Here is a 229548-nt window from a genome sequence, read left to right on the forward strand (position 1 = left end):
AAGGCGCCTTCCCCCGGGCACCTCCCGTGCCGGTCCCAGCGTTCCGTGCCGGTCCCAGCGTTCTTGGCATGGTGGGCCGGCGGGGCAACGGGTCGGAAGGCGGCGGTCCGGTCGTCCGCGGGGTTGAAGAGCGCCATCGTGCATCGAGATTGAAGGGCTGGGCCGCGCACCGGGGCTGAAGGGCGCCGTCGCGCACCGCGGCAGAAGGGCTCCTCCGCACGCGGCGGAGGAGCCCTTCTGCTGCGACGAGGACGTCAGTCGACGATCTTGCCGGGGTTCAGGTTCGCACCGGGGTCGGCCACGGCGAACAGGTCCCGGAGCAGCTGCACGCCCTCGGGGGAGACGTCCTGCGCCATCCACGGGCTGTGCTCCGTGCCGACGCCGTGGTGGTGCGACAGGGTGCCGCCGGCGTCGACGAAGGCCTGCTGGACGGCGCCCTTGATCACGGCGTACTCCGCGTGCGGGTCCTCGCCGATCTCGTAGCCGAAGGTGAAGTACAGGCAGGCCCCGGAGTGGTAGGAGTGCGACATGTGGGACATGATCCAGCCCTGCTTGCCCTGCGACCGGAACGCCCTCTCGGCGGCCTCGTAGACCGCCTGGTGCACGGTGGCGAGCTTGGACCACGGCGCGGCCGTCTCGGAGACGTCGCCGATGGTGTTCTGCTCGAGCAGGAAGTCGCGCAGGTACGGGGTGTCGAACTTCTTCTGGTCGTAGAGCGCGCCGGGACCCGAGCCCAGCACGAGGGCGCCCTCCTGCTTCACGAGACCGGCGACCGTCTTCTTGTGCCGCTCGACCTCCGCCTTCGTCCCCTCGAAGCAGACGTAGCCGATGCACATGGCGTCGGTGTCCCAGCCTCGGCGGCGCATGACCTCCCACAGCAGGTCCTGGCCCTTGGCGGTGAGCTTCTTCTTCAGCCCGGTGGGCGCCTTCTGCGTGGACAGCGAGAACGCGGTCTCGTGCGCGTCGGAGACGCGGGCGAAGGTGGTCGGCACGCCGGAGCGGGCGATCGCGTGCATCGCGGTCAGCGCCCGCTGCCACGTGGGGAACATGTAGGCGATGACCTCGCGGTGCTCGGCGACGCGGTGCACCTGGACGTCGAGCTCGGTGATCACCCCGAGCCGGCCCTCCGAGCCGAGGAACATCTCGCGCAGGCTGGGTCCGGTCGAGGTCGAGGGCAGCGGGCGCAGCACCACGGTGCCGCCGGGGCGCACGACGCGCATGCCGCGGACGATGTCGGCGATGTCGCCGTACTTGTCCGACTGCATCCCCGAGGAGCGCGTCGCGACCCAGCCGCCGAGCGTCGAGTGGGTGAAGGAGTCGGGGAAGTGTCCGAGGGTCCAGCCGCGGGCGTTGAGCTGTGCCTCCATGTCGGGGCCCAGCACGCCGGCCTGGATCGTGGCCAGGCCCGCGGTCTCGTCGACCGCCAGCACCCGGTTCATGCGACCGAGGTCGAGTGAGACGATCGTTCGTTCTTCGTGGGGGGAGGGCTGGAGGCTGCGGGAGATGCTGGTGCCGCCGCCGAAGGGGATGACCACGAGGTCGCGCTCCACGGCGAGGGCCAGGACGGCCGCGACCTCCTGCTCGTCGGCCGGGTAGACGACGACGTCGGGCACGCGCGCGAACTCGCCGGCCCGGGTCAGCAGCAGCTCGGTGACGGACTTGCCGGCCCAGTGCACGACGCGCAGCTCGTCGTCGACGCTCACGTGCTCCGCCCCGCTGACGGCCCGCAGCGCCTCGAGCACCTCGGCCCCCGCACGGGACCCCGGGACGGTCACGGTCGAGAAGGGGATGGTGTCCCGCTCCCGGGGGCGCAGGTCGACGCCCAGTGCCTTCTTGACGAACGGGGCGAAGGCGGGCTTGTTGGCGTACTCGAAGTGCACGTCCTCCTCGCCCCACCCCCACCACTTCATGTGCTTCACGTGTGCCATCTGCGCGGTCGTCTCCTGGTTCTCGGGGGTCCGGTGCCGGCCGCAGGGGCGCGGCCGGACGGAGCTGCTCGGAAATGGGCCCGGTGCTCCGGGGGTTCGGTGCACGGCGTCTCAGGGCCCCGGCGGTCGCGGCGCCGGAGGTCGTCCGGACCCCGTGGCGGGGCGTGAGCGACGCCCGCTCACCGGTCGAGGACCGGCCGGTGCCGTGCGTAGAGCTCCCGCACCGCGGTCTCGATGCGCTCGTTGAACGCTGCGGTCGGCTCCTTGGGGCGAGCCTGCAGGGGCTCGCCGACCGCCACGACGACGGGCGGCCGGCCCCGGCGCGGCCAGCGGGCCCCGCGGGGCATCGCCTCGTAGGCGCCGATGAGCGCGACGGGGAGCACGGGCACGCCCACGGCCTTGGCCAGGCCGGCGGCGCCGATCTTGAAGGAGCCCATCTTCCCGGTGCGCGAGCGGGTGCCCTCGGGGAAGATCAGCAGCGGGACGCCGGCGCGCAGCAGCTGCTTGGACAGGCCCCGGTTGGCGCCCCCGCCGGTGCGGTCGACGGGGAAGGCGTTGAAGACGAGTTCCGTGAACAGCCGTTTGTGCGGGGCCGTGAAGAAGTAGTCGGCGGCCACGCCCGTGGCGAGGTCCCGGCGCACGCGCGGGGGCACGGAGCCCAGCACGAGGGGGGCGTCGAGGTGGCTCGAGTGGTTGGCCACCACGATGCACGGGCCCTCGAGGCGCTCCGCGGCCGGGTCGGTGACGACCGTGCGGCGCACGGTGCGGTAGGCGATCCCGCGCAGGAACACCGTGCGGGCGATCCGGCGGGCGAGCCGCCGCCCCGGGGAGCGGAAGCGGGAGACCTCCAGTGCGGCGGAGGATGCCGGCGGGGCGGTCGGCGCGGGCCCGTCCGCCGCCCCGGCCGCGCCCTCGATGGAGCGCTGGACGGGGGCGGGCTCGCGCTCCTCGCGGCGCGTCACGACCCGGCCGCCCGTTCCTTCTGGCGGGCGGCGGAGAGGGCCCCGGACAGACGCCGCACGGCCCCGCCCGGCAGGTGGCGCATCGTGAAGGCCACCGCGCGGTAGCGGCGCGTGGGGATCGAGACGACCTTGCCGCGGGCGACGTCCTCGAGGGCCTCCTCGGCGACGCGCCGGGCGTCGAGCCACAGGAAGGAGGGGATCGACGAGCCCGAGATCCCGGCGCGCTCGTGGAACTCGGTGCGGACCCATCCGGGCAGCACGGCGGTGACGTGCACCCCGGTCCCGGCCAGCTCGACGGCCAGGGACTCGGTGAACGCTGTGGTGTAGGCCTTGATCGCAGAGTACGAGCCCATGCGCACGAGCCCGGCCACGGAGGAGATGTTGACGATCCAGCCGGAGCCGCGGGCGGTCATGGCCCGGGCCGCGGTGGACGAGAGCACGAGCACGGCCCGGCACATCACCTCGAAGCCGCGGTCGTGGGCGGAGGTGTCCGGGTCGGTGAAGCGGGTCTTCACGGAGAAGCCGGCGTTGTTGACGAGCACGTCCACCGGCCGGTCGGGATCGGCGACCCTGGCGGCCACGCGCTCGACGTCGCCGCGCTCGGCGAGGTCCGCGGTCAGCACCTCGACCTCCACGCCGTGGTCGGCGCGCAGGCGGGCGGCCGTGCGCTCCAGCCGGTCGCCGTCGCGGGCGACCAGCACGAGCGCGTGGCCGCGGCGGGCCAGGGCCTCGGCGAACGCGGCGCCGATGCCGGACGTTCCCCCCGTCACGAGAGCGGTAAGCATGAGATCTAGGCTACAGTACGGTAGCCGTAGCGCAGGCGGACGCGCCCCGGACCCCGGGCGCCCGCCCGGCCCCCCGCACGGCCCGCAGGCCGGCACCCATCCCCGGAGGAGCACCGTTGACCGAGACCCCCACCACGCGCGTCCTGCTGACGGGAGCCACGGGCTTCCTCGGGCAGGCCGTGCTCGAACGGCTGCTCTCCGCGCACGAGGGGGTCCACGTCACCGCCGTCGTGCGCCCGAAGGGCTCCGTGACGGGGGAGCAGCGGCTGCGGCAGCTGCTGCGCAAGCCGGTGTTCCGCCCGTGGCGGGAGGCCCTCGGCGAGGAGGAGGCCCGCCGGGTCTTCGCCGAGCGCACCGCCGTGGTCGAGGGTGACCTCTCCGCCCTGGCGGGGATCGAGCAGCCGTTCGACGTCGTGATCCACTCGGCCTCCACCGTCTCCTTCGACCCGCCCATCGACGAGGCCTTCACCACCAACGTCGGCGGCGCCACCGGTCTCTACGACGCGCTGCTGGCCTCGGGGCAGGACCCGCACGTCGTGCACGTCTCCACCTGCTACGTCGGCGGGATCGCCAAGGGGCTGCGCCCCGAGGCGCCCGTGGACCACGACGTCGACTGGGCCGCCGAGTTCGAGGCCGCCCTCGCCGCCCACCGGGAGGCCGAGATGGCCTCCCGGACCCCCGAGCGGCTGCAGACGCTCATCGACGAGGCCACCGCCGGGCACGGCAAGGAGGGCCCCAAGTCGGTGGCCCGCGCCGCGGAGGCCGCCCGGCAGGAGTGGGTGCGCACCCGGCTCGTCGAGTACGGGCGCACCCGCGCCCAGTCCCTGGGCTGGACCGACGTCTACACCTTCACCAAGGCACTCGGCGAGCGCGTCGCGGAGCAGAAGTGGGCCGGGGCCGGGCACCGGCTGTCCGTGGTGCGCCCGTCCATCATCGAGTCGGCGCTGCGCCACCCCTACCCGGGGTGGATCGACGGCTACAAGGTCGCCGACCCGCTGATCATGGCCTACGCCAAGGGCGCGCTGCCGGAGTTCCCGGGGCTGCCGGACTCGGTGCTCGACGTGATCCCGGTCGACCTCGTGGTCAACGCGATCGTGGCGCTGGCCGTGGGCGGGCACCGCGGCCCGGAGGGGCAGGTCACGGAGCCCGGCGCGCAGGCCCCCGAGCCCGGCTACTACCAGGTGTGCTCCGGGGCCTCGAACCCGCTGCCGTTCCACCAGATGTACGAGAACGTGCACACCTTCTTCACGGCCCACCCGCTCGAGGACGCCGACGGCACCCCCATCCGGGTGCCGGAGTGGCGCTTCCCCGCGAACAACGCCGTGGAGCGCTCGCTCGCGCTCAAGGAGCGGCTCTCGGCGGTGGGCGGGAAGCTCACCACGGTCCTGCCCGCGACCTCGCGCACCCGGGAGTGGGCGAGCTCGCTGCACCGCATGCAGTCGGGCCTGGGCTCCTTGCGCACCTACGTGGACCTCTACCAGTCCTACACGCGCACGGAGATGATCTTCGACGACGCCCGCACCCGCCAGCTCAACGACTCCCTGCCGGCGGGCACGCCCGAGGACCGGACCGTCGACGTGCGCGCGATCGACTGGACCGACTACTGGCAGAACGTGCACCTGCCGGCCCTGACCGAGATGACGAAGGCCTACGGGCGGCTCAAGGCGGCCTCCCGCCGCCGCGGCGCCCCGAAGCGGGCGCTGCGCGAGGGCACGGACGTGCTGGCGGTCTTCGACCTCGAGGGCACCGTGCTCGACTCCACGGTCGTCCGCCAGTACCTGCAGCTGCGCCGGCACACGCTGGGCCCGGCCCGGTGGCCGGCGGAGCTGGCGGAGCTCGTGGCGAGCGCCCCGACGTACGTGAAGGCCGAGCGGCGCGACCGCGGGGAGTTCATCCGCGCCTTCATGCGCCGCTACGAGGGCGTGCCGGCCGCGACCGTGCGCGAGCTCGTGGCGGGACCGCTGGGGGAGGACATGCGCCGGCTGCTGCGGCCCGGGGCCCTCGCCCGGATCCAGGAGCACCGGGCGGCCGGGCACCGCACGGTCCTGGTCACCGGCTCGTTCGACCTGCTCGTGGAGCCGCTGGCGGAGCTGTTCGACGAGGTCGTGGCCGGGCGGATGGACGAGCGGGACGGGGTGATGACCGGCTACCTCGCCGTGCCCCCGCTCGTGGACGAGGCCCGGGCGCAGTGGCTGGCGAAGTACGCCGAGCGCGGCGGCTACGACCTCTCCCGCTCCTACGGCTACGGGGACTCCCACGCCGATGCGAGCTGGCTCTCCGCCGTCGGGCACCCGTACGCGGTCAACCCCGACCTGGCCCTGTACCGGCTGGCGCGCCGGAACCACTGGACGGTCGAGGACTGGAAGCGGGCCTGAGCCCGTCCGGTGGCGGGCCACGGCGGACGGGGGCGGCGGTGACGGAGGACGTGCAGCGGCCCGATCCGAGGACGGTGTCGACCGACCAGAAGATCACCGCGGCGGCGCTGGCCCTCCTGCGGGAGGGCGGTCCGCAGCGGGTGAGCATCGAGGCGGTCTCCGCGGCCTCGGGCGTGGCCAAGACCTCGATCTACCGCCGCTACGCGAACAGCATCGAGCTGCTCGAGGGGGTCCTCGAGCACGCCGCGGCGGTGCACGCCCCCGAGCAGCCCGAGGCGGCGGGGGACTGGGGGCAGGCCCTGGAGCGGACCCTGCGGCTGCTGCTGCGGGACATGGGCACGGGGGTCGCGGTCGCGCTGCTGAGCGAGCCCGCCTCGGAGACCTCCCGGATCCTGCGGGCCCACGTGGTGCGCCCGCAGGTGGAGCGGCTGCGGGCGCTGCTCGCGGCGGAGGTCGCCGCCGGGCGCCTCGCCGCGGACCTGGACGTGGAGGTGGTGCTGGACTTCGTGCTGGGCTCGGCCTACTCCCACCTCGCCCGGTACGGGGAGCTGGGCCCGGACTGGCCCGGGCGGGTGCACCGCACCCTCACCGGGGTGCTGCGGGCCCACCGGCCCTGACGCCGGGCCGGGCTCAGAAGATCTCCCGCTCGTCGGGGCGGGTGGACAGCTGGGAGGCCACGTAGTCGCGCACGGCCGCGGGCGTGGGCACGTCCTTGCCGGCCCGCTCGGAGAGGAACCAGCGGTGCTCGAGGACCTCGTGGACGATCTCCGGGGGCTCGAGCTTGCGCCGCATCGTGGCGGGCACGGCCTCCATGATCGGGGCGAAGACCTCCCGCATCCACAGCTGCGCGACGAGCTCCTCGTCGAGGCCCGGGTAGAGGTCCTGGCCGAGCTGGGCGATGTCCGTGAGCAGGCGCCGGGCCTGGTTCTCGTGGGCGGTCAGGCCCGTGAGCCGCTGCAGCCGCCGGGTGTGGTGGCCGGGCTCGACGACCTGCGGGCGCAGCCGGATCCGCCCGTCGTCGGTCTCCAGGGAGGCCTCCTCCACGTCGAAGCCCAGCCGGTTCAGCCGCCGCACGCGCTCGACGACCCGCCAGCGCTCGTCCATGCTGAAGGACTCCTCGACGGTCAGCTCCCGCCACAGGAACTCGTAGGTGGCCACGAGCCGGTCGGAGACCTCGAAGGGGTCGACGACGTCGGCCAGCTCGTGGCCCTCCTCGGCGGCCCCCGCGAGCAGGTCCATGATCTCCCCGGCCACGTTGGTCCGGGCGAGCTCGACGTCGTAGGCGCGCTGGCCCGGGGACAGGGACGGGTGCAGCTCGCCGGTCTCGGCGTCCACGAGATAGGCGGCGAAGGCCCCGGCGTCGCGCCGGAACAGGGTGTTCGACAGCGAGACGTCGCCCCAGTAGAACCCGGACAGGTGCAGCTGGACGATCAGGGAGGCCAGGGCGTCGACGAGCCGCTCGACCGTCTCGGCGCGCGGGCCGGCGGAGAACAGCGCCCGGTAGGGCAGGGAGAAGCTCAGGTGGTCGGTCACCAGGGCGGCCGGCAGCTCCTCGCCCTCGGGGGTGTAGCGGTGGGTGACCACGCTGTCGGGCACCACGGCGGGGATGCCCATCCGCTGCAGCCGGCGCAGGATCCCGTACTCGTGCTGGGCGTAGTGGGCGGTGGTCTCCTTGACCGCCACGACCTTCGGGCCCGCGTGGGCGAAGCGCACGACGTGGCGGGAGATCCCGCGCGGGAAGGCGACCAGGACCTCCTCCGGCCACTGCTCCAGGGGCTTCTCCCACGGCAGCTCCAGCAGCACCGGGTCGGGAAAGGCCGTCTGGATCGAGACCCGGGCCCCGGGCGGGCGGTCCCCCGCCGGGGGCCCGGGGAAGCGGGGGTCGGGGATGCCCTTCATACCGGGTCATGCTACCAACCGGCCCGTCGCGCGGTCCCGGCGGACCCGCTCTCCTAGAGTGGCGGGGTACGGACCTCCCCGGCGCCGGGCGCCGGGACACGGCAGGAGCACAGCATGGCGACCCAGCACGGCCCGCGGAGGCGGTGAGCGTGTCCATCGAGCAGCGCATCCACGACCGCTACGCGGAGCTCTCCCCGCAGGAGCAGCGGGCCGCCGACGTGCTCCTGGCCCACCTCGAGGACCTGGCCCTCTACAGCTCCGCGGAGCTGGCCGCGATGAGCGGGGTCTCCCGGGCCACCCTCTCCCGGCTCTACCGCCACCTGGGCTACGAGTCGTTCACCGAGGTCCGCGAGGTCGCCCGCGGCCTGCGCCAGCAGGGGGTGCCCCTGGGGCCCGACGCCGACCCCCGCCGCTCCCGCCACCTCGACCAGGAGCTGCGCAACCTCCGGCGGGCCCTGGACCCCTCCGGCGAGCAGCTGGAGCGGGCCGTGGCGGTGCTGGCCGCGGCCCGCACGGTCCTCGTCGTGGGCCTGCGCAACAGCCACCCCGTGGCCCTGCACCTGCGCCAGCAGCTCCAGCACGCCCGCCCGGAGGTGCGCCTGGCGCCCGTGCCCGGGCAGACGCTGGGGGAGGAGCTGCTGGACGTGGGCCCGGGCGACGCGGTCGTGCTCGTGGGCTTCCGCCGCCGCCCCCACGGCTTCGGGGCGCTCGCGGAGGCGTGCGCGGGCACCGGGGCCCAGCTCGTGCTCGTCGCCGACGGCACGGCCCGCCGCTACGCGGGGTCGGCCGACCTGTGGCTGGAGTGCCCGCTGGACAGCGCCGGGCCCTTCGACTCCTACGCGGCGGCGATGAGCCTCGTGGCGGTCCTCGCCGACGGCGTGCTCGCGGCCGCCGGCGAGGAGGGGCGCCGGCGGGTGGTGCGCGCCGCCGAGCTCTACGAGAGCCTGGCCGAGCTCGACCTGCGCTGACGGGCGCGCCTCAGCGCCCGGCGCGCAGGCCGGCGAGCCGGGTCAGGGCGGCGGCCAGCTCGTGCGGGCCGGCCACCCGGTGGGCGGCGACGCTCTGCCCGGAGCCGACCTTGATCCCGACGTCGTGCGGTCCCAGCTCCCGCATGGCGTTCTCGTCGGTGACGTCGTCGCCGGCGAAGAGCGTGACGTCCGCGCCGGTGGCCTGCATGAACGCCGTGATCCCCTCGCCCTTGGTGGCCGAGTGGACCGAGGACTCCACGACGTGCTGGCCCGGGGTGATCCGCAGCCCGTCGAGCTGCTCGAAGGCCTCGACCATCTCCTGCTCCGCCTGCGCGCACCGGGACTGGTCGTCCATGGTGCGGGTGTGGAAGGCCGCCCCGGTGGGCTTGAGCTCCAGCAGCGAGCCCGGCCAGCGGGCGACCTGCTGCTGCACGAGCGCGGTCGCCGCGGCCAGCAGCTCCTGCTGCTCGGGGCTCAGCCGCAGCTCCATGTCCTCGGCCGCGTCCCCCAGGGCGTCCAGGTGCACCTCGGCGCCGTGGGAGCCCGAGAGCAGCATCCGCCCGGCCGGGTCCACGACCGAGCGCAGGAACGCCATGGGACGCCCGGAGATGACCGCCACGTACGTGTCCTGCTCCTGCAGCAGGGCCTCCATCGCCGACTGCGCCTCGGGCAGGGCCCGGCTCTCGCCCGGGTCGGCGGTGAACGGGGCCAGGGTGCCGTCGAAGTCGAGGGCCACGAGCAGGGTCCCCGCCGCCGCGGCGCGCTCCAGGGCCCGGTCCAGGGACTCCTGCGCGCCGGCTCCCGCCCGCAGGGCGTCGTCGTCCGTGCGGCTCATCGCTGCTCCTCCTGCCCGGCCGCCGGGCGGGCCTCGGCCCGCGCCCGGGCGAGGTCGCGCAGGAAGGTCTCCGACCAGCCGGTGACGTCGTGGCCCATCACGTGGCGGCGCATCGCGCGCATCCGCTTCTTCGCCTCCGCCGGCGCCATCTCCTTGGCCCGCACCATCGTGGCCTTCAGCCCGTCGATGTCGTGCGGGTTGACCAGCAGGGCCTGCTTGAGCTGCTCGGCCGCGCCGGTGAACTCCGAGAGCACGAGCACGCCCGAGCCGTCGGCGCGGGCCGCGACGTACTCCTTGGCCACGAGGTTCATCCCGTCGCGCAGCGAGGTGACGAGCATGACGTCGGTCGCGAGGTAGAGGGCGACCATCTCCTCGAAGGGGTACCCGTGGTGCAGGTAGCGCACCGCGGTGTGGGAGATCGTGTCGAACTGGCCGTTGATGTGCCCCACGAGCCCCTCCACCTGCTCGCGCAGGTGGACGTAGGACTCCACGCGCTCCCGCGAGGGGTTGGCGACCTGCACGAGCACCGACGGGCCCACCGTGAGCGAGCCGTCCTCGAGCAGCTCCCCGTAGGCCTTGATCCGGTGCACGATGCCCTTGGTGTAGTCCAGCCGGTCCACACCGAGGAACACCGTCTCCGGGTCGCCGAGCTCGTGCCGGATCTCCTCGGCCCGCCGCCGCACCTCCGGGCGGGACGCGAGCTCCTCGATGGCCCCCGAGTCGATGGAGATCGGGTAGGACCGGGCGTGGACGGTCCACTCGTCCTCGCCGTCGCGGAACCGTGCCTGGCCCTGCTTGAAGGGCACGTCGAGGAACCGGCGCACGCACCGCTGGAAGTTCTGCGCGTCCCCGGGGCGCTGGAAGCCGATCAGGTCCGCCCCCGCCAGCCCCTCGAGCACCGCCCGCCGCCAGGGCAGCTGCCCGAAGATCTCCAGCGGCGGGAACGGGATGTGGTTGAAGAACCCGATCGTCAGGTCCGGGCGCAGCTCCCGCAGCAGGCGCGGGACGAGCTGGAGCTGGTAGTCCTGCACCCACACGGTCGCGCCCTGCGCCGCGACCTCCGCGGTGCGCTCCGCGAACCGCCGGTTGACCGTGCGGTAGGCGTTCCACCAGGTGCGGTGGAACTCCGGCGGGGCGATGACGTCGTGGTAGAGCGGCCACAGGGTCGCGTTGGAGAAGCCCTCGTAGTAGTCGGCGACCTCCTGCTCGGACAGCGGCACCGGGGCGAGGTGGAAGACGTCGTGGTCGAAGCGCTCCAGCACCTCGTCGGGGGCACCGTGCCAGCCCACCCACGCGCCGGCGTTGCGGGCCATGACGGGCGAGAGGGCGGCCACCAGGCCGCCGGGGGAGCGGCGCCAGGACGCCTCGCCGGCCTCCACCGTCCGCTCGACCGGCAGCCGGTTGGAGACGACGACGAAGTCGTAGCCGCCCTCCTGCCCCGGTGCGGCGGCGGGTGCTGGGCTCTGGTCGGGGTGCGGGTCCGAGGTCATGCGCGCGGGTCCTTCCGGTGGGCGTCGTCGTCCTGCCCCCATCCTAATTCGTCAGCACCCTCACGGTCTGCCCGTGACCGCACACGGCCGCCGGGACCGGGCCGGCTCCCGGCGGCCGCCCAGGAACTCTCCGATACCCTGGGCACCGAACACCCGCCCCCCGTGCACCTCCCCGAGAAGGACCCATGGCATCCAGCAGCTCGAACCCCCAGCACGAGTCCCGCGAGGCCGCCCGCGAGCGCGCGCGCCGGATCGCGGACCAGCACGCCCGGCAGGAGAAGCGCTCGCGCCGGCTGCTGCAGATCGGCATCCTCGCGCTCGTGGTGGTGATCCTCGCCGTGATCGGCGTGGTCGTCGCCCAGAACCGGGCCCAGCAGATCCCCGAGGCCGGCCCCGTCCCCGCGAGCGCCAACGAGTGGGGCGGCACGGTCCTCACCGCGGACGGGATCGTGAAGGACTCCTCGGAGGTCGACCAGCGCGACCTGCGCGAGGTGCCCGAGGCTCCGGAGACCCCCGACGAGTCCGCGGTGCCGCCGGGGATCGTCGACCCCGCCGAGGCCGAGGAGTCGGACGGGCCCGTGGAGGTCGTGATCTTCCAGGACTTCGAGTGCGTGCACTGCGCGGACTTCGAGGCCGAGAACGGCGACGCCATCGCCGAGGCCGTGGCCGACGGCGACGCCACGGTCGAGTACCGCAACCTGAACTTCCTCGACCGGGCCACCCCCACCAAGTACTCCTCCCGGGCCGCGGCCGCCGCCTACGAGGTCGCCAACCAGGTCTCCACCGAGCAGTACCTCGCCTTCGTCGAGGAGATGTTCTCCCACCAGGGCACCGGCGGGCTCGAGGACGAGCAGATCGCGGAGATCGCGGCGAAGCACGGCGCGGACGTCGAGGGCGCGCTCGAGGACAACGCCTGGCGCCCGATGGTCAACGTGGTCTCCCAGGAGTCCCTGGCCAACGGCATCGCCGGCACCCCGACCGTCTTCGTCGACGGCGAGCGCCTGGGCGACCAGCCGTTCCAGGAGGCACTGGACGAGGCCGTGGAGGCCAAGAAGTAGGGCCTGCCCCCGGTCCGCCGGTCGGCGCCGCACCCCGGGCCGGGGTGCGGCGCCGCTGCGCGTGCGGCCCCGCCCGCCGGGCACGCCGCGGACCCGGTCCCTGGCGCCGGCGGCGACGGGGATTTCGGGGCGGCCCGGGCGGTCCGATATTCTGGGCAACCGTGCGTCCGGCCGTCCCGACAGCGCCGTCCGCCCGCAGCCCGCCTCCTTAGCTCAGCTGGCCAGAGCACCTGTCTTGTAAACAGGGGGTCACCGGTTCGAATCCGGTAGGGGGCTCCGCTTCCCGCCCGCGGTGCCGGCGAACGCCCGGCGCCGCGGGCGTTTTCACGGGTGCGAAGCTCCGTGACCGCGTGTGTCGGGCGCACCGTGTTCCTGCCCCGCGCACTGCGCTTCCCGGCCGTCGGTGCGCTGGGCGACCCGAAGACTGCTGATCGACCGGCGGAGGTGCCGGCGGAGGGGGTCGAAGCGCCCCCGAGCCCCGCAAACACAGGGATCCGGTCGCGTGCCGGGAACGGCATGTTCGCGGTGGCCGGCCGCGCCGGCGAGGGTCGGGCACGACGTGCCGCGGGCCGACCGCGACGAGACGGAACCGTGACAGCATTCGCACCGGTCAGAGGGTTGAACCCCTTTTCCGGACGCTCCTACCGTGTTCTTACCTGGTTCACAGGGGAGACCTGTTGCGGAGGTCTCCGAACATCCCATCGCATGGCGGCCATCGTCATGCCTTTCCACTGGAGCAGTCAGTCATGAGCACTCTGCGGAAAACCCTCGCCAGCACGGCCGTCGCAGCCCTCCTCCTCGGAGGCGCGGCTGCGACCCCGGCGGTCGCGGGGGGAGACAAGGATAACAACGGCCACGGCAGTCACGATAGCAACGGCCGTCATTACGACAAGAACAAGGACCGGGACCGCGACAGGGACTACCGCGACCGGGATCGCGATCACTACGAACGGGATCGTGATCGGGATCGGGACCGCCATCACGACAGGGACCGCGACCACAAGGACCGGGATCGCGGCCACCACCGGCACTACGACGGCAAGAAGTACTACGACCACGACCACGGCTGGAAGTACGACCACGATCACGACTCCCACTGGTGGTACTGCAAGGACCACAAGGACTGGCACTACTACGACGACGACAAGGGCGGGTGGCAGAAGAAGCACCACGACGACGAGCACGGCCACCACGACAAGGACCACAAGCACTAGGGCCCCGGCCCTCGTGCCCGCCCGCTGACCGGGCGGGTCCGGCCGTGCGAGGAAGCGCCCCGTCCCGCCGGGACGGGGCGCTCCCGTGCCCGGGCCCGTCCTCTCCCGCCGCCCCGGAGCCCGCGCCCGCGCCGCGGCGAGCCGTCCCGGGACGTCGTGGCGGGGCATCCGACGCCCCGCCCGCGGTGCGGGGCCCGACGACGGCGGGCCCGCAGCGGCCCGGCCGCCACACTCGGTCATCTGATCGCGAAAGCAAACGCCGCGTGTAGCGTGGGCCACAGGACGGCCGCCACCCCGGGCGCGCCCTCCGCCGTGGTCCCGGCCCCCGTGGGACCGCCCGAGGAGCCCCCATGACCCCTGACGTCCCCCGCCCGCCCCGTGCGTGCCCGCACAGCACCCGTCTCGCCGGGACGCTCCTGCTGGTCCTGGCCCTGACCGGGTGCGCCGGCGGGGCCGGCGAGGAAACGACCGCGGCCACCACCGGCCCCACCGGCGCCTCGGACCCGGCCGGTTCCCCGAGCCCGGCCGCGACGACCCCGGGCGCCGCGCCGGGGGAGACCGCCCCGCCGGCGGCGAACGGCACCCCCACCGGTGCTCCGTCCGGCAACGACGTCGCCCCCTACGACGGGACCGCCACCCGGGACGCGGGGGCCCGCTTCGGGACGTCCGCCGCGGTCGCGGAGGGCCTCGAGGCCCGGGTCGACGGGCCCAGGCACGCCACGACCGGGCAGCGGTCGGTCCGCGCGGCCCCCGGCACCCCGGTGCAGGTCTTCACCCTCACGCTGACCAACACCGGCGACGAGCCCGTCGACGCCGTCCCGTGGTCCTTCCCCGTGGCCCTGGCCGGCGACGAGCCGGCCACCCCGGCCTTCGACGAGGACCTCGGCGCCCGCATGGAGACCTTCCCGACCCTCGAGCCGGGCGGGAGCACCTCGCTCGACGTCGCCTTCAGCGCCGGCCCGGAGGCCGAGCTGGCCGTGCGGGTCTTCGACAACACCACCCCCGACCACTACGTCGAGTTCACCGACTGACCCCAGCGAGGGACCCCCCGTCATGAGAACACCTGCCCTGCGACTGCCCGCCGCGCTCGCGGCCTGCCTCGCCGTCGTCGTCGCCGGCACCCCCGGGGCCGTCGCCGCCCCCGATCCCACCGCCGCGCCCGGTCCCACCGCCGGTCCCGGCACGGCCGGCAGCACGGTCGCCGCCCCCGTCCTGCGCGACGACGAGATCGTGCTCGCCGAGCTCGAGCCCGCGGGGGAGGACGGCGCGGCGCGGCTCGACGTCCTCGCCAACGACACCCTGGCCGACCCCGCCGGGTCGCTGCTGCTGCTGCCGGACCCCGGGGTCCCGGACGAGGAGCCGGGGCGGGAACGGGCCACCGGCCTCGGGCTGCTGCGCGTCGTCGGCCCGGACACCGACCCCGCCGACCTCCCGGCGGGCTGGGAGCAGCCCGAGCACCCCGTGCTGGCGCTCGGGACCGCCGGCGCGGACGGCCCCGCGCCGGAGCGCCTGGAGGTCGACTACGTCGTCGTCGACGCCGCCGGGACCAGCGCCCGGGCGGTGCTCACCCTGGTCGGCGATCCGGCGGCCCCGGAGCCCACCCGGACCGCACCGTCCGCCGCCGCCGAGGCGCCCGCGACCGCCCCCGCGACGGAGCCGGCGGAGCGGCCCGGAACGGAGGGGGCCCCGGAGGAGGACGACGCGTCCCGCGAGGACACGGCGCCCGGGGCAACGGCTCCCGGCGCCGCTGAGGAGCCCGGCACGGCGGACCGGCCGTCCGCCGCCGCGGCCGACGAGGACGCCGGCGTCCCGGCCGCCGTGCGGCAGGCCCTCGAGGCGGCCGCCCAGCGCGCGGGCGCCCGCACCGGAGCACCTGCCGGGCCGATGCAGGAGCGGGAGGGCGGCTGGGAGTGGCCGCACGAGCGCGGCACGGTCCTGTACGCCGAGGCCCACGGCGCGCACTTCGTGCAGCTGCGCGGGGCGATCGGGCAGAAGTGGCTGCGCTCCGGGGCGGTCGCCGGCCTCGGCTGGCCGCTCGAGGACGAGGCCTGCGGCCTGCCCGGCGGCGGCTGCCGCCAGGGCTTCTCCCGCGGGCGCACCGTCCACTGGAGCCCCGCCACCGGCGCGCACTGGGTGCAGGCCGACGGCGCCATCGGCTACCGCTGGGCCCGCGCGGGCGGCCCGGGCGGCAGCTACGGTCACCCGGTGACCGACGAGCGGTGCGGGCTCACGGGCGGCGGCTGCTACCAGGTCTTCGCGGAGGGCCACACCGTCTACTGGCGTCCCGGGACGGGGGCGCGGGCGGTGAAGACCAACGGCGCGATCGGGCACAAGTGGGTCCGGGCCGGGCGCGAGAACGGGACCTACGGCTACCCGGTGACCGACGAGACCTGCGGTCTTCCCAGCGGCGGCTGCCGCCAGGTCTTCGCGAAGGGCCGCACCGTCTACTGGAGCCCCGCCACCGGCGCCCGGGCCGTGCAGACGAACGGGGCCATCGGCCACAAGTGGATCCTCTCGGGCCGCGAGCGCGGGACCTTCGGCTACCCCGTCACCGACGAGACCGGCACCGGGACCGTCGTCCAGACGTTCCAGCGCGGGCTGATCACCTGGAGCCGCTCCGGCGGCACCCGCACCCACCTGTTCCGCGGGGAGTGCCACCACCTCAACACCGGCCGCTCCGTGCAGCCCACGCGCAACGCGGCCCGGGTCTCCCTGACCATCGCGGAGGGCTACGGGCGCTCGCAGGCCACGTTCGTCAACTGCGTGCGGATCGCCGGCAGCTACGTCGAGGAGTGGCGCACCTCCGCCCACGTCGGCGCCAGCGGGTTCAAGCGCCCGGGCGTGCCCTCGGGACACACCCAGTACCTGTACTCGCCGCAGGGCTCCTACTCGGTCACGGAGTCCTTCGGGGTCTACGACCCGGGCACCGCGCTGCCCTACCGCCAGCTCAACCCGAACTCCCGCTGGGGCGGGCGGCCGGGCACCCTGTACAACAAGTACTTCGAGTCCACCGGCTACACGTGGCCGGACGAGAACATGTGGTACTTCGCCCAGTCCGGCGACTACCGCCTGGGCGTGGTGATCAACTACAACCGGCCGCCGGACTCGCCGATCGTCCAGGGCAACGGGTTCGCGATCTTCCTGCACGCGAACAAGGTCCCCACGGCCGGCTGCATCTCGCTGCACGAGCACGAGGTGGCCCGGTACATGCGCACCGCCCGCCCCGGCGACCGGATCATCATGGGGGTGCGCGCCGACCTGTTCCGCTGAGCCGGTCCCGCCGGGCTCCCCGCGGGGAGGCCGGGACGGAGGCAGGGGCCCGCGCACCGCGCGGGCCCCTGCCTCCGTCGTCGTGCGCGGGCGGGTCTACTCGACCGACTCCTCGACCCGGGCCCGGTCGCGGCGCCCGAAGGCCCACAGCAGCAGCTCGCTCGGGGCGCCGCGCAGCACGCGCACCGTGCCGGTGCGGCCGCGGCCGCCGCGCACGGCACCGAAGCCGGGGGCGATGAGCACGAGGGCGTCCTCGTCGTCCTTGAGCAGCACCTTCGCCAGCAGCCGCAGCGACCCCCAGAGGTCCTGCTCCTCGTCGTGGAGCAGCGGCCGGTCGTGCCACTCGGGCTGGGCGCGGCGGACGTCCTCGTGGTGGACGAAGAACTCCACGGTGTTCATCCGCCGGTCCAGGGGGCCGAGACGGGCGGGGGAGTACAGCGGGGGCCGCTCCACCTTCTGGACCAGCCGGTCCCACGGGAGCCCGGCCAGGGACTCCTCCGTGCGGCGGGCCCGCTCGCCCAGCACGGGCAGCTGCGGCAGGGCCCGGCCCGCGAGGACGTCGGGGCGGCCGTCGCGCAGCACCAGGTGCACGGCGAGGTCGCGGGTGGTCCACCCCTCGCACAGGGTCGGGGCGTCGGGGCCGGTGCGGCGCAGCAGCGCGGCCAGGTGGCGTCGCTCGACGTGGGCGAAATTGGTCACGGGGCTCCTCCTCGGGGCGCCCGCCGGCGGTCGGCGGGGCCGTCCGCCGCCCACGCTATCGCGGGCTCGCCCGGCCGGGAACCGGGCCCGCCACGGCCCGGCCCGCGGCGGGGCTCAGCCGCGGGGGACGGGCGGGCCCAGCTGGAGCAGCACGGCGGTGGCCACGGCGACGGCGGCGACGCCGGCCGCGGCGGCGAGCACCGGGCTGCGCAGCGCCCAGGCGCCCAGCCGCTCGAGGGGCCCGGCGGGGGAGACCCCGCCGGGGGCCAGCCGCCAGCCGCCCTCGAGCAGCCCGGCGCGCGCGGCCCAGCGCTCGAAGGGGACCGTGGCCCACGGGACCACGGAGGAGGCCAGGCCCAGCAGCCCCGCGCCCGCGGACCAGCGGTGGTCGACCCACACGAAGCAGGTCACCACGCAGTAGGCGAGGAACACGATGCCGTGCAGGGTCCCGAAGACCGGGACGAAGGCCTCCGAGACGCCCGTGTACTTCAGGACCATGCCGAGGATCAGCAGGGTCCAGGTGACGGCCTCGGCGGAGGCGGCGCGGCCGTAGAGCTGGCGGGGCGTCATGGGGCAGGTTCTCCTGGGTCGGTGGGGAGGGCGGGGGCGGCGGGGGCGGCCGGGGCGTCGTCGCCGGCGACCGGGGCGCGGAACTGGCTGCGGTACAGCTCGGCGTAGGCCCCGCCGGCGGCGAGCAGCCGCTCGTGCGGGCCCTGCTCGACGATCCGGCCGTCCTCCATCACCAGGATGATATCGGCGTCGCGTATCGTGGAGAGCCGGTGGGCGATCACGAACGAGGTGCGGTCGGTGCGCAGGGCCGCCATCGCCTCCTGCACGAGCAGCTCCGTGCGGGTGTCCACCGAGGAGGTGGCCTCGTCGAGCACCAGCAGCGACGGGTTGGCCAGGAACGCGCGGGCGATCGTGATCAGCTGCCGCTCGCCGGCCGAGACGTTGTCCCCCTCCTCGTCGATCACGGTGTCGTAGCCCGCGGGCAGGGCGCGCACGAACCGGTCCACGTAGGCCGCCCGCGCCGCGGCCAGCACCTCCTCGTCCGTGGCGTCGAGGCGCCCGTAGCGGATGTTCTCCCGGATCGTGCCGCCGAACAGCCACGCGTCCTGCAGCACCATCCCCACCGCGGCGCGCAGCTCGGCGCGGGAGAGCTCGGTGATGTCGGTGCCGTCGAGGGTGATCCGGCCCCCGTCCAGTTCGTAGAAGCGCAGCAGCAGGTTCACGAGGGTGGTCTTGCCGGCCCCGGTCGGGCCCACGACGGCCACGGTGCGCCCGGGGCGGGCCTCGAGGTCGAGGTCCTGGATCAGGGGCTCGTCCGGGGCGTAGGAGAAGGACACGCGCTCGAAGCGCACGTGCCCGCGGGGCCGGCGCGGCAGCCGGGCCCGCGGGGTGTCCGGGCGCTGCTCGGGGGCGTCCAGCAGCTCGAAGGCCCGTTCGGCGGAGGCGACCCCGGACTGCAGGGCGTTGGCCATGCCGGCCAGCTGCGACAGCGGCTGGGTGAACTCCCGGGAGTACTGGATGAACGCCGTGACCGCCCCGAGGGTCAGCTGGCCCGAGGCCACCCGCAGCCCGCCCAGCACCGCGATCGCGACGTAGGAGAGGTAGGAGACGAACTGCATCACGGGCAGGATCGTCCCCGAGACGAACTGCGCCCCGGAGGCGGCCCGGTAGAGGGCCTCGTTGCGCTCGTCGAAGACCTGCGCCATCTGCTCCTCCCGGCCGAAGGCCTTGACCAGCTCGTGGCCGGAGAAGGACTCCTCGATGTGGCCGTTGAGGGCGCCGGTGGCCCGCCACTGCTCCGTGAACAGCCGCTGGGCCCGGGCGCCGATCAGCCCGGCGCCCAGCGCGGACAGGGGCAGGGCCAGCAGCGCCACGAGGGCCAGCTGCCAGGAGACGACGAACATCATCACCACGATCCCGGCCACCGTCAGCACCGACTGGACCAGCTGGGTGAAGGACTGCTGCAGGGCGGTCTGGACGTTGTCGATGTCGTTGGTCACCCGGGACAGGACGTCACCGCGCTGGCGGCCGTCGAACCAGCCCAGCGGCAGCCGGTGGAGCTTGTCCTCCACCGCGGCGCGCAGGTCGTGGACGACGCGCATCACCACGCGGTTGAGCAGCCAGCCCTGGGCCCACTGGAGCACCGAGGCCACGAGGTAGAGCACGAGCACCAGCGCGATCAGCCGCCCCAGGGCCGCGAAGTCGATGCCCCGGCCCGGCACGAGCTCCATCGCCGAGACCATGGCCGCGAGGTCGTCCTCGCCCTGGGCGCGCAGCCGCTCGACGACCTCGGCGCGGTCGGCGCCGGCGGGCACCGACCGCGCCACGACCCCGCGGAAGATCACGTCCATGGCCCGGCCCAGGACCAGCGGCGCCCACACGGTCAGCGCCACGGAGACCGCCCCGAAGACGACGACGACGGCCAGGCGCGGCCAGTGCGGGCGCAGCAGCCCGAGCAGGCGCCCGGCCGAGGGCCAGAAGCGCCGGGCCCGGCGCGGCGGGGCCGCCTCGTGCCGGGACATCAGCGGCTCCCCTCGGCGGACAGGGGAGCGGCCGGCTCGGCGGCGTCCTCGGCCCCGGCCTGGGAGCGCACGATCTCCCGGTAGGTGCCCGACCGGGCCAGCAGCTGCTCGTGGGTGCCCCGGGCCGTGATCCGCCCGCCCTCCAGGACGAGGATCCGGTCGGCGTCGCGCACGGTGGAGACCCGCTGGGCGACGACGACCACGGTGGCCCCGCGCACGACCGGGCGCAGGGCGGCGCGCAGGCGGGCGTCGGTGGCGGTGTCCAGGGCCGAGAAGGAGTCGTCGAAGAGGTAGACCGCCGGGCGGGCCACGAGCACCCGGGCGATGGCCAGCCGCTGCCGCTGCCCGCCGGAGACGTTGGTGCCGCCCTGGGCGATCGGGGCCTCGAGCCCGCCCGGCATGCGGCGGACGAAGTCCTCGGCCTGGGCGGTGCGCAGCGCCGCCCACAGCTGCTCGTCCGTGGCCTCCGGCCGGCCCAGCCGCAGGTTGGAGGCCACCGTGCCCGAGAACAGGTAGGCCCGCTGGGGGACCCACCCCACGCGGGCGCTCAGCTCGGCGCGCCCGTACCGCGGCAGCGGGACGCCGTCCAGCAGCACCGTCCCGGCCGTGGGGTCGAGCAGCCGGGGGAGCAGCCGCAGCAGGGTGGACTTGCCCGAGCCCGTGGCCCCGACCACGGCGGTCGTGGTGCCGGGTCCGGCGCGCAGGTCGAGGTCCTCGAGCACGGGGGCCTGCGCCCCGGGGTAGGAGAAGCTCACCCCGCGCAGCTCCACGGCGCCGCGGGCCGGGCCCGGGGCCACCGGCTCCTCCGGCTCGCGCAGCTCCGGCTCGGTGTCCAGGACCTCGGCGACGCGCTCGGCGCAGACCAGCGCGCGCGGGACCATCATCAGCATGAAGGTGCCCATCATCACGGCGGTGAGGATCTGCAGCAGGTACTGCAGGAACGCCGTGAGCGAGCCGACCTGGATCTGGCCCGCGTCCACGCGCTGGCCGCCGAACCACAGCACCGCGGCCGTGGCCAGGTGCAGGATCATGCTGATCAGGGGGAACATCAGCACGAACAGGGAGCCGATCCGCACGGAGACGTCCGTCAGCTGCGCGTTGGCCCCGGCGAAGCGGCGGCGCTCGTGGTCCTCGCGCACGAAGGCCCGCACCACGCGCACCCCCACGATCTGCTCCCGGAGCACACCGTTGACGCGGTCGATCCGGGCCTGCATGAGCCGGAACAGCGGCATCAGGCGGGTCGCGAGGGCGCCCACCACCACGGCGAGCAGCGGCACCGAGACCCACACGAGCCACGACAGCCCCGGGTCCTCGCGCAGGGCCATGACGATCCCCCCGACGCTCATGATGGGGGCGGCGACCATGAAGTTCAGGCCCGTGAGCACGAGCAGCTGGATCTGCTGGACGTCGTTGGTGCCGCGGGTGATCAGCGACGGCGCCCCGAAGCGCCCGACCTCGCGGGCCCCGAAGGAGCCGACGCGGCGCTGGACGGCCCGCCGCAGGTCCCGGCCCGTGCCCATGGCCGCGCGCGCCCCGCAGTACACGGCGGCCACGGCGGCGAGCACCTGCACGAGGGCGACGACGAGCATCACCTGCCCCACCCGCAGCACCAGGTCCGTGTCGCCGCGGGTCACGCCCTCGTCGATGATCCGCGCGTTGAGGCTGGGCAGCAGCAGCGCGGCGACCGTCGCGGCGAGCTGCAGGACCACGACGGCCAGCACCCAGCGCCGGTAGCGGCCGGTGTACTGCCGGAGGAGGCGGACAAGCATCGGGGCGGCGCTCCTGCTCGCGGGACGGGACCGGCCCGCACGGCGGGCCGGGACGGGCACGGTCTCCCGGGCCCAGGCTACGCCCGCCCCCGGACGCCGGCCCCCCCGGCCCCCCCGCGGCCGTGGCCCGCGGCGTCGGCACCGCTCCGCGACGTCCCGTGAAGTGGATCACCGGAACCCCTGGTAAACCCACACGAAGTCACATAAACTCAACGGAACACAGGAGCGGAGGGCCGGTTCCCGGCCGAGGAGGTGCAGGACATGTTCGCGACGGAGCGCCAGGCGGAGATCGCCGAGCTCGTGGCCACGAGCCGACGGGTCAACGGTGCCGAGCTCGCCCGGCGCTTCGACGTCACCATGGAGACGGTCCGCCGCGACCTCGCCGCCCTCGAGGCGGCCGGACGGCTGCGGCGGGTCCACGGCGGGGCCGTGCCCGTGGAGCAGACGACGGTCGACGAGAAGGCCATCCACTCCCGCCAGCACCTGAACACCCCCGAGAAGCGCCGCATCGCCGAGGCGGCCTTCTCCCTGCTGCGCACCAGCGGGGCCGGGGCCGTGGTGCTCGACGCCGGCAGCACGGTCGAGGCGCTCGCCGACCTCATCGTGCGCTCCGACTCCACGCTGCCGGACGGCCAGGAGCAGCTGATCATCACCCACGCCCTGCACATCGCCGCGAAGCTCGCCGACGCCACCGGCATCGGCCTCGAGCTCGTGGGCGGGCGGGTGCGCAAGCTGACCTGGGCCGCCGCCGGCGGCCGGGCGGCGGAGCACTACTCCCGGCTGCGCCCCGACGTCGCCTTCATCGGCTGCAACGGCCTGCACCCCGAGTTCGGGCTGAGCACCCCCGACCCCATCGAGGCGGTCGTGAAGTCGGCGATCGTCCAGACCTCCCGCCGCGTCGTGCTGCTGTGCGACGCGGCCAAGTTCGGGCAGGAGACCCTCATGCGCTTCGCCTCCCTCGAGGAGATCGACACCCTCGTCACCGACCGGGCCCCCGGCCCCGAGCTCGCCGCGGCCCTCGAGGCCGCCGACGTCGAGGTGGTGCTCGCGTGATCCTCACCGTCACCCTCAACCCCTCCCTGGACCGCACCGTCGAGCTCGGCGCCGCGCTGCGCCGCGGCGCCGTCCAGCGCGCCACGGGCGCCCGGCAGGACGCCGGGGGCAAGGGCGTCAACATCTCCCGCGCCCTGCGCGCCAGCGGCTCGCCCACCCTCGCGGTGCTCCCCGCGGACCCCGGGGACCCTTTGCTGGCCGAGCTCGACGCCGCCGGCGTCCCGCACGAGAGCGTCCCGGCCGGGGCCCCGGTGCGCTCCAACGTCACCATCACCGAGCCCGACGGCACCACCACGAAGCTCAACGCCCCCGGGACGCCCCTGAGCGCGCAGCGGCTGGAGGAGCTGGCCGCGCTGCTCGTGCGCCACGGGGCCGGGGCCTCCTGGATCGTGCTCGCCGGCTCCCTGCCCCCGGGCGCGGAGCCGGGCACCTACGCGCAGCTGGTCCGCCGGGTGCGCGCCGCCCTGGGCGAGCGCGCCCCCCGGATCGCCGTGGACACCTCCGGCCCCGCCCTGGCCGGCGCGACGGCCGACGACGACGCCCTGCCCGACCTGATCAAGCCCAACGGCGAGGAGCTGGCCGAGCTGGTGGGCCGCGGCGACGGCGACGCCCTCGAGGCCGACCCCGCGCTCGCCGCGGCCGTGGCCGCGGCGCTGGTCGGCCGGGGCCTGGGCGCCGTGCTGACCACGCTGGGCGGCGGCGGCGCCGTGCTGACCACCGCGGCGGGCTCCTGGCACGCGGTGCACGCCCCCGTCGCGGTCCGCTCGACCGTCGGCGCGGGCGACAGCTCGCTCGCCGGCTACCTGCTGGCCCACGAGCGGGGGGACGACCCCGCCGGGTGCCTGCGCCAGGCCGTCGCCTCCGGCACGGCGGCCGCCGCACTGCCCGGCACGCGGGTCCCCGCGCTGTCGGGGACCACGCCGGAGGCCGTCGCCGTGCGGGAGCTCGCCCCGCAGGACGCCGCCGGCTGACCCGCACCACCTGCTTCCCCGACCACCACGAACCACCCGGGCCCCAGGGCCCGCCGCTCAAGGAGGACACCGTGTCCGAGCTCATCACGCCCGACCTGGTCCAGCTGGACCAGGACCTCGGGGAGGACAAGGCGACCGTCATCGGTCAGCTCGCCGCCCTGGTCCAGCGCGCCGGGCGCGCGGAGCAGCTCGACGGGCTGCTCGCCGACGCCATCGCCCGCGAGGACAAGACCGCCACCGGCATCCCGGGCGGCATCGCGATCCCGCACTGCCGCTCGACCGCCGTCACGGCCCCGACCCTGGCCATGGCCCGCCTGGACCCGAAGGTCGACTTCGGCGCGAAGGACGGCCCCGCCGACCTGGTCTTCTTCATCGCGGCCCCCGAGGGCGCGGACCAGACCCACCTGAAGCTGCTGGCCAAGCTCGCCCGCTCGCTCATGAAGAAGGACTTCACCGCGTCCCTGCGCGCGGCCCGCAGCGAGCAGGAGGTCGTGCGCCTCGTCGACGGCGCGCTCGGTCTCGGTCCCGCCGAGGAGGGTCCCGCCGGGGCGACCACGGCCGCGGCGACCCCGGCGGCCGTGGCCGCCGGCGGGGCCGCGTCCGGTGCCGCGGTCCCGGAGCAGGCCCCCGCCGCGGCGGGGCAGCGGCGCCGGGTCGTGGCCGTCACCGCCTGCCCGACCGGGATCGCCCACACCTACATGGCCGCCGACGGGCTCAGTAACGCCGCCCAGGAGCTCGGGGTCGACCTGCAGGTCGAGACCCAGGGCTCGGCGGGCTTCACCAAGCTGGACCCCGCCGCGATCGCCGCGGCCGACGCGGTGATCTTCGCGACCGACGTGGACGTGCGCGACCGGGGCCGCTTCGCCGGCAAGCCCTACGTCGCCTCCCCGGTCAAGCGGGGCATCGACGAGCCCGACGTCATGATCCGCGAGGCCCTCGCCCGGGCCGAGGACCCGGACGCCCCCCGCGTCCAGGGCGGCGGGGCCGGGACCGAGGACGCCGCGGCCTCCGGCCAGGAGGGGTGGGGCACCCGCATCCGCAAGGCCGTGATGACGGGCGTGAGCTACATGATCCCGTTCGTCGCCGCGGGCGGTCTGCTCATCGCCCTGGGCTTCATGGTCGCCGGGGCGGACATCGCCAACATCGCCGACGACGTCCTGGGCACCTCCACCCTGTGGAACCTCGGCGAGGCCTCGCTCGCCCAGTACCTCGGCGCCGTGCTGTTCAAGATGGGCTCGCTCGCGATCGGGCTGCTCGTGCCCGCCCTCGCCGGCTACATCGCCTACGGCCTCGCCGACCGGCCCGGCATCGCCCCCGGCTTCGCCGCCGGGCTCGTGGCCAACTTCATGGGCGCCGGCTTCCTGGGCGGCATCGTGGGCGGGCTGCTGGCCGGCCTGGCCGCCTACTGGCTGGCCAAGCCGCAGCTGCCCCGCTGGCTGGGCTCCCTCATGCCGGTGGTCGTCATCCCGCTGCTGGCCACGATCTTCTCCTCGGGACTGCTGCTGCTCGTCCTGGGCGGGCCGATCGCCACGTTCATGGCCTGGCTCACCGAGTGGCTCAGCGGCATGACCGGTGCCGGGGCCCTGGCCCTGGGCGCGATCCTCGGCTTCATGATGGGCTTCGACCTCGGCGGGCCGATCAACAAGGTCGCCTACACCTTCGCCGCCGCGGGCCTGGGCGCCGCCACGGCCGCCAACACCGCCCCGCAGGAGATCATGGCCGCGGTCATCGCCGCCGGCATGGTGCCCCCGCTGGGCCTGGCCCTCGCCTCGCTCGTCGCCAAGCGCTACTTCAGCACGGTGGAGCAGGAGAACGGCAAGGCCGCCTGGCTGCTGGGCCTGTCCTTCATCTCCGAGGGCGCGATCCCGTTCGCGGCGGCCGACCCGCTGCGCGTGCTGCCCGCGACCATGGCCGGCGGCGCGGCCGCCGGTGCCGTGGCCATGGGCGCGGGCGCGACCTCGCCCGCCCCGCACGGCGGCGTGTGGATCCTGCCGCTGATCGGCAACCCGCTCATGTTCCTCGCCGCCGTGCTCGTGGGTACGGTGGTCACAGCCGGCGTCGTCGTCGCCCTCAAGCACGTGGGCGGCGTCCAGCGCAAGGTGGCCGACACCGAGCGCGACGTCGCGGCCGCCGCGCCCGCGGCGGCGACCGCCTGACCCGCGCCGCCCCGGCCGTCCCCGTGGCGGCCACCCACCGACCGTTCCCCGGGAAGAAGGACAACATGCGAACACTGACAGGCGTGGGGGTGTGCGCGGGCCGCGTCATCGGCGAGCTCGTGAGCATGCCCGCTCCCGTGGCCGAGCCCGCGGCCGGACTGGCCCTGCGCGACGAGGCCCCCGAGGACGCGGTGGCCCGCCTCCAGGAGGCGGCCGCGGAGGTCAAGGCGGAGCTCAAGCGCCGGGCCGAGGCCGCCACGGAGAAGGACGCCGCGGACGTGCTCAAGTCCACGGCCCTGATGGCCGGGGACCGGGCGCTGCTGAAGAACGCCGGGAAGCTGATCACGGACCGCGGCCTCGCCCCCGAGCGGGCCCTGTGGGAGGCGGCGAGCGCCTACGCGGAGCAGATGCGCGCCCTCGGCGGGTACATGGCCGAGCGCGCGGCGGACATCGAGGACGTGCGCGCCCGGCTCGTGGCCCGCCTCCAGGGGCTGCCCATGCCGGGGATCCCGGAGCGGGAGACGCCCTTCGTGCTCACCGCCGAGGACCTCGCCCCCGCGGACACGGCCACGCTGGACCCGGCGAAGGTCCTGGCCCTGGTGACCTCCGCGGGTGGGCCCCAGTCCCACACCGCGATCCTCGCCCGCAACCTGGGGCTGCCCGCGATCGTGGCCGCCCGGGGCGTCGAGGAGCTGGCCGACGGCACCGAGGTCTTCGTCGACGGCGCCACGGGCGAGGTCCGCACCGAGCCCGGGGCGGAGGAGCGGGAGCTCGTCGCGGCCTGGGAGCGGGCCGCCGCGGCGCGCAGCGACTTCGACGGCCGGGGCGTGCTCGCCGACGGCACCGAGGTCCCGCTCTACGCCAACGTGGGCACGGCCGAGGACGCGCGCACCGCGGCCGCGGCCGGCGCCCAGGGCGTGGGGCTGCTGCGCACGGAGTTCTGCTTCCTGGGCCGCGGGGAGGAGCCCTCGGTGGAGGAGCAGGTCGAGCAGTACACCGCGATCTTCGCCGCCTTCGAGGAGAAGAAGGTCGTGGTCCGCACCCTCGACGCGGGGGCGGACAAGCCGCTGCCGTTCCTCACGGACACCGCCGAGCCCAACCCCGCGCTGGGCGTGCGCGGCTACCGCACCGACCGCTCCGTGCCCGGGGTGCTCGCCCGCCAGCTGGAGGCCATCGCGCGCGCCGACGAGGCCACGGCCGCGGAGGTGTGGGTCATGGCCCCCATGATCTCCGCGGCCGAGGAGGCCCGCGACTTCGCGGCGATGGCCGCGACGGCGGGCCTGCGGGTGCCCGGGGTGATGGTCGAGACCCCGTCCGCGGCCGTGACGGCCGACCAGATCCTGCGCCACGTCGAGTTCGTCTCCCTGGGCACCAACGACCTCACCCAGTACACGATGGCCGCCGACCGGATGCTGGGCTCGCTCGCCGAGCTCAACAACCCCTGGCAGCCCGCCGTGCTGCGGATGGTCCGCCTCACGGTCGAGGGCGCCCGCCGCGCCGAGGCCGAGGGCTCCGGCCGCCGCAACGTCGGCGTGTGCGGCGAGGCCGCGGCCGACCCGGCGCTGGCCGTGGTGCTCGTGGGCCTCGGGGTGCACACCCTGTCCATGAGCCCCCGGGCGCTCTCGCCCGTCGCGGCCGTCCTGCGCTCAGTGGACCTGGCCACCGCCCGCTCCCTCGCGGAGCTCGCGGTCGAGCAGGCCACGGCGGCCGAGGCGGCCGCCGCCGTGCGCGCCGAGCTGCCCGTCCTCGCCGAGCTGGGCCTCTGAGGCCCCGCCCGCACTCCCGTTCCCCCACCGACCCAGCACCACCCCAACCCGAAGGAGCACCACCATGGCAGAACGCACCGCCACCATCGCCTCCAAGGTGGGCCTGCACGCCCGCCCCGCCGCCATCTTCGCCGAGGCCGCCGGGGAGTACGACCTGGAGATCACCATCGCCGCCGACGGCGAGCCGGCCGACGAGGCGATGGACGCCTCGAGCGTCCTGTCGCTGATGTCCCTCGGGGCCGAGCAGGGGGACAAGGTCGTCCTCCGGGCCGAGGGCGAGGGCGCGGACGAGGCGCTGGACGCGCTCGTGCGCATCCTCGAGACCGACCACGACGCCGAGTAGCACCCCCGGCCCGTCCACGGCGCCCGCCCACCTCCCGGTGGGCGGGCGCCGTCGCGTGCGGCCCCGTCCCACGGAGCCCTCACGAGCACCGGATACGGTGGGAGCCGTGCCCAGCCCGACGACCGGAGGACCGATGACGCCCGCACCGAGACCGACCGCGCCGACCAGCACGGACCGGCGGCCCCCGGCCCCCGGGCGGGTGCTCGTGGTGGGCACGGCCCGCGACCGGGGCGCCCTGGCCGCGGTGCGGGCGCTGCGCCGCGCCGGGTGGACCGTCGGCGTGGGCACCCCCGAGCCCGGCATGCTCGGGGCCTCCCGCGCCGCGCGGGCCCGGCACGAGGTCCCGCGGCCCCGCGGGGACGGGGGAGCGTTCGTCGACGGCGTGCGCCGGGCCGTGGCCGAGGGCGGCTACGACCTCGTCTTCGGCGCCGGCGACGACTGGATGGCGGCCGTCTCGGCCTACCGCCGGCACCTGCCGGTGCGCACGGCCCACCCCGACCCGCCCGTGGTCGCCGCCGCCCTCGACAAGATGGGCCTGGCCGCCCGGGCCGCCCGCGCCGGGCTCGCCGCCCCGCGCACGGTGCCCGCCACGGACGAGGCCCTCGCGGCGTGGCAGGGCCCCGCCGTCGTCAAGTGCCGCGCCCACTGGGCCCCGGGGCAGACCCGCCCGCACCGGATCGAGGCGAGGCTGCACCCCGACGCGGACTCCGCCCGCCGCCAGGTGCGGCTGATCCGCGCCGCCGGGGCGGAGGCGGTGCTGCAGGAGCCCGTCCGGGGCCGGCTCGGCGCGCTGATCGGGGTCTTCCGCGACGGGCGCCTGCACGGGCGGGTCCAGCAGAGCACGCCCCGGCTGTGGCCCACCCCCAACGGGGCCTCCGCCCGGGCGCGGACCGTGCCGGTGGACGAGCAGCTCGCCGCGCGCGCGGAGGCGCTGCTGCGCGAGCTGGGCTGGTGGGGGCTCGTGGAGCTGCAGTTCCTCACCGGCGACGACGGCGTCCCGCACCTGATCGACCTCAACGGCCGCTTCTACGGCTCCCTGTCCCTGGCCGAGGCCGCCCGCCCGGGGCTGACCGACGCGTGGGCGCGCCTCGTGCTGGGCCGCCCGGTGCCGCCGCTGCCGGACGCCCGCCCCGGGGTGCGCTACACCTGGCTGTCGGGGGACCTGCGGCGGGCGCGGGCCGAGCGCCGCGGCGGGCTGGCGGCCGACGTCGCCGAGAGCCTGCGCTGGAGCCTCGGCGCCCAGCACAGCGTCTGGGACCCCCGCGACCCCGGGCCCGCCTGGCACCTGCTGACCTGGCGCCTGGCCCGCCGCCGCGGCTGAGGCCGGGAGCGGGCGGGGCTCAGCGCCGCCGCAGCACGGTCCGGGCCGCGTCGCGCGCCAGGCCCAGCTCCGGGGCGCGCAGCAGCGCCAGCCCCAGCACGTGCACGGCGCCCACCACCAGGACCACCGCCGGCACCAGCAGCAGCACCGGGGCGCCCGCCAGCGCCGCGTGCGCGGCCGCACCGGCGGCGCCCGAGACCGCCCCCAGGGCCAGGGCCCGCAGCAGCAGCGCGAGCGCCGGGCCCGCGTCGAGGCCGCCGTGGCGGCGGTGCAGCAGCCACGCGTTGAGCGCCGCGGCGAGCACCAGGGAGGCGCTCGTGGCCGCGGCGATCCCCGCCACCCCCAGCACGGGGGCGAGCACCAGGTCGCCGGCCACGTTGACGACCATGGCCAGCACCGCCACGACCACGGGTCCCCGGGAGTCGCCCAGGGCGTAGGAGGCCCGGACCACCACCTGCCGGATCCCCAGGGCCAGCAGCGCGGGGGCGTACCACGCGACCGCCGTGGCGGTCGCGGCGGTGTCCTCGGCGTCGAACGCGCCGTGGCCGAAGGCCGTGGCCACCAGCGGGCCCGCCAGCACCGTGAACAGCACGCACAGCGGGGTCAGGGCCGTGACGACCACGGCCAGTCCCCGGCCCACGAGCCGGCGCAGCTCGGGCGGGTCCCCGGCCGCGGCGGACAGCGCCGGGTAGAGGGGGACCAGCAGCGAGGCGATCACGAGCGTCTCGGGCAGGTCCACCAGCCGCCACCCGTAGGTCAGGGCCGTGATGGAGCCCTCGGCCAGGGTCGAGCCCACCGCCCGGTCCACGAGGGTGTTGACGTTGACCACCGCGTTGCCGACGAGCATCGGCGGGACGAGCCGGACGATCTCCCGGAAGCCGGGATCGGACAGGTCCCACCGGGGCCGCACGCGGGTGCCCAGCGCCCGCAGCGGGGGCAGCTGCAGCAGCAGCCGCGCCGCCGAGCCCGCCACGTAGCCGGCCGGCAGCGCGGCGATGCCCCAGTGCGGGCCGAGCAGGCCCGCGGCGGCGATCATCACCAGGTTGAACGGCACCCCCTGGACCGAGGACCAGGCGAAGCGGCCGTGGGCCTGGGCGAGGGAGGCCAGCAGGTCGGTGGCGGCCACGAGCACGGTCGCCACGAGCACGATGCGGGTCAGGGCCGCGGCCGTGGCGGCCTGCTCGCCGGCGAAGCCCGGGGCCAGCACGGCGGTCAGGGGCGCCGCCAGCAGCCCCGCCACGACGGCGGCGGCCCCGAGGGCGACGAGGGTGAGGGTCAGGGCCACGTCGAAGCCGCGGTGGCCGCGGCAGCCCGTGCCCGCGTCCCGCTCGCGGGCGGCCTCGCGGGAGACGACGGGGGTCACCGACCGGGCCATGGCCCACGCGGCCAGGCCCAGGACCACGTTGAGCACCCCCTGGGCCACGAGCCAGGCGTCGAGGGCGGCGCCCGCCCCGAAGACGGCGCCGATCACCACGTCGCGGGCGAAGCCCAGCACCGTGGACACGGCGGTCAGCCCGGTCACCAGCACCGCGGCGCGCGCGATGCTCCACCGGCCGCCCGATGCACCCACGGTTCCCGCCACCTTCCCAGCTCCCGGGGTCCTCCGGGCTCGGCGCCGGTCCCGTCCCGGTCCGCCGGGAGGGTTCCGGACCCCCGGGCGGACCGCCCGAACAGGATACACACGGGCCCGCCGGGCTCCCGCCCCCCGCGCGGTTAGACTGACCGGGGCCCCCGCCCGACCCCCCTCGACCACCCCGACGATTGAGAGAGCCTTGCGAGAGTTCACCGCGCGCTTCGCCACCGACCAGGAGATCGCCGCCTGGGACGACCACGTCACGGCCAACCCCAACGGCGGGAACATGCTGCAGTCCGCGTCCTTCGCGGAGGTCAAGGCGGAGCACGGCTGGCGCCCCCTGCACCTCGTGCACGAGCCCGCCGACGGCGGGCAGGCCTCCTACAACCTCGTCCTGGAGAAGAAGGTCCCCGCCCTGGGCCGGCTCTGGTACATGATCAAGGGCCCCGACGTCGCCTCCGTCGAGGACGTCCCCGGGATCGCCGAGGCCACCGCGCGGTTCGTGGCGGAGCAGGGCCTGGACGTCTTCGCGCTCAAGATCGAGCCGGACGTGCCCGCCTCCGAGCACGCCCGCGCGGTGCTCGCCCGCGCGGGGCTGCGGAAGTCCTTCGACATCCAGCCCAACGACTCCACGGCGGTCCTGGCCACGGACGCCGACGAGGAGACCGTGCTGAAGTCCCTGCACTCGCGCGGGCGCAACGCCGTGCGGCGGGCCCTGCGCGAGGGCTGCACGGTCGAGCGGGTGGAGCTGACCGAGGAGAACATGCGCCGGATGTACGCGCTCATGGACACGGTCGGGCAGGGGGAGGCGAACATCAACCTGCGCTCCTACGACTACTACGCGAAGTTCTGGACGGCCTTCGAGCGCGCCGGACAGGGCCGGATGTACTTCACCTACGAGGACGGCGAGCCCTCCGTGGGCGCCTACGTCGTGGCCTACGGCCGCAAGGGCACCTACAAGGACGGCGGCTCCAAGCCCCGGCGCCGCCAGTACGGCGACTCCCACCTCGTGCAGTGGACGGCCGTCACGGACCTGATGCGCGAGCACGGGATCGTGGAGTACGACCTGTGCGGCACCCCGCCCAGCGACCGGCTCAAGGACAAGGACCACCCCTACTACGGGCTGGGGCTGTTCAAGACGAGCTTCACCAAGTCCGTGGTCGACTTCGTGGGCGTCCACGACCTGGTGCTGCGCCCGGCCCGCTACGCCGCCTGGACCCGGTTCGCGGAGAAGGTCCAGCGCCAGCTGTGGGTGCGCCGCACCGGCCAGCCCTTCTACTGAGACCCCCGACGACCCCGCCCGCCGGGTCCCCGGCCGCACCCGGCTCTCCCGCGCCCCGGAAGGAGGACCACCGCGTGACGACCGACCCGCGCACCCCCCTGCGCCCGTTCGCCGCCTACCCCTCGTCGGGCGCGGGGGAGGAGCCCGAGCCCTACGCCGTCGAGCCCTTCGGCCCCGGCGGGGACACGGCCCTCACCGGCTTCGCCCGCCCCGGCGAGCGCGGCGGCACCGTCCCCGCCCCGGTCCGGCCCACCGAGGCCCAGGCGCTGCAGGCCCGCCGCCGGGCGGAGACCACGACCCTCGACGTCGTCCCCCTCGCGCCGCAGGCGCTGCCCGTGCTCAGCGCGGAGCAGATCCGGGCCCACGGCGGGCCGGCCGGCGTCCCCGGGGCGGCGCAGCCGCTCTCCGCGGCGAGCACCGCCCCCCAGGCCGCCCCGCCCCGGCGCCGCCGCCGGACCGTGGCCGGGCCCGTCTCGCGGCCCGAGACCACCACGATCGGGCCGGTCCCGGAGCCGGGCAAGAGCGCCGACCGGATGCAGCGCGGGGCCTACCCCGCCACCCGCGCGCACCCGGCCCGGCCGGGCGGGCGGGCCCGGCTGCGCTCGATCCTGCAGGGGGAGTCCGCGCCCACCGCGCCCATGCGCGCCGTGGAGCGGCTGAGCGTCTCGCCCTTCGCCCACCTGCGCCGCTTCGGGGAGTCCACCACCGACCGCGAGGCCCGGCGCACGCTGAACTTCGCCCTGCGCCTGGCGGAGACGATGTTCCACTACGGCGCCGACGCCCTCGACGTCGAGAACGCGATCGTCGCCGTGTGCGCCACCTACGGGGTCGAGAACCTCGAGGTGGACATCACCAACCAGTCCGTGACGATCAACTACATCGCCGACGACGGCGCCGACCGCGACGACCGGGCCCCCCGCACGCGCGAGGACGTGCTCAACGACCCGGAGACCTACACCCACACCGTGATGCGCGTGGTGCGCTCCTGGACGGACAACTACGCCGGGCTGGGGGAGACCCACCAGCTCGTCGCGCAGATCGCCGACGGCGAGACCCCCCGCGCGGAGGCCGAGCGGCGGCTGGCCGAGATCAACGCCAAGCCCAAGCCCTACCCGCGGTGGATGGTCTCCACCGCGACCGTCGCCGCGATCATGGCGCTGATCGTCGGGATCGGCGGCGGCCTCACGGGCGCCGCCGTGGCCGGGGCGGCGTGGATCCTCGCCCAGGCCGTGGCGACCCGGCTGGCGGTCTGGCGCATCCCCGAGTTCTTCTCCCAGGCCGCCCAGTCCGGGATCGTCACGGTGGTGGCGCTGCTGCTGTCCGGGGCCGGGGTGGACCTGTCCCCGGCCCTGGTCATCGCGGGCGGGATCATCCTCATGCTGCCCACCACCCGCATGGTCTCCACGATGCAGGACGCGATCAACGGCTTCCCCGTCACGGCCGCCGGCCGCCTGCTGTCCACGGCGATGGCGTTCCTGGGCCTCGTCGTGGGCATCGCCGGCGGCGTCTCGCTGGCCGGCTACCTGGGGATGCCGCCGGTGGACGTCGCGCAGAACGCGTTCTCGGCCGTCCACCCCGTGGTCAACACGGTGTTCATGCTCCTGGCCACCGGCCTGCTCGCGGTGACCATGCAGGCCAAGCCGCAGCACGTGCTCTCCTCCGTGCTCGCGGGCCTGGCCGGCCTGCTCGTCTACCACTCCGGGACCTGGCTGGGGCTGGGCGTGCGGCTGGACACGGCGGTCGCCGCCGTCACGACCGGGTGCGTGGCGACCGTGCTGGCGGCCTGGCACCGGGTCCCGCAGCTGGTCGTGGCGATCCCCGCGCTGACGTTCCTGCTGCCCGGCCTGTCGATCTTCCGCGGCCTGTACACCGTCACCGTGGAGACCGAGTCCTACGGTCCCGGCATCGTGGGCCTGGTCAACGCGATGGCCACCATCGTGGCCCTGGCCTCGGGCGTGGTGCTCGGCAAGTACCTCATGCGCCCCTTCGTGGGCCACCTCAACGGCACCGGCGCGCGGCGCAACCGCCGCCGCTGAGGCGGCCGGCGGGCCCTAGAGGATCCGGCCGACCGGCAGCTTCTTCTCGGCCTGGAAGACGTCCTCGGTGCGCCCGCGCGCCCAGTACCCGGACAGCGAGACCTGCGAGCGGTCCAGCCCGCGGACCTCGAGCAGCTCCCGGCGCAGGGCCTTCATGGCCTCCCGCTCCCCGTGGGCGAAGGCCTGCACGCCCGCGGTGTCCTCCGGCCACCCCGCCGCGTGCACAGCCTCGGGCAGGGAGCCGCCCTCCTCGCGGAACACCCAGCGCACGGCGACCCCGGCCGGGCCCGTCACGGGCAGCACGTCGGCGCGCGAGCCGACCTCCAGGACCGCCTCGCCCCGGGCGGTGTCGGGCAGGAACTCCAGCACGGCCAGCGCGGCGGGGAGCGCGGCGTCGTCCGCGGCGACCAGTGTCCACCGCGCCTGCGGGTCGGGGACCCACGTCCCGCCGGGGCCCAGGGCGATGATCCGCTGCCCCGGCTCGGCGCGGGCCGCCCACGGCCCGGCGTGGCCGGTGTCCCCGTGCAGGACGAAGTCCATCCAGAGCTCGGCGCGCTCGGGGATCCAGCGGCGGATCGTCAGGTGCCGGGTCACGGGCCGGTGCTCGGGCGGCAGCGACTCCTTGAGCGCCCAGTAGTCGGGGTCGGGGCCGTGGTCGACGGCCGGGTCGAGGAAGACGAGCTTGACGTACTTCTCCGGGGGCACCACGTCCTCGTAGCGCTCCGGCTCGTCGACGCCCAGGACCACCCGGACCATCGAGGGGGACAGCTGCCGGCGCTCCCGGACGGTGAGGTTGAGCTGGGGACGGCGCGGCCGGGCCGGGGGAGGAGTCGTCATGGCGCCCAGCCTAGCCAGCCGCGCGGCTCACAGCCGCCAGTCCACCGGCTCCGCCCCCTGCTCCTGCAGCAGCGCGTTGGCACGGGAGAAGGGCCGCGAGCCGAAGAACCCCCGCGAGGCGGACAGCGGCGAGGGGTGGGCGGACTCGATCCGCGGGCAGTCCCCGAGCCACGTGCCGGTCGACCGGGCGTCGTTGCCCCACAGCACGGCCACGAGCGGACCCCCGCGCTCCGCGAGCACCTTCACGGCCCGCTCGGTGACCTCCTCCCAGCCCTTGCCCCGGTGGGAGGCCGGGGCCCCGGCCCGCACGGTGAGCACCCGGTTGAGCAGCATCACGCCCTGGCGGGACCAGGCGGAGAGGTCCCCGTGCTCGGGCGGGACGACCCCCACGTCGTCGTGCAGCTCCCGGTAGATGTTGCGCAGGGACTTCGGCAGCGGCCGCACGTGCGGCTGCACGGAGAAGGACAGCCCCATCGCGTGGCCCGGGGTGGGGTAGGGGTCCTGGCCCACCACGAGGACCCGGACACCGGCCAGCGGCTCCTGGAAGGCCCGCAGCACGGCGGGGCCCTCGGGCAGGGTGCGGTGCCCGGCGGCGTGCTCCTCCCGCAGGAACCGGCCCATCCGCCGGATCGCGGGCTCGACCGGGGCGAGGGCCTCGGCCCAGTCCTCGGCCATGATCTGCTCCAGCGGCTGCGGCTCGCCCACGGGTCCTCCTCAGGCTCGGCGTGCGGACGGGCACCACTCTAGGCCCCGCCCGGCGCGGGCCCGGGCGGAGGGCACTGGTTAGAGTGGGACCATGAGCGCACCCGATCCCCGTCCCGTCGCGGTGGTCACCGGAGCCACCCGCGGCATCGGCCGCGCGTGCGCGGCCGACCTCGCCCGCGACCACGACGTCGTGGCCCTCGGCCGCGACCCGCAGCTGCTGGCCGAGCTGGCGGCCCTGCCGCACGTGCGCGCCCGCGCCGTGGAGCTGACCGACCTCGAGGCCCTGCCGCAGGCGCTGGCCGGGCTGGACCGCGTCGACGTGCTCGTCCACTCGGCGGCCGTCGCGGGGCGCACGACCGTCGAGGCCGCGACCCCCGCGCAGTGGCGGGAGCAGCTCGAGCTCAACGTCGTCGCCCCCGCCGAGCTCACCCGGCAGCTGCTGCCGGGCCTGCGGGCGGCGCGCGGGACGGTCGTGTTCGTCAACTCGGGCTCCGGGCTCACCGCCCGCGCCGGCGACGCCGTCTACGCCGCCTCCAAGCACGCCCTGCGCGCCCTGGCCGACTCCCTGCGCCAGGAGGTCGCCGCCGACGGGGTGCGCGTCTCCTCCGTGCACCCCGGCCCCGTGGACACGCAGATGCAGCAGGAGATCCAGGCCGGGCTCGGCAACCCCTACGAGCCCGAGCGCTACCTGCGCCCGGAGTCGGTGGCCGCCGCGGTGCGCGCCGTCGTGGACGCCGGCGAGGACGCGCAGCTGACCACGGTCTCGGTCCGCCCCCGGTCCGAGCAGCGGTGAGCGGGCAGCGGCCAGGGCCCGCGGGTCCGGGGGAGGCCCCGGACCCGCAGGAGCACGCCGGCCCGGGGGAGCCTCCCGGCGCGGAGGGCCACGCCGCCGCGGAGGAGCACCCCGCCCCGGAGGAGCACCCCGCCCCGGAGCACCCCGCCGCGGACGGGCGCACGGACGGGGAGCAGGACGCCGGCGGGCCGGAGGGCCTGGACGAGCTCGACCGGCAGATCCTCGCCCTGGAGAACCTGCAGTGGAAGTACCAGGGCGCCAAGGAGATGGAGATCCGGCGCCGGCTGAACCTCTCGCCGACCCGCTACTACCAGCGGCTCAACGTGCTGCTCGACAGCCGGGCCGCGCTCGCCCACGACCCCATGCTGGTGGCGCGGCTGCGCCGGCAGCGGGGGGACGCCGGATGAGCGTGCCCGCCCGCGACGAGTTCGACGACGTCCCCGAGGGCGGTCCGCGCCAGGGCGCGCACCGCGCCGAGCCGGCCGCCGTCCGGGTCGGGGCCGGGGAGCTCACCGCGATCGTGCTCGCCGGGGTCCTGACCCTCGGGGTCGGCGCGTGGGCGGCCGGGCCCGGTCTCGGTGCCGCCGGGCCCGCCGCGCCCCGTCCCGCCGCCACGGGGCCGGCCGCGCCCTGACCCCGGGCCGCAGCAGCCCACCCGCCCCACGAGAGGACCGACCTGTGCGGATCGACGGCGAGAGAGTGCGCCTGCGGGACTGGACCGAGGCGGACCTGGCCGCCTACGAGGCCTGGATCGTGCCCCCGGAGGACGGCGGCGAGCACGCGTGGCAGCGCACCGACGGGCCCTTCTACCCCAACTTCACCGCCGAGTCCGCGCAGCGCTGGCTGACGGTGCTGCGCGGGCACGTCGAGCAGGCCGACTGGCCGGACCCGCGCGAGACCATGGTCGTCGCCGACGCCCGCGACGACCGGTTCATCGGGCAGGTCTCCTGGTACTGGACCGAGAAGCCCACCGAGGACCCCGGCACCGGCACCCACCTGCTGCCGCTGCGCTCGCTGGGGATCACGATCTACTCCCCGGAGCACTGGCGCGGCGGCTGGGGCACCGAGGCCCTGCGGCTGTGGATCGACCACCTCTTCGCCCGCTCGGACTCCCACCGGCTCGACCTCGAGACGTGGACCGGCAACGAGGGCATGTGCCGGGTCGCGCGCAAGCTCGGCCTCACCGAGGAGGCCCGCTTCCGCCGGGCCCGCAAGGTCGCCGGGCAGTTCCACGACCGGCTCTTCTTCGGGGTCCTCCGGGAGGAGTGGCAGGGGCCGGGCGGGGCCGGCGCGGCGTCGTCGCCGGCCCCGGGCGACACCTGAGCCCGGAGGGCTCAATGGGGTTTGCACTCTCCCCGGACGAGTGCCAAGATTGCGATTAGCACTCAGTCGCGTGGACTGCCAGCGGACCCGGTCCCCGGGCCGGCCCCGGCGTCACGGGCGCGCGAGTGGGAACTCAGCCACCACGGTGAGGTGTCGTGCGGCCCCGGGAAGAGACCGGTGCCGTGCGCGCCGTCCGTCGCGGGCACCGTGGAGGCCGACCGTTTGTCTACCGTCCAGGAGGGACGAAGTTCCATGGCAAAGATGATTGCTTTCGACGAAGAGGCCCGCCGCGGTCTCGAGCGCGGCCTGAACACCCTCGCCGACGCCGTCAAGGTCACCCTCGGCCCGCGCGGCCGCAACGTCGTGCTCGAGAAGGCCTGGGGCGCCCCGACGATCACCAACGACGGCGTGTCCATCGCCAAGGAGATCGAGCTCGAGGACCCCTACGAGAAGATCGGCGCCGAGCTCGTCAAGGAGGTCGCCAAGAAGACCGACGACGTCGCCGGTGACGGCACCACCACCGCGACCGTCCTGGCCCAGGCGCTCGTCAAGGAGGGCCTGCGCAACGTCGCCGCGGGCGCCGACCCCCTGAGCCTCAAGCGCGGGATCGAGAAGGCCGTCGAGGCCGTCACCGAGGAGCTGCTCACCTCCGCCAAGGAGGTCGAGACCGAGGACCAGATCGCCGCCACCGCGTCCATCTCCGCCGGCGACGCCGAGATCGGCCGCCTCATCGCCCAGGCGATGGAGAAGGTCGGCAAGGAGGGCGTGATCACGGTCGAGGAGTCCAACACCTTCGGGCTGGACCTCGAGCTGACCGAGGGCATGCGCTTCGACAAGGGCTACCTCTCCGGCTACTTCGTCACCGACGCGGACCGCCAGGAGGCCGTCCTCGAGGACCCCTACGTCCTCGTCGTCAACTCCAAGATCTCCGCCGTCAAGGACCTGGTCCCCGTCCTGGAGAAGGTCATGCAGGCCGGCAAGCCGCTGCTGATCATCGCCGAGGACGTCGAGGGCGAGGCCCTGGCCCTGCTGGTGCTCAACAAGATGCGCGGCTCCATCAAGTCCGTGGCCGTCAAGGCCCCGGGCTTCGGCGACCGCCGCAAGGCCCAGCTGGCCGACATCGCGATCCTCACCGGCGGCCAGGTCATCACCGAGGAGGTCGGCCTCTCCCTCGAGACCGCCACCCTCGACCTGCTCGGCCAGGCCCGCAAGGTCGTCGTGACCAAGGACGAGACCACCATCGTCGACGGCGCCGGCACCGCCGAGGAGATCGAGGGCCGCGTGGCCCAGATCCGCGCCGAGATCGCCAACTCCGACTCGGACTACGACCGCGAGAAGCTGCAGGAGCGCCTGGCCAAGCTGGCCGGCGGCGTGGCCGTGCTCAAGGCCGGTGCCGCGACCGAGGTCGAGCTCAAGGAGCGCAAGCACCGCATCGAGGACGCCGTGCGCAACGCGAAGGCGGCCGTCGAGGAGGGCATCGTCGCCGGCGGCGGCGTGGCCCTGATCCAGGCCGGCCAGAAGGCCTTCGAGAAGCTGCAGCTCACCGGCGACGAGGCCACCGGCGCCAACATCGTCAAGGTCGCCATCGACGCCCCGCTGAAGCAGATCGCCCTCAACGCGGGCCTCGAGGCCGGCGTCGTGGTCGACAAGGTCCGCGGGCTCGACCAGGGCCACGGCCTCAACGCCGCCACGGGCGAGTACGAGGACCTCATGGCCGCCGGCGTCGCCGACCCGGTCAAGGTCACCCGCTCCGCCCTGCAGAACGCGGCGTCCATCGCCGGGCTGTTCCTGACCACCGAGGCCGTCGTCGCCGACAAGCCGGAGCCCGCGGGCGCCGGCGCCGGCGGCGAGGACGCCATGGGCGGCATGGGCGGCATGATGTGATCGACGGATCCCCGTCGGGCGCCTGAGGCGCCACCGGCACGGGCCGGGCACCCCCTTCTCGCGAGGGGGCGCCCGGCCCGTCGTCGTCCCCGCCCGCACCGGGCGTTCCGCGGGCGCCCGCCGTGGTGTTCAATCGAGGGACCACCCGCCGGAGGAGGTGCCGTGGACGCCGTCGACTGGGGCCCGGTCCCGCTGCAGATCACCCTCGTGGCCGCGGCCTTCGGGCTCACGGCGCTCATCGGCCTCGAGCGGCGGCTGCGGCGCAAGAGCGCCGGGCTGCGCACCCACGCCCTGGTCGGCACCGGCTCGGCCGTGTTCACCCTGGTCTCCGCCTACGGCTTCGCGCCCCTGCCCGGGATCGACGCCGGGCCCGACCCCTCCCGCGTGGCCGCGCAGGTCGTCACGGGCATCGGCTTCCTGGGCGCGGGGGTGATCTTCACCAACCGGGACGTCGTCCACGGCCTGACCACCGCCGCGAGCGTGTGGCTCTCGGCCGCCGTGGGGATGGCCTGCGGCGCCGGGCTGGTCCCCCTCGCGGCCGCCGCGACCGCCCTGCACCTCGCCTCGGCGCTCCTGCTGACCCCGCTGTCCCGGCGGCTGCCGCGCCTGCTCGGGCCCCGGGCGCTGCGGCTGCGCTACGAGGACGGGCGCGGGGTGCTGCGCGACGTGCTGGAGGCGGTCCGGGAGATGGAGCTCACCGCGTCCGTGGTCTCGACCCGCAGCACCGGCGGCCCCGAGGACCCCGAGGTCGAGGTCCTGCTGCGCCTCGAGGGCCGCACGGACCTCGGCACGGCCGCCGAGCAGCTCTCCCGGGTCCCCGGCGTCCGCCACGTCGCGCAGGAGCACGTGGACCAGGACGACGCCTGGTGAGGCCCCGTCCTGCCGGGTCCGGGCCCCGTGGAAGGATGGGGGCCATGACCATCACTGCTGCCGCCGACGGCTCCGCCCTGGGCAACCCCGGGCCCGCGGGCTGGGCCTGGTACATCGACGAGAACACCTGGCGCGCGGGCGGCTGGCCCCACGGGACGAACAACATGGGCGAGCTCAAGGCCGTCCTCGACCTGCTGGAGTCCACAGCACACCGCGCGGACGAACCGCTGCGGGTGCTGTGCGACAGCCAGTACGTCATCAACTCGATCACGAAGTGGATGCCCGGCTGGAAGAAGAAGGGCTGGACCAAGAAGGACGGCAAGCCGGTCCTCAACGTGGAGCTCATGAAGGCCCTCGACGCCGCGATGCAGGGCCGGGACGTGCGCTTCGAGTGGGTCAAGGGCCACGCCGGGCACGCGCTCAACGAGGCCGCCGACCAGCGCGCCCGCGCGGTGGCCACGGCCTTCCAAGCCGGCCGGCCGGCCCCCGAGGGCCCCGGCTTCGCCGGGGCCGCACCCGTGGCCGCCGCCCCTGAACCGGCCGCCCCGGCGTCCGCCCCAGCTCCATCGGGGGCCGCACCGGGGGCCGACGACGACGAGCGCCACGACCCCGACCTGCTGGCCGAGCTGGCCGCCCACGAGGCGGAGCTGGCCCGGGGCCGCAGCGCGGTGGACACCGTGCAGGAGCTGGAGCGGGAGCTGCTGCGCCGCGACGTGCGCGCGGACCCCGGCCGGCTGGGGGCGCTGCTGCACGAGGAGTTCACCGAGATCGGGGCCTCCGGCGACTGGTGCTCCCGGGCGCAGGTCCTCGACCGGGCCGCCCGGGAGCCGGGTCCGGGCCCGGTGGACGCCCACGTGCTCTCGGCCGTCGAGCTGGGCCCGGCGGCCGTGCACGTCGTCCACCGGCTCACCGCCGGGGACCGCACGAGCCTGCGCGGGTCGCTGTGGGTGCGGGAGGACTCGCGCACCGAGCTCGGGCCCTGGCAGCTGCGCTTCGCCCAGGCGACCTGGGAGTCCTGACCGGGCCGGCTCAGATCTCCGGGGCGTCGTCGGCGGGCTCGACCGCCGGGATCCGCACCGTCATGGTCGCCCCGCCGCCGGGGGTCTCGCCCAGGCGCACGGTGCCGTCGTGCTGCTGGACGATCGCGGCGACGATCGACAGCCCCAGGCCGGTGCCGCCGGTCTCGCGGGTGCGGGAGGAGTCGGCGCGGTAGAAGCGCTCGAACACCCGCTCGGCGTCCGCGCCGTGGATGCCCGGGCCGTGGTCGCGCACCTGCAGCACCGCCGACGAGGTGCCGTCCACCGACGGCTCCGTGCCGACCGCGAGCTCCACGGGGCTGCCCTCGGGGGTGTAGCGCAGGGCGTTGGTGACGAGGTTGGCCACGACCTGGCGCAGCCGCGACTCGTCCCCGTGCACCCACGCCGAGGACGGGGCCGGCCCCTCGAGGCCCACGACCGCCACGGGCCGCTGCGGTGCCGAGGCGCGGGCGTCCCCGGCGGCGTCGAAGGCCAGGTGCAGCAGGTCCACGTCGGTGTTCTCACCGGGGCGCCGCTCGTCGAGGCGGGCGAGCATCAGCAGGTCCTCGACGAGCTGGGTCATCCGCTTGGCCTCCGACTCGATCCTCGACATCGCGCCGCCCACGGCCTCCGGGTCCTGCAGGGCGCCGTGCCGGTAGAGCTCCGAGTAGCCGCGGATCGTCACCAGCGGGGTGCGCAGCTCGTGGGAGGCGTCGGCCACGAAGCGGCGCAGCTTGGCCTCCGAGCGGGTGCGGGCGTCGAAGGCGTCCTCGATGTGGCCGAGCATCGCGTTGAGGGAGGCCGAGAGCTGGCCGATCTCCGTCTGGGGGTGGTGGCCCTCCACGCGCTGGGAGAGGTCGCCCTCGGCGATGCGCGCCGCGGTCTGCTCGACCTGCCGCAGCGGCGCGAACGCCCGGGTGACGAGCACCCAGCCCACGGCCAGGGCCGCGAACAGCGTCGCGGTGCCGAAGCTGAGGGTGAGCAGGGTGACGGCGCTGATCAGCGTGTTGGTGGGGCCGAGGGGCTCGGCGACGGCCACGACCACGTCGAGCTCCCGCGGCTTGGCCACGAGCACCCGCCAGGTCCGCTCCGGGGCGTCCACCGAACCGACGGTCGTCGGCTCGAAGGGGTGCTCCTGGACGTAGTCGAGGTCCACGCCCGAGAGGTCCGGGCGGTGGTCGATCTCGCCGTCGCCGGTGGTCTCGGCGGCCAGCAGCAGCCCGCCGTCGGCGTCGAGCAGGTACCCGGCGTGGGGCACCTGGCCGACCGGCTCGCCCTGCAGCCCGGCGATCAGCACCGTGGACACGGAGCTGATGGAGCCCTCGAGCTCGCGGTCGATGGTGTCCACCAGGGTGGTGCGCAGCACCGAGATCGCCACGAAGCTGGTGACCAGCACCGACAGCGCCAGCAGCAGGCCCGTGAGGACCATCAGCTGCGAGCGCAGCGACGCCGAGCGCCACCGGGCGGAGAGGCCCTCCACGCGCGCCCGGATCAGTGGTTCCGCTGGGCGGAGCGCAGCAGGTAGCCCACGCCGCGCTTGGTGTGGATCAGCGGCGGCAGCTCCGGGTCGTTGTCGATCTTGCGGCGCAGGTAGGAGATGTAGGACTCCACGATCGAGGCGTCGCCGTTGAAGTCGTACTCCCACACGTGGTCGAGGATCTGCGCCTTGGACAGCACCCGGTTGGGGTTGAGCATCAGGTAGCGCAGGAGCTTGAACTCGGTGGGGGACAGGTCGATCTCGCGGTCGCCGCGGAAGACCTCGTGGGCGTCGTCGTCGAGGACGAGGTCGTCCACGCGCAGGCGCGAGTCGTCCTCCTCGGCCGGCTGGGTGCGGCGCAGGACGGCGCGGATGCGGGCCACGACCTCGTCGAGGCTGAACGGCTTCGTGACGTAGTCGTCGCCGCCGACCGTCAGGCCGGTGACCTTGTCCTCGGTCTCGTCCTTGGCGGTGAGGAACAGCACGGGGAAGTGCCGCCCCGCGGCGCGCAGCCGGCGGGTGACGGTGAAGCCGTCCAGGTCGGGGAGCATGACGTCGAGCACCGCGAGGTCCGGGTGCTCCGTCTCCGCCTTCGCGAGGGCGTCACGGCCGTTGGCGGCGGTGACCACCTCGAAGCCGGCGAAGCGCAGGGACGTGGCCAGCAGCTCCAGGATGTTGGGCTCGTCGTCGACGACGAGCAGTTTCGCTTCGGGGGTCTCGTTCTTCACGCCCCCATTTTCTCCGAGCAGGCTGAAAACCCGCTGAACGGGCCGCGGGCGGCGCCGGTGTGCCCGCCCGGGACCGGCCTCAGGCGCGGCGGCGGTGGCGCAGCGCGCGCACCAGGGAGGCGCACAGGAGCAGGAACGCCACCGGGAACGCGAACCAGGGGATGACGGTCAGCCCGTCCCAGGGGTCGGCGCCGGCGGCCTCGAGCACCAGCAGCAGCGCCAGGCACAGTGCGCAGACCAGCCCGAGCGCGACCGCGCCCAGGGCGAGGACGTCGGGGCGGGCGGTGGTCGCGGGGCGGTCCTCGGGAGCAGGCATGCCCTCCAGGATACCGGGGGCGCCGCCCGACCGGCTCCCGGCGGTCCCCGGCACGGTCCGCGGCCGCCGGGAGCGCGGGCGCACCGCGGCGGGCCCGGCGGGCTAGGATGAGAGGTTCCACGGGTGGTGCGGCGGAACCGCCGGGCCACCCTTCCCGCGACGGCGCGAGAGCGCGACGAGAACGAGGAGACAGCGTGCCCACCGGCAAGGTCAAGTGGTTCGATTCCAACAAGGGCTTCGGCTTCCTGGCGACCGACGACGGCCAGGAGGTCTTCCTGCCCTCCTCCGCGCTGCCGGCCGGGGTGAGCACGGTGAAGCCGGGCACCCGGATGGAGTTCGGCGTGGCCCAGGGCCGGCGGGGCGCGCAGGCGCTGTCCGTGCGCCTGCTGGAGCGCACGCCGTCGGTGGCCCGCAACGTGCGCAAGCCCGCCGAGGAGATGGCCGTCATCACCGAGGACCTCATCAAGCTGCTGGACGGGATGTCCAACGGCCTGCGCCGCGGCCGCTACCCGGACTCCGCCCACGGCCGCAAGATCGCCACGATCCTGCGCACCGTGGCCGACAACCTGGACGTCTGAGCCGCACCCCGCCGAGACCGTCCGCCCACCCCCAGGGAGAGAAGCCGTGAGCCAGGAGACCGAGCAGCACAGCGCCGCACCGGAGGACGCCGTCGGGGACGCCCCCGCCGGGCAGACCCGACCGGGGGGCGCCCCCGCCGGGGAGACCGCCCCGGCGGGCGCCGACCGCGCCGGGGCGGCCCCCGGGGCCGGTGCGCCGCCGGCCGCCGAGCCCCCCGCTCCGGAGGGTCCGGACGACCCGGAGACCGGTGCGCCGGCGGCTGCCGAGCCCGCCGCCCCGGAGACCCCCGGAGCCCCCGTGCCGGAGGACGCCTCCGCGGCGGAGGGCGCAGCCGGCACGAGCGCCCCGCACCGCTCCGGCGCCACCGCGGACGCTCCGGCGACCGCGGACGCCCCGGCGACCGCGGACGCCCCGGCGGCCCGGCCGGCCCGGCGCCGCCGGGCCCCGCGCCCGGACCCGCTGCTCGTCGAGGCGCGCACGACCGCCCGCGAGGCCGTGGCGGGGATCGCCGACGACGACCAGGTCGGGGAGGGCCACGGCGTGCGCGTCGAGGAGGACCGCCTCGTGACGCACCTGTTCGAGTGCACCCTGCCGGGCTACCGCGGCTGGAACTGGTACGCGACCCTCGCCCGCGCCCCGCGCAGCCGCACGGTGACGGTCTGCGAGCTCGGCCTGCTCCCGGGCCGGGACGCGCTCCTGGCCCCCGAGTGGGTCCCCTGGTCCGAGCGGGTCAGCCCCGAGGAGAAGGCGCGGGCGGCGCAGGAGGACGACACCGGGGACGAGCCCGACGACACCACGGCGGAGCCCCCGGCGGGCCCGGCCGCCGACCCCGCGGCGGAGACCGCCGCCGCCTCGGCCACGGACGAGCCCGACGCCGGGGCGCCGTCCGCCCCGCAGGGCCCCGCCGGCGCGGACGAGCACCCGCCCGCCGGCGAGCCGTCCTGACCGCGCCGGCCCCCGCCGGCGGACCCGCCCGCGAGCCGGCGGGCGGGGTCTTCCGCTCCTTCCGCTTCCGCAACTACCGGACGTGGTTCCTCGGCGCCCTCGTGTCCAACATCGGCACGTGGATGCAGCGCACCGCCCAGTCCTGGCTCGTCTTCGACGGGCTGACCGACCACGACGCCTCGGCCATCGGCGTGGTCACCGCCCTGCAGTTCCTCCCGCAGCTGCTCCTGGCCCCGTGGGCCGGCGTGCTCGCCGACCGGCTCGACCGCCGGCGGCTGCTGCTGTGCACGCAGACGGCCATGGCCGCGCTCGCGGCCGCCCTCGGGGCGCTCGTGCTCTCGGGCGCGGTGACCCTCGAGCTCGTCTACGTCTTCGCGCTCGCCCTCGGCGTCGCGACGACCGTCGACGCCCCCGTCCGGCAGACCTTCGTCTCCGAGCTGGTGGACGACGAGCACCTCTCCAACGCGGTCGCGCTGAACTCGACGTCGTTCAACTCGGCGCGGCTGATCGGCCCGGCCGTGGCCGGCGTGCTCGTGGCCGCCGTGGGCACCGGCTGGGTGTTCCTGCTCAACACCGTGACCTTCGGGGCGATGCTCGCCGCGATCCTGGTCATCCGCGGCAAGGAGCTGCGCCCCATGCCCCGCAGCGGCCGGGGCCGGGGCCAGATCCGGGAGGGCCTGGCCTACGTGGCCGGGCGCCCCGACATCGTGGCCGTGCTCGTGGCGGTCTTCCTCCTCGGCACCTTCGGGATGAACTTCGCCGTCTTCCTCGCGGCCATGGCCGGACCGGAGTTCGGCCGCGGCTCCGAGGTGTTCGGGGCGCTCAACTCGGTGCTGGCCCTCGGGACGGTCGCGGGGGCGCTCCTGTCGGCGCGGCGCCGGCGGGCGCGGCTGCGCTACGTCTTCGGCGGCAGCGCAGCCTTCGGGCTCGCCTGCCTGGGCGCCGCGACGGCCCCGACCCTGCCCCTGTTCGCGCTGTGGCTGGTGCCGTGCGGGCTGGCGTCGCTGACGATCATGACCACCGCCAACGCCTACGTCCAGTCGACGACGTCACCGGTGATGCGCGGGCGCGTGATGAGCCTCTACATGGCGATCTTCATGGGCGGCACCCCGCTCGGGGCCCCGCTGGTCGGGTGGCTGACCGACGCCCTGGGCCCGCGGTGGGGGATGGGCGCGGCCGTGGCCGCCGGGGCCGGCGGCGCGGCCGTGGGCCTGATCTTCCTGCTCCGGCTGCGGTCCGGCCGCACGGCCGCCGGGCCGGGCGCGACGGCCTAGGAACCGGCGCGGAGCTGCCCGACCACGTGGTCGACGCACGCCAGCAGCGCCGAGACGTCGTCCGGCTCGATCGCCACGAACGTCGCGATCCGCAGCTGGTTGCGCCCGAGCTTGCGGTAGGGGTCGACGTCGACCACCCCGTGGGCGCGCAGCACGGCGGCCACGGCCGCGGCGTCCACGGACGCGTCGAGGTCCACGGTCGTCACGACCGTGGAGCGCTCCTCCGGGCGCGCCACGAACGGCGTCGCGAAGGCCGAGTCCTCCGCCCAGGCGTAGACCCGGCCGGAGGACTCCGCGGTGCGCGCCGCCGCCCAGTCCATCCCCCCGCGGTCGTTGAGCCAGCGCAGCTGCTCGTCGAGCATCACCAGGGTCGCCAGGGCCGGGGTGTTGTAGGTCTGGTCCTTGCGCGAGTTCTCCAGGGCGGTGCCCAGGCGCAGGAAGTCCGGGATCCACCGGTCCGAGGCGTCGATCCGCTCGATCCGCTCGACCGCGGCGGGGGAGAAGGTCCCCAGCCACAGCCCGCCGTCGGAGCCGAGGTTCTTCTGCGGGGAGAAGTAGTAGACGTCCGTCTCGGCCAGGTCCACGGCCGTGCCGCCCGCGGCCGAGGTCGCGTCCACGAGCACCAGGGCGTCCTCGGCCGCCCCCTCGGGGCGCACCACCGGGGCGGCCACGCCCGTGGAGGTCTCGTTCTGCGGCCACGCGTGGACGTCCACGCCCTCCTCGGCGCGGGGCCGGGAGCGGGTGCCCGGTGCCGCCTCCAGGACGGTCGAGCCCGCCAGGAACGGTGCCCGGTCGGTGGCCTGGGCGAACTTCGCCCCGAACTCCCCGAACACCAGGTGCTGGGCCCTGCGCTCCACGAGCCCGAACGCGGCCGCGTCCCAGAACGCGGTCGCCCCGCCCAGGCCCAGGAGCACCTCGTAGCCCTCCGGCAGGCGCAGGAACTGCGCCAGTCCCTCCCGCACGGAGCCGACCAGCGCCCGCACGGGGGCCTGGCGGTGCGAGGTGCCCAGCAGGCGCTCGCCGGCCCGCCGGACGGCCTCGACCTGCTCCGGGCGGACCTTCGAGGGACCGGCCCCGAACCGCCCGTCGGCCGGGAGCAGGTGCTGGGGGATCGTGACGGTGGCGGGCAAGGAGGACTCCCTCGGGTGCGTGCGGCGGGGACGGCGTGCCGGCTCCGGCCGGCGGGAGGGCCGGCGGGCCGGGGTCACCGGACCATTCTGCCCCACCGGTCACGCCTCCCGGCCCCGGTCGTGAGCCCCCGGGGCCGGGGCCGGGAGGGGAGCCGCGGCCGCGGAGACTAAGCTCGTGCTGGACAACCGGCCCGGGCAGGATCCCCGGTGCGGCCGGCCGGCGGAAGGACAACCACCCCATGAGCGACCTGATCGACACGACCGAGATGTACCTGCGGACCGTCCTCGAGCTCGAGGAGGAGGGGATCCGCCCGATGCGCGCGCGCATCGTGGAGCGCCTCGGCCACTCCGGCCCCACGGTCTCCCAGACGGTCGCCCGGATGGAGCGCGACGGCCTGCTCACGGTCTCCCCCGACCGCTCCCTCATGCTCACCGGCCCCGGCCGCGAGCGCGCCGTGCAGGTGATGCGCAAGCACCGGCTCGCCGAGCGGCTGCTGGCCGACGTCATCGGCCTCGACCTGGCGCAGGTGCACGACGAAGCCTGCCGGTGGGAGCACGTGATGAGCGAGCAGGTCGAGCGCCGCATCGTGGATCTGCTGGAGGGCCCGCGGTTCTCCCCCTACGGCACGCCGATCCCCGGGCTCGCGGGGCTGGGGATCGAGGACGCCCCGGCTCCCGGGCCCGAGCGGACGCTGCTCGACGCCGCCCGCCAGGATCCCGGGGCCCCGCACACGGTGGCGCTGCTGCCGGAGGTCGTGCAGGCGGACGCCGAGCTGCTGCGGCTGCTCAGCGACACGGGCCTGCTCACCGGGGCGCGCGTGACGGCCCGCGAGGAGTCCGGCCGCGTCCTCGTCGAGGTGCCGGCCACCGGCCGCGCCGCCGAGCTGGACCCCCGCACCGCCCAGGCCATCCGCGTCACCGCCTGAACTGCCCGGCCGTCCGCTCCGCCCGGCGGCCCCGTCCGCGCCCCGACCGGCAGGTCCTCGACCGGGTTCCGGGAGGGCTCCGACGGCACGGTGTGCGGACTCTCACAAGCGACCATCGTCCGGATCACGCCCCGGCCGCCCGCGGCAGCGCGCAGCCGCAGGTCGGGCCCGGGATTCCGCGCCGCGGACCCGCACTGCACCGGACGGACGTCCAGCCGGTCGAGACGCTCAGGCGGCACGGAGCGCCCCGATCCGGACGCCCGAGGTTGCCAATCCGTGATCCGTCGTGATCAAAACGTGACACTTCCGTAATAGGTCATGTACTGTTCAACGCGTGCCGATCACTGGTCGGATCGGCGCCCCACGGAGCACATCGCCGAATTCTGCCGGTGCCCGGGGTCCGAAACACAGAAACTGCTTGGCAGAAGCGGGGGAACCACTTTCCGGTCCCGGTCCGTCCGGGTCCTTGGGGTTAAGCCGCAGGGGCATCCGCGCCCCGCGACCGGGTGTCTCCCACCCGAACCCGACAGCTCACCTCGTAGGCAAAGGGAGGAACACACACCCATGGCTTTCTTCAAGCAGAACTCTGCCCGCCACCGTGCCGCCACCGCGTCGCACGCCGTGCGCAACACCACCATCGCCGCCGCCGCCGGCGCGGCCGTCCTGGGCTCCGTGGCCCCGGCCCAGGCCTACGCCGAGGTGCCCGCCGCCTCGACCGGCGCCGGTGCCGTCTACGCCACCCCGGCCTCCTCGTCGCTGGCCGCGCAGACCTCCTACACCTACGAGGCCCCCGCCGCGACCCCGGCTCCGGCTCCCGCCGCCGCCCCGGCCCCCGCCGCGCCGTCCGCCGGCCTGGCCGTGCAGTCGAACGACACCGTCGAGATCGCCTCCACCGCCTCCTCCGGCGGCATCGTGGGCACCGCGATGCAGGGCCTCGGCTCCGGCTACGTCTACGGCGGCACCGCCTTCGGCGCCTGGGACTGCTCCGGCTTCACCCAGTGGGTCTTCGCCCAGCAGGGTGTCGACCTGCCCCGCACCACCTGGTCGCAGTTCGCCGCCTCCACCCCGGTCGCCTCCCCGCAGCCCGGTGACCTGGTCTCCCAGAACGGCGGCGCCCACGTCGGCATCTACATCGGCGGCGGCAAGATGATCTCCGCCCTCAACCCGACCCAGGGCACCCAGATCCACTCCGTCGACGCCATGCCGGTCGACGGGTACTACCGCGTCGGCTGACCCGGCCCGCCGCCCGGGACGGTCCTGACCGTCCCGGGCGGCGCCCGTCCGCCCCGGCGGACCCCGGACCGTGCCCCCTCCTCCGGTCCACCCGTCCGCTCTCCCGGACACCCCTCCTCCGCTCGCCCGCCACGGGCGGCCTCCGCGATCCCGGACCGCCGCCCGCGCCACGCCGCAGCACCCCGCGCCGCATCCGCGGGGTGCCCTGCCGTGCGCCCGGCCGGTGCGGGCCCACCCCCGGCAGAAAGCTCCCGCACCGATCATGTCCCGCTCCGCGCACTCCGCCCCCGGCACCACCTCCTTCTTCTCCGGCAGGGCCCGCACCGTGGCCGCCGCCGCCGCGTTCTCCGGTCTGGCCCTGGCCACGACGGTCTCCGTGCAGGCCGCCCCCGCTCAGGACTCCGGCGCCGAGGCCCCGCTCTCCGCCGTCGCCGCCGCGACCCCCGCGCCGGGCACCACGGTCTCGCTCGAGCCGGTCGCCCACGTGACCGAGGCGAAGACCGCGAAGAAGGCCGAGCCGAAGAAGACCGAGAAGGCCGGGACGAAGAAGGCGGAGCCCCAGGCGCCCGCCGCGCGGCCCGCCGCCCCGGCGGCCGTCGCGGCCCCGGCGCCCGCCCCGGTCGCCGTGCCCGTGGCCGCCCCCCAGCCGGCCCCCGCCCCGCAGCCGGTGGCCGCGCCGAAGCCCGCCCCGAAGCCGGCGCCCGCCCCGAAGCCGGCCGCCGCGCCGCAGCCGGTGGCCGCCCCCGCCCCGAAGCCGGCGGCCGAGCCCGTCCGCCAGGCCGCCCCGGCGCCCGCCGCCGAGCGCACCGTGACCACCCAGTCGAGCTCCTCCGGCAAGGGCGCGACGATCGCCTCCGCCGCCCGCGGCCAGCTCGGCGTCGGCCAGGACTGCACCGCCCTGGTCACCAACGCCCTGCGCGCCGCCGGGATCAACCACCACGGCTGGCCGGCCTCCTACCTGAGCCTCGGCACCCAGGTCTCCGCCGGCCAGGCCCAGCCGGGCGACCTCGTCTACTACGCCGACGGCGGCATGGGCGCGGCCCACATCGCGGTCTACATCGGCGGCGGCAAGGCGGTGCACGGCGGCTGGAACGGCGGGACGACCGTCATCGACAGCGTCAACGTCGGCTCCGGCCCCGTGTTCGTCCGGGTGCGCTGACCCGGATCACCCCGCGAGCACGACGTGCGCGGTCCCGGCCGAGAGGCCCGGGACCGCGCACGTCGTCGTCCCGGCCGCTGCCCGATCTCCTCCGCAGCGGGGGAGCGGGCCGTCCCCGCGCGGCCGGGCCGGCAGCCGGGAGGCGGCCGGCGGGGGCCCCGTAGAATGGGGCCATGCCCACCGACTACCAGCGCAGCGCCCGCACCAGCCTCGACCGCGAGTACGCCTACATGGCGTGGGGGATGATGGCCGGCGCCGCGCCCGGGATCGTGGCCGGGCTCGTCGTGGCCGCGTTCGTGGGCCACGCCGCCATGTGGGTCTCCGTGCTCGGCGGCGTCGGGATCGTCCTCGGCCTCGTCGCCGGAATCCTCCTGCACCGTGCGCGCCACGGCCGCGGCGCCCAGGACCGGGCGGCGTCCCCGGAGCACCGCCCGCGCAGCTGACCCGGCGCGGTCGCGCGCAGCCCGGCGCTCAGCCGTGGGCGGGCGCGGCACCGCCCGGCGCGGCACGCCGGCGCAGGGCCGGCACCACGTGCTCCGCCAGCAGCGGCGCCAGGTCCTCCGGCAGCGCCGCCCCGAGCGGCAGCCGCCGCAGCTCCGCGATCTCCGCGAGCGGGCGCGGGCGCTGCCCCAGGGCCGCCGTGAAGACGGTGCAGCGCACCCACGTCGCGGCCTCGTTGGCCGCCGGGGCCGCGAACTCGCCCAGCGGCACCAGCTCCTCCGGGCGCACCCGCAGGCCGACCTCCTCGTGGGCCTCGCGCACCGCCGCCTGCACCGGGGTCTCGCCGGGCTCGAGCTTGCCGCCCACCAGCATGAAGCGGTCCGTGCCGCGCTTGCGCACCGTCAGCAGGGCGCCGTCGTCGTCGAGGAAGCACACGGCCGTGATCACGAGCACCGCGGCCCCCTCGGGGAACCCGCCCCCGGGCGCCGGCTCCGGGGCGCCGCGCAGCCGGGCGGTCTCGGCGGCCAGGTTGCGGGCCGCCGCGGCGGCCCAGCGCCGTCGCGCCGCCGCGGTGCGGTACAGCGGCCCGCCGGCGAGCAGGCCCTCCAGCACCCGGAGCCGGCCCGCGGCGAAGTCCGCCGCCGGCACGTGGGCGTACTCCTCGCGCACCGCCGCCGCATAGGCCGCATACTCCTGCGGGCTGCCGCCGAGCACCGCCAGGTCGGCGTCGAGCAGCAGCGCCCCCGCCGTGTCCCCGGGCTGCGCCCGGTGCCCGTCCGTCAGCAGGACCAGCCGCCGGGCCTCGGCCACCACCGCGTCGGGGAAGCGTGCGGCCGTCAGGCGCGCCCGGGCCAGCTCCGCGGACTCGCGCTCGTCCGCCCCGGCCCGCCCGCGGTGGACGGCGTCGTGGAACCAGGCCGCCAGCACGAGGGCGTCCTCCGTCCAGGGGGCGGGCAGGGGGGAGGCCTCCGGGACGAGCCGCTCGAGGGCCTCGAGCACCGCGAGCAGGTGGGCGGGGCCGTGGTAGCGCCGGTGCGGCTCGCCCCAGCGTGCCAGCAGCTCCGCGCCGAGGTCCGCGTGCCCGGGGAAGCGGGCGTCCCAGCGGCGGCGCAGCGTGCGCTCCAGCTTCTCCGGCCGGGAGCGGGCCGGCACCCGCAACCCGCTGCGCAGCAGCACCCGCGTCAGCTCCCGGCCGGTGACGGGAACGGCCCCGGCCGCGACGGCGTCGTCGTAGAGGCCCGCCCGCACGTCGTAGTGGTCCCGGTCGAAGGCGCGCCCCGGCACGCCCAGGCGGGAGGCGAACGCGTGCAGCTCGTCGTAGGAGGTGTCCGAGACCAGGTGCGAGAACCGGGTGCCGTGGGCGGGCCACAGCGGCGGGTCGATGTAGACGGGCATGCGACCGATCCTAGTGGCGGCGGTTCGCGGGCCCCGGGGCGAGACCCTAGACTGATCGGGTCGCCCTCGTAGCTCAGGGGATAGAGCACGGCTCTCCTAAAGCCGGTGTCGTTGGTTCGAATCCAATCGAGGGCACCACCGCGCACGGACGCCCCGGACCGCCACGGTCCGGGGCGTCCGTGCGCTCGGCGACCCGCGCGCTCAGCGGCCGGTCCGGGCCCCCGGCTCCTGGCCCCGGGGACCGGACAGGGGCGCGTCCCCGGCGCGGTCCCCGCCCGCGACGCGGGCCGACGCGCGGCGGCGCAGCCCCTCGGCGGCGGTCAGGGCCGTCACGGCGAGCAGCAGCACGAGCAGCACCCACCGTGCGAGAACGAGCAGGGAGGCCGTGGTCACCGCGGCGCCGTCCCCGGGGTCCGCGAGCGCGGCGTCGATCGCCGAGTTGCCGGCCAGGGAGACGCCCGCGAAGGCCAGCACGACCGCCGACCGGGTCCAGCGCCGGGCACGGGACGCCGTGTTGAGGGCCACGAACAGCAGCCACGCGAGGCCCACGAACAGCGGGGCGAGCAGCCCGGAGCTGCGGTGGATGCTCTCGTAGGCGGCGCGGCCCTCCTCGCCGAGGGACGCGGCCAGGGCCCGGGCGTGCTCCCGGTCGAACCCGCCCAGGGTCCACTCGGCCAGGGGCGTGCCGCCGGCGGCGGCCGCCGCGAACCCCGGCAGGATCCAGGCGTGGACCCACAGCCACAGCGCCGCGGCCACGGCCATGGTCGCGCCCACCACCAAGCCGGGGCTGGACCGGGGCGGGGCCGGGCGGGCGGGGACCTGCTCCCTCGCCCGCCCGCCGCCGGGGGCCCGGCCCGCCGCGTCCCCGTGCTTCCTGGCCTTCTGCGCTCTCGTCAGTCCCATGCGGCCATTATCGGCCCCGTCCCGGCCGCGGCACCCGGTCCGGCTGCGGCACCCGGTCCGGCCGCACCGGACGGGCGGTGCGCCCCGGGCCGCCCCCGGACGGCGGCGCGGCCCGGACCGGGCCTGTGGGCTCGGGCCGTGCCGGCCGGCCCGGGGGTAGGCTGGGGCCACCCGGTACGGTCGGCGCACCGGCCGGGGCGGTCCGGCCGAGGGCGGCCGGGTCCCGCCGAGGACGACACGGAGGTGCCCGTCATGGAACTGTCCATCGGACTCCCGGACGGCCTGCTGATGCGGCTGACCGAGGGCAACGTGCTCACGCTGTTCGAGAAGGACCACGAGACGGTCCGGCGGAGCGTGGACTGCTCCGTCCTCGGCGGCGAACCCATGGCGGACATGGTGTGGTCGCACAAGCTCTCGGCCGTGATCGTCGCGGTGCCCACGCTGCACCGGCTGTTCCGGTGGGACCCGTACACCGACGTGCTCTACGAGTTCGCCGGCACGGGGGAGCCCGGGCGGCGGGACGGCAAGGCGGCGCAGGCCAAGTTCGACACCCCGGTGTCCATCACCGAGGACGGCAACGGGACCCTGTGGCTGATCGACCGGGGGTCCTCGTCCCTGCGGTGCGTCGAGATCGACACCGACAAGCCCGACGGCGCCCCGCAGGTGTGCACGGTCGTCGGCCGGCGCGGTGCGGGCTTCGCCGACGGCCCCGCCGAGACGGCCCAGCTGGACCACCCCGAGGACCTGCAGATCCTCTACGACGGCTCGATCGTCGTCGCCGACACCGGCAACCACGCCATCCGTCACCTCGACCCCGCCTTCCGCGAGCTCGAGACCGTCTACGGCGGCCCGGACCGGACCCCGGGTCTCGACGACGACGACGTCGAGCTCTGCCGGCCCCGGCGGGTCACGGTCGCCGACTCGGAGCTGTGGGTCGAGGACGACAACGGCCGGCACCGCCTGGAGCTGCACTTCGTCTGAGCCGCCGGCCCGCGGAGGTGTCCCCGACCCTCGGTAGACTGTCGGGCACGATGGACTACCTCTTCGACAATCCCCTCCTGCCCTCCGCGCCCCCGGCCCCTCCGGCCGGCCCGCGGCCCGCCGCCGCCCCGGAGGCGCTCGTGGAGGGGCTCAACGAGCCCCAGCGGGCGGCCGTGGAGCACGCCGGCGGGCCCCTGCTGATCGTCGCGGGCGCCGGCTCCGGCAAGACCCGCGTGCTGACCCACCGGATCGCCCACCTCCTGGCCACCGGCCGGGCCCACCAGGGGCAGATCCTCGCGATCACGTTCACGAACAAGGCCGCGGCGGAGATGCGCGAGCGCGTCGTCGAGCTCGTGGGGGACTCGGCGCGGTCGATGTCGATCTCCACCTTCCACTCCTTCTGCGTGCGCGTGCTCCGGCGCGAGGCGGCGAGCGTGGGCCTGAAGTCGACGTTCTCCATCTATGACGCCGCCGACTCGCTGCGGCTGATCACGCTCGTGGCCCGCCAGCACGACCTCGACCCGAAGCGCTTCGCGCCCAAGAGCATCCAGCACCGCATCTCCGCGCTGAAGAACGAGCTGGTCGACGACGAGACGTTCCTGGCCCGCACCTCGGAGACGGACCCGTTCGAGAGCGCCGTCGCCCAGGTCTACCGCGGCTACACCGAGCGGCTGCGCGCGGCCAACGCGATGGACTTCGACGACCTCATCAGCCAGACCGTGCACATGTTCCGGGCCTTCCCGCAGGTCGCCGAGTACTACCGGCGCAAGTACCGGCACGTGCTCATCGACGAGTACCAGGACACCAACCACGCCCAGTACGCCCTGGTGCGCGAGCTCGTGGGCACCGCCGCCCCCGAGGGGCAGGGCGGGCCCGCCGCGGTGCCCCCCGCCGAGCTGACGGTGGTGGGCGACTCCGACCAGTCGATCTACGCGTTCCGCGGCGCGGACATCCGCAACATCGTCGACTTCGAGCAGGACTACCCCGAGGCGCGCACCATCCTGCTCGAGCAGAACTATCGCTCGACCCAGAACATCCTCACGGCAGCCAACGCCGTCATCGCCCAGAACAAGGGCCGCCGCGAGAAGCGGCTGTGGACCGCCTCCGGGGACGGGGAGAAGATCGTCGGCTACGCCGCCGAGAACGAGCACGAGGAGGCCCGCTTCATCGCCGAGGAGATCGACCGGCTCCAGGACGAGGACGGCTACCGGCCCGGCGACGTCGCCGTGTTCTACCGCACCAACGCCCAGTCGCGCTCGCTCGAGGAGATCCTCATGCGCGTGGGCCTGCCCTACAAGGTCGTGGGCGGCACCCGCTTCTACGAGCGCAAGGAGATCAAGGACGCCCTGTCCTACCTGCGCGCGGTCGTCAACCCCGACGACGACGTCAACGTCCGCCGCATCGTCAACGAGCCCAAGCGCGGGATCGGCGACCGCGCCGAGGGGGCGGTCGTGGCCCTCGCGGACCGGGAGCGGATCTCCTTCATGGCCGCCCTGCGCCGCGCCGACGAGGCCCCCGGACTGGCCACGCGCTCGCTGAACGCGGTGCGCTCCTTCGCCCAGCTCATGGACGACCTCGCGACCGTGGCCGAGAGCTCGGGCGCGGCGACCGTCCTCGAGGCCGTCCTCGAGCAGTCCGGCTACCTGGCTGCGCTGCGCGGGTCCTCCGACCCCCAGGACGAGTCCCGGGTGGAGAACCTCGCCGAGCTCGTCGCGGTGGTCCGGGAGTTCGAGCGGGACAACCCGGACGCCGGGCTCGCCGAGTTCCTCGAGCACGTCTCCCTCGTGGCCGACGCCGACCAGATCCCCAGCAGGCCGCCGGCGCCGGGGACCGAGGGCGGGCCCAGTGCCGAGCAGATCGCGGCCGAGGTCGCCGAGGCCCGCGCACAGGGGGTCGTGACCCTGATGACCCTGCACACGGCCAAGGGCCTCGAGTTCCCGGTGGTCTTCCTCACCGGCCTGGAGCACGGGCTGTTCCCGCACCAGCGCTCCCTCACCGACGAGAAGGAGATGGAGGAGGAGCGGCGGCTCGCCTACGTGGGCCTGACCCGCGCCCGCGAGCGGCTCTACCTCACCCGCTCCGAGTTCCGCTCGATGTGGGGCCAGTCGCAGTACAACCCGGCCAGCCCGTTCCTCGACGAGATCCCCGCCGGGCTCGTGGACTGGAAGCGCGAGGGCGCCGCGGCCGCGCCGTCGTGGGGCTCGGCGGTCCACGGCGGCCAGCGCCGCGACCCGATGCGCGGGTCCTACTGGGGGGCCGCCGCGTCCGCGAACGCGGCGTTCGAGCGGATGGCCCCGCCCCGGGGCAGCGCCGCCGGGCGGGTCCAGCCCAACAAGGAGATCCCCTCCCTGGCGGTGGGGGACACGGTCGAGCACACCACCTTCGGGAAGGGCACCGTGGTCTCCGTGGAGGGCGCCGGGGACAAGACCGTGGCGAAGGTGCGCTTCGGGGCCGAGGAGAAGCGGCTGCTGCTGCGCTACGCCCCGCTGACCAAGGTCGGCTGACCGGGGCCGGCCCGCGGACGCGGCCCGTCCGACCTGCTCCCGCGCCCCGTCGCGGGAGCACCGCAGCACGGGGGCGCCCCGGTGCGGGCGCGGCCCCGGTGCGGCGCAGCGCGGCCGCGGAGCATCCCGGTCACGGCGCGGCCCCGGCCGGGGTGCTCCGGGAGGAGCGCCCCGGCCGGGGCCGCGCCGGCCGCCGGCGAGGATCAGGAGCGGGCCTTGACCTGGTAGATCGCTCCGGTGGAGACGTCCTCCTCGAGGGCCTCGAGCGTGCGCCCGCGGGTCTCCGGGACCTGCGTGGCCACGAAGATCAGGGCCAGGACGCCGACGCCGGCGAAGAGGAAGAACGTGCCGGTGATGCCCACGGCGTCGACCAGGGACGGGAAGTACAGCGAGAGCACGCCGTTGGCGACCCACAGCGCGAAGATGGAGACCCCGATCCCGAACCCGCGCATGTGCAGCGGGAAGACCTCGGAGAGGTAGACCCACACGGCGACGTTGAGGAAGGTCTGCATCGACCCGACGAACGCGACCACGAGGGCGAGGATCACGAAGGGCCGCAGCGGGTTGCCCTCCTCGAGGACCACGGAGGCGATGCCGATCAGCAGGTGGCAGGTGGTCGTGAGGCTGAAGCCGATGACGAACGTCTTGCGCCGGTCCAGCCGGTCCATCATCGCCAGGGCGATGAAGCCGCCGACCACGGCGATCACGCCGGGGGCGATGTTGGCGATCAGCGCGGCGCTGGCGCTGAAGCCCGACTCGATGAGCACGATCTGGCCGTAGTACATGATGGAGTTGATGCCGGTCAGCTGCTGGGCGATGCCCAGGCCGATGCCGACGAGCATGATGCGGATCAGCCACTTGTTGCGCAGGACGGCACCCAGCCCGATCCGGTTCTCGGCGCTCTCCTCCTCGGCGACGTGCTCGACCTCGCCGAGCTCGGCGACCGCCCGCTCCTCCGAGCGGACCGACCTGAGCACCTCGAGGGCCTCCTCGTGGCGGCCCTTCTCCACGAGCCAGCGCGGGGACTCGGGCATGCGCAGCATCCCGACGAACAGCGCCACGGCCGGCAGCGCGGAGATCGCGAACATGTACCGCCACACGCTGGGGTGGTCGATGAAGACGTTGCCGATGATCGCGTTGATCACGAACGCGGAGAGCTGGCCGATCACGATCGCCACCTCGTTGCGCCCGGCGATCGAGCCGCGGATCTCGTAGGGCGCCAGCTCGGCGAGGAAGACGGGCACCACCGCCGAGGCGCCGCCCACGGCGAGGCCCAGGCAGACGCGGCCCGCCACGAGGACCTCGTAGTTGGGGGTGAGGACGACGATCATCGTCCCCACGAAGAACAGGACGGCGAGCAGGAGGATCGTCCGGCGCCGGCCCCACGCGTCGGAGATGCGCCCACCGCTCAGGGCGCCGACGGCCGCGGCGAAGACCAGCGAGCTGGTGACCACGCCCTCGGTGAAGGGGGTGAGGCCCAGCTCTTCCGTCATGGGCCGCAGCGCACCGTTGATGACGCCGGTGTCGTAGCCGAAGAGCAGGCCGCCGAAGCAGGCGACGATCGAGATGAGACCCAGGCGCTTGCGGTACGGGCCGGGCGTCAGGGGCGGAAGCGCGGCGGCTTCCCCGTGGGCTGATGACGTGGTGGCCATCGGGAGCTCCTTCGTTCGTGCGCGGCCGCCCGGGGCGGCTCGGCGCGCTTCACGCCGACGGGATGTCGGCTCGGGACGACGTCGTGGAGGTGACGTGCGTCTCAACAGGCATGTAGCTATGTTAGGACAAATTTGTGAGGTGCAACACCCCGCCGTGTCACGAACCGTGGACACGGCGTCTCCGCGGCGGGAACGGGGGCGGGGCCGGGGGCCGCCCCGGCCGGAGCGCCGCGGGCCGGCGCGGGTGCGGGCCGGGACGGTGGTGCGGGGGAGGCGGTGATCCGGACGGGGCCCGGACCGGCCCTGAGCGGGGCCCGCACGGGAGGGTGCACCGCCGAGAGACCGCGGCGCCCCGCCGGGGCGGCCCGCTCAGACGAAGAGGAGCACGGCCACGGTCGCCGGCGCGGTCCAGCGCAGCGAGCGGCCCGTGAGGTTGTGGACGGCCCCCAGCAGCGTGCAGCACACCAGTGCCGTCGCCGCCGAGGCCACCCCGCCCAGCAGCAGGCCCGACAGGGCCAGCAGCACGCCCAGCACGAGCCCGCCGACCGGCGCGCGGCGGACGGTGCGGGAGGGCCACCGCAGCTCCGCGGCCCGCTGCACGCACGTGAGCACGAGCGCGAAGAGCAGGCAGCGGCCCACGTGGTAGGCGGCGAAGCCGACCATCGCCAGCCACGCCCCGGCCCCGTAGGCGGTGTAGAGGTCGAGGTAGAGCTGCACGGGCGGCACCCGCCACTGCCCGACCAGGAAGACCGGCAGGATCACGCCCAGCAGCACGGCCGCGACGAACAGCACCAGCGCCGTGGTCGCCGTGCTCGTCGCCCGCGGGTCGGGCAGGGCGAGCTCGGCGCCGTCCTCCGGCGTCGTGGGGTCCGCCGCCCGGTGGCGCAGCCACGCGACCAGCCCGCGGTGCACGAGCACCCACGCGGCGCCCAGTCCCAGCCACGCCAGGACCTGCCAGGCCAGGGGGTAGACCCACGGGATCTCGCCGGTCAGCGTGAGCACCGTGCCGTCGACCACCGCCTCGAGCGCCGTGGCGAGCAGGGCCAGGGTGGCGATCGAGACGAGGAAGCCGGCGTCGGCCGGCGCGAACGCCCGGTTCTCGGGCTGGTCGGCAGGACTCATGGGTCCAGTCAATCAAGAAACCGGCACCACCACGCGCGCGCCCCCGGTTGGGGGCGCGGAATCGGCATGCACTACAGTCTCGTACGGGAGTGCGGCGGCCCGGGACGCACGTGCCGGGCCCGCCCGGCGGGCCGCCCCGCGCTCTGTTCACCATCCGGTCGGTGCGCATCCGGGTCCCCACCCGGGCCGTGTCCGACGCACGACTTCGACGAAGAAGGACAACACCCGTGGACCTGTTCGAATACCAGGCACGCGACCTGTTCGAGAAGCACGGCGTGCCCGTGCTCCAGGGCATCGTCGCCACCACCCCGGAAGAGGCCAAGGCCGCCGCCGAGAAGATCGGCGGCGTCACGGTCGTCAAGGCGCAGGTCAAGGTCGGCGGCCGCGGCAAGGCCGGTGGCGTCAAGGTCGCCAAGACGGCCGACGAGGCCTACGAGCACGCCCAGCAGATCCTCGGCATGGACATCAAGGGCCACACCGTCCACCGCGTGATGATCGCCCAGGGCGCGGACATCGCCGAGGAGTACTACTTCTCCATCCTGCTCGACCGCGCCAACCGCTCCTACCTGGCCATGTGCTCGGTCGAGGGCGGCATGGAGATCGAGCAGCTCGCCGTCGAGCGCCCCGAGGCCCTCGCCCGGGTCGAGGTCGTCCCCACCGAGGGCATCACCGAGGCCAAGGCCCAGGAGATCGTGCGCGAGGCGAAGTTCGACGACGAGACCGCCGCCAAGGTCGTTCCCGTCCTCGTGAAGCTGTGGGACGTCTTCAAGAAGGAGGACGCGACCCTCGTCGAGGTCAACCCGCTGGTCAAGACCGGCGCCGGCGACATCGTCGCCCTCGACGGCAAGGTCTCCCTCGACGAGAACGCCGAGTTCCGCCAGCCCGACCACGCCGCGCTCGCCGACAAGTCCAGCGCCGACCCGCTGGAGGAGAAGGCCAAGGAGCACGACCTCAACTACGTCAAGCTCGACGGCGAGGTCGGCATCATCGGCAACGGCGCGGGCCTGGTCATGTCCACCCTCGACGTGGTCGCCTACGCCGGCGAGAAGCACGGCGACGTCAAGCCCGCCAACTTCCTCGACATCGGCGGCGGCGCCTCCGCCGAGGTCATGGCCGCGGGCCTGGACGTCATCCTCAACGACCCGCAGGTCAAGTCCGTCTTCGTCAACGTCTTCGGCGGCATCACCGCGTGCGACGCCGTGGCCAACGGCATCGTCAAGGCCCTGGAGATCCTCGGCGACGAGGCGAACAAGCCGCTCGTGGTGCGCCTGGACGGCAACAACGTCGAGGAGGGCCGCCGCATCCTCTCGGAGGCGGCCCACCCGCTGGTCACCCTCGCGGAGACCATGGACCAGGGCGCCGACAAGGCCGCCGAGCTGGCCCAGTCCGCCCAGTAATCCCGCCGACCACAACTGAGGAACGAACAGCAATGGCTATCTTTTTGAACAAGGACTCCAAGGTCATCGTTCAGGGCATCACCGGCGGCGAGGGCACCAAGCACACCGCGCGCATGCTCGCGGCGGGCACCCAGGTCATGGGCGGCGTCAACGCCCGCAAGGCCGGGACCACCGTCTCCCACCAGGACAAGGACGGCAACGCCGTCGAGCTGCCCGTCTTCGGCACCGTCGCCGAGGCCGTCGAGAAGACCGGCGCGGACGTCTCCATCGTCTTCGTGCCGCCGGCCTTCACCAAGGACGCCGTCATCGAGGCCGTCGACGCCGGGGTCCCGCTCGTCGTCGTGATCACCGAGGGCATCCCCGTCCAGGACTCCGCCGAGTTCTGGGCCTACGCCAAGTCGCGCACCGACGAGAACGGCAAGCAGGTCACCCGCATCATCGGGCCGAACTGCCCCGGCATCATCACCCCGGGCGAGTCCCTCGTGGGCATCACCCCGGCGAACATCACGGGCAAGGGCAAGATCGGGCTGGTCTCCAAGTCCGGCACCCTGACCTACCAGATGATGTACGAGCTGCGCGACATCGGGTTCTCCACCGCCATCGGCATCGGCGGCGACCCGGTCATCGGCACCACCCACATCGACGCCCTCGAGGCGTTCGAGGCGGACCCCGAGACCGAGGCCATCGTGATGATCGGCGAGATCGGCGGCGACGCCGAGGAGCGCGCCGCGGACTTCATCAAGGCCAACGTCACCAAGCCGGTCGTCGGCTACGTCGCCGGCTTCACCGCCCCGGAGGGCAAGACCATGGGCCACGCCGGCGCCATCGTCTCCGGGTCCTCGGGCACGGCCCAGGCCAAGAAGGAGGCCCTCGAGGCCGTGGGCGTGAAGGTCGGCAAGACCCCGTCCGAGACCGCCCAGCTGATGCGGGAGATCTTCGAGGCCAAGTGACCCCGTGACGCTCCCGCCGGCCCCGTGCCGGCCGGAGCGGCAGCACGAAGGGCCCCGTCCGCGCCGCGGACGGGGCCCTTCCGCGTCCCCGGGCGTCAGAGGCGGCCCTCGAGGAACTGGGCCTGCCCCTCGCCGAAGGACCAGTCGGCGCGGGTGTTCGCGCTCACGGCCACGATCAGGTCCTGCGGGTCCAGCCCGGTGCGCTCGCGCAGCCGCTCGGCCAGGGCCCGGTAGACGGCCTGCTTCTGCGCCTCGTCGCGGCCCTGCTGGAGGATCTGGACGACGACGACGTCCTCGGTGCGGGTGTAGCCCAGCCCGGTGTCCTCGGCGATGATCAGGCCGGGCCGGTGCTCGGTGATGATCTGGTAGCGGTCGCGGGCGGGGGCGGCGAAGGTCTCGAGCATCACGTCCTGCACGGCGTCGGCCAGCTCGCGGAGCTGCTCGGGGGTGCGGCGGTGCTCGATGACGTCGATGCGCACGAGGGGCATGGCGGTCCTTCCGGGAAGGGGAGCGGGGTGCCACCACGGTGGCACCCCGGACGCCGATATGTCAATACATTCTGACAATATGCGAAAGACCTTGCGCCCCTTCCCGTGCCGGACCCGCCCGCCGGTGGTCGTGCGTCCTGTCGGCCGGTCCGGCGGGGCGGCGGCCCGGACGCCCCGCTTGGACATAATGTCTTTACAAACTGACGTGGATGCGTATCCTGGTTGTGACGCGGACCACGGTTCCTTCCCGGGCGGTCCGCTCCGCACCCCTCGGGGCGCGGGTCCCGCACGACGATCAGGAAGCAGGTCACCATGGCGCAGCAGCACGCGGCCACCGCCCCCGCCCCGGCGGGGGAGCAGGCCGAGAACCCCGTCCTCATCGGCACCGCCCCGGACTCCTGGGGCGTCTGGTTCGCCGACGACCCGAAGCAGACCCCGTGGCAGCGCTTCCTCGACGAGGTCGTCGAGGCCGGCTACTCCTGGATCGAGCTGGGCCCCTACGGCTACCTGCCGACCGACCCCGCGCACCTGGCGGACGAGCTCGGTCAGCGCGGGCTGAAGGTCTCCGCCGGGACGGTGTTCACCGCCTTCCACCGCGGCGCCGACCAGTGGGAGGAGGCCTGGGAGCCCGCCCGCCGGGTGGCCCAGCTGACCGCCGCGATGGGCGGCGAGCACATCGTCGTCATCCCCGCCATGTGGCGCGACGACGTCACAGGGGAGGCCGTGGAGGACGAGCACCTGAGCGCCGAGCAGTGGCAGGCCCTGTGCGCCGGCCACGACCGGCTCGGCAAGGTGCTGCGCGAGGAGTACGGGCTGCAGCAGCAGTTCCACTCCCACGCCGACTCCCACGTGTGCGGCCAGCCCGACATCGAGACGTTCCTGCAGCGCACCGACCCCGAGCTGGTCACCCTGTGCCTGGACACCGGGCACGCCGAGTACGGCGGGGCCTCCTCCGTGGACCTGATCCGCAAGTACCCCGAGCGCATCGGCTACCTGCACCTGAAGCAGATCGACCCCGTGGTCCTGGAGCGGGTCCGCCGCGAGAACCTCACCTGGGCCGCCGCGAACCTCGCCGGCGTCATGGTCGAGCCGCCCGCCGGCCTGCCCGACCTCGCCGCGGTCGTCGCCGAGGTCGAGAAGCTCGGCCGGCCGGTCTTCGGCATCGTGGAGCAGGACATGTACCCCGTCTCCTCCTTCGACGTCCCGCTGCCCATCGCCACGCGCACCCGCTCCTACCTCACCGGCTGCGGCTCCCGCACCCGCGTCCGCTGAGGCCCCGCCCCGACCCCGGAGGAACGAGATGAAGATCGCCCTCGACCCGACGCCCTTCCACCACACGCACTCCCTGCTGGAGTTCCCGGCGCTGGCCCGCGAGCTCGGCTACGACCACCTGCAGCTGACCCCCCACCCGGACTTCCTGCCCTTCTTCAACCACCCCAAGGCCGACGACCGCCTCGTCGCCGACCTGCGCCGGGCCTGCCGCGACGCCGGGGTGCAGATCGCCTCCGTGCTGCCCGTGCTGCGCTGGTCCGCCCCGGACCCGGACGCCCGCGAGGCCGCCGTGCGCTACTGGAAGCGGGCCATCCGGATGACCGTGGACCTCGGCGTGCAGCAGATGAACACCGAGTTCCAGGGCCGGCCCGAGCTGGCCGAGGAGTCCGAGCGCGCCTTCTACCGCTCGATGGAGGAGCTGCTGCCGATCATCGAGCGCGAGGGCGTCCACATCGCGATCGACCCCCACCCCGACGACTTCGTGGAGCAGGGCCTGGCCGCCTGGCGGGTGATCCGCGGCGTGAACTCCCCGCACCTGGGCTTCGTCTACGTCGCCCCCCACACCTTCCACATGGCCGACGAGCCCCTCGAGATCATGCGCACGGTCGGCGACCGGATCCGCGTGGTGCACGTGGCCGACAGCATGGACCACCGCCGCTCGCACGGGCTGCGCTACATCACCAACCCGCCCGGCAGCCCGGCCCGCGTCCACCAGCACCTGCGGATCGGCGACGGCGACGTCGACTGGGACGAGTTCTTCGGCGGTCTCGCCGAGACCGGCTTCCTCGACCGCGAGGAGACGGTGATGGTCTCCTCGGTCTTCGCCGAGAACGAGAACGCGGTGGCGGTCTCCCGCTACCAGCTCGAGCAGATGACGGAGCGCGCCGAGGCCGCCCGGAGCGCCGCCCGGTCCCGCGGCACGCAGAAGGAGGAGGTGCGGGCATGAGCCACGACGTCGTGACCATGGGGCGCATCAGCGTCGACATCTACCCCAACGAGATCGGGGTGGGCCTCGAGGACGTCACCAGCTTCGGGAAGTACCTCGGCGGCTCGCCGGCCAACGTCGCCGTCGCCGCGGCGCGCCACGGCGAGTCGGCGGCGCTGATCAGCCGCACCGGCGAGGACCCCTTCGGCACCTACCTGCACCGGGAGCTCGTGCGCTACGGGGTGGACGACACGTTCGTCACCCCCGTGCCCGGGCTCCAGACCCCGGCGACCTTCTGCGCGATCATGCCGCCGGAGGACTTCCCGCTGTACTTCTACGGCCGCTTCCCCACGGCCCCGGACCTGCAGATCCGGCCCGAGGAGATCGACACCGCGACCGTGCGCGACGCCCGGATCCTGTGGTCGACCGTCACGGGCCTGTGCCAGGAGCCCTCCCGCTCGGCGCAGCTGGCCGCCCACGCCGCCCGCCCGCGCGAGCAGCTGCGCCCCGACCAGCACACGGTCCTCGACCTCGACTACCGCCCGATGTTCTGGGCCTCCGAGGAGGAGGCCCGGGAGCAGGTCCACGAGCTGCTCCGGCACGTGAGCATCGCCATCGGCAACGACAAGGAGTGCGCCGTGGCCGTGGGGGAGGGCACCCCCGACGAGCAGGCCGACCGGCTGCTCGAGGCCGGGGTGCGCATCGCCGTGGTCAAGCTCGGCCCCGAGGGCGTCATGGCCAAGACCCGCGAGGAGCGCGTGGTCTCCGCCCCCGTGCCCGTCGAGACCGTCAACGGCCTCGGCGCCGGCGACTCCTTCGGCGGGGCGTTCTGCCACGGCCTCAACCAGGGCTGGCCCCTCGAGCAGGTCCTGGACTACGCCAACGCCGCCGGTGCCATCGTCGCCTCCCGGATCTCCTGCTCGGACGCGATGCCCACCCCCGACGAGGTCTTCCAGCTGCTGCGCGAGCGCGGCCGCGCCGTTCCCGAAGGAGCCACCCGATGAGCACCACCGAGATCGAGGTCGGCACGACCGCCGACCCCCGCCGCTACGAGCACCTCAGCCGCATCCGGCTCGAGGACCCCCGGGCGGTGCAGCGGGCGGCCGACTCCCGGCGCCGCCACCCCGGGCTCGTCTACGGCCGGCAGAACTTCATCGTCGCCGCCGACCACCCCGCCCGCGGGGCCCTCACCGTCCGCGGGGACGAGCGCGCGATGGCCGACCGCCGGGACCTGCTCGACCGGCTGCTCGTCGCGCTGGCCAACCCCCGCGTGGACGGCGTGCTCGCGTCCCCGGACGTGCTGGACGACCTGCTGCTGCTCGGGGCCCTGGACGGCAAGCTCGTCTTCGGGTCCATGAACCGCGGCGGGCTGCCCGGGCTGGTCAACGAGATCGACGACCGCTTCACCGGTCACACCGCCGACGCGCTGGACCGCATCGGCGCCGACGGCGGCAAGATGCTCACCCGCATCTGCTTCGAGGACCCGCACACGACCTCCGTCCTGGAGGCCACCGCCCAGGCCGTGGACGCCCTCTCCCGGCTCGGCCTCGTGGCCATGGTCGAGCCCTTCATCTCCCGGACCACCGACCGCGGGATCGTCAACGACCTCTCCGCCGACGCCGTGATCCGCTCCGTGGCCATCGCCCAGGGCCTCGGCGGGTCCTCCGCCCACACGTGGATGAAGCTGCCCGTGGTCGGGGAGATGGAGCGGGTCATGGCCGCCACGACCCTGCCCACGGTGCTGCTGGGCGGCGACCCGTCCGGTGAGCCCGAGGAGGTCTTCGCGACCTGGGCCGCCGCGCTCGCCCTGCCCGGCGTGCAGGGCCTGACGGTCGGGCGGACCCTGCTCTACCCCGAGGACGGCGACGTCGCCGGGGCCGTGGCCACCGCCGCGTCGCTGCTGAAGGGCCACCCGGCCCAGGAAGGAGTCGCTCGATGAGCACCCGAACCCTCTCCGTCTCCCAGGCGCTCGTGGAGTTCCTGGCCAACCAGTGGACGGTCGACCGCGTGGGCGGCACCGAGCACCGGGAACGGACGATCCCCGGGATGTTCGGCATCTTCGGCCACGGCAACGTGGCCGGCGTCGGGCAGGCGCTCAAGCAGTACCAGGCGAGCGACCCCCGGCTGATGCCCTACTACCAGGGCCGCAACGAGCAGGCGCAGGTCCACCAGGCCGTCGGCTGGGCCCGGCACACCCGGCGCCGCTCCACCTTCGCGGTGAGCACCTCGATCGGCCCCGGCGCGACCAACATGGTCACCGGCGCCGCCCTGGCGACCACCAACCGGCTGCCGGCGCTGCTGCTGCCCTCCGACCAGTTCGCGTCCCGCGCCCCCGACCCCGTGCTCCAGCAGCTCGAGCGCCCCGACGCCGGGGACCTGACGGTCAACGACGTCTTCCGCCCGGTCTCCCGGTTCTTCGACCGGGTCTGGCGGCCCGAGCAGCTGTTCTCCGCGCTGCTCAACGGGATGCGCGTGCTCACCGACCCGGCCGAGACCGGTGCGGTGACCATCGCCCTGCCCCAGGACGTGCAGGCCGAGACGCTCGAGGTGCCCGAGGAGTTCCTCGCCCCGCGGGAGTGGCGGATCCGCCGCCCCGCCCCGGAGGAGGAGGACGTCCGCGCGGCCGTCGCCGCGATCCGGGCCGCCGAGCGGCCCGTCGTGATCGCCGGCGGCGGGGTGCACTACGCCTTCGCGACCGAGGCGCTGCGAGAGTTCGCCGAGACCACCGGCATCCCCGTGGCCTACACCCAGGCCGGGGTCGGCGTGCTCGACTGGGACCACCCCCGGTGCCTGGGCGCGGTGGGCTCCACCGGGTCCACCGCCGCGAACGCCGTGGTGGCGGAAGCGGACCTCGTGATCGGCATCGGAACCCGCTACGAGGACTTCACCACCGCCTCCCGCACCGCCTTCCAGCACCCCGGGGTGCGCTTCCTCAACATCAACGTGGCCGCGTTCGACGCCCACAAGCTCGGCACCTCCCTGCCGGTCGTCGCCGACGCCCGCAAGGCCCTCGTCGAGCTGACGAAGGCACTCGGCGGGTACCGGGTCGGCGCGGACCTCGCCGAGACCGTCGCGACCGAGAAGCGGCGCTGGGACGGGATCGTCGACGACGCCTTCGGCGACCGGCACGAGCCGCTGCCCAGCCAGAACGAGATCATCGGCGCCGTCAACGGGGCCATGGCCGAGCGCGACGTCGTCATCTGCGCCGCCGGCTCCCTGCCCGGGGACCTGCACAAGATGTGGCGGGTCAAGGACCCGTACGGCTACCACGTCGAGTACGCCTACTCCTGCATGGGCTACGAGATCGCCGGCGGCCTGGGCGTCAAGCGCGCGGCACTGGCCGAGGCCGCCCGCGACGGCCAGGACCCGCGCGACGTCGTCGTCATGGTCGGGGACGGGTCGTACCTGATGATGCACACCGAGCTCGTCACGGCCGTGGCCGAGGGCCTCAAGCTCGTGGTCGTGCTCATCCAGAACCACGGCTACGCCTCGATCGGGGCGCTGTCCGAGCAGCTGGGCTCCCAGCGCTTCGGCACGAGGTACCGCTACCTCGACGAGGACCGGCACAGCTTCGACGACGGCTCGACGCTGCCGATCGACCTGGCCACCAACGCCGAGTCCCTGGGGGTGCGCGTCCTGCGCGTCGAGCCCGGGGAGGGCGTGATCGACCGGCTCGCCGAGGCCGTCGCGCAGGCCAAGGCCGCCCCCGAGGGCTCCGGGCCGGTGCTCGTGCACGTCGAGTCCGACCCGCTGATCGACGCCCCCAGCTCCGAGTCCTGGTGGGACGTGCCCGTCACGGCCACCGCCGAGCTGGACTCCACGAACGAGGCCTACGCGCTCTACCAGCAGCACAAGTCCCGGCAGCGCCCGCTGCTCGGGAACTGAAGGAGGATCCCATGACCCAGCAGATCGAGACGACCCAGCAGATCGAGCACTTCATCGCCGGGGCCCGCACCGCCGGCTCCGGGCAGCGCACCCAGGAGGTGTACAACCCCGCGACCGGGGAGGCCACCGGTGTGCTGCACCTGGCCGACCGCGAGGACCTCGAGCGCGCCGTCTCGGCCGCCCGTGCGGCGGCCGACTCGTGGGGGGAGATGTCCCTGGCCCGGCGCACGGCGGTGCTGTTCCGGTTCCGCGAGCTGGTGGCCGCCCACACGGACGAGCTGGCCGCCCTGATCACCGCCGAGCACGGCAAGGTCCTCTCCGACGCCAAGGGCGAGGTGGGCCGCGGCCTGGAGGTGGTCGAGTTCGCCTGCGGGATCGCCGAGCAGCTCAAGGGCGAGTTCTCCGACCAGTTCTCCACCGGCATCGACGTCTACTCCTTCCGCCAGCCGCTAGGCGTGGTCGCCGGGATCACCCCGTTCAACTTCCCCGTGATGGTGCCGCTGTGGATGGCCCCGGTCGCGATCGCCACCGGCAACGCGTTCATCCTCAAGCCCTCCGAGCGCGACCCCTCCCCGTCGCTGCTGCTGGCCGAGCTGTGGCAGCGGGCCGGACTGCCCGACGGCGTCTTCCAGGTGCTGCACGGGGACAAGGAGACGGTCGACGGGCTGCTCACCCACCCCGAGGTCGACGCCATCTCCTTCGTGGGCTCCACCCCGATCGCCAAGTACGTCCACGAGACCGCCACGAAGCACGGCAAGCGCGTCCAGGCCCTGGGCGGGGCGAAGAACCACGCCGTGGTCCTGCCCGACGCGGACATGGACATCGCCGCCGACAACATCAACGCCGCGGCCTTCGGCTCCGCCGGGGAGCGCTGCATGGCGATCTCCGTGGCCGTGGCCGTGGGCGAGGCCGCCGACCTGCTCGTGGACAAGCTCGCCGAGCGCGCCCGGGGCATCCGCGTCGGCAACGGCACGGATGCCTCCTCGGAGATGGGCCCGGTGATCACCCCGGCCTCCAAGGAGCGGATCCGCCGGATCGTCACCGCCGCGGAGGAGGACGGCGCGGCCGTGGTCGTCGACGGCCGCGACCTGATCGTCGAGGACCACGAGAACGGATTCTTCGTGGGCCCGACCGTGATCGACCGGGTGCGCCAGGACATGACGGCCTACGAGGAGGAGATCTTCGGCCCCGTGCTCGCGGTGCTGCGGGTCGACAGCCTCGAGGAGGCCGTCGAGGTCATCAACGCCAACCCCTACGGCAACGGCACGGCGATCTTCACCTCCTCGGGGGCCTACGCCCGCCAGTTCAAGCGGCAGGTCACCGTGGGCATGATTGGGGTCAACGTCCCGATCCCCGTGCCCGTCGCCTGGCACTCCTTCGGCGGCTGGAAGGACTCGCTGTTCGGCGACCACCACATCTACGGCCCGGACGGGGTGCGCTTCTACACCCGCGGCAAGGCCGTGACCGAGCGCTGGCCCGAGCCCCACCACGCCTCCGGCGCCTCCTTCGCCTTCCCCTCGTCCTCCGACTGAGACCCGCGGAGCCCAGGACGTCCCCGTCGCCGTGCGGCGGGGACGTCCTCGTCCACGATTGTCTTTACATGAGGACAAGAGACGCTAGGCTGGGGCGCAGCGCCTGTGACGGGCACCACGACCGATCGACCACCCATCCCCGCCGCACCGGCGGGACGGAAGGAGCACCTCCCATGAACGCACCGCTGCGCATCGCCGTCGTCGGCGCCGGCCGCATGGGCGCCGACCACATCGAGCGCCTCCACCGGCGCATCGCCGGCGCCGAGGTGGCCGCCGTCGTCGACATCGACCGCCCCCGCGCGGAGGCCGCCGTGGCCCACATCCCCGGCGCGGTCACCCACACCGACTTCCAGGAGGTCCTGGACCGGGACGACATCGACGCCGCGCTGCTCGCGACCCCCGGCTTCCTGCACGAGCAGGTGCTGCTGCCGGCCCTCGAGAAGGGGCTGCCGGTGCTGTGCGAGAAGCCCCTGACCCCCGACGCCGAGTCCTCGTGGCGCGTCGTGCAGGCCGAGGTCGCCGCCGGGCGCAAGCTCGTCCAGGTCGGCTTCATGCGCCGCTTCGACACCGGCTACCTCGCCCTGCGCCGGATGATCGAGGAGAAGACCTACGGCGAGCTGCTGACCCTGCACCACCAGCACCGCAACCCCACCACCCCGGCCGGGTTCACCAACGAGATGATCATCAACGACTCGGTGGTGCACGAGTTCGACGCCGTGCGCTTCTTCACCGGCGAGGAGATCGTCAGCGTCCAGGTCCGGATCGGGCGCTCGACCCGCAACGCGCCCGAGGGCCAGCGCGACCCGCAGCTGGTGCTCATGGAGACCGAGTCCGGCGTCCTCGCCCAGGTCGAGGCCTACGTCAACGCCCGCTTCGGCTACCAGGTCTCCACCCAGGCCTCGTTCGAGACCGGTGTGGTCGGCATCGGCGGCGACCAGGAACCCTACGTGCGCACCGAGGGCCACTGGGGCGGATCGGTCACCCCCGGCTTCGAGGAGCGCTTCGCCGAGGCCTACGACCGCGAGATCCAGGCGTGGGTGGAGGCGACCGCCCGCGGCGAGATCGGCGGGCCCTCCGCGTGGGACGGCTACGCCACCGCGGCGTGCTGCGAGGCCGGCGTGCGGGCCCAGTCCTCCGGGGAGACGGTCCCCGTCCACCTCGAGGCCAGGCCCTCCCTCTACGCCTGAGCGCGGCCGGGGGTGCGGGGCCGTGCGGCCCCGCACCCCCGGACCCTCCCCGCCCCCGGCCCTCAGCGGGCCGGGGGCGGCGCCGTGGTGCGCCGCAGCACCAGCCGGGGCTCGAGCAGCAGGCTCCGCCCGGCGGGCGGCTCCCCGCCGATGCGGGCCAGCAGGCGCTGCGCGGCCGCCGTCCCGATCGCGGCGTTGCGGCTGTCGACCGTGCTCAGCTCCAGCAGGTGGGTCGCGGCGACCGGGGAGTCGTCGTAGCCGATCACCGACAGGTCCGCGGGCACGCGCAGACCGCGCTCGCGGGCCGCGGCCAGCGCGCCCATCGCCATGGTGTCGTTGGCCGCGAACAGGGCGGTCAGCCCCGGGTGCGCATCGAGCAGCCGGCCCGCGGCGACCCACCCGTCCTCCTCCGTGGTCGTGCCCGCACCGGCCGCCGTGCGTGCGGCCGCCCCCGCCGCCGCGGCGGCGGCCGCGAAGCCCTCCGCCCGCAGCCGCGCGGCACCGCCGCCGCCGGTGAGGTGGCCGATCTCCCGGTGCCCGAGCTCCAGCAGGTGCCCGGTGGCCAGGCGGGCCCCGCCCCGGTCGTCGTTGGCCACCACGTCCGCCCCCGGCACCTCCCGGTCGCGGTGGCCGGCCACGACGACCGGCAGGTCCTCCGGCACGCGCATGGCCGCGCTCGGCTCGGTCGCGAGCACCAGCCCGTCGGCGCGCATCGACAGGAAGCCCTCCAGCGGGCTCGCCCCGACGTGGGCGTTGAGGGTGTGGTCGGCGACCGCGATCCGCAGCCCGTGCGGAGCCAGCCCCTCCTGCAGCCCGCGCAGCAGCTCGACGAACCACTGGTTGCGGTAGTCGTCGATGAGCACGCCGACCGTGCGGGCGGTGGCCCCGGCCAGGGCGGCGGCCGCCTGGCTGGGGCGGTAGTCCAGCCGCGCCATGGCCTCGAGCACCGCGGTGCGCCGCGCGTCCGAGACGTTCGGGGACCCGCGCAGGACCAGGGAGACCAGCGACTTCGAGACACCGGCGGCGCGGGCGACGTCGTAGATGGTCGGGGCCCGCCCCGTGCGACCGCTCATCCGGTCCTCCTCGTCGAAATTGTCCTGACAAACCTCTTGACGAGGTTCCGTGCTCGATCCTACCGTGGTTTGGAGCGCTCCAAAGTGAGCTGCCGCACAGGCGCCCGATTCCGCGGCGACCTCTGTCCCCGTCTCCCCAGGAGGAACAGTGACCGACAGCATCGGCATCGCCGTCATCGGCGCCGGCATGGCCGGGCAGGCCCACGCGGCCGCCTACCGCGTGGCCCCCACGCTCTACGACCCCGTCCTGCCCCCGCTGCGCTACGTCGCCGTCGGCGACGTCAACGAGCAGCTCGGCCGGCACGTGGCCCGCCGCTACGGCTACGAGAAGGCCGTGGGCGCCTGGGAGGCGATTGCCGAGGACCCTGCCGTCGACGTGGTCAGTGTCGTGATCGCCAACCGCTTCCACCGCCAGGTCGTGGAGGGACTGCTCGAGGCGGGCAAGCACGTGCTGTGCGAGAAGCCGCTCAGCGACACCCTCGACGATGCCCGCGCCATGGCCCGGACCGCCGAGCAGGCAGAGTCCATCGCCCGGATCGGCTTCACCTTCCGCCGCACCCCCGGCATCGCCGCCATCCGCGACCTGATCCAGGACGGCACCCTTGGCAAGGTGCTGCACTTCAGCGGCCGCTACTGGACCGACTACGGGTTCAACCCGAAGGCTCCCATGAGCTGGCGCTACAAGGGCGGGCCCGGCACCGGCGCCCTGGCCGACGTCGGCAGCCACCTCTCCTACGTCGCGGAGTTCCTCTGCGGGGACATCGCCTCTGTCTCCGGCGGACAGCTGGCCACCACCATCACCGAACGCCCCCTGCCGGTGGGTGCGGTGACCGGCCACCACCTGGTGGAGGTCAGCGACACCTGCGAGCCGGTGGAGAACGACGACTACGCCGCCTTCTGCGCCGAGTTCGCCCAGGGCGCCGGCAGTCTGGAGGTCTCCCGGGTGGCGGCCGGGCACCCCAACACGCTGACGTTCGAGGTGTTCTGCGAGAAGGGCGCGGCCCGGTTCAACCAGCTCCGCCCGTCCGAGATCGAGCTGTACCTGCACGAGGGGCCGGACGCCGTCAACGGCTACCGCACCGTCACCCTCGGCCCTCAGCACCCCTATCTCGGCGGCGGGCTGGCCATGGACGCCCCGGGGGTGGGCTTCGGCCAGAACGACGCCTTCGGCTACCAGGCCCGCGCGTTCCTGGAAGAGGTCGCCGGCCTGGGCGAGGACGTCTCGCTGCCGCGCAACGCGTCCTTCGCCGAGGGCGTGCACAACATGGAAGTTCTCGAGGCCGCCGTGGAGTCGGCCACCAACCACGGAAAGAAGGTCCTCCTGTGAAGCTCGGCGTCTACAGCGCGATCCTGCACGACCGCCCCCTGCCCGAGGCCCTGGAGGTCGTCGCGGACCTGGGGCTGACCGGCATCGAGATCAACACCGGCGGGTTCCTGCCGGCCGTCCACGTCCCGGACATGGATCAGATCCTGGAGAGCGACGCGGCCCGCGACGACTACCTGGGCCTCTTCGAGGGCACCGGGGTCTCGATCGCCGGCCTGAACTGCAACGGCAACCCGCTGCACCCCAAGCGGGCCATCGGCGAGAAGCACGCCGAGGACGTCCGCCGCTCCATCCGGCTGGCCGCCCGCCTGGGCCAGGACCGGGTGGTGACCATGTCCGGGCTGCCCGGCGGGGAGCCCGGGGCCACCGTGCCCAACTGGATCGTCAACGCCTGGAACTCCGCGGCCCTCGACGTGCTGGACCACCAGTGGGGGATCGTCGCCGACTTCTGGCGGGAGACCGACCGGCTGGCCGCCGACCACGGCGTCAAGGTGGCCCTGGAGCTGCACCCGCAGAACGTCGTGTTCAACACCGCCGACGTCCGCAAGCTCATCGAGCTCACCGGGGCCACCCATGTGGGGGTGGAGCTCGACGCGTCCCACCTGTTCTGGCAGCAGATGGACCCGGTCGCCGTCGTCCGCGAGCTCGGCCCGCTGGTCCTCCACGCCGCCGCCAAGGACGTGCGGATCAACCGGGAGAACGCCGCGCTCTACGGGGTGCTGGACAACAGCTTCCGCCGCCTCCCGCCCGAGGAGGAGCGCACCAACCTGGGCGGCGACGAGTGGGCCAACGAGTGGCCGAAGAACTCCGCGTGGGACTTCGTGGCCCTGGGCCGCGGCCACGACACCGCGTACTGGACGGAGTTCCTCGCCGCCCTGCAGGAGGTCGACCCCGACATGGCGGTGAACATCGAGCACGAGGACACCTCCCTCGGGCGGATCGAGGGTCTCGAGATCGCCGCGGCGGTCCTCAAGGACGCCGCCGCGGCCCTCGAGGCCCGCGGCTGAACGTCCCCGGAACCGGCTGCGGCCCCGCCCACCGGGGCGGGGCCGCAGCCGGTTCCGGACCGTGCGCTCAGCGGCCGAAGGGCAGCCGCGGATCGATCTCCGCCTCGTCCCAGGACCGGCGGACCCAGCCGTGGTGCGGGTCGTCGCTGATCAGCCACTCCCGCACCCGGCCCGGGCCGGCCATGACGTTGAGGTAGTACAGGTCGTAGCCCGGGGCCGCCATCGCGGGGCCGTGCCAGCCGTAGGGCACGAGGACGACGTCGCCCGAGCGCACCTCCGCGCTGACGTCGATCGGCCGCTCGTCCGAGGCGTAGACCCGCTGGTAGCCCATGGGGTCCGCCCCCTCCGGGCCCGGGCCGGGGACGTCCTCGGCCACGCGGGTCTCGAAGTAGTAGATCTCCTCGAGGGCGGTCTCGCCCTCCTTCTCCTCGTCGTGCTTGTGCGGCGGGTAGGACGACCAGTTCCCCGCGGGGGTGAGCACCTCGCACACGATGAACCGGTCCGCCTCCAGGGCCGCGGGCGTGCCGAAGTTGTGCACCTGCCGCGAGCAGGTGCCGGCCCCGCGCAGCTCCACGGGGATCTCCTCGCGCCGCAGGTGCCGGGGCGGGTGCTCCGCCTTCGCGGGGGCCGAGGCCACGGCCACCCGACCGCCCTCCTCGGCGATCACCGTCAGATCGGTGCGCACGCCGGTGTAGAGCACGTCCGTGGGCCCGGCGAAGACCGAGGGCCGGCCCTGCAGGGCGTAGGTGGTCCCGCCCGAGTCCACGCGGAAGGAGCCCGACAGCGGCACGACGATGCGCTCCTCCGCCACGGCGTCCAGGGCCAGGCCCTCGCCCGGGCCCAGGTCGGCCACCCGCAGGCCGGTGTGGGCCCACCCCGGCACCTCGGTGGGGGAGTCGTGCCCGCCCAGGGAGACGAACCAGCCTCCGTGGGCGGCGGAGCCCTTCGGGTAGACCCACTCGGGGCGTGCGGACGTGTCGGTCATGGGATCCTCCTGCGTCTCGGGTGCTCGTGCGTTTCCGGTGGGCCCGGCCGGGCCCGGCCTCAGTGCTGGACCAGGGTCAGCTCGAAGCTGTACTTGTCCCCGCGGTAGAGGTGGTTGCCCGTCTCCACGGGCCGGCCGACGTCGTCGAGCGCGGTGCGGGTCATGGACACCAGCGCCGCGCCGGGCTCCACGCCCAGCAGCGCGGCCTGCTCCTCGTCGGCGGCGACGGCGCCGACCCGCTGGTGGGCCAGCTGGAAGGTCACGCCCTGCGCGCGCATCAGTGCGTACAGGCCGTCCTGCTCCAGGCGCTCGCGGTCGAGCTCGCACCGGGAGCACGGCACCCAGTTCTCCATCAGGGCCAGCGGCTCGCCGTCGGTGCTGCGCACCCGGCGCAGGTGGTAGACCTCGTCGCCGGGGCTCAGCCCGAGCAGCCGCGCGGTCTCCTCGTCGGCCGGCACGCGGTCGAGGTCCAGGACGGCCGTGGTGGGGGAGCCCCCGCTGCTGCGCAGGTCGTCGTGGAGGCTGGACAGCTCGAGCGAGCGGCGGACCTGGCTGCCCACGACCTGGGTGCCCACGCCGCGCTTGCGCACCAGCAGCCCGGCCCGCACCAGCTGGTCCATGGCCTTGCGCATCGTGGGGCGGGAGAGGTTGAGCCGGTTGGCGAGGTCGATCTCGTTGTCCAGCTTCGTCCCCGGCGGCAGCTCGCCGGTGCGGATGGCGTCCTCCAGGGCCTGGGCCACCTGGTGGTACAGGGGCACGGGGGAGTTCTTGTCGACGGCGAGTCGGAGCGGTGCGGCCACGGGGTCCTCCAGCGGGTTTCGGGCGTCGTGCCGGCGGGCGGCGCTGGGTCCAGCGTAACGCGCGGAACGATCTTGTCGTTATGTCCATACATTCTATTGACATTTGTGAGCTGTGTCACTCACCATGATCCGCAGGCGGTACGGCCGAGGAGCGCACAGCGGCGCGGGGCCCCGCCACGAGAGGAGAATCCCCATGAACCAGCGACGGACCATCCGTGCCCGGCGGCGGCTCGCCGCGGCGGCCCTGCTCGTCCCGGCCCTGGCCCTGACGGCCTGCTCGAGCGAGGGTGGCCGCACGGAGGCGCAGGGTGGTGGCGAGGGCGGCGGGGAGGTCGCCTCGACCGAGCGGATGAAGGTCGCCATGGTCACCCACGCGGTCCCGGGCGACACCTTCTGGGACCGGATCCGTGCGGGGGCCGAGGAGGCCGCGGCCAAGGACAACGTCGAGTTCCTCTACGCCTCCGACCCCGAGGGCGGACGCCAGGCGCAGCTCGTCCAGCAGTACATCGACCAGGACGTCGACGGCATCGCCGTCACGGCCGCCAAGCCCGACGCCCTGCGGGACGTGCTGGGCCGGGCCGAGGACGCCGGCATCCCCGTGGTCACCCTCAACGCGGGCGAGCAGGAGTTCGCCGAGCTCGGCGCCTTCGCGCACTTCGGCTCCGACGAGCAGCTCGCCGGGCGCACCGCGGGCGAGCGCCTCGCGGAGGAGGGCGTGCAGCACCCCGTCTGCGTGATCCAGGAGCAGGGCCACGTGGGCCTCGAGGCCCGCTGCGCGGGCGTGAAGGAGGCGCTGCCGGAGACCGAGGTCCTCTACGTCCAGGGCACCGACATGACCCAGGTCGCCTCGACGGCCACCGCCAAGCTGCAGTCCTCCCAGGAGGCCGACGCGATCATCGGTCTCGGCGCGCCCTTCACCATGACGCTGCTCGACGCCAAGGCGGACGCCGGCAGCGACGTGACGGTCGCCTCCTTCGACCTCAACGGCGACCTGGCCCAGGCGATCGTGGACGGCGACGTGCTGTTCACCGTCGACCAGCAGCCGTGGCTGCAGGGCTACCTCTCCGTCGACGCCCTGTGGCAGGACCACCGCGGCGCCTTCCGGATCGGCGGCGGGCAGCCGACCCTGACCGGCCCGGCGATCGTCGACCAGGACAACGCCGAGCAGGTCCTCCAGTACGCGGAGGAGGGCATCCGCTGAGCGGGGCCCGCTCCCAGGACCGCACCCAGGCTCTCGACCAGGAGAAGAATTCCATGTCCTCCACCCGCACCCCGGCCGCCCCGGCGCCGGACCGCGAGCCGGCGCCCGGCGCCGCTCCCACGCCCACCGCCGCCGCCCCGGCCGACGAGCGGGTCCAGACCCGCGGCCTGCTCGGCGCCCTGCTGGCCCGTCCCGAGATCGGCGCGCTCGTCGGCGCCGTCGTCGTCGGACTGTTCTTCGCGGTCGCCGCCCCGTCGATCACCCAGGCCCAGTCGATCTCCACCGTGCTCTACGGCGCCTCGACCATCGGGATCATGGTGGTCGGGGTGTCGCTGCTGATGATCGGCGGGGAGTTCGACCTCTCCACCGGCGTGGCCGTGATCTCCTCGGCCCTGACGGCCTCGCTGTTCAGCTGGTACTTCGGGCTCAACGTCTGGGTCGGGGTCGCCGTGGCGCTGCTGACCTCCCTGGCGATCGGGCTGGTCAACGGCGTGCTGCTGATGCGCACGAAGCTGCCCTCGTTCATCGTCACCCTGGCGACCTTCCTGATGCTCACCGGCCTCAACCTCGCCCTGACCCGCCTGATCGGCGGCTCCGTCTCCTCCCCGTCCATCAGCGGCATGGACGGCTTCGACGCCGCCAAGGCGGTCTTCGCCTCCTCGGTCGAGGTGGGCGGGGTGAGCATCCGGATCACGGTGTTCTACTGGATCGCCCTCGTGGCGATCGCCTCGTTCGTCCTGCTGAAGACCCGGATCGGCAACTGGATCTTCGCCGTGGGCGGGGACCCCGACGCCGCCCGTGCGGTGGGCGTGCCCGTGGCGCGCACCAAGATCGGACTGTTCATGGGCGTGGGCCTGTGCGCCTGGCTCGTGGGCATGCACAACCTCTTCGCCTTCGACTCCGTGCAGTCCGGGGAGGGCGTGGGCAACGAGTTCCTCTACATCATCGGCGCGGTGATCGGCGGGTGCCTGCTCACCGGCGGCTTCGGCTCCGCGATCGGCGGGGCGATCGGCGCCCTGATCTTCGGCATCGCCTCCCGCGGCATCGTCTACGCCGAGTGGAACCCGGACTGGTTCAAGTTCTTCCTGGGCCTGATGCTGCTGCTCGCCACGATCGTGAACATGTACGTGCGCAAGCGCGTCGAGAGGAAGTGACCACCGTGTCGACCCACCCCACCACCGCACCCGCCGGCGGCACCACGGCCGAGCGCGGTCCGGCCCACCTGGTCTCCCTCGAGAACGTGGGCAAGCGCTACGGCAACGTCATCGCCCTGCGCGAGGTGACCATGGCCGTGGACGCCGGCAAGGTCACCTGCGTGCTCGGCGACAACGGCGCCGGCAAGTCCACCCTGATCAAGATCATCGCCGGGCTGCACCAGCACACCGACGGCACCCTGTACGTCAACGGGGAGGAGACCACCTTCGGCTCCCCGCGCCAGGCCCTCGACGCCGGGATCGCCACCGTCTACCAGGACCTGGCCGTGGTGCCCCTGATGCCGGTGTGGCGCAACTTCTTCCTCGGCTCCGAGCTCACCACCGGGTTCGGGCCCTTCCGGCGGCTGGACACCGCCCGGATGAAGGCGATCACCAAGCAGGAGCTGGCCGACATGGGCATCGACCTGCGCGACGTCGACCAGCCCATCGGCACCCTCTCCGGCGGCGAGCGCCAGTGCGTGGCCATCGCCCGCGCGGTCCACTTCGGGGCGAAGGTGCTCATCCTCGACGAGCCCACCGCGGCCCTGGGCGTGAAGCAGTCCGGGGTCGTGCTGCGCTACATCCTCCAGGCCAAGGAGCGGGGGCTGGGGGTCGTGTTCATCACCCACAACCCGCACCACGCCTACCCGGTGGGCGACCGGTTCCTGCTGCTCAAGCGCGGGCGGTCGATCGGCTACTACGAGAAGTCCGGGATCGCCCTGGGCGACCTCACCGCCCAGATGGCCGGCGGGGCCGAGCTCGAGGAGCTCACCCACGAGCTCGCCCAGCTCGGCGGGCACACCACCCAGATGCAGCAGGTCCAGGCCGACATGGCCGAGTCCCTCGCCCGGCCCCGCCGCCAGGGCTGAGCGCCCACTCCGGGACCCCGGCCCCCGCCCCCGTGGACCTCGCCCGGGTGCGGGGGCCGGCCCACGCCCGGGCGCGGCGCGGAGCGGCCGCCCCGGCGGCTCAGGCCGGGGGAGGGGCGGTGCTGTGCCGGACCTCGAGCACGGGGGGCAGCAGCTCGTCCGGGGGCCGCGGGGCCCCCGGTGCGAGCCGGCCGAGGAGCAGCTCGCCGGCCCGGACCCCGGCCGCGCGGCCGGCCGTGTCCACGGAGGTGAGCCCGATCCGGCGCAGCTGCGCCACGGGGGTGTTGTCGTAGCCCGCCACCGAGAGGTCCCCGGGGACCGCCAGACCCAGCTCCTCGGCCGCGGAGAGCACCCCGAGGGCGACGACGTCGTTGACGGCGAAGACCGCCGTGGGGCGGTCCGGCCCGGCCAGCAGCACCCGGGCGGCGCGGTGGCCGGCCTCCTCGGTGAGGTCCGCCGGGACGACGCGGATCTCGCGCGCGAGGCCGGCCGCGCGCATCGCCTCCCCGTAGCCGCGCCTGCGCGCCGCCCCCACCGCCGTGTCCCCGCCGTCCACGTGGGCGATCCGGCGGTGGCCCAGCGCCACGAGGTGGCCGACCACGAGCCCCGCCCCGGCGACGTCGTCGTTGGTCACGACCGTCACCCCCGGCGCCGGGCCCGCCGGGGCCCCGAGGGCGATCGTGGGCACCTGTGCCGCCGCCCGGGCCAGCACCGGGCTCTCCGGCAGGGTGCCCACGAGCACGAGCCCCTCGACGTTGAGCTCCAGCAGCTTGGGGACCAGCGAGCCGCCGCTGCGCGAGTCGAGCCTGAAGTCGCCCATGAGCACCTGCAGGCCCGCGGCGTCCAGCCGGGTGCCGAGTCCCTCGACCGCGCCGGTGAACCAGGGGTTGCGCAGGTCGTTGAGCACCACGCCCACGATGCGGCTGCGCGACTCGACGAGCGCACGGGCGGCCGCGTTGGGCCGGTAGCCCAGCTCCTCGGCCGCCCGGCGCACGGCCTCGCGCTTCTGCTCGCTCACGTAGCCGGTGCCGCGCAGGGCCAGTGAGGCCGCCGACTTGGAGACGCCGGCCCGCCGGGCGACGTCGACGATGGTCGCGGCGCGGCGGCGGGGCGGCGTGGTCATGGTGCTCCTTCCGGTCCCCGGCCGGCTCCGGGGCCGGTGGCGGGCAGGCGTTGACGCGCTCCGCGTCCGTCCCTAGCCTAGACCCCGACATGGGAACGTTCCAATACCGTTCCCGCCCGGGTCCCGGCCCCCACCGCGAAGGAGCACCATGCAGCAGATCACCCTCGGACTGGCCGGCGTCGGGCGCATCGGCGTGATGCACGCGGAGCACCTCGCCGCCCTGCGCGCCCCCCTGCGCGAGCGCGGCGTCGAGCTGCGGCTGCGTCTCACCGACGTGGCCGCCGAGCACGCCCGGACGGTCGCGGCGCGCACGGGCGCCGAGTTCCTGCCCTCCGCGGCCGAGCTGCTGGCGGCGGGGGTCGACGGCCTCGTCGTGGCCACGGGCACCGCCACCCACCCCGAGCTCATCCGGGCCGGGGTCGACGCCGGGGTGCCCGTCTTCTGCGAGAAGCCCGTCGCCCTGGACGTCGCGAGCTCCCTGCCCGTGCTGGAGCACGTCCGGCGGGCCGGCGGGACCGTGCAGATCGGCCATCAGCGCCGCTTCGACGCCGGCTACCTGCGCGCCCGCGAGGCCCTCCGCTCGGGCGAGCTGGGCAGGCTCTCGTCGCTGCGCGCGGTCACCTGCGACATGACCCCGCCGCCCGTCGAGTTCCTCGCGAGCTCCGGCGGGCTCTTCCGCGACTGCTCCGTCCACGACTTCGACGTCGTGCGCTGGCTCACCGGCCGGGAGATCGTCGAGGTCTACGCGCTCGGCTCCAACAACGGCGACCCCGCGATCGGGGCGGTGGGCGACGTCGACACGGCCCTGGCCGTGGTGACCCTCGACGACGGCACGGTCGGCACGGTCTCCGCGAGCCGCTACAACGGGGCGGGCCACGACGTGCGCCTGGAGCTGCAGGGCTCCGAGGGCACCGTCGTCGTCGGCCTCGACGACCGCGCCGCCCTGCGCTCGGCCGAGCCCGGCACCGCCTTCCCCGCGGGGCCGCCGCACCGCACCTTCGCCGAGCGCTTCGAGGACGCCTACCGCGCCGAGATGCTCGCCTTCGTCGAGCTCGTCCTGGGGGAGCGGGTCAACCCCTGTCCGCCGGAGGACGCCGTGGCCGCCGCGCGCGTGGCCGACGCCGCTCAGGAGTCCCTGCGCACCGGCGCACCGGTGCGCGTGGCCCCGGCAGGCGCCGGGGCGCGCGGAACGACGGCGTCTAGTACGTACTAGACGCCGGAGCTGGTACGTACTAGCGTGGCTCGTGCTCCACCGCACGAGCCGTTCCGGCCGTGCGGCCCTCCCCGGGAAGAGGTCCCCGTGCCCCAGCACCGCCAGCTCACCGTCGGCCTGATCGGCGCCGGGCGCATCGGCTCGAACCACGCCGAGCTGCTCGCCCGCGCCGTCCCCGAGACCCTGCTCGCCGTGGTCGCCGACCCCGTGGAGGGTGCCGCCGCCCGGCTCGCCACGGCACTGGGGGTCGAGCGGGCCGCCACCGACCTCGGCGGCGTCCTCGCGGACCCGGCCCTGGACGCCGTGGTGATCACCGCCCCGGCCCGCTTCCACGCCGGGCTCGTCGAGCAGGCCGCGGCCGCCGGCAAGGCGGTCTTCTGCGAGAAGCCCGCCGGGATGGACCTCGAGGAGATCGAGCGCGTGGCCCGCGCCGTCGAGGAGCACGGCACGGTCTTCCGCGTCGGCTTCAACCGCCGGTTCGCCGACGGCTTCCCGCAGGCCCGTCGCGCCGTCGACGAGGGCCGGCTCGGGACCCCGCAGCTGCTGCGCTCCACGACCCGCGACCCCGGTCTGGTCGACCCGGCCGCGGTGGCGCCGTGGACGATCTTCCGCGAGACCCTCATCCACGACTTCGACGCCCTGAACTTCCTGAACCCGGGCGCCCGCGCGGTGGAGGTCCACGCGGTCGCCGACGCGCTCGTGGCCCCCGAGCACAAGGACGCCGGCCTGCTCGACACCGCCGTGGTGACCGTGCGCTACGACAACGGCGCGATCGCCACCGCCGAGGCCAGCTTCTCCGCCGCCTACGGCTACGACACCCGCGCCGAGGTCTTCGGCTCCGGCGGGATGGCCACCGTGGGCGAGCTCGCCGCCTCGAGCCTGCGCCTCTACGGACCGGAGGGGCTCAGCGCCGACACGCTCCGGTGCGACACCCAGTCGATGGGCCGGGCCTACGCCGCCGAGCTGCGCTCGTTCGCGCTCGCGGCCCTCGGCCGCCCCGCCGGGACGGGGCCCGAGGACCCCGCGGAGGCCCCGGGGGTGGACGCCGCCCGCGAGGCGCTGCGGATCGCCCTGGCCTGCATCGAGTCCTGCCGCACCGGCGCCCCCGTGCGCCTGCCGGCCTCGGGGGCCGGCCGGTGAGCCCGTTCGTGCTCGCCGCCAGCGCGGAGATGCTCTTCACCGACCTGCCGCTGACCGAGCGGGTCCGCCGCCTCGACGCGGCGGGCCTCGAGGTCGAGATCTGGGACTGGACCACCAAGGACCTCCCGGCGCTGGCGGCCACCGGCGCCCGCTTCGGCTCGATGACCGGCTACGTCCGCGGCGGCCTCGTGGACCCCGGCGCCGCCGACGAGCTGCTGCGCACGGCCGAGCGGTCCCTGGCCGCCGCCGAGGTGCTCGGGTGCCCGCGGCTCAACGTCCACGGCACGGGCCTCGACGCCCGCGGGCTGCCGGTGGTCCCGCACGAGGTCGTGACCGCCGCCGACCTGCTCGCCGCCGCCCGCACGCTCGAGCGCCTCGCCGCCCTCGGGGAGCGGCACGGGCGGGTCTTCACCCTCGAGAACCTCAACCGGGCCGTGGACCACCCCGGCGTCCCGTTCGCCCGCGCCGAGGAGACCCTCGCCCTCGTGGCCGCCGTGGACAGCCCCCACCTGCGCCTGAACCTGGACCTCTACCACGCCCAGATCGGGGAGGGGAACCTCGTGGAGCTGTGCCTGGCGGCCCTGCCCCACGTGGGGGAGATCCAGGTCGCCGACGTCCCGGGACGCTGCGAGCCCGGCACGGGCGAGATCCACTACCCGCGCGTCGCGGCCGCGCTCGCCGGGGCCGGGTACTCCGGCGTCGTCGCCCTCGAGGGCTGGGCCGCCGGGGACCCGGCGACCGCGCTCGAGCGCTTCCGGGAGGCCTTCACCCCGGCGGTCCCGGTCGGCGCCCCGGGGGCCGCGCCGTGAGCCCGTCGCCGCGGGACCCGGCCCGGGCCACCGGCCGCCGGGTGACCATGCGGGACGTCGCCCACGCGGCGGGGGTCTCCCAGGCCCTGGTCTCCATCGTGTTCCGGGGCGCGCCCGGCGCCGGCGAGCAGACCCGGGAGCACGTGCTGAAGGTCGCCGCCGAGCTCGGCTACCGCCGGGACGAGCGGGCCCGGCTGCTGCGCCAGGGCGCCTCCCGGCTGCTGGGCGTGGCCTTCGAGGCCGGCCAGCCCTTCCACGGTGAGCTGGTGGACGGCCTGCACGTCGCGGCCCGGGCCCTGGGGCGCGACGTCGTGCTCGCGGCCGTGACCGCCCACCGGGACGAGGCGGACGCCGTGGAGGGGCTGCTGCGCGACCGCTGTGAGGCTCTCGTCCTGCTCGGCGGGGCGCTGCCCGAGCAGCGGCTGGAGCGCATCGCGCAGGAGCTGCCCGTGGTCTCGGTGACCCGGCGCCTGGAGTCCCCGGCGGTGGCCAGCGTGGCCACCGACGACCACCGGGGCGCGGTGCTCGCGGTGGAGCACCTCGCCGGGCTCGGCCACCGGCGGATCGCCTATCTCGAGGCGGGCCGCGCCGCCGGCGGCGCCCGGCGCCGGGCCGGCTGGGCGGAGGCGGTCGCGGCCGCGGGACTCGGCGCGGAGGCCGTCGTGGAGCCGGCCGAGGCCTCGGAGGCCGGCGGCGCCGCGGCCCTGGACCGCCTGCTCGCCCGGGACCCCGCCCCCACCGCCGTCGTGGCCTTCAACGACCGCTGCGCCGCGGGGGTCGTGGGACAGGCGCTGGCGGCCGGGCTCGCCGTGCCGCGGGACCTGTCGGTGGTGGGCTTCGACGACTCCGCGCAGGCGCGCCTGCCCTACCTGGACCTCACGACCCTCGCCCAGGACCCGGCCCTGCTCGCCCGCACGGCCGTGGAGCTGGCCGTCGCCCCGCGGGACGCGGCGCCGGCCGCCCACGTGGAGCTGGGCACGCGGCTGGTCGTGCGGGGCAGCACGGGACCGCCCCGGGCCCCGGACCGCGACCGTTCCGGCGCGCGCTGAGCCCGCCCCCTCCCGGCGGACGGGAGGGGGCGGGCTCAGACCAGGACGATCGTGCGGTTGCCGGAGAGCACCACGCGGCCCTCGGCGTGCCACTTGACGGCGCTGGAGAGCGCCTGCATCTCGGCGTCGCGGCCCACGGCCACGAGGTCCTCCGGGGTGTGGGCGTGGTCGACCGGGATCACGCGCTGGGCGATGATCGGGCCCTCGTCGAGGTCGGCGGTGACGTAGTGGGCCGTGGCCCCGACCATCTTCACCCCCCGGGCGTAGGCCTGGTGGTAGGGCCGGGCGCCCTTGAAGCTGGGCAGGAACGAGTGGTGGATGTTGATGCACCGGCCGGAGAGCTCGCGGGTGAGCTCGTCCGAGAGGATCTGCATGTACCGGGCCAGCACCACGAGCTCGGCGTCGTAGCGGTCGACGAGCTCGAGCAGCCGCGCCTCGGCCGCCGGCTTGGTCGCGGCCGTCACGGGCACGTGGTGGAAGGGCACCTCGTGCCACTCGACGAGGGACCGGTGGTCCAGGTGGTTGGAGACCACCGCGACGATCTCGATCGGCAGCTCGCCGATGCGGGTGCGGTGCAGGAGGTCGGTGAGGCAGTGGGAGAAGCGGGAGACCATGATCAGCACCCGGGTGCGCCGCTGGACCGGCTCGAGCCGGAAGCGCATCCCGTGCCGCTCGGCGACCGGGGCGAAGCCCGCGGTGAGGGAGGCGGTGTCGGCGGTGCCCGCCTCGCTGACGGTGTGGCAGCGGATGAAGAACTCGTCCGTGAACCGGTCGGAGAAGTGCTTGACGTCGAAGATGTCGCAGCCCTGCTGGGTCAGGTTCGTCGTGATCGCGCTGACCAGACCGTGGGCCTCGGGGCAGTGGACGGTCAGGACGTGCTCGACGGTCCCCGGGTCGTTCTCGGGCATGGGCGGGCTCCTCGGCGGTGGGCTGCGGGCGGGTCCGCGCGGGGGCCGGTCGGCGGACCGTGCGGCCCTCCGATCCTAGCGGCTGCCGCGGAGGGCCGTGCCGGGGCGGGAGCCGTGCGGGGCGGTGCGCCTGCGGGGACGCCGGGGAGCGCGGCAGGGGCGGCGGGCCCGGGAGCGGCGGTGGTGAAGACCGATGGCCGCGGGAACGGGCGGCGGAATCGCGCCCGGCGCGGGGAGAGGTGCGCCTCCGGTGGAGGACCCGCGGCCATCGGCAGGCGTTGCACGCCTCAACGAAGGAGAGCCGTGGGCTGAGCGGCTTTCAGAGCGCGGGCGCCGCAGACGGTGCACCCCCCAGTGCCTCCGAATCGGTCCTGCCCGCGCAATTTCCCCCGTTGCTGTGGTTTCCACCACGAGGCCGAGTTTATCCGACGCCCCGGTGCATTCGCACCCGCGGGCGGGCAGAAGATCGGGGCACCCGTCCCGGGCGGGCTGCGATGCCCCCCGTTCGGGGGTGCTGCGGAGGCGGCCCCGCCGCCCGGGGCGCCGTTTTCCGGGGCGGCGAACCGGTGACGGCCACCCGCGCCGGCCCGGACGGAACGGCCCCGTCCCCACAAGTGGGGACGGGGCCGGTGCGGTGTCCGCCCGGCGTTCTCAGGCGACGCTCGTGTTGAACAGCAGCCCCAGGGCGTAGGTCGCCAGGGCGGCGCCGAAGCCGATGCCGAGCTGGCGCAGACCCCGCTTCCACGGGGAGGCGCCGGAGAGCAGGCCCACCAGGCCGCCGGTCACGAGCAGCGCCACGCCCACGAGGACGAGGGAGACGACCACGGCCGCCGCCCCGCTCAGGCCGACGAGGTAGGGCAGGATCGGCACGAGGGCGCCCGAGGCGAAGAACGCGAAGCTCGAGGCCGCCGCACCCAGGTCGGTGCCCAGGGCCACGTGCTCCGGGCCGGGCTCCTGCTCGGCGCCGGGGTCGCGGAAGGACAGCGAGGGGTCGCAGTCGCAGTCGTGGAAGCCCAGCCGCTCGGCGGCGCGGTGCTCGGCGGCCTCCTCGCTCATCCCGCGGGCCCGGTAGATCTGCACGAGCTCGTTGGCGTCCAGGTCGAGGTTCGGGGCGGCGTGCAGGGTGACCTGGGTCGGCTGGGAGGCGTCGAGCAGCTCGCGCTGCGAGCGCACCGAGACGAACTCGCCGGCGCCCATCGACAGGGCTCCCGCCAGCAGCCCGGCCAGGCCGGTGAACAGGACCATGGCCGCCGAGGTGCCGGTCGCGCCCACGCCCATCACGAGGGCCAGGTTGGAGACCAGCCCGTCGTTGGCGCCGAAGACGGCGGCGCGGAAGTTGCCGGAGAGCTTGTGCCGGCCCTCGGTCGCCAGGGCGCGCACGATCTCCTCGTGGACGGCCTCGTCGGCGGCCATGGCGTCGGAGGCGTCCTCCTCGTCGTGGTACGGGGAGCGGCCCTCGGCGCGCTGGAGCATGGCCAGCACGAAGACCGTCCCGAGGTGCCCGGCCAGGAGCAGCAGCAGCCGGGAGTACAGGGAGGGCCGGGCGGGCCGGTCGGCGTGGGGGCCCAGCAGACGGACCCAGTGCTCGGCGTGGCGCTGCTCGCCCTCGGCGACCTGGCGCAGGATGTCCTGCTCGCGCCCGGAGCTGCGCTCGGCGAGGCGGCGGTAGATCTCCGCCTCCGTGCGCTCCTCGGCGAGGTAGCGCCGCCAGCGGCGCACCTGGGACGGGTGCGGCTCCGGGCGGGCGGCGCCGGGGGAGTGGGCGGTGCTCATGGGGCCTTCCTCGCTCCCGGCGGGCGTGCGGGGCCTGCCGCCGGGGCGTGCGGTGGGTGCGGGTGCGGGACGGCGGGTGCGCGGAGCCGCCGCCGTCCCGGGGCAGTCTAGTGCCCGCGGCGCCCGACCGGACCCGGCCGTGGCGCAGGCCTCACCGGCCGGTGCGCGGCGGGGCCCCGCAGCACACCGAGGGGCGGCGTTCGGCGGCTCCGACCCGTCCGGAGCCGCCGAACGCCGCCCCTCGGCGCGCGGGCGGGTCTCAGGTCTCGGGGGTCGAGGGCATCCGCGTGCGGGCGGCCACGACGTCGGCGAGGCCCTCGCCGACGGGCTCGGCGGGGAAGGATCCCACGCCCCAGTGGAAGCGGTAGGGATCGGCGCAGCCCCAGCCGAACCGCAGGCCGTCGACGAGCTTCTGGGCCGCCTCCCGGAATCCCGTGGGGCCGGTGGTCCACGGCTGGTCCCACCCGGCGGGCTCCTCCCACTCGTCCTCGTGGAAGAAGGTGGCGTCCACCGGCCACTCGGCGTGCACGAACTGCCCGCCCGAGAGCACCGCGCACCGCACGCCCTGCGGCCCGGACTCGGCCCAGGCGGCCGGGGACTCGGCACCCGGGTGCACGGGCTCGTACTCGACGACGAGGAAGTCGTTCCAGGGCAGGCGGGCCAGGACCGTGGTGATCAGCCGCTGCAGGTCCTCCCACACCTCCTCGCCGGCCGGCTGCGGGGCCGCCCCGTGGGTGACCACGCCGATGCCGGCCCGGCCCAGCATCTCCTGGGCCTCCGGGGTGGCCAGGTCCGACCAGGTGCGGGTGTCCGCGTAGCCCTCGGCCCCGTCCGGGCCCGCGTGCTGGCGGCCGGCGGCGAAGCGCATGGCCTCCTCCCAGGAGCCGAAGAACCGCCGGACCCCGTCGAAGTACGGCCGCGGCGTGCGGGCCCCGGCCTGCTCCACGGCCCAGCGGCCGTAGAGCGTCGTGGTGGGGCGCCGGCCCCGGCGGCGGCAGTCGGCGAGGAAGGCCGTGACGGCGGCGGCGTACTCCTCCTCCGTGAAGATCCGCTCCTGCTCGGCGTCGGCGCCCGTGGCGAAGCCCATGGCCTGCAGGGCGGCGCTCCAGCTGCCCCCGCCCAGGCGCTGGGCGACCGTGCGCTCGGGGGCCGGCCAGTAGTGGGCCAGGCTGCACAGGAACTGGGCGTCGGTGCACAGCCCCAGCCGGGCGTGCTCGTACTCCCGGGCCGAGAGGGCCGGGGGTGCCTGCTCGGCCGCGTGCCGCTGGGCGGCGCCGATGAGCCCTAGGGCCCGGCGGGTCACGTCGCCGTCCGGGTCGCTCTCCGAGAGCAGGGAGGTGACGTCGCGGACCGTGTCGTGGGGCAGGTGCACGGCCGCGTGCTGGGGATCGGGGGCCAGGCCCAGGTGCTGGGCCAGGGCCAGCCAGATCCCGGCGCGCACGGCCTCGTCGCCCACCTCGGGGGCGGCGGCTCCCGGGCGGAAGCGCTCGCCCAGCTGGGCCAGTGCGGCGTCGAACAGGGCCGGGGACTCCTCCGGGAACAGCAGGAGGAAGCGCAGCCGCGCCTGGCCGCGGGTCAGCCCGCGCCGGGCCATGGCCCGCAGGAGCGGGCCGTGGCGCTGCACGAAGGCGGCGACACCGTCCACGGCGTACGGCATGGGCGGACTCCTCCGGTCTGTGGGGCGGGCGGGACCGCTCGGATGCGAGGCGTGCCGCGTCCGAGCCCCGGCACGGTCGCGGCGGTCGTCCGGTGCGGTGCTGTCGATGCTAGCGGCTGCGTTCCGCCGCCCGCGTCCCGGGGACGATTGTGACCACCGGATGACGGGGCGGCGGGCGCAGGACGCCGCGCTCAGGGCTCCAGCAGCCCGCGGATGTCGTCGGCGCTCAGGGCCCCGGAGAACATGCGGTCGTCGTCGAGCACGGCGTCGAAGAGCTTCGCCTTGCGCTCCTTGAGGGCCATGACCTTCTCCTCGATGGTGTCCCGGGCCACGAGCCGGTAGACCATCACCTTCTTCTGCTGGCCGATCCGGTGGGTGCGGTCCACGGCCTGGGCCTCGGTCGCGGGGTTCCACCACGGGTCCAGCAGGAAGCAGTAGTCGGCCTCGGTGAGGTTGAGCCCGAAGCCGCCGGCCTTGAGGCTGACGAGGAACACGTGCGCCTCGCCGGAGGTGAATCGCTCGAGCACGCGGGCGCGGTCGGTCGTCGACCCGTCGAGGTAGGTGTAGGGGATCCGCAGCTCGTCCAGCCGGGCGGCGGCCTTCTTCAGGAAGCTCGTGAACTGGCTGAACACGAGGGGCCGGTGGCCCTCCGCGACGATCTCCGGCAGGTGCTCGAAGAGCAGGTCGAGCTTGCTGGAGGAGACCTCGGCGTCGGGGTCCACGAGGCCGGCGTCCAGGGCGAGCAGCCGCAGCGTGGTCAGCGACCGGAAGATCGTGAAGCGGTTGCGGTCGAGGTCGCGCAGCAGACCCAGCACCTTCTGCCGCTCCCGCTGCAGCCGGGTGTCGTAGAGGCGCCGGTGGGCGGGGGAGAGGTCCACCTCGATGGTCTGCTCGAGCTTGGGCGGCAGCTCGAGGTCCACGGACTCCTTGGTGCGGCGCAGCATCAGCGGCCGCACCCGCCGGTGCAGCCGCTCGAGGGCCGCCGGGTCCTCGCCGCGCTCGATCGGCCGCTGGTAGGCCTCGGTGAACCGGCGCCGGGACGGGAACAGCCCCGGGGCGGTGAGCGAGAGCAGCGCCCACAGCTCGGTGAGGCTGTTCTCCAGCGGCGTGCCGGTGATCGCGAGGGTGAACGGGGCGCCCAGCTCCCGGACCGCCCGGTGGGCCTTCGTGCGGGGGTTCTTCACGAACTGCGCCTCGTCCAGCAGCACCCCGGCCCAGGGCAGCTCCCGGTGGGCCGTCTCGTCCAGGCGCAGCAGGGTGTAGGAGGTCACCACCACGTGCGCGCCGGCGACCGTGTCCGCGAGCGGGGTGCCCGCGCGCGCCTGGGTGTCGGCCACGCCCACGGCGCGCAGCCCCGGGGCGAAGCGGCGGATCTCGGCGACCCAGTTCGGCACCACGGAGGTGGGGGCGACCACGAGGAACGGCGGCAGCCCCGGGTCGCGCTCCACGGCGCGGCAGATCAGGGCGATGGCCTGCACGGTCTTGCCCAGCCCCATGTCGTCGGCGAGGATCCCGCCCAGCCCGTGGTCCCACAGCACGCTCAGCCACGCGAAGCCCTCGCGCTGGTAGGGACGCAGCTCGGCGTGCAGCCCGGCCGGCACGGGCGGGGGCCCGTCCGCGCCGTGCTCGAGCAGGTCCCGCACCCCGCGCCGCCAGGACTCGGCCTGCTCGGTGTCATCGGCGAGCTCCTCGAGCTCCTCCCACAGCCCGGCCTGCTGCCGGTGGATCCGCAGCGGCCCCTCCGAGCTCTCCTGCAGGGAGCGGGCCTCCCGGATCAGCTCGCGCAGCCGGTCGAACTCCGGGCGGTCCAGCGCGAACCACGACCCGTCGGGGGTGAGCATCACGTCCTGGCCCTGGTCGAGGGCGCGGAAGACGTCGGCGAAGGGGATGTAGAACTGCCCGACCCGCACGGTGACGCCGAGGTCGAACCAGTCCCGGCGCTCGGTGGCCGCGGTGCTGACGGTGATGGTCGGCGGCTCGGCGGCCTGCCGGTAGGCGGGCGGGCCCCCGGTGTGCTCGATGCGCAGGTCCTGGACCTTCTCGAGGGCCGGCAGCCACTCGCGCATCAGCACGAGCGCGTCCCCGCCCGCCCAGCTCGAGCGGCGGAAGTCCACCCCCGGGGCGCGGTGGCGCACGGCCGCGGTCACGGCCGTCTCCCAGGAGGTCTCCCGGTCCACGGGCTCGTCGCCCAGCGGGTCCACGGGCCGGAACGGCAGGCGGATGCGCTCGCGGCCGCGCTGGTACTCCCACTCCCAGGCCGTGCGCACCGTCAGGTCGTCGTGCTCGAGGGTGAGCACCAGCTCGGGGTCGGCCACCTGGGGCAGCTCGATCGACCCGTCCCCGGCGGCCACGTCCATGCTGCGGTGCAGCCGCGGGAAGTAGCGGTCGAAGAACTCCCCGACCTCGTCCTCGGGGATCCGCAGCCCGCCGGCGGTGTCGAGGAAGCGCCGCTGCTCGCGGGTCAGGCGGGTGGCCAGCGGCACGAGGTGCAGCGGGAAGACGTTGAGGTCCTCGGCGGCCGCGACCTCCTGCGGGTCCCCGTCCGGGTGGAACAGTCCGTGCCCGGGGTCGCCGATGATGCGGGCGGTGTCCAGCGGGATCGCCCGCTGCCCGCTGTGCACGGTCGGGCGCAGCTCGAGGTCCGCGCCCGGGCCGCGCTCGACGTCCACGCAGAACCGGCCGGGGGCCTCGAGGACCACGGGCAGCCCGTGCTCCCGGCCGACCAGGGCGATGCCCGCGTCCTCGGCCCGGGCCAGGATCCCCCACAGCAGCGGGGAGGCGTAGGAGTCCAGGCGGATCCAGTGCCGGTCGTGGACGGGGTAGGGGGTGCGGGCCGCGCTGAGCGCGCGCAGCTCGTCGAACCAGTCCGCCTGGGCGGGGGCGAGCAGCCCCGGCTCGGCGGCCACCCGCTCCCAGTCCAGGCCGCCCTTGATCCACTGCCCGCGCCGGCCGCGGCGCACCGGGCGCACGGCCAGCTGCCAGGGCGCCGGTCCCTGCGCCCCCCGCCGGGGCGCGTGCCGCACCGCCTCGCGGCGCAGGTCGAACTCCAGGCCCACCGCGCCCTCGTCCTCCGCCGCGCCGGCCCCCGGGGCGGGACCGCCCCCGAGGATCCGGGACAGCTCGTCCTTCCAGTCGGGGGCCTCCTGTGCCCCGGGCTCCTCCGGCGACGACGGCGCGGCCGTCCCGCCCGTGCGGTGGGCCCGGACCGCCGCCTCGAAGTTGTGCCGCAGCACCACGGCCACGGCGTGCTTGCAGAACCCGCCCGCGGGGCAGGTGCACCAGGCGGACCCGGGGGCGCCCCCGGCGCCGACGCGCACGGTCGTGGCGTAGGTCCGGCCCGAGCCCTCGACCTCGGCCTCGAGCGTGCCGGACCCGTCCGCGGCCGGCGCCCACTCCACCGACCGGACCCGGCCGGAGCGGAAGTAGTCCTGCCCGCGGCGGAAGACCGCGGGCCCGGCGGCCGCGACGAGACGCCGGGAGTCCACGAGGGGACCGGGAGGGGAGTGCATCCCTCCACCGTATCGGCCCCCGCGGACCTCCGCCGCCGTGCCCGGGTCCTCCGGGGCCTCGCTATGATCGTGGCGACCCCTCGAACGACGACAGCGGCCTGCCTGCGGCCGCGGACGGAGGACTCGTGCCCGACGCAGCTGGGCTCCGGCTCGGAGACCACGCCATTGCCGACAGTGCCGAGGAGGCCGCCTACCTCCGCTGGAACGATGCCGTGTGCGCCGCCTTCTTCGGGCCCCACCGCGCCGGTGAGCCCGTCTACCTCGACCTCGACGAGCGGGCCCTGGCCGTCATCGGGGAGGAGCAGGGCCTGGACGGCCCGTCCACCCTGCGGGCGCTCGCGGACTCGGTGACCCCGCTGCTCGTGACCGGCGAGGACCGCCGGCCCGTGTTCGAGGCCTTCACCCGGCTCAACGACCGGTGGTACCGGGCCTCGCGGCGCAGCCTCGACTCGCTGGCCGAGATCCCGCCGCCGCCGGTGGTGGGCCTGCTGGCCCTGTTCGCGCTCGCCGGCCGGCACATGTCCACGCTCGCCGCGCGCACGGGCAACAAGTCCGTCTCCACCTTCTTCCTCCCCCTGGCCGTGCTCCTGCAGGCCGGGGCGGACAACACCAAGGCCCTCGAGGCGTCCTTCAAGAAGGACACCGAGGCGTACTGGGACGCCCTGCGCTACTGGCTCGAGCTGCGCGACGGCGAGATCGGGCTGCCCACCGCCTACGCCGTCAACCAGCGGCCCGTGGGCCTGGCGCTGTCCCAGACGATGCTCGGGGAGGCCGAGCGGCGCCAGCTGCACCGGATGTTCGAGGACCTCGGGGTGACCACCGCCCAGGGGCTCTCCGCGGCCGAGCTCGGGATCTACGTCGACTTCTGGCTCGACCTGGCCGAGACGAAGGCGTCGAAGGCCATGAAGCAGATCTGGGCGAACCCGCTGACCCGCGAGCCCGGCCTCGAGATCGCCCTCGCGGAGCTCGCGGTGTGGGAGAAGTCCCGGGAGCAGGCCCGCGCCGAGGTGCGCGCCGGAGCCCGCGGTCCCGGCCGCAGCGCGGTCAAGGGCTGCTCGCTGTCGCTGACCGACAGCACCGACTACGTGGGCAACCCGGTCTACGAGCTCGGCTTCGTGGTGCCCAAGCGCTTCCTCACCGGCCGGGAGGTCGAGCTGGGGACGACGGCGGGGCCCCGCACCGTCTTCCTGTCCTACATCGGCGACGCCTTCCTGGGCACCTCCGCCTACACCGCCCGCCTGGACACCGAGAGCCTGCTCGGCGGCACCCTGCGCCTGGGCGCCGGGCCCGTGCGCTTCGAGCGCAACCCGCGCCCCGTCGTCGTCCTGGCCAAGGACGGGTTCTCCGACACCTTCATCTCCGTGGACCACATCCCCGCCGCGTGGCCGTGCCGGGTCATGGTCCGCGACGAGCCCGAGTGGATCGCCCGGATCAAGCGGATCCTCGACGACTCCGCCTCCCCGGACTACCGCTTCGTCGAGGCCGGCACCCACGGCCTGCCCGAGGGCTGGGTGATGTTCGACGACGTGCAGGTGCTGCGCGCCGGCAACCCCGAGCTGACCGCCGACGACAACTTCTCCGGCCTCGTCCCGCGCCTTGTGCCCGCCGTGACGCTCTCCGGCGGGCTGCGCATCCCCGGCGACGTCGTGCGCTGGTCGGCGCTGCGCCCGCCCCAGGTCACCGTCACCTCGGACGCCGACGCCCCGCTGAGCGTCGAGGTCGAGTGGCGCAACCCCCACTCCTTCCGGCTCGAGAAGGCCCGGCTCGCCGAGAACCGGGTGCCGCCGTTCCAGATCTCCCTCGAGGGCACCCCGCTGGCCCGCCCCGACGGCACGCTGCGGCCCAACGACTACACGCTCGTGCTCAAGGCCGGGCGCACCGTGAAGCAGCGCCGGGAGTTCAAGCTGCGGGACTCGTCCTTCTACGTCACCCAGCGCTCCCTGGGCTACGAGGGGGAGATGGTGCACGTGGCCGCCGAGCCGCTGTGGGCGGTCAGCGCCGCCACGGCCGCCGAGCTGCCGGAGGAGTACGTCCAGGGCTCCTTCGACAACCTCCCCGCCCGGGAGGTCGCGACCGGCCACGAGGTGCCCGCCGCCCCGGGCTGGCACTCCTCCGAGGGCCAGCTGCTGCTCGAGCGCACCAACGTGCTGCCCGAGCCCGAGGGCCGCTCCTGCCTGGCCACGGGGCGGCACCGGATCGTGCTGCCGGCGATGGAGCCCAAGGCGAAGGCGCCCTGGATCTTCGGCGAGTGCGCCCAGTGCGGGCTGCAGAAGCGCTACCCGGGCCGGCTCACCAAGCCCTCGGCGATCACCCCGGCCGGCTCGGTCGAGTCGCTGCGGTTCATCGGCCCCGACGAGGGGGACTACCCCACCTCCTGGCTGCCCTTCCGCGACGCCCTGACCTTCCTGGGCGGCGGCAAGCGCTCGAGCCTGTCCATCGTGGCCCGCCAGCTCGAGGACTCCGAGCGCTTCGAGGAGTGGTTCGTGGGCCACCTCCAGGCCCTCGGCTTCCTCGAGGTGGTCCGCGACGAGCACTGGAGCGTGCGCCGCTGGCAGGTGTGCGGCCCGTCCCTGACCCAGCTCGTCGACGGCTCCGTGCTGCTGACCGGCGGGTGGACCCCCGAGAAGGAGCAGGTGGTCGCCGAGGCCGCCGCAGCCCAGGAGGCCTCCGTCGTCGTGCTCTCCCCGGAGGACCACGCGACCACGCTGCTGCAGGACGTGGACCTCGAACGGCTGCAGGAGGCCCTGCCCCACGGGCTGTGCGACGTGGTCTTCGAGGCGGGCCCCGTCATGCTCGACACCCTGCCCCCGCTCTCCGAGGTCGAGCAGGACCTGCCGCGCGCGGAGATGCAGTACAACGGGGTCGCCGAGCGGTTCGTGCCCGAGGACGCCACGTGGGAGGCCACCGAGGACCGGGACCTCCCGGGCCTGTACCGGATCAACCACCACCACCGCACCCGCTACGCGTTCCGCACCCCCGAGGACGTCGCCTCCGGCCACGCCCGCTTCGTGGCCTCCGGCATCGGCAAGCACTTCGCGGCCCGCCGCGCCGGGGTGCCGCTGGTCTCCTACGATCCCGAGCTGCAGCTGCTGTCCGTGCCGATCGGGGCGGAGCTGTCCGGGCTCTACGCCCGCGCCGCGGTGCTGTGCTCCGGGCTGCTGCCGGCGAAGGTGGACGAGGACTTCTCCCTCAACTACGGCGACGTCTCCCCGGAGTTCGCCCAGGTGCTGGTCGACAAGCTCATGGGCTGAGCTGTGGCGCACGCCGCAGGACGCGGGGGTGGGCACCGCCCTCGCAGCCGTGTAGAGTGGGCGGAGTTGTTGAGGTTGTCGTTTTGGATTTCAAGCAGTTCGGCCCGCCACGGGTGCAGCAGTTTTTCTGAGAAGACGTTTTCTGGCATCACAACTGACCGGTTTCCCGATCCCCGGGGAACGTCCATCTCATGAAAGACCAGGTATCACCATGACTACCGGCATCGTCAAGTGGTTCAACGCCGACAAGGGCTTCGGCTTCATCACCCCCGAGGACGGCTCCAAGGACGTCTTCGCCCACTTCTCCGCGATCAACTCCGGCGGCTTCCGCTCGCTGAACGAGAACGACCGCGTCGAGTTCGAGACCCAGGACGGCCCGAAGGGCCCCCAGGCCGCGAACATCACCGTCATCTCCTGATCACCTTCTGATCGGAAGCTGACGACGGGCCACGGGCCCGCTCGCTCCAACGGAACCGCCGCCGGGCCCCGCCCGGCGGCGGTTCCGTCGTTCCCGGACGTCCCGCCCCGGGAAGGGGCCGGGGCACGGCCCCGGGTGCGGCGCCGCGTCCACCCCCGGGCACGCGCAGGGCCGCGACCCTCGGGGTCGCGGCCCTGGACGAGCTGCGCGTGCGCCCGCGCCGCCGGTCTACGCCGACAGCGGCAGCGAGGCGGGGTGCAGCTTGAAGAACGGGTGGCGGCCGGTCGCCGCGGTGGCGCCGGGGACGAGGAGCTGACGGTACTTGGCGCACCATTGCGCGGATCCCGCCGTGTGCTCCGCCGCGGCGGCGAGGTCGTCGGCCTCCGCGGTGGTGTACTCCTCGACGTCCCCGTCGGTGGACGTGAGACGGACGAGGTGCAGATCGGGCAGGGCGGCGACGGTCACGTCGATCCACTCCTCCCGCTGTTCGCTGGTCGTGGCTGGTCGTTCCTGGGACATGGTCATGTTTTCTCTCTCCTGACGTTCTTGCGGGCGTCCGTTCTCGTCGCCCACCGCTTCGTCATCCGAACCACCCGTGAACCGCGGGTTGGCGTGCAGCCGGTCGGAGCCTTCCGCGCACCGGGCAGGGACCACCGGTCCCGTGGGGATGCGCAGGGACTGCATCTCGAGAAGCAGGATCAGGGTAGCCCGCCGCACCGACACCACGACAAGTTCTGCGTGAGATGTGTCACGCGATCGTCATGGAGCGCGGTGCGCCGGCCCGCTCCCGGGCCCGCTCCTCGTCCACCGGACACCACTCAACACGGTCCGTGTGTCGTGGGGGTGACGGGACGGTGACGGGTGCGGAACGTCCCTGCCGCGGCCCCGGCGGGTGTGGTTGAATGGGGGACAGCTTCAAGAGTTCCGGTCGCCAAGCTCCGACTTGACCGGGCACCAACCCCATGTTCACGGGTGGTTCGGATGAGGAAGCGGCTCGCAACCGCCGCCGCGGCGGCACCCGGTGCGAGCAAGAGCACAGCGAAGGACCCCTCGCCATGACCGACGCCCCCGCGGTTGCCGCCCCCGCCGCCGTCTCCGCCCTGAGCCTCGACGACTACGCCCGCCACGTCGAGGAGCGCACCCGTTTCGTGGACTTCCTGCTGGCCCCCGTGCGCGACGAGCGCGCCGCGGCGGCCTGACCCGCCCGTGGACCTGCTGCTGGACCGCTCCGTGCTGCTGGGCGTGCGCACCCCGCAGCGCAGCCCCGGCCTCGCCGGGGCCCTGCGCCGCAACGGCCACCGGCGGATGTACCTGCCCGCTCCCGCGCTCGGGGAGCTGCTCGCCGGGCGGCCGGAGGAGGCGCTGTGGGCCCAGCAGCTCGAGCTGCGCTTCGCGGAGCGGGTGCTGCCCGTCGACGCCGCGGTCGCCCGCGCGTGGGGGCAGCTGGGCGCCGGCGGGTGCGCGGACCCGGTCGCCGGCCTGACGGCGGCGACGGCGCTCGTGCACGGGCTGACCGTGCTCACCGCCGAGCCCGACCGCTACGCCGGCACGGGCGCGCCCGTGCTCCCCGCCGACCCGCGGCGCTGACCCGGGCCGCCCGCGGACCCGTGCCCGCCGGGGCACCGGCGCCCTCCCGGCGCGTCCGGGAGGGGGGCGGCCCGGCGTGCAGGGACGTGCCGGGCCGGCACGCGCCGGAGGGGCGCGCTCAGGCGGTGCGGCGCGGAGCGGGGCGGTGCCCGGTCGCGCGCAGCGCCACGGCGTCGCGGTAGTGGCCCAGCAGCTCGTCGCCGAGGGCCTCCCACGTGCGCCCCCGCACGGCCGCGCGGGCCGCCGCGCCCAAGGCCGCCCGCTTGGCCTCGTCCCCGGTGAGGTCGGCCACCCGGTCGCGCAGCGCGCCCAGGTCCCCGGGCGGGTAGAGCCAGCCCGTGCGGGAGGAGTCCACGAGGTCCACGGGCCCGCCGCGGCCGGTGGCGACCACCGGCACCCCGGAGGCCATGGCCTCCTGGACGGTCTGGCAGAACGTCTCGAACTCGCCCGGGTGGACGAACACGTCGAGGGAGGCCATCACCCGGGCCAGCTGAGCGCCGCCCAGGAAGCCGGTGAAGTGCGCCCCCGGCAGGCGGCGGCGCAGGGCCTCCTCCTCCGGGCCGGAGCCGACGACGACGAGGCGGGTGCCCGGCAGGTCGGCGACCGCCGCGAGGTCCTCGACCTGCTTCTCCGGGGCGATCCGCCCCACGTAGCCCACCAGGCGCCGGCCGCCGCCGACCTCCCGGCGCCACCGCTCGTCCCGGTGGGCGGGGTCGAAGCGGACCGCGTCCACGCCCCGGCGCCACAGGCGCACGTCCGGGACCCCGTGCTCGGCCAGCTGCCGCACCGACGCCGTGGACGGGGCCAGCGTCAGGGTCGCGAGCCCGTGCATCGAGCGGACCCGGGACCACAGCAGCTGCTCGAGGAACGGGGCGCCGTACTTGGCGGCGTAGCCGGGCACGTCGGTCTGGTAGACGGCCACGCAGGGCAGGCCCAGCTGGTCGGCCGCGACGACCGCCCGCCGGCCCAGCACGAACGGGGAGGCGGCGTGCACCACGTCGGGCCCGATCCGCTCCAGCAGCCGCCGCACCCGCGCGACCGTGCCCCCGGCCACCCGCACGTCGGGGTAGCCGGTCAGGGGCAGGGCCGGCAGCCGGTGCACCGGCACGCCGTCGAGGTCCGCCGGCGCGGAGCCGGCCGGGCCGTAGGAGGGGGCGATCACCTCCGCGTCGTGACCGCGGGCGCGCAGGTGCTCCAGCACGCGCAGCACGGAGTGGGTGACCCCGTTCATGTGGGGGAGGAACTGTTCGGCGACGAGGGCGACTCTCACGTCCCCGACCCTGCCGCGCCGCGGCGACGCCCGGGCCGCCCCCGCGTGACCCGCCGGTGACGCGGTCGTGAACTCCCGCCCGGCGGGACGGGGTGCGTGGGAGAATGTGCGGTGATGACTTCCCACAGCCCTTCCTCCCCTGTCCGCCGCGGCGTGCCGATGCCCCTGTGGCTGCAGGGCCTGTTCGAGCTCGGCTCCGTGGCGGTGCTCTCCTGGCTGCTGGTGCTGCTGACCGTGCTCATGGTCTGGCTCGCCGACGGCTTCGACGACCTCGGCCTGCCCGGCGGGTTCGCGCTGTCCGGGCAGGTGTGGCTGCTGGCCCACCTCGTGCCGCTGCAGGTGAGCCTTGAGCCCGGGGCCGGGCTGCCGGCCACCACCGGGGCGCTGACCCTCGTGCCGCTGGGGCTGACCCTCGTGCCGTTCGCGCTCGCGTGGGCGGCCGGACGGCGGCTGGCGCGCGCGTGCTGGGAGGGGCAGTTCTGGCAGCCCTACCTCACCGGCCTCGCCGGCTACGCCGGCCTGGGCGCGGGGGCCGCGCTGCTCTTCCGCACGGAGGAGGTCTCGGCCGCACCGTGGGCCGGGGCCCTCTTCCCGCTCGTGCCCGTGGCCCTCGGGGCGTTCGTGGGTGCCTTCCGGGCCTCCCGCTCGCTGCCCGGGCTCATCGGCGTCAACGCCGCGGCGTGGGTGGAGCGCACGAGCCAGTACTCCCGCTGGGCCGGGTCCTACGTCTGGGCCGTGCTGCGGGCCGGGTTCCTCGCGGCGGTCGCGGGGGTCGGCATCGGCGGGGCCGTGCTGGCGGCGGCGCTGCTGTGGAACTGGAACGACGTCGTGACGGTCTACCAGCGCCTGGGCACCGGCGCACCGGGGGACACCGCGCTCACCGCCCTGCAGCTGGGCTACCTGCCCAACCTCGTGGTGTGGGCCTTCGCGTGGGCCACCGGCGCGGGCTTCGACCTCGGCGCCGGCACGCACGTCTCGCCGCTGGGCACCGAGCCGGGGCCCGTGCCGCTGCTGCCGGTGCTGGCGGCCCTGCCGCCGGAGCAGCTGCCGGCGTGGGCGCTGACCGTCGTCGTCCTGCCGCTGCTGGCCGGGGTCCTCGCCGGGTGGTGGTTCGTGCGCGAGGGCGAGAACCACCTCGACGACTGGATGGCCATCCGTCTGCCCGCCCGCTGGCTCACCTACCCCCTCTCGGCCCTGCTGACCGGGGCGTTCACGGGACTGGTGGCCGGGGTCCTGACGATGGCGCTGAGCTGGATCGCCCAGGGCTCCCTGGGGCTGGGGCGGCTCGTGCAGGTCGGGCCCGACGGGCTGCAGGTGCTGCTGCTCTTCGGCGCCGAGGTCGCCCTGGGCGCCGCCGTGGGGTGCGCGCTGGGCCCCTGGCTCGAGCGCGAGTCCCCGGCCGCGCCCCTGCGCCCCGGCGCACCGGTTCAGGCGGGGCGGTCCGCCGCCGGTGCGGAGCCGGCCGGGCCCGTGGCTCCGGAGGACTCCGCGGCGGTCCCCTCCCCGGAGAGGTAGGACCAGACGTCCTCCTCCAGCTGCTGCTGGCACCGGGCACCGCCGGAGATCGTCAGCGTGGAGGAGACGCAGCGGTCGTAGGCCTCGGCCACCGGCCACAGCGCCAGACGGGCCGCCCCCGTGAGCAGGCTCGTGCCGCCGAGCACCAGCACGGCCACCGCCCCCACCACGAGCAGGGTGCGCCGGCCCGTGCCCGCGGAGCGCACGAGCGCGGCGACGCCCAGCCCCACGGCCAGGGCCGCGGCGGCGGTGCCGGCCACGGTCGGCCAGAACGCGGCGCCCACCAGCGCCGTGGCCACCGCCGTGCACACCAGCCCCGCGACCGTCGTGCGCCGGGCCGCGGCGCGGCGGGCGTCCTGGCGGGCGGGCGGGGCGCTGGGCGCGGGGGGAGGAGCCATGCCCCTCACTCTAGACGGTGGGCCGCACCCGCCCGGGCGCGCGGACCGGGCCCGCCCGCCGCGGCTAGACTCGACGCATGCGCATCGTGGTCATGGTCTCGGGGTCCGGCACCAACCTCCAGGCGGTGCTCGACGCCGTCCGGGAGGGCCGCATCGACGTCGAGATCGCCGCGGTGGGCGCCGACAAGCCCTGCCGCGGGCTCGAGCGCGCCGAGGCCGCGGGGATCCCCACGTTCCTCGTCCGTCCCGGCGAGCACCCCGACCGGGGGAGCTGGAACCGGGCGCTGCAGGAGGCCGTGGCCGCCCACGCGCCCGACCGGGTGCTGTTCGCCGGGTTCATGCGCATCGTCGACGCCGGGTTCGTCGCCGCCTTCGCGGGCCGCATCGTCAACACCCACCCCTCCCTGCTGCCCTCCTTCCCGGGCGCCCACGCCGTGCGCGACGCCCTGGCCCACGGGGTGCGGATCACGGGCGTGACCGTGCACGAGGTCGTGGCCGACGTCGACGCCGGCCCGATCCTCGCCCAGGCCGCGGTGCCGGTCGAGGACGGCGACGACGAGCGGGCCCTGCACGAGCGGATCAAGGCCGCCGAGCGGGAGCTGCTCGTGGCGACCCTCGGCGCCCTGGCCCGCGCCCCGCACCCCGCCCGCTGACCGGGCCGGCCCGGCGGCGGGTCCTGCGGGGTCCGTAGACTGGTGGGCGGCGCGCCGCGCCGACACCCGCCGACCCCGACGCTTGGAGTTCCCGTGAGCCTTCCCCAGCCCGACCGCGTGCCCATCCGACGAGCCCTGGTGTCCGTCTACGACAAGACGGGCCTGGAGGACCTCGCCCGCGGGCTGCACGAGGCCGGCGTGGCCCTCGTCTCCACCGGCTCCACGGCCGAGCGGATCGCCGCGGCGGGGGTGCCCGTCACCCAGGTCGCCGAGGTGACCGGGTTCCAGGAGTGCCTCGAGGGCCGGGTGAAGACCCTGCACCCGCGCGTGCACGCCGGCATCCTGGCCGACCGGCGCAAGCCCGAGCACATGGAGCAGCTCGCGCAGCTGGAGATCGAGCCCTTCGACCTCGTCGTCGTCAACCTCTACCCGTTCACGCAGACCGTGCGCTCCGGAGCCGGCCAGGACGACGTGGTGGAGCAGATCGACATCGGCGGGCCCTCCATGGTCCGCGCCGCGGCCAAGAACCACGCGGCCGTCTCCGTGGTCGTCGACCCGGCCGGCTACGGCGGGGTCGTCGAGGCCGCCCGGGCCGGCGGGTTCGACCTCGCCGCCCGCCGCCGGCTGGCCGCCGCCGCCTTCGCCCACACGGCCGCCTACGACACCGCCGTGGCCACCTGGACCATGCAGCAGTTCGCCGGCGAGGAGGAGGCGAACGCCTTCCCGCCCTACGCCGGGCTCGCCCTCCAGCGCGCGGCGACCCTGCGCTACGGCGAAAACCCCCACCAGCGGGCGGCCCTGTACGTCGACGAGGCCGCCGCCCCGGGCATCGCCCAGGCCGACCAGCTGCACGGCAAGGAGATGTCCTACAACAACTACGTGGACGCCGACGCCGCGCTGCGCGCCGCCTACGACTTCGACGAGCCCGCCGTGGCGGTCGTCAAGCACAACAACCCCTGCGGCGTCGCGGTCGCCGGGCCGGGGGCGGCGGACCCGGTCGCCGAGGCCCACCGCAAGGCCCACGCCTGCGACCCGCTCTCGGCCTACGGCGGGGTGATCGCGGCCAACCGGCCCGTGACCCGGGCCATGGCCGAGACCGTCAAGGACATCTTCACCGAGGTCGTCGTGGCCCCGGGCTTCGAGCCCGAGGCCCTCGAGCTGCTGCAGGAGAAGAAGAACATCCGCCTGCTGCAGCTGCCGGAGGACTTCGGCCGCGACGCGCTGGAGTACCGCCAGGTCTCCGGCGGGGCCCTGCTGCAGCTGCCGGACCGGCTCGACGCCGAGGGCGACGACCCCGCGCACTGGACCCTCGCCGCCGGCGAGGCCGCCGACGAGCGCACCCTCGCCGACCTCGCTTTCGCGTGGCGGGCCCTGCGGGCCGTGAAGTCCAACGCGATCCTGCTCGCCGACGACGGCGCCTCCGTGGGCATCGGCATGGGCCAGGTCAACCGGGTCGACTCCTGCCGGCTGTCCGTCGAGCGCGCCAACACCCTCGGCGCCGACGGCGCGGAGCGCGCCCGCGGCGCGGTGGCCGCCTCGGACGCGTTCTTCCCCTTCGCCGACGGCCTGCAGGTGCTGCTCGACGCCGGGGTGCGCGCCGTGGTCCAGCCCGGCGGGTCGGTGCGCGACGAGGAGGTCGTCGAGGCCGCCCGCGCCGCCGGGGTGACGATGTACTTCACCGGCGCCCGGCACTTCTTCCACTGACCGGACGGGGCGGCGCCCCGCCCGTCAACGGCCGAGGGCCCCTCCCGCACGCGGCGGGAGGGGCCCTCGGCCCGTGTTCCGGGGGATCAGGCGCTGAGCGAGGCCAGCACCCGGTTGAAGGTCTCCGACGGGCGCATCACCGCGGTGGTCTTCGCGTCGTCCGGACGGTAGTACCCACCGATGTCGGCCGGGCGGCCCTGCACGGCGAGCAGCTCCTCGTTGATCGCCTGCTCGTTCTCGGCCAGCTCCTGCGCGACGGCCGCGAACGCCCGGGCCAGCTCGGCGTCGGCGTCCTGCCGGGCGAGCTCCTGGGCCCAGTACAGGGCCAGGTAGAAGTGGCTGCCCCGGTTGTCGATCTCACCGGCCTTGCGGCTCGGGGACTTGTTCTCGTCGAGGAAGGTCCCGGTCGCGCGGTCCAGGGTGTCGGCCAGGACCTGGGCGCGGGCGTTGTCGTAGCGCGTGGCCAGGTGGTCGAAGCTCGCCGCCAGGGCGAGGAACTCCCCGAGGCTGTCCCAGCGCAGGTGGTTCTCCTCCACCAGCTGCTGGACGTGCTTCGGGGCCGACCCGCCGGCGCCCGTCTCGAACAGGCCGCCGCCGTTGATCAGCGGCACCACGGAGAGCATCTTCGCGGAGGTGCCCAGCTCGAGGATCGGGAACAGGTCGGTGAGGTAGTCGCGCAGCACGTTGCCGGTGACGGAGATCGTGTCCTCGCCGCGGCGGATCCGCTCGAGGGAGTACGCGGTGGCCTCCTCGGGGGACATGATCTCCAGCTGCAGGCCCTCGGTGTCGTGCTCGCCCAGGTACTGCTCGACCTTGGCGATCAGGTTGGCGTCGTGGGCGCGGTCGCGGTCCAGCCAGAAGACCGCGGGGGAGCCGGTGGCGCGGGCGCGGGTGACGGCCAGCTTGACCCAGTCGCGCACGGCGACGTCCTTGGTCTGGCAGGCCCGCCAGATGTCGCCGGCGGCGACCTCGTGCTCCATGAGCACGGTCCCGGAGCCGTCGACGACCTGCACGCGGCCGGCGGCGGGGATCTCGAAGGTCTTGTCGTGGGAGCCGTACTCCTCGGCCTTCATGGCCATGAGCCCGACGTTGGGCACGGAGCCCATGGTGCGCGGGTCGAAGGCGCCGTTCCTGCGGCAGTCGTCGATGACGACCTGGTAGACCCCGGCGTAGGAGCTGTCCGGGAGCACCGCGAGGGTGTCGGCCTCCTCGCCGTCCGGGCCCCACATGTGCCCGGAGGTGCGGATCATCGCGGGCATCGAGGCGTCGACGATGACGTCGGAGGGCACGTGCAGGTTCGTGATGCCCTTGTCCGAGTTGACCATCGCGAGCTTCGGGCCCTCGGCGAGGCCCTTGTCGATCGCGGCCCGCACCTCGTCGCGCACGCCGGCGGGGAGGGCGTCGAGGCCGTTGAGGATCGCGGCGAGGCCGTTGTCCGGGCTCAGCCCGGCCTCGCGCAGCGCCTCGCCGTGCGCGGCGAAGAGCTCGGGGAAGAACGCCTCGATCACGTGGCCGAAGATGATCGGGTCGGAGACCTTCATCATGGTGGCCTTCAGGTGCACGGAGAACAGCACGTCCTCGCGCTTGGCGCGCTCGACCTGCTCGGCCAGGAACGCGTCCAGGGCGGCGGCGCGCATCACGGTGGAGTCCACGACCTCGCCGGCGAGCACCGGCACGGACTCCTTGAGCACGGTGGTCGAGCCGTCCTCGGCGACCAGGCGGATGCTCAGGGCGCCGTCCTCGGCGACGACGACGGACTGCTCGTTGGCGCGGAAGTCGTCGGCGCCCATGGTCGCGACGTTGGTGCGCGAGTCGGCGGACCACGCGCCCATGCGGTGCGGGTTCTTCCGGGCGTAGTTCTTCACCGAGGCGGGGGCGCGGCGGTCGGAGTTGCCCTCGCGCAGCACCGGGTTGACGGCCGAGCCCTTGATCTTGTCGTAGCGGGCCCGGACCTCCTTCTCCTCGTCGGTGCCCGGCTCGTCCGGGTAGTCCGGCAGGTCGACGCCCTGGCCCTGGAGCTCCTTGACGGCGGCCTTGAGCTGCGGCACGGAGGCCGAGATGTTCGGCAGCTTGATGATGTTGGCCTCGGGGGTCCTGGCCAGCTCGCCCAGCTCGGCGAGGGCGTCGGCCATCCGCTGGTCCTCCGGCAGGCGGTCGGAGAAGGCCGCGACGATGCGGCCGGCCAGCGAGATGTCGCGGGTCTCCACCTCGACGCCGGCGGTGGAGGCGAAGGCCTCGACGACCGGCTTGAAGGAGTAGGTGGCGAGCAGCGGCGCCTCGTCGGTGCGGGTGTAGATGATCTTTGCCATGTGCGGGCTTCTCTCCCATGAACGTGGTCGGATCGGGACGGTGGTTCCTGGGCTCAATCTACCCGAGGCGCCGCGGGCCCCCGGAACGGGAGGCGGGGGGAGGGCCGGTCCGGACCGGAGGGGCGCGCACGGCCGGGGGCCCGCTCCGTGCGGAGCGGGCCCCCGGCCGTGGACGGGTGCGGTCGCCGGTGCTCAGCCCTCGGTGGACTGGGTCGAGGTCTCGCCGTTGACGAGCTCGCCCTCGCCGATCACGCGGTCCCCGCCCGAACCGGTCCCGCCGCCCAGGGACTGCCGGTCGTCGCCGCCGGAGACGACCTGGATCTTGCGCGGCTTGGCCTGGGCCGAGACGGGGATGGTCACCGTGAGCACGCCGTTGTCGTAGCTCGCGGCGATGCCCTCGATGTCGATGCCCTGGCCCAGGTTGAGCTGGCGCACGAACGAGGAGCTCTGCCGCTCGCGGGTGATCCACTGCACGTCCTTGACCTCGGGCAGCTTGCGCTCGGCGCGGATCGTGAGCAGCTGGCCGTCGACGTCCACGTCCACGCTCTCCGGGTCGATGCCGGGCAGGTCCGCCCGCAGGATGTACTCGTCGCCGTCCCGGTACAGGTCCATCGGCATCTCCCGCAGGCCCGGGCGGGCGAAGAAGGAGTTCGCCAGGCGGTCGAAGTCGTTGAACGGGGAGAACATGGTGGCCATGTCAATCATCTCCTCAACCAAATGAGCAATGGTCCAGACACTTAGTTGAGTCAGATCAACTCAACTGTGTTCAGGATAGCGTTCGCCGGCCGGGCGGGCAACGGGTCCCGCGCCGGATCGCCCACGGCGAACCGCGCGCCGTCCGGGCGCACCCCCGTGCGGCTGCGGGCCCCTCAGGGGTCGGTGGGCAGGGCGTCGTCGTGCGGGTAGACGAGCCCGATCCGCGCCCGCACGCGGTCGAAGAACTCCGCGGTCGCCAGGGAGTCGGCCCACGGCACCACCGGGGACTCGGTCAGCCCGGCCTGCACGCAGCGGGTCGCCTCGCGCATCTCGTAGACGTAGCCGGCGCCGGTGACGGCCACGCGCTCGACGACGGGGGCCGCGCCCCGGCGCAGCCCCTCCGCCGGCTGCAGCACGAGGGCCGTGGGGCAGTTGATCCGCCCGTCCACGCGCAGCCACCCCTCGGTGCCCGAGACCACCACCTGGTGGGGGACCGCCGCCGAGAGCGTGCCGCTGACGTGCCCGCGGGCGCCGCCGAACTCGAGGGTCAGGGCGGTGTCCACGTCCACGGCGGTCGGACCGAGCTCGGCCCGGGCGCTCCACGAGCGCGGTGCGCCCAGCAGGGCGGCGGTCCAGGTCAGCGGGTAGACGAGCATGTCCAGCAGCACGCCGCCGCCGTCGGCCCGGCAGAACAGCCGGTGGTCCGGGTCGACCGGGCGGGACATGCCGATCGTGCCGTCCACGGCCCGCACCCGGCCCAGGTCCCCGCTGCGCACCCGGCGCAGCGCGGCCCGGAAGCCCGGGGTCATCCGCGTCCAGACCGCCTCCATGAGCAGCACCCCGTGGGCGCGCGCGAGGCGGATCAGGTCGCGGACCTCGGCGGCGGTGATCGCCAGGGCCTTCTCGCACACGACGTGCTTGCCGGCGCGCAGCAGGACCGAGACGTCGCGGTGGTGGTGGCCGTGCGGGGTGGCCACGTAGACGACCTCGACGTCGGGGTCGCCCGCCAGCCGCTCCAGTCCCGTGGCAGCGGCGGTGTCCCCGTAGGCGCGCTCGATCCCGTGCCGGCGGGCGAAGTCCTCGGCCCGGGCCTGCACCCGCGAGCTCACGGCCACGACCCGGGCGTCGGGCAGGGCCGCGATGTCCGGGACGACCTTCTCGGCGATCGACGCGGTGCTCACCACGCCCCACCGGAGGGTGCGGCCCGTGGGGGCCAGCGGCTCGTCCAGGTGCGCGGCCCCCAGGGCCGCGGCGGCGAACGGGGCGAGGGGCGGGTCCCCGGCGGCCGGGGTGGCGGCAGAGGGGGCACCGGCGGAGGGGCCGGGGGCGTGCCTGCCGGGGTCACTGCTCCCGGGGGCGGGGGGCGCTGGGGTGTGCGGGACGGCGGAGTGCGGCATCGTCGCATTCTGCCACCCGGTGCCGTCCCCGCACCGCTGCCCGTCCCCGCCCGCGGCGGGAGGCGGGCCGGGCGGACGACCGTTCCGCCGTGCTCGGCGGGCCTCGCCTAGACTGGCGGGCGTGGCGAGGGTGAGCGAGCAGTACCGGCAGCGGCGGCGCGCGCAGATCGTCGAGGCCGCGAGCGGGTGCTTCCTCGAGCACGGCTACGAGGGCGCCTCGATGCACCGGATCATCGCCGCGACGGGGCTGTCCGCCGGGGCCCTGTACAACCACTTCCCGTCCAAGCAGGAGCTCGTGCTCGCCGCCGCGGGCGCGGCCCTGGACCGCGTGCTCGCCGGGGACGGCGCGGAGCCGGCCGGGGGCGGCGCAGGGCCGGCCTTCGAGCCCGCGGAGTGGCTCGTGGCCCTGCTCGAGCGCCTGGCCGCGGATCCCGCCACGACCCGGCTGCTGCTGGTCACCTGGGGCGCGGCCGCGACCGACCCGGCCCTCGGCGCGCTCGCCGGGGAGCACCTGGGGCGGCTGCGGGCCCTCGTGGCCCGGCGCTACGGGCGGTGGGCCGTCGAGGAGCTGGGCCTGGACGAGGCCGCGGCGCAGGAGTGGACGGGGATGTTCGCCCAGGCGATCCTGTCGGTGCTCCAGGGCTGGGTGGTCCAGTCGTGCCTGCTGCCCGGCTTCGACCCCGAGGCCTACCGCGACTACGCCCGCACGCTCACGGCCCCCTGAGCCCGTCCCGGGCCCGGTGCGTCCTCAGGCCCCGCGGTGCTCGGCGGAGAGCTGCACATAGGTGCGCGCGTTGGTGCGCACGCGCTCCTGCTCCTCCGCGGTCAGCTCCCGGCGCACCTTCGCGGGCACGCCGGCGACCAGGGAGCGGGGCGGGACCACGGTGCCCTCCAGCACCACCGCGCCGGCGGCCACGAGGGAGCCCTCGCCGACCACCGCGCCGTTGAGGACGGTCGCGTTCATCCCCACGAGCACGCCGTCGGCCACGGTGCACCCGTGGACCACGGCCCCGTGGCCGACGCTGACGCCGGCCCCGATCGTGCAGGGGCGGCCGGGGTCCGAGTGGACCACGACGTTGTCCTGCAGGTTCGAGCCCGCGCCCAGGCGCACGGGGGAGCGGTCCCCGCGCACGACGGCGCCGTAGAAGACCCCGGAGTCCGGGCCGAGCTCGACGTCCCCGACCACGGTCGCCCCCGGGGCGACGAAGGCGGTCGGGTCGATCCGGGGCGTGTGCCCGCCGTGGGGCAGCACCCGTGCGGTGGTGGTCCGTGCGTCCATGGGCCCAGCCTAGTGGGCGCCCCGCCGGGGGTGGCGCTGCTGGATGGCCACGCGGATCCGCTGCCCGCCCTTGAGCACGTACTCGGCCCCGTGCACGTGCACGGTGACGCTGCCGGCCCGGCGCGAGGTGCCCTCCAGCTCGAGGACCTGGTGGTCGATGCAGACCCGGATCATCTGCCCGCGGTAGAGGACGGTGAAGGAGACCTTCTCGAGCTGGCTGGGCAGGGCCGGGTCGAACTCCAGCCACTCCCCGCGCACCCGCAGCCCGGCGTAGGCGCGGGTGACGACGTCGACCGAGCCGGCCATCGCGCCGAGGTGGATCCCCTCGCCGGTGGTCCCGCCCTGCGTGTCGTCGAGGTCGATCAGCAGCGCGTCCTGGAACGCCGACCACGACCGGTCCGGGTGCAGCCAGGCGAGCACCGAGGCGTTGACCACCCGCGAGAGCGAGGAGCCGTGCGAGGACCGGGCGATGTAGTGGTCGACCGTGCGCTCGATCGTCGCGTGGTCCACCGCGTACCCCATCCGCCCCAGCTCCTCGACCAGGCCCTCGGGGCCGAAGAGGTAGACGAGCATGATCGCGTCGGCCTGCTTGGCGAGCTTGTAGTTGTTGGTCATGTCCCCCTCGTTCTCCAGCAGGAGGTCGAGGCGGCCGATGTTGCGGTACTTGGCCCGGTAGTACTCCCAGTCCAGCTCGTCGAGGTCGTCCCACCCGTCGAACTGGCTGACCGTGCCGTCGCGGTTGAACGGGACGAACATCCGCTCCGCCATCCGCTGCCAGGTGCCGACCTCCTCGGCGGTGAGGTCGTAGCGGGCCGAGAGCTCCTCGCGCTGGTGCTCCACCATGTCGTTGAAGATGTGGGCGCTGTGCCGGAACAGCCAGGCCGCGAGCACGTTGGTGTAGGCGTTGTCCTTCAGCCCGCCGCCGTGCTGGCCGCGCGGGCCGTCGTGGTACTCGTCCGGGCCCATCACCCCGGCGATGTGGTAGCGCTCGTCGGCCGGGTCGTAGTCGGTCAGCGAGGCGAACAGGCGGGTGATCCCGATGATCAGCTCCGCGCCCTGCCCGGCCAGCCAGTCGAGGTCCCCGGTGGTCTCGTAGTAGATCCAGGCGTTGTAGGCGATCGCCAGGCCCACGTGGAACTGCCGCCACGAGTTGTCCGGCAGCCACCGGTTCGAGTGGTGGTTGAACAGCTCCGGCGGGGTCTCCTCGCGCCCGTCCGAGCCGGACTGCCACGGGAAGGCGCTGCCCTCGAGACCGAACTCGGTGGCCCGGTGCCGGGCCATGGCCAGGCGGCGCCACCGGTAGGACAGCAGCGAGCGGGTCACCGCCGGCTGGCGCAGGTTCACGACCGGGAGGATGTAGAGCTCGTCCCAGAAGATGTGGCCCCGGTAGCCCTCCCCGTGCAGGCCGCGGGCCGGGACCCCGGCGTCGCGCAGGGACATGTGCGGGGCGAGGGTCTGGGCGACGTGGAACAGGTGCACCCGCAGCGCCAGCTGCGTCATGCACAGCTCGCCCGTGCGCTCGGCCGGGTCGGGGCACACGTCCACGTCGTAGCGGTCCCACAGCAGCTGCCACTCGGTCTCGTGGGAGGGCAGCAGCCCCCGCACGCCGGAGGGGTTGCGGTCCAGCTCGGCGAGCGCGCCCTCGCGCGGGGAGCCGATCGCGGCGTCGCGGCTGGTGACCACGGCCGTGGTCGAGTCGATGACCACCGGCCTGCCCTCGACCACGTTGACCTGGTGGCGGCGGAACTCGGTGCCGCCGGGGCGGATCTCGCGCCGCTCCCGCACGTTCTGCCCGCCCTCGATCCGGGTCCGCTGGGCGGTGGTGATCTCGATCTTCGACTGGGTGGTGCGCACGTGCGAGAGCAGCGTCTCGTGGTCGTCGGGCAGGGAGGTGGACTCGAGGTCCACCAGGTGGTGGGCGTTGAGCTCCTTGTACTCCGCCACGCCGTTGTTGCGCACGGTCGGGTCGATGCCGGTGCGCACGTGCAGCCGCCCCGACCACCCGCGGGCGGTCACCGTGGTCTCCTGGGCCCCGAGGTGGCGGTAGCGCAGCGAGACGAGCCGGCGCTGGACGATCTCCAGGCGGGCGCGGGAGCCGTCGTCGCCCAGGTCGCCGTTGAGGTCGGTGAGCACGAGCGAGCGCACGAGCAGGCCCCGGCGCAGGTCCAGCTCGACCCGCTCCTCGGAGGGCACGAGACCGCCCTCGGACCACCACTCCCCGCCCGAGACGCGCAGGTCCAGGTGGGTCCAGTTGGGGGCGTTGACCATCGACTCGTGCTCGACGTCGCGGCCGCTGAGGTGGCTGACCACGCGGTTGAACACCCCGGCCAGGTAGTTGCCGGGGTAGTGCACGCCGTTGTCGGCGAACTCGCACGCCGACCCGCGCACGCCCATGTAGCCGTTGGCCAGCGTCAGCAGGGCCTCGCGGCGCGGCTCGGTGGCGGGGTCGAAGCCCTCGAAGACCAGCTTCCACGGGTCCTCGCGGCGGGAGCCCAGGTCCAGCTCGGCGACGTCGTTGAGCACGAGGGTCGCGCCGGCGCGGTAGAGGTCCCGGCGCTCGCCGTGGCGGCGCACGCCCACGACCGTGCCGAAGCCGCCGGCGGCCGCGGCGCGGACGCCGGCCACGGCGTCCTCCACGACCACGGAGCGGGCCGGGTCGACCCCGAGCATCCGGGCGCAGGTGAGGAAGGTGTCGGGCTCGGGCTTGCCGGGCAGCCCGTGCTCGGCGGCGAAGTGGCCGTCCACGATGATGTCGAAGGCGTCCTGCAGGCCGGCGGCGGCCAGCACGGGGACGCTGTTGCGGCTGGCCGTCACGAGCCCGACCGGCACCCCGGCGGCCCGCAGCCGCTCGATCAGCGCCACCGTCCCGGCGAAGACCCGCACGCCGGTCTGCTCGAGCACCTCCTGGAAGTAGGTGTTCTTCAGCGCGGCCTGGCCCTGGACGGTCCACGCCCCGGGGGTCTCCTCGCCCTCGGGCAGCCGGGCGCCGCGGGCGGCCAGCAGGGAGCGGATCCCGTCCTCGCGGCGGCGCCCGTCCACGTAGTGGCGGTAGTCGGCGTCGGCGTCGAACGGGCGGCGGTCGACCTGCCCGCCCTCCTCGGCGGGCTCGAGCCGCGCGTCGGCGAGGATCGCGTCGAACAGCGTCCGCCACGCGGCGGCGTGCACCGCCGCGGTGTCCGTCACGACCCCGTCCATGTCGAAGATCACGGCCTCGTGCGGGATGCGCAGCCCGTCGACGGCGAACGGGGGGTTCTCGGCGGTGCGCACGCGGGGCAGGGACGCGGTGAACGGGGCCGTGGGAAGAGCGTTCACGGGGGGATCCTCCGGAGCGTGACGGGCAGTGCCCGGGGCCCCGGCGGGACCGCACGGGAAACCCAGCACGCGGCACGCTACGGACCCCGGACGCGGCGTTGCGGTTTCGGCGGGGGAGGAGCAGCTGCCCCGCCCGTGCCGAACGGTTCCTGACCAGTTCATTAAAGGCCCCCGCCGTTCCAGGAGCAAGCAGGGCCCGCGGGGCCGGGCTCAGCCGGAGGCCGCGGGCAGGCGGACGGTGAAGCAGGTCGACCCGGGGGCGCTGTCGACCGTCACCGTCCCGTGGTGGGCGGCGACGATGGCCTCGACGATCGACAGCCCCAGGCCGGACCCGCCGGTCGTGCCGGCGCGGGCGTCGTCCTCCCGGGCGAAGCGGGAGAAGATGTGGTCCAGGAACTGCGGGTCGATCCCGGGCCCGTCGTCGGCGACCTCGAGCGCTACCCAGCCGTCCTCGGCCGCCAGCCCGGCGGTGACCGTGGTCCCCTCCGGGGTGTGCTGGTGGGCGTTGGCGAGCAGGTTGATCAGCACCTGGCGCAGCTGCGCGGGGTCCCCGCGCACCAGCACCGGCTCGTCGGGCAGGCGCATCCGCCAGTCGTGGCCGCGCGCCGTGACCCGGGCGTCGCTGACCGTCTCCACGACCAGCTCCAGCAGGTCCACGTCCACGGCCACCACCGGGCGGCCCTCGTCCAGGCGCGCCAGCAGCAGCAGGTCCTCCACGAGCGCCGTCATCCGCGCCGCCTCGGACTCGACCCGGGACAGGGAGGTGCGGCCCTGCGGGCTCATCGGCTCGGTCAGCCGGATCAGCTCCGCGTAGCCGCGCACGCTCGCCAGCGGCGTGCGCAGCTCGTGGCTGGCGTCGGCGACGAAGCGGCGCACCCGCGTCTCGCTGCGCTGGCGGGCCGTGAGGGCGTGGGCGACGTTGCCCAGCATCAGCCCGAAGGCGTGGCCGAGGCGGCCGATCTCCGTGCCCGGGTCCTCGGAGGTGCGCACCGCGTCGACCGGCAGCACGATCTCCCCGCGGTCCAGGTCCAGCTCGGAGACGCGGGTCGCGACGTCGGCGAGCTCCTCGAGCGGCTGCAGTGTCCGGCGCACCAGCACCAGCCCCATCAGGCCGGTCCCGCCGATGGCCAGCACGGAGATCCCCGCGCTCGCGAGGCGGAACGAGTTCAGCGTGTCCTGCTTCTCCTCCGTGGGCAGGCCCACGAGCACGGAGCCCAGCTCCCACGGGTCGTCCACGGCCTGCACCCGGTACCCGCCGGTGGACAGCTGCGCGTCGACCGGCCCCAGCTCCGTCCCGCGGGTCCCGCCCGCGTCGTCCCCCAGCCGGTGGGCCAGCGCCTCGATCCGCCCGAGGTCCTCCTCGGGCAGGGCCTCGTGGGCGCCGTTGCCGGCGATCACGTCGGCCTCCACCACGTGCCCGTCGACCAGGCGCGCGCTGACGTTGCCCGCCCACGCGACCCGGCCCTCGGGGCGGTCCTGCGGGCCGTCGTCGGGGCGCTCCGCGGGGTCGTCCGGCCCCTGCACCCCGGCGCGCAGGGTGCGGCGGACCTGCTGGTCGAGGTCCTCGTCGAGCTGCCGGGTCAGGAAGACGTCCAGCGCCGCCTGCCCCAGCAGCCCGACCGCGAGGCAGACCACGGTCAGCAGCGCCAGCAGCAGCAGCACCAGCCGGCTGCGCAGCGGCAGCGCCCGCGCGCGCAGCCGGCGCACGCCCCGGCCCGCCGTGTCCACGGCGGCTCAGGCGCCCGCGGCCGGGCGCAGCACGTAGCCCGCCCCGCGCACCGTGTGGATCATGGGCTCGTGGCCGGCGTCGACGCGCTTGCGCAGGTAGGAGATGTAGAGCTCCACGATGTTCGTCTGCCCGCCGAAGTCGTAGCCCCACACCCGCTCCAGGATCTGCGGCTTGCTCAGCACCCGGCGGGGGTTCTCCATCAGGTAGCGCAGCAGCTCGAACTGGGTGGCCGTCAGCTCCACCGCACGCCCCGCCCGGGTGACCTCACGGGTGTCGCGGTTGAGCACGAGGTCCCCGACCACGAGCTCGGCGTGGTCGGCCCGGGCCGCGCCGGAGCGGTGCACGAGCCGGTGCAGCCGCAGCATCAGCTCCTCCATGTTGAACGGCTTGGTGACGTAGTCGTCCCCGCCGGCGACCAGGCCCGTGATCCGGTCCTCGGCGCTGTCCTTGGCGGTGAGGAACAGGGCGGGGACCTCCGGGTCGAAGGCGTGGACCCGCTCCAGGACCTCCACGCCCGAGCACCCCGGCAGCATGACGTCCAGCACGAGCACGTCCGGGCGGAACTCGCGGGCCTCGGCGACGGCCGTCTCGCCGTCGTGGGCCGTGCGCACCGACCAGCCCAGCATGCCCAGGCCCATGCCCACCATCTGGGCCAGCAGCGGCTCGTCGTCCACCACCAGCACCCGCACGGGCGTGCCGTCCGGGTGGGTCAGCCGCGGCAGGTCCAGCGCCACCGGCCGCTGCTCCGCCCCGCTCACCGCGTGCGCCCCCGTCCCATCGGTCCTCCTCCCGACGGGCGCACCCGCGCCCGTCCCGGCCAGCCTAGCGGCGGGCCGGCGGCCTCCGGGGCTTTCACAGCGGACGCACACGATGCCGCTAAGACGGCCACATCCCCGGGTGGTCGACTGGTTCCCGCACCCCGGGGGACGCCCGGGGCGCCGTCGGGCAGGGGGCCCGGCGCGCACACCGAGGAGGGGACGGCACGCATGAGCAGCATCGAGGACCACCGGACGGGGGCGCCGGCCGCGGACGGGACCGCCGGCCGGTCCGGGCGCCGGCTGGTGGGCGTCGACGCCGCCCGGGGGCTCGCCCTGGTCGGGCTGATGGCCGTGCACATCCTGCCCGCCTGGGACCCCGCCGACGACGGGGCCACCCTGCAGTGGACGCTGTTCTCCGGCCAGTCCGCGGCACTGTTCGCGCTGCTGGCCGGGGTGGGCCTGGCCTTCACCACCGGGGGCCGCACCCCGCACCGGGGCCGGCGGCTGGCGGCCGACCGGGCCGGGATCGTCGTGCGCGCCCTGCTCGTGGCCGTCACCGGGCTGCTGATCAACGGGCTGATGCCCGAGGACCCGCCCGCCTACGGGATCCTGCTCTACTACGGCATGTTCTTCCTGCTCGCCCTGCCCTTCCTGCACCTGGGCGCCCGGGCGCTGCTGGGCTGGGCCGCCGGGACCGCCGTGGCCGGCCCCGTGGCGCTGCACGTGCTCGGGCCGCTGCTGCCCGCCCCCGACACGGTCAGCCCGACCCTCGTCGACGTCCTCACCGCCCCGGGCACCGTCCTCGCCCAGGTCCTGCTCACCGGCACCTACCCCGCCCTCGTCTACCTCGCCTACCTGCTGGCCGGGCTCGGCCTGGCCCGCCTGAACCTCTCCGCCCTGCGCGTGCAGACCGGGATGCTCCTGGGCGGGGCCGCGCTCGCGGTCACCGCCTGGTGCACCTACTGGGTGGCCGTGATCGCCGGCGGCGGCTACGACCGGATCCTGGCCGCCACCCCGTGGCTCGACGCGTGGCAGCTCGACGAGATCATCGTGTGGGGCCCCGGGGACACCCTGCCCACGACGACGTGGTGGTGGCTGCTGATCCCCGGCCCGCACGCCAACACGCCGGTGTCGGTCCTGCAGGACCTCGGCATCGCGGTCGCCGCGCTCGGCGGCATGCTCCTGGTGGCCCGGCGGGCCGGGGCCTGGCTGGCGCCGCTGGCCGCGATGGGCGCCATGACCCTGACCCTCTACAGCGCCCACCTGCTCGCGCTGATCCCCGAGCTGCACGTCGACCGGCCCGAGGCGTGGTTCACGGCCCACGTGGTGCTCGCCGCCCTGTTCGCCCTCGCCTGGCGCAACGCGTTCGGCCGCGGGCCCCTGGAGCGGGTGGTCGCCCGGGGCGCCGGCGCGGCCCGCGGGGCGTGGCTGCGCCGCGGGACCGGCGCGGCCGGCTGAGCCCGCCCGGGCGGGCCCGCCGCACGGGCCCCATCGCCTAGAATCGGGACCGAACCACAGGTCCCGAGCACCAGGAGCGGCATGTCCACGAGCGCGTCCGTCACCAACCAGCCCCTCGCCGAGGTCGACCCGGAGATCGCGGCGGCCATCGCCGACGAGCTCGGCCGCCAGCGGTCCACCCTCGAGATGATCGCCTCGGAGAACTTCGCGCCGCGGGCCGTGCTCGAGGCGCAGGGCTCGGTGCTGACCAACAAGTACGCCGAGGGCTACCCCGGCCGCCGCTACTACGGCGGGTGCGAGCACGTCGACGTCGTCGAGAACCTCGCCCGCGACCGGGCCACCGCCCTGTTCGGCGCCGAGCACGCCAACGTCCAGCCGCACTCCGGCGCCCAGGCCAACACCGCCGTCATGCAGGCGCTGATGAACCCCGGCGACAAGCTCATGGGGCTGTCCCTGGCCCACGGCGGGCACCTCACCCACGGGATGCGGCTCAACGTCTCCGGCAAGCTCTACGAGATCGCCGCCTACGAGGTCGACCCCGAGAGCTACGTGCTGGACATGGACAAGGTCCGCGAGCAGGCCCTCGCCGAGCGCCCCGACGTCATCGTCGCCGGCTGGTCCGCCTACCCCCGGCAGCTGGACTTCGCGGCCTTCCGCTCCATCGCCGACGAGGTCGGGGCCAAGCTGTGGGTGGACATGGCCCACTTCGCCGGTCTCGTGGCCGCCGGGCTGCACCCGAACCCGGTCCCGCACGCCCACGTCGTGACCTCGACCGTGCACAAGACCCTCGCCGGCCCCCGCTCCGGGGTCATCCTCACCACCGGGGAGCTGAAGAAGAAGATCGACTCCGCGGTCTTCCCCGGCCAGCAGGGCGGGCCGCTGATGCACGCCATCGCCGGCAAGGCCGTGGCCTTCCGGATCGCGGCCACCGAGGAGTTCCGCGAGCGCCAGGAGCGCACCCTCGAGGGCGCCCGCCTGCTCGCCGAGCGCCTCGCCGCCCCGGACGTCGCCGAGGCCGGGGTCTCCGTGCTCACCGGCGGCACCGACGTGCACCTGGTCCTCGTGGACCTGCGCGACTCCGAGCTGGACGGCAAGCAGGCCGAGGACCTGCTGCACCGCGCCGGGATCACCGTCAACCGCAACGCCGTCCCGTGGGACCCGCGCCCGCCGATGGTCACCTCGGGGCTGCGCATCGGCACCCCGGCCCTGGCCACCCGCGGCTTCGGCGCCGCGGAGTTCACCGAGGTCGCCGACGTCATCGCCGCGGCCCTGAAGCCCGGCGCCGACGTCGAGGCGCTGCGCGCCCGCGTCGACGCGCTCGCCGCGGACCTGCCGCTCTACGAGGGGCTGGAGCAGTGGTGAGCCCGGTGGCGCAGATCCTCGACGGGCGGGCCACCGCCGCCGCCATCAAGGACGAGCTCGCCCAGCGGGTGGCCGTGCTCGCCGAGCGGGGCGTGGTCCCCGGCCTCGGCACGGTCCTCGTGGGCGAGGACCCGGCCTCCCGCTCCTACGTCGGCGGCAAGCACAAGGACTGCGCGGAGGTCGGCATCGCCTCGATCCGCCGCGAGCTGCCGGCCGACGTCTCCCAGGAGGAGCTCGAGCGCACCCTCGACGAGCTCAACGCCGACCCCGCCTGCACCGGCTACATCGTCCAGCTGCCGCTGCCGCCGCAGATCGACACCAACGCCGTGCTCGAGCGGATCGACCCGGACAAGGACGCCGACGGGCTGCACCCGACCAACCTGGGACGGCTCGTGCTCAACGTCGCCGAGCCGATGCGCTCCCCGCTGCCGTGCACGCCCAACGGCGTGGTCGAGCTGCTGCGCCGCCACGACGTGGAGCTGGCCGGCAAGCACGTGCTCGTCGTGGGCCGCGGCGTGACGGTCGGGCGGCCCATCGGGCTGCTGCTGACCCGCAAGGAGATCAACGCCACGGTCACCCTCGCCCACACCGGCACCCGGGACCTGGAGGCGCTGCTGGGCCAGGCCGACGTCGTCGTCGCCGCCGCGGGCCGCCCGCACATGATCGGCCCCGAGCACCTCAAGGACGGCGTCGTGCTCCTGGACGTCGGGGTCTCCCGGGTCGAGGACCCGGAGACGGGCAGGCGGAAGCTCGCCGGGGACGTGCACCCGGACGCCGCCGCGCGGGCCTCGTGGATCTCCCCGAACCCCGGCGGGGTCGGGCCCATGACCCGGGCCATGCTGCTGCTCAACGTCGTCGAGTCCGCCGAGCGGGAGGCCGGGCTGCGCTGAACCCCGGTTCGTGGGCGGGGCGGGGATTTGAGACAATGGGCGCCATGCGCTCCCTCGGATCCCCGACCCCGTCCGCCCCGGCCCGCGAGAACCGCACCGCCCTGTGGGGGACGGTGGTGGGCCTCGCCGTGCTCGTCGTGATCTTCGTGGTCGCCCTGCTCCGGGCCGCCGACGCGAACTCGGTGCTGGGCTGGGCCCTGGCCGGGATCGCCCTGGGCTGGCTCCTGCTCGCCGCGTGGGTCGTGCTCATGGTCCGGCGCGCCGCGGCGTTCGGCCGCCGCCAGGTCGAGGAGGCCCGCGAGCAGCTGCGCGCCGAGCACGGGCGGGCGCCGGCCGCGACGGCCTCCGGCCCGGCCGCCTCGATGCGCGACGAGAAGCTCTCGCACAGCTTCCAGATCGTCCTGGTCCAGTCGAAGGTCATCAAGCAGGAGCTCGACGGGCTGCCCGTCGGGACCGCCGAGCGCGAGGCCCTCGACCGGGCGCTGGAGACCATCGACATCACCGCCGGCAACGGGATGAGCATGCTGCGCCAGGAGCCGCTGCACGGCACCGTCGTCGACTGACGCCCCGCCCCCCTTCCGCCCCCGACCTCCGAGAACAGGTGCCCCCCGCATGACCCGCCCCGAGAACCGCCTGCGCGTCGCCACCGTCAACGTCAACGGCATCCGCGCCGCCTACAAGCGCGGGATGGCCGACTGGCTCGCGCAGCGCGACGTCGACATCCTGTGCCTGCAGGAGGTCCGGGCCCCCGACGCGATCGTGCGCGGGCTGCTCGACGAGCAGGTCTGGGACGTCCACCACGCCGAGGCCGAGGACAAGGGCCGCGCCGGGGTGGCCACCGCCACCCGCCGCGACGCCCGCGGGGGCGCGCTGGTGCCGACCGCCCGGCGCGGGTCGATCGGCGTCGAGCACTTCGCCGCCTCCGGCCGCTGGGTCGAGACCGACCACGCCCTGGCCGACGGCTCGACCCTGACCGTCGTCTCCGCCTACGTCCACTCCGGGGAGGTCGGCACCGTCCGCCAGGACGACAAGTACCGCTTCCTCGAGGCCATGACCGAGCGGCTGCCCGAGCTCGCCCGCGAGGCCGACCACGTGCTCGTCGTCGGGGACCTCAACGTCGGGCACACCGAGCTCGACATCAAGAACTGGAAGGGCAACGTCAAGAACGCCGGGTTCCTGCCCGAGGAGCGCGCCTACTTCGACCGCTTCTTCGGGGAGCTGGGCTACAAGGACGTCGCCCGCGAGCTCGCCGGTCCGGTGCCGGGCCCCTACACGTGGTGGTCCTACCGGGGGAAGGCCTTCGACACCGACGCCGGCTGGCGGATCGACTACCACATGGCCACCCCCGGCCTCGCCGCCCGCGCGGTCACGGCCGTCGTGGACCGTGCCGCGAGCTACGACACCCGCTTCTCCGACCACGCCCCCGTGGTCGTCGACTACCAGTTCTGATCCCGCCGACCGAAGGAACCCCGCCCGTGCGCACCGACCCCGTCCCGTTCGACGTCCCCACCCCCAGCGGCCGGCCCCGCGTGGTCTCGGGCGTCCAGCCCTCGGCGGACTCCCTGCACCTGGGCAACTACGTGGGCGCCGTGCGCAACTGGGTGCGGATGCAGGACGAGAACGAGTGCGTGTTCTTCGTCGCGGACCTGCACGCCGTGACGGTCGAGCAGGACCCCGCCACCCTGGCCCGGCGCACCCGGGTCACCGCCGCCCAGTACATCGCCGCCGGCATCGACCCCGAGCGCTCCACGCTGCTCGTGCAGTCCCACGTGCCCGAGCACGCGCAGCTCGCGTGGGCGCTGAACTGCATCACCGGCTTCGGCGAGGCCTCCCGGATGACCCAGTTCAAGGACAAGTCCGCGAAGCAGGGCGCCGACAACGCCACGGTCGGGCTCTTCGCCTACCCGGTGCTGATGGCCGCGGACATCCTCATCTACCAGGCCCACGCGGTGCCGGTGGGGGAGGACCAGCGCCAGCACCTGGAGCTGACCCGCAACCTCGCCCAGCGCTTCAACACCCGCTTCGGCGACACCTTCGTGGTGCCCGAGCCGAAGATCCTCGCCGAGACCGCCAAGGTCTACGACCTGCAGCAGCCCACGGCGAAGATGTCGAAGTCGGCGGCGAGCGAGAACGGCCTGATCCGCCTGCTGGACCCGGCGAAGAAGAACGCGAAGAAGATCAAGGCGGCCGTCACCGACGACGGCACCGAGATCCGCTTCGACCGCGAGGCCAAGCCGGGCGTGTCCAACCTGCTCACGATCTACTCCGCGCTCACCGGGCGCCCCGTGGACGAGATCGTCGCCGAGTACGAGGGCCGGATGTACGGGCACCTGAAGGTGGGGCTGGCGGAGGTCGTCACCGAGGTGCTCACCCCCATCCAGCAGCGCGCCCAGGAGCTGCTGGACGACCCCGCCGAGCTGGACCGCATCCTCGCCCGGGGCGCCGAGAAGGGCCGGGAGGTCACCGCCGCGACGCTGTCGACGGTCTACGAGCGGATGGGCTTCCTGCCCCGCCTGGAGCACGCGGGGGCGCCCCTGGGCTAGGCTGGGGGCCGTCCGTGAGGAGACGAGTTGAGCCGACCGCAGCAGTCACCGACCATCCGGCCGGGCCGGGTCTACGCCGGCGTGGTCATCGAGCTGCCCGAGCCCGTCGGGCGTGAGCTGCAGGACTGGCGCGCGTCCTTCGGCGACCCCGCCTCCTACGCCGTCCCCGCCCACATCACCCTCATGATCGCCCCCCAGGACGCCTCCTGGGACGACGTGGTCGAGCGCGTGCGCACGGTCGCCCGCGAGTGGGCGCCCTTCCGGGTCGAGATCGACGGAACCGGCACGTTCCGCCCCGTCACCCCGGTCGTCTACCTGCGCATCGCCGAGGGCGCCGAGCAGTGCCGGGCGCTGCACGAGGCCCTGCACGGGGAGCGGCTGGTCTCCGCCTCGCCCTTCGCGTTCCACCCCCACGTCACCATCGCCCAGGCCGTCGAGGAGGAGGACCTCGACCGGGCCCAGCAGATGCTGCGCACCTACCGCGCCGGCTTCCTCGTGGACCGGATCGGCCTCTACGAGCTCGACGCCGACGGGACGTGGCGGACCCGCGAGGAGATCCCGTTCGCGAACGGCGGGCGCGGGCGGGCCTGAGCCCGGTGGCCAGCACCCGCGCCCGGCCGCGACCGGGGCCCGCCCCGCCGATGCCGCCGCGGGCCCTGGACCGCCACGGGCTGCGCGTGGAGGCCCTGCGCCGGCGGGCGCTGCTGCGCGAGCACCGCGCCGCCGGGGCCGGACCGGGAGCCCTCGCCGGGGCCGTGCTGGCGGCGGTGCTGGCCGAGCTCTTCCGCCGCCACCCGGTCCGGGTGGTGCTGCACTACCTCTTCCACGGCGGTCCGCTGATGGCCGCCGGGCTGTCCTTCGTGCTGATCTTCGCCTCCACGGCGCTGCTCGTGGTCGGCTTCTCGGCGATCGGCGTGTTCCTCGGCAACGACCCCCGGGTGCGAGGGGCCGTGGTCGCCGCCGTCACCGCGCGGGTGCCCGGCCTGCTCGACACGGGGCAGGGCGGGATCATCCCCCTGCGCCTGCTCGAGGACTCCCGGCCCTTCACCCTGGCGACCGTCATCGGCACCGGCGTGCTCGTCTTCTCCGGCTGGCGCTGGGTCTCCGGGGTCCGGCTGGCGTTCCGGCGGCTCTTCGAGGTGCCCCCGGCGCAGGGGATGCCCGTGGCCGCCGTGCCGCGGGACCTGCTCGGGCTGGGCACGCTCGGGGTGCTGCTGGCGCTGTCGGTCGTGGCCAACGGCGCGGCCTCCGGGTTCCTGGGCTTCGTGCTGGACCTCACCGGCGAACTGGGGTGGGGCAGCGGCCCGGAGTGGCTGCGCACGGGGCTGACGTGGGCGCTGTCCACCGTGGTCGTGATCGTGCTCGACGCCCTGTTCGCGCTCGAGCTCGTGCGCGGGGTCGCGGGGCTGCGCCTGTCCCGCCCGGCGCTGCTGGCGACCGTGGCCGCCGCGGCGGCCGGCAACTTCGCGCTGCGCGTGCTGGGCGGCACGGTGATCGCCGGGTTCACCGCCAACCCCTACCTGCTCTCGGTCGCGCTCGTGGTCGGGGTGCTCGTGTGGTTCTACCTCTTCAGCCAGGTCCTGCTGCTCTCCGCCGCCCTGGGAGCGGTGGTGCAGGCCGACGGGCACAGCGGGCGCGTCCAGCCCGCCGGGGAGCCGGTCGAGCTCGTCGTCCGGCCCGCGCGGGTCCCGCCGGACCCCTCCGCCTGAGCCGCCGGGCGCCGGCGCAGCGCGGCGGGGGAGGGGGCGGGAACGACGGCGGCCCGTCCCCCGCCGCAGCGGGGAACGGGCCGCCGAGGGCTCCGGGCACGGCTCACATGGAGCGGGAGAGGATCGCGTTCTTCACCTCGGCGATGGCCTTCGTGATCTGGATCCCGCGGGGGCAGGCCTCGGTGCAGTTGAAGGTCGTGCGGCAGCGCCACACGCCCTCCTTGTCGTTGAGGATCTCCAGGCGCAGGTCCCCGGCGTCGTCGCGGGAGTCGAAGATGAACCGGTGGGCGTTGACGATCGCCGCCGGGCCGAAGTACTGCCCGTCCGTCCAGAACACGGGGCACGAGGAGGTGCACGCCGCGCACAGGATGCACTTGGTGGTGTCGTCGAAGCGGGCCCGGTCCTCCTGGGACTGGAAGCGCTCGTAGGTGGGCTCGTTGCCGCCGGCCACGAGGAAGGGCATGATCTCGCGGTAGGACTGGAAGAACGGCTCCATGTCCACGATCAGGTCCTTCTCGCACGGCAGGCCCTTGATGGGCTCCACGGTGACGGGCTTGGACAGGTCGAGGTCCTTCAGCAGCACCTTGCAGGCGAGCCGGTTCTGGCCGTTGATGCGCATCGCGTCCGAGCCGCACACGCCGTGGGCGCAGGAGCGGCGGAAGGACAGCGAGCCGTCGATCTCCCACTTGACCTTGTGCAGGGCGTCCAGCACGCGGTCGGTGCCGTACATGGTGAGCTTGTACTCGTCCCAGCGCACCTCGTCGGAGAGCTCCGGGTTGTAGCGGCGCACCTGCAGGGTGAGCTCGAAGGTCGGGATCTCGGCCCGGCCCTCCTCCTCCTGCACGTCGGTGCGGGCCGCGGGGGCGCCGGCCTCGGCGTGGGCCGCGGCCGGGTCGGAGCCGTCCCCGGCGCCCTCGGCGTCGCGGGCGTCGACGGCGGGGGAGTCCGCGTCGGTCTTGTAGCCGGCGCGGTCGTCCTGCTCGTGCCCCGGGGCGTGACCGTGCTCGGGAGCGCGGTCCTGCGGATCGTTCGTGCGGCCGTCCTCGGGCCGGTCGGGGTTCTGTGCGGTGGACATCAGTACTTACGCTCCATCGGCTCGTAGCGGGTGAAGATCACGGGCTTCGTCTCCTGGCGGATCCCGGCGGTCGGCGAGGACGGGTCGAGGTAGACCATCGAGTGGGCCATGAACCGCTCGTCGTCGCGCTCGGGGAAGTCCTCGCGGAAGTGCCCGCCGCGGGACTCCTCGCGGTGCAGGGCGGCGACGGTCATGACCTTCGCCAGCTGCAGCAGGAAGCCCAGCTCCACGGCCTCCAGCAGGTCCAGGTTGAAGCGCTTGCCCTTGTCCTGGATCGAGATGTTGGCGTAGCGGGCCTCGAGGGCGGCGATGTCGTCCAGCGCCGCCTGCAGGGTCTCGGCGGTGCGGAACACCTGGACGTTGAGGTCCATGGTGTCCTGCAGGTCCTTGCGGATCGCCGCGACCTTCTCGGTGCCGGTGCCGCTGCGCGCGTTGTCGAGCAGCGCCACGGTGGAGTCCAGGGCGGTGTCCGGGACCGGGACGAAGTCGGCGCGCTGGGCGTACTCGGCGGCGTAGATCCCGGCGCGCTTGCCGAAGACGTTGATGTCCAGCAGCGAGTTGGTGCCCAGGCGGTTGGAGCCGTGCACCGACACGCAGGCGACCTCGCCGGCCGCGTACAGGCCCGGGACCACGGTCTCGTTGTCGGCGAGCACCTCGGCCTTGATGTTGGTCGGGATCCCGCCCATGACGTAGTGGCAGGTCGGGAACACCGGCACCGGCTCCGTGTAGGGCTCCACGCCCAGGTAGGTGCGGGCGAACTCGGTGATGTCCGGCAGCTTCGCGTCGATGTGCGCGGGCTCCAGGTGGGTGAGGTCCAGCAGGACGTAGTCCTTGTTGGGCCCGGCGCCGCGGCCCTCGCGCACCTCGTTGGCCATCGAGCGGGCCACGATGTCGCGCGGGGCGAGGTCCTTGATGGTCGGGGCGTAGCGCTCCATGAACCGCTCGCCGTCGGCGTTGCGCAGGATCCCGCCCTCGCCGCGGGCGGCCTCGGAGACGAGGATGCCCAGGCCGGCCAGGCCGGTCGGGTGGAACTGGATGAACTCCATGTCCTCCAGCGGAAGGCCGTTGCGGAAGGCGATGGCCATGCCGTCGCCGGTGAGCGTGTGGGCGTTGGAGGTGGTCTTGAAGACCTTGCCCGCGCCGCCGGAGGCGAAGACCACGGACTTGGCCTGGAAGACGTGCAGCTCGCCGGTGGCCAGCTCGTAGGCCACGGCCCCGGCCACGCGGCGGACGCCGTCGACCTCGGTCATGACCAGGTCCAGGACGTAGAACTCGTTGAAGAACTCGACGTTGTGCTTGATGCAGTTCTGGTAGAGCGTCTGGAGGATCATGTGACCGGTGCGGTCCGCGGCGTAGCAGGCCCGGCGCACGGGCGCCTTGCCGTGGTCGCGGGTGTGCCCGCCGAAGCGGCGCTGGTCGATCTTGCCCTCGGGGGTGCGGTTGAAGGGCAGGCCCATCTTCTCCAGGTCCAGGACGGCGTCGATGGCCTCCTTGGCCATCACCTCCGCGGCGTCCTGGTCGACCAGGTAGTCACCGCCCTTGATGGTGTCGAAGGTGTGCCACTCCCAGTTGTCCTCCTCGACGTTGGCCAGGGCCGCGCACATGCCGCCCTGCGCCGCGCCGGTGTGGGACCGGGTGGGGTACAGCTTGGTCAGTACGGCAGTGCGGGCGCGCTGACCGGCTTCGATGGCGGCGCGCATACCGGCACCACCGGCGCCGATGATGACCACGTCGTACTTGTGAACCTGCATACCGGAATGTTCTTTCTTCTCGAGTGTTTCTCAGCAGTTCTGCGTGCGCCGCGCGGTCGTCGTCGTCCCGGCGGCGGGCGGCCCGTCCGTCGGGACGGGCCGCGCCGGAGGCCTCAGCCCGCGGTGCAGAAGGACGCCAGGAGGGCGGGGTCCGCGCCGGTCGGGCAGGGCTCGAAGGTGAAGATCACCAGGGTGCCGAGCAGGATCACGAAGGCGGAGGTCACGGCGAGCAGCACCTTGAGCCAGAAGCGGGTGCGGTCGCGCTCGGCGTAGTCGTCGATGATCACGCGCAGGCCGTTGGTGCCGTGCAGCATCGCGAGCCACAGCAGGACCATGTCGAAGACCTGCCAGAAGGGGCTGGCCCACTTGCCGGCCACGAAGGCGAAGTCCACGGCGTGGACACCGCCCTCCTCGACCAGCAGGTTGACGTAGAGGTGGATGAACACGAGCGCCAGCAGCACCGCGCCGGACAGGCGCATGAACAGCCACGCGTACATCTCGAAGTTGTTGCGCTTGGTGGAGGAGCGGTTGTACTTGACGCCGTCGACCTCCAGGTCCTTGCTGCGCGGGACGGCGATGCGGGCCTTGATCGGAGTGCTCATGCGGTTCAACCCCCGAAGACGTTGGAGAGGTGGCGAACGAGGAAGGGGATCATGACGACGAGCCACAGGCCCAGCACGCCCCACAGCAGCTGCTTCTGGTAGCGGGTGCCGTGCTTCCAGAAGTCGATCAGGATGATGCGCAGGCCGTTGAAGGCGTGGTACACGATCGCGGCGACGAGGCCGGCCTCGCCCAGGCCCATGACCGGGTTCTTGTAGGTCTCCATGACCGCGTTGTAGGCCTCGGGCGAGACCCGCACGAGCGCGGTGTCCAGGACGTGGACCAGGAGAAAGAAGAAGATGGCCACGCCGGTGATGCGGTGGGCGACCCAGGACCACTGGCCGTGGGCCTGGCCCCTGTACAGGGTGCCCTTGGATGTCTTCGCCACTGAAAAACCTCCCTGAGTCGCTCGTCGTCGTGCGCCTGGTGGTACCGGGGAATTCGCACGGTGCACGGCGGGAGCGGAGCCCTTCCGGCTCTGTGTCGGATATTGCGCGAGTTCCGTTCCACGATACCAGTGCCCTGGCAGTTTGCTGACAGCCTGTCCCGCGCCGCGTGCAGGACGCCCGCCCCGTGCCCGCGGGGCGGGGACGGGCCCGCGCGCCGATACAGTGGGGGCCGTGACCACCCCGATCGAGCACTTCCACCCCTTCGTCCCCGCCGGCGGCGTCGGCTCCCGGCTGTGGCCGCTCTCGCGCGCGGACGCCCCCAAGTTCCTGCTGGACCTCACCGGGTCGGGCTCCTCCCTGCTGCGGGCCACCTACGACCGGCTCGCGCCGCTGAGCGGCGGGCGCGTCATGGTCGTGACCGGGCGCACGCACGCGCCGGCGGTCTCGGCCCAGCTGCCCGAGCTCGCGGCCGCGGACCTCGTGCTGGAGCCCTCGCCCAAGGACTCCGCGGCCGCGATCGGGCTCGCCTGCATGCTCCTGCTGCGCCGGGACCCCGAGGCGATCGTCGGGTCCTTCGCCGCCGACCACGTCATCCAGCCCGCCGCCGCCTTCCAGGAGGTCGTGCGCGAGGCCGTGGCCGCGGCCGCCTCCGGGCGGATCGTGACGATCGGCATCCCCCCGACCTCGCCCGCGACCGGCTTCGGCTACATCCGCGCCGGCGCGCCCCTGGGCCTGGAGGCCGCCCCGCACGCCCTGCAGGTCGAGGAGTTCGTGGAGAAGCCCGACGAGGAGACCGCCCGCGCCTACGTGGCCGGCGGCGACTACACCTGGAACGCCGGGATGTTCGTGGCCCCCGCCGCCCTGCTGCTGGCCCACCTCCGGCGCAGCGAGCCCGAGCTGCACGCCGGGCTCGCCGAGATCGCCGACGCGTGGGGCACCCTCGCCCAGGACGAGGTCGTGGACCGCGTCTGGCCGGGCCTGCCCAAGACCGCGATCGACTACGCCGTGGCCGAGCCGGCCGCGGCCGCCGGGGACGTGGCGATGGTCCCGGCGACCTTCACGTGGGACGACGTCGGGGACTTCGCGGCCATCCACCGGCTGAACCGGGTGGACCCGGCCGGGGACTCCGACGTCGCGGTGCTCGGGGAGAACACCCGGGTGCTCGCCGACGCGTCCTCCGGCGTCGTCGTCTCGGACACGGGCCGGCTGGTCGCGCTGATCGGGGTCGAGGACATCGTCGTCGTCGACACGCCCGACGCCCTGCTGGTGACCACGCGCGAGCACGCCCAGCGGGTCAAGGACGCCGTGAACTCGCTCAAGCGCAGCGGCGACACCGACGTCCTCTGAGGCGCCCCGGCCCGCCCGGGAGCGCCCGCCGCCGGGAGTATCCTGGGAAGATGCCTGACGCGTCCTCTTCCGCCCCCGCCACGGAGGCCGGCCTGCCCCCGGCCATCGGCCCGCTGCTCAAGCGGTACCTGCCGGAGCTCGTCGGCTTCCGGCGCGACCTGCACCGCCACCCGGAGCTGTCCTACCAGGAGTTCCGCACCACCGACCGGATCGTGGCGGCGCTGGAGGAGATGGGGCTGAGCCCGGTGCGGCTGGCGGACACGGGCTGCTACGTGGACATCGGCCACGGGCCGATCGCCGTGGGCCTGCGCGCGGACATCGACGCCCTGCCCATCCAGGAGGCGACCGGGCTCGAGTACTCCTCCGTCAACGACGGCGTGGCCCACTCCTGCGGCCACGACATCCACACCACCGTGATGGTCGGCGTCGCCCGCGTGCTCGCCGACCTGCACCGCACCGCCCACATCGCCGGGACGGTGCGCGTGGTCTTCCAGCCGGCGGAGGAGCAGCTGCCCGGCGGCGCCCTGGGCGTGCTCCGCCAGGGCGTGCTCGAGGGCGTGCCGCGGATGTTCGCCCTGCACTGCGAGCCGAAGGTGGACGTCGGGCGGGTCGGCACCCGCATCGGGGCCATCACCTCCGCCTCGGACACCGTGCGGATCGAGCTCTCCGGCCGCGGCGGGCACACCTCCCGCCCGCACCTGACCCAGGACCTCGTCTACGCGATGGCCCAGATCGCGGTGAACGTCCCCGCGGTGCTCTCCCGGCGCATCGACGTCCGCTCCGGGGTGGCGGTGGTCTGGGGGCAGATGCACGCCGGGGTGGCGCCCAACGCGATCCCCGCGACCGGGTTCATGTCCGGAACCCTGCGCTGCCTCGACGCCGACGCCTGGCACCGGGCCGGGGCGCTGCTGGACGAGGTCGTCCACCAGGTCGCGACCCCCTACGAGGTGGACGTCCAGCTCGAGCACGTGCGCGGGGTCCCGCCCGTGGTCAACGGCGAGACGGAGACGACGCTGCTGGAGAACGCCGCCCGCGCCGAGCTGGGCGAGGACGCCGTGGTGCTCGTGGACCAGTCCATGGGCGGGGAGGACTTCGCCTGGTTCCTGCAGGAGGTCCCCGGGGCCATGATGCGCCTGGGCACCCGCACCCGGGGCGGGCACACCTACGACCTGCACCAGTCGGACTACATCGCCGACGAGGCCGCGATCGGCTGCGGCGTGCAGGTGATGGCCTCCGCGGCGCTGCGGGGCATCCGCCTGCACGCCCGCGAGCAGGCCGAGGGGCCCGCCGCCCCCTGAGGGCGTGGCGTGGATCACCCTCGCTCCTACCCGTGGGTACACTGGCCCCGTGCCGCGCCCGCCGCGCGCACCGCCCCGCCGCCGCGCCGTGCCCGCCCCCTGGAGGAACCATGATCCCGTCGCCCCGGACGCCCCGAGCCGCCCGCTCCCTCTCCGCCGCCGCCGTGCTGGGCGCCTCGGCGCTCGTGCTCGCCGGCTGCGGCGCCCCGCCCGAGGAGGGCGGCCAGGCCCAGGAGCAGAGCACCGACTTCACCGGCTGCATCGTCTCCGACTCCGGCGGCTTCCAGGACCGCTCCTTCAACCAGAACTCCTACGAGGGCCTGAAGGCGGCCGAGGAGTCCATCGGCATCGAGATCCAGCAGGCGGAGTCCCAGGCCGAGACCGACTTCGAGCCCAACCTCACCTCGATGGTCCAGGCCGGGTGCGACCTCACCCTGTCCGTGGGGTTCCTCCTGGCCGACGCCACCCGGGAGGTCGCCGAGGCCAACCCCGAGGCGAAGTTCGCGATCGTCGACGACAGCTCGATCGAGGCCGAGAACGTCAAGCCGCTGGTCTACGACACCGCCGAGGCCGCGTTCCTCGCCGGCTACGTCGCCGCGGGCGCCACGCAGACCGGCACGGTCGCCACCTACGGCGGCATGGACATCCCCACCGTCACCGTCTTCATGGACGGCTTCGCCGACGGCATCGCCCACTACAACGAGACCAAGGGCACGGACGTGCAGCTGCTGGGCTGGGACAAGGACGCCCAGAACGGCACCTTCGTCAACAGCTTCACCGACACCTCGGCGGCGAAGACCACCACCCAGAACTTCGTCAACGAGGGCGCGGACATCGTCATGCCGGTGGCCGGCCAGGCCGCCCTCGGCACGATCGACGCGGTCGTCGAGGCCAACACCGGCGGCGGCGACGAGGTCCGCTTCGTGTGGGTCGACGCCGACGGCTACGAGACCCTCGAGAAGGGCAAGGAGTACCAGCTGACCTCCGTGCTCAAGCAGATGAGCACCTCCGTCCAGGACGTCGTCGAGTCGGCCGCCCGCGGGGAGTTCAGCAACGAGCCCTACATCGGCACCCTCGAGAACGACGGCGTGGGCATCGCCCCCTTCCACGACCAGGAGGAGGCCGTCGGCGAGGAGCTCGCCGCCGAGGTCGAGCAGCTCGAGCAGGACGTCGTCGACGGCACCGTCCCCGTCGAGTCCGAGAACTCGCCCGAGGCCTGAGGGCCGGGACGACCACCGCACCCGCCGCCGCCGGGCCCGGCCCGGACCCCGGCGGCGGCGGCGTGCCCGGGCCCGCGGGCCCAGGAGGAGGAAGCGCGCAACGATGCAGCTCGAACTGCAGTCCGTCACCAAGCGGTTCGGCTCCTTCACGGCCAACGAGGACATCGACCTCGTCGTGGAGCCCGGCCAGATCCACTGCCTGCTCGGCGAGAACGGGGCCGGCAAGTCCACCCTGATGAACGTGCTCTACGGGCTCTACCGGCCCACCGCCGGCCGGATCCTCGTCGACGGCGCCGAGGTGTCCTTCGCGGGCCCCGGCGACGCCATGGCCGCCGGGATCGGCATGGTCCACCAGCACTTCATGCTGGTGCCCGTGTTCACGGTCGCGGAGAACGTGGCCCTCGGCGCGGAGACCACCCGCGGCGGGGCCCTCGACCTCGGGACCACCCGGCGGCGGATCCGCGAGATCTCCGAGCGCTACGGCTTCCACGTCGACCCGGACGCCGTGGTCGAGGACCTGCCCGTGGGCGTCCAGCAGCGCGTGGAGATCATCAAGGCCCTCGTGCGCGAGGCCCAGGTGCTGATCCTCGACGAGCCCACGGCCGTGCTCACCCCCCGGGAGACCGACGAGCTGCTGGCCATCATGCGCCAGCTGCGCGCCTCGGGACGCTCCGTCCTGTTCATCTCGCACAAGCTGCGGGAGGTGCGCGAGGTCTCCGACGTCATCACCGTGATCCGCCGCGGCCGCGTGGTCGGGCAGACCTCCCCGGAGGCCTCCACCGCCGAGCTCGCCGCGCTCATGGTCGGGCGCGACGTGTCGCTGACCGTCGCCAAGGACGAGGCGGCGCCGGGGGAGCGGGCGCTGGAGATCTCGGGGCTGAGCGTGGTCGGGGACGACGGGGTGAAGCTGCTCGACGACGTCCACCTCGACGTCGCCCGCGGGGAGATCCTCGCGGTCGCCGGCGTGCAGGGCAACGGCCAGACCGAGCTCGCCGAGGCCGTCCTCGGCCTGCGCGAGCGCGCCACCGGCTCGGTCCGCCTCGACGGCACCGAGCTGCTCGGGCTGCCCGTGCGCCGGGTCCTCGCCGAGGGCGTCGGCTTCGTCCCGGAGGACCGCTCCACCGACGGCCTCGTGGGGTCCTTCACCGTGGCCGAGAACCTCGTGCTCGACCTCTACCGGGACGAGCGCTTCGCCCGCGGGCCCTCCCTGCGCCTGGGCGCGATCGAGGACAACGCCCGCCGGCGCGTCGAGCAGTTCGACGTGCGCACCCCCTCCGTCGACGCCCCCGTCGAGACCCTCTCCGGCGGCAACCAGCAGAAGGTCGTGATCGCCCGGGAGCTCTCCCGGCCGCTGCGGCTGCTGCTGGCCTCCCAGCCCACCCGCGGCGTGGACGTGGGCTCGATCGAGTTCATCCACGAGCAGATCGTCGCCGAGCGGGACCGGGGCGTGCCCGTGCTGATCGTCTCCACCGAGCTCGACGAGGTCTACGCGCTCGCCGACCGCATCGCCGTGTTCTTCCACGGCCGCGTCATGGGCGTCGTCGGCCCCGACACCCCCCGCGACGTCCTGGGCCAGATGATGGCCGGGGCCACCGCCGAGGAGGCCGGGGCCGTCCCGGCCCGCGCCCAGGCCCCGTCCCCGAAGGAGCAGCCATGAGCGCCACCACCGCGGCCGCCGACCAGCAGGCCGCGCCGCCGCCCACGGAGACCGCCCCCGGGGCGCGCGGGCGCACCCGCGCCGGCTCGGCCCTGCAGTCCGTGCTCGCCGTCGTCGCCGCCCTCGTGCTCGGCGGGCTGCTCATCGCCCTCACGGACGACGAGGTCGCCGCGTCCGCCGGCTACTTCTTCGCCCGGCCCGGGGACACCCTCGCCGCGATGTGGACCGCCGCGGCCTCCGCCTACGAGGCCATGTTCCGCGGGGCCGTCTACAACCCCGACGGCGCCGGCGCGGTCCAGCGGATCTACCCCCTCACCGAGACCCTCACCGTGGCCACCCCGCTGGTGCTGGCCGGCCTGGGCGTGGCCGTGGCCTTCCGGGCCGGGCTGTTCAACATCGGCGCCCAGGGCCAGCTGCTCGTCGGCGCGGCCCTCGCCGCGTGGGTCGGCTTCGCCTGGCAGCTGCCCCCGGGGGTGCACCTGCTCGCGGTGATCGCCGCCGGCGCCCTCGGCGGGGCCGTGTGGGGCGGGATCGTCGGGCTGCTCAAGGCCCGCACCGGCGCCCACGAGGTGATCCTCACGATCATGCTCAACTACATCGCGCTCAACCTCGTGGCCTGGCTGCTCACCCGCCCGGCGTTCCTGCGCCCGGGCTCCACCAACCCCGTCAGCCCCCAGCTCGCCGAGACCGCGATGCTCCCGCCGCTGCTGGGCGAGCAGTTCCGCCTGCACTGGGGCTTCGTGCTCGCCGTGCTGGCCACCGTGGTCGTGGCCTGGGTCCTGAAGCGCTCCACGATCGGCTTCGAGCTGCGGGCCGTCGGCGCCAACCCGCGGGCCGCGCGCACGGCCGGCATCTCGGTCACCCGCGGCTTCGTCGTCGTCATGATCCTCGCCGGCGCGCTCGCCGGGCTCGCCGGCGTCGCCCAGGTCGCCGGCACCGAGCGGGCGCTGACCGCCGGGGTGGCCGCCTCCTTCGGCTTCGACGCCATCACCGTGGCGCTGCTGGGCCGCTCGCGGCCGTGGGGGACGTTCTTCGCGGGGCTGCTCTACGGCGCGTTCCGCGCCGGCGGGGTCACCATGCAGTCCATGACCGGGACCAACATCGACATCGTCCTCGTCGTGCAGTCGCTGATCGTGCTGTTCATCGCCCTGCCGCCGCTGCTGCGCACCGGCCGCGCCCGGGCCCGGCGCGGCCGGGGCACCACCACCGAGGGGGTCCGGGCATGAGCCCGCAGGAGCAGCACCGCGACGACGCCCCCTGGGCCGCCCCCGCCGCCGGCGGGGCGCGCCCGGAGGGGACCCGTCCCGGCGCGACCGCGAGCACCACCGCGGTTCCCGGGGCCGGCCTGTCCACCGCCGCGGCCAACGAGGTCGTCGGGGCCCGCAACCGGCGCACCCCGCTGGTCCTGGGCCTGCTGAGCCTCGTGGCCCTCGTGCTCTTCGGGCTCAGCGCCCCGGACAACGCCGTGCGCTTCCGGGTCTCCGAGGACGGCGACCTCTTCCGGGTCCCCGACCTGGTCCTGCACGGGGTGGCGTGGGGCTGGACGACCGTGGCCGTGCTCGCCGGGCTCACCGTGCTCGCGGTGCTGCGCGTGCGCGCCGGGCGCGACCTGCCGCGGTGGGCCGCCGCCTGCTTCGGGCTGTTGTTCGTGACCGGCTTCCTCGTGTGGATCGTCGGCAGCGCCCGCAGCCCCGAGGTCTCCCTGTCCGGGCTGCTGGCGGGGTCCGTGGCCCTGGCCGTCCCGCTGGTCTTCGGCTCCCTCGGCGGGCTGCTGTGCGAGCGCTCCGGGGTGGTCAACATCGCGATCGAGGGCCAGCTGCTCTTCGGCGCCTTCGCCGCGGCCGTGGCCGGCTCCCTCGCCGGCAGCGCGTGGGTCGGGCTGCTCGCGGCGGTGCTCGGGGCGGCCCTCGTCTCGCTCGTGCTCGCGGTCTTCGCCATCACCTACCGCGTCAACCAGGTGATCGTGGGCGTCGTGCTCAACGTGCTGGTCTCCGGGCTGACCGGGTTCCTGTTCGCGACCGTGCTGGAGCCCGACGCGGCGGTCTTCAACGCCCCGCCGCGGCTGCCCCGCGTCGCCGTGCCGGTGCTCGCCGAGATCCCCGTGCTCGGCCCGATCCTCTTCGACCAGTCCGTGATCGGCTACCTCATGTGGGCCGCCGTGGCGGTCGTGTGGTTCGCGCTCTACCGCACCCGCTGGGGCCTGCGCACGCGCGCGGTGGGGGAGCACCCGAAGGCCGCCGACACCCTCGGGGTGCGGGTCAACGCCCTGCGCTTCCGCAACGTGCTGCTCGGCGGCGCCGTCGCCGGGCTCGGCGGGGCGTTCTACACGCTGGTCTCCGTCTCGGCCTTCACCCGGGACATGACCTCCGGGGCCGGCTACATCGCCCTGGCCGCGCTGATCTTCGGCCGGTGGAACCCCGTGGGGGCGCTGCTGGCCTCCCTGCTGTTCGGCTTCGCCTCGAACCTGCAGTCGATCCTGTCCTTCCTGGGCACCCCGGTGCCCAGCCAGTTCCTGGCCATGCTGCCCTACGTCGTGACGATCCTGGCGGTCGCCGGGCTCGTGGGCGCCTCCCGCGCCCCGGCGGCCTCCGGCCGGCCCTACACCAAGGAGTGAGCACCCCGTGAGCACGTCCCCCGAGGTCCCCGGCGGCACCGCCCCCGACGACGACGCCACCCCCGCCGCGCCGCCCGCCGGCGAGGTCGACTGGGCCGGCCTGCTGGCGGCCGCCACCGCGGCCCTCGAGCACGCCTACGTCCCCTACTCGCGGTTCCCGGTCGGGGCCGCGGCCCTGACCGAGGACGGCCGGACGGTGGCCGGGTGCAACGTGGAGAACGCCTCCTACGGGCTGACCCTGTGCGCCGAGTGCTCCCTCGTCTCCGCGCTGCACATGGGCGGCGGGGGCCGGCTGACGGCCTTCGTGTGCGTCGACGGCCGGGGCGAGGTGCTCATGCCGTGCGGGCGCTGCCGGCAGCTGCTGCACGAGCACCGCGCCCCCGGCATGGTGCTGCTGACCGTCTCCGGCGTGCGCACCATGGCCGAGGTGCTGCCCGACGCCTTCGGCCCCGAGAACCTCTGACCCCTCCCGGAAGGACCCGTACCGTGACCGAGCCGTTCGACGCCGTCGACGTCATCCGCACCAAGCGCGACGGCGGGAGCCTCTCGCCCGCCCAGATCGACTGGGTCGTGGACGCCTACACCCGCGGCGCCGTGGCCGAGGAGCAGATGAGCGCCCTGGCCATGGCGGTGTTCCTGCGCGGGATGGACCGCGCCGAGATCTCCCGGTGGACGCACGCGATGATCGCCTCCGGGCAACGGCTGGACTTCTCCCCGCTCGTGGCCTCGGGGGCCCGCCGGGCGACCGCCGACAAGCACTCCACCGGCGGGGTGGGGGACAAGATCACCCTGCCCCTGGCCCCGCTGGTCGCGGTCTTCGGGGTGGCCGTCCCGCAGCTGTCCGGCCGGGGCCTCGGCCACACCGGCGGCACGCTCGACAAGCTCGAGGCGGTGCCCGGGTGGCGGGCGGCGCTGTCCAACGACGAGATGCTCGCGCAGCTGCGCGAGGTCGGCGCCGTGATCTGCGCGGCCGGCTCCGGGCTGGCCCCGGCCGACAAGAAGCTCTACGCCCTGCGCGACGTCACCGGCACGGTCGAGTCGATCCCGCTGATCGCCTCCTCGATCATGTCCAAGAAGATCGCCGAGGGCACCCAGGCCCTGGTGCTCGACGTCAAGGTCGGCTCCGGGGCCTTCATGAAGGACCTCGGCTCCGCCCGCGAGCTCGCCCGCACCATGGTGGACCTCGGCACCGACGCCGGGGTGCGCACCACCGCGCTGCTCACCGACATGTCCACACCGCTGGGCCTGACCGTCGGCAACGCCGTGGAGGTCGAGGAGTCCGTCGAGGTCCTGGCCGGCGGCGGCCCGGCCGACGTCGTCGAGCTCACCGTGGCGCTGGCCGAGGAGATGCTCGCCGCCTCCGGGGTCCCCGGCGCGGACCCCGCCGCGGCGCTGCGCGACGGCCGGGCCATGGACGTGTGGCGGGCGATGCTGCGCGCCCAGGGCGGGGACCCCGACGCCCCGCTGCCGCGGGCCCGCGAGACCGAGACGGTCACCGCCGCCGAGGACGGGGTGCTCACCGGCCTCGACGCCTACCGGGTCGGGGTCGCGGCCTGGCGCCTGGGCGCGGGGCGGGCCCGCAGGGAGGACGCCGTGCAGGCCGGGGCCGGCGTGGTCCTGCACGCCAAGCCGGGGGACGCCGTGCGCGCCGGGCAGCCGCTGCTGAGCCTGCGCACCGACACCCCCGAGCGCTTCGCCCGGGCCCGCGAGGCCCTCGAGGGCGCCGTCGTGATCGAGCCCGCCGCCCCCGCCGGGCCCGCCCGGGCGTCGGTGGTGCTCGAGACGGTGCGCTGAGCCGGGCACCGGGAGCGCGCCCCGGGGGCGCGCCTATACTGCGGGAGAGCCGCGCGGGCACCGCACCGCGCGCACGAGACGCGAGAACGAGACACGACACCAGCACCGTCACGAGCGGCGAGCGAGAACCGAGGGCGCGCACGCGCCCGGAAGGGTGGGTCCAGTGGGTCTGCGAGGCATTTTCCGGAAGAGCACGGGCGAGGACGCGCCGCGGGGCCCCGAGCAGCCGCACCCCGGGACCCCGCCCGGCGCCCCGGCCGGCGACGAGCACCCGCCCGCCGACCGGGAGGGCCCGCGGCCCCTGCCCGCCGGGGGCCCCCTCGCCGCGCTCGTCGAGCGGCTCACCGCCCGCGGCGCCGAGCACGCCGTGCTGACCCTGGACCAGCGCGGCAGCACCATGACCCAGCAGACCGAGCAGTCCTCCGAGGGCTCCGCCCCCGCCGTGGAGTCGGGCACGGTCGACCACGACTCCCCGCTCTTCGACCCCGTCGCCGACCTCTACAGCGAGGCGATGTCCGGTCCGCGCGGGCCCTGGCAGCGGGCCCGGATCGAGGTCGGCCCCGAGCACGAGGGCGTGCGGCCCGTGACGGTCGCCTACGGCTGGCCCGACGGCGGCGAGAGCGTCGAGACCTGGGAGTCCGGCCGGCGCACCGCGGCCGTGCGGCCCGACGGGGAGCCCGCCGGCGACGCGGACGCCGAGCGCCCGGCGGCCGGACCGTCCGGCGACCGCCCCGACGCCCCCGGGGCGGCCGCGGGCCCCGGCGCCGAGGAGCAGCGGGCGCAGCCGGGCGCCGACGACGGCGCCGCGGACGAGACCGCCGGGAGCGCGCCGCGGCCGGGCGCCCCCGTGCTCGACGAGGTCGAGCAGCCCGGCGCGGCGCCCACCGGCGCGGAGGGCTCCTCCGCCGCGGGCTCGACGGCCGCCGGGCTCGGCGCCGCAGCGCTCGCCGGCCGCTCCGAGGAGCCCGGCGGCGTCGCCGGCGAGCAGGCCGGCGGCGCACCGGGCCCGGACCAGCAGGCCGCGGACGAGCGGGCCGGGGACGAGCGGCTCCCGGACGAGCGGGCCGGGGACCAGCGGCTCCCGGACGAGCGGGCCGGGGACGAGCGGCTCCCGGACGAGCGGGCCGGGGACGAGCGGCTCCCGGACGAGCGGGCCGGGGACGAGCGGGCCGGCGGCCCCGCCCCGGTGGACGCCCACGGCGTGCCCGACCACGTCGACCACGAGGAGTGGCACGAGGACGACGAGCCGGCCGCCCCCACGGGCCACCGCGCGGCCGCGGCCGCCGACACCGCCGGCGAGGAGAGCGGGGCCTCGGCCCCCGGCACGGCCTCCCGCACCGACGTGCCCCCGTCCTACCGCGCCCACGAGGCCGCCGACGAGCGCCCGTCCCAGGACCGCCTGGCCCAGGGGAACCTGGTGCTCGCGGAGGCCGACGTGCTCCGCCGCCTCGCCGACGCCCAGCGCCGGCTCTTCGGCGAGGACGGCACCGCGATGGACGTCTCCACGGTGCTCGTGCGGGTCCGGGCCCTGGGCACGTACTACGACGCGCTGACCCACGTGCGCAAGAACGGCTTCTGGGACCAGCGGCGCACCTTCGACCTCGTCCCGGAGGAGCTGCTGCACGTGCAGGAGCTCAAGGACGAGTCCTACGTGGAGGGCGCGGGCTCCCCGCTCGCCATGATGTTCCGCTTCCGGCCCGGCATCCCCCCGGAGGTCTCCTTCGACTACGGGGACGAGGAGGCCTTCGTGCGCTACGAGCAGCGCCTGCCCGCCCAGAACTACCTCGAGGAGCTGCGGATGTACCCGCGCACCGGCGCGAACATCCCGCAGCACATGAACGAGGCCCTGCAGGACTGGACCTACTGAGCCGGCCATGACGACCTCCGCCGCCGAGCTGCGGCCCGACCGGGTGCCCGACGGCATCCTGCGGGACCTGCCCAAGATCTGCCTGCACGACCACCTCGACGGCGCGCTGCGCCCGGCCACCGTGGTGGAGCTCGCCGACGCCGCGGGCCACCGCCTGCCCGTGACCGACCCGGCCGGCCTGGGCCGCTGGATGCGCCGCAGCGCCGGGTCGGGCTCGCTCGTGCGCTACCTGGAGACCTTCGAGCACACGGTGGCCGTGCTGCAGACCCCCGAGGCGCTCGTGCGCTGCGCGCGGGAGTACGTGGAGGACCTCGTGGCCGACGGCGTCGTCCACGCCGAGGTCCGCTGGGCGCCCGAGCAGCACACCCTGGGCGGGCTGTCGATGGCCGAGGCCGTCGAGGCCGTGCGCCTCGGCCTGTCCGAGGGCGTGCTCGCGGCCGAGGACGCCGGGCACCTCGTGTCCGTCACCCAGATCCTGTGCGCGATGCGCCACGGCGACCGCTCCCTGGAGGTCGCCCGCCTCGTGGTGGCCGACCGCGACCGCGGGGTCGTGGCCTTCGACCTCGCCGGGCCCGAGGACGGCTTCCCGCCGGCGCGCCACCGCGAGGCGCTCGAGCTGCTGGCCGACGAGCTCGTGCCCGTCACCCTGCACGCCGGGGAGGCCGCCGGGATCACCTCGATCCGCGACGCGCTGGCCACCGGGCGGGCGCTGCGCCTGGGCCACGGCGTGCGCATCGCCGAGGACATCGACATCGACCAGGAGGACGGGGTGGCCGTGGTCGACCTGGGCCGCACCGCGGGCTGGGTCCGCGACCGCGGCATCGCCCTCGAGATCTGCCCCACCTCCAACCTCCAGACCGGGGCCGTGGCCGCGTGGGGCACCTCGCCCGACCGGCACCCGGTGGACATGCTCTACCGCACCGGCTTCAACGTCACCGTCTCCCCGGACAACCGCCTGATGAGCGGCACCACCGTCACCGGGGAGCTGTCCCTGCTCGTGGAGCACTTCGGCTACGGCCTCGAGGACCTCGAGCGCCTCCAGCGCAACGCCGCCTCCGCCGCGTTCCTGCCCCTCGAGGACCGGGACGTGCTCGACGAGCTGATCACCGAGGGCTTCGAGGGGCTGGGCGCATGAGCCAGGGACACGGCACGGACGGGCCCGGCGGCACCGGGGCGGAGGCCCTGGGCGTGCCCGGGCACACCGGTCAGCGCTTCGCCGAGCTCGTGGCCGTCATGGACCGGCTGCGCTCCCCGGGCGGGTGCGCGTGGGACGGGCAGCAGACCCACGAGTCCCTCGTGCGCTACCTCGTGGAGGAGGCCTACGAGGTGGTCGAGGCGATCGAGGCGGAGGGCGGGCCCGCCGCCCACGCCGAGCTGCTCGTCGAGGAGCTCGGGGACGTCCTGCTGCAGGTCGTCTTCCACGCCCGGGTCGCCCAGGAGCGGCCCCGGGCCGAGGGCGGCTTCGACGTCGCCGACGTCCTCGAGGCGCTCACCGCCAAGCTCGTGCGCCGCCACCCCCACGTGTTCGGCCCCGGCGCCGCCGGGGACGCGGCCGGGGAGCACACCCCCGACCAGCTCCACGCCCGCTGGGAGGAGCTGAAGACCGCGGAGAAGCCCGAGCGCACCGGACCCTTCGACGGCATCCCGCCCCACCTGCCCGGCCTCGCGCTCGCCGAGAAGGCCCTCGCCCGGGCCCGCAAGCACGGCCTGGAACCCCCGGCCCCGCCCGAGGACCCCGCGGCCCCGGGGACCGAGGAGGAGCTCGGCCGGACCCTGCTCGCCCTGGTCCGCGACGCCTCCGCCCGCGGCCTGGACGCCGAGCGGGCCCTGCGCGCCGCCGTGCGCGAGTACGTCCGCGCGCACGAGCAGGGCTGAACCGCCCCGCACCGTCACGCGGCGCCGCCCGGTCGCGGCCCCCGCCCCCGGACTCGGTAGGCTGGGACCCGCGCGGCCCGGACCACGTCCGCCCGGCCCCGCGGTCCGGTGACCACCCACCCCTCGACGTCAGGAGCTATCCATGGCCATGATCACCGCAGTGCACGCCCGCCAGATCCTCGACTCCCGCGGCAACCCGACCGTGGAGGTCGAGGTCCTGCTGGAGGACGGCAGCTACGGGCGGGCCGCCGTGCCCTCGGGCGCCTCGACCGGCGAGTTCGAGGCCGTCGAGCGGCGCGACGGCGACAAGAAGGTCTACCTGGGCAAGGGCGTGCTGGACGCCGTCAAGGCCGTCGACGAGCAGATCGGCGAGGCGATCGTGGGCCTCGACGCCACGGACCAGCGGCTGGTCGACCAGGTCATGCTCGACCTCGACGGCACGGAGAACAAGGCCGGCCTCGGCGCCAACGCGATCCTCGGCGTCTCCCTCGCCGTGGCCCGCGCCGCCGCCAACGCCTCCGACCTGGAGCTCTACAAGTACCTGGGCGGCCCGAACGCCCACGTGCTGCCCGTGCCCATGATGAACATCCTCAACGGCGGCTCCCACGCGGACTCCAACGTGGACATCCAGGAGTTCATGATCGCCCCGATCGGGGCCCCCACCTTCTCCGAGGCGCTGCGCACCGGCGTGGAGGTCTACCACTCCCTCAAGGCCGTGCTCAAGGAGCGCGGGCTCTCCACGGGGCTGGGCGACGAGGGCGGCTTCGCCCCGGACCTCGAGTCCAACCGGGCGGCCCTGGACCTGATCTCCGAGGCGATCGAGAAGGCCGGCTACACCGTGGGCACCGACGTCGCCCTCGCCCTCGACGTCGCCTCCTCCGAGTTCCACGAGGACGGCACCTACGCCTTCGAGGGCGAGCAGCGCACCGCCGAGCAGATGGTGGCCTACTACGAGGAGCTCGTGCGCGACTACCCGCTCGTGTCGATCGAGGACCCGCTGGACGAGAACGACTGGGAGGGCTGGAAGGCCCTCACCGCGTCCGTGGGCACGACGGTTCAGCTCGTGGGCGACGACCTGTTCGTCACCAACCCCGAGCGCCTCGCCCGCGGGATCGAGGAGGGCGCGGGCAACGCGCTGCTCGTGAAGGTCAACCAGATCGGCTCCCTCACGGAGACCTTCGACGCGATCTCCCTGGCCCAGCGGCACATGTTCCACTGCATGATCTCCCACCGCTCCGGCGAGACCGAGGACACCACGATCGCCGACATCGCGGTGGCCACCAACGCCGGGCAGATCAAGACCGGCGCCCCGGCCCGCTCCGAGCGCGTGGCGAAGTACAACCAGCTGCTGCGCATCGAGGAGGAGCTCGGCGACTCCGCGCGCTATGCCGGGGCCTCCGCGTTCCCGCGCTACCGCAGCCGCTGACCGGCCCGCCCGGCGTGCCGCCCGGTGCGCCGGGCCCGCGCGGCGCCTGCCCTCCGCCCCGGGGGCCGGCGCCGCGCGGGCGCTAGACTGGAGCCCGTCCCCGCCCGCCCCACCGTGAGGTCCGCATGCCCGCACCACGTTCCCGATCGGCCCGCCCCGCCGGCGGCCGGGAGCCCGCGCGGGGCGGCCGGGGCCCCCGGCCGCAGACCGGGTCCAGCGCGGTGGGCGAGCCGGAGCCCGCCCGCAGCTTCAGCGGCCGCTTCCTGGTCCTGACCCTCGTGGCCGTGCTCATCGTCTTCCTCGCCGCCCCGACCACCAAGATCTGGCTGGAGCAGCGCGCCGAGATCGCGGCCCTGGAGGAGTCCATCGCCGAGATGCGCGCGCGCGAGGACTCGCTCGAGCAGCAGGTCGACCAGTGGTCGGACGAGACCTACGTCCGGCAGCAGGCCCGCGACCGGCTGCTCTACGTGATGCCGGGGGAGCGGTCCTACCTCGTGGTGGGCGCCGAGCAGATGGAGGGCGCCGTGGTGGACTCCTCGGCCGCCCAGGTCGAGGCGGAGCGGCCCGCGTGGGTCGACGCCCTGTGGCAGTCCGTCGTCGCCGCCGCGCACGTGGACGAGGCCGGGGGCGCACCCGAGGACGGCGCGACCGGGGACGGCTCCTCCGGGCAGGACGGGACCGCGGGCGACGACGACGGCACCACGACCGGCCCCGACCCCGCGCAGGAGGCGGAGCCCGCCCCGGCGGACCCGGCCGGGGACGCCGAGCCGGCCGAGGAGCCCGCCCCGGCGGCGGAGGACGACCCGGCGGGCATCCCGGACCCGGCGAGCCCGCCGGACCCGGCCGAGAACGACGGCACACAGTGAGGAACGGCGTGAACGACCAGCACGGACCCGACAGCCCCGCGGACCCGCGGCCCGCCCCGCGCGGGCTGGGGGTGACGGCGGAGACGCTCGAGCCCACCCCCCTGGACCTGCAGGTGCTCTCGCGCCAGCTCGGGCGGCCGGTGCGCGACGTCGTCGAGATCCCCGCCCGCTGCACGTGCGGCAACCCCCTCGTGGCGGCCACCGCGCCCCGGCTCTCCTCCGGGACCCCGTTCCCCACGGTCTTCTACCTCGCCCACCCCGTGCTCACCGCCGCGGTCTCCCGGCTCGAGGCCGGCGGGCTGATGTACGAGATGACGGACCGGATCGCCGCCGACGACCGGCTCGCCGCCGCCCACCGCGCCGCCCACGAGGACTACCTCGCCGAGCGCGCCCGGATCGGCGCGAAGGCCGGCACCGGGCCCGTGCCCGAGATCGAGGGCATCTCCGCCGGCGGGATGCCCGTGCGGGTCAAGTGCCTGCACGTGCTGGCCGGCCACGCCCTCGCCGCGGGCCCCGGCGTCAACGTCCTCGGCGACGAGACGCTCGAGGCCGTCGCGCCCTGGTGGACCCCCGGCACCTGCGCCTGCGACCCCGCCTGGCGCGAGGACTGAGCGGGGCCCTCCCCGCCGGCGGCGGGCCCGCCCGCCCGCACCCGACCCCGCCGGGCACCGCCCGGCACCCCGACCCGCCGTGCCCCGCGCCGGCCCGTCCCCGCCAGGAGCACCCCATGCGCACAGGCGCCATCGACTGCGGCACCAACTCCATCCGCCTGCTGATCGCCGACACCCGGGAGGAGGACGGGCGCACCGTGCTCGACGACGTCGTGCGCGAGATGCGCGTGGTCCGCCTCGGCCAGGGCGTGGACGCCACCGGGTGGCTCGCCGAGGCCGCCCTCGAGCGCACCTTCGCCGCGGCCGAGCACTACGCCCGCCTGCTGGCCGAGCACGGGGTGGAGCACCTGCGCTTCGTCGCGACCTCCGCGACCCGCGACGCCGGCAACCGGGACGTGTTCCTCGAGGGCATCCGCTCCCGGCTCGGCGTGGTCCCCGAGGTCGTCACCGGCGACGAGGAGGCCCGCCTGTCCTTCCTCGGCGCGGCCGCGGCCCTGCCCGGGCTCGCCCCCGAGGACCGGGTGCTCGTGGTCGACCTCGGCGGCGGCTCGACCGAGTTCGTCCTGGGCGACGCCGGGGGCGTGCGCGCCGGGCGCAGCGTCGACGTCGGCTGCGTGCGCATGACCGAGCGCCACCTCGGCTCGAACCCGCCCACCCCCGCCCAGCAGGAGGCCGTGCTGCGCGACGTCGACGCCGCCCTGCGCACCGTCGCGGCGAGCGTGCCGCTGGCCGCGACCACCCACCTGGTCGGCGTCGCCGGGTCCGTCACGACCGTCACCGCCCACGCCCTGGGGCTGCCCGCCTACGACCCGGCGGCCATCGACGGCGCCGAGCTGCCCCTCGAGCGGATCGAGGCCGCCGCCCGCGAGCTCACCGCCATGACCCGGGAGGAGCGGGCCCGCCTGCCCTACATGCACGAGGGCCGGGTCGACGTCATCGGCGGCGGCGCCCTGGTGTGGCGGCGCATCGTGGCCGCGGTGGCGGAGGCCACCGGCGGGCGCGTGCGCTCGGCCATCGCCAGCGAGCACGATATTTTGGACGGCATCGCCCTGTCCCAGGTCGTCCCCTCCCCGGCGGAGTGACCCGCCGCCCGGCCCCGACCCGGAAGGTCCCCATGCCCCCGACCGCAGCCCGTCCCCGCCGCGCCCGCGGCGCCGCCCTCGGCGCGGCCGCGGCGCTGCTCGCCGGGCTCGCCGTGCCCGCGGGCGGACCCGCGCAGGCCGTGCCCCCGGCCCCCGCGCCCAGCATCCCGGTCGAGGACCCCGTCACGGGGCCGCCCGAGGCCCCCGACACCTCCCGCATCGCCGAGGACGACATCCGCGCCCGCCAGTACTGGCTCGACGAGTACGGGGTGCGCGAGGCGTGGAAGGAGTCCACGGGGGAGGGCGTGCGCATCGCCGTCATCGACACCGGCGTGGACCGCTCGCACCAGGACCTCGAGGGCGCCGTCGTCGGCGGCACGGACGTCTCCGGCGCCGGTGCCGCGGACGGGGGACGCGGCCTCGGCGCGGAGCCCGAGCACGGCACCCTCGTGGCCTCCGTGGCCGCCGGGCGCGGGCACCTGCCCGAGGGCGGGCGCGACGACCCCGCCCCCGGACGCCCCGCCGGGATCGTCGGCGTCGCCCCCGGCGCCGAGGTCCTGGCCGTGTCCACGTGGCTCGGGGAGGAGACCCCCGAGGTCCGCAGCGTCGACGAGCAGCTGCCCGACGCCGTGCGCTGGGCGGTCGACAACGGCGCCGACATCATCAACATGTCCGTGGGCTCCAGCACGACCTCCTGGCCGGAGAGCTGGGACGAGGCCTTCCTCTACGCCGAGGAGAAGGACGTGCTGATCGTCGCCTCGGCGGGCAACCGGGGCTCCGGGCTCGTGCAGGTCGGCGCGCCCGCGACCATCCCCGGGGTGCTGACCGTCGGCGGCGTGGGCCGCGACGGCGAGGCCAGCTGGGAGTCCTCCTCGCAGGGGATCTCCATCGCCGTGGCCGCCCCCTCGGAGGACATGGTCGGCGCCCTGCCCGGCGACCGCTACGCGGCCTGGGCGGGCACCTCCGCGGCCACCCCGGTCGTCGCGGGCGCCGCCGCCCTCGTCCAGGCGAAGTGGCCCGAGCTCAGCGCCGAGGAGGTCGCCCACCGCCTGACGGCCACGGCCCGGGACGCGGGGGCCCCCGGCAAGGACCCCCTCTACGGCTACGGCGTGCTCGACGTCGCGGCCGCCCTCACCGAGGACGTCCCCGAGGCCGGCGGGAGCCCCCTGGGCAGCATGCGCGAGTGGGTGCGCGTGCACCGGCGCACCGCGGCGGCGACCCCCGCGCCCACGGCCTCCGCCCCGGCCGGCACCAAGCAGGTCGAGGCCGCGGTGGCCCCGCCCGAGCCGGTCGCGCCGCTCGACGAGACGGGGATGCTGCCCGTCGTCGTGCTCGCGGGCTTCGGGCTGCTCGTGCTCGGCCTGACCGCCGCTGCCGTGGTGCACATCCGGCACATCGTGCGCGCCACGTCCGGCGCGGGCGGCGGCCGGGAACACGACGCCCCCTGACGGTGGTCGAGCGGGGGAAGGGCCCTTTCCGACTAGACTCGGGGGCATGTCTTTCACTCAACTGGCCAAGGACCGTCCGCGCCTTCTGATCGTCGGCGGCGGCTACGTCGGCTTCACCGTCGCGCAGGAGCTGCAGAAGCGGATCAAGGACTCCGGCGGGGTCGTCACCGTGGTGGACCCCAACCCGTACATGATGTACCTGCCCTTCCTCCCCGAGGTGGCCGGCGGCAACGTCTCGGCCCGCAGCGCCGTGGTGCCCCACCGCCAGCACCTCAAGGACAGCGAGATCGTGACCGGTCACGTGCTGGGCGTCGACCACGCCTCCCGCACCGCGACCGTCAAGGGCATCGACGAGGGCGAGACCTTCGAGCTGGCCTACGACGAGATCGTCATCGCCGGCGGCTCGGTGACCCGCGCCTTCCCGATCGAGGGGCTCGCCGAGAACGGCATCGGCCTCAAGACCATCGAGGAGGCCGTCGCCGTGCGCAACTGGGTCCTCGAGCGCATCGAGGTCGCCTCCCTGACCTCCGACGAGGCGGAGAAGCGCCGCGCGCTGACCTTCGTGGTCGTCGGCGGCGGCTACGCCGGCACCGAGACCATCGCCGAGATCGAGGACATGGCCCGCAGCGCCGTCGAGCGCAACGAGCGGCTGCAGGTCTCCGACCTGCGCTTCGTGCTGATCGAGGCCATGGGCCGGATCATGCCCGAGGTCTCCGAGGAGCGCGCCGAGAAGGTCGTGGAGCACCTGCGCGGCCGCGGCATCGAGGTGCTGCTCAACACCTCGCTGGACTCCGCCGTGGACAAGCACCTGAAGCTGATCAACATGCAGGACAAGTCCCCGGCCGGCGAGTTCGACACCGACACGCTGATCTGGACCGCCGGCGTGCAGGCGAACCCGCTCGTGAAGAACACCGACTTCCCCCTCGACCAGCGCGGCCGCGTCCGCACCGGGGCGGACCTGCGGATCACCGGCGACGACGGGCCCCTCGAGGGCGCCTGGGCCGCCGGCGACGTCGCCGCCGTGCCGGACCTCACCGGCGGGGGAGTGGGCGGGTTCTGCGTGCCCAACGCCCAGCACGCCGTGCGCCAGGCGCACCAGATGGCCAAGAACATCCTGGCCGCCCGCGCCGGCAAGCCGCTCGAGGACTACTACCACGAGAACCTCGGGGCGGTCGCCGGGCTGGGCCTGTACAAGGGCGTGGCCAGCATCAAGGGCCTCCCCGGCCTGCCCGCGAAGGGCCTGGAGTTCTCCGGGCCGGCCGCCTGGGCGATGCACCGGCTCTACCACGGCTACGCGATCCCCACCCTGGACCGCAAGGCCCGCGTGTTCACCGAGTGGGCGCTGAACTTCGTGTTCGGCCGCGACACCACCTCGCTGCGCCACACCCGGGACCCGCGCACCCGCTTCCAGACGGCCGCCGGCAAGGCGCCCGAGCCGCGCAAGGTCGGTCTCTGACCGGACCCCTCCCGGACCGGCCGGTCCCGCCGCGGGCGATCCCCGCGGCGGGACCGGCCGCCGGTGCGGCCCCCATAGCCCAATCGGCAGAGGCAGCGGACTTAAAATCCGCTCAGTCTGGGTTCGAGTCCCAGTGGGGGCACGTCGAGCACGCCCGGCGCCACCGCGCCGGCGCGAGCGGGGCGTCCGCGACGGCGGTGCGCGCGAGAACCGGGGCGGGCCGGAGCGAGGACGTCCTGACGGACGTGCGGACGGCCTGACGGAGAAGGAGCGCCACCGTGCGGGACGGGCGGGCGCTCGCCGGGGCCGGGACAGCCCCCCAGCCGTCCCGGCCCCGACACTGCACCCGTGCCGTCCGCCGACCCCCCGTCGGCGCTGCGGCATCGGTGCGCGATCCGCTGAGCGGATCCACGGGTTGCCCCGTGACAAGCACTGTCGCCCATCGCGCCGCCGCTGTCCACGGTCGGGCGCAATGTTGCCTCCCGGGTGCGACACAAAGCATTGCGACCGTGAATCCGGGTCCCGCCGGCGCCGCCCCCGCCGGGAGGCACCGGGACTGCTCGCCCACGGCGCAATCCCAGCTTCTCTCATGCTTCCGTGATGCAGCCGTTGCTAGGCTGGCCGTACAACACGTGCCACAGCGCCAGGGAAGGACCACACATGGCCGGCGGAAACCCGCTCCTCCGCGATTTCTCGAGGACGGGCGCACAGGGCGCCCAGCCCTCGACCCCCCAGTACGGACAGAGCCCCTACGGGGCCGGCTACGGCCGCCCCCAGCCCGGCTACGGACAGTACGGCCAGGGCGGCTACGCGCCCTCGCCCCAGAACCTCGACGCCCTCTACAACGCCCCCGCGGCCGGGACGAACCAGACCGGGCGGATGACCTACGACGACGTCATCATGCGCACGGCCACGGTGCTCGGCGCCGTGATCCTCGGCGCGCTCGCCGGCTGGGCGTTCCCCGTGCTGGTGCTGCCGGGCCTCGTCGTCGGCCTGGTCCTCGGTCTGGTCAACGCCTTCAAGCGCCAGCCCTCGCCCGCGCTGATCCTCGCCTACGGACTGTTCGAGGGGATGTTCCTCGGCGGCATCTCGCGCGCCTTCGAGGGCATGTACCCCGGCATCGTCGTGCAGGCGGTGCTGGGCACGATCGCCGTGTTCGTCTCGGTGCTGGTGCTCTTCCGCTCCGGCAAGCTGCGCGCCTCCGGGCGGGCCACGCGCATCTTCATGGTCGCGCTCATGGCCTACGCCCTGTTCGGGCTGGTGAACCTGGGTGCGGTGCTGCTGTTCGGCTTCAACATCCGCACCGACAGCCCGCTGGGGCCCTGGCTGGGCCTGGCCATCGGCGCGATCGCGATCCTCCTGGCGGCCTACAGCTTCGTGCTCGACTTCGAGAACATCAAGCACGGCGTGGCCACCGGCGTGCCGCAGAAGATGGCGTGGTCTGCGGCGTTCGGCCTGACCGTGACGCTGGTGTGGACCTACATCGAGATCCTGCGCATCCTCGCGATCATCCGTGAGATGACCTCCGAGTGACCCCGCGCTGAACGCCGCCGCGCCGCAGCGGCGCAGCGGCGCACGCCACGGCCCGGCACCCCCAGGGGTGCCGGGCCGTGGCGCGTCCGGGGGGGGGCTCAGCGGTAGCTGACCGGCGGGTCGGCGGGAGGCAGGGTCGCCGTGAACTCCGCGGCCGCGGCCCGTGGCGGGCGGCCCACGAACAGCCAGCCCAGGACCTGCTCGTGCTCGGCGAGGTCGTAGAACGCGCGCACGGGCTCCTGGTCGGCCCCGTCGCGGGCGGCCCACCGCGTGCCCCACCCGGCGGCCCAGAACGCCGCCTCGAGCAGGGGCCGGATCCCGTGCGCGGCGGCCTTCTGCTCCTTGACCGGAACGTCGGCGGACTCGACGGGGCTGAACACCACGGCGCAGCACAGCCCGCCCGTGGACGCCCACGCGAGCGTTCCGCGGAACGCCGCGAGCCGGCGCAGCTGCTTGCCCTTGAGCCGGGGGAGGGGCCGGTGCATCTCGGGCACGCGCGTGAGCCCGGCCATCGCCGCCGCGAGCTCCGCGGCCGAGCGGCGGGTCGTCACGACCACCCGCCACCCCGGACCGGGACCGCCCCGGGCGGTCCCGGCGACGGCGCGCAGCACCTCCTCGAGCTCCGCGCGGGGCGGGGCGTCCGGGGTCAGGGCGGGGGCCTGACGGCGCTGGCCGAGGATCCTGAGGAAGGTGCGCGACATGCCCCCCAGTCTCGCACCGGGACGCACCCCGCGGGCGCCGCGGGCGGCGGCGGGCTCGTGGGAGGATGGCACCATGCCATCGACCTCGCCCGGCGCGCAGCCGCCCGCGATCCCCGAGCGCACCCCCGAGCTGCCGCCGCTGCACGGCAACGCCGCCGGCGGCGTGACCGTGCCCGTGCGCGTGGCCGCCGCCTGGTCCTGGCGGCTGATCATCATCCTGGCCGCCGTGGGCCTGGTCGGGTGGATGCTCTCGCGCGTCACGGTCGTGATCATCCCGGTGCTCGTGGCGGGGCTGCTCGCGGGCCTGCTGTTCCCGGTGGTCAAGTGGCTGCGCGGCCGGCACGTGCCCGCGGGCGCGGCCTCCGGGCTGACGGTGCTCGGGCTGATCGCGTTCGTGGGCGGGCTGCTCGTGGTCGCCGGCCGCCAGATCGTCCTGGGCTTCGCCCAGCTCTCCGACTCCGTGGTGGTCGGCACCCAGCAGCTGCTGGGATGGCTCGAGGACGGGCCGCTGAACATCAGCGCCGACATGCTCAACGAGTGGATCGACGAGCTCGGGGCCACGGTCCAGGACAACAGCCAGGCGATCCTCTCCGGGGCGATGTCCTTCGGCTCGACCGCCGGGAACCTGCTGACCGGGCTGATCATCCTGCTGTTCACGCTGCTGTTCTTCCTCATGGACGGCGAGCGGATCTGGCTGTTCCTGGTGCGGCTCTTCCCCGTCAGCGCCCGGCGGGCCGTCAACGGCGCCGGCCGGCAGGGCTGGCGCTCCCTCGTGCAGTACGCCCGGATCCAGGGGTTCGTGGCCTTCGTGGACGCCGTGGGCATCGGGCTGAGCGCCTTCTTCCTCGGCGTCCCGCTGGCCCTGCCCATCGGCATCCTGGTCTTCCTGGGCTCCTTCATCCCCATCGTGGGTGCGGTGATCACGGGGGCCGTGGCGGTGCTCGTGGCCCTGGTCGCCAACGGCTTCACCAACGCCCTGATCATGCTGGCCTTCGTGCTGCTGGTCCAGCAGATCGAGTCCAACGTGCTCCAGCCCCTGGTGATGGGCAAGGCCGTCTCCCTCCACCCGCTCGCCGTGTTCCTCGCGGTGGCCACCGGCTCGGTGCTCTTCGGCATCACGGGCGCGCTGTTCGCGGTGCCCCTGATGGCCGCGCTCAACACCGTGCTGCGCTACCTGGTCGGGCAGCACTGGCGCACCGACGACGAGATCGCCTGGCAGCCCTACTACTTCCCCTGGGAGATCAAGAAGCACGCCCGGCGCAACGAGCTCAGCCGCGAGCAGGTCATGGAGCAGCTCCAGCGCTTCCGCCGCACCCGCGCCAAGGAGCGGCTGCAGGCGGCCCTCAAGCGCCGCCCCCGCTCGGAGCGGGGCGCCGGCGGCCCGGGCCGGTCCGGGCGCACCGACTAGGATGGGACCCGCGCCCGCCGCCGGCGGGCGCGCTCCGTGCCCCGGTCCGTCCCGCCCGGCCGGGACGCGCCCCACCCCGCACCGCACCGGAAGGACCGCCGTGAGCCTGGCCGATCTGCCCGTCCGCCTCGCCGACGTCGAGGATGCCGCCGCCCTGCTCGAGGGCGTGATCGAGCGGACGCCCATGGCCCACTCCAGGGCGCTGTCCGCGCTGATCGGCTCCGAGGTGAACCTGAAGGCGGAGAACCTGCAGCGCTCCGGGTCCTTCAAGGTCCGCGGCGCCTACGCCCGGATGGCGAAGCTGACTCCCGAGGAGAAGGCCCGCGGCGTCGTGGCGGCCTCCGCGGGCAACCACGCCCAGGGCGTGGCCCTGGCCGCCGACCGGCTCGGGATCACCGCCAGGATCTACATGCCCCTGGGGGCCGCGCTGCCCAAGATCGCCGCGACCCAGGACCACGGGGCGGAGGTGATCCTGCACGGATCGGCCGTGGACGAGGCGCTCGTCGAGGCCCAGCGCCACGCCGAGGAGACCGGCGCCGTGTTCGTCCACCCCTTCGACCACCCCGACATCGTGGCCGGGCAGGGCACCCTGGGCCTCGAGATCCTCGACCAGGTCCCCGAGGTCGACACCGTCATCACCGGGGTGGGCGGCGGCGGGCTGCTCGCCGGGCTCGCGGTCGCGGTCAAGGCGCGCGCCGAGCAGCTCGGGCGCCCGATCCGCGTGATCGGCGTGCAGGCCGAGAACGCCGCGGCCTACCCGCCCTCGCTCGCCGGCGACGCCCTGGTGACCCTCGAGCGGGTCTCCACGATGGCCGACGGCATCGCCGTGGGCAAGCCCGGGCAGCTGCCGTTCAGCATCATCAAGGAGCTCGCCGACGACGTCGTGACCGTCTCCGAGGACGCCCTCGCCCAGGCGCTGATCTTCCTGCTGGAGCGCAACAAGCTCGTGGTGGAGCCCGCGGGCGCGGTGGGCGTGGCCGCGCTGCTGGACGGGCGGCTGCAGCAGGCCCACCCCGACCTGGGCAACACCGTGGTGCTGCTCTCCGGGGGCAACATCGACCCGATGCTCATGCTGAAGGTCATCCAGCGGGGCCTCTCGGCGGCCGGGCGCTACATGACCATCCGGATGATGCTCGTGGACCGTCCCGGCGAGCTGGCCCTGATCTCCCGGATCATCTCCGAGCGGGACGCCAACGTCACCGGCGTGGACCACACCCGCATCGGCGGGTCGCTGAGCATGGGCGACGTCTCCATCACCATCGACATGGAGACCAAGGGCCACGAGCACTGCCGGGAGGTCCTGCGCGCCCTCGAGGCGGAGGGCTACCACCCCGTCGTCGTGCACTGAGCCCCTCCGTTCCGCCCCGGACGGGGACGACGACGGCGCCGGAGCCCCTGCTGGGGCTCCGGCGCCGTCGTCGCGGCAGCGGCGGGCTCAGCCGCGGCCGCGCCCGGAGACCCAGGCCGCGAAGGCGCAGACGAACGTCGCGAACAGCGCGACGTTGCGCGCGCTGCCGGGCTCGCCCGCGGCCGGGTCCCCCCGGCCGGCGAGGTGCAGCAGGACCGTCGCCACCGCGAGGACCGCGGTGAGGACGATCAGCGCCCACGAGGCCGGGCCCGGGTCGCGCAGCCAGTGGGAGGTCACCGCCGGATCAGGCCTGGAACGGCGTGGCGGAGATGATCCGCACCGGGATCTGCTTGCCGTTGGGGGCCGCGTAGGTCAGCTCGTCGCCGACCTTGTGCCCGGAGATGGCCGCGCCCATGGGCGACTTCTCCGAGAACACCTCGAGCTCGGTGCCGCCGGCCAGGTCCTCGGCGACCTCGCGGGAGCCGATCAGGAAGGTCATCTCCTCGCCGGCGATCTCGGCGGTGACGACCATGCCGGCCTCCACGACGCCGTCGTCGGCCGGGGCCTCCCCGACCTGCGCGTTCTCGAGCAGCGCCTTGAGGTGGGCGATGCGGCCCTCGTTCTTGCCCTGCTCCTCGCGGGCGGCGTGGTAGCCGCCGTTCTCCTTGAGGTCGCCCTCGGAGCGGGCCTGGTCGATGCGCTCCACGATCTCCTGGCGGTAGGGGCCGGAGATGTAGTCGAGCTCCTTCTTCAGGCGGTCGTAGGCCTCCTGGGTCAGCCAGGCGCCGGTCTTGTTCGTGGTGGTCACTGTCTCTCCTCGGTGGACGGTCGGTCCGCCGCGCCCGGTCGGTCCGGGGCGCGCGGCGGGCCCGGCGCGGTGCGGCGGGTCGCTCGCACCGGGGCGGGGGATCCCCGCGAACACGAAGACCCCGCCCGTGCGCCGGCCGGTCCGGTGCGGACGGTGCCGGCGCTGCAGGGGCGGGGAGTCCTCCCCCCAGTCTAGGCGGGGCCCCGACGGGGCCAAAAGCAGGGTGACGGTTGTGTCGTCGCCCTGCGCTCAGGCCGCGCCCCCGCGCTCGTCGATCCAGCAGGAGTCGACGACGGCGGTGGTCGCGAGGTTGGTGGTGCGCAGCTCGGCCCGGTGGGAGCTGGTCCGTCCCTCGTGCAGCTGCTCCTCCGGCAGCGCACCGACGGTCACCTCGGTCCAGCCGACCACGGCGTACTCCTCGTTGAGGGCCTGCACCGCGCAGGTCACGACGTCGTCGGGGTGCTTGGTGAGGTCGAAGTCGGCGGTGGCCCGGGCCTCGGAGAGCACCTGGAAGCCGACGTCCTTGAACGTGGGCTGGCGCTGCTGACCGCCGAGCACCCACACGGCGAAGGCCGCCGCGAGCAGGGAGGCGGCGGCGACCAGGGCGATCCAGCCGCGGCGGCCGATCCGGCGGTCGCGGCGCGGGGCGCCGTAGCGGCTCCGGAGCAGGTCGGGGGAGTCGGTGGACACGGGCGGCCTCGGTCGGATCTCGGGGGCGGTCGGGGCGGGAGCGCGCGGCTCCGCGGCGGGCGGGGCACCGTCCCTCCGGGGCGGCACCGCACCGGTCACTGTAGCCGAGCACCCTGGGAGGCGCCCGGGCACGGAGGCCCCGCCCGGGCGCGTAAAATGGACGGCGGCCGTGCCCGCGGCCGCCGTCCCGCCGCCCCGTCCGCTCCCGAGAGGACCCCGAGTGACCTCCCTGTCAGAGATGCGCCTGCTGGCCGTCCACGCCCACCCCGACGACGAGTCGAGCAAGGGTGCCGCGACCATGGCCCACTACGTCCAGCAGGGCGTCGAGGTCATGGTCGCCACGTGCACCGGCGGGGAGCGCGGCTCGATCCTCAACGCCGAGATGGAGGGCCACCCCCACGCCGAGCGCGACCTCACGGGCCTGCGCCGGCTCGAGATGGCCCGTGCCCGGGAGTCCCTCGGGGTCCGGCACCGGTGGCTGGGCTTCGCCGACTCCGGCCTGCCCGAGGGCGACCCGCTGCCGCCGCTGCCCTGGGGCTGCTTCGCCCTGCAGCCCCTCGAGCGGGCGGCCGCCCCGCTCGTGCGGCTCGTGCGCGAGTTCCGCCCGCACGTGATCCTCACCTACGACGAGAACGGCGGCTACCCGCACCCCGACCACATCCAGACCCACAACGTCTCCGTGGAGGCCTTCCGCGCCGCCGGGGACCCGCAGCGCTACCCGGGCCTGGGCGAGCCGTGGACGCCGCTGAAGCTCTACTACGACCGGGCCTTCAACCTCGAGCGCTTCGTGGCCCTGCACGAGGCCCTCGAGGAGCGCGGGCTGCAGTCCCCGTACGCGGCCCGCATCGCCGCCTGGCAGGAGAGCGACCCGGAGGGCCACCGCCCGCCCGTGGCCCGGCACGAGACCACGACGAAGGTCGAGTGCCCCCACACCTTCGCCCAGCGCGACGACGCGCTGCGCGCCCACCGCACCCAGGTGGCCCCGGACGGGATGTTCTTCGCCGTCTCCGCGGAGCTGCAGGCCGAGGTGTGGCCCTGGGAGGACTACGTGCTGGCCGAGTCCCGGGTGCCCGTGGAGCTGCCCGAGTCCGACCTCTTCGCCGGGATCGGGGGCTGAGGCCCCGATGAGCGCCGTGCCGGCCGTGCTCTCCGCCCTGCTCCCCGCCATGGGCCCCAACCCCATCGACGAGGGCACCCTGCGGCCCGGGCTGGACCCGAGCCAGGTGACCCCCGGGATGATCGGCTTCCTGATGTCGCTGCTGCTGGCGGTGGCGGTCATCCTGCTCGCGCTCGACTTCAACCGCCGCAACCGGCGGCTGCGCTACCGGGCGGAGTACGCCGAGCGCCGCGCCGCCGAGGAGCGGGTCGGCGGCCACGCGGGCACGGGCGGGGAGCCCGCGGCGGCGGCCGGGGAGGATCCCGCCGCCGGGCGCGGGGACGCCCCCGGGCCGTCCCCGGCCGCGGAGCGGCCCGGCGAGGGCACCGACCGGGAGCGCTGAGTCCCGGCGCGGTTCTGCGCGCCGGGGCTCAGCGGGCGAGCATCGCCACGAGGATCGCGGCGTAGTGGAGCAGGAAGCCCACGACCGTGCACGCGTGGAAGAGCTCGTGGAAGCTGAAGGTCCGCGGCAGCAGCCGGGGCCGCTTCGTGGCGTAGGCGAGCGCGCCGCCGATGTAGGCGGCCCCGCCGGCGGCCGTGAGCACCGCCGCGGCGGGGGAGGCCTGCCAGAACTGGGGCAGGTAGAGCACGGCGAGGCAGCCCAGCACCACGTACAGGGGCGTGTAGAGCCACCGCGGGGCGAGCGTCCACAGCACCCGGAAGGCCACGAGCCCGGCCGCGCACGCCCAGATGACGGTGAGCAGCACCCGGGAGGAGCCGGCGGGCAGCAGGGCGACCGCGAGCGGGGTGTAGGTGCCCGCGATCAGCAGCGCGATGTTGGAGTGGTCCAGCCGGCGCAGGACCATGTGCAGCCGCCGCGGCCAGTACGCCCGGTGGTAGATCGCCGACACGCCGAAGAGCAGGATGCCGGTCACCCCGTACAGGGCGGCCGCGACCCGCAGCACGGCGGTGGGGGCCAGGGCGATGGCCACGAGGCCGAGGACGACGACGACGGGCGTGAAGCCGGCGTGGATCCACCCGCGCCAGGCGGGCTTGCGCTCCAGGAAGTCCTCGATCCGCTCCTCGACGGCGTGCTCGAGGCGCTCGGCCGCGCGGCGGGGTCCGCGGTGGTCCATGGGTGCGCTGCTCCTCCCGTGCGGACGGCACCGGTGCGCGCGCCGACCCGGTGTCGGCCGCCCGGGGCGCCCACCGGGTAGTTTAGGACCGGTCCCCGGACGCGCGCTGGGCGCGGGCCCCCACCCCGCCCGGCAGGCCCCGCTGCCCGGGACCCACCACGACACCACGGGAGGAGACCGCATGGCGAGGCCGCACCCGCTCTACCGCTTCTACGAGCGCCGCCTCGCCGCGGGCCTGGACCGCCGGCGCCTGCCCAAGCACGTCGGCGTCCTCGTGGACGGCAACCGCCGGTGGGCCCGGCAGAGCGGGACGAGCACCGAGGCCGGCCACGCGGCCGGGGCGCAGAAGATCGTCGAGTTCCTCGGCTGGTGCCACGAGCTCGGGATCGAGGTCGTGACCCTCTACATCCTCTCGACCGAGAACCTCAAGCGCCCGGCCGCCGAGCTGGAGCCGCTGCTGGGGATCATCTCCGACCTCATGGACACCCTCACCGAGCAGGGCGTCTACCGCGTCCAGCCGGTGGGCGCGCTCGAGCTGCTGCCGCCGCGGCTGGCGGCCTGCCTCGAGGACCTCGTGGAGCGCACGGCGGGCAACCCGGGCCCGCACCTGAACATCGCGGTCGGCTACGGCGGGCGCCAGGAGATCGTCGACGCCGTGCGGGAGGTGCTCACCGATGCCCTCGAGGCCGGGGCGGACCTGCGGGAGCTGGCCCAGCACCTGTCCGTGGAGCACATCTCCGAGCACCTCTACACCCGCGGCCAGCCCGACCCGGACCTGCTGATCCGCACCTCCGGCGAGCAGCGGCTCTCCGGGTTCCTGATGTGGCAGTCGGCCTACAGCGAGTACTACTTCTGCGAGGCGCTGTGGCCGGACTTCCGGCGGGTGGACTTCCTGCGCGCCCTGCGCGACTACGCCTCCCGCCAGCGCCGCTTCGGCTGCTGAGGCCCCCGCGCGGCCGGGCCCGGACGCGCGGGCCCGGCGGTGCCGCCGCCCGTGCGGCCACCGGTGCCGTCACCGGCATTTTCCCTCGCGTTCGCCGTTTTTCCTCGCGCGGCCCCGCCCGCCTGCGTACGTTGGCAGTGGGCGGACGGCGCGGGCCGGCCGCCGGACCGAGAAGGAGAAGCCACCATGAGCATCACCGAGAAGCCGGAGCGCGTCGTCGAGGTCCTGGCCCCGCTGGACGCCGGGGGCGGGTCGGCCCGGACGGGGGTGCGCTCCTACGTCGTCGACACCTCGGTGCTGCTCGCGGACCCCCGGGCCCTGCTGCGCTTCGCCGAGCACGAGGTCGTGCTGCCGGTCGTGGTGATCACCGAGCTCGAGGGCAAGCGCCACGACCCCGAGCTCGGCTACTTCGCCCGCCACGCGCTGCGGCTGCTCGACGACCTGCGGGTCGAGCACGGCGGGCTGAACCGGCCCGTGCCGCTCGGGGACCAGGGCGGGAGCCTCGTGGTGGAGCTCAACCACGTCTCGGACACCGTCCTGCCCGTGAGCTTCCGGCTCAAGGACAACGACTCCCTGATCCTGGCCGTGGCCCTGAGCCTCGCCAACGAGGGCAAGGACGTGTGCATCGTCTCGAAGGACCTGCCGATGCGGGTCAAGGCCTCCGCCCTGGGCCTGGAGGCCGAGGAGTACCGGGCCGAGTGGGTCGGCTCCGACGTCGAGTGGTCCGGGACCGCCGCGCTGGAGGTCCCCGACGACGTCGTGGACCGGCTCTACGGCGGCGAGGCCGTCGTGGTCCCGGGCGCCGAGGGGCTGCCGGCCAACACGGGCCTGACCCTGCACTCCGTGCGCGGCAGCGCCCTGGCCCGGGTCCGCGCCGACGGGGCCGCCCGGGTGGTGCGCGGGGACCGGGACGTCTTCGGGGTGCACGGGCGCTCCGCCGAGCAGCGGCTCGCGATCGACCTCCTGCTGGACCCCGAGGTGGGCATCGTGTCGCTGGGCGGGCGCGCCGGCACCGGCAAGTCCGCCCTGGCGCTGTGCGCGGGCCTGGAGACGGTGATGGAGCGCCGCGAGCACCGCAAGGTCATGGTCTTCCGCCCCCTCTACGCGGTGGGCGGCCAGGAGCTCGGCTACCTGCCCGGCTCCGAGGAGGAGAAGATGAACCCGTGGGGCCAGGCCGTCTTCGACACCCTCGGGGCGCTGGTCTCGCAGGAGGTCGTCGAGGAGGTGCTCGACCGCGGAATGCTCGAGGTCCTGCCGCTCACCCACATCCGCGGCCGGTCCCTGCACGACGCGTTCGTGATCGTCGACGAGGCGCAGTCGCTCGAGAAGAACGTGCTGCTCACGGTGCTCTCGCGCATCGGGCAGAACTCGAAGGTCGTCCTCACCCACGACGTCGCCCAGCGCGACAACCTGCGGGTGGGCCGCCACGACGGGGTCACCGCCGTGGTCGAGGCGCTCAAGGGCCACCCCCTGTTCGGGCACGTGACCCTCACCCGCTCGGAGCGCTCGCCGATCGCGGCGCTGGTCACCGAGGTGCTCGGGGACCTGGACGCCTGAGCCCCCGGGGCGGGGCGTCCACAGCCCGTCCCGCCCCGGCCGGGCCGGTGCGGCTACGATGCCGTCCGTGACGGCCTTCCTCGGTGAGCAGTTCGCCCGCGGCGACGCCGCGGGCTGGGCCGCCGGGGTCCTGGCCGCGGCGGCCTTCGCGCTGCTGGCCGGGGCCGGGGTGTGGCTGGGGGCGGTCGACGTGCGCGAGCACCGCCTCCCGGGGCGGGTCGTGCGCCCGCTCTACCCGGCCTGCGGGCTGCCGCTGGCCGCGGCGGCGGTGCTGGGCGGGGAGCCCGTGCGCCTGCTGTGGATGCTGTGGGGCCTCGTGCTGGTGGGCGGGGCCTACGTCCTGCTGCGGCTGCTGAGCCCGGCGGGCCTGGGCCTGGGCGACGTGCGGCTGTCGGGGCTGCTGGGGCTGTGCCTGGGCTTCGTCTCCGTGGGCCACGCCGTGCTCGGCGCGCTGGCCGGCTTCGTGGCGGGCGGGCTGGCCGCCGCGGTGCTGCTGGTGGCGGGACGGGCCGGGCCGCGGACGCGGATCGCGTTCGGCCCGGCCATGCTCGCCGGCGCCCTCGCGGTGCTCGTGCTCGGGTGAGCGCCCCGCCCGGACCGGCCCCGGCCTGCCGTCCGGTCCGCTGCCGCCGGGCTGGTTGAATGGGGGCGGCCCGTTGCCCGGGCCCCGGTCCCCGGACCGGCCGGTGCGAGCAGACCAGGAGGCCCCGTGCCCGTCCCCGACTTCGTCCTCGCCCTGCGCGAGAGGATCGGCCACGACCTGCTGTGGCTGCCGGCCGTCACCGCCGTGGTGCTGCGCGAGGACGGCCGGGTGCTGCTGGCCCGCCGCGCCGACAACGGCAACTGGGGGCTGGTCAGCGGGATCGTGGAGCCGGGCGAGCAGCCGGCGGCCACCGCGGTGCGGGAGTGCCTCGAGGAGACCGGCGTCGTCGCCGTCGTCGAGGATCTCGTGCAGGTCGGCGCGGGGGAGCCGGTGCAGTACCCCAACGGGGACCGCTGCCAGTTCCTCGACCACACCTTCCGCTGCCGGTGGGTGTCGGGGCAGGCGCGGGTGGCCGACGACGAGTCGCTCGAGGTCGGCTGGTACGACCCGCAGGACACGCCCCCGCTGCCGCCGCACCAGCGCGCCCGGCTCGAGGCCGCCCTGTCCTTCACGGGCCGCACCCGCTTCGTCTCCTGAGGCCGCCCCCGGACCCCGCCGGTTACGGACCACGCCGGTGACGGACGGCGCCGGGGGCGGCGCCGTGCCCGGGTGCGGTGGGCACCCCGGCCGGCGCCGCCCCCGGCGGCGGTGCGGTCCCTGATCAGGCGTTGGGGCCCGTCATGGTGGTGACGTCCAGGGCCTCGTCGAGCTGCTGCTCGGTGAGCGAGCCGTCCTCCACGTAGCCCAGGGCGATCGTGGCCTCGCGCACGGTCATCTTGTTCGCCACGGCGTGCTTGGCGATCTTCGCGGCCGCCTCGTAGCCGATGGCCTTGTTCAGCGGGGTCACGATCGAGGGGGAGGCCTCGGCCAGGAAGCGGCAGCGCTCCGTGTTGGCCTCGATGCCGTCGATCATCTTCTCCGCCATCACGCGGGAGGAGTTGGCGAGCAGGCGGATCGACTCGAGCAGCGCCGAGGCCATCACCGGGATGCCCACGTTGAGCTCGAACGCGCCGTTGGTGGAGGACAGGGACACGGTGGTGTCGTTGCCGATCACCTGGGCGCAGACCTGGATCGTGGACTCGCAGATCACGGGGTTGACCTTCCCCGGCATGATCGAGGAGCCCGGCTGCAGGTCCGGGATGAGGATCTCGCCCAGGCCGGTGTTCGGGCCGGAGCCCATCCAGCGCAGGTCGTTGTTGATCTTCATGTAGCTGTAGGCGACCGTGCGCAGCTGCCCGGAGGCCTCCACGAGGCCGTCGCGGTTGGCCTGGGCCTCGAAGTGGTTGCGGGCCTCGGTGATCGGCAGCCCCGTCTCCTCGGCGAGCAGCTCGATCACGCGCGCGGAGAAGCCGGCCGGGGTGTTGATCCCGGTGCCCACCGCGGTCCCGCCCAGGGGCACCTCGGCCACGCGCGGCAGCGCGGACTGCACGCGCTCGATGCCGTAGCGCACCTGCGCGGCGTAGCCGCCGAACTCCTGGCCCAGGGTGACGGGGGTGGCGTCCATCAGGTGCGTGCGCCCGGACTTCACGACGTCCTTGAACTCGGCGGCCTTGCGCTCGAGGGACTCCGCGAGCTGCGTCATCGCCGGCACGAGCTCGTTGACCAGGGCGCCGGTGACGGCGACGTGCACGGAGGTCGGGAAGACGTCGTTGGAGGACTGGGAGGCGTTGACGTGGTCGTTGGGGTGGACCTCGGTGCCGGTGCCCTCGAGGGCGCGGTTGGCGAGGGTCGCCAGCACCTCGTTGGTGTTCATGTTCGAGGAGGTCCCCGACCCGGTCTGGAAGACGTCGATCGGGAAGTGCTCGTCGTAGGCGCCGGTGGCGACCTGGTCGGCGGCCTCCGCGATCGCCCGGGCGCGCTCCTCGTCGAGCACCCCCAGCTCCGCGTTGGCCCTGGCGGCGGCCTTCTTGATCTGCGCCAGCGCGACGATGTGCTGGGGCTCCAGGGTCCGGCCGGAGATCGGGAAGTTCTCGACGGCGCGCTGCGTCTGGGCACGGTAGAGGGCGTTCGCGGGGACGCGGACCTCGCCCATCGTGTCGTGCTCGATGCGGTACTCGGTGTGCTCTGCGGTCGTTGCAGACGTGGTGTTTGCCATGGCGCCAGTCTAGGTCAGCGCGCCGCGGGCCCGGGCACGGGGACGCCGTGGCCGGGCCCGCGGAGGGGCGGGCTCAGGCGGAGGGCAGCCAGGTCCCGTGGCCGTGGACGAGCTCGGCCTCGCCGTCCTGCAGGTGGTAGAAGACGCCGACGACGGCGACCTCCCCGCGCGAGACGGCGTCGTTGATCACCCGGGACTGCTCCAGCAGCCGCCCGGAGGTCTGCTTCGTGTGCTCGACCACCGCCGCGTTGACGTCGTCGTGGCCGTCGCGGCGGGTCTGCAGCACGGAGGGCATGATCCGCTCGATGAGGTCGCGCTGGAAGCCGCGGGGCATGTCCCCCGAGTGCGCGGTCGCGTGCGTGGCGGTCACGGCCCCGCAGGAGTCGTGGCCCAGGACCATGATCAGCGGGGTGTGCAGGTTCTCCACCGCGTACTCGATGGTCCCCAGCACGGCGTCGTCGATGACCTGCCCGGCGGTGCGCACCACGAAGGCGTCGCCCAGGCCCAGGTCGAAGATGATCTCGGCGGCCAGCCGGGAGTCGGAGCAGCCGAAGATCACCGCGAACGGGTGCTGCCCGCCGGCCACGGACCGGCGCCGGGACGCGTCCTGGTTCGGGTGCCGGGACTCCCCGGCGACGAAGCGGGCGTTGCCCTCGCGCAGGCGCTGCCACGCGGCGGCCGGCGTGGTGGGGGCGGGCTCCGCGCGCGGCGCGGGGCTCTGCGGGCGCTGCGGCGCGGTGCCGCCGTCCGGCGCGGGGGTGGTGGGCTGGTCCGTCATGGTCCCTCCGGGGTCTCGGGTGCGGTCGGGTCGGGTGCGGGGGTCTCGGGGGCCGCGGCGAGCGCCTCGACGGCGGCGGCGGCCAGGTGGTCCAGCTCGGCGCGCTCGGCGTCGCCCTTGACCACGAGGGTCGAGCCGGCGGCCTCGCCGGTGTAGACGGTCAGCGCCCCGGCGTCGTCGGAGGCCTCCCGGACGTGGACGTCCCAGCGCGCGCCGCCGGCGTCCGCGGTCCCCGTGACCGGCAGGGTCTCGGCCTGCTGGGCCAGCCAGGTGGGGTTGGCCAGGGAGGTCTGGACGAGCTCCACGAAGCGGCCCCCCGGGGTGACCCAGCCGATCTCCCAGTAGGGCACGCCCTCGGCGGCCCCGCCGTTCCAGCGGGCGTAGTTGGCCGTCCACTCCTCGCCGGGCTCGGGCACCACCGGGGGGAACGGCGACTGGTCGGCGACGTAGGAGGCCTCCTGGGCGACGTCGACGTCGGGGCGGTACGGCTCGCCGTCCGGGCGGGGCTGCAGCCACACGAGGGGCAGCACCAGCAGCAGGAGCACGGCCATGGAGATGATCATGCCCTGGACGGGGGCGTTGATCCGCTTCGCCTGCTTCGGCGTGATCTGCGGCAGCGGGCGGGCGTCGTCGTCGTGGTCCCGGTCGGTCCGGGCGGCGGGGCGGTCGGGGGTCGGGGAGCTCACCGCACCATTGTGCCCCGGATCCGGGGGTGCCCGTGCCCGCCCGTCCCCGCCGCGGGCGGTCCCGGCCCGGGCGGGCGCACCGGCAGGGCGCCGGGGCGGGCGGGGCCCCGGACGATATGCTGGCGGGGACGGGACCGCGTCCGCGGCCGAACCGGACCGCGGCGTCCCGCGAACCGTGAACTCGAAGGTGAGGAACAACGTGGCCGAAGCATCCACCGCACCAGCCCCCGCGTCCAACGTGGCCGACCGGAACCTGGCCATGGAGCTGGTCCGCACGACCGAGGCGGCGGCGATCGCCGGCGGCCAGTGGGTCGGGGCCGGGGACAAGAACGCGGCCGACGGCGCCGCGGTCGACGCCATGCGCTCGCTGCTCTCGACCGTGCACTTCAACGGCACCGTGGTCATCGGGGAGGGCGAGAAGGACGAGGCGCCGATGCTGTTCAACGGAGAGCAGGTCGGCGACGGCTCCGGGCCCGCCTCCGACGTCGCGGTCGACCCGATCGACGGCACCCGCCTCACCGCGCTGGGGATGAACAACGCCCTGGCCGTCATCGCCGTGGCCGACGGCGGGTCGATGTTCGACCCCTCGGCCGTGTTCTACATGGACAAGCTCGTGGTCGGGCCCGAGGCCGCGGACTTCGTGGACCTGCGCCTGCCGGTCAAGCAGAACCTGCACCTCGTGGCCCGGGCCAAGGGCGTCCACGTCAACCAGCTCACCGTGTGCGTCCTGGACCGGCCCCGCCACCAGCGCCTCGTCGACGAGATCCGCGCCACCGGCGCCCGCACCCGGATGATCCTCGACGGCGACGTCGCCGGCGCGATCGCGGCCTGCCGCGAGGGCACCGGCGTGGACGTCATGATGGGCATCGGCGGCACCCCGGAGGGGATCGTCACCGCGTGCGCCGTGAAGGCCACCGGCGGGATCATCCAGGGCCGGCTGGCCCCCACCGACGACGACGAGAAGCAGAAGGCGCTCGACGCCGGGCTGGACCTCGACGCCGTGCTGAGCACCGACGACCTCGTCACCTCGGACAACTGCTTCTTCGCCGCGACCGGCATCACCGACGGCGACCTGCTGCGCGGGGTGCGCTACCGCGGCCAGCGGGTCACCACGCAGTCGATCGTGATGCGCTCGCGCTCGGGCACGGTGCGCATGGTCGAGGCCGAGCACCTGGCCTCCAAGTGGGAGAAGTACGCCCGCCGCTGAGCCGCCCCGGCACCCGCTGCGCACGAGGGCCCCCGGACCGCACGGTCCGGGGGCCCTCGCACGCCCGTGCCCGGTGGCGCGCCCGTGCCCGGTGGCGCCCGTGTCCGGTGCGGTTCGTGCCCCGCGCCGCCCGTTCGCGGTGGGGCCCGTGCCCGCCGTGTCCGCTCCGCGCGGGGCGGGGCCGGCGACCTAGACTGGTGTCCGAGCCGCGGGCGCCGACCTCGTTCCCCCCACCGGGGCGGACCGGCCGCGGAACGAGGAGGATTCCGGCGTGAGCACCACGGTCAGTCCCAGCCCGAACCGCAAGACCTGGGACGCCACCGTCCGCGTGACGGGCGGGCACCCCCAGCAGCTGTGGGGGATCGGCGAGGCCCAGGCCTCCGCCGAGGGCCCGCAGCTGCGCGTGGAGCGGGTCCTCGTCCACGACGACGCCCGGCGCACCCTGGGCTACGCCCAGGTCCTGCTGCGCTCCCGGGCCGAGCGGGTGATCGCCGAGACCGTCCAGTGCCACGTGCACCGGCCCGGCGACGTGCCCGTTGTCGCCGGCGCCCTGGCCGCCTGGGCCCGCGACGAGCACGCGGCCGCCCTGCTCCGCTTCGACCCCGACACCCTGCGCACCCCCGGGACCGGGGACGCGCTGACCGAGGCCGGCTTCACCCGCCGCGGCACGGTCGTGGCCGGCCCGCAGGGCCCCCGCCGGCTGCAGGTGCCGCTGGCCGACTCCGAGCGCGACCTCGCCCGTCGGCTCTCCCAGCAGACCCTCGACCGCTGCCGCGCGGCGCTGCGCAGCTCCGGGGTCACGGTCCGGGAGGTCACGGCCGGCAGCGGGGAGCTCGGCCGCGTGGGCCTGCGCACCCGGCTGATCGACCGGCTCCTGGAGGACCTCGGCGAGGACTCGCTGCTGCTCGTGGCCACCGAGTCGGCCGGCGGTCCGGACGGCGGCACGGACGAGGACGCGGGCGAGAGCGCCCTGGGCTACCTGTGGTTCGTGCACACCGGGGAGCTCGCGATGCTCTACCGGGTGGGCTTCACCCGGCGGGCCCGGGAGCTGGGCGTGGACGACGCGCTGCTGCTGACGGGCCTGGTGGAGCTGCGCAAGCGGGGGGTCCGCGCCCTCGACGGCGGCGACCCCGCCGAGCCCGACGTCCCGCTCGTGCTGCGCGAGCTCGCCGCGGGCGAGCGGCCCGTGCTGGGCACGTGGGAGATCGCCCTGGGGCGCGGGCGCAGCGGGGAGTTCACCGGCACCACGGACGCGGTCGAGGCCGCCGACGCCGCCGTGCGGGCCACCGGCACCGCGGTGGCCCAGGAGCTGGGGGTCGCCGATCCCGTCCCGGCGGTGCCCGAGCCCGAGCCGGAGGAGGAGCCCCGCAGCGGGACGGAGCCCGCGGGCGACGAGCGCGCCGGCGGGGTGCGCCGCGTGGGCGCGCTCACGAAGCGCCTGCTGGGCGAGGGGGTCTCGGCGCTGCGCAGCGCGGCGGGGCGCTGAGCCCCGGCCCGTGCAGAGCGGGCGCCGGGTCAGTCCTGCGGGCGGCGGACCCGGGCCAGCACCGAGCGGGCGGCGCCGCGGGCCCGCCCGGGCAGCGCCGGGGCGGCCCGGCGAGCGCGGCCGGCCGCCTCGCGGGCGGCGCGCACCCCGGTGTAGGCGGTGTAGCGCCCGCGGTGCAGGGGCAGGTCCCAGGTTCCGGGATAGGACTCGGGGCGCCCGCCGAAGGACTTCTTGAACTTCGTGAAGCCGTACCACTCGTGCTCGGGGCCGGCGTCCTCGGGCGCGGTGCCGAAGAGGTCGAAGCGGGTCAGGCCCCGGGCCTTCGCGTCGAGGACCGCGCGCACCACGAGCGGGATGCCGGCGGAGAGCTTCCGGTGGGCGAAGTCCGCGGCGGCGTGCGCGTAGGTGCGGGTGTCGTCGGAGTCGTAGACGAGGGCGGCGCCGATGGGCTCCCCGTGCAGGCGGGCGACGTAGAGGGACGCGGCCCCCAGCGGCATCAGCGACCGGGCGGCCTGGCGCAGGTAGTCGTCCTGCTGGCGGGTGAAGTCCTTGCGCTCGGCGGTCGCGTCGAGGAAGCGCAGCAGGACCTCGACGTCGGCCGGGTCGGTCGAGACCGTGAAGTCCACGCCCTTCTTGGCGATGTTGCGGTGCAGGTTGCGGTTGGTGGACCGCATGTCCTTCAGGATCGCGTCCTCGTCCTGCGTCAGGTCGATCACCTGGGTGTGCCCGGGCTGGACCTGGCGCGGCGCGGGGCGCAGGCCGCGCCGGCGCAGGGACTGCTCGGGGGTCTCGAAGCCGTCCGGCAGCGCGGCGGCCACGGGCTCGACGCGCACGAACCAGCACCCGTGCTCGCGCCCGGCCCGCTCCAGCGCGGCCAGGGCCTCGTCGAAGGCCTGCGGGGTGACGGCCACCGGCCCGTAGGGGCAGTACAGGTAGCGCCCGGTCCGGCCGCCCTCGACGACGGCGAGCCAGTGCCAGCCCTCCCCGGCGTCCTCGAGCACCGTGCGCCCGAGGTCGCGCTGGAAGACGGCCCATGCGTTCGACTGGAGAATGTTGACCACGCCCCCACTGTACCGGCGGCGGGGGAGGGGGCCGGACGGGCCCGTCAGGGCACGGAGCAGGTGCCGTTGGGCGTGAGCTCCTGGGCCGGCAGCACGGGCAGCGCGGCCGGCACGACCGCCGCGGAGCCCAGCCGGGCTCCCGCGGCCCCGCCGGCGGGGGCGAGGGCCCGGGCGTCCTGCTCGGCCTCGCGGGCCCCGCGGTCGGTGGCCTCCTCGAGCACGCGGTCGAGGTCGGCCTGGAACTGCGCGTAGTCGGGGTAGGTCGGGAAGGACGGGTCGTAGAACGGCGGGCCGGCCGCGTACTGCCCGAGCTCGTGCTCCTTGGCCTTCAGGGCGAGGTCCACGAACCCGCCGAGCTGGCTGCCCGGGATGTCGGTCTGCACGACCTGCGTGCCGGACTCGGCCAGCTCCTGGAAGCGCGCCACCACGTTCACCGGGTTGAGCTGCTCGAGCATCGCCGCCTGCACGCACCGCTGGCGGGCCTGCCGGTCGTAGTCGGTGGCGCCCTCGCGGGAGCGGGCGTACCAGGTGGCGGTGTAGCCGTCCATGTGCTGGACGCCGGGCTCGATCCATCCGAAGATCTCGTTGGGCAGTCCGGTGGCCAGGTCGGTGCCGCCGCCGATGGGCACGCGCCCGCCGACGTCGATGGTCACCCCGCCCAGGGCGTCGATGAGCTGCTCGAAGCCGCTCATGTCGACCATGGCGTAGGCCTGGATCTCCCGGCCGGTGATCCCCTCGGCGGCGTCCTTCATGGCCTCCGCCCCCGGGTCGGCGGCGTCGGGGTAGAGCTCGGCGTGGTTGTTGGTCACGTCGGTGTACAGGGCGTTGAGGATGCACTCGTCGCCGCAGTCGAAGCCCTCGGGGTAGACCTCGTGCAGCGGGGAGTCCTCGGGGAACGGCGTGTTCTGCAGGTTGCGCGGCAGCGAGACCGACACGGTGCGCCCCGAGCGGGCGTCGATGCTGACCACGCTCATGGAGTCCGGCCGCAGCCCGGTGCGGTCCTCGTCGGCGTCCCCGCCCATGAGCAGGATGTTGTAGCGGCCCTCCGAGGGGCGGAACGGCAGCCCGCCGGCGAAGACGTCGGAGACCGCGCCCCGGGCGACCGAGAGCAGGTACGCGGACCAGCCCAACCCGCCGGAGGTCACCAGCACGGCCGCCACCGTCGCGAGGGTCACGGCGCGGCGGACCTTCGGGGCCAGCAGGCCCGGGCGGATCAGCCGCAGCGTGTCGGCGAACAGGTACGCCCAGCCGGCGGCCAGGCCCACGAGCCCGGCGATCACGGCCAGGGAGGTCACGGAGTTCGTCAGCACCCACACCAGCGGGGTGCGCCAGGCCAGGGCGCTGAGCAGCGCGAGCAGCAGCGCGGCCCACACGGCGACGACGACCTTCAGCGCGGCCCGGCCCGTGGCCCGGCGCCCGGCGACCAGCTGGGCGCTGCCGGGCACGAGCAGGGTCGAGGCCAGCAGCGTCCAGGCCCGCCGGACGCGGGCGGAGCGGCCGGCGTGCTCGGGGTGGCGCAGCGGGTCGGTCAGCCGCGGCGGGGTCCCGGGCTCGTCGAGCCCGCGGACGGCCCCGGGCCCCCCGGCGTCGGCGGGGTCCGCCGCGTCCCCGGGGGCGCGGTCGGGGAGGTCGGGCTCGGCGCGGGACGATCGGCCGTTCACGGGCAGCTCCGGCGGGGACGGGGGCGGGGAAGGACGGGGGACCGGCTCAGCCGTCGAGGCGCTCGCGCAGGGCCGCGCCCTTGGCGTGGGCGCTCTGGCGCAGCTCGGCCGCGAAGTGCTGGAGGCGCCCGCGCAGCTCGGCGGCGCGCTCGTCGTCGCCGGCGGCGAGGATCCGGGCGGCGAGCAGGCCCGCGTTGCGGGCCCCGCCGATCGAGACGGTCGCCACGGGCACGCCCGCGGGCATCTGCACGATCGACAGCAGCGAGTCCATGCCGTCGAGGGTCCTCAGCGGCACGGGCACGCCGATCACCGGCAGCGGGGTCACGGAGGCGAGCATCCCGGGCAGGTGCGCGGCCCCGCCGGCGCCGGCCACGAGCACGCGCAGTCCGCGCTCGTGCGCCCGGCGGCCGTAGTCGATCATCTCGAGCGGCATCCGGTGGGCCGAGACGACGTCCGCCTCGTAGGGGATGCCGAACTCCTCGAGGGCGGTCGCGGCGGCCTCCATGACGGGCCAGTCGGAGTCCGACCCCATGACGACGCCGACGACGGGGCGCTGCTTCTCGTTCACTCGGTGCCTCCTGGGCGGTGTGCGGGTGGCGCCGGGTGCCCGGCGCGGACCGGGGTCACGCTACCGGCCCCGGCTGGACGGGCGGTGGGAGGCGCGCCCTCAGGGGGCGCCGTCGCGCAGGACCGCGGCGGCGTGCCCGGCCCGCCGGCGCAGCTCGGGCAGCTCCCCGGCCTCGCCCGTGACGTTGACGTGGCCGATCTTGCGGCCCGGGCGCACGGCCTTGCCGTAGTTGTGGACCTTCGCGCGGGGCTCGGCGCCCAGCGCGGCCCGGTAGGCCGAGAAGAGGTCCTGGTTGGCCCCGCCGAGGTAGTTCTTCATCACGGTCGCCCCGGTCAGCGCGGCGGTCTCGCCCAGCGGCAGGTCGAGCACCGCCCGCAGGTGCTGCTCGAACTGGCTGGTGACGGACCCGTCCATCGTCCAGTGCCCGGAGTTGTGCGGGCGCATGGCCAGCTCGTTGACGAGGAAGCCGGGGCCGCGCCCGGGGGCCTCGAACAGCTCCACGGCCATCACGCCGGTCACCCCGAGCTCCGCGGCGATCGTGCGGGCCGTGCCCGCGGCGGCCGCGGCGACCTCGGGCAGCAGCGCCGGGGCGGGGGCGAGGACCTCGTCGCACACGCCGTCGACCTGGATCGACTCGACGACCGGCCACGAGCGCACCTCCCCGGAGGGGGTGCGGGCCACGAGGGCGGAGAGCTCGCGGGTGAACGGCACGCGCTCCTCGGCCAGCAGGGGGCCCTGCGTGCGCCCGAACCACGCGGCCGGCTCGGGGCCGCGGGCGGCCTCCGGCCCGGCCAGGACCATGACGCCCTTCCCGTCGTAGCCGCCGCGCGGGGTCTTGAGCACCACGGGCCAGCCGGCGCGCTCCCCGAAGGCGACGAGCTCGTCGGCGTCGGCGACCGCGGCCCAGTGCGGGTTGGGCAGGCCGAGGCGGTCCACGGCCGCGCGCATGGCCAGCTTGTCCTGGGCGTGGACGAGGGCCTCGGGCCCGGGCCGCACGGCCACGCCCTCCCGCACCAGGGCGTGCAGGTGCTCGGTGGGCACGTGCTCGTGGTCGAAGGTCAGGACGTCGACGTCCGCGGCGAAGCGGCGCAGGGTCTCGAGGTCGGTGTGGTCGCCGACGGGGGCGGTGGCCACCGCGGCCGCGGCGGACACGTCGGGGCCCTCGGCGAGCACGCGCAGCTCGAGGCCGAGGGCGGTGGCGGCGGGCGCCATCATGCGGGCCAGCTGGCCCCCTCCGACGACGCCGACGACGGGAGCGGTTCCGGGAGTTCTCACCCGACCAGGGTAGCCGCCCGCGGCCGGGGCGGGCGCCCGCCCCTGATCCGTCCGGGGTCGCGGGGGTAGGATGGCGCGCAGTCCGGGGCGTCGCCCCGCACGGCCGCGGCGCCGACCGGTGCCCGCCCGCACACCAGCCTGGAGACCTGAAGCCGCGTGAACAGCCTCGCCGCCCGTTTCGATGCCCTCTGGCACCTCTTCGTCAAGGAACTCATGAAGTTCGGCGTCGTGGGCGCCCTCGCCTTCGTGATCAACGCGTCGCTGACCTGGATCCTGATGCACACCGTCTTCACGGACGGCCACCTCAAGGCGAAGTTCGCGGCCACGGTCGTGGCGATCCTCTTCGCGTGGGTCGCGAACCGGCTGTGGACCTTCCGGCACAAGCGCCAGTCGGACAAGCGCAAGGAGCTCGTGCAGTTCCTCGTGGCCAACGGCATCGGCATGGCCATCGAGCTCGGCTGCCTCGGCTTCAGCTACTACGTGCTCGGCCTGACCAGCGCCTACGCGTCCTTCGTCTCCGGCACGATCATCGGCACGATCCTGGGCACCGTCTTCCGCTACTTCGCCTACCGGTTCTGGGTCTTCACCGAGGAGCTCGACGAGGACCCGAACTTCGCCGACACCGCGGCCCTGGAGATCGCCCGGATCACCGGCCGTGCCCCCGCCGGCCGCTCCGCCGCCCCGGGGGCGCCGCGCCACGGCGACGAGCCCGAGGACGGCTGAGGACCCGCGCCGCCCTCCCGCCGCGGGCGGGTCCCGCGCGCGGCCCCGGCCCGGCGCTCAGAAGCCGGTGGCCCGCTCGGCGGCGAGCACGTCCTGCCACGACGCCTGCTCGGTGTCCCGGTCGGTGAGCAGCACGGCCCGCCCGCTCGCGAGCACCGCCAGGACCCGGAGCAGGAACGCGGCGTCGGCCGCGGCGCCCGGCACGTGCACGGCCGCGGCCCGCCCCCACGCCTCCTCGCGCCCGGCGGCCGCCTCGCGGGCCCGGTCGAGCAGCGCGGCGTGGGCCACTGCCGTCCCGTCCGCCGCCACCAGGGCGGGGTCGGCGTCCACCGGCTCCGCCACCGGCGACCACACGTCGTCGTGGGCGCGGATCTCCGCGCAGTAGTCGACGTCCGCCCCCGCGGGCAGGCCCCCGCGCAGCCCCAGGGACAGCGCCGGCGGGTCGGCCAGGACCCGGACCGTGCCGGCGGGCGCACCCGTCAGCAGGGGAGGGGCGGACCCGTCGGTCCCCGCGAGGGCCAGCACCGCCCGGTCGCCCGGGGTCGCGGCCCCGGAGACGGGATCGGCCGGGTGCACGGCGGCCCCGGCGAGCCAGGCTCCCAGTACCGCGACCACCGTGCGCCAGTGGACCTGCGCGCCCACGGTCACCGCGTCCCCGGGCACCACGTCGAGCTCCTCGGCCCACAGGTTGGCCGTCTTCGCCGCCCAGTTCTCCAGCACCCGCCCGGAGAGCTCCACGCGCTCGCCGCCGGGGCCGTACCACAGCAGCGCCGGCCGGGGGCTGCTGCGCAGGGTGTCCACCAGTCGGGGGACAGAGGGGACGGGGGAGGAATTCATGCCGGCTCCTGACGAGGTCACGGGGTGGTGGTGCGGAGGGCGGAATATGCATCCCGGAGCATGCCTCCGGGACAGGCGGAGGATCTGTCAACCCCCTTCCGACCAGCACGAACACCGCCGTCCTGGACCTTTGTCCAGGTTCTCATAGATCGGAAGGAAGCTTCTGAAAAGTCTTGACGCGACAGTAGTCACACACGTGTAATTGGGGCGTCCGGCAGGCGATCACCAAAGATGCGTTCTCCGGGATGCACTGCGCCGGCACCCCCCGGATTATGCCAGGCCAGCGCGAACGTGTCGTACGGAAGGAAAGTCATGGGAGAGGCCGCACCCCGCCAGCTCGCCGAAACCACCCTCGCCCCCCGGCGCCGCAGCGTCAGCTCGGCGCCCGAGGACTGGTTCGTCGACCCCGTCGACCCCCGGGCCGCCGAGCGGCACGCGCTGGGCGGGCCGAGCCTCGAGGACCAGGCCACCGCCCTGCTCCTCGAGCACGCGAGCACCGTCGAGGACGCCCCGCGGGCCACGGTCGTGGACCTGCTCGAGGCCCCCGCCGAGGAGGCCGACCCCTGGGGCGCGGTCGCGGAGCTCTACTCCGTGGAGGAGGACGAGGGCGAGCTCGCGTGGCAGACCGACGCCCTGTGCGCCCAGACCGACCCGGAGGCGTTCTTCCCCGAGAAGGGCGGCTCCACGCGTGACGCCAAGCGCGTCTGCGAGGCCTGCCCCGTCCAGTCGGCCTGCCTGGACTACGCGATGAGCAAGGACGAGAAGTTCGGGATCTGGGGCGGGCTCTCCGAGCGCGAACGCCGCCGCCTGCGCCGCCTCGGCCGCTGAGGTAGCTTCGGGGGATGAGCTCTTCCGGCAGCCCCGCGCGCCGCTGCTCCCGCCAGACCTGCACGCGGGACGCGGTCACGACCCTGACCTACGTGTACTCCGACTCCACGGCGGTCGTGGGGCCGCTGGCCTCCCACGCCGAGCCGCACGCCTACGACCTGTGCGCCGTGCACGCCGACCGGCTCACGGCGCCGCGCGGCTGGCGGGTCGTGCGGCTCGAGCCCCCGGAGGGCTTCGGCGGCGCGGACGAGCTCGGGGCCGTGGCCGAGGCCGTGCGCGAGAGCGCCCCGCCCGCCCCCGCCCGGCAGGGCCGTCCCCAGCTGCGCGACGTCTCCCTGCCCCGGACGCGGGTCGCCGGCGCCGGTTCCGCCGGCGCCCCTGCCGCCGCGGTCCGCCCGGCGGCACCCGCTCCGGGCGCCGCCGCCGACGGCACCCGGGCACCGGAGCGCCGCCGCGGTGAGGGGCCGGTGGCGGGGCGCGCCGCCGGGTCCCCGCCGACCCCGCCGGCCGCCGGGGACCACCGCGACGTCCCGCTGCCCGAGACGATGCGGCGCCCGCACCTGCGCCGCCCCTGAGGCCCGCCCCGGTCCGCCGTCCGTGCGCCCGGCGTGTCCTGGCCCCGGTCTCTGTGCGATCGCAATCGGACTCCCTAGGATGGGCCCCACCGCGCCTGCCCGGCGCGCACGCTCTTCCCCCCGGAGCACCAGGAGAACCGATGCCGGCACCTGCGACGACGCAGACCACCCCCCGGACCCCGTCCCGTCCCGACGTCCACGGGGGGCCCGCAGCCGGCCCCCGTCACGCGCCCGCCGCGGGCCCCGTCCCCGCCGCCGGACCCGCCCGGCGCACGCCGCCGCGCCCGGCTCCCTGGGCCGCGGCCCCCGGCGCCGCCGCACCGGCGGCGCCGGGGGCGGGCGAGGCCGTGACCGAGCCCCTTCCCGTGGTCGCCGCCGGCCTGGCCGCGGTGCTGCGCTGCCCGCTCACCGGCGGGCGGCTCGTGCCCGTGGACGCCGACCGGCTCATGAGCGACCGGCCCTTCCGCGACGGCGTCCACCCGGTCTACCCGGTGGTCGCCGGCATCCCCTGCCTGGCGCCCGCCTCCTGAGGTCCCGGCCGCCGGGGCCCCCGGGCCGCCCGCGGCGGAGCGCGAGCCTCTCCGGGCGGTGCCGGGCGCCACGGGCGCCCCGCACCGCCCGGAGTGCCCCGGCAGGGTCCGCGGTGCCTCCGGGCGCCCTGGCCGGCCGGTGCGCCCGGGGACGGGCCGCGGTGCGCCCCGACCGCCCCGGACGGCGGGTCCGCCCCGGGCCGGGCGGTGCCGGACCGGCACCGGGGTTCCTCCGGCCGTCGTCACAAAGTGATTAACAATCGCACCCGGCCCGGTCCCGATGCCTCCGGGGAGCTGGGCCGCCCCTACGCTGGGAGCATCCCCTGTGCGTTCCCCCGCACCCCCCGACGCCGAGGTGATGCCCCCGTGCCCCGCTCCTTCCCCCTGCCCGCGGACCCGTCCGCGCCCCGGCCCGCCGCACCGGCCGCTCTCCTAGGACCTGCCCGCCGGCGGGGCCTGCTCGCCGCCGGGACGGTCGCGCTGCTGCTGGCCACCGGCTGCGCCGCCCCGCCCTCCGGCGCCGCGCACGCGGGTCCCGGCGAGCCCGCCGGGACGCCGGCGGCCCCGGCGCCCGGCGCCGGATCCGCCGGGACGCCGTCGCCCACGGCGGAGGCGACGGCGGAGGCCGCGGCCGTCCGGGGCGCGGTCGAGGTGCTGCCCGGCGACGGGGCGCTCGAGCACAACCCGGTCGAGCCGGTCCTCGTGCACGCCGGGCCCGAGCCCCTGACCGGGGTCGTGCTGTACCCGGCCGCCGGTGGCGCCCCCGTGGCCGGCGAGCTGGCGGAGGGCGGCAGCCGCTGGACCAGCACGGAGGACCTCGCCTTCGACACCGCCTACGTCCTCGAGTGGAGCACCGGGACCGGCGGCGGGACGAGCACGTTCAGCACCGTCTCGGCGGCCCACGAGGTCGACGTGCGCCTCAACGTGGCCGAGGGACAGGTCTACGGCACCGGTCAGGTGCTCGAGCTGCGGTTCTCGGAGCCGGTCGTGCACCGGGAGGCGGTCGAGCGCGCCGTCGTCGTCGAGGGCGGGGGCGGGCACGCCGGGGCGTTCCGCTGGTACGACGAGCGCACCGTGCGCTACCGGCCCGCCGAGCGGTGGGACCCGCACACCGAGGTGCGCGTGCGCGTGGAGCTGCTCGGCCTGGACGTGGGCCACGGGATGATCGGCAACGCCGACGTGCACCGGAGCTTCACCGTGGGCGCGGAGCACTACGCCCAGGTCGACAACCGCACGAAGACGCTCACCGCGTGGGTGGACGGCGAGGTCGTGGGCACCTTCCCCGTCACCCTCGGCAACCCCGACTGGCCCTCGACCACGGGCAAGAAGGTCATCATGGAGCAGGCCCCGAGCTACCTGTTCAAGGCCTCCTCGCTCGACCTCGCCCCGGGCGACCCGCACTGGTACGAGACCTTCTGGGCCTCGAACGTCTCCCGGCTGACCGCCAGCGGGGAGTTCGTCCACGAGGCGCTGCCCTCCGCGCAGCCGGTGCTGGGCACGGCCAACGTCTCCCACGGCTGCATCGGGATGTCCCCGGAGGGCGCGAAGTTCGTCCACGACGTCTTCCGCCCGGGCGACGTCGTGGAGGTCCTGCACACCGGCTACCCGCAGGCCGACCCGGACGACGGCTACGGGGACTGGAACATCCCGTTCGAGCACTACGCCGACGAGTCCTGGCACGGCGACTGGTGAGCACGCCGGGGCGGGCGGCTCGGTAGGATCGGGACCGACCTCCCCCGAGCCCCCGAAGGACCGCCCCGTGCCCTCCACCAGCAGCGACAAGGCCCCCTGGCAGCGCAGCGAGCCCGAGCCGCCCGCCGCGCCCCGCGAGGAGCCGGTGTGGACGGGGCTGATCCCCGCCGTGACCCCGGCGGGAAGCCAGGCCCCCGGCACCCCGGCTCCCGGCATCCCGGCCCCCGGCACCCCGGCCGGGCAGGAGCGGAGCGGGCCGGACGCCCGGCCCGTGCGCGGCACCGGGCCCGCGCTCGGCCACGACGAGGCCGGCCCCGAGGACGCGCCCGCGGACGAGGACGAGCAGGCCCGGCGGCGGGCCGCCCGCCGCCACGAGGCGGTCGCCGACGAGCCGCGCCTGCCCCGCGTGCAGCAGGTCTTCCTCGCGGTGCTGCTGCCGCTCGTGCTGCTGGCCGCCGCGGTGCGCGCCGTGGCCACGCCGCTGTTCCTGTGGGCGGAGTACCACCGGCCGGGCTTCCCGGCCGACCCCTGGGGCTTCGGCACCGAGGAGCGCACCGTGCTCGGCTCCTACGGCCTGGACTACGTGCTCAACTGGGCCCCGGCCCCGTACCTGGCCGACGTCCGGGACGACGAGGGCAACCGGATGTTCCTGCCCACGGAGGTCGCGCACATGACCGACGTGAAGATCGTGCTCCAGGTGGCCCTGGCGGCGGTCGTGGTGCTCGCCCTGGTCGGCCTCGTCTCGGCCCTGTACCTGCGCGCCCGCGCGCCGGGGGCGGCCTCCGGCGCCCTGTTCTTCGGGTCGTGGCTGACCGTGGTGCTGCTCGTGCTGCTGGCCGTGGCCGCCCTGGTGGCCTGGCAGCAGTTCTTCACGGCCTTCCACTCGCTGTTCTTCGCCGACGGCTCCTGGACCTTCCGCGCCTCCGACACCCTGATCCGGCTCTACCCGACGCAGTTCTGGACGGACGCGGCGGTCGCCGTCGGCGCCCTGACCCTGCTCGGGGCGCTCGCGGTCATGGCCGCGACCTGGCCCACGGCCTTCCGCCGCCACCGCGCCCTCGACCGGGTGCGCCGGCGCCAGGAGCTGCGCCGCCGCCTCGCCGGGCGCTGAGCGGGCCGCCTCAGATCCAGGCGTCGAACCACATCCGCTCGCGCCACTGCGCGTAGGGGATCGTCTGCCCGTACCACAGCGGGGCGAAGTGCGCGCTCAGCGCCAGCACCGTCGCGACGAACACCCCGACGACGACGACGCCCGCCCGCCGCCGCGCCACGGGGTCCCCGGGCCGGCCCAGGACGAGGCCCAGCACCCCGGCCAGCACGAGCACGAGGAACGGCTCGACCGGCAGGGCGTAGAAGAAGTACATGGTGCGCTCGGGGAAGAGGAACCACGGCAGGTACCCGGCCGCGAAGATCCCCAGCGGGGCCCCGAAGCGCCAGTCGCGCCGGACCGCCCACAGCCACGCGGCCACCACCAGGGCCGCGATGCCCGTCCACCACAGCAGCGGGTTGCCGATGTTGAGGATCGCCTGCGAGCAGTGCTCCACCGTGCACCCGGCCGTGCCCCGCCCCGGCGACTCGTAGTAGTAGGACGTGGGCCGGCCCAGGGTCAGCCACAGCCACGGCAGCGCCTCGTAGGAGTGCGGGGAGCCCAGGCCCTGGTGGAACTCGAACGCCGAGGCGTGGTAGGCCCACAACGACCGCAGCGGCGCCGGCAGCCAGGCGATCCCCTCCCCGGGGTGCTCCTGCGCCCACGTGCGCGAGTACCCCCCGGAGGACGCGAACCACCCGGCCCACGACGCGGTGTAGACCACCGCGCCCGTGCCGACCACGGCCAGGAAGGCCGGCAGCCCGTCCTTCAGCACCCCGGCGCGCAGCCAGTGCCGCACCCCGGCGACCCGCCGGGCGTTGAGGTCCCACAGCACCGAGAGCACCCCGAGACCGGCCACGAGGAACAGCCCGTTCCACTTCGTGCCCACGGCCAGACCGCACGCGAGGCCCGCCGCGATCCGCCACCAGCGCACCCCCAGCCACGGGCCCCCGGACAGCCGGCGCCGCGCCTGCTCCTCCGGCAGGGGGCTGCCGGGGGCCGTCCCGAGGCGGGCGACGAGCCGCCGGCGGCCGTGCTCGCGGTCCAGCAGCAGCGCCACGAAGGCCAGCAGCACGAAGAGCATCAGGAACACGTCCAGCAGCGCCAGGCGCGACTGCACCAGGTGCAGCCCGTCCACGGCCAGGAAGAGTCCCGCGAGCGTGGCCACGGCCACGGAGCGGAACAGCAGCCACCCCGCGGCGCACACCAGCGCGATCGAGAGGGTCCCGGCCACCGCGGCGGAGAACCGCCAGCCCACGGGGTCCTCGACCCCGAACAGGGCCATCCCGGCGGCGATCGCCCACTTGCCCACGGGCGGGTGCACGACGTACGAGGGGCCCTCGAGCGGCTCGGGGGGCGTGCCGGCCACGAACGCGTCGTCGGCACCCTCGGGCCACTGCCGCTCGTAGCCGTGCAGCAGCAGCGACCAGGAGTCCTTCACGTAGTAGGTCTCGTCGAAGACGATCGCGTCCGGGTGGCCCAGGTCCCAGAAGCGCAGCACCGCGCCCAGGAGCACGACCAGCACGGGGGCGAGCCAGGCGGCCCGCGGCACCGCGACGGGGGCGGGCAGCAGCCGGGCCCGCAGTGCGGCGGGCTCCAGCGCCCGGCGGACCGTGCTCACCGGGGCCGGCGCCCACGGGGCGGGGGAGGGGGCGCGGACCGGGGAGCTCACGCCTGCCATCGTAGGGGAGGCGCCCCGGCCGGCCGCGGAGCCCGGCCCCTCCGGCCCGGGCCCGCGGGCCGCGCCCTCCGCGGTCCCGCCGGGGCGCCCGGGAGGGGAGCGCCCGGGACCGGGCCGACCCCGGGATCGGGCCGGCCGGCGGGAGAGGGCTCCGGGGCGGGCCGTAGAGTGGGCCCCGTGCAGAGCGAACCCCACGACGACGCCCCCGCCCCCGCCGATCCGCCCCGCCGCGAGGGCCCCGGGGCGGTCGTGCTCGCGGGCACGCCCATCGGCAACCTCGGCGACGCCTCGCCCCGCCTGCGCGAGGCCCTCGAGCGGGCCGACGTGCTCGCCGTGGAGGACACCCGGCGGCTGCGCCGGCTCGCCGCCGGGCTCGGGGTCACCACCCGGGGGCGGGTGCTCACCCACCACGAGCACAACGAGGCCGGCCGGGTGGCCGAGCTGCTCGAGGCCGTGCGCGCCGGGTCGACCGTGCTCGTGCTCTCCGACGCCGGGATGCCCACCGTCTCCGACCCCGGCTACCGCCTGGCCGAGGCCGCGGCCGCCGAGGGGCTGACCGTCACCGCCGTGCCCGGGCCCTCCGCGGTGCTCACCGCCCTGGCCGTCTCCGGGCTGCCCACCGACCGCTTCACCTTCGAGGGCTTCCTCCCGCGCAAGGCCGGGGAGCGCTCGGCCCGGCTCGCCGAGCTGGCCGGGGAGCGGCGCACCATGGTCTTCTACGAGGCCCCCCACCGGCTCGCCGCGATGCTCACCGCACTGCGGGAGGCCTTCGGCGCCGGCCGCAGGGCCGTGGTCGCCCGGGAGCTGACGAAGCTGCACGAGGAGGTCGTGCGCGGGGACCTCGACCGGCTGCTCGCCTGGGCGCAGGAGGGGCCGGTGCGGGGCGAGATCGCCGTCGTCGTCGCCGGCGCCCCCGCCCCGGGGCCCGCCCGGGCCGAGGACCTCGTCGCGGACGTCGAGGCCCTCGTGGCCGCCGGCACCCGCCTCAAGGACGCCGCCGGCCAGGTGGCCGAGCGGGCCGGGGTCGGCAAGCGGGAGCTCTACGAGACGGTCCTCGGCGCCCGGAAGGGCTGAGCTCCCGCACCGGTCCGGGCCCGCCCGCGGCCCGCCGGTCCGGAGCCGTCCACCCCGCGCGGGCGGACGTCCCGCGGAGGCAGGCCCTCCCGCGCCGCGGCGGAGCGCCCGGCGCGGCCGGCCTCAGCGGCCGCGCAGCACGGAGGGCGGCAGCCAGCGGGCCCGCCGGGACCCCGGCCGGTCCGCGAGCGCGACCTGCAGCGCGCGCACGTCGCCGGCGCCCGCGGTCGGCACCCACGTCCCCGCGGCCGGCCCGTAGAGCGCGCGCTCGACGTCCGCCCCGAGCCGCTGCAGCCCCGGCGCCGCGGCCGGCAGCAGCCCGGCCAGGCGGGCCGTGAGCGCCCGCGGGGTCTCGGCCGGGGCCCGGCCCAGCCCGTGGTCGGCGGCGAGGTCCTCGACCTCGGCCCAGCCGGCCAGCACCCGGGCCGCCGGATCGGCCCCGGGGTCCTCGAGCAGGCGCAGCCGCCGGGCCCGCCGCCGTCCGCGCAGCAGCCGCGGCAGCGCCGCCGGCAGGACCAGCAGCAGCGCGCCGGCGGCCGCGAGCAGCCACGGCAGCCACACCGGGGCCGCGCTCCGCTGCGCGGGCTCCTCGGCCGGGACCGGCTCGGCGCTCGCGGGTCCGGTGACCGCCGGCTCGGGGCTGGTGCTGGGCGTCGCCGTCGGCGGGGAGGTCGGGGGAGCGCTCGCCGGTCCGGTCTCCGGCGCGGAGGGATCGACGCTCGGCCGTCCGCCCGGCCCGGACGCGTCCGGGTCCTCGGGCCCGGAGGGGTCCTCGTCCGCGTAGCCGGGGACGTCCTCGGTGCCGGGGGTCGGCTCGAAGCGCACCCAGCCCGTGCCCTCGAACCACAGCTCGGGCCAGGCGTGGGTGTCGCGCGGGCGCACCCGCACGGCCTCCTGCGCCCCGGCGAAGGCGGTGTCCTCGGCGGCGGGCGGGAGGTAGCCGACCGCCACGCGGGCGGGGATCCCGAGCTCCCGGGCCATCACGGCCATCGCCGGGGCGAAGTGCCCGGAGTAGCCGGTGCGGGTCTCGAGGAACGTGTCCAGGGCGGCCATGCCCCCGGCGTCGTAGCCCCCGGCCAGCGGGGCGTCGACGTCGTGGACGAACTCGTCGGAGCGCAACCACTCCTGCAGGGCCAGGGCCCGGTCGAAGTCCGTGCGGGCCTCGCGGGTCCGGCGCTCGGCGGCCTCCCGCAGGGCGGCGGGGGTGTCCGCGGGCAGGGCGCGGAACGGGTCCAGGGCGGGGTCGCGGGCGGCTGGGGCCTCCCGCAGCTGCCGGGCGGTGGGCGCGGGCTCGACCGCGCGGACCTCGTAGGCGGTGCCGGGCTCCGGGGCGGGATCGGCGTGCACCGTGAGGTCCCGGGGGCTCCAGGACCAGTCCTCGCCCGCGGGGGCCCCGACGTCGAGCGGGGCCCAGGGCAGGGGCAGCCACCGCCCCGACCAGTCCCGCAGCGTCACCGCGGTGGTCCGCTCCGCGCCCGGGCCCACGGGGGTCAGCGGGCTCGGGCCGAAGTCCTCCAGTCCGTCCTCGAGCCCGTCCTCGGCGGGAAACCACTCGGGTGCGCCGAAGTCCTCGAGGGTCAGCACGCGCAGCAGCTGCGGCTCGCCCGTGTGCTCGAGCACGGGGGTCTGCTCGGCCGTGCGCAGCTCCTGGCCCACGGCCCGCAGCGGGCCCACACCGGGGGCGCGCTGGCCGGCCGGGCCGCTGCCCTGGGGGAAGGCGCCGCTGACGAAGCCGGGCACGAGGCCCGGCAGCACCAGGGTCACGGCGAGCACCCCGGCGCCCACGACCAGGGCCCGGGGCGCGCTGCCCGGCGCGGGCGCGGTGCGGGCCTCGCGCACCGCGCCCCAGTGCCGCCCGCCGGCGAGCAGCAGCAGGGCCGCGAGCACCGCCGCGGCCGTCCCGGCGGGGCCCACGCTGCCGGGCAGCACGAGCGCGGGGACGGCGAGCACGGCCAGCACCCCCAGCGCGCTGAGCCCGGGCAGGCGCAGGACCGTGAACAGCACGTCGATCAGCAGGGCCGCGAGCCCGGCGAGCAGGGCCGCGGTGAAGGAGGCCCCCGCCCCGGCAGGGTAGGGCGCGGGCCGGCGGCCGACGACGCCGGCCGCCTCCCGCACCAGCTCCTGCGCCCGGGCCAGGGCTCCCGGGGTGGGCACGAAGCCCAGCAGGGCCTGCTCGCGCAGGAAGACCACGGTCAGCACGAGGACCAGGGCGCCGGCCCCGAACAGGGGAGCGGTGAGCGCGGGCAGGCCGACGAGCCGGGCCACGGCCGTGGCCGCGACCGTGCCGAGGGCGGCCAGCAGGGCGCCGGCCACCCAGCCGGCGCCGTCGAGCACCCCGGCCAGGGCGACGAGGGACAGGGCGGTCGCGGCGAGCACGGTCCCCGCCGGGCCCAGGACGGCGGCGGGGGAGCGGCCGGGGGCGGCCGTGGACGGGGCGGCGGGGACGGGGGCCGTCGCCGGACCGGGCGCGGGGCGGCGGGGGCTCACCGGCCCGCCCCCGGCGCCGTTCCGGTGCCCTGCGGGCCGGCGGACGGTGCGGACCCGGAGCCCGCCCCGCCCGCGGGCCTCCGGGGCGCGGCGGCCGGGCCGCCGGCGCCCAGCCCAGCCCAGGCGTCCTCGGGGTCGGTGCCCGGGGTGGCGAGCACGACCGTCCAGCCGGCGGCCTCGAGCACCGCGGCCCCGGCGGGCGCCGAGCCGTCCTCGGTCACGAGCACGGCGCTGCCGGCACCGGCGCGCTCGGTCGCCGCGAGCACCCGCTCGGCGGCCCCGGCGCCCAGGTCCCCGGAGACCAGCAGCACCGGGTGCACGAGCCGCTCCCGGTCCACGCGCTCGGCCAGCGGGTCCCCGCCGGGAGCGGGCACCGGGCGCACCCGGGCCAGTCCGTGCCGGACGTCCTCGGCGCCCTCGTCGGTCACCGCGGTGACGGCGCGCGCGGCACCGTCGTCGTCCTCGCCGCCGCGGGGCAGGGCGCGGCCGAAGCCGTCGAGGGCGTGCACGAGGGTCTCGCGGCGGGCCAGGTGGTCGAGGACCGCGGCGGTCAGCCCCACCGCCCACTCCAGGGCCGCGGTGCTCGGCAGCACGCCGGCCCAGACCCGCTCGCCCGGCCACGAGCGCTCGTCGAGGTCCAGGACGAGGCTGAGCCGCCGCACGCTGCGCGGGTCCTCCTGCCGGACCATCAGCTGCCCGTGGCGGGCCGAGGCCGCCCAGTGCACGCGGCGCATCGGGTCGCCGTGGCGGTACTCGCGGGTCGTGACGTTGTCGGGCCCGGGGGCGGGACGGCCCGTGCGGGAGGGCTCGGCGCCGGACTCGCGCAGCCGGTCGGGGCTGATCTCGGGCAGCGGCACGGCCGCCGGCGCCACGTGCAGGACGCTGCGCTCCGAGGCGTCGAGCAGCTCGGTGGCCAGGCCGAAGGGATCCGCAACCTGCACGGTCGCGGGCCCCAGCGGCCACAGTCCGCGCGCCAGGGGGCGCACCGTGTAGCCGGCCGGTGCCCCGTCGGCCCCGACCTCGAGCTCGCGGTCCCCGCCGAGGGCCGCGGGCACCGTCTCGCGCACGGCCACTGCCCCGTGGACCTCCCGGCCGCGGCGTCCCCGGTGGCGCACCCGCAGCCGCACCGACGCCGGGTCACCTGCGGTCACGAGCGCCGGGTCCACGGTGCGCTTGAGCAGCACCCGCGGCCGCACCACGTACAGCGACAGGGCCGCGAACAGCGGGGTCCCGCCCAGGAACAGGGCCAGCGCCAGCACGTCCTTGCGGCCCAGCCACGTGGCCGCCAGCAGGCTCAGCGCGCCCGCGGCCAGGAACGCCCACCCGCGCCCGGTGAAGCGGGCCCGGGAGTCCACCGGCCGCTCGGCGCGCTCACCGGCGGCGTCGAGCTCCTCGGCTCCGCGCTCCCGGGTGCCGGCCTCCCCGCTCCTGCGCTCCCCGGTCCCGCGCCGGACCCGGCTCATCGGCCCCGGGCGGAGGGCTCGGCCGGGACCCGCACGTCCGCCAGCACCGACAGCACCAGCTCCTCGGCCGAGCTCGCCCCGGCCCGGCGGTCCAGGATCAGGCGGTGGGCGAGCACGGGCACTGCGACCGTGCGGACGTCGTCGGGCAGCACCCAGTCGCGTCCGCTCAGGGCGGCCTCCGCGCGGGCGGCCGCCTGCAGCTGCAGCAGCGCCCGGGGGCTCGCGCCGAGCCGCAGCTGCGGGTGCGAGCGGGTGGCCGCGCCCAGCGCCACGATGTACTCCCGCACCGCGTCCGAGACGTGGATCCCGCGCACGTGCTCGACCAGTCGCGCCGCGTCCGCCACGGAGACCACCGGCCCGAGCCCCGCCAGCGGCGAGCCGCCGCCGTGGTCGGCGAGCATCGTCGCCTCCGCGGCCGCGTCCGGGTAGCCCATCGAGATCCGCGCCGTGAACCGGTCCCGCTGCGCCTCGGGCAGCGGGAACGTCCCGTCCATCTCGACCGGGTTCTGGGTGGCCACCACCATGAACGGCGCGGCCAGCCGGTACGTGGTGCCGTCCGCGGTGACCTGGCCCTCCGCCATGCACTCCAGCAGCGCCGACTGGGTCTTCGCCGAGGCCCGGTTGATCTCGTCGCCGATCACCACGTTCGCGAACACCGGCCCCGGCTTGAACTCGAACTCCCGCCGCGCCTGGTCGTAGACCGACACCCCCGTGATGTCCGTGGGCAGCAGGTCCGGGGTGAACTGGATGCGCGCCACCGTCCCGCCGATCGCGCTCGCCAGCGTGCGGGCGAGCATGGTCTTGCCCACACCCGGGACGTCCTCCACGAGCAGGTGCCCACCCGCCAGCAGGACGGTCAGCGCGGTCCGCGCCGCCTCCGGCTTGCCGTCGATCACCGCGTTGACGCGGTCCAGGATCGCCTGCGTGTGCTGGGGAAAGGACTCCATGGTCTCCTCGGTCTCCGCTCGGGGCTGCTGCCTCCAGTATGTTCGGTCCCGCCGCGGCCTCGTAGATTGGTCCAGGCACGGCGCGCCCGCCCGTGCCGCCGCCCCGCCGACCCGAGGTGCCCGCCCGTGACCGACCCGAACGCCCCCCGCCTCACCGCCACCCTGTGGGCCGACCCCGCCCGGCGCCCGGCCCAGGAGCCCGGCGCCGTCCCGCCGGCCTACGACCCGGCCCGCTACGCCGTGCCCGGGGACGTGCCCGACGGCGAGGGCACCCGCCGCCGCTCCCGCTCCGACGAGGGCCGCCGCCGCAACCTGCAGTACCCGCCGGCCCCCGAGCCGCTGCCGCACCCGGTCGCGGACAACCACACCCACATGGACCTCCAGGACGGGGAAGTGGCCGTCTCCGTGCGCGACGCCGTGGACGCCGCCGCCCTCGCCGGCGTCGCCGGGGTCGTGCAGGTCGGCTGCGACGTGCCCTCCTCCCGCTTCGCCGTCGCCGCCGCCGAGGCCGATCCGCGCGTGCTCGCCGCCGTCGCGCTGCACCCCAACGAGGCGCCCGCGCTCGCCGCGGCCGGGCAGCTCGACGAGGCCCTCGCCGAGATCCGCCGCCTCGGCGACCACGAGCGGGTCCGAGCCTTCGGCGAGACCGGCCTCGACTACTTCCGCACCGAGGGGGAGGGCCGCGAGCACCAGAAGCGCTCCTTCCGCGAGCACATCCACTTCGCCCGCGAGACCGGCAAGGCGCTGCAGATCCACGACCGCGACGCCCACGCCGACGTCGTCGCGGTGCTGCTCGAGGAGGGCGCCCCCGAGCGCACCGTCTTCCACTGCTTCTCCGGCGACGCCGAGCTCGCCCGCACCTGCAACGAGCACGGCTGGTACATGTCCTTCTCCGGGACCGTGACCTTCAAGAACAGCGCCGGGCTGCGGGCGGCCCTGCACGAGGCCCGTCCGGAGCTCGTGCTCGTGGAGACCGACGCCCCCTTTCTCACGCCCCACCCCTACCGGGGCCGGCCCAACGCCAGCTACGTGACGAACTGGACGGTGCGCGGCATGGCCCAGGAGCTCGAGCAGGACCTGGAGCAGCTGTGCCGGCAGCTGTGGACCAACACGCGGGACGTCTACGGCGACTTCTGAGCGCCGAGTCCCCACCGCCCCGGGTGAGGACTCGCCGACTCCCTAACGCCCGCGCGTGGGACCTCGTCGAGTCCCCAGGCACGCTGCGCGGGACCTCGCCGAGTTCCCACGGGACCGCGGAGTCCCCACCCCCGCTGAACCGGGCCGCGCCGAGTCCCCACGGGACCGCCGAGTCCCCACCCCGGTGCACGGCCCCTCACCGAGTCCCCGCCTCCGCCGCGCAGACGCTCGCCGAATCCCCACCCGACCCACGGCCGGCACGCCGAGTCCCCCCGGTCGCGGCGTTTCCCCCGTGGTGCAACGGGGGAGACGCCGCGACCGGGGGGACTCGGCGGACGGGCAGACGGGCGTGGGGGCGGTGGGGCAGGGTCAGGGGCGGCGGCCGCCTGATTGCAGGGCCTTCTTGATGCGGGCGACCGTGGTCTCCGGAGTGCTCACCACGTCCTTCCACCCGATCCGGATCACCGTCCAGCCGAGCTCCTGGATCTCGACCTCCCGTCGTCGTTCGTCGCGCAGGACGGAGGCCACGACCTCGGGGTCGGCGTGGGCGTACTTGAGCCGGCCGTCGAACTCGAGGACCACACGGTGCTCGGGCCACGCGAGGTCCGCGCGGTAGCGCCCGGACCGGCCGTCGATGACCCACTGGAGTCGCGGCTCGGGCAGGTCCCACTCGGCCAGCATCAGGCGCGTCAGCGTCTCGCCCACGGACTCGGCCCGGACGTCCATGGCGCACAGGACCCGGTGGGCGCGGCGCACCCCGCGCCGGCCCCTCCACTCCGGCAGGCGCCGCTCCAGACGGGCTCGGGTCAGCCGGACCGCGGACGCCTGGTCGGCGAGGACCACGGCGTCGGTGAAGGGCAGCAGCCGAGCGCAGTCCAGCAGCGTGCGCTCGGCGGAGGTCACCCGGATGCCGCGCACCTCGACCACGTCCGCCGGAGGCAGGGGCTCCTGGTGGCGGACGACGTCCGGGGCGCCGTTGTGCGTGCCGTGCCCCGGGGCCGAGACGGTGTGGATGCGGGTGGGGACCCGGTACAGGCGCAGGCCGTGCACCAGGGCGGCCGAGGCGTGGCAGAGCACCGGGTCCACCGTCGACGACCGGGCGTAGGCCAGGTGGCCCAGCAGCATCCGGTCCTCCTGCCACAGGGTCCGGTACGGCTCGCCTCGGACGTACCAGCCGGCGCGGAGGCGGACCAGTCGGCCCTCTTGGACCTGTCGGTGGACGGCGCGGTCGCCGAGCCCGGCGTCCTGGAGGTCCGCGGTGCGGAGCAACGGCGGCAGGTCGGTGCCCGGACCGGGATCGAGTGCAGTCATGGCTCGGTGGTAGCAGTCACCCAGCCCAGGCCGTCTCGGCCCGGAGCCGGGTGTGGACGGTGGTCGGCGGCCGGCGTGGGAGCCGCTGTTGTGCAGTGCGGATGGTGCCGGGGGCGGCAGACGCCGGGGGCGCGGCGGCTTCCGGGACGCGACAGGTGCAGCAGCTTCCGGGGCGCGACAGGTGCCCGGATTCACTGATGCCGGTGCGGTGGCGGTGCAGGCCCTGGGCGGTCGGCGCGCCGGTGGGGTGCTCTCGGTGGTGCAGTCGCCGGCGGCCCCTCGGAAGGAACCCGGTCGGAACGTCCACATGGTGTCGCCGGCGAGTCCCCTTGGTCGCGTCATTTCCCCCGTGGCGCCACGGGGGAAATGACGCGACCAAGGGGACTCGGCGAGATCGGCGTGGGTGGAGTGGGGATTCGGCGGGGCGCGGCGCGGTTCGGATGGGGATTCGGCGGCTGGGGTGGGGGCTCGACGGTGTCCCTTGCAGCGGCGGTGGGGACTCGGCGGAGGAGCGCGGGTGCCGAGCAATGGGGTGGGGGCTCGGCGGGAGGGCCGGGGCGGGCCGATACGATGAGCCGGTGACAGAATCCACCGACCCCGCCGCCCGCCCGCTGCTGGGGCCCGCCGAGATCCGGGCGCTCGCCGGGCAGCTGGGCATCCGGCCGACCAAGACGCTGGGGCAGAACTTCGTGATCGACCCCAACACCATCCGGCGGATCGTCGCCGCCGCGCAGCTGGGGCCGGACGAGACGGTGCTGGAGGTCGGGCCGGGGCTGGGCTCGCTGACGCTGGGGCTGCTGGACGCCGCCGAGAAGGTCGTGGCCGTGGAGATCGACCCGCCCCTGGCGGCGCAGCTGCCGCACACGGTCCGGCGGTTCCGCCCGGAGCGCGTGGACCGGCTCACGGTGCTCGAGCACGACGCCCTGCGGGTCCAGCAGCTGCCGGCGGAGCCCACGGCGCTCGTGGCGAACCTGCCCTACAACGTGGCCGTCCCGGTGCTGCTGCACCTGCTGGGGCGCTTCGGCTCGATCCGCCACGGGCTGGTCATGGTCCAGGAGGAGGTCGCCGACCGGCTCGCCGCGACCCCGGGATCGAAGGTCTACGGGGTGCCGTCGGTGAAGGCCGCCTGGTACGCCGAGGTCACGAAGGCCGGCACGATCGGCAAGAACGTCTTCTGGCCGGCCCCGCAGATCGCCTCGGGGCTGGTGCGCCTGGTCCGCCGCGACGCACCGGTCGCGGACGTCGACCGCGACCTCGTCTTCACGGTGGTCGACGCCGCCTTCGCCCAGCGGCGCAAGACCCTGCGCGCGGCGCTCGCGGGCTGGGCCGGCTCGGGGGCCGCGGCCGAGGAGGTCCTGCACGCCGCCGGCATCGCCCCGGCCCGCCGGGGCGAGACGCTCGACGTCCACGAGTTCGCCCGGATCGCCGGTGCCGCCGCCGCGGCGGGACTGGGCGCGGAGGTGCGCGGGGCGTGACCACGATGATGCTCGCCGAGCAGGCCCGCGCCCCCGGCAAGGTCAACCTGTTCTTCGCCGCCGGTCCGCCGCGCCCGGACGGCTACCACGACGTCGCCAGCCTGTACTGCGCCGTGAGCGCCGTCGAGACCGTGACCGCCACGCTGACCCGCGGCACCGGCATCGCCGTGGACGTCGCGGCGGTGCCAGGCTCCCTCGTGGACCAGCAGATCGCCGCGGGCACCTTCTCCCTCGACACGGTCCCCACCGGCACGGCCAACCTGGCGGTGCGGGCGGCGCGGGCGGTCCTCGAGCGCTTCCCCGGGCTGATCGGCGGGCTGCACCTGCGCATCGACAAGGCCGTGCCCGTGGCCGGGGGCATGGGCGGGGGCTCCGCGGACGCCGCGGCCGCGCTGCGGGCCGTCAACCGCCTCGCGGCCCGGGTCTCCGGGGAGCCCGCCCTCGACGACGACGCCCTGCGGCACCTCGCTGCCGGTCTCGGCGCGGACGTGCCGTTCGCGCTGGCGGGCGGGGCGGCGGTCGGCACCGGCACGGGGGCGCAGCTGCGGCCCGCGGCCGTGGGCGCGCCCCTGCACCTGGTGCTCGTCGCCGACACGGCGGGGCTGTCGACGCCCGCCGTCTACGCCGAGCTCGACCGGCTGCGGGCCGGCACGGACGTGCCCCCGCCCGCGCTGCCGCCGGAGCTCGAGCCGGCCCTGGCCCGGGGCGATCTCGGCCGGGCCGCGCCGCTGCTGCGCAACCACCTGGAGCCGGCCGCGCTGTCCCTGGCGCCCCACCTCGCGCAGACGCTCGCGCTGGGGGAGGAGGCCGGGGCGCTCGCGAGCCTCGTCTCGGGCTCGGGGCCGACGGTCGCCCACGTGCTCGACGGCGCCGCCGCGGCCGCCGCGCTCGCCGAGCGGCTGCGCGCCCGGGGACGGCCCGCGCTGGCGGTGCACGCCCCCTGACCGCCGTGCGGTCAGAAGGTGCACCCACCGTCCCGTGGTCTGCTCTCCACGGCGGCTCCCGCGCCGGGCGCTGCGCCCGGAGGCGCTGACCGTTCCGAGCGGCGTGCCGGGGCCGGGTGGCGTGCCGGACCCGACTGTGCCGAGCGGCGTGCCGGGCCTGACCGTTCTGAGGGGCGTGCCGGGCCTGACCGTTCTGAGGGGCGTGCCGGACCCGACCGTGCCGAGCGGCGTGCCGGGCCCGACCGTTCTGAGGGGCGTGCCGGGCCCGACCGTTCTGAGGGGCGTGCCGGGCCTGACCGTTCTGAGGGGCGTGCCGGGCCTGACCGTGCCGAGCGGCGTGCCGGGCCCGGGCGTGCCGAGCGGCGTGCCGGGCCCGGGCGGACCGGGTGGCGTGCCGGGCCGGGGCGGACCGGGCGGCGGGGACGCGGGCGGGTGCGCCGCCGCCGGGACCCCGTGCGGGGCCGCGGCGGACCGGGCCGCCGGCGGGATCAGACCGCGATGCGCGGCCGCCCGGGCCGCTCCGGGACCGCGTGGTGCGGGGCGGGACCGTCGCGGAAGAGCGCGGGCCGGGCGAGCGCCAGGTCCAGCAGGACCGCCAGCTCCTCGGCGGAGTCCGGCCGGACGACCTCGCCCGCCTGCGCCATCAGGTCGGTGACCGCGGCCTGGTGGTCGTCCCGGTGCTCGCCGAGGGCGGGGCGCCGCGGCACGGCCAGCGGCCGGATCCGCAGGCCCCGCGCGTCGGCGATCGAGGACGGGCCCCCCTGGACGACCACGGCCGAGGCCTGCCGGTACTGCTCGAGCAGCTGCGGGCGCGGGACCCGGCGCACCGAGCGCGCCAGCGGCGACGGACGGGAGAAGCCGTGCTGCAGCAGGCAGCTGACCTCGGGACGGCGCACGAGCCAGGCCTCGACCCACTCGACGAGCCGGTTGAAGCCGTGCTCCTGGGCGCCCAGGGAGACCACGACGTCGTGGGCGGGCAGGACGACCGGGACGGGGCCGGTGGAGCGGGTGGTGGGTTCCACGGTGGACTCCTCGCAGAAGGTGGTGGACGGACGACGACGGGACGGGCGGGCCGGGAGGCGCCGGCCGGGACCCCCGGCGGGCGCGGACGGGGCCGCGCCCCCGGTGCCGCGACCGCCCCGGGCGGACGGCGGCGGGGCGGTCGGGTGCCGGACTGCGGCGGCCGCGCCGGGGATGCGGCCGTGCCGGGGAGCGGGTTCCCGGGGGAACCGCTCCCCGGCAGGGGCGGGCGTGCTCAGTCCTGGGCGGCGTGCGCCGGGGCCGGCTCGGTGCGGGCCTGGCGCTGGGCCACGAACGCGGGCACCACGGCGGCGCCGCGACCGGCGAGCCGCGCGAACAGGCTGCCGAAGCGGCGGCGGTCGCCGCGGGGCTCGACGGCCAGGACCACGCCGTCGACGCGGTCGGCCAGCGCGGCCAGCTCCGCGACGCCGGCGCGCGGCGGGACCACGGCGGCCAGCAGGGCGGGCGGGGCGTCATCGAACTCGGGCCAGTCGGGCCCGGCCATCGGGCCCACGGTCTCGGCGAGGGTGTCGGCGCCGACGAGCTCGATCGACCCGCCCCACGAGGTGAGCACCTCGTCGAGGGCGTTGACGACCACGGCGGCCTGGCCCGGGCGGGCCGAGTGCACGGCGATCCGCGAGCCCGGCCGCGGCACGGCCCGGCCCTGGTCCTGGGCCAGCCGGCGCAGCAGCTCGAGGGCGCCGTCGGCGTCGTCCTCGGAGCGCAGCACGACCACGGGGGTGCCGGTCACCTCGGCGAGACGGTCGGGACGGCGCACGGTGTGGTCGGCGCGCTCGCGCAGGGCCCCGGCGAGGGCGCCCAGCAGCAGCCCGCCGGCGAGCCCGCCGGCGAGGAAGAGCAGCAGGCCCGCGGAGGAGGGCTGCTCCGGCGGCGTGGCCTCGCTGATCACGCGGCCCGGGGTCGGGGAGATCAGCGCCAGCGCGGTGCGCTGCTCGCGCAGCTGGCGCAGGCTGTAGGCGTCGTCGTCGGAGCGCTCGAGGCCCGCGATGGACTCGTCGATGCGCTTGAGGGTGTCGTCCGCGGTGGTGCGCACGTCCTCGGCCCGGTCGGCGAGGTAGGCCTCGGCCAGGGCGTTGGCGCGCTCGGCGGCCTGGTCCGGGTCGCCGGCGGTGACGGTCACGCGCAGCACCTGGGTGTCGTCCGGGGCGGCGGTCTCGAGCTGCTCGACGAGCTCCTGCGCGAGCGCGGGGTCGGCGTCCTCGACGGGCACGTCCTGCAGCAGGGCGGCCGCGCGGGTCGTGATGCGCTGGGAGGCCATGGTGGCCATCTCGGTCTGCATCTCGACCTCCTCGGTGCCGGAGGCCCCGGTGAGCGGGTTGACCGCGCTCGGGGAGACGGTCATGGAGGCCGTGGCCTGGTAGCTCGGCGGCCACAGCAGCCCGGCGACGAGCGCCGCGACCAGCACGAGCAGCCACGTGCCGAGGATGGTGGGCCAGCGGCGGGCCAGGCGCCGCCACGGCGGCGTCGTGGCCGGCGGCGCGGGCGGGGTGCCGGGCCCGCCGGTGCCCCCGCGGGCGTCCTCGGCCCGGGTCCGGCGCCCGTCGGCGCCGATGGTGTGCAGAGTCTCGCTCATGTGGATTTCCCCCCTGGTGGATCGCGGGTCGGCTCGGCGGACCGGTCGCGGCCGGCGCCCGCCCCCCGGCGAGCCCCGACCCGGTCCCCAGCGACGGCTGCCGGGGTCGGTCCCGGCGGCGTCCTGCTCCGATGTCGATCGCTTTGAATGTTACAGATGCAAACTCATCGGGACCACAGCGGGTCCCGCCCGGGCCGTGGTCTCTTCGGGCCACAGTCCGCCTCCGCCGTCCCCCGGTCGGCGGCCCCGGGACCCCCGGCGGGTGCCGTGGCCCCCGGACCCACGGCGGGTGCCGCGGCGCCGGGACCCGGGGCGGGTGCCGTGGTGCCGGGGCGCCGCTGCGCGGCACGCCGGCGGGCGAGCAGCACCGCCGCCGCGGCGGCGAGCAGCAGGCCCAGCACCGCCCCGTGCACGAGCAGCCCCGGGATGCCGGGGCCCAGCAGGGCGCGCACGCCCAGGCCGGAGGCGCCGGTGGCCAGCGCGGCGGCCGCGGCGGTGGCGCCCACCACGGACCAGCGGGGCGCGATGCCCAGCAGCCGCACGGACTGGAACAGCGCGAGCCCGGTGTCGGTGAGCACCGAGGCGGCCCACGCCGTGGCCGCGCCGACGAGCCCCCACTGCGGGATCAGCCACAGGTTCAGGGCGACGGCCACGGCCAGCGCGGCGGACTTGTTCATCAGCTGCCACCGGCTGCGCCCGGCCATCAGCAGCAGCGACTGCACCCCGCCGGCCGAGACGGCCAGCAGCATCGCCGAGGCGATCACGACCATGGCGGGGTAGCCGGACCCGAAGCCCTCGCCGAAGACGGCGAGCACCCCGGGGCCGAAGAGCAGCAGCGTGAGGTAGAAGGGCCAGGCCCCGGCCACGAGCACCGCGGTGGTGCGGGTGAACACGGAGCGGGCGGTGGCGTGGTCGTCGACGGCCAGGGCGGCGCTGATGGAGGGGCCGGTGACGATGCGGGCGGTGTGGTCGAGCATGGCGCCGACGCGGATGCAGCGGTTGACCACGCCGTAGACCCCCGCCGCGGCCGGGCCCAGGAACGCGGCGACGAGCAGGACGTCGAGCCACTCGAGCAGCGCCTCGACCACCGCGGTGACCCCGCGGGCCGAGGAGAAGGACCAGAACGCCCGGCGCTGCCGGTCCGGGGGCGGCGGGGGAGCGGCTCCGGGCGCGCGGTCCAGCCCGCGCAGCAGCCGGCGCAGCAGGAGCAGGGCCGCCACGGCCACGGCCGCGACCGGGACGCTCCACGCGGCGGTGAGGGCCAGCAGTCCGCCGCCGGCGGCGACGACGGCGGCGACCGCCGCGACGCGCAGCGAGGGCAGGGCCACGTTCTGCAGGAAGGAGAAGGTCGGCACCCGGTGCAGCCCCCGCAGCGTCCCGAAGGCGAGGTTGAGCAGGGCGCCCAGCACGAGGAAGGGCGCGGCCAGCAGCACGGCCGGGCCGACCTCGGCGGGCAGCACCCCGGGCAGCAGCGCCAGCAGCACCGCGGCGGCGGCGACCCCGGCCGCGAGCAGCAGCACGGGCCGGGCGGCGATCCGCAGCACGGCGGCCACCCCGTCCCCCTGCCCGCGGGCGGTGAGCGCCGGCAGCGAGCGCACCAGCCCGGTGTCGGCGCCGAAGGTGGACAGGGTCGTGGCGATGGCCAGGACGGCGACCACCTGGAAGAACTGCCCGGCCGCGGCCGCGCCGGCGGCGTTGGAGACCACCAGGGTGGCCCCGAAGGCCAGGCCCGCCCCGGTGACGACGAACGCGAAGGTCAGCGACCCGCTGCGCGCCAGGCCGGGCCCGCTCACAGCCCCTCCCCGTACCGGCGCGAGCGCAGCAGCACGGCCAGGCTCAGGCTGATGAGGATGAACTGCACGGCGTCCAGGCCGTAGAAGGTGAAGAACACGCACGCGGCCACGGGCACGGCGTGGACCAGGATCCCGGTGGTGGTGCGCGCCCGCAGGGTCGCGAGGGTCGTCCCGTGCAGGTAGGCCATGAACAGCCCGAGGCCCACGAGCCCGTAGCAGAACATCAGGGTCCAGACGTAGCCCTGGGTGCCCATCTCGATGCCGACCGTCTCGTCGTAGACCGGCGCACCGTAGCCCAGCAGCGGGGCCTTGAGGGTCGCCAGGAAGGTGTCGCGGTAGAGGTCGGAGCGGGTTCCGGTGCTGTCGCTGTACTCCTGGCGGCCCAGGATCCGCTCGACCGCCCCGCTGGCCACGAGCCACGCGCCCACGGCCGCGACCGCCCCGCCGCCGGCCAGGGCGATGCCCACGCGCCCGCGCAGGACCATGCGGACCAGCACGTAGCCCAGGGCCAGGCCGAGGGCCAGGAACATGCCGCGGTTGGTCGTGGCCACGGCCGGGGCCAGGGAGGCCAGCAGCCCGGCGACGACCAGCAGGTGCCGGGGCCGGAAGCGGACGGTGGTCAGGTAGGCGAGCACGAGCGGGGTGAGGATCACGAACCCGGAGCCCCACCCGTTGGTGTACGGGAACGGGGCGGCGGGGCGGTTGTAGGCCTCGGGCGCGCCCCAGGGCAGCTGGACCTCGGCCAGGGGCGGGAAGAAGTAGTTCTGCACCAGGGCGTTGGAGGTGATCCCCTGGGGCAGCAGCAGGCCCACCGGGGTGGTCAGCCGGGCCTCGGGGATCACGAACGTCAGCAGCCCGAGGCCCACGAGCGTGGCCCAGGCGACGACGGCGGCCCGCAGGAACCGCCGGTGGTCGAGGCTCTGCCGGGCGTTCCAGTAGTAGACGACGTAGACGAGCGCGGCGGCGAGGTTGATCCAGCGCAGGGCGAACCCGGCCCAGGAGCCCACGCTGTCGATCTGCACGGAGCTGGCGAGCATCCACAGCAGGAACGCGCCGAGCACCCACGCCGGCCAGGGCACCCGGACCTCGCGCCGCTGCAGGAGCAGCAGCAGGAGCATCACCACGGCCAGCACCGTGGGGGCGAACTGCAGGGCGCCCGAGGCCCAGAACAGGGGCAGGCCCCAGAACAGGGACAGCAGCGGCCAGGCGGGGAGGACCCCGGTGCCCCGGCGCACCGGGGCCGGGGCCACCACCGTGGGGGTCAGCGCGGTCACGGCCGTCTCACAGCCCGCGGCCGAAGAAGGACACGGCGTTCTGCAGCCGCTCCGCGCCGATCAGCCCGGTCGCCACGACGAGCGCGCCCCAGGCCCGCAGCTGCGCGGCGTCGTGCTGCAGCGCGGCGCGCGCCCAGCGCACGGCCTGCCGGCGCTGCCCGGAGGCGGCGTGGGCGAAGGCCACCTGCCCGGCGAGCAGGGCGGTGCCGCGGTCGCTGGTCCCGAACTCGGGGAACTTGCGCAGCATGTACTCCAGGGCCGCGGCGATGTCCGCCCACTTCTCGCGGAAGAACGAGGGCCGGTCCCAGCGCACGGTCAGCACGGTCTCGGGCACGGAGTGCACCGGGGCGTGGCGGGCCAGGCGCAGCAGCAGGTCGTAGTCCTCGCCGTAGGAGGCGGGCAGCGCCTCGTCGACGGTGCCCACGGGCCCGAGCAGGTCGGCGCGGCGGCAGATCAGCGCGGAGGGGTGGATCTCCATCATCCGGTCGGCCAGCAGCTCCGGGAAGGTGGCCACCGGCTGGGGCGTGCGCGAGATCTCCCGGTCGTGGGAGACGATGCGGATCGTGCCGGCGATCGCGGAGGCCTCCGGGTGCAGGGTCCAGTGCGCGACCTGGCGGGTGAGCTTGCGCGGGGCCCACACGTCGTCGTCGTCGCAGAAGGCGACGATCTCGCCGGTGGCGGCCGCGATGCCGGTGTTGCGCGCCCCGGCCAGGCCGGGGGTGCGGGTGTTGGGCACGGTCAGCAGCTCGACGCCCGCGGGGACGGCGACGTCGGCCAGGGCGTCGACGTCGATCCGGTCGAAGACCACCACGACCTGCAGCGGGCCGGCGTAGTCCTGCTCGACGATCGCGCGCACGGCCTCGCGCAGCATCTTCGGCCGCCCGGCGGTCGCGATGAGCACGGAGACCGAGGGCTGGTCGGAGCCGAAGCCGGCCGCGGTGCGGGGCGCGGTGGTGGGTGCGGTGGTGGGTGCGGAGGCGGGGGCGATCAGGTCAGCGGACATGGCGGTTGCTCCTGTCGGTGAGGGGGACGACGACGGCGCCGTCGTCCGCGGTGGTGCCGGTGGCCGGGCGGGCCGGCCGGGTGGTCAGGCCCAGGTACTTGCGCCGCATCGACACCGCGCTGATCGCCGCGAGGGCGGCCAGCAGCAGCGCGTAGGCGGGGGTGAACAGGGCGGGGACGCCCCACAGGAGGAAGATCCAGCAGGTGACCCCGGCGTCGGTGGGCAGGTTGAGGAAGGACCGCAGGGTCCCGCCGGCCGGCGGGCCGGCCAGGCCGTCCTTGCGGCGCAGCTGCTCGGCGAGGATCTGGCTCATGAACTGGCCGACCTCCACGAGCACGAACGCCGCGGCGAGCACGGCCAGGGCCGCGGCGGGGAAGGGGCCGGGCCGCGGGTGCAGCAGCGCGGCGGCGGCCACGGCCAGGTGGATGCCCGGGGTCCGGACCGCGTCCACGACGTGGTCCAGCCACTCCCCGGCGGGCGAGCCGGTGCCGGTGAGCCGGGCGACCTGCCCGTCGGCCGAGTCCAGGACGTAGCCGGCCGCGAGGAGCACGGCGACGACGACGCCGGTGGCCGGCGCGACCGGTGCCGCCACGAGCACGACCAGCCCGGCGGCCGAGAGGGCCGCGCTGAGGGCGGTCACGCCGTTGGGCGTCAGCCCCGCCGCGGCGGCCTCGGCCGCCGCGTACCGGGCCAGCGGGCGGTTGACCCACCGGGTGTAGGCCGGGACCCCCTGGCCGGGCTTCTGCGCGGCGCGCAGCCCGGCCAGGGCCTCCGGGAAGGTGGGCCGGCGCCGCGGGGCGCCGGCGCCGGGCTCGGGCGCGGCGCTCACGCCGCGTCCTCCGGCCGGGGCGTGAGCTCGAGGTCGAAGCTCGCGTCCGGGGTGGAGCGGTAGTCCACGTGGACGCTGACGGTGATCACGTTGACCCCCGGCTTCAGCGCCGAGACCGGGACCACGGCGGTCACCGGGTCGGCCAGCGCGGCGGTGGTCCGCCGGGCGCTCAGCGCGTACTTCGTCCAGTCCAGCTCGCCCTCCGGCATGTTGGCCCGGGTGACCTCCTTGCCGTTGACCTTCACGACGATCCCGTCGTCGGCCCGGGTGGTGAGCAGCAGCTCGCCCAGGGCGGCGGGGTCGGCGACCGTGAACTCCTTGCGGAACTGGGTGGCCAGGGGCCGGCGGCCGTCGGTGGTCAGCTCCGTGGCCACCGGGGTGCCCCACCCGAACGGGGCCCGCCCGCTCGCCCAGTCGAGCACCGTGCCGGCCTGCTCCCAGTCCTGCTCCGGGACGGAGTCGGCGTGGCGGTAGGACCACTCGGCCCCGCGGGCGATCACCTCCGGGACCTCGGCGGGCGCCTCGGGCTGGGCGCCCTCGACGACCTCGGCGCGCAGGTCGAAGCTCGCGTCCGTGGTGTTCGTCCAGTTGGAGTGCATCTCGGCGGCGATGACGTTCGTGCCGTCGCGCAGCATCCACCCGGGCACCTCGACCCGGACCGGCTCGGCCACCGCGGTGGCGGTCCGGCGCGGGGCGGTCGCGTAGGTGCCGGAGGCCAGGACCCCGTCGGGCAGGTTCGAGCGCACGACCTCCTCGCCGTTGACGTAGACCGCCACGCCGTCGTCCGCGCGGGTGGTGAGCACGAGCTTCTCCACCGTCGAGGCGTCGGCGACCTCGACGTCCTTGCGGAAGTACGTGGTCAGCGGCCGGGTGCCGTCGGCCACGAGCGTGGTGCCCAGCTGCTCCGAGCCCCAGCCCAGCACGGCCGAGCCCTGCTTCCACGCCGCGTCGTCGAAGTCCGGGGCGGCCCAGTCGCGGGCCGGCGGGTTCGCGCGGTCGTGGTGGTAGCGCCAGTCCGAGCCCTCGGCCACGAGCGCGTCCGGGTCGGCGGGCTGCTCCGGCTCCTCGACCGGGTCCACCGGGTCCGCCGGGTCCGCCGGCTCCTCGACGGGCTCCTGCGGGTCCTCGGGCGCGGGCTGGTCGGCCGGGGCCTGGGGCTGGGTGCCGGCCACGGCCTCGACCCGGAGGTCGAAGCTGGTGTCGGTGGTGTTCGTCCAGCTGGAGTGCATCTGGGCGGCGACCACGTTCTTGCCGGTGCGCAGCATCCACGCGGGCACCTCGACCTCGACCGGCTCGGCCACGGCGGTGGCGGTCCGGCGGGCGGACAGCGCCCAGGGGTGGTCCTCGAGGGAGCCGTCGGTCACGTTGTTGCGCAGCACCTCGTGGCCGTTGACCCACACCACCACGCCGTCGTCGGCGCGGGTGGTGAGCTTGAGCGTCGCGACCTTCGAGGCGTCGGCGACGTCGACGGTGCGGCGGAACTGGGTCACGATCGGGCGGGTGCCGTCGGCCACGAGGGTGGTGCGGACCTGGTCGGAGCCCCAGCCGAGCACGGCCGAGCCCTTCTTCCAGGCGGCGTCGTCGAAGCCGGGCTCGCGCCAGCCCTCGCCGGGGGCGACCTCCTTGTTGTGGTGGTAGCGCCACTCCGAGCCGGCGGCCACGAGCGTGCTGCCGGCGGCCGGCGGCTGCTCGACGGGCTCCTCCGGGGCGTCCCCGGCGGTGACCACCGGGGTCGAGGCGGAGCGGTTGTCGGCGGCGTCGGCGGCGCGCACGGCGTAGCGGGCGCCGTCGAGGTGGGCCACCTTCGCGGTGGTGCCGGTGACGGTGGCGACCGGGCGGTCGTTGCGCAGCACCTGGTAGCGGACCCCGGCCTCGGGCGAGGCGGTCCACGTCAGGGTGTCCTCCGCGGTGCCCGTGGCGACCTTCAGGTTCGACGGCGCGGCCGGGGCGGCGGCGTCGCGCGGGGCGAAGCGCAGGAACCCGCCGGCCCACTGTGCCGAGCCGGTGCGGGAGACGGCGCGGTTGATGTCGCCGCCGACCCACAGCACCCCGCGGCTGTCCACGAGGGTGGCCCACACGCCCCAGCCGCCGAAGCCCTTCAGCTCCGGGTTGAAGTCCGGCAGGTAGGTGCCGCTGCCGGCGTCCCACGCGCCGACCGCGTTGATGCGGTCGGCCACGGTCACGGGCTTCGTGTTGCCGCCGGCCTTGATCCACTTGGTGGCCCCTGCGTTGAACCAGTGGAAGCAGTGGCAGGCGCCGAAGACGGTGCTGTCGGTCGAGGTGATGGCCTGCATGTCCCCGCCCAGGGAGGTGATGCCCCAGGAGGTGCGCTGGAACGTGGAGCGGTCGTAGCCGAACATCGAGTGCTCGGCGCCGCCGGCCCACACGGTCCCGCCCTGCTCGCGCACGGCGAGCTGGAAGGCGGTCTGGCCCGGGTCGGCGTAGTTCACGGCCACGGAGGGCTCCCAGTTCCAGGTCTCCAGCGGGGCGCCGGCGGTGGTGCGCACGGCGGCCAGGCGGAACGCCGAGGCGCCCTGGGACTGGTTGAAGTATCCGGCCGCGTAGAGGCGGTCGCCCTTCGGGGAGGCGTCGAGGCTGGCCACGGTGCCGTTGAACTCGGGGTTCCAGGAGGCGTCCGGGGTCCTCGTGGAGATCTTCACGCGGGCGCCGCTGCGGGCGTAGACCCGTCCGTCGGCGTCCCCGCCGGAGAGGTGGGTGAAGGCCCCGCCGAGGTAGAGCCAGTCGCCCTCGACGTCGAGGGTGCGCACCTGCAGCACGCCGTTGGTGAGCAGGTTCTCGACCTTGAGGTTCCAGGAGCCGTCCACCTGCCCGGTGGCGGCGTCGAGGACCACGAAGCCGGGGGTGCGCACGCCGTTGACGGTGCTGAAGCGCCCGCCCACGGCGAGCTTGCCGCCGGGCAGCTCGGTGAGGGCCTTGACCTGGCCGTCGAAGACGGGGCGGAAGCCGGTGCGCAGCTCGCCGGTGGCCACGTCGAAGGCCGCCAGGTAGGACTGGGCGACGCGGCCGGTGCCGGTCGAGCTCTTCTGCATGGCCTTGAAGTTGCCGCCGGCGAAGACGGTCGAGCCGATCTGCTCGAGGGCCTGGACCTCGGTGTTCATCTCGCCGTCCTGCCCGTCGGCGCGCTCCACGGCGCCCCAGGTGGTCGGCTCGGCGCCGCTGTTGGGCAGCGCCCGCTGGGCCGCGGCCGGGGTGCCGGACGCGGGGATCGCCTGGCCCTGGAAGGCCTGCTGCGTCACCTTGGGCCGCACGTACATCTGGGTGAAGGGGATCGCGCCCTTGCCGCCGGCGGCCGGGGTCCAGTGGTAGGTGGTCGAGGTGTTGCTGCCGGTGATCTCGTCGCCGTAGCGGAAGCCGCGCTGCCAGCTGGTCTCGGTCACGTCCTGGAAGCGGACCCGGGCGGTGCCGTTGTTGGTGCCGAAGTCGTTGGTGGTCCCCGAGGTGCCGGAGGCCACGCCCGTGCCGTAGACGAGCGAGAAGGAGGTCACCGGGGTGCGGGAGCCGAAGGTCCAGTTCCAGTGGGGCTTGGCGGAGATCTTCATCCGCCCCTCCTGCCACGTGCTGCCCTGGGCGTCGCGGGCCCGGCGCAGCCGGATCCCGTCCTCGAGCTCGTCGGGGCGCTGGCCGTTGAGCAGGGCGTCCACGGTCTTCGAGGGCAGCTGCTTGGGCGCGAACGCGGCCGGGCCGGTCACGGTCGAGGAGACCTCGGCGGGCGTGCCGACGCCCTCGTAGTACTCCTTCCAGTCGTTGCGGCCGCGGCCCACGAGCACCCAGCCGCCGCCGTCGGTGACCTGGTCGCAGTAGAACTGGCCGGGCTCGGACATCTGCGGGGTCACGAGCCAGTAGACCCCGGACTTCGAGGCCGGGTCCTTCTGCTTGATCTCCCAGCAGGAGGCGGCGGCGCTCGCGGAGGTCTTCCCGTCGACCGGTGCCGGCGCGGGCTCGGCGGCGGTGACGGGGGCGAACGGGAGCAGGGTCGCGGTCATGGCCGTGACGGTGGCCAGGACGAGGGGCAGGCGCCGTCGGCCGGCGCGGCGGCGCCCGTGCGGGGCCGCGGAAGAGTTGCTGTGCATGGTCGGTTTCCTCACCGGGCTCGGGGTCTCAGCAGGTCGGGTCGTCGGGGAAGCCGTGCTGGACGACCTGCCACGACTGGCCCGGTTGGCGGAAGAGGTCGTAGTTGTGCAGGGCCCGGCGGTCCTTCTCGGGCCCGCGCACCACGGCGCCGTCCCGGTCGACCACGGTCACCGCGGAGGAGTCCAGGCACACGGTCACGCGCACGGCCTCCCCGTCGGGGCCCTCCTCGGGGGCGGGCAGCGGGGCGGTGACGGGCTCGCCGACGACGACGGGCGTGCCCTGCTGCTCCCACCCCTGGTGCTCGAACTCGGCGAGGGTCGCGAGGATCTCCTGCAGCGCCGGCCCGCGGGCGCTCTCCTGCGCGGCGGCCACGGCCTCGGGGTCCAGCTCGGCGGCGGCCTCGGCGGCGACCGCCGCGTCCTGGCCGGTCTGCTGGGCGGAGTCCGCGCCGGCGCCCTCGGGCTCGGCCGCGGCGCCGCCGGCCGGCGGGTCCGAGGGCGTGAAGGCCTCCTGCGCCTCGAGGGCGGCCGCGACGGCCTCGACCTCGGGGGCGTCGGCGGCCACGGGCCCGGCCGACTCCAGCTCCGGGGCGGGCACGTCGACCGGGGTGGTGGCCACCCCGGTGGTGTCGGCCTCGAACGCCTCCATGGCGCCGGGCTCCTCGGCGCCGGCGCCGCAGGCGGTGAGCGCGGCGGCCAGGACGGCCGCCGTCAGCAGCCCCTGGGCGGCACGGGTCCTCGGCCCTCGGACTGGTCTCGAGCAGGACGGATCGCAGCTCATCGGTTCAGCTCCCCCCGGATCTGTGTCCCCGGGACCCCCTCGGCCCCGGCGGTGATCGCGGCGAGGCCCCGGAATTCGGGTGGGGCCCCGCGGTCCCCGGACGCCCCCGCGCCCAGTTCATCGGATCGCATGAAGCCTAACCCCCGCCGTTCACCATCGGGAACGCGGGTGGTGTCCCCTCTTGTGACCTCCGTTATTGAATGCAAATAGATGCGACTGCGTCGTACAGTGAGGCGATCAACGGGGTGCCCCGCCGGCGCGGGGACCCCACGGGGAGATCGGGCCGGGGCACGCTCGGGGGAGCGGCCGGCCCGGGGAACACGGGGGAGGCGCTGTGCCAGCGCAGTCAGTCGTGCCGCGCGCACGGGCCGGGAAGGCCCTGCCGCTGCGGCAGTTCGCGCACCTGGACGCCCTGCGGGCCGGGGCGGTGATGCTCGTCGTCCTGGGCCACGCCGGTCTGGATCTCGTGCCGGGCGGCAGCGGGGTGACGATCTTCTTCGTCATCTCCGGGTTCATCATCACGCACCTGGTGCTCAAGGAGCACCGGCGCACCGGGGGCTTCGACATCGGCGGGTTCTACCGCCGCCGGGCCCTGAAGCTGCTGCCCCCGCTGCTCGTGGGGCTCGTGGTGCCCACCGCCCTCTACGCCTGGCTCGTGCGCCCCGTGAACCCGACCGACGTGCTGGGCCAGGTGTTCTTCTTCTTCAACTGGCGCTACACCGACTCGGCCGTCGATGTCCTGCCGGGCTCGATCGTGGTCTGGAGCCTGTCCATCGAGGAGCAGTTCTACGTGGGCTTCGCCCTGGTGTGGCTGCTGCTCGTGGGCCGGGCCCGCCCCGCGCTCGCGCTGGGGGTGCTGGCCGGCTCCGCCGCCGCGGCCTCGGCCGCGGCGAGACTGGCCCTGCACCTGGGCGGGGCGAGCGCGGACCGGATCTACTTCGGCACCGACACCCGCCTGGAGGCCATCGCGATCGGGGTGCTCGCCGCGGTGTGGCACCACCGGCTCACCCGCGACCCGGCCGGGCCCGGTCTGCCGGGCTGGTGGGGCCGGGACGCGGTGGTGGTCGCGGCCCTGGGCCTGTACCTGCTCTCGCTGGGGATCCGCGAGGAGCTCTTCCGCGAGACGCTGCGCTACTCGCTGCAGGCGGTGGCCGCGTGCCTGGTCGTGCTCTGGGGCCTGCGCGGGCCCGCCGGACCGCTCGGGCGGGCCGTGCTGGGGCTCATGCGCCTGCGCCCCGTGCAGGTGATCGGGCTGGCCAGCTACAGCATCTACCTGCTGCACCTCGTCGTCTCCCGGGGGCTGACGGCGCTGGTGGGGGAGCTGCCCGGGCCCGGCGGGGTGGCCGTGCACGTGGTGCTCGGCACCGGCGCCGGCCTCGCCTGCTGGTGGTTCGTCGAGGAGCCCGTCCAGCGCTGGAGCCGCCGCCGCCGCGAGGCCGCACCCGCTCCCGGTCCGGGCTCCGTCCCGGGGGCGGCCGCACCGACCACGGCCCCGGCTGCTGCGCCGGGGACCGCACCGACGCCCGCGGGGACCCCCGCGGGCCCGATCCTGGGGGGAACCAGATGACCATCGACCAGCACGGGCCGCGGGTGGGCTACGCCGCCGGCGCCTTCGACCTCTTCCACGTGGGGCACCTGAACATCCTGCGGCAGGCCCGCCAGCACTGCGACCACCTGATCGCCGGGGTCGTCTCCGACGAGCTGCTCGAGATCACCAAGGGCCACCGGCCGGTGGTGGGCCTGGCCGAGCGGATGGAGATCGTCGAGCACATCCGCTACGTGGACCAGGTCCACGCCGAGGTGCTGCTGGACAAGCTCGACACGTGGCGCCAGCTGCGCTTCGACGTCTTCTTCAAGGGCGACGACTGGAAGGGCACCCCGAAGGGGGACCTGCTCGAGCGGGAGTTCGCCGCGGTCGGGGTGGAGGTCGTCTACTTCCCCTACACCCGGCAGACCTCCTCCACGAAGCTGCGGGCGGCCCTCGACGTGCTGACCCTCCCGGCGGCCTGATCCCGGCCGCTCCGCCGCCGGCGGGCCGTCACCGGTCGGGCCCGGGCCGCGGGCCGGAAGCTGCGCCGGGGTCCGAGTCGTCCGCGGCTCCCGCACCCGTCCCGGAGCCCGGCCCCGTCCCGGGGCGCCGGCCCGACCCGGCGTCGCGGCCGGAGGCGGCGCCCGCCCAGGGGAGCGGTGGACCGTCCCCGGAGCGCCGGGGACGGTCCACCGGGCCCGGGGCGGCGTGGCCCGGCCCCCCGGGCGCGCCCGCCGGGGCCCATGTCCCACGGCCGGGGGCGCCGGGGCCGCCCGGCGAAGCCCACGTCCCGGGGTCCGGGGCGCCGGGGCCGCCCGCCGGGGCCCACGTCCCGCGGTCCGGGCCGCCGGGTCCGCCGCGGGCCCGCCGGGAGCGCAGCGCGCCCCAGACCGCCACGAGCAGCGCACCGGTGCCGAACAGGGCCACGGCCAGGGCCAGCAGCGGTCCCAGGACCGGCACGGCGCGCAGGAGCGCGTAGGCGAGCAGGCCCAGCGCGAGGGCGGCGGCCCGGCGGCCGAAGGACGCGGCGGCCGGGGTGCGCAGCACGGCCCCACCGGCCGCGAGGGCGACCACGACCGGGGCGAGCAGGCTCAGCGCGAGCACCAGGGCCAGGACCAGCACCAGGTCGGCCACCACCGCGGTGGCCACGACCGCCGCCGCGAGACCGCCCAGGGTCGCCCAGCCCAGCAGCACCGCGAGCAGGACCGCGGCGACGAGGAGCACGACCGCGGCCAGCGCCGCCCCGGCCGCGCCGAGCACGCCCCAGCCCAGGCTCAGCCACGGGTGCGCGCGCAGCGCCCCGGCCGCGGCCCCGGCGGCCCGGGGCGCGAGCCACAGCACGAGCAGCCCGACGAGCAGCAGCGTCACCAGCCGCCGCAGCGCGAGCAGCACCACCGCGAGCGGGCCCGCCGGGGCCGCGTCCTCCGGCGCCGGGGCGCCGACCTGCCGGAAGTCGACCGTCCCGGCGACCTCGGCCCCCGGGGCGAGCTCGGCCTCCCGGGCGCCCTCGTAGGAGAGGTCCCCGCCCACGCGCGCCGTCTCGCGCAGGCTCAGCCCGGAGGGCACGGCCGGCAGCGCGACGTCGGTCCCCGGCACCCACGGGGTCGCGGGGGCGGGGCTCTGCGCCGTGCTCACCGAGGCGCGCACGTCCCCGCCGACCGTCCCGGCCAGGGCCAGGGCCTCGACGCCGGCGGTCACGGAGCCCTCGACCGTCCCGGCCAGCTCGCCCTGGTAGGCGGCCAGCAGCACGTCCCCGCCCACCTCGGAGCCGCGCTCGGTCTGCAGGCTGTAGCCGGCCACCGCGAGCCCGTCGCCGATCCGGGCGCCCTCGCGCACCACCAGCGCCTGGCCGGCGAGCCGGACGTCGTCGCCGACCGTGCCCTCGACGACCACCGTGCGCGCGGCCGCGAGGACGTCGCCCTCCACCGTGCCGGTGACGGTCACGGTGCCGGCGGCCACGACCAGGTCCCCGCGCACGGTGCCCTCGACCACGACCTCCCCGCCGACCGCGTAGAGGTCCTCCTCGACGACCTCGCCGGCGCCGACCACGAGGCGCTCGCCCTCGCGCAGCTCGGCGGCCCGGGCCCCGGGCAGGGTCAGCAGCGCCCCGGCCACCACGAAGCCCAGGGCCAGCACCAGCACCACCACCGCCCGCAGCATGCCGCGCGCCGGACGGTGGGTTCCCGTCGTCGTCGTTCCCGTCCTCGTCCGTGCCTGCGTGCGGGCCATGGTGGTTCCTCCTCCGGCGCGGGACCGCGCTCCCGCTCCGAGTGCACGCCGGGTCCGGGGACGAGTCAAGGGCGGGTCCCGGGGACATGCCGCCGGGCCCGCCCCGGACCGCGTGCGGGGCGCTCCCGTGACCGCCGCCGGCCGGCAACCGACGAGTAGGTCGCGAGCCGGTCACGGTTCGCGTCCGCCCAGGTGAGGGCCCGCCACCCCGGGCGTAGCCTGGGCCCGTCGCGCGGCGGGCGCGCGGCACGGGTGGCGGAGGTGGGGGCCATGAGAAGACTGGGGACGGGCGCGCTGGCGGCCGCGGTGGTGCTGTCGGCGGCGCTGCCGCCGACCGTCGCGCACGGGCGCGGGGAGGCCCCGGGCCACCGCGTCGTCGTGGACGGCCTGGACAACCCGCGGCAGCTGAACTGGACGAACGACGGGGCGGACCTGCTCGTCGCCGAGGCCGGGCGCGGGGGCCCGGAGTGCTCGCCGGACGGGTCCTGCGCGGGACCCAGCGGGGCGGTGACGCTCGTGGAGCGCCCGGGCAGCCGGTCGCCCGAGGTCTCGACCCCCGTCGAGGGGCTGCTGAGCATCGCCACCGCCCCGGGCGGCGTCGCGGCCTTGGGCGTCAACGGCGTGGACACCACCGACGTGCCCGGCCAGTACCTCGTGGCCGGCTACGACCCGGCCGGCCCGCCCATGGCCAACGGGTCGCTGCTCGTGGCGGTGCAGGAGGCCTCGGACGTCACCTCCGTGCTGGCGTGGGCGGACCTGCAGGCCGCGGAGGAGGAGCTCAACCCGGACGGGGCGCAGGTCCACTCCAACCCCTACGCCGTGCTCTACGTCGACGAGGACCCCGGGGGCGCCCCCGACGGCTACGCCCTCGTGGCCGACGCCGGGGCGAACACCGTGTGGAAGGTCGTCCCGGACTTCACCACGCAGACCGAGGAGCAGGCCCCCGAGCACGAGATCACCGCGTGGGCGACCTGGCCCACGACCGCCCTGCCCGACGGCACCGACGACCCCGCGGGGCCGGCGGAGTTCGTGCCCACGTCCCTGACCTCCGACGGCGACGGCAACGTCTACGTCGGCGGCCTCGGCTCCGAGCGGCCGGGGGCGGCCTCGGTCGTGAAGTTCGACGCCGACGGCACCGAGCTCGACCGCTGGGACGGCTTCACCGCCGTCACCGGTGTGGCCGTGGACGGCGAGCACCTCTACGTCTCCGAGCTGTTCGGCCCGACCCCGCCGGCGCTCGGCGGGGAGCCCGGCGCCGCGGAGGACGCCGCCGCGTCCGCGGACGGCCCCGAGGAGGCCGCGGACGGCGCCGCCGTCGAGGCGGCGGACCCCGGCGCGGAGGAGCCCGCGCAGGTCCCGGGCCGGGTGGTCGTGCTGCACACCGGCGACCCGGAGGGGGCGCGCTGGGGGGTCGACGTCCCGCTGCCGGCGGACCTCGCCACCGACGGCCGCCGCGTCTACGCCTCGGTCAACAGCCTCGCCCCGGCCGAGGGCATCCCGGCCGGGGCGCAGAACCCGTTCGGGGCCGTCGGCGGCGGCGCGGTGTGGGCCCTGGACTTCTCGCAGGCCCGGCGGGTCGAGCCCGTCGCAACGGCCGGCCCGGGACGGTGACGCGCCCCGGCGGCTAGGGTGAGGGGCGCCGGCCGGTCCGCGGCCGGCGCCCCGCCGCGGGCTCCCGAGCCGACCAGGAGGCAGCGCGATGACCGTCCGGGCCGTGACCGCCGACCCCCGCCGCCCCGCATGAGCCACCGGCCGGGCCCGGAGGCGCGCACGGTCGGGATCATGGCCGACCCCGGACTGCCCGAGAAGGTCGCCCGCTCGGTGGTCCGCGGCCTCGAGGAGGACCTGCGCCGGGGCGGGGACGGGCGCCCCGGCGGCTGGGCGGTGGAGGTCAGCCGGGAGACGCTCCCGCTGACCGGCGAGGGCACCATCCCCCTGTTCGACCACGCCCCGCGGCTGCTCGAGGAGCACGGCTGGGACGTCGTGGTCTACCTGACCGACCTCCCGCGCGTGCACGAGGACGAGCCGCTGCTGCTCGAGGTGGGCCTCGAGCAGCGGGCCGCCCTCGTGTGCCTGCCCGCGATGGGCGCCGACCTCTTCCGCCGCAAGATGCGCCGGCTCACGGGCGTGCTCGTGGACGCCGTCGCCGCCGCGGATGCCCGGCGGCCCACCGGGGCCGAGCTGCGCCGGGCCCTGGGCCGCCGCACCGTGCGGCGCACGGGCCCCGGGGACGGCGACGGCGTCGTGCGCGCCGTGCTGCCCGGGGCGCTGAACCGGCTGCGGCTGCTGGCCGGGATGGTGCACAGCAACCGGCCCGGGCGCCTCGTGCGGGCCCTGTCCAGCTGCGTGGCCGCCGCCACGGCCACCGGCGCCTTCGGCATCTTCTACGCCTCCATCTGGAACCTCTCCGACGGCCTGTCCCCGCTGCGCCTGCTGGGCATCAGCGCCATGGTGGTCGCGGCGCTGAGCACGTGGCTGATCGTGCACAACGGCCTGTGGAACCGCCTGCACGGGTCCTCCCGGCCGTGGCGGGCGGGCCTGGACAACGCCTCCACCGTGCTGACCGTGGGCCTGAGCGTGGCCCTGATGTACCTGCTCCTGTGGGCGGTGCTGCTCGTGATCGCGCTCGCGGTCGTGGACGCCGACTACCTCGCCGGGCAGCTCGGGCACGGGATCAACCTCTTCGACTACGGCCACCTCACCTGGCTGGCCGCCTCGCTGGGGACGATGGCCGGGGCGCTGGGCTCGAACTTCGACGACGACGAGGCCATCCGGGAGGCGACCTACAGCAAGCGCGAGCACCAGCGCCGCCTGCTCGCCGACGACTGACCGGGGTCCGGCCGGGCACCCTGCCACGGGGCGGCGGGCCGCGCGCCCGTCCGGGCCGGAATGCGCATCCGGGGCCGTCTCGGTCACACTGGGTGGTCTGTGCCACTTCCTGTTCCCGACCCCGAGGAGTCCCGTGACACCGCCCGAGAACGAGCACGAGAGCACCGCACGCCCCGGCGAGGACGGCCGCCGGCCGGCCCCGGCCGGCGGCGCGAGCCCCGCTGCGCCCGAGCCCCGGCACCGGCTGCAGGAGCGCGTGCGCGCCGGCCGGCGCTTCATCCGCGAGGTCTCCTACCCCCACGACATCCACCCCGCGCTCGTGCCCGGCGTCTCGATCGAGGACCAGCGGGTGCGCTACGGGCTGGACCGCCCGATCCTGCTCAGCGTCGGCACGGCGGTCATCGCCTTCGTGGTCTGGGGGGTCCTGCGGCCGCAGGCCGTCCTGGAGCTCTCCTCCGCGGCCCTGACCTGGGTGACGCAGAACCTGGGCTGGCTGTTCACCTCCCTGGCCGCGGGCCTCGCGGTGCTCCTGCTCGTGCTCGCGCTCTCCCGCTACGGGAAGATCCCCCTGGGCCTGGACGGCGAGAAGCCGGAGTACTCCACGGCCTCCTGGGCGGCCATGCTCTTCGCGGCCGGCATCGGGATCGGGATCATCTTCTTCGGCCCGTTCGAGCCGATGACCTACTACCTCAGCCCCCGGCCGGGCACCGTGGACCCCGCCACCGACGAGGCCGTCACCGCCGCCATGGCCCAGGCCGCCCTGCACTGGGGCGTCAACGCGTGGGCGATCTACGCGGTCGTGGGCCTGGCCGTCGGCTACGTCTCCTTCCGGCGCGGGCGGGTGCCCCTGATGAGCTCCATCCTCACCCCGTTGTTCCCGGGGATGACGAGCAAGAGCGCCGGCGCCCGCCTCATCGACGGCCTGGCCATCGTGGCCACCCTGTTCGGCACCGCGGCGAGCCTGGGCATCGGCGCCATGCAGATCGCCCGCGGCACGGAGATCGTCACCGGCCTGGGCCCCACCGGCAACGCCATGGCCATCGGCATCATCGCGGTGCTGACCGTCGCCACGATCGTCTCGGCGGTCTCGGGCGTGGGCCGGGGCATCCGGATGCTCTCCAACGTGAACATGGTGCTCTCGGTGGGCCTGGCCCTGTTCTTCTTCGTCGTCGGCCCCACCGCGTTCCTGCTCAACGTCATCCCCGGCGTGCTGCTGGAGTACGTCGGGACCCTGCCGGACGCCCTGGCCGCGAACATGTCCGAGGGCGAGGCCATGCAGTCCTTCCTGTCCTCGTGGACCATCTTCTACTGGGCCTGGTGGGTGAGCTGGGCGCCGTTCGTGGGCATCTTCGTCGCCAAGATCTCCCGCGGGCGCACCATCCGCCAGTTCGTGCTCGGTGTGCTGTTCATCCCCTCCACGATCATCGTGCTCGCCTTCACCGTGCTCGGCGGCACCGCGATCTGGCTCCAGCGCGAGAACGGCGCCGTGGCCCCCGACGGCACGACGGCGTCGCTGCCCTCGCCCGAGGAGATCTTCTTCGTGGTCCTGGACATGCTCCCGGGCGCGCAGCTCGTGGCGCCGCTGGTGATCCTGATGCTGGGGATCTTCTTCGTCACCACCGCGGACTCGGCCTCGCTGGTCAACTCCCAGCTCTCCCAGGGCGGGCGCCCGGACCCGCGCCGGCGCGTCACCGCGTTCTGGGCCGTGTGCATGGCCGGGATCGCCGTGGTCATGCTGCTCACCGGCGGGGCGAGCGCGCTGCAGGGCCTGCAGAACCTCATCGTCGTCACTGCCCTGCCGTTCTCGGTGATCATCGTGCTCATGTGCCTGGCCCTGTACAAGGAGCTGCGCAACGACCCGCAGGCGATCCGCCACCGGTTCGAGCGCTCCGCCGTGGAGAAGGCCGTGCGCTACGGCGTGACCGAGCACGGGGACAACTTCGCCCTGGCGGTGACCCCCACCGAGGCCACCAGCGAGTACGCCACCGGCCACGGCTTCGACTCCACGGCCGACGAGGTCACCGGCTGGTACGTCCGCCGCGACGAGGAGGGCAACCCCGTGGCCTACGACTACGGGACGGGGGAGTACCTCGACGACGACGCCGCCGGGCCCGAGCCGGCCCTCGCCCCGGAGGAGGCGGCGCAGCCGGCGGCGGCGCGCCGCGACCCCTGACCATGGTGCCCTGACCCGGGTGCCCCGGCCCGGGCGCCCCGGCGCGGGAGCCCCGATCCGGGTGCACGGCACCGGTCGCCGGGTCCTGCGGGGCCGGCCCGGGGACCGCGGCAGTCGTCCGGCCCGACGCGGGCGGGCGACCGTGCGGTCCTCCGCGGACAGGCGGCCGCCCCGGACCCGCCGGGGGACGGGCGGGTTCCGGGGCGGCCGCGCCGCAGCGCCGGGGGTCGTGAGCGGCTGCGGTGCGAGGACCCGGGGTGGTCCTCTCGGATCACGCTACGCCGCGCTGCGCGAACCGGCTACGGCTGGGGCATCACCGATCAGCCACGGATCGGCAACGCCGCGCTGGGTGCGACCTGGGCGTCCGCCCAGGTCAGGGCGGGTGCGCCCGCTCCGCGGCACGGTGCCGCCGGCCGAGGGTCCCGGCGGTTCCCGCGCCGGCGAGGCCCGCGGCACCCGGCGCGGCCGGTGCCGCCGGGCAGCCGGTTCCTCGGCCTGGGCCGCGGCGTCCCGGGCCGGGTCCGGGCTCACCCGGCGCGGGACAGGAACTGCTCGGCGAGCTCGAGCCGGCGCAGGGCCCGGTCGGGCGGGCCGCCGGTGCGCCGGGCCCCGGCCACGAGGGAGAGCACGACGCCGGCGGAGCGCACCCGCAGCGCCGCCGGGTCGACGGCCGCGTCGAAGCCCGCGAGGAACCGCTCCGCCGCGGCGGGGGCGTGCCGGTAGCGCCGGTCGACCGTCGGCAGCACGGCGAGGTGGGCCACGAAGCACCCGAGGTCGTCCGCGCGCCGGCCCGGACCCGCGGCGTCGACGTCGAGCAGGCCCGTCAGGGGGCCGAACGGGCCCCGGACGGCCGGGTCCACGAGCAGGTTCGCCTCGTAGAGGTCCCCGTGGGTGGGCACGAGCGGGCCGGGGTCGGTGGCCCGGCGGGCGGAGTCTACGGCGTGCGCCAGGTCCCGGACGCGGGCGGCCTCCTCGGGCAGGGCCACCGCCGCGGCACGGCCGTGGTCGAGGACCCGGTCGGTCCAGGACGGGCGAGCGGGCAGCTCGAGGACCGCCGGGGGCAGCGCCCCGAGCAGCGCGAGCACGTGCTCCGGGGCCAGGGCGGCCGCGCCGTCGGCCCGCACCGCGGCCGCCAGGGGCGTGCCGGCCAGGGCGTGCAGCACCACCACGTCGTCCACCGGCTCCCCGTCCGGGGCGGGCACGGGCAGCCCGGCGTCGCGCAGCAGCCGGTGCCGGCCGTGCAGGGCCGCCGCCCGGCCGCGGCGCAGGACCTTCAGGAACCGCACGTCGCCCTCGTGCACGGCCCGCAGCACCGCCCGGCGGGTGGGCCGGTAGGACTGCGGCACCAGGGCCGCGGGCACCGCCGAGCCGAAGACCTCCCGCCCGACCGCCTCCGGGGACGAGGCCAGGGGCAGGCCGGGCAGCCACGGGTCGTGCGGCAGCCACCACGTGATCAGCCCGAGGTCGTCGTGGTCGGCGCGCCGCACGGTCGCCGGCCACGGCGTCGGCGGCGCGGCGGTGCTCAGGCACAGCGTGCCGCCCGGCCGGCCGGCGCGGGCCGCGACGTCCACGACCGCGGTGACGCTCGCCCCGGGGCGGTGGTGCACCCGCCGCAGGGTCCAGCGGTCCGGGCCGGCGCCGGAGGGCTCCCCGGCGGGCCCGGAGTGCTCCCCGCCGCGCCCGGCGTCGTCGTTGCCGCTGTCGTGGCCGCGGAGCACACCGGCGACGAGCGCGTCCAGGCCGGGACCCGTGAAGAGCGCGACGGCCGCGGCCTCGGCGTCCGGGGACCCCGGCCCCCTCACCGGGCGATCCAGCCGTCCACCAGCGTGAAGGAGATGGTGGAGGCGGTCAGCGGGCCCGGCTGGTCGGCGGTGCCCGCGGAGAGGGAGTACCGGCCGTCCGGCAGGTCGCGGACCACGGTCACGGGCAGGTGGTCGGTGTTCAGCCGCACCGGGACGGCCCCCTGGTGCAGGGACCAGTGCACCCGGTCGGCCCGGTCCGCGGGCACGACGACGCGCACCGCCCCCGGCCCGGCCTGCCACAGCCCGACCTCCTGGCCGCGGGGGGCGGAGATCTGCTCGACGTCGACCAGCCGCCCGTCCTCGACCACGGCGAGCGCCCGGCCGATGCCCAGGATCGTCCAGTCGGCCGTGTCCGTGTCCAGGTAGCGCAGGTCGTGGACGCCGTCGCCCTCGACCGGGACCGTGGTCGTGGTCCCGGAGGTCTGCACGGTCGCGTTCCCGCCGCCGGGCAGGGAGCGGCCCACCTCCTGCTTCGACGCGGGGCCCAGGCCGTCCGGGTGGGTGACCACGAGCGACCCGTCGGCGGCCTGGGTCACCCCCAGGGGCAGGTCCACCGCCTCGACGACCACCACGCCCTCGGGCGCGGGCGGGGCGGCGGGAGCGGCCGGTGCCGGGGCCGGGGCCGACGGTGCGGGAGCGCCGGCGAGGACGGGGGCCCCGAGCGGGGCGGCCACGAGGACGGCGGCGCTGAGGGCCGAGAGCACGGAGCGGGAGCGGGGGACCACGGTTGCCTCCTCAACGGGCCCCGGGGGAGGGCCGGCAGACGTCGGTCCCTCCATGGTGAACCCGCGTTCGCGGAAGGGAAGACACGATCCGGTCACGAATGCGGCGTCCCCGGGGCCGGGGAAGTGCTCGACGACCCGGCCCGCGGCGTCCCCTCCGGCATCCACCACGCTCCGCCCGGGCCCGCGACGGCCGGCGCGGGCGGCCGTCCGCCTACTGGCCCAGGTCCTCGGAGAGCTCCAGCCAGCGCAGCTCCAGTTCCTCGATCTCCGCCTCGACCTCCCGCAGCCGCGCGGTGATCGCCGCGAGCCCCTCGTAGTCGGACTGGTCGTGGGCCGCGAGTTCGGCGTGGATCTGCTCGACCCGCCCGGTGAGCTTCTCCAGCTTGCGCTCGGTCGCCCCGACCTCCTTCTGCGCCGCACGGGCCCGGGCGCCGGTCAGCTTCGGCGCGACCGCCGTCGTCGTCCCCCTGCCCCCGGCGGCCGGACCGGTCGCGGCCAGCGGGTTCGAGGCGGAGGAGGCGCCCGCCGCCGTGCCGGTGCGCGAGCGCGCGGCGAGGTCCAGGTACTGGTCCACGCCGCCGGGCAGGTGCCGGAAGCGGCCGTCGATCACCGCGTACTGCTGGTCGGTGACGCGCTCCAGGAGGTAGCGGTCGTGGGAGACCACGAGCAGCGTCCCGGGCCAGGTGTCGAGCAGGTCCTCCATGGCCGCGAGCATGTCGGTGTCCAGGTCGTTGGAGGGCTCGTCGAGGATGAGCACGTTCGGCTCGTCCAGCAGGATCAGCAGCAGCTGCAGCCGTCGCTTCTGCCCGCCCGAGAGGTCCTTGACCGGGGTGGACAGCTGCGCGTTCGTGAAGCCCAGCCGCTCGAGCAGCTGGCCCGGCGTCATCTCCTTGCCGTCGGCCAGGTAGGTCGTGCGCTTGGAGGCCACCACGTCCGAGACCCGGTCCTCCGCGACGTCCTCCAGCTCCGAGAGCTGCTGGGTGAGCACGGCGATCCTCACCGTCTTCCCGCGCTTGACCCGCCCGCTCGTGGGCTGCACGGCACCCGTGACCAGGCCCAGCAGCGTGGACTTGCCCGCGCCGTTGACCCCCAGGATGCCGGTGCGCTCGCCCGGGGCGATCAGCCACGTGACGTCGTGGAGGACCTCGCGGGTCCCGCCGTCCTCGGTCGGGTAGGACACCGAGACGTTCTCCAGGTCCACCACGTCCTTGCCCAGCCGTGTCACCGCCAGCTGCGACAGCGCCACGGAGTCGCGCGGCGGCGGGACGTCGTCGATGAGCTGGTTGGCCGCCTCGATCCGGAACTTCGGCTTCGACGTGCGCGCCGGCGCACCCCGGCGCAGCCACGCCAGCTCCTTCTTCATGAGGTTCTGCCGCTTGGACTCGGCCACCGCCGCCTGCCGGTCGCGCTCGACCCGCTGCAGCACGTACGCCGCGTAGCCGCCCTCGAAGGGCTCCACGATCCGGTCGTGGACCTCCCACGTGTCGGTGCACACCGCGTCCAGGAACCAGCGGTCGTGGGTGACCACCGCCAGCCCGCCCTGGGTGCGCGGCCACCGGTTGTCCAGGTGCCGGGCCAGCCACGTGATGCCGTCGACGTCCAGGTGGTTGGTCGGCTCGTCCAGGAAGATCACGTCCCAGTCCCCGGCCAGCAGCGCCGCCAGCGCCACGCGCCGCTTCTGCCCGCCCGAGAGCTCGCCGACCCTCGCGTCCCAGTCGAGGTCCTTGACCAGTCCGCCGATGACGTCGCGCACCTTCGCGTCGCCCGCCCACTCGTGCTCCGGCCGGTCCCCGACGACGGCGTGCCCCACCGTCTGCTCCGGGTCCAGCACGTCGGCCTGGTCGAGCATGCCCACCCGCACCCCGGAGCGCACGGTCACGCGGCCCCCGTCCGGCTCGAGCCGGCCGGCCAGCAGCTTCATGAGCGTGGACTTGCCGTCGCCGTTGCGGCCCACAATGCCGATCCGGTCGCCCTCGTCGATGCCGAGGCTCACGCCGTCGAAGACCGTCTTCGTGGGGAATTCCAGGTGCAGGTTCTCGCCGCCGAGTAGATGTGCCACCCGTCAAGGGTACTCGCGCCCCGCCCGCCCCGGCCCCGCTTGGCCCATGCCCCGCCCGCCCCGGCCCCTCGCCCGGCCCGGCACCGCCGAGTCCCCACCGCGCCGCCGCTTCTGCCGCCGAGTCCCCACTGATCGAGCGCTGTGGTCGTCGAGTCCCCTCGATCGCGGCATTTCCCCCATTGCCTGACGGGGGAAATGCCGCGACAAAGGGGGCTCGGCGACAGGTAGGAGGGTGCGCTGTGGATGCACTGCGGTTCGGGCTTCGACGGTCAGGCGGATCGGCCTCTCGAGGTGCGCCAATGCAGGAACGGCCTGATCAACGGTTCCTGCGGCTCGAAACCCCCGACGTCCCCAGCCGAGCGTCGAGTCCCCAAGCGAGTGTCCCATCCCCGCCGAGTCCCCTCGATCGCGGCATTTCCCCCGTCGGGCAACGGGGGAAATGCCGCGAGCGAGGGGACTCGGCGAGCCGAGCGTGACTTGGGTGGGGACTCGGCGAGGGAGGGTGTCGATGTGGTGGGGAGTCGGCTGGCGTACTGGGGACTCGGCGGCGTGGGTGTGGCTCGAGTGGGGGCTCGGCGCGGTGAGTAATCGGTGTGGTGGGAAGTCGGCCCGGTGAATGTCGGTGGGGTGGGGGCTCGGCGCGAGGGGTGCTGGTCGGGTGGGGACTCGGCGGGGGAGGGGTGCTGGTCGGGTGGGGACTCGGCGGGGGAGGGGTGCTGGTGGGGTGGGGAGTCGGCCGGGCCGGAGGGGGACTGCCGGAGGGGCGAGAGGGCGCACCAGGGGCGCCGGAGCGCACAAGAGGGGACGGTCCCAGGGGTGTGCCATCGGGAATCTCTCAGCCGGGACTCAATCGGCCGTGGGAGGATTGCGGCATGCAGGACAACCCCAGCGACCGGACCCGACCGTCCCGGCAGCAGCGCGCCCACGGCGTGAGCCTGGACGGCGTGCACGAGCTCGCCGCCGCCGTCGAGACCGTGCGGGAGCACCCCGGCCCGGTGGAGCTGCCGGTGGGCCCGGACCAGCTCGCCGGCCGCCACCTCGGGGCGCTGCCCCGCCGCCAGATGGGGGAGGCCCTGCGGGAGGCCGGTGCGGACCCGCTCCTGGTGCGCGCGACCGTCTCGCTGGACGACGACATCCCGGACGAGGGCGTCATCGCCGTGCTGGACGACCACCTGAGCCTCGCGGCGGGCCTGGGCGCCCGGTTCCTGGTGGTCCCGCGGGCCGGGGTGGACAACCGGGGCCGCAGCGAGGAGCGCGTGTACTCGATGCTGGCGGCCCTCGCCGAGGCGGCCTCCGCCCACGGCGTGCACCTGCTCCTGGAGACCGAGGGCGCCACCGAGGACGAGCTGGACCTGCTGGGCGCGCTGGAGCGGGCCCGGGAGGAGGGCGTGCTCGACGTCGACGACCGCTACGTGGCCTCGGTGGCCTGGAACGTCGGCGGATCCACCGGCGCGGGCGAGGACCTGGCCGCGGCGTTCCAGCGGATGCGCCCCCTCCTGGACCGGGCGCCGCTGGTGCTGCGGGGCCTGGACGAGGCGACCCTGGAGGCGCTGTTCGCGGCCGTCCCGGACCTCGAGGAGGCCGCCGCGCAGCGCCGCGTGCTGGTGCTCCTGGACGGCCCCGGCCCGGCGGCCGGCTGAACCGCCGGTGGTAGGGTGGGCGACTGTGCACAGCGTGCACCACTGCCGTTCCACGGCGGTGCTCCGCCTTGGTGTAACTGGCAGCACCCCGGCCTTTGGAGCCGCGGAGTCTAGGTTCGAACCCTAGAGGCGGAACGTCCGCGTCCCGTCCGAGGAGCGGACCCCGTGTCGGACCGGCGCACCGCGCCGGGACGTGACGACGACCGAGGAGCAGCATCGCGCCGTGAGCACCCCTGAGACCACCCCCGAGCGCGCCGGCACGGCGGGCGGCCCCGCTGCCGTCGTCGTCCTGGCCGCCGGCAAGGGCACGAGGATGAAGTCCAAGACCCCCAAGATCCTGCACCGGATCGGGGGTCGTTCCATGATCGGGCACGCGCTCGTCGCGGCCCGCAGCCTGCACCCGCAGCGGCTCGCGGCGGTCGTGCGCTTCGAGCGCGACCAGGTCGTCCCGCACGTGCTGGAGCAGGACCCGGAGGCGCTGATCGTGGACCAGGACGAGGTCCCCGGCACGGGCCGGGCCGTCCAGGTCGCGGTGGAGGCCCTCGACGCGCAGCAGCGGCTGGCCGGGACCGTGGTGGTCACCTACGGCGACGTCCCGCTGCTGACCCCCGCCGTGCTGGCCCGGCTGGTGGACCGCCACGAGCAGCGGGGCAACGGGGTGACCGTGCTGACCGCCGACCACGAGGCCCCGGGCGGCTACGGCCGGGTGCTGCGCGACGCGGACGGGTCCTTCCGGGAGATCAAGGAGGCCAAGGACGCCACCCCGGAGGAGCTGGCCGTCACCGAGATCAACTCCGGGATCTTCGCCTTCGACGCCGACGTCCTGCGCACCGCCCTCGCGGAGGTCACCTCGGACAACGCCCAGGGCGAGATGTACCTCACCGACGTCCCGCTGCTGGCCCGGCGGGCCGGCCACGCCGTGGACGCGCTGCGGATCGAGGACCGCTGGGAGGTCGAGGGCGCCAACGACCGCGTGCAGCTGGCTCAGCTCGGCGCGCACCTCAACCGCCGGGTGCTCGAGGAGCACATGCGCAACGGCGTGACGATCGTGGACCCGGCGACCACCTGGATCGACGTGCAGGTGCGCCTGGCCGCGGACGTCACGGTCCTGCCCGGCACGCAGCTGCACGGCGGCACCCGCGTGGCCGAGGACGCCGTGGTCGGCCCCGACACCACCCTCACCGACGTCGAGGTCGGCCCCGGCGCCCACGTGGTGCGCACCCACGGGTCCGGCTCGGTGATCGGCCCGGGCGCGTCCGTGGGCCCGTTCGCCTACCTGCGCCCCGGCACGGTCCTGGGCACCGGGGGCAAGATCGGCACGTTCGTGGAGACCAAGAACTCCCGCATCGGCGACGGCTCGAAGGTCCCGCACCTGTCCTACGTGGGGGACGCGACGATCGGGGAGCACTCCAACATCGGCGCGGCCTCGGTGTTCGTCAACTACGACGGCGTGCGCAAGCACCGCACCGTCATCGGCGACCACGTGCGCATGGGCTCCGACAACATGTACGTCGCCCCCGTCACCGTGGGGGACGGCGCCTACTCCGGCGCCGGCACCACGATCCGCAAGGACGTCCCCGCGGGGGCGCTGGCCCTGACCGAGGGCGCCCAGCGGATCGTGGAGAACTGGGTCGTGGACCACCGCCCGGGCAGCGCGGCGGCCGAGGCCGCCCTGCGGTCCCGCGGCGGGGACGACGACGGCGCGGCCGGCACCACCGGCCCCGGCACGGGAACCACCGAGGACACCACCGAGGAAAGCGAGAACAGATGACCGGCATCACCAACCCGGGGGCGAAGCGGATGGTCCTCCTGTCGGGGCGGGCCCACCCGCAGCTGGCGGAGAACATCGCCGCGGAGCTCGGCACGGAGCTCGTTCCCACCGACGCGTACGACTTCGCCAACGGCGAGACCTACGTGCGCTTCGGCGACTCGGTGCGCGGCGCGGACGCCTTCCTGATCCAGTCCCACCCGGCGCCGATCAACCAGTGGATCATGGAGCAGCTGATCATGATCGACTCGCTCAAGCGCGCCTCGGCGAAGTCGATCACGGTGGTCTCGCCCTTCTACCCCTACGCCCGCCAGGACAAGAAGCACCGGGGCCGCGAGCCCATCTCGGCCCGCCTGATCTCGGACCTGTACACGACCGCCGGCGCGGACCGGCTGATGTCGGTGGACCTGCACACGGCGCAGATCCAGGGCTTCTTCGACGGCCCGGTGGACCACCTGATGGCCATCCCGCTGCTGGCCGGGCACGTGCGCTCCGTCGTCGACCTCGACAACGTCACGGTGGTCTCCCCGGACACCGGGCGCGTGCGCGTGGCCGAGCAGTGGACGGAGCTGCTCGGCGGGTGCCCGCTGGCGTTCGTGCACAAGACCCGCGACATCACCCGCCCGAACCAGGCGACCTCGAAGGAGGTCGTGGGCCAGATCGAGGGCCGCACCTGCGTGCTCATCGACGACATGATCGACACCGGCGGGACGATCTCCGGCGCCGTGCAGGTGCTCAAGGAGAAGGGCGCGAAGGACGTCATCATCGCCGCGACCCACGCGGTGTTCTCGCCCCCGGCCGTCGAGCGGCTCTCGACCTCCGGGGCCGTGGAGGTCGTGGTGACCGACACGCTGCCCGTGCCGGCCGAGCACCGCTTCGAGAACCTCACGGTCCTGTCGATCGCCCCGCTGATCGCCCGGGCGATCCAGGAGGTCTTCGAGGACGGCTCCGTCACGAGCCTGTTCGACGGCCGCTCCTGACCGGTCCGACGACGACGCGGCCCCTCACCGTTGCCGGTGAGGGGCCGCCGTCGTCCCGGGGCCGGCGCGCTGCCGCCGGCCCCGGTCCGGGAACGGGACAGCCCCCGGCCGCACGGAGCGGCCGGGGGCTGTCCCGGGCGGGGGAGTGGTCAGCGGGTGACCCACACCCGCTTCGTGACGGAGGACCAGTGCACGGTGTGGCCGTTGGAGAACCGCTGCTGCACCTCGGTGCCCCACCGGTACTCGTCGGTGACGGGGAAGCCGTAGCCGCGCTCGTAGCCGGCAGCCTTCCACTTCTGGCCGATGGCGCTGTTCTCCTTGACCGTCCGGGCGCCGTTGCCGGGGCTCCACAGCACCTTGTGCACGTTCGCACCGCTGCGGAAGACCTGGTAGGCGCCGCCGGCGATCCGGCGCTCGTCGGTGGTGGGGTAGCCGTAGCCGTACTCGTGGCCGGCGGCGGCGAAGCGCTGGCCGATGGCCCCGGTGAACTGCACGGGCCAGGCCCCGGTCGGGGCGGACCAGTAGAAGGTCGCCCCGCGGGAGAACTGCTGGTAGACGCCCCCGCCCACCAGCCCGCCGCGCTCGTTCATGGTGGGGGTGCCGAAGACCGCTGCGCCGCCCAGGGCCCGGTACTTGGTGCCGATCCCGCCGCGGACGTCGTAGCCGGTGGCCGCCCCGGGCTCGGGCGTGGGCGCCGGGGAGGGTGAGAGCGTCGAGCCCGGCGGGTTGCTCACGGTGGTGCGGGTGTCGGCGGGGGCCTGGCCCGCGGCGTAGCCGTAGGAGGTCACGGTGCCCACGAGCTTCCAGCCCTGCTTGTTGCCGGAGAGCTGGCCGTCGACGTAGGTCAGCCCGATGCCGATGACCTCCATGCGCGGGTCGGTGAGGACCTTGTTGTGGGCGGTGGAGCCCTTCCACCAGCTCATCAGCTCGTCGACCGTGCCCCGCCAGGAGACGGAGTGGATCTCGCCGGCGGCGTTCCAGGACCCGGCACGGGGATCCTTGAGGAACGTGTCGGTGTGGTCGATGACCTCGTCGCGGGTCAGCCGGTCGGACTGGCCCTGGGCGATGCCCGAGACGGTCGAGGAGTACTTCACCGGGGACAGGCCCTTGGCCTTGCGGTGGGCGTTGATCAGCTCCAGCAGCCGCTGGGCGTCGGTGGTGCGGGTGTTCGTGGTCACCGAGACGATGTCCTTCGCCGCGGCGGCCGCCGGGGCGGCGGTCAGCAGCGCGGTGGAGGGCAGGGCCAGGGTCAGGGCCGCCGCGGTGAGGGCGAGGCGTCCGGGGGTGCGGGTCACGTGCTTGCGGTGCTTCATCGGGTCACCCAGATCCTCTTGGTGGTCGTGGAGTAGTGGACGGTGAAGTTCTTCGAGAACTGCTGGCGGACCTCGGTCCCGTACCGGTACTCACCGGTGACGGGGTAGCCGTAGCCGCGCTCGTGGCCGGCCGCGCGCCACTCGGCGCCGATCGCGCTGTTCTCCTTCACGGGGTGGGCGCCGCTGCGGGCGCTCCAGAGCACCTTGTGGATGCTGTTGCCGCTGCGGAACATCTGGTACGCGCCGCCGTCGACCAGCCCGCCGCGCTCGTCGGTGGTGGGGTAGCCCAGGCCGCGCTCGAAGCCGGCGCGCTTCCAGGCCGAGCCGATGCCGCTGTTCTCCTTGACGGGGTAGGCGCCCGTGCCGGGGCTCCACAGGATCTTGTGCACGTTCGCGCCGCTGCGGAACACCTGGTAGGCGCCGCCGCCGACCAGCCCGCCGCGCTCCTGGGAGGACGGGTAGCCGAGGCCGTTCTCGTGGCGGTGGGCGGCGAACTTGCGCCCGATGGCGCCGTTGAAGTTCACCGGCCACGCCCCGGTCGGGGCGGACCAGTAGAAGGTGGAGTTCTTCGCGAAGCGCTGGTAGACGCCGCCGCCCACCAGCCCGCCGCGCTCGTTCATCACCGGGGCGCCGAAGACGGACGCGCCGCCGAGGGCGCGGTACTTCGAGCCGATCCCGCCCTTGACCGTGTAGCCGGAGGGGCTCACGGTCGTGGCGCCGGCCGGGGCCCTGCCGCCGAGGGGCTTGTGGTAGCGGTTGCGGGCGAGGTCGCCCAGCTGGGCCGCGGTGCCGCGGTAGACGTTGGCGTCGATCCGCTCGGCGAAGCCGGCGTCGGTGTACTGCCAGATGTCCCACGTGGTCCAGCCGCCCGGGTTCTGCGGCGCGGCGCCGTAGGAGGCGATGTGCAGCGGGTGGTCGTTGAACGCGGTGGAGTTGCCGGTGCAGTCGCGCCAGAAGTAGTAGTTCGTGTAGATCGCCGGCAGCCGCCCGGTGCGGGCCTTGTACCGGTCGGAGAAGTCGCGGATCCAGCCCACCATCTCGGCGGGGGAGAAGCCGTAGCACTGGTTGCCGTAGAGCGAGGGGTACGGGTTGTTCTCGATGTCGAGCAGCCCGGGCAGGGTCTTGCCGTCGGCGGACCAGCCGCCGCCGTTGTTCACGAAGTAGTCGGCCTGCTTCGCCCCCGAGGAGTCCCGGGTGGGGATGGCGAAGTGGTAGCCGCCCCGGTACATGCCCACCCGGCCCGCGCCGGCGTACTGCTCGCCGAAGATGCGGTTGGTGATGCTGTCGCCCTCGGAGGTCTTCACGTAGGCGAAGCGCGAGCCCTGGTTCCACAGGCTCGACCAGTTCACGGTCGGCTGCCAGTTCGAGACGTCGGTGCCCTTGATCCCCGCCGGGGCCGACGCGGCGGTGGCCAGCGAGGAGACCGCGGCCACGGGCTCCTCCGCCGCGGCGGCGGGATCCGCGCTCTCGGCGGCCCCCGCCTCCTCGGCGGCGGTGCCGGCGGCGCCTGTGGCGTCGTCGTCGGGGATGGTCCGTTCGCCGGTCCGGGGCTCGTCGTCGAGCTCGGCGGCGGTGCGGGCGGAGGCCTCGGCCAGGCGCTCGAAGTGCTCGGGGCTCTTGGCCCACTGGCCCATCACGGCGCCGCCGTCGAGGCCGTCGCCGGTGGGCCGGGTCCCGGCGGTGGCCGGGTCGGGGAGGACCGCCTCGCCGGTGGCGGCGTCCTCGGTGGTGGTGACGATCTGCCCGCCGGAGTCCACGACCTTGGAGACCAGGCCGCCGCGGCGGTCCTCGGAGAGGGTGACGGGTTCAGCGCCGGCGGCCCCGTCCGTGGCCGCGGCGGGTGCGAGGGAGCTGATGGCCAGCACGACTGCCGTCAGGGCAGCGGGCAGCGCCAGGTGGGGGGGTGCTTTCACGTGGGACGCCTAACTCAATGGGATCAGATAGGACGACTCGTGCAGGCCATGGGGGGAATGGGGGGAAGTTCCTTGGGAGCCACGGCAACTATAAATGTGCGTTTGCATCAACAAACGCATGCCATCGCATATTACGGGCGCGTAGAGCGCGCCCGCCGGGACGGGTCGGTCGTGACCTGGCCGTGACCTGCGGAAATCCGCGGCGCGGGATCACGGCACGTCCGACCGGGATCCAGCACATTTATTGTTTTGTTACGTGCGCCGATGCTGTCCCCACTTGGGGAGCGGTGCCGTGGGCGGCTCCGGGGACGCGGTTCCCGCCCGTCGGCTCTCGCCCCGCCCGCCGACGCGGCCCGCGGGTCCCCATTGCATCGACCTCGCATGAGCGCGCATGGGAATCCCGCGCTGACCTGGGAGAACGTCTCTCGGTGCCGTCTACGCTCGGTGCGTGAACGCGTTTCCCCACCCCGACGACGACGGCGCCCGCCGCCCGCGCCCGCCGCACGCGGTGCTCGTGCTCTACGCCGTGTACCTCGTCGCCTCGGCCGTGCTCTTCCTGGGCCTCGACGGGCCGCGGGTCGGCGGGCTGCAGGTGCGGGTGTGGGCGCTGCTCCAGGAGCTCGGGATGCCGGGGTGGGTCTCGCTGGAGCTCTTCGAGTCGCTCGCCAACGGGGCGGCCTTCGTGCCCCTGGTCCTGGTGCCCGTGCTGCTCGTGCGCAGCGGTGCCTGGTGGGTGTGGGCCGCGCTGGGCCTCGGGCTCAGCGGCGGGATCGAGTTCGCCCAGTTCCTCCTGCTGGACTCCCGGGTGCCGGACCTGCGCGACGTCGTGGCCAACGGGCTCGGTGGCGCGCTCGGGGCCTGGCTGGGCACGGTCTGCACGAGGACCCGCGTCGCGTAGGACCGCGGTCCCGCCGGTCCGGGCGGTCCGGTGCGCGGGCCGGGTGCGCTACGCGGCCCGGAGCGCCTCCCGCCCGGCGGCCTCGGCCAGGCGCTCGGCCGGCACGCCGTGCTCGGCGGCCAGGCGCACCGCCGCCTCGAGGTCGAGCTCGGCGGTGTCCGCCGCCCAGGCCGCGGACTCGCGGTCGGCCTCGAGCAGCCACTGCTCGGACGGGTCGTCCGCACCACCCTCCTGCGGGCTCAGCTGGTCGCACGCCCACAGCACGGACTCGACGACCCCGGCGGCGGCGTGCACGCGCTGCAGGAGGAGCTCCGTGAAGACCGCCCGCTCGTGCGGGGCGCACAGGGGCTCGGTCGGCCCGGGGGCGGCGGGGAGGGTCAGCAGGTAGCCGCACGCGCAGGCGTGGACCCGCTCCTCCGCCAGGGCGGCCTCGAGCACCGCCCGGTTGGCGCGGCTGTCGGGCACCAGCGGGTCCAGGCGGCGCACCGCCATGGGGCGACCGCAGTGGACCGGCCCCTGGGGAAGTGTGCTCCCGCCGGTCGCCTCCGTGCCCTGCCCGGATGCGACCGGCGGCGCCGGCCACTGCGGCGCCGGGGGCAGCTCCACCGCGCCGATCTCGAGGGTCGGGGTGGGGGTCGCTGGGGCGTCGTCGAGCACGGTCATGATGCACCTTCCGGTCGTTCTCCTCGGTCGCCGCGGCGGCAACCGGTGCTCCCCACCCAAGCACAAAGTGTGTAGCTTGTCTAACAATCAGTGCATCGAATCGTCAGTTCGTCTAGAGTTCGTTCCATGGCCACCACCCTTCCCCGTCCCTCCGGATACTGGTACGGCACCGACCGTCCCGGCGCCGTCGAGGTGCTCGAGGCCCTGCGCCGCTACCGCACCGCGGAGCAGGCCGTGCGCCGGCGCACCCGGGAGTCGATGGGCATGGGGGAGAAGGACGTCCAGGCCCTGCGCCACCTCATGGAGGCCGATCGCGCCGGGGAGCCACTCACCCCCCGCATGCTCGCCACGAAGCTCGGCATCTCCTCGGCCTCGACCACCGCGCTGCTGGACCGCCTCGCCCGCAGCGGCCACGTCGCCCGCCGTCCCCACCCCACCGACCGGCGCTCGCTGGTCATCGTCGCCACGCACGAGGCCGACTGCGAGATCCGGGCCACGCTCGGTCGGATGCACGAGCGCATGCACGCCGCCGCCGCGCGGCTGAGCCCCGAGCAGGCCGCGACCGTCGTCGCCTTCCTGCACGAGATGAGCGCGGCCGTGGACCCGGAGGACACCGCGGCCGCCGACCCGCACCGCTGAACCGCCTCGGCGGCGCCGGCGGCGCCCGCCGACCTCGGCCGCTCCCGCCCCGCCGGGAAGGCCGCCCGGCGGCGCCGCCCTGTCCCCGCTACCGTCCACAACGGCGCCCCACGCCGGGCGGACGGTTCCGTCGTTGCGCGGATCCTTCTACCGTCGGAGCATGCGCGCGCAGTTCGTGGACGAGAGCGGACAGCCGGTCGACGTCTCGCTCGCCGTCGACGGGCTGGTGCTGGGCGCCCTCGTCGGGCTGGTCTCGTGGCTCGTCGGCCACTTCACCGCTCCGGTCCTCATGCTGCTCGTCACCCCCGCTCTGGGCGCGCTCGCCGTGTGGCGGATGTACTCGACCGTCGTGGCGCAGGAGGACGCACAGGAGCGGGAGGACGGCGCGCAGGGGGGCGCCGCGCAGCACTGAGGCCGTCCTCCGCACCCCAGTAGGCTGGGAAGCAGCCATCCCCGCTCCCCAGGAGGACCCTTGCCCCCCACGCGCATCCTGACGGTCTGCACCGGCAACGTCTGCCGTTCGCCCCTGGCCGCGGTCGAGCTGCAGCACGGGCTCGACGCCGTGTCCCCGGGCGGGTTCGAGGTCACCAGCGCGGGGCTGCACGCCCTCGTCGACGACGCCTTCGAGCACCGGGTCGGCGCCCTCGCCCGCGAGCGCGGCCTCGACGCCGACACCCACCGGGCCCGGCAGCTCACCGCGCAGATGCTGACTGACGTGGACCTCGTGCTCGTCATGGCCCGGGAGCACCTGCAGCCGGTGCTGCAGCTGTCCCCGCGGCTGCTCAAGCGCACGTTCCCGCTGCGGGAGTTCGCGCGGGTCCTCCAGTACGTGGCCGCGGACCCGGAGCTGGACGCCGCCGTGCCGGCCGACCGCGCGGAGCGGTGGGCGTGGCTGCGCAAGCAGGCCCCGCGGCTGCGCCAGCGCGTGCCGGTGCGCCAGGCCGAGCGCAACGACGTGATCGACCCGTACCGCCAGCCGGACGCCGTCCTCGAGCAGATGGCCGACGAGCTGCTCGAGGCGACCGGCGCGATCGTGGCCTGGGAGCGCCGCCACGCCGAGCGGGCGGGCACCGTCCCGTCGCCGCAGGGCGCCGGCGGCTGAGCCCGGGAACCCCGCGGGCGGTCCGGGTCCTCACCGCTCATCGGTCTGCGCGCGTGCGCTCCCGTCACCTCCAGGATGCGCCCGGACCCCGGTCTTGCCGCAAGCCCCCGGCCGGGGCGCACACTGCCGGGGCGGCGGTCCGCACGGGCGGCCGGAGGGCCCGGCCCCGGCGGGGCCGGGCGAGGAGCGGAGGACGCGATGACCGACGTGGTCGTGGCCGGCGGCGGGCCGACCGGGATGATGCTGGCGGCGGAGCTGCGGTTGCACGGAGTGGACGTGCTCGTGGCCGAGAAGCGCCTGCACCCGCCGGGGTTCGTGCGCGCCCTGGGCCTGCACGTGCGCAGCATCGAGGTGCTGGACCAGCGCGGGCTGCTCCCGCGCTTCCTCGCCGAGGGCACCCGGTACCCGCTCCGGGGACTGGTCGCCGGCATCGACCGCCCCGCGCCCGAGGACCTGGACACGGCCCACCCCTGGGTCCTGGGGATCCCGCAGCCCGTGACCGACCGGCTGCTGGCCGAGCACGCCGCCGGGCTCGGCGCGCGGGTCCGCCGCGGCGCGGAGGTCGTGGGCCTCGACCAGGACGACGACGGGGTGGTGATCCGGCTCGCCGACGGCACGCACGAGGAGTGCCGCTGGCTGGTGGGCTGCGACGGCGGGCGCAGCACCGTGCGCCGGCTGCTGGGGGTGGGCTTCCCCGGCGAGCCGGCGCGCACGGAGTTCCTGGTCGGGGAGACGGCGGCCACCGCCGCCCCGGAGGAGATCGCCGCCGTGGTCGCACGGGTGCGGGCGACGGAGCGGCGCTTCGGCCTCGGGCCCCTCGGCGGCGGACTCTGGCGCGGGGTCGTCCCCGCCGACGGCGTGGCGGGGGAGGGCGCCGGGCCGCCGACGCTCGAGGAGTTCCGCCGGCGGCTGCGGGCCGTCGCCGGCACCGACCTCGGCGTGCACTCCCCGCGGTGGCTCTCCCGCTTCGGGGACGCCACCCGGCAGGCCGAGCGCTACCGCAGCGGGCGGGTGCTGCTGGCCGGGGACGCGGCCCACGTCCACCCGCCGGTGGGCGGGCAGGGGCTGAACCTGGGGATCCAGGACGCGTTCAACCTGGGCTGGAAGCTGGCCGCCGCGGTCGCCGGCCGGGCCCCGGAGCGCCTGCTGGAGAGCTACCACGCCGAGCGCCACCCCGTGGCCGTCGACGTCCTGAGCACCACCCGGGCCCTGACGGAGCTGCTCTCGCCCGAGCCCGGCCCGCAGGCCGTGCGACGCCTGGTGGACGAGCTCCTGGGGTTCGAGGACGTCAACCGGCACCTGGTCGGGAAGATCACCGGGATCGGCATCCGCTACGACCTCGGCGGCGGCCACCCGCTGGTGGGCCGCCGCCTGCGCGACCTCCCGCTCGCCCGGGGGCGGCTCTACGAGCGGATGCACACCGGGCGCGGCCTGCTCCTGGACGCCACCGGCCGGCTGTCCCCGGCGGGGTGGGCGGACCGGGTGGACCACGTCGTCGGGCCCTGGGCCACGCCGGTGGGCCCGGAGGTCCCGGCCGTGCTGCTGCGCCCCGACGGGCACGCCGCGTGGGCCGGGGCCGACCGGCAGGGGCTGACGGAGAGCCTGGGCCGCTGGTTCGGCGCCGCCGCCTGAGCGCGGTGCGCCGCTCAGGCCTCCGGGACGCTCGCGATCTGAATGAGGTTGCCGCAGGTGTCGTCGAGCACGGCCGTGACGACCGGGCCCATCCGGGTCGGCGGCTGCACGAAGCGCACGCCCAGCGCGCTGAGCCGCTCGTACTCGGCCTGCACGTCCTGGACCCCGAAGCTGTTCCACGGGATGCCGTCGGCGACCAGCGCCTCCTTGAACGGGGTCACGGCCGGGTGGACGGAGGGCTCCAGCAGCAGCTCGACCCCGTCGGGGGCCTCGGGCGAGACCACGGTCAGCCACCGCGCGCCCCCGGCGGGGACGTCGGTCTTCAGCCGGAAGCCGAGCACGGTCGTGTAGAACTCCAGGGCCTGGGCCTGGTCGTCGACGAAGACGCTGGTGGTGGTGATGATCATGACGGGTCCTTCGGGTCGGCCGCCCCGGACGGGGACGGAAGGGTGTCCAGCCACGCGCGGGCCGCGGCCAGAGGGGTGGGATCGAGGTGGTGGACGGTGGTGCGCCCGGCGGTCGTGGCGGTGACCAGCCCGGCCTCGCGCAGCACGGCCAGGTGCTTGGTCACGGCCTGACGGGTCATGGCCAGCCCGTGGTTCTCGATCAGGCGCACGGTGAGCTCGAAGAGGGACTGGTCGTTGCGCGCGGCCAGCTCCTCCAGCAGGATCCGCCGGGCCGGGTGCGCGAGAGCCTGGAAGAGGATGTCCACGACCGCAGAATAGGCAACGTGTTGGTTGCCGGTCAAGGGATGTCCGCGGCGGCCCGGAGCCCGTCGTCGACGACGCGAGGACCGTCCGGCTCGGCTTCCTCCGCGGTCTCGGGGCGCCCGGCGTGCGCGGTGCGCCCGGTCCGCGGGCGAGCTCACCGGTGCGCGCGGGGCAGCTCACCGGCCCGTCTACGGCCCGCCGTCCGGACCCTGACCGGCCCGGGGGCGGCCCGGCTGACCGGCTCCTGACCGGTCCGGGCGGCGGGCTCGGGTCCTCCGGCTCAGGGGCGGTCCACGCGGTCGGAGGCGGCCCCGGTCAGGACGCGGGCCGCGTCGACGAGGTGCGCGGTGCGCTCGGCCGCCCGCCGCGGGACCCAGGCGGGCATGCGCGCGTACCACCCCAGGTCGTCGCGGCACCGGGCGCGCAAGACCGAGCCCGACCCGGTGTCCGTGGCGGTGACGGTCAGCTCGGCGGGCAGGGTCCGCCGGGCCCGGGCCGGGGCGGCGCCGGTGAGACGGAAGCGCAGGTCCGAGCCGACCGTGACGACCACGCACCGGTGCTCCCGGCGCACGCCGGCCCGCTCGGCCGCGAAGTGCTCGGCGAGCCGGTCCAGGGCCTGGGCGGGCGGCAGCCCGGAGGTCCACTCGTCCTCGAGCACGACGCGCTCGTGGCGCGGCGCCCGGCGGGCCCACCGGGCGAACGCGGAGCAGGCCGCAGCCACGACCACCG

The 229548-nt window shown here is 75.3% G+C and carries 196 protein-coding genes, 4 tRNA genes, 1 pseudogene and 2 riboswitches (1 of these 203 only partly in view); of the genes and pseudogenes, 120 read left to right on the plus strand and 81 right to left on the minus strand.

Annotated elements, in window-relative coordinates:
- Positions 1-254: 254 nt before the first annotated feature.
- From LQU92_RS05650 to LQU92_RS05660, 3 genes are all read right to left on the minus strand, one after another.
- Complete coding sequence (locus tag LQU92_RS05650) at positions 255-1928, minus strand: FAD-binding oxidoreductase (RefSeq protein WP_230778735.1); 1674 nt, start codon at positions 1926-1928, stop codon at positions 255-257.
- 179 nt (positions 1929-2107) lie between these two features.
- Positions 2108-2890, minus strand: a complete 783-nt coding sequence (locus LQU92_RS05655; RefSeq protein ID WP_230778738.1) for a 1-acyl-sn-glycerol-3-phosphate acyltransferase — start codon at positions 2888-2890, stop codon at positions 2108-2110.
- The gene (locus LQU92_RS05660; protein ID WP_230778740.1) at positions 2887-3675 is read right to left on the minus strand and encodes an SDR family oxidoreductase; all 789 of its coding nucleotides are present in this window, start codon (positions 3673-3675) and stop codon (positions 2887-2889) included. The genes LQU92_RS05655 and LQU92_RS05660 overlap by 4 nt, the downstream gene beginning before the upstream one ends.
- 116 nt (positions 3676-3791) lie before the next feature.
- Between LQU92_RS05660 and LQU92_RS05665 the strand changes: the two genes are divergently transcribed.
- Both LQU92_RS05665 and LQU92_RS05670 read left to right on the plus strand, forming a co-directional pair.
- Positions 3792-6050 carry an HAD-IB family hydrolase gene (locus tag LQU92_RS05665; RefSeq protein WP_230778742.1) on the plus strand — a complete coding sequence of 753 codons (2259 nt, stop codon included), beginning with the start codon at positions 3792-3794 and terminating at the stop codon, positions 6048-6050.
- A 38-nt stretch (positions 6051-6088) separates the two neighbouring features.
- Complete coding sequence (locus LQU92_RS05670; RefSeq protein WP_230778744.1) at positions 6089-6667, plus strand: TetR/AcrR family transcriptional regulator; 579 nt, start codon at positions 6089-6091, stop codon at positions 6665-6667.
- Between the two features lie 13 nt (positions 6668-6680).
- Here the strand turns inward: LQU92_RS05670 and LQU92_RS05675 are convergent, their stop codons facing one another.
- Entirely contained in the window at positions 6681-7949 is a 1269-nt protein-coding gene (locus tag LQU92_RS05675; RefSeq protein ID WP_230778745.1) for a DUF4032 domain-containing protein, read from the minus strand.
- A 149-nt stretch (positions 7950-8098) separates the two neighbouring features.
- On the opposite strand from LQU92_RS05675, the gene LQU92_RS05680 reads away from it, so the two are divergent.
- On the plus strand, positions 8099-8917 hold the full coding sequence (locus LQU92_RS05680; RefSeq protein WP_101852911.1) for a MurR/RpiR family transcriptional regulator: 819 nt from the start codon (positions 8099-8101) through the stop codon (positions 8915-8917).
- Between the two features lie 10 nt (positions 8918-8927).
- Here the strand turns inward: LQU92_RS05680 and otsB are convergent, their stop codons facing one another.
- Together otsB and LQU92_RS05690 are read right to left on the minus strand one after the other, a co-directional pair.
- Positions 8928-9752, minus strand: a complete 825-nt coding sequence (gene otsB / locus LQU92_RS05685) for a trehalose-phosphatase (RefSeq protein WP_101852910.1) — start codon at positions 9750-9752, stop codon at positions 8928-8930.
- A complete protein-coding gene (locus tag LQU92_RS05690; RefSeq protein ID WP_230778747.1) occupies positions 9749-11242 on the minus strand; it encodes a trehalose-6-phosphate synthase in 1494 nt (497 codons plus the stop codon). The genes otsB and LQU92_RS05690 overlap by 4 nt, the downstream gene beginning before the upstream one ends.
- 185 nt (positions 11243-11427) lie before the next feature.
- Here LQU92_RS05690 and LQU92_RS05695 point away from each other — a divergent pair, with 185 nt between their 5' ends.
- The 5 genes from LQU92_RS05695 to LQU92_RS05715 all read left to right on the plus strand — a co-directional run bounded on the left by LQU92_RS05695 (position 11428) and on the right by LQU92_RS05715 (position 16784).
- Complete coding sequence (locus tag LQU92_RS05695; RefSeq protein ID WP_230778763.1) at positions 11428-12300, plus strand: thioredoxin domain-containing protein; 873 nt, start codon at positions 11428-11430, stop codon at positions 12298-12300.
- A 202-nt stretch (positions 12301-12502) separates the two neighbouring features.
- A tRNA-Thr gene (locus LQU92_RS05700) sits at positions 12503-12576 on the plus strand.
- A gap of 470 nt (positions 12577-13046) precedes the next feature.
- Positions 13047-13514: a hypothetical protein gene (locus LQU92_RS05705; protein WP_230778765.1), complete on the plus strand. Its 468-nt coding sequence runs from the start codon at positions 13047-13049 to the stop codon at positions 13512-13514.
- 350 nt (positions 13515-13864) lie between these two features.
- Positions 13865-14545, plus strand: a complete 681-nt coding sequence (locus LQU92_RS05710; RefSeq protein ID WP_230778768.1) for a hypothetical protein — start codon at positions 13865-13867, stop codon at positions 14543-14545.
- A gap of 22 nt (positions 14546-14567) precedes the next feature.
- Entirely contained in the window at positions 14568-16784 is a 2217-nt protein-coding gene (locus LQU92_RS05715) for a L,D-transpeptidase family protein (RefSeq protein WP_230778771.1), read from the plus strand.
- 96 nt (positions 16785-16880) lie between these two features.
- Here the strand turns inward: LQU92_RS05715 and LQU92_RS05720 are convergent, their stop codons facing one another.
- From LQU92_RS05720 to LQU92_RS05735, 4 genes are all read right to left on the minus strand, one after another.
- Positions 16881-17483 (minus strand): TIGR03085 family metal-binding protein, encoded by a 603-nt coding sequence (locus LQU92_RS05720; protein ID WP_101852904.1) that lies wholly within the window; start codon positions 17481-17483, stop codon positions 16881-16883.
- Between the two features lie 114 nt (positions 17484-17597).
- Positions 17598-18053 (minus strand): DUF3817 domain-containing protein, encoded by a 456-nt coding sequence (locus LQU92_RS05725; RefSeq protein WP_230778774.1) that lies wholly within the window; start codon positions 18051-18053, stop codon positions 17598-17600.
- Positions 18050-20014: an ABC transporter ATP-binding protein gene (locus LQU92_RS05730; RefSeq protein WP_230778777.1), complete on the minus strand. Its 1965-nt coding sequence runs from the start codon at positions 20012-20014 to the stop codon at positions 18050-18052. The genes LQU92_RS05725 and LQU92_RS05730 overlap by 4 nt, the downstream gene beginning before the upstream one ends.
- Positions 20014-21783: an ABC transporter ATP-binding protein gene (locus LQU92_RS05735; protein WP_230778795.1), complete on the minus strand. Its 1770-nt coding sequence runs from the start codon at positions 21781-21783 to the stop codon at positions 20014-20016. Before LQU92_RS05735 ends, LQU92_RS05730 begins: the two co-directional genes overlap by 1 nt.
- Before the next feature lie 261 nt (positions 21784-22044).
- Here LQU92_RS05735 and LQU92_RS05740 point away from each other — a divergent pair, with 261 nt between their 5' ends.
- From LQU92_RS05740 to LQU92_RS05765, 6 genes are all read left to right on the plus strand, one after another.
- The gene (locus LQU92_RS05740; protein ID WP_058858170.1) at positions 22045-22836 is read left to right on the plus strand and encodes a DeoR/GlpR family DNA-binding transcription regulator; all 792 of its coding nucleotides are present in this window, start codon (positions 22045-22047) and stop codon (positions 22834-22836) included.
- Positions 22833-23807, plus strand: a complete 975-nt coding sequence (locus LQU92_RS05745; protein WP_230778810.1) for a 1-phosphofructokinase family hexose kinase — start codon at positions 22833-22835, stop codon at positions 23805-23807. Before LQU92_RS05740 ends, LQU92_RS05745 begins: the two co-directional genes overlap by 4 nt.
- A gap of 71 nt (positions 23808-23878) precedes the next feature.
- Positions 23879-25963: a fructose-specific PTS transporter subunit EIIC gene (locus LQU92_RS05750; RefSeq protein WP_230778812.1), complete on the plus strand. Its 2085-nt coding sequence runs from the start codon at positions 23879-23881 to the stop codon at positions 25961-25963.
- Positions 25964-26028: 65 nt separating this feature from the next.
- Positions 26029-27729, plus strand: a complete 1701-nt coding sequence (ptsP, locus tag LQU92_RS05755) for a phosphoenolpyruvate--protein phosphotransferase (RefSeq protein WP_101852897.1) — start codon at positions 26029-26031, stop codon at positions 27727-27729.
- Between the two features lie 64 nt (positions 27730-27793).
- Complete coding sequence (locus tag LQU92_RS05760; protein WP_101852896.1) at positions 27794-28072, plus strand: HPr family phosphocarrier protein; 279 nt, start codon at positions 27794-27796, stop codon at positions 28070-28072.
- A 133-nt stretch (positions 28073-28205) separates the two neighbouring features.
- Positions 28206-29393: an ATP-grasp domain-containing protein gene (locus LQU92_RS05765; RefSeq protein WP_230778814.1), complete on the plus strand. Its 1188-nt coding sequence runs from the start codon at positions 28206-28208 to the stop codon at positions 29391-29393.
- Positions 29394-29412: 19 nt separating this feature from the next.
- Here the strand turns inward: LQU92_RS05765 and murJ are convergent, their stop codons facing one another.
- Complete coding sequence (gene murJ, locus LQU92_RS05770) at positions 29413-30963, minus strand: murein biosynthesis integral membrane protein MurJ (protein WP_230778816.1); 1551 nt, start codon at positions 30961-30963, stop codon at positions 29413-29415.
- A gap of 202 nt (positions 30964-31165) precedes the next feature.
- Here murJ and LQU92_RS05775 point away from each other — a divergent pair, with 202 nt between their 5' ends.
- Positions 31166-32248, plus strand: a complete 1083-nt coding sequence (locus LQU92_RS05775) for a peptidoglycan bridge formation glycyltransferase FemA/FemB family protein (RefSeq protein ID WP_101852893.1) — start codon at positions 31166-31168, stop codon at positions 32246-32248.
- Between the two features lie 74 nt (positions 32249-32322).
- Positions 32323-34284, plus strand: a complete 1962-nt coding sequence (locus tag LQU92_RS05780; RefSeq protein ID WP_101852892.1) for a threonine/serine exporter ThrE family protein — start codon at positions 32323-32325, stop codon at positions 34282-34284.
- 15 nt (positions 34285-34299) lie between these two features.
- Here the strand turns inward: LQU92_RS05780 and LQU92_RS05785 are convergent, their stop codons facing one another.
- Positions 34300-35121, minus strand: a complete 822-nt coding sequence (locus LQU92_RS05785; RefSeq protein ID WP_230778818.1) for a siderophore-interacting protein — start codon at positions 35119-35121, stop codon at positions 34300-34302.
- 27 nt (positions 35122-35148) lie between these two features.
- Positions 35149-35826, minus strand: coding sequence for a uracil-DNA glycosylase (locus LQU92_RS05790; RefSeq protein ID WP_230778821.1), 678 nt, complete (start codon positions 35824-35826; stop codon positions 35149-35151).
- Between the two features lie 91 nt (positions 35827-35917).
- Between LQU92_RS05790 and LQU92_RS05795 the strand changes: the two genes are divergently transcribed.
- From LQU92_RS05795 to LQU92_RS05825, 7 genes are all read left to right on the plus strand, one after another.
- Positions 35918-36619, plus strand: coding sequence for an SDR family oxidoreductase (locus LQU92_RS05795; protein ID WP_230778824.1), 702 nt, complete (start codon positions 35918-35920; stop codon positions 36617-36619).
- On the plus strand, positions 36616-37026 hold the full coding sequence (locus LQU92_RS15230) for a DUF3263 domain-containing protein (RefSeq protein WP_308071586.1): 411 nt from the start codon (positions 36616-36618) through the stop codon (positions 37024-37026). Before LQU92_RS05795 ends, LQU92_RS15230 begins: the two co-directional genes overlap by 4 nt.
- Positions 37023-37253 (plus strand): hypothetical protein, encoded by a 231-nt coding sequence (locus LQU92_RS05805; RefSeq protein ID WP_230779673.1) that lies wholly within the window; start codon positions 37023-37025, stop codon positions 37251-37253. The genes LQU92_RS15230 and LQU92_RS05805 overlap by 4 nt, the downstream gene beginning before the upstream one ends.
- Before the next feature lie 44 nt (positions 37254-37297).
- On the plus strand, positions 37298-37942 hold the full coding sequence (locus tag LQU92_RS05810) for a GNAT family N-acetyltransferase (protein ID WP_230778826.1): 645 nt from the start codon (positions 37298-37300) through the stop codon (positions 37940-37942).
- 252 nt (positions 37943-38194) lie between these two features.
- Positions 38195-39826 (plus strand): chaperonin GroEL, encoded by a 1632-nt coding sequence (gene groL, locus LQU92_RS05815; protein ID WP_101852886.1) that lies wholly within the window; start codon positions 38195-38197, stop codon positions 39824-39826.
- 162 nt (positions 39827-39988) lie between these two features.
- Positions 39989-40696 carry an MgtC/SapB family protein gene (locus LQU92_RS05820; RefSeq protein ID WP_230778829.1) on the plus strand — a complete coding sequence of 236 codons (708 nt, stop codon included), beginning with the start codon at positions 39989-39991 and terminating at the stop codon, positions 40694-40696.
- Positions 40697-40740: 44 nt separating this feature from the next.
- Positions 40741-41715, plus strand: a complete 975-nt coding sequence (locus tag LQU92_RS05825) for an RNase H family protein (protein WP_230778831.1) — start codon at positions 40741-40743, stop codon at positions 41713-41715.
- A gap of 10 nt (positions 41716-41725) precedes the next feature.
- Here the strand turns inward: LQU92_RS05825 and LQU92_RS05830 are convergent, their stop codons facing one another.
- The 3 genes from LQU92_RS05830 to LQU92_RS05840 all read right to left on the minus strand — a co-directional run bounded on the left by LQU92_RS05830 (position 41726) and on the right by LQU92_RS05840 (position 44233).
- The gene (locus LQU92_RS05830) at positions 41726-43192 is read right to left on the minus strand and encodes a HAMP domain-containing sensor histidine kinase (protein WP_180814732.1); all 1467 of its coding nucleotides are present in this window, start codon (positions 43190-43192) and stop codon (positions 41726-41728) included.
- A gap of 11 nt (positions 43193-43203) precedes the next feature.
- A complete protein-coding gene (locus tag LQU92_RS05835) occupies positions 43204-43917 on the minus strand; it encodes a response regulator transcription factor (protein WP_058858187.1) in 714 nt (237 codons plus the stop codon).
- Positions 43918-43996: 79 nt separating this feature from the next.
- Positions 43997-44233, minus strand: a complete 237-nt coding sequence (locus LQU92_RS05840) for a hypothetical protein (protein ID WP_230778833.1) — start codon at positions 44231-44233, stop codon at positions 43997-43999.
- A 194-nt stretch (positions 44234-44427) separates the two neighbouring features.
- Between LQU92_RS05840 and LQU92_RS05845 the strand changes: the two genes are divergently transcribed.
- Genes LQU92_RS05845 through LQU92_RS05855 form a run of 3 tightly spaced genes read left to right on the plus strand, consistent with a single transcriptional unit; the run spans position 44428 to position 47031 of the window.
- A complete protein-coding gene (locus LQU92_RS05845; protein ID WP_058858189.1) occupies positions 44428-44811 on the plus strand; it encodes a cold-shock protein in 384 nt (127 codons plus the stop codon).
- A 46-nt stretch (positions 44812-44857) separates the two neighbouring features.
- The gene (locus tag LQU92_RS15235; protein WP_230778835.1) at positions 44858-45757 is read left to right on the plus strand and encodes a DUF3027 domain-containing protein; all 900 of its coding nucleotides are present in this window, start codon (positions 44858-44860) and stop codon (positions 45755-45757) included.
- Positions 45754-47031: an MFS transporter gene (locus tag LQU92_RS05855; protein WP_255667228.1), complete on the plus strand. Its 1278-nt coding sequence runs from the start codon at positions 45754-45756 to the stop codon at positions 47029-47031. The genes LQU92_RS15235 and LQU92_RS05855 overlap by 4 nt, the downstream gene beginning before the upstream one ends.
- Here the strand turns inward: LQU92_RS05855 and serC are convergent.
- A complete protein-coding gene (gene serC / locus LQU92_RS05860; RefSeq protein ID WP_101852882.1) occupies positions 47028-48161 on the minus strand; it encodes a phosphoserine transaminase in 1134 nt (377 codons plus the stop codon). The two genes, LQU92_RS05855 and serC, sit on opposite strands and share 4 nt — an antisense overlap.
- A gap of 239 nt (positions 48162-48400) precedes the next feature.
- On the opposite strand from serC, the gene LQU92_RS05865 reads away from it, so the two are divergent.
- The 4 genes from LQU92_RS05865 to LQU92_RS05880 all read left to right on the plus strand — a co-directional run bounded on the left by LQU92_RS05865 (position 48401) and on the right by LQU92_RS05880 (position 51922).
- A complete protein-coding gene (locus tag LQU92_RS05865; RefSeq protein ID WP_101852881.1) occupies positions 48401-49087 on the plus strand; it encodes a metal-dependent transcriptional regulator in 687 nt (228 codons plus the stop codon).
- A gap of 364 nt (positions 49088-49451) precedes the next feature.
- Positions 49452-49644, plus strand: a riboswitch (cyclic di-AMP (ydaO/yuaA leader).
- 7 nt (positions 49645-49651) lie between these two features.
- Complete coding sequence (locus LQU92_RS05870) at positions 49652-50320, plus strand: C40 family peptidase (RefSeq protein WP_101852880.1); 669 nt, start codon at positions 49652-49654, stop codon at positions 50318-50320.
- Between the two features lie 262 nt (positions 50321-50582).
- Complete coding sequence (locus LQU92_RS05875; RefSeq protein ID WP_230778839.1) at positions 50583-51479, plus strand: C40 family peptidase; 897 nt, start codon at positions 50583-50585, stop codon at positions 51477-51479.
- Between the two features lie 173 nt (positions 51480-51652).
- Positions 51653-51922, plus strand: coding sequence for a hypothetical protein (locus tag LQU92_RS05880; protein ID WP_101852878.1), 270 nt, complete (start codon positions 51653-51655; stop codon positions 51920-51922).
- 28 nt (positions 51923-51950) lie between these two features.
- Here the strand turns inward: LQU92_RS05880 and LQU92_RS05885 are convergent, their stop codons facing one another.
- Together LQU92_RS05885 and LQU92_RS05890 are read right to left on the minus strand one after the other, a co-directional pair.
- Positions 51951-52373, minus strand: a complete 423-nt coding sequence (locus tag LQU92_RS05885; protein WP_101852877.1) for an NUDIX domain-containing protein — start codon at positions 52371-52373, stop codon at positions 51951-51953.
- A gap of 57 nt (positions 52374-52430) precedes the next feature.
- Positions 52431-53315 (minus strand): annotated as a pseudogene (locus LQU92_RS05890) (DUF4031 domain-containing protein); the annotation flags it as partial.
- Positions 53316-53377: 62 nt separating this feature from the next.
- Between LQU92_RS05890 and LQU92_RS05895 the strand changes: the two are divergent.
- A tRNA-Arg gene (locus LQU92_RS05895) sits at positions 53378-53453 on the plus strand.
- A gap of 63 nt (positions 53454-53516) precedes the next feature.
- Here the strand turns inward: LQU92_RS05895 and LQU92_RS05900 are convergent.
- Positions 53517-54218, minus strand: coding sequence for a hypothetical protein (locus LQU92_RS05900; protein ID WP_230778842.1), 702 nt, complete (start codon positions 54216-54218; stop codon positions 53517-53519).
- A 252-nt stretch (positions 54219-54470) separates the two neighbouring features.
- On the opposite strand from LQU92_RS05900, the gene LQU92_RS05905 reads away from it, so the two are divergent.
- Together LQU92_RS05905 and pcrA are read left to right on the plus strand one after the other, a co-directional pair.
- Complete coding sequence (locus LQU92_RS05905; protein WP_230778846.1) at positions 54471-55199, plus strand: integrase; 729 nt, start codon at positions 54471-54473, stop codon at positions 55197-55199.
- A 50-nt stretch (positions 55200-55249) separates the two neighbouring features.
- A complete protein-coding gene (gene pcrA, locus LQU92_RS05910) occupies positions 55250-57703 on the plus strand; it encodes a DNA helicase PcrA (protein ID WP_230778849.1) in 2454 nt (817 codons plus the stop codon).
- A gap of 203 nt (positions 57704-57906) precedes the next feature.
- Here pcrA and LQU92_RS05915 read toward each other — a convergent pair whose 3' ends face one another.
- Together LQU92_RS05915 and LQU92_RS05920 are read right to left on the minus strand one after the other, a co-directional pair.
- Positions 57907-59355 (minus strand): sugar porter family MFS transporter, encoded by a 1449-nt coding sequence (locus LQU92_RS05915; RefSeq protein ID WP_230778852.1) that lies wholly within the window; start codon positions 59353-59355, stop codon positions 57907-57909.
- A 369-nt stretch (positions 59356-59724) separates the two neighbouring features.
- Positions 59725-60477, minus strand: a complete 753-nt coding sequence (locus LQU92_RS05920; RefSeq protein ID WP_058858200.1) for a hypothetical protein — start codon at positions 60475-60477, stop codon at positions 59725-59727.
- A gap of 227 nt (positions 60478-60704) precedes the next feature.
- Here LQU92_RS05920 and sucC point away from each other — a divergent pair, with 227 nt between their 5' ends.
- Together sucC and sucD are read left to right on the plus strand one after the other, a co-directional pair.
- On the plus strand, positions 60705-61874 hold the full coding sequence (gene sucC, locus LQU92_RS05925; RefSeq protein WP_058858201.1) for an ADP-forming succinate--CoA ligase subunit beta: 1170 nt from the start codon (positions 60705-60707) through the stop codon (positions 61872-61874).
- 32 nt (positions 61875-61906) lie between these two features.
- Positions 61907-62824 (plus strand): succinate--CoA ligase subunit alpha, encoded by a 918-nt coding sequence (gene sucD / locus LQU92_RS05930; protein ID WP_058858202.1) that lies wholly within the window; start codon positions 61907-61909, stop codon positions 62822-62824.
- Between the two features lie 95 nt (positions 62825-62919).
- On the opposite strand, the gene LQU92_RS05935 is transcribed toward sucD, so the two are convergent.
- Positions 62920-63312, minus strand: coding sequence for a tautomerase family protein (locus LQU92_RS05935; protein ID WP_230778854.1), 393 nt, complete (start codon positions 63310-63312; stop codon positions 62920-62922).
- Between the two features lie 312 nt (positions 63313-63624).
- On the opposite strand from LQU92_RS05935, the gene LQU92_RS05940 reads away from it, so the two are divergent.
- The 7 genes from LQU92_RS05940 to LQU92_RS05970 all read left to right on the plus strand — a co-directional run bounded on the left by LQU92_RS05940 (position 63625) and on the right by LQU92_RS05970 (position 72113).
- A complete protein-coding gene (locus tag LQU92_RS05940; protein WP_230778857.1) occupies positions 63625-64584 on the plus strand; it encodes a sugar phosphate isomerase/epimerase in 960 nt (319 codons plus the stop codon).
- A gap of 28 nt (positions 64585-64612) precedes the next feature.
- Positions 64613-65530, plus strand: coding sequence for a sugar phosphate isomerase/epimerase (locus tag LQU92_RS05945; RefSeq protein ID WP_101852869.1), 918 nt, complete (start codon positions 64613-64615; stop codon positions 65528-65530).
- The gene (gene iolC / locus LQU92_RS05950; RefSeq protein ID WP_101852868.1) at positions 65527-66513 is read left to right on the plus strand and encodes a 5-dehydro-2-deoxygluconokinase; all 987 of its coding nucleotides are present in this window, start codon (positions 65527-65529) and stop codon (positions 66511-66513) included. Before LQU92_RS05945 ends, iolC begins: the two co-directional genes overlap by 4 nt.
- Positions 66510-67448 carry a deoxyribose-phosphate aldolase gene (locus LQU92_RS05955; protein ID WP_101852867.1) on the plus strand — a complete coding sequence of 313 codons (939 nt, stop codon included), beginning with the start codon at positions 66510-66512 and terminating at the stop codon, positions 67446-67448. The genes iolC and LQU92_RS05955 overlap by 4 nt, the downstream gene beginning before the upstream one ends.
- Positions 67445-69394 (plus strand): 3D-(3,5/4)-trihydroxycyclohexane-1,2-dione acylhydrolase (decyclizing), encoded by a 1950-nt coding sequence (gene iolD, locus LQU92_RS05960; RefSeq protein WP_230778859.1) that lies wholly within the window; start codon positions 67445-67447, stop codon positions 69392-69394. The genes LQU92_RS05955 and iolD overlap by 4 nt, the downstream gene beginning before the upstream one ends.
- 11 nt (positions 69395-69405) lie before the next feature.
- Positions 69406-70926: a CoA-acylating methylmalonate-semialdehyde dehydrogenase gene (locus LQU92_RS05965; protein ID WP_230778860.1), complete on the plus strand. Its 1521-nt coding sequence runs from the start codon at positions 69406-69408 to the stop codon at positions 70924-70926.
- A 173-nt stretch (positions 70927-71099) separates the two neighbouring features.
- Entirely contained in the window at positions 71100-72113 is a 1014-nt protein-coding gene (locus LQU92_RS05970) for a Gfo/Idh/MocA family protein (protein WP_230778863.1), read from the plus strand.
- A 62-nt stretch (positions 72114-72175) separates the two neighbouring features.
- Here LQU92_RS05970 and LQU92_RS05975 read toward each other — a convergent pair whose 3' ends face one another.
- A complete protein-coding gene (locus LQU92_RS05975) occupies positions 72176-73186 on the minus strand; it encodes a LacI family DNA-binding transcriptional regulator (protein WP_230778866.1) in 1011 nt (336 codons plus the stop codon).
- Between the two features lie 148 nt (positions 73187-73334).
- Between LQU92_RS05975 and LQU92_RS05980 the strand changes: the two genes are divergently transcribed.
- Both LQU92_RS05980 and LQU92_RS05985 read left to right on the plus strand, forming a co-directional pair.
- Positions 73335-74513, plus strand: a complete 1179-nt coding sequence (locus LQU92_RS05980) for a Gfo/Idh/MocA family protein (protein WP_230778869.1) — start codon at positions 73335-73337, stop codon at positions 74511-74513.
- Positions 74510-75517 carry a sugar phosphate isomerase/epimerase gene (locus LQU92_RS05985; protein WP_230778885.1) on the plus strand — a complete coding sequence of 336 codons (1008 nt, stop codon included), beginning with the start codon at positions 74510-74512 and terminating at the stop codon, positions 75515-75517. Before LQU92_RS05980 ends, LQU92_RS05985 begins: the two co-directional genes overlap by 4 nt.
- Before the next feature lie 67 nt (positions 75518-75584).
- Here the strand turns inward: LQU92_RS05985 and iolB are convergent, their stop codons facing one another.
- Positions 75585-76502, minus strand: a complete 918-nt coding sequence (gene iolB / locus LQU92_RS05990) for a 5-deoxy-glucuronate isomerase (protein WP_230778919.1) — start codon at positions 76500-76502, stop codon at positions 75585-75587.
- 59 nt (positions 76503-76561) lie between these two features.
- Complete coding sequence (locus LQU92_RS05995; protein WP_230778922.1) at positions 76562-77302, minus strand: GntR family transcriptional regulator; 741 nt, start codon at positions 77300-77302, stop codon at positions 76562-76564.
- A 193-nt stretch (positions 77303-77495) separates the two neighbouring features.
- Between LQU92_RS05995 and LQU92_RS06000 the strand changes: the two genes are divergently transcribed.
- From LQU92_RS06000 to LQU92_RS06010, 3 genes are read left to right on the plus strand one after another with little or no spacing between them, the layout of a single operon-like run.
- Positions 77496-78503, plus strand: a complete 1008-nt coding sequence (locus tag LQU92_RS06000) for a substrate-binding domain-containing protein (RefSeq protein WP_230778925.1) — start codon at positions 77496-77498, stop codon at positions 78501-78503.
- 53 nt (positions 78504-78556) lie between these two features.
- The gene (locus tag LQU92_RS06005) at positions 78557-79657 is read left to right on the plus strand and encodes an ABC transporter permease (RefSeq protein ID WP_230778928.1); all 1101 of its coding nucleotides are present in this window, start codon (positions 78557-78559) and stop codon (positions 79655-79657) included.
- A gap of 5 nt (positions 79658-79662) precedes the next feature.
- Entirely contained in the window at positions 79663-80565 is a 903-nt protein-coding gene (locus tag LQU92_RS06010) for an ATP-binding cassette domain-containing protein (RefSeq protein WP_230778931.1), read from the plus strand.
- A gap of 100 nt (positions 80566-80665) precedes the next feature.
- Here the strand turns inward: LQU92_RS06010 and LQU92_RS06015 are convergent, their stop codons facing one another.
- Positions 80666-81688, minus strand: a complete 1023-nt coding sequence (locus LQU92_RS06015; protein WP_230778934.1) for a LacI family DNA-binding transcriptional regulator — start codon at positions 81686-81688, stop codon at positions 80666-80668.
- A gap of 148 nt (positions 81689-81836) precedes the next feature.
- On the opposite strand from LQU92_RS06015, the gene LQU92_RS06020 reads away from it, so the two are divergent.
- From LQU92_RS06020 to LQU92_RS06035, 4 genes are all read left to right on the plus strand, one after another.
- On the plus strand, positions 81837-82901 hold the full coding sequence (locus LQU92_RS06020; protein ID WP_230778937.1) for a Gfo/Idh/MocA family oxidoreductase: 1065 nt from the start codon (positions 81837-81839) through the stop codon (positions 82899-82901).
- A gap of 87 nt (positions 82902-82988) precedes the next feature.
- Positions 82989-84041, plus strand: a complete 1053-nt coding sequence (locus LQU92_RS06025; protein ID WP_230778940.1) for a Gfo/Idh/MocA family oxidoreductase — start codon at positions 82989-82991, stop codon at positions 84039-84041.
- On the plus strand, positions 84038-84850 hold the full coding sequence (locus LQU92_RS06030) for a TIM barrel protein (protein ID WP_058858220.1): 813 nt from the start codon (positions 84038-84040) through the stop codon (positions 84848-84850). The genes LQU92_RS06025 and LQU92_RS06030 overlap by 4 nt, the downstream gene beginning before the upstream one ends.
- Complete coding sequence (locus tag LQU92_RS06035) at positions 84847-85899, plus strand: LacI family DNA-binding transcriptional regulator (RefSeq protein WP_230778943.1); 1053 nt, start codon at positions 84847-84849, stop codon at positions 85897-85899. The genes LQU92_RS06030 and LQU92_RS06035 overlap by 4 nt, the downstream gene beginning before the upstream one ends.
- Positions 85900-85934: 35 nt before the next feature.
- Here the strand turns inward: LQU92_RS06035 and purU are convergent, their stop codons facing one another.
- From purU to LQU92_RS06055, 4 genes are all read right to left on the minus strand, one after another.
- Entirely contained in the window at positions 85935-86807 is an 873-nt protein-coding gene (purU, locus tag LQU92_RS06040; RefSeq protein WP_058858221.1) for a formyltetrahydrofolate deformylase, read from the minus strand.
- A 651-nt stretch (positions 86808-87458) separates the two neighbouring features.
- Positions 87459-88580, minus strand: a complete 1122-nt coding sequence (locus LQU92_RS06045; protein ID WP_230778946.1) for a VIT1/CCC1 family protein — start codon at positions 88578-88580, stop codon at positions 87459-87461.
- Between the two features lie 259 nt (positions 88581-88839).
- A complete protein-coding gene (locus LQU92_RS06050) occupies positions 88840-90237 on the minus strand; it encodes a hypothetical protein (protein WP_230778950.1) in 1398 nt (465 codons plus the stop codon).
- Positions 90238-90428: 191 nt separating this feature from the next.
- The gene (locus LQU92_RS06055) at positions 90429-93746 is read right to left on the minus strand and encodes an SNF2-related protein (RefSeq protein ID WP_230778952.1); all 3318 of its coding nucleotides are present in this window, start codon (positions 93744-93746) and stop codon (positions 90429-90431) included.
- Positions 93747-93871: 125 nt separating this feature from the next.
- Here LQU92_RS06055 and LQU92_RS06060 point away from each other — a divergent pair, with 125 nt between their 5' ends.
- The gene (locus LQU92_RS06060; protein WP_230778955.1) at positions 93872-96997 is read left to right on the plus strand and encodes a hypothetical protein; all 3126 of its coding nucleotides are present in this window, start codon (positions 93872-93874) and stop codon (positions 96995-96997) included.
- Positions 96998-97208: 211 nt separating this feature from the next.
- Entirely contained in the window at positions 97209-97415 is a 207-nt protein-coding gene (locus LQU92_RS06065; RefSeq protein ID WP_047804984.1) for a cold-shock protein, read from the plus strand.
- A gap of 228 nt (positions 97416-97643) precedes the next feature.
- Here the strand turns inward: LQU92_RS06065 and LQU92_RS06070 are convergent, their stop codons facing one another.
- The gene (locus LQU92_RS06070; protein WP_230778959.1) at positions 97644-97940 is read right to left on the minus strand and encodes a hypothetical protein; all 297 of its coding nucleotides are present in this window, start codon (positions 97938-97940) and stop codon (positions 97644-97646) included.
- A 388-nt stretch (positions 97941-98328) separates the two neighbouring features.
- Positions 98329-98455: riboswitch (SAM riboswitch) on the plus strand.
- 15 nt (positions 98456-98470) lie between these two features.
- On the opposite strand from LQU92_RS06070, the gene LQU92_RS06075 reads away from it, so the two are divergent.
- Together LQU92_RS06075 and LQU92_RS06080 are read left to right on the plus strand one after the other, a co-directional pair.
- Positions 98471-98614 carry a hypothetical protein gene (locus LQU92_RS06075; protein ID WP_180814729.1) on the plus strand — a complete coding sequence of 48 codons (144 nt, stop codon included), beginning with the start codon at positions 98471-98473 and terminating at the stop codon, positions 98612-98614.
- A gap of 7 nt (positions 98615-98621) precedes the next feature.
- On the plus strand, positions 98622-99002 hold the full coding sequence (locus LQU92_RS06080) for a PIN domain-containing protein (protein ID WP_230778962.1): 381 nt from the start codon (positions 98622-98624) through the stop codon (positions 99000-99002).
- A 118-nt stretch (positions 99003-99120) separates the two neighbouring features.
- On the opposite strand, the gene LQU92_RS06085 is transcribed toward LQU92_RS06080, so the two are convergent.
- A complete protein-coding gene (locus tag LQU92_RS06085; RefSeq protein WP_230778965.1) occupies positions 99121-100272 on the minus strand; it encodes a glycosyltransferase family 1 protein in 1152 nt (383 codons plus the stop codon).
- 114 nt (positions 100273-100386) lie between these two features.
- Here LQU92_RS06085 and LQU92_RS06090 point away from each other — a divergent pair, with 114 nt between their 5' ends.
- Positions 100387-101787 carry a DUF6350 family protein gene (locus tag LQU92_RS06090; RefSeq protein ID WP_230778968.1) on the plus strand — a complete coding sequence of 467 codons (1401 nt, stop codon included), beginning with the start codon at positions 100387-100389 and terminating at the stop codon, positions 101785-101787.
- Here LQU92_RS06090 and LQU92_RS06095 read toward each other — a convergent pair.
- Positions 101700-102185 carry a hypothetical protein gene (locus tag LQU92_RS06095; protein ID WP_058858229.1) on the minus strand — a complete coding sequence of 162 codons (486 nt, stop codon included), beginning with the start codon at positions 102183-102185 and terminating at the stop codon, positions 101700-101702. The two genes, LQU92_RS06090 and LQU92_RS06095, sit on opposite strands and share 88 nt — an antisense overlap.
- Positions 102186-102262: 77 nt before the next feature.
- Here LQU92_RS06095 and purN point away from each other — a divergent pair, with 77 nt between their 5' ends.
- Together purN and purH are read left to right on the plus strand one after the other, a co-directional pair.
- Entirely contained in the window at positions 102263-102838 is a 576-nt protein-coding gene (gene purN / locus LQU92_RS06100) for a phosphoribosylglycinamide formyltransferase (RefSeq protein ID WP_230778971.1), read from the plus strand.
- A 93-nt stretch (positions 102839-102931) separates the two neighbouring features.
- Complete coding sequence (purH, locus tag LQU92_RS06105) at positions 102932-104542, plus strand: bifunctional phosphoribosylaminoimidazolecarboxamide formyltransferase/IMP cyclohydrolase (protein WP_230778974.1); 1611 nt, start codon at positions 102932-102934, stop codon at positions 104540-104542.
- Positions 104543-104628: 86 nt separating this feature from the next.
- Here purH and LQU92_RS06110 read toward each other — a convergent pair whose 3' ends face one another.
- The 3 genes from LQU92_RS06110 to LQU92_RS06120 form a co-directional block, all read right to left on the minus strand.
- On the minus strand, positions 104629-106851 hold the full coding sequence (locus LQU92_RS06110) for an NADP-dependent isocitrate dehydrogenase (RefSeq protein ID WP_230778977.1): 2223 nt from the start codon (positions 106849-106851) through the stop codon (positions 104629-104631).
- Between the two features lie 192 nt (positions 106852-107043).
- The gene (locus LQU92_RS06115) at positions 107044-107547 is read right to left on the minus strand and encodes an Hsp20/alpha crystallin family protein (protein ID WP_101852845.1); all 504 of its coding nucleotides are present in this window, start codon (positions 107545-107547) and stop codon (positions 107044-107046) included.
- A gap of 173 nt (positions 107548-107720) precedes the next feature.
- Positions 107721-108944, minus strand: a complete 1224-nt coding sequence (locus LQU92_RS06120) for a Gfo/Idh/MocA family protein (protein ID WP_230778980.1) — start codon at positions 108942-108944, stop codon at positions 107721-107723.
- A 121-nt stretch (positions 108945-109065) separates the two neighbouring features.
- Here LQU92_RS06120 and LQU92_RS06125 point away from each other — a divergent pair, with 121 nt between their 5' ends.
- Positions 109066-109668 (plus strand): TetR/AcrR family transcriptional regulator, encoded by a 603-nt coding sequence (locus tag LQU92_RS06125; RefSeq protein WP_230778983.1) that lies wholly within the window; start codon positions 109066-109068, stop codon positions 109666-109668.
- A gap of 24 nt (positions 109669-109692) precedes the next feature.
- Here LQU92_RS06125 and LQU92_RS06130 read toward each other — a convergent pair whose 3' ends face one another.
- From LQU92_RS06130 to LQU92_RS06145, 4 genes are all read right to left on the minus strand, one after another.
- Entirely contained in the window at positions 109693-110223 is a 531-nt protein-coding gene (locus LQU92_RS06130) for a gamma carbonic anhydrase family protein (protein ID WP_230778986.1), read from the minus strand.
- Between the two features lie 9 nt (positions 110224-110232).
- A complete protein-coding gene (locus LQU92_RS06135; RefSeq protein ID WP_101852841.1) occupies positions 110233-113535 on the minus strand; it encodes a beta-phosphoglucomutase family hydrolase in 3303 nt (1100 codons plus the stop codon).
- Positions 113536-113745: 210 nt separating this feature from the next.
- Positions 113746-115263, minus strand: coding sequence for a cell wall metabolism sensor histidine kinase WalK (locus LQU92_RS06140; protein WP_230778988.1), 1518 nt, complete (start codon positions 115261-115263; stop codon positions 113746-113748).
- A gap of 6 nt (positions 115264-115269) precedes the next feature.
- Complete coding sequence (locus LQU92_RS06145; RefSeq protein WP_101853226.1) at positions 115270-115998, minus strand: response regulator transcription factor; 729 nt, start codon at positions 115996-115998, stop codon at positions 115270-115272.
- Positions 115999-116250: 252 nt separating this feature from the next.
- On the opposite strand from LQU92_RS06145, the gene LQU92_RS06150 reads away from it, so the two are divergent.
- The 8 genes from LQU92_RS06150 (at position 116251) to LQU92_RS06185 (ending at position 123984) form a co-directional block, all read left to right on the plus strand.
- Positions 116251-117480: a heparan-alpha-glucosaminide N-acetyltransferase domain-containing protein gene (locus LQU92_RS06150; RefSeq protein WP_230778990.1), complete on the plus strand. Its 1230-nt coding sequence runs from the start codon at positions 116251-116253 to the stop codon at positions 117478-117480.
- An 81-nt stretch (positions 117481-117561) separates the two neighbouring features.
- The gene (glyA, locus tag LQU92_RS06155) at positions 117562-118842 is read left to right on the plus strand and encodes a serine hydroxymethyltransferase (RefSeq protein ID WP_101852838.1); all 1281 of its coding nucleotides are present in this window, start codon (positions 117562-117564) and stop codon (positions 118840-118842) included.
- Between the two features lie 5 nt (positions 118843-118847).
- Positions 118848-119732: a bifunctional methylenetetrahydrofolate dehydrogenase/methenyltetrahydrofolate cyclohydrolase gene (locus tag LQU92_RS06160; protein WP_101853225.1), complete on the plus strand. Its 885-nt coding sequence runs from the start codon at positions 118848-118850 to the stop codon at positions 119730-119732.
- A 44-nt stretch (positions 119733-119776) separates the two neighbouring features.
- Positions 119777-120295, plus strand: a complete 519-nt coding sequence (locus tag LQU92_RS06165; RefSeq protein ID WP_230778992.1) for a hypothetical protein — start codon at positions 119777-119779, stop codon at positions 120293-120295.
- 49 nt (positions 120296-120344) lie between these two features.
- The gene (locus LQU92_RS06170; protein WP_230778994.1) at positions 120345-121181 is read left to right on the plus strand and encodes an exodeoxyribonuclease III; all 837 of its coding nucleotides are present in this window, start codon (positions 120345-120347) and stop codon (positions 121179-121181) included.
- A gap of 26 nt (positions 121182-121207) precedes the next feature.
- Positions 121208-122275: a tryptophan--tRNA ligase gene (trpS, locus tag LQU92_RS06175; RefSeq protein ID WP_230778996.1), complete on the plus strand. Its 1068-nt coding sequence runs from the start codon at positions 121208-121210 to the stop codon at positions 122273-122275.
- A 27-nt stretch (positions 122276-122302) separates the two neighbouring features.
- Positions 122303-122866 (plus strand): 2'-5' RNA ligase family protein, encoded by a 564-nt coding sequence (locus LQU92_RS06180; RefSeq protein ID WP_101852834.1) that lies wholly within the window; start codon positions 122303-122305, stop codon positions 122864-122866.
- 5 nt (positions 122867-122871) lie between these two features.
- Positions 122872-123984 carry a YhjD/YihY/BrkB family envelope integrity protein gene (locus LQU92_RS06185; RefSeq protein WP_230778998.1) on the plus strand — a complete coding sequence of 371 codons (1113 nt, stop codon included), beginning with the start codon at positions 122872-122874 and terminating at the stop codon, positions 123982-123984.
- A gap of 103 nt (positions 123985-124087) precedes the next feature.
- Here LQU92_RS06185 and LQU92_RS06190 read toward each other — a convergent pair whose 3' ends face one another.
- The 4 genes from LQU92_RS06190 to sdhC form a co-directional block, all read right to left on the minus strand.
- The gene (locus LQU92_RS06190) at positions 124088-125059 is read right to left on the minus strand and encodes a succinate dehydrogenase iron-sulfur subunit (RefSeq protein WP_101852832.1); all 972 of its coding nucleotides are present in this window, start codon (positions 125057-125059) and stop codon (positions 124088-124090) included.
- The gene (sdhA, locus tag LQU92_RS06195; protein ID WP_058858246.1) at positions 125059-126810 is read right to left on the minus strand and encodes a succinate dehydrogenase flavoprotein subunit; all 1752 of its coding nucleotides are present in this window, start codon (positions 126808-126810) and stop codon (positions 125059-125061) included. The genes LQU92_RS06190 and sdhA overlap by 1 nt, the downstream gene beginning before the upstream one ends.
- A gap of 113 nt (positions 126811-126923) precedes the next feature.
- Entirely contained in the window at positions 126924-127412 is a 489-nt protein-coding gene (locus LQU92_RS06200) for a succinate dehydrogenase hydrophobic membrane anchor subunit (protein WP_058858247.1), read from the minus strand.
- Positions 127413-127417: 5 nt separating this feature from the next.
- On the minus strand, positions 127418-127798 hold the full coding sequence (gene sdhC, locus LQU92_RS06205) for a succinate dehydrogenase, cytochrome b556 subunit (protein ID WP_058858248.1): 381 nt from the start codon (positions 127796-127798) through the stop codon (positions 127418-127420).
- A 232-nt stretch (positions 127799-128030) separates the two neighbouring features.
- Between sdhC and LQU92_RS06210 the strand changes: the two genes are divergently transcribed.
- The 19 genes from LQU92_RS06210 (at position 128031) to LQU92_RS06300 (ending at position 149893) form a co-directional block, all read left to right on the plus strand.
- Positions 128031-129146: a mannose-1-phosphate guanylyltransferase gene (locus tag LQU92_RS06210; protein ID WP_058859784.1), complete on the plus strand. Its 1116-nt coding sequence runs from the start codon at positions 128031-128033 to the stop codon at positions 129144-129146.
- Between the two features lie 50 nt (positions 129147-129196).
- Entirely contained in the window at positions 129197-130444 is a 1248-nt protein-coding gene (locus LQU92_RS06215) for an amidohydrolase (RefSeq protein WP_101852831.1), read from the plus strand.
- Positions 130445-130554: 110 nt separating this feature from the next.
- Positions 130555-131664, plus strand: coding sequence for a BMP family protein (locus tag LQU92_RS06220; protein ID WP_101852830.1), 1110 nt, complete (start codon positions 130555-130557; stop codon positions 131662-131664).
- A gap of 103 nt (positions 131665-131767) precedes the next feature.
- Entirely contained in the window at positions 131768-133321 is a 1554-nt protein-coding gene (locus tag LQU92_RS06225) for an ABC transporter ATP-binding protein (RefSeq protein WP_112254685.1), read from the plus strand.
- Positions 133318-134547 carry an ABC transporter permease gene (locus LQU92_RS06230; protein WP_101852828.1) on the plus strand — a complete coding sequence of 410 codons (1230 nt, stop codon included), beginning with the start codon at positions 133318-133320 and terminating at the stop codon, positions 134545-134547. The genes LQU92_RS06225 and LQU92_RS06230 overlap by 4 nt, the downstream gene beginning before the upstream one ends.
- On the plus strand, positions 134544-135935 hold the full coding sequence (locus LQU92_RS06235) for an ABC transporter permease (RefSeq protein ID WP_230779000.1): 1392 nt from the start codon (positions 134544-134546) through the stop codon (positions 135933-135935). The genes LQU92_RS06230 and LQU92_RS06235 overlap by 4 nt, the downstream gene beginning before the upstream one ends.
- Before the next feature lie 7 nt (positions 135936-135942).
- A complete protein-coding gene (locus LQU92_RS06240; RefSeq protein ID WP_308071588.1) occupies positions 135943-136398 on the plus strand; it encodes a cytidine deaminase in 456 nt (151 codons plus the stop codon).
- A 23-nt stretch (positions 136399-136421) separates the two neighbouring features.
- Positions 136422-137729 carry a thymidine phosphorylase gene (locus LQU92_RS06245; protein ID WP_230779003.1) on the plus strand — a complete coding sequence of 436 codons (1308 nt, stop codon included), beginning with the start codon at positions 136422-136424 and terminating at the stop codon, positions 137727-137729.
- A gap of 163 nt (positions 137730-137892) precedes the next feature.
- The gene (locus LQU92_RS06250) at positions 137893-139596 is read left to right on the plus strand and encodes a hypothetical protein (RefSeq protein WP_230779006.1); all 1704 of its coding nucleotides are present in this window, start codon (positions 137893-137895) and stop codon (positions 139594-139596) included.
- A 7-nt stretch (positions 139597-139603) separates the two neighbouring features.
- Entirely contained in the window at positions 139604-140731 is a 1128-nt protein-coding gene (locus tag LQU92_RS06255) for an adenosine deaminase (RefSeq protein ID WP_230779009.1), read from the plus strand.
- The gene (locus LQU92_RS06260) at positions 140728-141471 is read left to right on the plus strand and encodes a MazG family protein (RefSeq protein WP_230779012.1); all 744 of its coding nucleotides are present in this window, start codon (positions 140728-140730) and stop codon (positions 141469-141471) included. Before LQU92_RS06255 ends, LQU92_RS06260 begins: the two co-directional genes overlap by 4 nt.
- 142 nt (positions 141472-141613) lie before the next feature.
- Positions 141614-142897, plus strand: a complete 1284-nt coding sequence (gene eno / locus LQU92_RS06265; protein WP_230779015.1) for a phosphopyruvate hydratase — start codon at positions 141614-141616, stop codon at positions 142895-142897.
- Between the two features lie 221 nt (positions 142898-143118).
- A complete protein-coding gene (locus tag LQU92_RS06270; protein ID WP_230779018.1) occupies positions 143119-143763 on the plus strand; it encodes a septum formation initiator family protein in 645 nt (214 codons plus the stop codon).
- Positions 143764-143771: 8 nt separating this feature from the next.
- A complete protein-coding gene (locus tag LQU92_RS06275; RefSeq protein ID WP_058858255.1) occupies positions 143772-144374 on the plus strand; it encodes a DUF501 domain-containing protein in 603 nt (200 codons plus the stop codon).
- Between the two features lie 116 nt (positions 144375-144490).
- Positions 144491-145456, plus strand: coding sequence for a Ppx/GppA phosphatase family protein (locus LQU92_RS06280; RefSeq protein ID WP_230779021.1), 966 nt, complete (start codon positions 144491-144493; stop codon positions 145454-145456).
- A 32-nt stretch (positions 145457-145488) separates the two neighbouring features.
- Positions 145489-146904, plus strand: a complete 1416-nt coding sequence (locus tag LQU92_RS06285; RefSeq protein WP_230779024.1) for a S8 family serine peptidase — start codon at positions 145489-145491, stop codon at positions 146902-146904.
- A gap of 46 nt (positions 146905-146950) precedes the next feature.
- Entirely contained in the window at positions 146951-148360 is a 1410-nt protein-coding gene (locus LQU92_RS06290) for an NAD(P)/FAD-dependent oxidoreductase (RefSeq protein ID WP_101852819.1), read from the plus strand.
- A 68-nt stretch (positions 148361-148428) separates the two neighbouring features.
- Positions 148429-148502: transfer RNA gene (locus LQU92_RS06295), tRNA-Leu, on the plus strand.
- 518 nt (positions 148503-149020) lie between these two features.
- Positions 149021-149893: a Bax inhibitor-1/YccA family protein gene (locus LQU92_RS06300; RefSeq protein ID WP_230779027.1), complete on the plus strand. Its 873-nt coding sequence runs from the start codon at positions 149021-149023 to the stop codon at positions 149891-149893.
- Positions 149894-149991: 98 nt separating this feature from the next.
- On the opposite strand, the gene LQU92_RS06305 is transcribed toward LQU92_RS06300, so the two are convergent.
- The gene (locus LQU92_RS06305) at positions 149992-150594 is read right to left on the minus strand and encodes a hypothetical protein (RefSeq protein ID WP_230779030.1); all 603 of its coding nucleotides are present in this window, start codon (positions 150592-150594) and stop codon (positions 149992-149994) included.
- Positions 150595-150667: 73 nt separating this feature from the next.
- Here LQU92_RS06305 and LQU92_RS06310 point away from each other — a divergent pair, with 73 nt between their 5' ends.
- A complete protein-coding gene (locus tag LQU92_RS06310; protein WP_230779033.1) occupies positions 150668-152002 on the plus strand; it encodes an AI-2E family transporter in 1335 nt (444 codons plus the stop codon).
- A gap of 100 nt (positions 152003-152102) precedes the next feature.
- Complete coding sequence (gene ilvA, locus LQU92_RS06315; protein ID WP_058858262.1) at positions 152103-153350, plus strand: threonine ammonia-lyase; 1248 nt, start codon at positions 152103-152105, stop codon at positions 153348-153350.
- A gap of 87 nt (positions 153351-153437) precedes the next feature.
- On the opposite strand, the gene LQU92_RS06320 is transcribed toward ilvA, so the two are convergent.
- The 3 genes from LQU92_RS06320 to LQU92_RS06330 all read right to left on the minus strand — a co-directional run bounded on the left by LQU92_RS06320 (position 153438) and on the right by LQU92_RS06330 (position 154848).
- Positions 153438-153647, minus strand: coding sequence for a hypothetical protein (locus LQU92_RS06320; RefSeq protein ID WP_101852815.1), 210 nt, complete (start codon positions 153645-153647; stop codon positions 153438-153440).
- A 7-nt stretch (positions 153648-153654) separates the two neighbouring features.
- A complete protein-coding gene (gene greA, locus LQU92_RS06325; protein ID WP_101852814.1) occupies positions 153655-154158 on the minus strand; it encodes a transcription elongation factor GreA in 504 nt (167 codons plus the stop codon).
- Between the two features lie 249 nt (positions 154159-154407).
- Positions 154408-154848: a DUF4307 domain-containing protein gene (locus LQU92_RS06330; protein WP_101852813.1), complete on the minus strand. Its 441-nt coding sequence runs from the start codon at positions 154846-154848 to the stop codon at positions 154408-154410.
- 238 nt (positions 154849-155086) lie between these two features.
- On the opposite strand from LQU92_RS06330, the gene mca reads away from it, so the two are divergent.
- Positions 155087-155965, plus strand: a complete 879-nt coding sequence (gene mca / locus LQU92_RS06335) for a mycothiol conjugate amidase Mca (protein WP_058859787.1) — start codon at positions 155087-155089, stop codon at positions 155963-155965.
- Between the two features lie 7 nt (positions 155966-155972).
- Positions 155973-156347 carry a hypothetical protein gene (locus LQU92_RS06340; RefSeq protein WP_230779036.1) on the plus strand — a complete coding sequence of 125 codons (375 nt, stop codon included), beginning with the start codon at positions 155973-155975 and terminating at the stop codon, positions 156345-156347.
- Between the two features lie 28 nt (positions 156348-156375).
- Here LQU92_RS06340 and LQU92_RS06345 read toward each other — a convergent pair whose 3' ends face one another.
- Entirely contained in the window at positions 156376-157080 is a 705-nt protein-coding gene (locus tag LQU92_RS06345) for a hemolysin III family protein (protein ID WP_058858267.1), read from the minus strand.
- A gap of 181 nt (positions 157081-157261) precedes the next feature.
- On the opposite strand from LQU92_RS06345, the gene LQU92_RS06350 reads away from it, so the two are divergent.
- The 4 genes from LQU92_RS06350 (at position 157262) to LQU92_RS06365 (ending at position 160760) form a co-directional block, all read left to right on the plus strand.
- Positions 157262-158023, plus strand: a complete 762-nt coding sequence (locus LQU92_RS06350) for an isoprenyl transferase (RefSeq protein ID WP_058858268.1) — start codon at positions 157262-157264, stop codon at positions 158021-158023.
- Positions 158024-158209: 186 nt separating this feature from the next.
- Complete coding sequence (locus LQU92_RS06355; protein WP_101852810.1) at positions 158210-159580, plus strand: PhoH family protein; 1371 nt, start codon at positions 158210-158212, stop codon at positions 159578-159580.
- 58 nt (positions 159581-159638) lie between these two features.
- On the plus strand, positions 159639-160163 hold the full coding sequence (locus LQU92_RS06360) for a peptidase A24 (RefSeq protein WP_058858270.1): 525 nt from the start codon (positions 159639-159641) through the stop codon (positions 160161-160163).
- 126 nt (positions 160164-160289) lie between these two features.
- On the plus strand, positions 160290-160760 hold the full coding sequence (locus LQU92_RS06365) for an NUDIX domain-containing protein (protein WP_058858271.1): 471 nt from the start codon (positions 160290-160292) through the stop codon (positions 160758-160760).
- A gap of 124 nt (positions 160761-160884) precedes the next feature.
- Here the strand turns inward: LQU92_RS06365 and LQU92_RS06370 are convergent, their stop codons facing one another.
- The 3 genes from LQU92_RS06370 to LQU92_RS06380 form a co-directional block, all read right to left on the minus strand.
- Complete coding sequence (locus LQU92_RS06370; RefSeq protein WP_101852808.1) at positions 160885-162318, minus strand: class II fumarate hydratase; 1434 nt, start codon at positions 162316-162318, stop codon at positions 160885-160887.
- 73 nt (positions 162319-162391) lie between these two features.
- Positions 162392-163096: a carbonic anhydrase gene (locus tag LQU92_RS06375; protein ID WP_101852807.1), complete on the minus strand. Its 705-nt coding sequence runs from the start codon at positions 163094-163096 to the stop codon at positions 162392-162394.
- Positions 163093-163782, minus strand: coding sequence for a DUF4245 domain-containing protein (locus tag LQU92_RS06380; RefSeq protein ID WP_230779039.1), 690 nt, complete (start codon positions 163780-163782; stop codon positions 163093-163095). The genes LQU92_RS06375 and LQU92_RS06380 overlap by 4 nt, the downstream gene beginning before the upstream one ends.
- Before the next feature lie 259 nt (positions 163783-164041).
- On the opposite strand from LQU92_RS06380, the gene glpX reads away from it, so the two are divergent.
- Together glpX and LQU92_RS06390 are read left to right on the plus strand one after the other, a co-directional pair.
- Positions 164042-164989, plus strand: a complete 948-nt coding sequence (gene glpX / locus LQU92_RS06385) for a class II fructose-bisphosphatase (RefSeq protein ID WP_101852805.1) — start codon at positions 164042-164044, stop codon at positions 164987-164989.
- 271 nt (positions 164990-165260) lie between these two features.
- Positions 165261-166475: a hypothetical protein gene (locus LQU92_RS06390; protein ID WP_230779042.1), complete on the plus strand. Its 1215-nt coding sequence runs from the start codon at positions 165261-165263 to the stop codon at positions 166473-166475.
- A gap of 29 nt (positions 166476-166504) precedes the next feature.
- On the opposite strand, the gene LQU92_RS06395 is transcribed toward LQU92_RS06390, so the two are convergent.
- The 4 genes from LQU92_RS06395 to LQU92_RS06410 all read right to left on the minus strand — a co-directional run bounded on the left by LQU92_RS06395 (position 166505) and on the right by LQU92_RS06410 (position 171040).
- On the minus strand, positions 166505-167536 hold the full coding sequence (locus tag LQU92_RS06395) for a peptidoglycan bridge formation glycyltransferase FemA/FemB family protein (protein WP_230779045.1): 1032 nt from the start codon (positions 167534-167536) through the stop codon (positions 166505-166507).
- Positions 167537-167580: 44 nt separating this feature from the next.
- Positions 167581-169197, minus strand: coding sequence for an LCP family protein (locus LQU92_RS15240; RefSeq protein ID WP_230779048.1), 1617 nt, complete (start codon positions 169195-169197; stop codon positions 167581-167583).
- A 46-nt stretch (positions 169198-169243) separates the two neighbouring features.
- On the minus strand, positions 169244-169729 hold the full coding sequence (gene purE / locus LQU92_RS06405; RefSeq protein WP_101853220.1) for a 5-(carboxyamino)imidazole ribonucleotide mutase: 486 nt from the start codon (positions 169727-169729) through the stop codon (positions 169244-169246).
- 135 nt (positions 169730-169864) lie between these two features.
- On the minus strand, positions 169865-171040 hold the full coding sequence (locus tag LQU92_RS06410) for a 5-(carboxyamino)imidazole ribonucleotide synthase (RefSeq protein WP_308071589.1): 1176 nt from the start codon (positions 171038-171040) through the stop codon (positions 169865-169867).
- Positions 171041-171196: 156 nt separating this feature from the next.
- On the opposite strand from LQU92_RS06410, the gene LQU92_RS06415 reads away from it, so the two are divergent.
- Positions 171197-171763, plus strand: coding sequence for a GtrA family protein (locus LQU92_RS06415; RefSeq protein WP_230779052.1), 567 nt, complete (start codon positions 171197-171199; stop codon positions 171761-171763).
- Positions 171764-171820: 57 nt separating this feature from the next.
- On the opposite strand, the gene LQU92_RS06420 is transcribed toward LQU92_RS06415, so the two are convergent.
- Positions 171821-172600 (minus strand): TIGR03089 family protein, encoded by a 780-nt coding sequence (locus tag LQU92_RS06420; RefSeq protein ID WP_230779056.1) that lies wholly within the window; start codon positions 172598-172600, stop codon positions 171821-171823.
- A 312-nt stretch (positions 172601-172912) separates the two neighbouring features.
- Here LQU92_RS06420 and LQU92_RS14920 point away from each other — a divergent pair, with 312 nt between their 5' ends.
- From LQU92_RS14920 to LQU92_RS06445, 5 genes are all read left to right on the plus strand, one after another.
- A complete protein-coding gene (locus LQU92_RS14920) occupies positions 172913-173428 on the plus strand; it encodes a WhiB family transcriptional regulator (protein WP_255667207.1) in 516 nt (171 codons plus the stop codon).
- A gap of 14 nt (positions 173429-173442) precedes the next feature.
- Positions 173443-174003, plus strand: a complete 561-nt coding sequence (locus LQU92_RS15245; protein ID WP_308071590.1) for a DUF3499 domain-containing protein — start codon at positions 173443-173445, stop codon at positions 174001-174003.
- A gap of 347 nt (positions 174004-174350) precedes the next feature.
- On the plus strand, positions 174351-174533 hold the full coding sequence (locus LQU92_RS06435) for a hypothetical protein (protein ID WP_143709933.1): 183 nt from the start codon (positions 174351-174353) through the stop codon (positions 174531-174533).
- A gap of 366 nt (positions 174534-174899) precedes the next feature.
- A complete protein-coding gene (locus tag LQU92_RS06440; protein WP_230779060.1) occupies positions 174900-176225 on the plus strand; it encodes an Ig-like domain-containing protein in 1326 nt (441 codons plus the stop codon).
- A gap of 67 nt (positions 176226-176292) precedes the next feature.
- Positions 176293-177336, plus strand: a complete 1044-nt coding sequence (locus LQU92_RS06445; RefSeq protein WP_308071591.1) for a TIGR01906 family membrane protein — start codon at positions 176293-176295, stop codon at positions 177334-177336.
- Between the two features lie 10 nt (positions 177337-177346).
- Here the strand turns inward: LQU92_RS06445 and LQU92_RS06450 are convergent, their stop codons facing one another.
- The gene (locus tag LQU92_RS06450; protein WP_230779063.1) at positions 177347-178993 is read right to left on the minus strand and encodes a dolichyl-phosphate-mannose--protein mannosyltransferase; all 1647 of its coding nucleotides are present in this window, start codon (positions 178991-178993) and stop codon (positions 177347-177349) included.
- Between the two features lie 177 nt (positions 178994-179170).
- Between LQU92_RS06450 and rsmI the strand changes: the two genes are divergently transcribed.
- Positions 179171-180067: a 16S rRNA (cytidine(1402)-2'-O)-methyltransferase gene (gene rsmI, locus LQU92_RS06455; RefSeq protein WP_230779066.1), complete on the plus strand. Its 897-nt coding sequence runs from the start codon at positions 179171-179173 to the stop codon at positions 180065-180067.
- Positions 180068-180190: 123 nt separating this feature from the next.
- Here rsmI and LQU92_RS06460 read toward each other — a convergent pair whose 3' ends face one another.
- Genes LQU92_RS06460 through LQU92_RS06470 form a run of 3 tightly spaced genes read right to left on the minus strand, consistent with a single transcriptional unit; the run spans position 180191 to position 184964 of the window.
- Complete coding sequence (locus LQU92_RS06460; protein WP_230779069.1) at positions 180191-182554, minus strand: DUF3488 and transglutaminase-like domain-containing protein; 2364 nt, start codon at positions 182552-182554, stop codon at positions 180191-180193.
- Positions 182551-184017 carry a DUF58 domain-containing protein gene (locus LQU92_RS06465; protein ID WP_230779072.1) on the minus strand — a complete coding sequence of 489 codons (1467 nt, stop codon included), beginning with the start codon at positions 184015-184017 and terminating at the stop codon, positions 182551-182553. Before LQU92_RS06465 ends, LQU92_RS06460 begins: the two co-directional genes overlap by 4 nt.
- Positions 184014-184964, minus strand: coding sequence for a MoxR family ATPase (locus LQU92_RS06470; protein ID WP_230779074.1), 951 nt, complete (start codon positions 184962-184964; stop codon positions 184014-184016). Before LQU92_RS06470 ends, LQU92_RS06465 begins: the two co-directional genes overlap by 4 nt.
- A 126-nt stretch (positions 184965-185090) precedes the next feature.
- Here LQU92_RS06470 and LQU92_RS06475 point away from each other — a divergent pair, with 126 nt between their 5' ends.
- A complete protein-coding gene (locus LQU92_RS06475; protein WP_230779077.1) occupies positions 185091-186101 on the plus strand; it encodes a TatD family hydrolase in 1011 nt (336 codons plus the stop codon).
- A gap of 369 nt (positions 186102-186470) precedes the next feature.
- On the opposite strand, the gene LQU92_RS06480 is transcribed toward LQU92_RS06475, so the two are convergent.
- Positions 186471-187412: a type IV toxin-antitoxin system AbiEi family antitoxin domain-containing protein gene (locus LQU92_RS06480; protein ID WP_230779080.1), complete on the minus strand. Its 942-nt coding sequence runs from the start codon at positions 187410-187412 to the stop codon at positions 186471-186473.
- A 578-nt stretch (positions 187413-187990) separates the two neighbouring features.
- On the opposite strand from LQU92_RS06480, the gene rsmA reads away from it, so the two are divergent.
- Together rsmA and LQU92_RS06490 are read left to right on the plus strand one after the other, a co-directional pair.
- Positions 187991-188887 (plus strand): 16S rRNA (adenine(1518)-N(6)/adenine(1519)-N(6))-dimethyltransferase RsmA, encoded by an 897-nt coding sequence (gene rsmA, locus LQU92_RS06485; RefSeq protein ID WP_230779085.1) that lies wholly within the window; start codon positions 187991-187993, stop codon positions 188885-188887.
- 5 nt (positions 188888-188892) lie between these two features.
- On the plus strand, positions 188893-189831 hold the full coding sequence (locus LQU92_RS06490) for a 4-(cytidine 5'-diphospho)-2-C-methyl-D-erythritol kinase (protein WP_230779621.1): 939 nt from the start codon (positions 188893-188895) through the stop codon (positions 189829-189831).
- Positions 189832-190319: 488 nt separating this feature from the next.
- Here LQU92_RS06490 and LQU92_RS06495 read toward each other — a convergent pair whose 3' ends face one another.
- From LQU92_RS06495 to LQU92_RS06530, 8 genes are all read right to left on the minus strand, one after another.
- Positions 190320-190853: a hypothetical protein gene (locus LQU92_RS06495; protein ID WP_230779088.1), complete on the minus strand. Its 534-nt coding sequence runs from the start codon at positions 190851-190853 to the stop codon at positions 190320-190322.
- A 233-nt stretch (positions 190854-191086) separates the two neighbouring features.
- A complete protein-coding gene (locus tag LQU92_RS06500) occupies positions 191087-192445 on the minus strand; it encodes a hypothetical protein (RefSeq protein WP_230779090.1) in 1359 nt (452 codons plus the stop codon).
- A 164-nt stretch (positions 192446-192609) separates the two neighbouring features.
- Positions 192610-194238 carry a polysaccharide biosynthesis C-terminal domain-containing protein gene (locus LQU92_RS06505; protein WP_308071592.1) on the minus strand — a complete coding sequence of 543 codons (1629 nt, stop codon included), beginning with the start codon at positions 194236-194238 and terminating at the stop codon, positions 192610-192612.
- On the minus strand, positions 194235-195512 hold the full coding sequence (locus LQU92_RS06510) for an O-antigen ligase domain-containing protein (protein WP_230779093.1): 1278 nt from the start codon (positions 195510-195512) through the stop codon (positions 194235-194237). The genes LQU92_RS06505 and LQU92_RS06510 overlap by 4 nt, the downstream gene beginning before the upstream one ends.
- A gap of 7 nt (positions 195513-195519) precedes the next feature.
- Complete coding sequence (locus tag LQU92_RS06515; RefSeq protein ID WP_230779096.1) at positions 195520-196515, minus strand: glycosyltransferase family 2 protein; 996 nt, start codon at positions 196513-196515, stop codon at positions 195520-195522.
- Entirely contained in the window at positions 196505-197344 is an 840-nt protein-coding gene (locus LQU92_RS06520; protein ID WP_230779099.1) for a CDP-alcohol phosphatidyltransferase family protein, read from the minus strand. The genes LQU92_RS06515 and LQU92_RS06520 overlap by 11 nt, the downstream gene beginning before the upstream one ends.
- A complete protein-coding gene (locus tag LQU92_RS06525) occupies positions 197341-201435 on the minus strand; it encodes a fibrinogen-like YCDxxxxGGGW domain-containing protein (protein ID WP_230779102.1) in 4095 nt (1364 codons plus the stop codon). The genes LQU92_RS06520 and LQU92_RS06525 overlap by 4 nt, the downstream gene beginning before the upstream one ends.
- 28 nt (positions 201436-201463) lie before the next feature.
- On the minus strand, positions 201464-202216 hold the full coding sequence (locus tag LQU92_RS06530) for a hypothetical protein (protein ID WP_180814723.1): 753 nt from the start codon (positions 202214-202216) through the stop codon (positions 201464-201466).
- Between the two features lie 334 nt (positions 202217-202550).
- On the opposite strand from LQU92_RS06530, the gene LQU92_RS06535 reads away from it, so the two are divergent.
- Together LQU92_RS06535 and LQU92_RS06540 are read left to right on the plus strand one after the other, a co-directional pair.
- The gene (locus LQU92_RS06535) at positions 202551-203783 is read left to right on the plus strand and encodes an acyltransferase (protein WP_230779105.1); all 1233 of its coding nucleotides are present in this window, start codon (positions 202551-202553) and stop codon (positions 203781-203783) included.
- Positions 203780-204226, plus strand: a complete 447-nt coding sequence (locus LQU92_RS06540; protein WP_058858296.1) for an adenylyltransferase/cytidyltransferase family protein — start codon at positions 203780-203782, stop codon at positions 204224-204226. The genes LQU92_RS06535 and LQU92_RS06540 overlap by 4 nt, the downstream gene beginning before the upstream one ends.
- A 28-nt stretch (positions 204227-204254) precedes the next feature.
- Here the strand turns inward: LQU92_RS06540 and LQU92_RS06545 are convergent, their stop codons facing one another.
- Complete coding sequence (locus LQU92_RS06545) at positions 204255-205973, minus strand: polymer-forming cytoskeletal protein (protein ID WP_230779108.1); 1719 nt, start codon at positions 205971-205973, stop codon at positions 204255-204257.
- 270 nt (positions 205974-206243) lie between these two features.
- On the opposite strand from LQU92_RS06545, the gene LQU92_RS06550 reads away from it, so the two are divergent.
- The 3 genes from LQU92_RS06550 to LQU92_RS06560 all read left to right on the plus strand — a co-directional run bounded on the left by LQU92_RS06550 (position 206244) and on the right by LQU92_RS06560 (position 210975).
- Entirely contained in the window at positions 206244-207584 is a 1341-nt protein-coding gene (locus LQU92_RS06550; RefSeq protein ID WP_230779111.1) for a ScyD/ScyE family protein, read from the plus strand.
- A gap of 171 nt (positions 207585-207755) precedes the next feature.
- Entirely contained in the window at positions 207756-208802 is a 1047-nt protein-coding gene (locus LQU92_RS06555; protein ID WP_230779114.1) for a hypothetical protein, read from the plus strand.
- A gap of 133 nt (positions 208803-208935) precedes the next feature.
- Positions 208936-210975 carry a BCCT family transporter gene (locus LQU92_RS06560; protein ID WP_374229653.1) on the plus strand — a complete coding sequence of 680 codons (2040 nt, stop codon included), beginning with the start codon at positions 208936-208938 and terminating at the stop codon, positions 210973-210975.
- Positions 210976-211502: 527 nt separating this feature from the next.
- On the opposite strand, the gene LQU92_RS06565 is transcribed toward LQU92_RS06560, so the two are convergent.
- The 3 genes from LQU92_RS06565 to LQU92_RS06575 form a co-directional block, all read right to left on the minus strand.
- On the minus strand, positions 211503-212777 hold the full coding sequence (locus tag LQU92_RS06565; protein WP_230779117.1) for an aminoglycoside phosphotransferase family protein: 1275 nt from the start codon (positions 212775-212777) through the stop codon (positions 211503-211505).
- Positions 212774-213502 (minus strand): hypothetical protein, encoded by a 729-nt coding sequence (locus LQU92_RS06570; protein ID WP_230779120.1) that lies wholly within the window; start codon positions 213500-213502, stop codon positions 212774-212776. Before LQU92_RS06570 ends, LQU92_RS06565 begins: the two co-directional genes overlap by 4 nt.
- A 211-nt stretch (positions 213503-213713) precedes the next feature.
- Positions 213714-215561, minus strand: coding sequence for an ABC-F family ATP-binding cassette domain-containing protein (locus LQU92_RS06575; protein WP_230779123.1), 1848 nt, complete (start codon positions 215559-215561; stop codon positions 213714-213716).
- Between the two features lie 872 nt (positions 215562-216433).
- On the opposite strand from LQU92_RS06575, the gene LQU92_RS06580 reads away from it, so the two are divergent.
- The 4 genes from LQU92_RS06580 (at position 216434) to LQU92_RS06595 (ending at position 219949) form a co-directional block, all read left to right on the plus strand.
- Complete coding sequence (locus LQU92_RS06580) at positions 216434-217201, plus strand: hypothetical protein (protein WP_230779126.1); 768 nt, start codon at positions 216434-216436, stop codon at positions 217199-217201.
- Positions 217202-217263: 62 nt separating this feature from the next.
- Positions 217264-217336, plus strand: a tRNA-Gln gene (locus LQU92_RS06585).
- A gap of 88 nt (positions 217337-217424) precedes the next feature.
- Positions 217425-218972: a bifunctional UDP-N-acetylglucosamine diphosphorylase/glucosamine-1-phosphate N-acetyltransferase GlmU gene (glmU, locus tag LQU92_RS06590; RefSeq protein ID WP_058859796.1), complete on the plus strand. Its 1548-nt coding sequence runs from the start codon at positions 217425-217427 to the stop codon at positions 218970-218972.
- Complete coding sequence (locus LQU92_RS06595; protein WP_230779129.1) at positions 218969-219949, plus strand: ribose-phosphate diphosphokinase; 981 nt, start codon at positions 218969-218971, stop codon at positions 219947-219949. Before glmU ends, LQU92_RS06595 begins: the two co-directional genes overlap by 4 nt.
- Positions 219950-220098: 149 nt before the next feature.
- Here LQU92_RS06595 and LQU92_RS06600 read toward each other — a convergent pair whose 3' ends face one another.
- Together LQU92_RS06600 and LQU92_RS06605 are read right to left on the minus strand one after the other, a co-directional pair.
- Complete coding sequence (locus LQU92_RS06600) at positions 220099-221262, minus strand: CAP domain-containing protein (RefSeq protein WP_101852773.1); 1164 nt, start codon at positions 221260-221262, stop codon at positions 220099-220101.
- Positions 221259-223175 (minus strand): GH25 family lysozyme, encoded by a 1917-nt coding sequence (locus LQU92_RS06605; protein WP_308071593.1) that lies wholly within the window; start codon positions 223173-223175, stop codon positions 221259-221261. Before LQU92_RS06605 ends, LQU92_RS06600 begins: the two co-directional genes overlap by 4 nt.
- Positions 223176-223623: 448 nt before the next feature.
- Between LQU92_RS06605 and LQU92_RS15250 the strand changes: the two genes are divergently transcribed.
- Positions 223624-224073 carry a VanZ family protein gene (locus LQU92_RS15250; RefSeq protein ID WP_230779132.1) on the plus strand — a complete coding sequence of 150 codons (450 nt, stop codon included), beginning with the start codon at positions 223624-223626 and terminating at the stop codon, positions 224071-224073.
- A gap of 48 nt (positions 224074-224121) precedes the next feature.
- Here the strand turns inward: LQU92_RS15250 and LQU92_RS06615 are convergent, their stop codons facing one another.
- Positions 224122-224736, minus strand: coding sequence for a hypothetical protein (locus tag LQU92_RS06615; RefSeq protein ID WP_230779135.1), 615 nt, complete (start codon positions 224734-224736; stop codon positions 224122-224124).
- 126 nt (positions 224737-224862) lie between these two features.
- On the opposite strand from LQU92_RS06615, the gene LQU92_RS06620 reads away from it, so the two are divergent.
- From LQU92_RS06620 to LQU92_RS06635, 4 genes are all read left to right on the plus strand, one after another.
- Positions 224863-225375, plus strand: a complete 513-nt coding sequence (locus LQU92_RS06620; RefSeq protein WP_230779138.1) for a MarR family winged helix-turn-helix transcriptional regulator — start codon at positions 224863-224865, stop codon at positions 225373-225375.
- Between the two features lie 160 nt (positions 225376-225535).
- A complete protein-coding gene (locus tag LQU92_RS06625) occupies positions 225536-225787 on the plus strand; it encodes a hypothetical protein (RefSeq protein WP_230779141.1) in 252 nt (83 codons plus the stop codon).
- A gap of 60 nt (positions 225788-225847) precedes the next feature.
- Complete coding sequence (locus LQU92_RS06630) at positions 225848-226477, plus strand: low molecular weight phosphatase family protein (protein WP_230779143.1); 630 nt, start codon at positions 225848-225850, stop codon at positions 226475-226477.
- 198 nt (positions 226478-226675) lie between these two features.
- Positions 226676-228109, plus strand: coding sequence for an FAD-dependent monooxygenase (locus LQU92_RS06635; protein WP_230779146.1), 1434 nt, complete (start codon positions 226676-226678; stop codon positions 228107-228109).
- A gap of 14 nt (positions 228110-228123) precedes the next feature.
- Here the strand turns inward: LQU92_RS06635 and LQU92_RS06640 are convergent, their stop codons facing one another.
- From LQU92_RS06640 to LQU92_RS06650, 3 genes are all read right to left on the minus strand, one after another.
- The gene (locus LQU92_RS06640; protein WP_230779149.1) at positions 228124-228516 is read right to left on the minus strand and encodes a VOC family protein; all 393 of its coding nucleotides are present in this window, start codon (positions 228514-228516) and stop codon (positions 228124-228126) included.
- Positions 228513-228821, minus strand: coding sequence for a helix-turn-helix transcriptional regulator (locus LQU92_RS06645; protein WP_101852765.1), 309 nt, complete (start codon positions 228819-228821; stop codon positions 228513-228515). Before LQU92_RS06645 ends, LQU92_RS06640 begins: the two co-directional genes overlap by 4 nt.
- Positions 228822-229099: 278 nt before the next feature.
- Positions 229100-229548: the 3' portion of a hypothetical protein gene (locus tag LQU92_RS06650; RefSeq protein WP_230779152.1), read on the minus strand. Its footprint extends 118 nt past the window's final position; the window shows 449 of its 567 coding nt (coding positions 119-567); the start codon falls outside the window, past its right edge; the stop codon is at positions 229100-229102.

The sequence above is a fragment of the Kocuria sp. LUK genome, assembly GCF_021012935.1.
Lineage (GTDB): Bacteria > Actinomycetota > Actinomycetes > Actinomycetales > Micrococcaceae > Kocuria > Kocuria flava.

Coding starts and splice junctions, on each gene's coding strand:
- LQU92_RS06300 (WP_230779027.1), top strand. CDS start 149,021: ATGGCCGGCGGAAACCCGCTCCTCCGCGATTTCTCGAGGACGGGCGCA.
- LQU92_RS06580 (WP_230779126.1), top strand. CDS start 216,434: ATGCAGGACAACCCCAGCGACCGGACCCGACCGTCCCGGCAGCAGCGC.
- LQU92_RS05710 (WP_230778768.1), top strand. CDS start 13,865: ATGACCCCTGACGTCCCCCGCCCGCCCCGTGCGTGCCCGCACAGCACC.
- LQU92_RS06070 (WP_230778959.1), bottom strand. CDS start 97,940: ATGACCATGTCCCAGGAACGACCAGCCACGACCAGCGAACAGCGGGAG.
- LQU92_RS06170 (WP_230778994.1), top strand. CDS start 120,345: ATGACCCGCCCCGAGAACCGCCTGCGCGTCGCCACCGTCAACGTCAAC.
- LQU92_RS05975 (WP_230778866.1), bottom strand. CDS start 73,186: ATGAGCGGTCGCACGGGGCGGGCCCCGACCATCTACGACGTCGCCCGC.
- LQU92_RS06530 (WP_180814723.1), bottom strand. CDS start 202,216: ATGAGCTGCGATCCGTCCTGCTCGAGACCAGTCCGAGGGCCGAGGACC.
- LQU92_RS05875 (WP_230778839.1), top strand. CDS start 50,583: ATGTCCCGCTCCGCGCACTCCGCCCCCGGCACCACCTCCTTCTTCTCC.
- purN (WP_230778971.1), top strand. CDS start 102,263: ATGCGCATCGTGGTCATGGTCTCGGGGTCCGGCACCAACCTCCAGGCG.
- LQU92_RS06370 (WP_101852808.1), bottom strand. CDS start 162,318: ATGGCAAACACCACGTCTGCAACGACCGCAGAGCACACCGAGTACCGC.
- LQU92_RS05915 (WP_230778852.1), bottom strand. CDS start 59,355: ATGGCCACCACGTCATCAGCCCACGGGGAAGCCGCCGCGCTTCCGCCC.
- iolD (WP_230778859.1), top strand. CDS start 67,445: ATGAGCACCCGAACCCTCTCCGTCTCCCAGGCGCTCGTGGAGTTCCTG.
- LQU92_RS06000 (WP_230778925.1), top strand. CDS start 77,496: ATGAACCAGCGACGGACCATCCGTGCCCGGCGGCGGCTCGCCGCGGCG.
- iolB (WP_230778919.1), bottom strand. CDS start 76,502: ATGACCGACACGTCCGCACGCCCCGAGTGGGTCTACCCGAAGGGCTCC.
- LQU92_RS06500 (WP_230779090.1), bottom strand. CDS start 192,445: ATGAGCGAGACTCTGCACACCATCGGCGCCGACGGGCGCCGGACCCGG.
- LQU92_RS06470 (WP_230779074.1), bottom strand. CDS start 184,964: ATGGAGTCCTTTCCCCAGCACACGCAGGCGATCCTGGACCGCGTCAAC.
- LQU92_RS05695 (WP_230778763.1), top strand. CDS start 11,428: ATGGCATCCAGCAGCTCGAACCCCCAGCACGAGTCCCGCGAGGCCGCC.
- LQU92_RS06065 (WP_047804984.1), top strand. CDS start 97,209: ATGACTACCGGCATCGTCAAGTGGTTCAACGCCGACAAGGGCTTCGGC.
- LQU92_RS06345 (WP_058858267.1), bottom strand. CDS start 157,080: ATGGACCACCGCGGACCCCGCCGCGCGGCCGAGCGCCTCGAGCACGCC.
- LQU92_RS05840 (WP_230778833.1), bottom strand. CDS start 44,233: ATGCCTGCTCCCGAGGACCGCCCCGCGACCACCGCCCGCCCCGACGTC.
- LQU92_RS06540 (WP_058858296.1), top strand. CDS start 203,780: ATGACCATCGACCAGCACGGGCCGCGGGTGGGCTACGCCGCCGGCGCC.
- LQU92_RS06110 (WP_230778977.1), bottom strand. CDS start 106,851: ATGGCAAAGATCATCTACACCCGCACCGACGAGGCGCCGCTGCTCGCC.
- LQU92_RS06350 (WP_058858268.1), top strand. CDS start 157,262: ATGGCGAGGCCGCACCCGCTCTACCGCTTCTACGAGCGCCGCCTCGCC.
- LQU92_RS15245 (WP_308071590.1), top strand. CDS start 173,443: ATGAGCTCTTCCGGCAGCCCCGCGCGCCGCTGCTCCCGCCAGACCTGC.
- LQU92_RS06525 (WP_230779102.1), bottom strand. CDS start 201,435: ATGCACAGCAACTCTTCCGCGGCCCCGCACGGGCGCCGCCGCGCCGGC.
- iolC (WP_101852868.1), top strand. CDS start 65,527: ATGAGCCACGACGTCGTGACCATGGGGCGCATCAGCGTCGACATCTAC.
- LQU92_RS06555 (WP_230779114.1), top strand. CDS start 207,756: ATGGCCGACCCCGGACTGCCCGAGAAGGTCGCCCGCTCGGTGGTCCGC.
- LQU92_RS06095 (WP_058858229.1), bottom strand. CDS start 102,185: ATGGCTCCTCCCCCCGCGCCCAGCGCCCCGCCCGCCCGCCAGGACGCC.
- LQU92_RS06015 (WP_230778934.1), bottom strand. CDS start 81,688: ATGACCACGCCGCCCCGCCGCCGCGCCGCGACCATCGTCGACGTCGCC.
- LQU92_RS06115 (WP_101852845.1), bottom strand. CDS start 107,547: ATGGCCACCATGTTCTCCCCGTTCAACGACTTCGACCGCCTGGCGAAC.
- mca (WP_058859787.1), top strand. CDS start 155,087: ATGCGCCTGCTGGCCGTCCACGCCCACCCCGACGACGAGTCGAGCAAG.
- LQU92_RS06215 (WP_101852831.1), top strand. CDS start 129,197: ATGCCTGACGCGTCCTCTTCCGCCCCCGCCACGGAGGCCGGCCTGCCC.
- LQU92_RS14920 (WP_255667207.1), top strand. CDS start 172,913: ATGGGAGAGGCCGCACCCCGCCAGCTCGCCGAAACCACCCTCGCCCCC.
- glyA (WP_101852838.1), top strand. CDS start 117,562: ATGTCCACGAGCGCGTCCGTCACCAACCAGCCCCTCGCCGAGGTCGAC.
- eno (WP_230779015.1), top strand. CDS start 141,614: ATGGCCATGATCACCGCAGTGCACGCCCGCCAGATCCTCGACTCCCGC.
- LQU92_RS06120 (WP_230778980.1), bottom strand. CDS start 108,944: ATGCCGCACTCCGCCGTCCCGCACACCCCAGCGCCCCCCGCCCCCGGG.
- LQU92_RS05785 (WP_230778818.1), bottom strand. CDS start 35,121: ATGACGACTCCTCCCCCGGCCCGGCCGCGCCGTCCCCAGCTCAACCTC.
- LQU92_RS06165 (WP_230778992.1), top strand. CDS start 119,777: ATGCGCTCCCTCGGATCCCCGACCCCGTCCGCCCCGGCCCGCGAGAAC.
- LQU92_RS06545 (WP_230779108.1), bottom strand. CDS start 205,973: ATGGCCCGCACGCAGGCACGGACGAGGACGGGAACGACGACGACGGGA.
- purE (WP_101853220.1), bottom strand. CDS start 169,729: ATGGGGTCGGACTCCGACTGGCCCGTCATGGAGGCCGCCGCGACCGCC.
- LQU92_RS06490 (WP_230779621.1), top strand. CDS start 188,893: ATGATGCTCGCCGAGCAGGCCCGCGCCCCCGGCAAGGTCAACCTGTTC.
- groL (WP_101852886.1), top strand. CDS start 38,195: ATGGCAAAGATGATTGCTTTCGACGAAGAGGCCCGCCGCGGTCTCGAG.
- LQU92_RS05765 (WP_230778814.1), top strand. CDS start 28,206: ATGACGCCCGCACCGAGACCGACCGCGCCGACCAGCACGGACCGGCGG.
- LQU92_RS05660 (WP_230778740.1), bottom strand. CDS start 3,675: ATGCTTACCGCTCTCGTGACGGGGGGAACGTCCGGCATCGGCGCCGCG.
- LQU92_RS06285 (WP_230779024.1), top strand. CDS start 145,489: ATGCCCCCGACCGCAGCCCGTCCCCGCCGCGCCCGCGGCGCCGCCCTC.
- LQU92_RS06625 (WP_230779141.1), top strand. CDS start 225,536: ATGCGCGCGCAGTTCGTGGACGAGAGCGGACAGCCGGTCGACGTCTCG.
- LQU92_RS06480 (WP_230779080.1), bottom strand. CDS start 187,412: ATGACTGCACTCGATCCCGGTCCGGGCACCGACCTGCCGCCGTTGCTC.
- LQU92_RS06360 (WP_058858270.1), top strand. CDS start 159,639: ATGCCGTCCGTGACGGCCTTCCTCGGTGAGCAGTTCGCCCGCGGCGAC.
- LQU92_RS05715 (WP_230778771.1), top strand. CDS start 14,568: ATGAGAACACCTGCCCTGCGACTGCCCGCCGCGCTCGCGGCCTGCCTC.
- LQU92_RS06020 (WP_230778937.1), top strand. CDS start 81,837: ATGCAGCAGATCACCCTCGGACTGGCCGGCGTCGGGCGCATCGGCGTG.
- LQU92_RS05730 (WP_230778777.1), bottom strand. CDS start 20,014: ATGTCCCGGCACGAGGCGGCCCCGCCGCGCCGGGCCCGGCGCTTCTGG.
- LQU92_RS06260 (WP_230779012.1), top strand. CDS start 140,728: ATGAGCCAGGGACACGGCACGGACGGGCCCGGCGGCACCGGGGCGGAG.
- LQU92_RS06595 (WP_230779129.1), top strand. CDS start 218,969: ATGACCGGCATCACCAACCCGGGGGCGAAGCGGATGGTCCTCCTGTCG.
- LQU92_RS06190 (WP_101852832.1), bottom strand. CDS start 125,059: ATGTCCACCGCACAGAACCCCGACCGGCCCGAGGACGGCCGCACGAAC.
- LQU92_RS05650 (WP_230778735.1), bottom strand. CDS start 1,928: ATGGCACACGTGAAGCACATGAAGTGGTGGGGGTGGGGCGAGGAGGAC.
- LQU92_RS06280 (WP_230779021.1), top strand. CDS start 144,491: ATGCGCACAGGCGCCATCGACTGCGGCACCAACTCCATCCGCCTGCTG.
- LQU92_RS06620 (WP_230779138.1), top strand. CDS start 224,863: ATGGCCACCACCCTTCCCCGTCCCTCCGGATACTGGTACGGCACCGAC.
- LQU92_RS06550 (WP_230779111.1), top strand. CDS start 206,244: ATGAGAAGACTGGGGACGGGCGCGCTGGCGGCCGCGGTGGTGCTGTCG.
- LQU92_RS06230 (WP_101852828.1), top strand. CDS start 133,318: ATGAGCGCCACCACCGCGGCCGCCGACCAGCAGGCCGCGCCGCCGCCC.
- LQU92_RS06355 (WP_101852810.1), top strand. CDS start 158,210: ATGAGCATCACCGAGAAGCCGGAGCGCGTCGTCGAGGTCCTGGCCCCG.
- LQU92_RS06640 (WP_230779149.1), bottom strand. CDS start 228,516: ATGATCATCACCACCACCAGCGTCTTCGTCGACGACCAGGCCCAGGCC.
- LQU92_RS05920 (WP_058858200.1), bottom strand. CDS start 60,477: ATGAGTCCTGCCGACCAGCCCGAGAACCGGGCGTTCGCGCCGGCCGAC.
- LQU92_RS06235 (WP_230779000.1), top strand. CDS start 134,544: ATGAGCCCGCAGGAGCAGCACCGCGACGACGCCCCCTGGGCCGCCCCC.
- LQU92_RS06465 (WP_230779072.1), bottom strand. CDS start 184,017: ATGAGCCGGGTCCGGCGCGGGACCGGGGAGCGCAGGAGCGGGGAGGCC.
- LQU92_RS05970 (WP_230778863.1), top strand. CDS start 71,100: ATGAACGCACCGCTGCGCATCGCCGTCGTCGGCGCCGGCCGCATGGGC.
- LQU92_RS05940 (WP_230778857.1), top strand. CDS start 63,625: ATGGCGCAGCAGCACGCGGCCACCGCCCCCGCCCCGGCGGGGGAGCAG.
- LQU92_RS06615 (WP_230779135.1), bottom strand. CDS start 224,736: ATGACCGTGCTCGACGACGCCCCAGCGACCCCCACCCCGACCCTCGAG.
- LQU92_RS05795 (WP_230778824.1), top strand. CDS start 35,918: ATGAGCGCACCCGATCCCCGTCCCGTCGCGGTGGTCACCGGAGCCACC.
- LQU92_RS05945 (WP_101852869.1), top strand. CDS start 64,613: ATGAAGATCGCCCTCGACCCGACGCCCTTCCACCACACGCACTCCCTG.
- LQU92_RS05905 (WP_230778846.1), top strand. CDS start 54,471: ATGGAACTGTCCATCGGACTCCCGGACGGCCTGCTGATGCGGCTGACC.
- LQU92_RS06515 (WP_230779096.1), bottom strand. CDS start 196,515: ATGTCCGCTGACCTGATCGCCCCCGCCTCCGCACCCACCACCGCACCC.
- LQU92_RS05900 (WP_230778842.1), bottom strand. CDS start 54,218: ATGGGACTGACGAGAGCGCAGAAGGCCAGGAAGCACGGGGACGCGGCG.
- LQU92_RS06255 (WP_230779009.1), top strand. CDS start 139,604: ATGACGACCTCCGCCGCCGAGCTGCGGCCCGACCGGGTGCCCGACGGC.
- LQU92_RS06450 (WP_230779063.1), bottom strand. CDS start 178,993: ATGGCAGGCGTGAGCTCCCCGGTCCGCGCCCCCTCCCCCGCCCCGTGG.
- LQU92_RS05675 (WP_230778745.1), bottom strand. CDS start 7,949: ATGAAGGGCATCCCCGACCCCCGCTTCCCCGGGCCCCCGGCGGGGGAC.
- LQU92_RS06420 (WP_230779056.1), bottom strand. CDS start 172,600: ATGAATTCCTCCCCCGTCCCCTCTGTCCCCCGACTGGTGGACACCCTG.
- LQU92_RS06340 (WP_230779036.1), top strand. CDS start 155,973: ATGAGCGCCGTGCCGGCCGTGCTCTCCGCCCTGCTCCCCGCCATGGGC.
- LQU92_RS05825 (WP_230778831.1), top strand. CDS start 40,741: ATGACCATCACTGCTGCCGCCGACGGCTCCGCCCTGGGCAACCCCGGG.
- LQU92_RS05880 (WP_101852878.1), top strand. CDS start 51,653: ATGCCCACCGACTACCAGCGCAGCGCCCGCACCAGCCTCGACCGCGAG.
- sdhA (WP_058858246.1), bottom strand. CDS start 126,810: ATGCAGGTTCACAAGTACGACGTGGTCATCATCGGCGCCGGTGGTGCC.
- LQU92_RS06150 (WP_230778990.1), top strand. CDS start 116,251: ATGAGCAGCATCGAGGACCACCGGACGGGGGCGCCGGCCGCGGACGGG.
- LQU92_RS05865 (WP_101852881.1), top strand. CDS start 48,401: ATGAGCGACCTGATCGACACGACCGAGATGTACCTGCGGACCGTCCTC.
- LQU92_RS05935 (WP_230778854.1), bottom strand. CDS start 63,312: ATGCCCCTCGTGCGCATCGACGTCATCGAGCACCGCCGCACCCCCGAG.
- LQU92_RS06220 (WP_101852830.1), top strand. CDS start 130,555: ATGATCCCGTCGCCCCGGACGCCCCGAGCCGCCCGCTCCCTCTCCGCC.
- LQU92_RS06075 (WP_180814729.1), top strand. CDS start 98,471: ATGACCGACGCCCCCGCGGTTGCCGCCCCCGCCGCCGTCTCCGCCCTG.
- LQU92_RS05690 (WP_230778747.1), bottom strand. CDS start 11,242: ATGACCTCGGACCCGCACCCCGACCAGAGCCCAGCACCCGCCGCCGCA.
- LQU92_RS05955 (WP_101852867.1), top strand. CDS start 66,510: ATGAGCACCACCGAGATCGAGGTCGGCACGACCGCCGACCCCCGCCGC.
- purU (WP_058858221.1), bottom strand. CDS start 86,807: ATGCCCGAGAACGACCCGGGGACCGTCGAGCACGTCCTGACCGTCCAC.
- LQU92_RS06635 (WP_230779146.1), top strand. CDS start 226,676: ATGACCGACGTGGTCGTGGCCGGCGGCGGGCCGACCGGGATGATGCTG.
- LQU92_RS06310 (WP_230779033.1), top strand. CDS start 150,668: ATGCCATCGACCTCGCCCGGCGCGCAGCCGCCCGCGATCCCCGAGCGC.
- LQU92_RS06305 (WP_230779030.1), bottom strand. CDS start 150,594: ATGTCGCGCACCTTCCTCAGGATCCTCGGCCAGCGCCGTCAGGCCCCC.
- LQU92_RS06005 (WP_230778928.1), top strand. CDS start 78,557: ATGTCCTCCACCCGCACCCCGGCCGCCCCGGCGCCGGACCGCGAGCCG.
- LQU92_RS05740 (WP_058858170.1), top strand. CDS start 22,045: ATGTTCGCGACGGAGCGCCAGGCGGAGATCGCCGAGCTCGTGGCCACG.
- LQU92_RS06290 (WP_101852819.1), top strand. CDS start 146,951: ATGTCTTTCACTCAACTGGCCAAGGACCGTCCGCGCCTTCTGATCGTC.
- ptsP (WP_101852897.1), top strand. CDS start 26,029: ATGCGAACACTGACAGGCGTGGGGGTGTGCGCGGGCCGCGTCATCGGC.
- pcrA (WP_230778849.1), top strand. CDS start 55,250: ATGGACTACCTCTTCGACAATCCCCTCCTGCCCTCCGCGCCCCCGGCC.
- LQU92_RS05870 (WP_101852880.1), top strand. CDS start 49,652: ATGGCTTTCTTCAAGCAGAACTCTGCCCGCCACCGTGCCGCCACCGCG.
- LQU92_RS06130 (WP_230778986.1), bottom strand. CDS start 110,223: ATGGACGCACGGACCACCACCGCACGGGTGCTGCCCCACGGCGGGCAC.
- LQU92_RS05965 (WP_230778860.1), top strand. CDS start 69,406: ATGACCCAGCAGATCGAGACGACCCAGCAGATCGAGCACTTCATCGCC.
- LQU92_RS06055 (WP_230778952.1), bottom strand. CDS start 93,746: ATGCACTCCCCTCCCGGTCCCCTCGTGGACTCCCGGCGTCTCGTCGCG.
- glpX (WP_101852805.1), top strand. CDS start 164,042: ATGGAGCTGGTCCGCACGACCGAGGCGGCGGCGATCGCCGGCGGCCAG.
- otsB (WP_101852910.1), bottom strand. CDS start 9,752: ATGAGCCGCACGGACGACGACGCCCTGCGGGCGGGAGCCGGCGCGCAG.
- LQU92_RS06375 (WP_101852807.1), bottom strand. CDS start 163,096: ATGACGGACCAGCCCACCACCCCCGCGCCGGACGGCGGCACCGCGCCG.
- sucD (WP_058858202.1), top strand. CDS start 61,907: ATGGCTATCTTTTTGAACAAGGACTCCAAGGTCATCGTTCAGGGCATC.
- LQU92_RS06045 (WP_230778946.1), bottom strand. CDS start 88,580: ATGAGCACCGCCCACTCCCCCGGCGCCGCCCGCCCGGAGCCGCACCCG.
- LQU92_RS05760 (WP_101852896.1), top strand. CDS start 27,794: ATGGCAGAACGCACCGCCACCATCGCCTCCAAGGTGGGCCTGCACGCC.
- LQU92_RS05725 (WP_230778774.1), bottom strand. CDS start 18,053: ATGACGCCCCGCCAGCTCTACGGCCGCGCCGCCTCCGCCGAGGCCGTC.
- LQU92_RS06600 (WP_101852773.1), bottom strand. CDS start 221,262: ATGAAGCACCGCAAGCACGTGACCCGCACCCCCGGACGCCTCGCCCTC.
- LQU92_RS05805 (WP_230779673.1), top strand. CDS start 37,023: ATGAGCGTGCCCGCCCGCGACGAGTTCGACGACGTCCCCGAGGGCGGT.
- LQU92_RS06225 (WP_112254685.1), top strand. CDS start 131,768: ATGCAGCTCGAACTGCAGTCCGTCACCAAGCGGTTCGGCTCCTTCACG.
- LQU92_RS05705 (WP_230778765.1), top strand. CDS start 13,047: ATGAGCACTCTGCGGAAAACCCTCGCCAGCACGGCCGTCGCAGCCCTC.
- LQU92_RS05735 (WP_230778795.1), bottom strand. CDS start 21,783: ATGCTTGTCCGCCTCCTCCGGCAGTACACCGGCCGCTACCGGCGCTGG.
- LQU92_RS06200 (WP_058858247.1), bottom strand. CDS start 127,412: ATGAGCACTCCGATCAAGGCCCGCATCGCCGTCCCGCGCAGCAAGGAC.
- LQU92_RS06050 (WP_230778950.1), bottom strand. CDS start 90,237: ATGCCGTACGCCGTGGACGGTGTCGCCGCCTTCGTGCAGCGCCACGGC.
- LQU92_RS06090 (WP_230778968.1), top strand. CDS start 100,387: ATGACTTCCCACAGCCCTTCCTCCCCTGTCCGCCGCGGCGTGCCGATG.